The sequence below is a fragment of the Paracoccus zhouxuedongae genome, assembly GCF_041927815.1.
Classification (GTDB): domain Bacteria; phylum Pseudomonadota; class Alphaproteobacteria; order Rhodobacterales; family Rhodobacteraceae; genus Paracoccus.
Genome location: NZ_JBHFHM010000005.1, coordinates 57,672 through 252,853 on the forward strand (window position 1 = coordinate 57,672; position 195,182 = coordinate 252,853).

Annotated in this window: 182 protein-coding genes, 1 tRNA gene, 1 CRISPR repeat array and 5 riboswitches (1 of these 189 only partly in view); of the genes, 79 read left to right on the top strand and 104 right to left on the bottom strand. The window is 67.6% G+C overall.

Annotated elements, in window-relative coordinates; all coding sequences use genetic code 11:
• Positions 1-732, bottom strand: partial view of a flagellar hook-length control protein FliK gene (locus ACEYYA_RS07545; RefSeq protein WP_374799220.1) — the start only. 972 nt of this gene lie to the left of the window's left edge; the window shows 732 of its 1,704 coding nt (coding positions 1-732); it begins with the start codon at positions 730-732; the stop codon falls past the left edge of the window.
• 107 nt (positions 733-839) lie between these two features.
• On the opposite strand from ACEYYA_RS07545, the gene ACEYYA_RS07550 reads away from it, so the two are divergent.
• From ACEYYA_RS07550 to ACEYYA_RS07575, 6 genes are all read left to right on the top strand, one after another.
• Positions 840-1,127 (top strand): rod-binding protein, encoded by a 288-nt coding sequence (locus ACEYYA_RS07550; RefSeq protein WP_374799222.1) that lies wholly within the window; start codon positions 840-842, stop codon positions 1,125-1,127.
• A complete protein-coding gene (locus ACEYYA_RS07555; protein WP_374799224.1) occupies positions 1,124-1,462 on the top strand; it encodes a hypothetical protein in 339 nt (112 codons plus the stop codon). Before ACEYYA_RS07550 ends, ACEYYA_RS07555 begins: the two co-directional genes overlap by 4 nt.
• Positions 1,463-1,678: 216 nt before the next feature.
• A complete protein-coding gene (locus ACEYYA_RS07560; RefSeq protein WP_374799226.1) occupies positions 1,679-2,890 on the top strand; it encodes a flagellin N-terminal helical domain-containing protein in 1,212 nt (403 codons plus the stop codon).
• Positions 2,891-2,991: 101 nt separating this feature from the next.
• Positions 2,992-3,369, top strand: coding sequence for a flagellar biosynthesis regulator FlaF (gene flaF / locus ACEYYA_RS07565; RefSeq protein WP_374799228.1), 378 nt, complete (start codon positions 2,992-2,994; stop codon positions 3,367-3,369).
• A complete protein-coding gene (flbT, locus tag ACEYYA_RS07570) occupies positions 3,366-3,767 on the top strand; it encodes a flagellar biosynthesis repressor FlbT (RefSeq protein ID WP_374799230.1) in 402 nt (133 codons plus the stop codon). Before flaF ends, flbT begins: the two co-directional genes overlap by 4 nt.
• A complete protein-coding gene (locus ACEYYA_RS07575) occupies positions 3,764-4,549 on the top strand; it encodes a DUF1217 domain-containing protein (protein ID WP_374799232.1) in 786 nt (261 codons plus the stop codon). The genes flbT and ACEYYA_RS07575 overlap by 4 nt, the downstream gene beginning before the upstream one ends.
• A gap of 442 nt (positions 4,550-4,991) precedes the next feature.
• Here ACEYYA_RS07575 and ACEYYA_RS07580 read toward each other — a convergent pair whose 3' ends face one another.
• The 6 genes from ACEYYA_RS07580 to ACEYYA_RS07605 form a co-directional block, all read right to left on the bottom strand.
• The gene (locus tag ACEYYA_RS07580) at positions 4,992-5,699 is read right to left on the bottom strand and encodes a glycosyltransferase family 2 protein (RefSeq protein WP_374799234.1); all 708 of its coding nucleotides are present in this window, start codon (positions 5,697-5,699) and stop codon (positions 4,992-4,994) included.
• Positions 5,696-5,974, bottom strand: a complete 279-nt coding sequence (locus tag ACEYYA_RS07585) for a glycosyltransferase (protein ID WP_374799236.1) — start codon at positions 5,972-5,974, stop codon at positions 5,696-5,698. Before ACEYYA_RS07585 ends, ACEYYA_RS07580 begins: the two co-directional genes overlap by 4 nt.
• The gene (locus ACEYYA_RS07590) at positions 5,971-6,540 is read right to left on the bottom strand and encodes a DedA family protein (protein WP_374799238.1); all 570 of its coding nucleotides are present in this window, start codon (positions 6,538-6,540) and stop codon (positions 5,971-5,973) included. Before ACEYYA_RS07590 ends, ACEYYA_RS07585 begins: the two co-directional genes overlap by 4 nt.
• A complete protein-coding gene (locus ACEYYA_RS07595) occupies positions 6,537-7,664 on the bottom strand; it encodes a ceramide glucosyltransferase (protein WP_374799240.1) in 1,128 nt (375 codons plus the stop codon). Before ACEYYA_RS07595 ends, ACEYYA_RS07590 begins: the two co-directional genes overlap by 4 nt.
• The gene (locus tag ACEYYA_RS07600; protein WP_374799242.1) at positions 7,661-8,464 is read right to left on the bottom strand and encodes a UDP-2,3-diacylglucosamine diphosphatase; all 804 of its coding nucleotides are present in this window, start codon (positions 8,462-8,464) and stop codon (positions 7,661-7,663) included. The genes ACEYYA_RS07595 and ACEYYA_RS07600 overlap by 4 nt, the downstream gene beginning before the upstream one ends.
• Before the next feature lie 123 nt (positions 8,465-8,587).
• The gene (locus ACEYYA_RS07605) at positions 8,588-9,457 is read right to left on the bottom strand and encodes a branched-chain amino acid aminotransferase (protein WP_374799244.1); all 870 of its coding nucleotides are present in this window, start codon (positions 9,455-9,457) and stop codon (positions 8,588-8,590) included.
• Between the two features lie 142 nt (positions 9,458-9,599).
• Between ACEYYA_RS07605 and ACEYYA_RS07610 the strand changes: the two genes are divergently transcribed.
• Together ACEYYA_RS07610 and ACEYYA_RS07615 are read left to right on the top strand one after the other, a co-directional pair.
• Positions 9,600-10,130, top strand: coding sequence for a MarR family winged helix-turn-helix transcriptional regulator (locus ACEYYA_RS07610; protein WP_374799246.1), 531 nt, complete (start codon positions 9,600-9,602; stop codon positions 10,128-10,130).
• Complete coding sequence (locus ACEYYA_RS07615; protein WP_374799248.1) at positions 10,127-10,834, top strand: response regulator; 708 nt, start codon at positions 10,127-10,129, stop codon at positions 10,832-10,834. Before ACEYYA_RS07610 ends, ACEYYA_RS07615 begins: the two co-directional genes overlap by 4 nt.
• Here the strand turns inward: ACEYYA_RS07615 and ACEYYA_RS07620 are convergent.
• Genes ACEYYA_RS07620 through ACEYYA_RS07635 form a run of 4 tightly spaced genes read right to left on the bottom strand, consistent with a single transcriptional unit; the run spans position 10,831 to position 13,158 of the window.
• Positions 10,831-11,271, bottom strand: coding sequence for a MarR family winged helix-turn-helix transcriptional regulator (locus tag ACEYYA_RS07620; protein ID WP_374799250.1), 441 nt, complete (start codon positions 11,269-11,271; stop codon positions 10,831-10,833). The genes ACEYYA_RS07615 and ACEYYA_RS07620 overlap by 4 nt on opposite strands.
• Complete coding sequence (locus ACEYYA_RS07625) at positions 11,268-12,101, bottom strand: carbon-nitrogen hydrolase family protein (protein ID WP_374799575.1); 834 nt, start codon at positions 12,099-12,101, stop codon at positions 11,268-11,270. The genes ACEYYA_RS07620 and ACEYYA_RS07625 overlap by 4 nt, the downstream gene beginning before the upstream one ends.
• A 5-nt stretch (positions 12,102-12,106) precedes the next feature.
• Positions 12,107-12,367 carry a glutaredoxin 3 gene (grxC, locus tag ACEYYA_RS07630; protein ID WP_374799252.1) on the bottom strand — a complete coding sequence of 87 codons (261 nt, stop codon included), beginning with the start codon at positions 12,365-12,367 and terminating at the stop codon, positions 12,107-12,109.
• Between the two features lie 38 nt (positions 12,368-12,405).
• Entirely contained in the window at positions 12,406-13,158 is a 753-nt protein-coding gene (locus ACEYYA_RS07635) for a double zinc ribbon domain-containing protein (protein WP_374799254.1), read from the bottom strand.
• Positions 13,159-13,189: 31 nt separating this feature from the next.
• On the opposite strand from ACEYYA_RS07635, the gene ACEYYA_RS07640 reads away from it, so the two are divergent.
• Positions 13,190-14,062, top strand: a complete 873-nt coding sequence (locus ACEYYA_RS07640) for a class I SAM-dependent methyltransferase (RefSeq protein WP_374799256.1) — start codon at positions 13,190-13,192, stop codon at positions 14,060-14,062.
• 28 nt (positions 14,063-14,090) lie between these two features.
• The gene (gene hemH, locus ACEYYA_RS07645) at positions 14,091-15,155 is read left to right on the top strand and encodes a ferrochelatase (RefSeq protein WP_374799258.1); all 1,065 of its coding nucleotides are present in this window, start codon (positions 14,091-14,093) and stop codon (positions 15,153-15,155) included.
• Positions 15,156-15,265: 110 nt separating this feature from the next.
• Here the strand turns inward: hemH and ACEYYA_RS07650 are convergent, their stop codons facing one another.
• On the bottom strand, positions 15,266-15,877 hold the full coding sequence (locus tag ACEYYA_RS07650; RefSeq protein WP_374799260.1) for a L,D-transpeptidase: 612 nt from the start codon (positions 15,875-15,877) through the stop codon (positions 15,266-15,268).
• Between the two features lie 231 nt (positions 15,878-16,108).
• On the opposite strand from ACEYYA_RS07650, the gene dalA reads away from it, so the two are divergent.
• Positions 16,109-16,624 carry a divisome-associated lipoprotein DalA gene (gene dalA / locus ACEYYA_RS07655; RefSeq protein ID WP_374799262.1) on the top strand — a complete coding sequence of 172 codons (516 nt, stop codon included), beginning with the start codon at positions 16,109-16,111 and terminating at the stop codon, positions 16,622-16,624.
• A 72-nt stretch (positions 16,625-16,696) separates the two neighbouring features.
• Here the strand turns inward: dalA and ACEYYA_RS07660 are convergent, their stop codons facing one another.
• From ACEYYA_RS07660 to ACEYYA_RS07695, 8 genes are all read right to left on the bottom strand, one after another.
• The gene (locus tag ACEYYA_RS07660) at positions 16,697-17,212 is read right to left on the bottom strand and encodes a L,D-transpeptidase family protein (RefSeq protein WP_374799263.1); all 516 of its coding nucleotides are present in this window, start codon (positions 17,210-17,212) and stop codon (positions 16,697-16,699) included.
• Between the two features lie 71 nt (positions 17,213-17,283).
• Positions 17,284-18,078 (bottom strand): ion transporter, encoded by a 795-nt coding sequence (locus ACEYYA_RS07665; RefSeq protein ID WP_374799265.1) that lies wholly within the window; start codon positions 18,076-18,078, stop codon positions 17,284-17,286.
• A gap of 29 nt (positions 18,079-18,107) precedes the next feature.
• Entirely contained in the window at positions 18,108-19,331 is a 1,224-nt protein-coding gene (locus tag ACEYYA_RS07670; RefSeq protein WP_374799267.1) for a class I SAM-dependent RNA methyltransferase, read from the bottom strand.
• The gene (locus ACEYYA_RS07675) at positions 19,328-21,178 is read right to left on the bottom strand and encodes an ABC transporter ATP-binding protein (protein ID WP_374799269.1); all 1,851 of its coding nucleotides are present in this window, start codon (positions 21,176-21,178) and stop codon (positions 19,328-19,330) included. Before ACEYYA_RS07675 ends, ACEYYA_RS07670 begins: the two co-directional genes overlap by 4 nt.
• Positions 21,179-21,209: 31 nt before the next feature.
• Positions 21,210-22,364, bottom strand: a complete 1,155-nt coding sequence (locus ACEYYA_RS07680; protein WP_374799271.1) for a CCA tRNA nucleotidyltransferase — start codon at positions 22,362-22,364, stop codon at positions 21,210-21,212.
• On the bottom strand, positions 22,361-22,972 hold the full coding sequence (locus tag ACEYYA_RS07685) for an NUDIX hydrolase (protein WP_374799273.1): 612 nt from the start codon (positions 22,970-22,972) through the stop codon (positions 22,361-22,363). The genes ACEYYA_RS07680 and ACEYYA_RS07685 overlap by 4 nt, the downstream gene beginning before the upstream one ends.
• Positions 22,965-23,933 (bottom strand): Hsp33 family molecular chaperone HslO, encoded by a 969-nt coding sequence (gene hslO / locus ACEYYA_RS07690; RefSeq protein WP_374799275.1) that lies wholly within the window; start codon positions 23,931-23,933, stop codon positions 22,965-22,967. Before hslO ends, ACEYYA_RS07685 begins: the two co-directional genes overlap by 8 nt.
• 1,039 nt (positions 23,934-24,972) lie before the next feature.
• The gene (locus tag ACEYYA_RS07695) at positions 24,973-25,113 is read right to left on the bottom strand and encodes a hypothetical protein (protein ID WP_374799277.1); all 141 of its coding nucleotides are present in this window, start codon (positions 25,111-25,113) and stop codon (positions 24,973-24,975) included.
• An 82-nt stretch (positions 25,114-25,195) separates the two neighbouring features.
• On the opposite strand from ACEYYA_RS07695, the gene ACEYYA_RS07700 reads away from it, so the two are divergent.
• On the top strand, positions 25,196-25,648 hold the full coding sequence (locus ACEYYA_RS07700; protein ID WP_374799279.1) for an NUDIX domain-containing protein: 453 nt from the start codon (positions 25,196-25,198) through the stop codon (positions 25,646-25,648).
• A 146-nt stretch (positions 25,649-25,794) separates the two neighbouring features.
• Here ACEYYA_RS07700 and ACEYYA_RS07705 read toward each other — a convergent pair whose 3' ends face one another.
• The gene (locus ACEYYA_RS07705) at positions 25,795-27,039 is read right to left on the bottom strand and encodes a PP2C family protein-serine/threonine phosphatase (protein ID WP_374799281.1); all 1,245 of its coding nucleotides are present in this window, start codon (positions 27,037-27,039) and stop codon (positions 25,795-25,797) included.
• Between the two features lie 195 nt (positions 27,040-27,234).
• Between ACEYYA_RS07705 and ACEYYA_RS07710 the strand changes: the two genes are divergently transcribed.
• Complete coding sequence (locus ACEYYA_RS07710) at positions 27,235-27,549, top strand: Hpt domain-containing protein (RefSeq protein ID WP_374799283.1); 315 nt, start codon at positions 27,235-27,237, stop codon at positions 27,547-27,549.
• Positions 27,550-28,276: 727 nt separating this feature from the next.
• Here the strand turns inward: ACEYYA_RS07710 and ilvA are convergent.
• From ilvA to ACEYYA_RS07725, 3 genes are all read right to left on the bottom strand, one after another.
• Positions 28,277-29,533, bottom strand: coding sequence for a threonine ammonia-lyase IlvA (gene ilvA / locus ACEYYA_RS07715; protein ID WP_374799285.1), 1,257 nt, complete (start codon positions 29,531-29,533; stop codon positions 28,277-28,279).
• Between the two features lie 73 nt (positions 29,534-29,606).
• On the bottom strand, positions 29,607-29,792 hold the full coding sequence (locus tag ACEYYA_RS07720; RefSeq protein ID WP_374799287.1) for a hypothetical protein: 186 nt from the start codon (positions 29,790-29,792) through the stop codon (positions 29,607-29,609).
• Positions 29,793-30,074: 282 nt separating this feature from the next.
• Positions 30,075-30,308, bottom strand: a complete 234-nt coding sequence (locus ACEYYA_RS07725; RefSeq protein WP_374799289.1) for a hypothetical protein — start codon at positions 30,306-30,308, stop codon at positions 30,075-30,077.
• A 127-nt stretch (positions 30,309-30,435) separates the two neighbouring features.
• Here ACEYYA_RS07725 and ACEYYA_RS07730 point away from each other — a divergent pair, with 127 nt between their 5' ends.
• Together ACEYYA_RS07730 and ACEYYA_RS07735 are read left to right on the top strand one after the other, a co-directional pair.
• Positions 30,436-31,659 (top strand): argininosuccinate synthase, encoded by a 1,224-nt coding sequence (locus tag ACEYYA_RS07730; RefSeq protein ID WP_374799291.1) that lies wholly within the window; start codon positions 30,436-30,438, stop codon positions 31,657-31,659.
• A gap of 70 nt (positions 31,660-31,729) precedes the next feature.
• On the top strand, positions 31,730-32,149 hold the full coding sequence (locus ACEYYA_RS07735; RefSeq protein WP_374799293.1) for a LysE family translocator: 420 nt from the start codon (positions 31,730-31,732) through the stop codon (positions 32,147-32,149).
• 63 nt (positions 32,150-32,212) lie between these two features.
• Here ACEYYA_RS07735 and ACEYYA_RS07740 read toward each other — a convergent pair whose 3' ends face one another.
• From ACEYYA_RS07740 to ACEYYA_RS07755, 4 genes are read right to left on the bottom strand one after another with little or no spacing between them, the layout of a single operon-like run.
• Entirely contained in the window at positions 32,213-33,040 is an 828-nt protein-coding gene (locus ACEYYA_RS07740; protein WP_374799295.1) for a metal ABC transporter permease, read from the bottom strand.
• On the bottom strand, positions 33,037-33,891 hold the full coding sequence (locus tag ACEYYA_RS07745) for a metal ABC transporter permease (RefSeq protein ID WP_374799297.1): 855 nt from the start codon (positions 33,889-33,891) through the stop codon (positions 33,037-33,039). The genes ACEYYA_RS07740 and ACEYYA_RS07745 overlap by 4 nt, the downstream gene beginning before the upstream one ends.
• Positions 33,888-34,757 (bottom strand): manganese/iron ABC transporter ATP-binding protein, encoded by an 870-nt coding sequence (locus tag ACEYYA_RS07750; protein ID WP_374799299.1) that lies wholly within the window; start codon positions 34,755-34,757, stop codon positions 33,888-33,890. The genes ACEYYA_RS07745 and ACEYYA_RS07750 overlap by 4 nt, the downstream gene beginning before the upstream one ends.
• Positions 34,754-35,641: a metal ABC transporter substrate-binding protein gene (locus ACEYYA_RS07755; protein WP_374799301.1), complete on the bottom strand. Its 888-nt coding sequence runs from the start codon at positions 35,639-35,641 to the stop codon at positions 34,754-34,756. Before ACEYYA_RS07755 ends, ACEYYA_RS07750 begins: the two co-directional genes overlap by 4 nt.
• Before the next feature lie 110 nt (positions 35,642-35,751).
• Here ACEYYA_RS07755 and ACEYYA_RS07760 point away from each other — a divergent pair, with 110 nt between their 5' ends.
• The 6 genes from ACEYYA_RS07760 (at position 35,752) to ACEYYA_RS07785 (ending at position 41,696) form a co-directional block, all read left to right on the top strand.
• Positions 35,752-36,186, top strand: a complete 435-nt coding sequence (locus ACEYYA_RS07760; RefSeq protein ID WP_374799303.1) for a Fur family transcriptional regulator — start codon at positions 35,752-35,754, stop codon at positions 36,184-36,186.
• A 69-nt stretch (positions 36,187-36,255) separates the two neighbouring features.
• A riboswitch (cobalamin riboswitch) is annotated at positions 36,256-36,446 on the top strand.
• 178 nt (positions 36,447-36,624) lie between these two features.
• Complete coding sequence (locus ACEYYA_RS07765) at positions 36,625-38,493, top strand: TonB-dependent receptor plug domain-containing protein (RefSeq protein WP_374799305.1); 1,869 nt, start codon at positions 36,625-36,627, stop codon at positions 38,491-38,493.
• Complete coding sequence (locus tag ACEYYA_RS07770; protein ID WP_374799307.1) at positions 38,490-39,059, top strand: DUF7676 family protein; 570 nt, start codon at positions 38,490-38,492, stop codon at positions 39,057-39,059. Before ACEYYA_RS07765 ends, ACEYYA_RS07770 begins: the two co-directional genes overlap by 4 nt.
• A complete protein-coding gene (locus ACEYYA_RS07775; RefSeq protein ID WP_374799309.1) occupies positions 39,056-39,901 on the top strand; it encodes an ABC transporter substrate-binding protein in 846 nt (281 codons plus the stop codon). The genes ACEYYA_RS07770 and ACEYYA_RS07775 overlap by 4 nt, the downstream gene beginning before the upstream one ends.
• Entirely contained in the window at positions 39,898-40,923 is a 1,026-nt protein-coding gene (locus ACEYYA_RS07780; RefSeq protein WP_374799311.1) for a FecCD family ABC transporter permease, read from the top strand. The genes ACEYYA_RS07775 and ACEYYA_RS07780 overlap by 4 nt, the downstream gene beginning before the upstream one ends.
• Entirely contained in the window at positions 40,917-41,696 is a 780-nt protein-coding gene (locus ACEYYA_RS07785) for an ABC transporter ATP-binding protein (protein ID WP_374799313.1), read from the top strand. Before ACEYYA_RS07780 ends, ACEYYA_RS07785 begins: the two co-directional genes overlap by 7 nt.
• Before the next feature lie 96 nt (positions 41,697-41,792).
• Here the strand turns inward: ACEYYA_RS07785 and ACEYYA_RS07790 are convergent, their stop codons facing one another.
• Positions 41,793-43,175 carry a short-chain fatty acyl-CoA regulator family protein gene (locus ACEYYA_RS07790; protein WP_374799315.1) on the bottom strand — a complete coding sequence of 461 codons (1,383 nt, stop codon included), beginning with the start codon at positions 43,173-43,175 and terminating at the stop codon, positions 41,793-41,795.
• Between the two features lie 134 nt (positions 43,176-43,309).
• Between ACEYYA_RS07790 and ACEYYA_RS07795 the strand changes: the two genes are divergently transcribed.
• Genes ACEYYA_RS07795 through prpB form a run of 4 tightly spaced genes read left to right on the top strand, consistent with a single transcriptional unit; the run spans position 43,310 to position 47,321 of the window.
• Positions 43,310-43,735 carry an acyl-CoA thioesterase gene (locus ACEYYA_RS07795; RefSeq protein WP_374799317.1) on the top strand — a complete coding sequence of 142 codons (426 nt, stop codon included), beginning with the start codon at positions 43,310-43,312 and terminating at the stop codon, positions 43,733-43,735.
• A complete protein-coding gene (locus ACEYYA_RS07800) occupies positions 43,722-45,236 on the top strand; it encodes an MmgE/PrpD family protein (RefSeq protein ID WP_374799319.1) in 1,515 nt (504 codons plus the stop codon). Before ACEYYA_RS07795 ends, ACEYYA_RS07800 begins: the two co-directional genes overlap by 14 nt.
• Positions 45,233-46,402, top strand: a complete 1,170-nt coding sequence (gene prpC, locus ACEYYA_RS07805) for a bifunctional 2-methylcitrate synthase/citrate synthase (protein WP_374799321.1) — start codon at positions 45,233-45,235, stop codon at positions 46,400-46,402. The genes ACEYYA_RS07800 and prpC overlap by 4 nt, the downstream gene beginning before the upstream one ends.
• A 4-nt stretch (positions 46,403-46,406) precedes the next feature.
• Positions 46,407-47,321 (top strand): methylisocitrate lyase, encoded by a 915-nt coding sequence (gene prpB, locus ACEYYA_RS07810; protein ID WP_374799323.1) that lies wholly within the window; start codon positions 46,407-46,409, stop codon positions 47,319-47,321.
• A gap of 120 nt (positions 47,322-47,441) precedes the next feature.
• Here the strand turns inward: prpB and metH are convergent, their stop codons facing one another.
• On the bottom strand, positions 47,442-50,165 hold the full coding sequence (gene metH / locus ACEYYA_RS07815) for a methionine synthase (protein ID WP_374799325.1): 2,724 nt from the start codon (positions 50,163-50,165) through the stop codon (positions 47,442-47,444).
• Positions 50,162-51,301: a homocysteine S-methyltransferase family protein gene (locus ACEYYA_RS07820; RefSeq protein ID WP_374799327.1), complete on the bottom strand. Its 1,140-nt coding sequence runs from the start codon at positions 51,299-51,301 to the stop codon at positions 50,162-50,164. Before ACEYYA_RS07820 ends, metH begins: the two co-directional genes overlap by 4 nt.
• Positions 51,302-51,655: 354 nt before the next feature.
• Between ACEYYA_RS07820 and ACEYYA_RS07825 the strand changes: the two genes are divergently transcribed.
• Genes ACEYYA_RS07825 through ACEYYA_RS07840 form a run of 4 tightly spaced genes read left to right on the top strand, consistent with a single transcriptional unit; the run spans position 51,656 to position 55,517 of the window.
• Positions 51,656-52,468 carry an ABC transporter ATP-binding protein gene (locus ACEYYA_RS07825; protein WP_374799329.1) on the top strand — a complete coding sequence of 271 codons (813 nt, stop codon included), beginning with the start codon at positions 51,656-51,658 and terminating at the stop codon, positions 52,466-52,468.
• Positions 52,465-53,487 carry a FecCD family ABC transporter permease gene (locus ACEYYA_RS07830; RefSeq protein WP_374799331.1) on the top strand — a complete coding sequence of 341 codons (1,023 nt, stop codon included), beginning with the start codon at positions 52,465-52,467 and terminating at the stop codon, positions 53,485-53,487. Before ACEYYA_RS07825 ends, ACEYYA_RS07830 begins: the two co-directional genes overlap by 4 nt.
• Positions 53,484-54,539: a FecCD family ABC transporter permease gene (locus ACEYYA_RS07835; RefSeq protein ID WP_374799333.1), complete on the top strand. Its 1,056-nt coding sequence runs from the start codon at positions 53,484-53,486 to the stop codon at positions 54,537-54,539. The genes ACEYYA_RS07830 and ACEYYA_RS07835 overlap by 4 nt, the downstream gene beginning before the upstream one ends.
• A 15-nt stretch (positions 54,540-54,554) precedes the next feature.
• Complete coding sequence (locus ACEYYA_RS07840; protein ID WP_374799335.1) at positions 54,555-55,517, top strand: ABC transporter substrate-binding protein; 963 nt, start codon at positions 54,555-54,557, stop codon at positions 55,515-55,517.
• Positions 55,518-55,561: 44 nt separating this feature from the next.
• On the opposite strand, the gene ACEYYA_RS07845 is transcribed toward ACEYYA_RS07840, so the two are convergent.
• Positions 55,562-56,608 (bottom strand): siderophore-interacting protein, encoded by a 1,047-nt coding sequence (locus tag ACEYYA_RS07845; protein ID WP_374799337.1) that lies wholly within the window; start codon positions 56,606-56,608, stop codon positions 55,562-55,564.
• Between the two features lie 286 nt (positions 56,609-56,894).
• Between ACEYYA_RS07845 and ACEYYA_RS07850 the strand changes: the two genes are divergently transcribed.
• The 3 genes from ACEYYA_RS07850 to ACEYYA_RS07860 are packed head-to-tail and all read left to right on the top strand — an operon-like array spanning position 56,895 to position 59,517.
• The gene (locus ACEYYA_RS07850) at positions 56,895-58,103 is read left to right on the top strand and encodes an isochorismate synthase (protein WP_374799339.1); all 1,209 of its coding nucleotides are present in this window, start codon (positions 56,895-56,897) and stop codon (positions 58,101-58,103) included.
• A gap of 14 nt (positions 58,104-58,117) precedes the next feature.
• Positions 58,118-58,762 carry an isochorismatase family protein gene (locus tag ACEYYA_RS07855; protein WP_374799341.1) on the top strand — a complete coding sequence of 215 codons (645 nt, stop codon included), beginning with the start codon at positions 58,118-58,120 and terminating at the stop codon, positions 58,760-58,762.
• Complete coding sequence (locus ACEYYA_RS07860; protein WP_374799343.1) at positions 58,759-59,517, top strand: SDR family oxidoreductase; 759 nt, start codon at positions 58,759-58,761, stop codon at positions 59,515-59,517. The genes ACEYYA_RS07855 and ACEYYA_RS07860 overlap by 4 nt, the downstream gene beginning before the upstream one ends.
• Here the strand turns inward: ACEYYA_RS07860 and ACEYYA_RS07865 are convergent.
• The 3 genes from ACEYYA_RS07865 to ACEYYA_RS07875 are packed head-to-tail and all read right to left on the bottom strand — an operon-like array spanning position 59,514 to position 62,051.
• Entirely contained in the window at positions 59,514-60,161 is a 648-nt protein-coding gene (locus ACEYYA_RS07865; protein WP_374799345.1) for a 4'-phosphopantetheinyl transferase family protein, read from the bottom strand. The two genes, ACEYYA_RS07860 and ACEYYA_RS07865, sit on opposite strands and share 4 nt — an antisense overlap.
• The gene (locus tag ACEYYA_RS07870; protein ID WP_374799347.1) at positions 60,151-60,402 is read right to left on the bottom strand and encodes a phosphopantetheine-binding protein; all 252 of its coding nucleotides are present in this window, start codon (positions 60,400-60,402) and stop codon (positions 60,151-60,153) included. Before ACEYYA_RS07870 ends, ACEYYA_RS07865 begins: the two co-directional genes overlap by 11 nt.
• Complete coding sequence (locus ACEYYA_RS07875) at positions 60,399-62,051, bottom strand: (2,3-dihydroxybenzoyl)adenylate synthase (protein WP_374799349.1); 1,653 nt, start codon at positions 62,049-62,051, stop codon at positions 60,399-60,401. Before ACEYYA_RS07875 ends, ACEYYA_RS07870 begins: the two co-directional genes overlap by 4 nt.
• 97 nt (positions 62,052-62,148) lie before the next feature.
• Between ACEYYA_RS07875 and ACEYYA_RS07880 the strand changes: the two genes are divergently transcribed.
• The 5 genes from ACEYYA_RS07880 to ACEYYA_RS07900 all read left to right on the top strand — a co-directional run bounded on the left by ACEYYA_RS07880 (position 62,149) and on the right by ACEYYA_RS07900 (position 73,424).
• Positions 62,149-66,468 (top strand): AMP-binding protein, encoded by a 4,320-nt coding sequence (locus tag ACEYYA_RS07880; protein ID WP_374799351.1) that lies wholly within the window; start codon positions 62,149-62,151, stop codon positions 66,466-66,468.
• A complete protein-coding gene (locus tag ACEYYA_RS07885) occupies positions 66,465-67,754 on the top strand; it encodes an NtaA/DmoA family FMN-dependent monooxygenase (RefSeq protein ID WP_374799353.1) in 1,290 nt (429 codons plus the stop codon). Before ACEYYA_RS07880 ends, ACEYYA_RS07885 begins: the two co-directional genes overlap by 4 nt.
• The gene (locus tag ACEYYA_RS07890) at positions 67,751-69,064 is read left to right on the top strand and encodes a condensation domain-containing protein (RefSeq protein WP_374799355.1); all 1,314 of its coding nucleotides are present in this window, start codon (positions 67,751-67,753) and stop codon (positions 69,062-69,064) included. Before ACEYYA_RS07885 ends, ACEYYA_RS07890 begins: the two co-directional genes overlap by 4 nt.
• A 108-nt stretch (positions 69,065-69,172) precedes the next feature.
• The gene (locus ACEYYA_RS07895; RefSeq protein ID WP_374799357.1) at positions 69,173-71,320 is read left to right on the top strand and encodes a condensation domain-containing protein; all 2,148 of its coding nucleotides are present in this window, start codon (positions 69,173-69,175) and stop codon (positions 71,318-71,320) included.
• Positions 71,321-71,336: 16 nt separating this feature from the next.
• Positions 71,337-73,424: a TonB-dependent receptor gene (locus ACEYYA_RS07900; RefSeq protein ID WP_374799359.1), complete on the top strand. Its 2,088-nt coding sequence runs from the start codon at positions 71,337-71,339 to the stop codon at positions 73,422-73,424.
• Between the two features lie 258 nt (positions 73,425-73,682).
• Here ACEYYA_RS07900 and ACEYYA_RS07905 read toward each other — a convergent pair whose 3' ends face one another.
• Genes ACEYYA_RS07905 through ACEYYA_RS07930 form a run of 6 tightly spaced genes read right to left on the bottom strand, consistent with a single transcriptional unit; the run spans position 73,683 to position 80,051 of the window.
• On the bottom strand, positions 73,683-74,567 hold the full coding sequence (locus tag ACEYYA_RS07905) for an energy transducer TonB (protein WP_374799361.1): 885 nt from the start codon (positions 74,565-74,567) through the stop codon (positions 73,683-73,685).
• A gap of 13 nt (positions 74,568-74,580) precedes the next feature.
• The gene (gene exbD / locus ACEYYA_RS07910) at positions 74,581-75,003 is read right to left on the bottom strand and encodes a TonB system transport protein ExbD (RefSeq protein ID WP_374799363.1); all 423 of its coding nucleotides are present in this window, start codon (positions 75,001-75,003) and stop codon (positions 74,581-74,583) included.
• Positions 75,003-75,779, bottom strand: coding sequence for a tonB-system energizer ExbB (gene exbB / locus ACEYYA_RS07915; RefSeq protein ID WP_374799365.1), 777 nt, complete (start codon positions 75,777-75,779; stop codon positions 75,003-75,005). The genes exbD and exbB overlap by 1 nt, the downstream gene beginning before the upstream one ends.
• A gap of 2 nt (positions 75,780-75,781) precedes the next feature.
• Positions 75,782-76,786: a siderophore-interacting protein gene (locus tag ACEYYA_RS07920; protein ID WP_374799367.1), complete on the bottom strand. Its 1,005-nt coding sequence runs from the start codon at positions 76,784-76,786 to the stop codon at positions 75,782-75,784.
• Positions 76,783-78,000, bottom strand: a complete 1,218-nt coding sequence (locus ACEYYA_RS07925; protein ID WP_374799369.1) for an MFS transporter — start codon at positions 77,998-78,000, stop codon at positions 76,783-76,785. Before ACEYYA_RS07925 ends, ACEYYA_RS07920 begins: the two co-directional genes overlap by 4 nt.
• The gene (locus ACEYYA_RS07930) at positions 78,000-80,051 is read right to left on the bottom strand and encodes a TonB-dependent siderophore receptor (protein ID WP_374799371.1); all 2,052 of its coding nucleotides are present in this window, start codon (positions 80,049-80,051) and stop codon (positions 78,000-78,002) included. The genes ACEYYA_RS07925 and ACEYYA_RS07930 overlap by 1 nt, the downstream gene beginning before the upstream one ends.
• A gap of 284 nt (positions 80,052-80,335) precedes the next feature.
• A riboswitch (cobalamin riboswitch) is annotated at positions 80,336-80,522 on the top strand.
• A gap of 101 nt (positions 80,523-80,623) precedes the next feature.
• Here ACEYYA_RS07930 and nrdH point away from each other — a divergent pair.
• From nrdH to ACEYYA_RS07980, 10 genes are all read left to right on the top strand, one after another.
• Entirely contained in the window at positions 80,624-80,845 is a 222-nt protein-coding gene (gene nrdH, locus ACEYYA_RS07935; protein WP_374799373.1) for a glutaredoxin-like protein NrdH, read from the top strand.
• A gap of 4 nt (positions 80,846-80,849) precedes the next feature.
• Complete coding sequence (gene nrdI / locus ACEYYA_RS07940; RefSeq protein ID WP_374799577.1) at positions 80,850-81,266, top strand: class Ib ribonucleoside-diphosphate reductase assembly flavoprotein NrdI; 417 nt, start codon at positions 80,850-80,852, stop codon at positions 81,264-81,266.
• Positions 81,248-83,386, top strand: coding sequence for a class 1b ribonucleoside-diphosphate reductase subunit alpha (gene nrdE / locus ACEYYA_RS07945; RefSeq protein ID WP_374799375.1), 2,139 nt, complete (start codon positions 81,248-81,250; stop codon positions 83,384-83,386). Before nrdI ends, nrdE begins: the two co-directional genes overlap by 19 nt.
• 83 nt (positions 83,387-83,469) lie before the next feature.
• Positions 83,470-84,456, top strand: coding sequence for a class 1b ribonucleoside-diphosphate reductase subunit beta (gene nrdF, locus ACEYYA_RS07950; protein ID WP_374799377.1), 987 nt, complete (start codon positions 83,470-83,472; stop codon positions 84,454-84,456).
• Positions 84,457-84,780: 324 nt separating this feature from the next.
• Positions 84,781-85,317, top strand: a complete 537-nt coding sequence (mog, locus tag ACEYYA_RS07955; protein WP_374799379.1) for a molybdopterin adenylyltransferase — start codon at positions 84,781-84,783, stop codon at positions 85,315-85,317.
• 129 nt (positions 85,318-85,446) lie between these two features.
• Positions 85,447-86,631 carry an MFS transporter gene (locus tag ACEYYA_RS07960; protein WP_374799579.1) on the top strand — a complete coding sequence of 395 codons (1,185 nt, stop codon included), beginning with the start codon at positions 85,447-85,449 and terminating at the stop codon, positions 86,629-86,631.
• The gene (locus ACEYYA_RS07965; RefSeq protein WP_374799381.1) at positions 86,624-87,652 is read left to right on the top strand and encodes a glycosyltransferase family 4 protein; all 1,029 of its coding nucleotides are present in this window, start codon (positions 86,624-86,626) and stop codon (positions 87,650-87,652) included. Before ACEYYA_RS07960 ends, ACEYYA_RS07965 begins: the two co-directional genes overlap by 8 nt.
• Positions 87,649-88,266: a glycosyltransferase family 29 protein gene (locus ACEYYA_RS07970; RefSeq protein WP_374799383.1), complete on the top strand. Its 618-nt coding sequence runs from the start codon at positions 87,649-87,651 to the stop codon at positions 88,264-88,266. The genes ACEYYA_RS07965 and ACEYYA_RS07970 overlap by 4 nt, the downstream gene beginning before the upstream one ends.
• A 62-nt stretch (positions 88,267-88,328) precedes the next feature.
• Entirely contained in the window at positions 88,329-89,351 is a 1,023-nt protein-coding gene (locus ACEYYA_RS07975) for an aspartate-semialdehyde dehydrogenase (protein ID WP_374799385.1), read from the top strand.
• A 169-nt stretch (positions 89,352-89,520) separates the two neighbouring features.
• Entirely contained in the window at positions 89,521-91,140 is a 1,620-nt protein-coding gene (locus ACEYYA_RS07980; protein WP_374799388.1) for a DUF4139 domain-containing protein, read from the top strand.
• A 3-nt stretch (positions 91,141-91,143) separates the two neighbouring features.
• On the opposite strand, the gene ACEYYA_RS07985 is transcribed toward ACEYYA_RS07980, so the two are convergent.
• Positions 91,144-91,800, bottom strand: a complete 657-nt coding sequence (locus ACEYYA_RS07985) for a carbonic anhydrase (RefSeq protein WP_374799390.1) — start codon at positions 91,798-91,800, stop codon at positions 91,144-91,146.
• A 136-nt stretch (positions 91,801-91,936) separates the two neighbouring features.
• On the opposite strand from ACEYYA_RS07985, the gene ACEYYA_RS07990 reads away from it, so the two are divergent.
• The 3 genes from ACEYYA_RS07990 (at position 91,937) to ACEYYA_RS08000 (ending at position 94,596) form a co-directional block, all read left to right on the top strand.
• Entirely contained in the window at positions 91,937-92,332 is a 396-nt protein-coding gene (locus tag ACEYYA_RS07990; protein WP_374799392.1) for a hypothetical protein, read from the top strand.
• A gap of 73 nt (positions 92,333-92,405) precedes the next feature.
• Complete coding sequence (locus ACEYYA_RS07995; RefSeq protein WP_374799394.1) at positions 92,406-93,461, top strand: saccharopine dehydrogenase; 1,056 nt, start codon at positions 92,406-92,408, stop codon at positions 93,459-93,461.
• Position 93,462: 1 nt separating this feature from the next.
• On the top strand, positions 93,463-94,596 hold the full coding sequence (locus ACEYYA_RS08000) for a saccharopine dehydrogenase family protein (protein ID WP_374799396.1): 1,134 nt from the start codon (positions 93,463-93,465) through the stop codon (positions 94,594-94,596).
• A gap of 51 nt (positions 94,597-94,647) precedes the next feature.
• Here ACEYYA_RS08000 and plsY read toward each other — a convergent pair whose 3' ends face one another.
• The 8 genes from plsY to pip form a co-directional block, all read right to left on the bottom strand.
• Positions 94,648-95,262: a glycerol-3-phosphate 1-O-acyltransferase PlsY gene (gene plsY / locus ACEYYA_RS08005; protein ID WP_374799398.1), complete on the bottom strand. Its 615-nt coding sequence runs from the start codon at positions 95,260-95,262 to the stop codon at positions 94,648-94,650.
• 1 nt (position 95,263) lies between these two features.
• Positions 95,264-96,547, bottom strand: coding sequence for a dihydroorotase (gene pyrC / locus ACEYYA_RS08010; RefSeq protein ID WP_374799400.1), 1,284 nt, complete (start codon positions 96,545-96,547; stop codon positions 95,264-95,266).
• Positions 96,544-97,056 (bottom strand): hypothetical protein, encoded by a 513-nt coding sequence (locus ACEYYA_RS08015; protein ID WP_374799402.1) that lies wholly within the window; start codon positions 97,054-97,056, stop codon positions 96,544-96,546. Before ACEYYA_RS08015 ends, pyrC begins: the two co-directional genes overlap by 4 nt.
• Complete coding sequence (locus ACEYYA_RS08020; protein WP_374799404.1) at positions 97,053-97,625, bottom strand: aspartate carbamoyltransferase catalytic subunit; 573 nt, start codon at positions 97,623-97,625, stop codon at positions 97,053-97,055. Before ACEYYA_RS08020 ends, ACEYYA_RS08015 begins: the two co-directional genes overlap by 4 nt.
• Positions 97,622-98,107, bottom strand: a complete 486-nt coding sequence (locus ACEYYA_RS08025) for a hypothetical protein (protein WP_374799406.1) — start codon at positions 98,105-98,107, stop codon at positions 97,622-97,624. Before ACEYYA_RS08025 ends, ACEYYA_RS08020 begins: the two co-directional genes overlap by 4 nt.
• Complete coding sequence (locus tag ACEYYA_RS08030) at positions 98,100-99,062, bottom strand: aspartate carbamoyltransferase catalytic subunit (protein ID WP_374799408.1); 963 nt, start codon at positions 99,060-99,062, stop codon at positions 98,100-98,102. Before ACEYYA_RS08030 ends, ACEYYA_RS08025 begins: the two co-directional genes overlap by 8 nt.
• Positions 99,063-99,158: 96 nt before the next feature.
• Positions 99,159-100,133, bottom strand: a complete 975-nt coding sequence (locus ACEYYA_RS08035; protein WP_374799410.1) for a TerC family protein — start codon at positions 100,131-100,133, stop codon at positions 99,159-99,161.
• A gap of 148 nt (positions 100,134-100,281) precedes the next feature.
• A complete protein-coding gene (pip, locus tag ACEYYA_RS08040; protein WP_374799412.1) occupies positions 100,282-101,274 on the bottom strand; it encodes a prolyl aminopeptidase in 993 nt (330 codons plus the stop codon).
• Positions 101,275-101,327: 53 nt separating this feature from the next.
• Between pip and ubiG the strand changes: the two genes are divergently transcribed.
• The 4 genes from ubiG to ACEYYA_RS08060 all read left to right on the top strand — a co-directional run bounded on the left by ubiG (position 101,328) and on the right by ACEYYA_RS08060 (position 105,071).
• Complete coding sequence (gene ubiG, locus ACEYYA_RS08045; protein WP_374799414.1) at positions 101,328-102,074, top strand: bifunctional 2-polyprenyl-6-hydroxyphenol methylase/3-demethylubiquinol 3-O-methyltransferase UbiG; 747 nt, start codon at positions 101,328-101,330, stop codon at positions 102,072-102,074.
• A 186-nt stretch (positions 102,075-102,260) separates the two neighbouring features.
• Positions 102,261-102,842, top strand: a complete 582-nt coding sequence (petA, locus tag ACEYYA_RS08050) for a ubiquinol-cytochrome c reductase iron-sulfur subunit (protein ID WP_374799416.1) — start codon at positions 102,261-102,263, stop codon at positions 102,840-102,842.
• An 11-nt stretch (positions 102,843-102,853) separates the two neighbouring features.
• Positions 102,854-104,206, top strand: coding sequence for a cytochrome b (gene petB / locus ACEYYA_RS08055; protein WP_374799418.1), 1,353 nt, complete (start codon positions 102,854-102,856; stop codon positions 104,204-104,206).
• Between the two features lie 16 nt (positions 104,207-104,222).
• On the top strand, positions 104,223-105,071 hold the full coding sequence (locus ACEYYA_RS08060) for a cytochrome c1 (protein ID WP_374799420.1): 849 nt from the start codon (positions 104,223-104,225) through the stop codon (positions 105,069-105,071).
• Positions 105,072-105,139: 68 nt separating this feature from the next.
• Here ACEYYA_RS08060 and ACEYYA_RS08065 read toward each other — a convergent pair whose 3' ends face one another.
• The 9 genes from ACEYYA_RS08065 to cysQ form a co-directional block, all read right to left on the bottom strand.
• The gene (locus ACEYYA_RS08065) at positions 105,140-106,537 is read right to left on the bottom strand and encodes a nodulation protein NodH (protein ID WP_374799422.1); all 1,398 of its coding nucleotides are present in this window, start codon (positions 106,535-106,537) and stop codon (positions 105,140-105,142) included.
• 7 nt (positions 106,538-106,544) lie between these two features.
• Positions 106,545-108,245, bottom strand: coding sequence for a DUF5927 domain-containing protein (locus ACEYYA_RS08070; RefSeq protein WP_374799424.1), 1,701 nt, complete (start codon positions 108,243-108,245; stop codon positions 106,545-106,547).
• A complete protein-coding gene (locus tag ACEYYA_RS08075) occupies positions 108,242-109,252 on the bottom strand; it encodes a glycosyltransferase family 2 protein (protein WP_374799426.1) in 1,011 nt (336 codons plus the stop codon). The genes ACEYYA_RS08070 and ACEYYA_RS08075 overlap by 4 nt, the downstream gene beginning before the upstream one ends.
• Positions 109,253-109,287: 35 nt before the next feature.
• Positions 109,288-110,469 (bottom strand): glycosyltransferase, encoded by a 1,182-nt coding sequence (locus tag ACEYYA_RS08080; protein WP_374799428.1) that lies wholly within the window; start codon positions 110,467-110,469, stop codon positions 109,288-109,290.
• The gene (galE, locus tag ACEYYA_RS08085; RefSeq protein WP_374799430.1) at positions 110,459-111,448 is read right to left on the bottom strand and encodes a UDP-glucose 4-epimerase GalE; all 990 of its coding nucleotides are present in this window, start codon (positions 111,446-111,448) and stop codon (positions 110,459-110,461) included. Before galE ends, ACEYYA_RS08080 begins: the two co-directional genes overlap by 11 nt.
• On the bottom strand, positions 111,448-112,353 hold the full coding sequence (locus ACEYYA_RS08090) for a UTP--glucose-1-phosphate uridylyltransferase (RefSeq protein WP_374799432.1): 906 nt from the start codon (positions 112,351-112,353) through the stop codon (positions 111,448-111,450). The genes galE and ACEYYA_RS08090 overlap by 1 nt, the downstream gene beginning before the upstream one ends.
• Positions 112,354-112,469: 116 nt before the next feature.
• Positions 112,470-113,747 (bottom strand): glycosyltransferase family 2 protein, encoded by a 1,278-nt coding sequence (locus tag ACEYYA_RS08095; RefSeq protein WP_374799434.1) that lies wholly within the window; start codon positions 113,745-113,747, stop codon positions 112,470-112,472.
• Positions 113,744-114,544 (bottom strand): 3-deoxy-manno-octulosonate cytidylyltransferase, encoded by an 801-nt coding sequence (locus ACEYYA_RS08100; RefSeq protein ID WP_374799436.1) that lies wholly within the window; start codon positions 114,542-114,544, stop codon positions 113,744-113,746. Before ACEYYA_RS08100 ends, ACEYYA_RS08095 begins: the two co-directional genes overlap by 4 nt.
• Before the next feature lie 3 nt (positions 114,545-114,547).
• The gene (gene cysQ / locus ACEYYA_RS08105) at positions 114,548-115,348 is read right to left on the bottom strand and encodes a 3'(2'),5'-bisphosphate nucleotidase CysQ (protein WP_374799581.1); all 801 of its coding nucleotides are present in this window, start codon (positions 115,346-115,348) and stop codon (positions 114,548-114,550) included.
• A gap of 160 nt (positions 115,349-115,508) precedes the next feature.
• Between cysQ and ACEYYA_RS08110 the strand changes: the two genes are divergently transcribed.
• The 3 genes from ACEYYA_RS08110 to dnaJ all read left to right on the top strand — a co-directional run bounded on the left by ACEYYA_RS08110 (position 115,509) and on the right by dnaJ (position 119,643).
• Positions 115,509-116,330, top strand: coding sequence for an ABC transporter permease (locus ACEYYA_RS08110; protein ID WP_374799438.1), 822 nt, complete (start codon positions 115,509-115,511; stop codon positions 116,328-116,330).
• A 189-nt stretch (positions 116,331-116,519) separates the two neighbouring features.
• Complete coding sequence (gene dnaK / locus ACEYYA_RS08115; RefSeq protein ID WP_374799440.1) at positions 116,520-118,433, top strand: molecular chaperone DnaK; 1,914 nt, start codon at positions 116,520-116,522, stop codon at positions 118,431-118,433.
• Positions 118,434-118,503: 70 nt separating this feature from the next.
• Positions 118,504-119,643: a molecular chaperone DnaJ gene (dnaJ, locus tag ACEYYA_RS08120; RefSeq protein WP_374799442.1), complete on the top strand. Its 1,140-nt coding sequence runs from the start codon at positions 118,504-118,506 to the stop codon at positions 119,641-119,643.
• A gap of 6 nt (positions 119,644-119,649) precedes the next feature.
• On the opposite strand, the gene ACEYYA_RS08125 is transcribed toward dnaJ, so the two are convergent.
• Positions 119,650-119,832 (bottom strand): hypothetical protein, encoded by a 183-nt coding sequence (locus ACEYYA_RS08125; RefSeq protein ID WP_374799444.1) that lies wholly within the window; start codon positions 119,830-119,832, stop codon positions 119,650-119,652.
• A 109-nt stretch (positions 119,833-119,941) separates the two neighbouring features.
• Between ACEYYA_RS08125 and ACEYYA_RS08130 the strand changes: the two genes are divergently transcribed.
• Positions 119,942-121,144: a GTP-binding protein gene (locus ACEYYA_RS08130; protein ID WP_374799583.1), complete on the top strand. Its 1,203-nt coding sequence runs from the start codon at positions 119,942-119,944 to the stop codon at positions 121,142-121,144.
• Here ACEYYA_RS08130 and cobF read toward each other — a convergent pair.
• The 6 genes from cobF to cbiE form a co-directional block, all read right to left on the bottom strand.
• Positions 121,141-121,899 carry a precorrin-6A synthase (deacetylating) gene (gene cobF / locus ACEYYA_RS08135; protein ID WP_374799446.1) on the bottom strand — a complete coding sequence of 253 codons (759 nt, stop codon included), beginning with the start codon at positions 121,897-121,899 and terminating at the stop codon, positions 121,141-121,143. The genes ACEYYA_RS08130 and cobF overlap by 4 nt on opposite strands.
• A gap of 50 nt (positions 121,900-121,949) precedes the next feature.
• On the bottom strand, positions 121,950-122,627 hold the full coding sequence (locus ACEYYA_RS08140; RefSeq protein WP_374799448.1) for an energy-coupling factor ABC transporter permease: 678 nt from the start codon (positions 122,625-122,627) through the stop codon (positions 121,950-121,952).
• 31 nt (positions 122,628-122,658) lie between these two features.
• Positions 122,659-122,875, bottom strand: a riboswitch (cobalamin riboswitch).
• 17 nt (positions 122,876-122,892) lie between these two features.
• Positions 122,893-123,660 carry a uroporphyrinogen-III C-methyltransferase gene (gene cobA / locus ACEYYA_RS08145; RefSeq protein WP_374799450.1) on the bottom strand — a complete coding sequence of 256 codons (768 nt, stop codon included), beginning with the start codon at positions 123,658-123,660 and terminating at the stop codon, positions 122,893-122,895.
• A gap of 18 nt (positions 123,661-123,678) precedes the next feature.
• Positions 123,679-124,461 carry a precorrin-4 C(11)-methyltransferase gene (gene cobM, locus ACEYYA_RS08150; RefSeq protein WP_374799452.1) on the bottom strand — a complete coding sequence of 261 codons (783 nt, stop codon included), beginning with the start codon at positions 124,459-124,461 and terminating at the stop codon, positions 123,679-123,681.
• Positions 124,458-124,850 carry a cobalamin biosynthesis protein gene (locus ACEYYA_RS08155; RefSeq protein WP_374799454.1) on the bottom strand — a complete coding sequence of 131 codons (393 nt, stop codon included), beginning with the start codon at positions 124,848-124,850 and terminating at the stop codon, positions 124,458-124,460. The genes cobM and ACEYYA_RS08155 overlap by 4 nt, the downstream gene beginning before the upstream one ends.
• A complete protein-coding gene (gene cbiE, locus ACEYYA_RS08160) occupies positions 124,832-126,019 on the bottom strand; it encodes a precorrin-6y C5,15-methyltransferase (decarboxylating) subunit CbiE (protein ID WP_374799456.1) in 1,188 nt (395 codons plus the stop codon). The genes ACEYYA_RS08155 and cbiE overlap by 19 nt, the downstream gene beginning before the upstream one ends.
• Between cbiE and ACEYYA_RS08165 the strand changes: the two genes are divergently transcribed.
• Positions 126,018-126,779 carry a cobalt-precorrin-6A reductase gene (locus ACEYYA_RS08165; protein ID WP_374799458.1) on the top strand — a complete coding sequence of 254 codons (762 nt, stop codon included), beginning with the start codon at positions 126,018-126,020 and terminating at the stop codon, positions 126,777-126,779. The two genes, cbiE and ACEYYA_RS08165, sit on opposite strands and share 2 nt — an antisense overlap.
• On the opposite strand, the gene cobJ is transcribed toward ACEYYA_RS08165, so the two are convergent.
• The 11 genes from cobJ to ACEYYA_RS08220 form a co-directional block, all read right to left on the bottom strand.
• Complete coding sequence (gene cobJ, locus ACEYYA_RS08170; RefSeq protein ID WP_374799460.1) at positions 126,746-127,492, bottom strand: precorrin-3B C(17)-methyltransferase; 747 nt, start codon at positions 127,490-127,492, stop codon at positions 126,746-126,748. The genes ACEYYA_RS08165 and cobJ overlap by 34 nt on opposite strands.
• Positions 127,489-128,226 (bottom strand): precorrin-2 C(20)-methyltransferase, encoded by a 738-nt coding sequence (locus ACEYYA_RS08175; protein WP_374799462.1) that lies wholly within the window; start codon positions 128,224-128,226, stop codon positions 127,489-127,491. Before ACEYYA_RS08175 ends, cobJ begins: the two co-directional genes overlap by 4 nt.
• A gap of 2 nt (positions 128,227-128,228) precedes the next feature.
• The gene (locus ACEYYA_RS08180; protein WP_374799464.1) at positions 128,229-128,858 is read right to left on the bottom strand and encodes a precorrin-8X methylmutase; all 630 of its coding nucleotides are present in this window, start codon (positions 128,856-128,858) and stop codon (positions 128,229-128,231) included.
• Positions 128,859-128,862: 4 nt separating this feature from the next.
• A complete protein-coding gene (gene cobG, locus ACEYYA_RS08185) occupies positions 128,863-130,014 on the bottom strand; it encodes a precorrin-3B synthase (RefSeq protein ID WP_374799466.1) in 1,152 nt (383 codons plus the stop codon).
• Entirely contained in the window at positions 130,011-133,244 is a 3,234-nt protein-coding gene (cobN, locus tag ACEYYA_RS08190) for a cobaltochelatase subunit CobN (RefSeq protein WP_374799468.1), read from the bottom strand. Before cobN ends, cobG begins: the two co-directional genes overlap by 4 nt.
• Before the next feature lie 7 nt (positions 133,245-133,251).
• On the bottom strand, positions 133,252-134,286 hold the full coding sequence (cobW, locus tag ACEYYA_RS08195; protein ID WP_374799470.1) for a cobalamin biosynthesis protein CobW: 1,035 nt from the start codon (positions 134,284-134,286) through the stop codon (positions 133,252-133,254).
• A 3-nt stretch (positions 134,287-134,289) separates the two neighbouring features.
• Complete coding sequence (locus ACEYYA_RS08200; RefSeq protein ID WP_374799472.1) at positions 134,290-134,676, bottom strand: DUF1636 family protein; 387 nt, start codon at positions 134,674-134,676, stop codon at positions 134,290-134,292.
• Between the two features lie 97 nt (positions 134,677-134,773).
• A riboswitch (cobalamin riboswitch) is annotated at positions 134,774-134,979 on the bottom strand.
• Positions 134,980-135,049: 70 nt separating this feature from the next.
• Entirely contained in the window at positions 135,050-136,138 is a 1,089-nt protein-coding gene (locus ACEYYA_RS08205) for an ABC transporter ATP-binding protein (protein ID WP_374799474.1), read from the bottom strand.
• Positions 136,139-136,142: 4 nt separating this feature from the next.
• Positions 136,143-137,033 (bottom strand): carbohydrate ABC transporter permease, encoded by an 891-nt coding sequence (locus ACEYYA_RS08210; RefSeq protein WP_374799476.1) that lies wholly within the window; start codon positions 137,031-137,033, stop codon positions 136,143-136,145.
• Positions 137,026-137,940 (bottom strand): carbohydrate ABC transporter permease, encoded by a 915-nt coding sequence (locus tag ACEYYA_RS08215; RefSeq protein ID WP_374799478.1) that lies wholly within the window; start codon positions 137,938-137,940, stop codon positions 137,026-137,028. Before ACEYYA_RS08215 ends, ACEYYA_RS08210 begins: the two co-directional genes overlap by 8 nt.
• A gap of 70 nt (positions 137,941-138,010) precedes the next feature.
• Entirely contained in the window at positions 138,011-139,252 is a 1,242-nt protein-coding gene (locus ACEYYA_RS08220; protein WP_374799480.1) for an ABC transporter substrate-binding protein, read from the bottom strand.
• A 208-nt stretch (positions 139,253-139,460) separates the two neighbouring features.
• Here ACEYYA_RS08220 and ACEYYA_RS08225 point away from each other — a divergent pair, with 208 nt between their 5' ends.
• Positions 139,461-140,189, top strand: a complete 729-nt coding sequence (locus ACEYYA_RS08225) for a response regulator (protein ID WP_374799482.1) — start codon at positions 139,461-139,463, stop codon at positions 140,187-140,189.
• A 10-nt stretch (positions 140,190-140,199) separates the two neighbouring features.
• Positions 140,200-141,690 (top strand): sensor histidine kinase, encoded by a 1,491-nt coding sequence (locus tag ACEYYA_RS08230; RefSeq protein ID WP_374799484.1) that lies wholly within the window; start codon positions 140,200-140,202, stop codon positions 141,688-141,690.
• Here ACEYYA_RS08230 and ACEYYA_RS08235 read toward each other — a convergent pair.
• The 11 genes from ACEYYA_RS08235 to ACEYYA_RS08285 form a co-directional block, all read right to left on the bottom strand.
• A complete protein-coding gene (locus ACEYYA_RS08235; RefSeq protein ID WP_374799585.1) occupies positions 141,675-142,532 on the bottom strand; it encodes an ureidoglycolate lyase in 858 nt (285 codons plus the stop codon). The two genes, ACEYYA_RS08230 and ACEYYA_RS08235, sit on opposite strands and share 16 nt — an antisense overlap.
• Before the next feature lie 59 nt (positions 142,533-142,591).
• On the bottom strand, positions 142,592-143,305 hold the full coding sequence (gene mtgA, locus ACEYYA_RS08240; RefSeq protein ID WP_374799486.1) for a monofunctional biosynthetic peptidoglycan transglycosylase: 714 nt from the start codon (positions 143,303-143,305) through the stop codon (positions 142,592-142,594).
• Positions 143,306-143,353: 48 nt separating this feature from the next.
• Complete coding sequence (locus tag ACEYYA_RS08245; RefSeq protein WP_374799488.1) at positions 143,354-143,926, bottom strand: DUF1269 domain-containing protein; 573 nt, start codon at positions 143,924-143,926, stop codon at positions 143,354-143,356.
• Positions 143,927-144,042: 116 nt separating this feature from the next.
• Complete coding sequence (locus ACEYYA_RS08250; protein WP_374799491.1) at positions 144,043-144,375, bottom strand: MliC family protein; 333 nt, start codon at positions 144,373-144,375, stop codon at positions 144,043-144,045.
• 109 nt (positions 144,376-144,484) lie between these two features.
• On the bottom strand, positions 144,485-149,023 hold the full coding sequence (gene gltB / locus ACEYYA_RS08255) for a glutamate synthase large subunit (protein ID WP_374799493.1): 4,539 nt from the start codon (positions 149,021-149,023) through the stop codon (positions 144,485-144,487).
• A 2-nt stretch (positions 149,024-149,025) separates the two neighbouring features.
• Positions 149,026-149,805, bottom strand: a complete 780-nt coding sequence (locus tag ACEYYA_RS08260) for an alpha/beta hydrolase (protein WP_374799495.1) — start codon at positions 149,803-149,805, stop codon at positions 149,026-149,028.
• Positions 149,802-150,503: a hypothetical protein gene (locus ACEYYA_RS08265; RefSeq protein WP_374799497.1), complete on the bottom strand. Its 702-nt coding sequence runs from the start codon at positions 150,501-150,503 to the stop codon at positions 149,802-149,804. Before ACEYYA_RS08265 ends, ACEYYA_RS08260 begins: the two co-directional genes overlap by 4 nt.
• 153 nt (positions 150,504-150,656) lie before the next feature.
• A complete protein-coding gene (locus ACEYYA_RS08270) occupies positions 150,657-152,099 on the bottom strand; it encodes an NAD(P)-dependent oxidoreductase (RefSeq protein WP_374799499.1) in 1,443 nt (480 codons plus the stop codon).
• 152 nt (positions 152,100-152,251) lie between these two features.
• Positions 152,252-153,049, bottom strand: coding sequence for an undecaprenyl-diphosphate phosphatase (locus tag ACEYYA_RS08275; protein WP_374799501.1), 798 nt, complete (start codon positions 153,047-153,049; stop codon positions 152,252-152,254).
• Between the two features lie 3 nt (positions 153,050-153,052).
• Entirely contained in the window at positions 153,053-154,039 is a 987-nt protein-coding gene (locus tag ACEYYA_RS08280) for a complex I NDUFA9 subunit family protein (protein WP_374799503.1), read from the bottom strand.
• A 4-nt stretch (positions 154,040-154,043) separates the two neighbouring features.
• A complete protein-coding gene (locus ACEYYA_RS08285; RefSeq protein ID WP_374799505.1) occupies positions 154,044-155,090 on the bottom strand; it encodes a helix-turn-helix domain-containing protein in 1,047 nt (348 codons plus the stop codon).
• A 125-nt stretch (positions 155,091-155,215) separates the two neighbouring features.
• Here ACEYYA_RS08285 and ACEYYA_RS08290 point away from each other — a divergent pair, with 125 nt between their 5' ends.
• The 9 genes from ACEYYA_RS08290 to ACEYYA_RS08330 all read left to right on the top strand — a co-directional run bounded on the left by ACEYYA_RS08290 (position 155,216) and on the right by ACEYYA_RS08330 (position 161,254).
• Complete coding sequence (locus ACEYYA_RS08290; RefSeq protein WP_374799507.1) at positions 155,216-156,220, top strand: alpha/beta hydrolase family protein; 1,005 nt, start codon at positions 155,216-155,218, stop codon at positions 156,218-156,220.
• Positions 156,221-156,305: 85 nt separating this feature from the next.
• Positions 156,306-156,390 (top strand) — tRNA-Leu (locus tag ACEYYA_RS08295).
• Positions 156,391-156,502: 112 nt separating this feature from the next.
• The gene (locus ACEYYA_RS08300; RefSeq protein ID WP_374799509.1) at positions 156,503-157,117 is read left to right on the top strand and encodes a ribonuclease D; all 615 of its coding nucleotides are present in this window, start codon (positions 156,503-156,505) and stop codon (positions 157,115-157,117) included.
• Positions 157,098-158,063 carry a KpsF/GutQ family sugar-phosphate isomerase gene (locus tag ACEYYA_RS08305; RefSeq protein ID WP_374799511.1) on the top strand — a complete coding sequence of 322 codons (966 nt, stop codon included), beginning with the start codon at positions 157,098-157,100 and terminating at the stop codon, positions 158,061-158,063. Before ACEYYA_RS08300 ends, ACEYYA_RS08305 begins: the two co-directional genes overlap by 20 nt.
• Entirely contained in the window at positions 158,063-158,713 is a 651-nt protein-coding gene (gene lptC, locus ACEYYA_RS08310; protein ID WP_374799513.1) for an LPS export ABC transporter periplasmic protein LptC, read from the top strand. Before ACEYYA_RS08305 ends, lptC begins: the two co-directional genes overlap by 1 nt.
• Positions 158,714-158,716: 3 nt before the next feature.
• A complete protein-coding gene (gene lptA, locus ACEYYA_RS08315; protein WP_374799515.1) occupies positions 158,717-159,217 on the top strand; it encodes a lipopolysaccharide transport periplasmic protein LptA in 501 nt (166 codons plus the stop codon).
• A complete protein-coding gene (gene lptB / locus ACEYYA_RS08320; protein WP_374799517.1) occupies positions 159,217-159,957 on the top strand; it encodes an LPS export ABC transporter ATP-binding protein in 741 nt (246 codons plus the stop codon). Before lptA ends, lptB begins: the two co-directional genes overlap by 1 nt.
• A gap of 217 nt (positions 159,958-160,174) precedes the next feature.
• Positions 160,175-160,753, top strand: a complete 579-nt coding sequence (gene hpf / locus ACEYYA_RS08325; protein WP_374799519.1) for a ribosome hibernation-promoting factor, HPF/YfiA family — start codon at positions 160,175-160,177, stop codon at positions 160,751-160,753.
• Positions 160,754-160,789: 36 nt separating this feature from the next.
• Positions 160,790-161,254, top strand: coding sequence for a PTS sugar transporter subunit IIA (locus ACEYYA_RS08330; RefSeq protein WP_374799521.1), 465 nt, complete (start codon positions 160,790-160,792; stop codon positions 161,252-161,254).
• 7 nt (positions 161,255-161,261) lie between these two features.
• Here ACEYYA_RS08330 and ACEYYA_RS08335 read toward each other — a convergent pair whose 3' ends face one another.
• The 3 genes from ACEYYA_RS08335 to ACEYYA_RS08345 all read right to left on the bottom strand — a co-directional run bounded on the left by ACEYYA_RS08335 (position 161,262) and on the right by ACEYYA_RS08345 (position 164,787).
• Positions 161,262-162,653 carry an MATE family efflux transporter gene (locus ACEYYA_RS08335; RefSeq protein WP_374799523.1) on the bottom strand — a complete coding sequence of 464 codons (1,392 nt, stop codon included), beginning with the start codon at positions 162,651-162,653 and terminating at the stop codon, positions 161,262-161,264.
• A 72-nt stretch (positions 162,654-162,725) separates the two neighbouring features.
• Positions 162,726-163,151 (bottom strand): hypothetical protein, encoded by a 426-nt coding sequence (locus ACEYYA_RS08340; protein ID WP_374799525.1) that lies wholly within the window; start codon positions 163,149-163,151, stop codon positions 162,726-162,728.
• A 61-nt stretch (positions 163,152-163,212) separates the two neighbouring features.
• Positions 163,213-164,787, bottom strand: a complete 1,575-nt coding sequence (locus tag ACEYYA_RS08345; RefSeq protein WP_374799527.1) for an alkaline phosphatase — start codon at positions 164,785-164,787, stop codon at positions 163,213-163,215.
• A gap of 180 nt (positions 164,788-164,967) precedes the next feature.
• Between ACEYYA_RS08345 and ACEYYA_RS08350 the strand changes: the two genes are divergently transcribed.
• The 8 genes from ACEYYA_RS08350 (at position 164,968) to ACEYYA_RS08385 (ending at position 174,875) form a co-directional block, all read left to right on the top strand.
• Complete coding sequence (locus ACEYYA_RS08350; protein WP_374799529.1) at positions 164,968-165,657, top strand: ABC transporter ATP-binding protein; 690 nt, start codon at positions 164,968-164,970, stop codon at positions 165,655-165,657.
• Positions 165,650-166,960, top strand: a complete 1,311-nt coding sequence (locus tag ACEYYA_RS08355; RefSeq protein ID WP_374799531.1) for an ABC transporter permease — start codon at positions 165,650-165,652, stop codon at positions 166,958-166,960. Before ACEYYA_RS08350 ends, ACEYYA_RS08355 begins: the two co-directional genes overlap by 8 nt.
• A gap of 62 nt (positions 166,961-167,022) precedes the next feature.
• A complete protein-coding gene (gene xylB / locus ACEYYA_RS08360) occupies positions 167,023-168,456 on the top strand; it encodes a xylulokinase (protein ID WP_374799533.1) in 1,434 nt (477 codons plus the stop codon).
• Positions 168,457-168,720: 264 nt separating this feature from the next.
• A complete protein-coding gene (locus ACEYYA_RS08365) occupies positions 168,721-169,071 on the top strand; it encodes a carboxymuconolactone decarboxylase family protein (RefSeq protein ID WP_374799535.1) in 351 nt (116 codons plus the stop codon).
• Positions 169,068-169,544 carry a DUF302 domain-containing protein gene (locus ACEYYA_RS08370; RefSeq protein ID WP_374799537.1) on the top strand — a complete coding sequence of 159 codons (477 nt, stop codon included), beginning with the start codon at positions 169,068-169,070 and terminating at the stop codon, positions 169,542-169,544. The genes ACEYYA_RS08365 and ACEYYA_RS08370 overlap by 4 nt, the downstream gene beginning before the upstream one ends.
• Positions 169,545-169,553: 9 nt before the next feature.
• Positions 169,554-170,489, top strand: coding sequence for an AraC family transcriptional regulator (locus ACEYYA_RS08375; RefSeq protein ID WP_374799539.1), 936 nt, complete (start codon positions 169,554-169,556; stop codon positions 170,487-170,489).
• Positions 170,490-170,581: 92 nt separating this feature from the next.
• Positions 170,582-172,018 carry a dihydrolipoyl dehydrogenase gene (locus ACEYYA_RS08380; RefSeq protein WP_374799541.1) on the top strand — a complete coding sequence of 479 codons (1,437 nt, stop codon included), beginning with the start codon at positions 170,582-170,584 and terminating at the stop codon, positions 172,016-172,018.
• A gap of 184 nt (positions 172,019-172,202) precedes the next feature.
• Positions 172,203-174,875, top strand: a complete 2,673-nt coding sequence (locus tag ACEYYA_RS08385) for a molybdopterin-dependent oxidoreductase (RefSeq protein WP_374799543.1) — start codon at positions 172,203-172,205, stop codon at positions 174,873-174,875.
• A 52-nt stretch (positions 174,876-174,927) separates the two neighbouring features.
• On the opposite strand, the gene ACEYYA_RS08390 is transcribed toward ACEYYA_RS08385, so the two are convergent.
• Genes ACEYYA_RS08390 through ACEYYA_RS08405 form a run of 4 tightly spaced genes read right to left on the bottom strand, consistent with a single transcriptional unit; the run spans position 174,928 to position 178,116 of the window.
• Positions 174,928-175,962 (bottom strand): FecCD family ABC transporter permease, encoded by a 1,035-nt coding sequence (locus ACEYYA_RS08390; RefSeq protein WP_374799545.1) that lies wholly within the window; start codon positions 175,960-175,962, stop codon positions 174,928-174,930.
• A 3-nt stretch (positions 175,963-175,965) separates the two neighbouring features.
• Complete coding sequence (locus tag ACEYYA_RS08395; RefSeq protein ID WP_374799547.1) at positions 175,966-176,898, bottom strand: ABC transporter substrate-binding protein; 933 nt, start codon at positions 176,896-176,898, stop codon at positions 175,966-175,968.
• Between the two features lie 22 nt (positions 176,899-176,920).
• Positions 176,921-177,643 (bottom strand): ABC transporter ATP-binding protein, encoded by a 723-nt coding sequence (locus tag ACEYYA_RS08400; protein ID WP_374799549.1) that lies wholly within the window; start codon positions 177,641-177,643, stop codon positions 176,921-176,923.
• 47 nt (positions 177,644-177,690) lie between these two features.
• The gene (locus ACEYYA_RS08405; RefSeq protein ID WP_374799551.1) at positions 177,691-178,116 is read right to left on the bottom strand and encodes a DUF1636 family protein; all 426 of its coding nucleotides are present in this window, start codon (positions 178,114-178,116) and stop codon (positions 177,691-177,693) included.
• Between the two features lie 32 nt (positions 178,117-178,148).
• Positions 178,149-178,369: riboswitch (cobalamin riboswitch) on the bottom strand.
• 203 nt (positions 178,370-178,572) lie between these two features.
• Between ACEYYA_RS08405 and ACEYYA_RS08410 the strand changes: the two genes are divergently transcribed.
• Positions 178,573-180,582 (top strand): TonB-dependent receptor domain-containing protein, encoded by a 2,010-nt coding sequence (locus tag ACEYYA_RS08410; protein WP_374799553.1) that lies wholly within the window; start codon positions 178,573-178,575, stop codon positions 180,580-180,582.
• Positions 180,583-180,621: 39 nt separating this feature from the next.
• On the opposite strand, the gene ACEYYA_RS08415 is transcribed toward ACEYYA_RS08410, so the two are convergent.
• The 9 genes from ACEYYA_RS08415 to ACEYYA_RS08455 all read right to left on the bottom strand — a co-directional run bounded on the left by ACEYYA_RS08415 (position 180,622) and on the right by ACEYYA_RS08455 (position 192,700).
• Positions 180,622-181,377, bottom strand: a complete 756-nt coding sequence (locus ACEYYA_RS08415; RefSeq protein ID WP_374799555.1) for an ATP-binding cassette domain-containing protein — start codon at positions 181,375-181,377, stop codon at positions 180,622-180,624.
• On the bottom strand, positions 181,374-182,321 hold the full coding sequence (locus tag ACEYYA_RS08420; protein ID WP_374799557.1) for an iron chelate uptake ABC transporter family permease subunit: 948 nt from the start codon (positions 182,319-182,321) through the stop codon (positions 181,374-181,376). The genes ACEYYA_RS08415 and ACEYYA_RS08420 overlap by 4 nt, the downstream gene beginning before the upstream one ends.
• Positions 182,311-183,267, bottom strand: coding sequence for an ABC transporter permease (locus ACEYYA_RS08425; RefSeq protein WP_374799559.1), 957 nt, complete (start codon positions 183,265-183,267; stop codon positions 182,311-182,313). Before ACEYYA_RS08425 ends, ACEYYA_RS08420 begins: the two co-directional genes overlap by 11 nt.
• Positions 183,268-183,270: 3 nt before the next feature.
• The gene (locus ACEYYA_RS08430; protein WP_374799561.1) at positions 183,271-184,155 is read right to left on the bottom strand and encodes a siderophore ABC transporter substrate-binding protein; all 885 of its coding nucleotides are present in this window, start codon (positions 184,153-184,155) and stop codon (positions 183,271-183,273) included.
• A 373-nt stretch (positions 184,156-184,528) separates the two neighbouring features.
• On the bottom strand, positions 184,529-185,032 hold the full coding sequence (locus ACEYYA_RS08435) for an acetone carboxylase subunit gamma (RefSeq protein ID WP_374799563.1): 504 nt from the start codon (positions 185,030-185,032) through the stop codon (positions 184,529-184,531).
• A gap of 55 nt (positions 185,033-185,087) precedes the next feature.
• Entirely contained in the window at positions 185,088-187,397 is a 2,310-nt protein-coding gene (locus ACEYYA_RS08440) for a hydantoinase B/oxoprolinase family protein (RefSeq protein ID WP_374799565.1), read from the bottom strand.
• A gap of 20 nt (positions 187,398-187,417) precedes the next feature.
• Complete coding sequence (locus tag ACEYYA_RS08445; RefSeq protein ID WP_374799567.1) at positions 187,418-189,571, bottom strand: hydantoinase/oxoprolinase family protein; 2,154 nt, start codon at positions 189,569-189,571, stop codon at positions 187,418-187,420.
• 134 nt (positions 189,572-189,705) lie between these two features.
• Positions 189,706-191,493, bottom strand: coding sequence for a sigma-54-dependent Fis family transcriptional regulator (locus ACEYYA_RS08450; RefSeq protein ID WP_374799569.1), 1,788 nt, complete (start codon positions 191,491-191,493; stop codon positions 189,706-189,708).
• Positions 191,494-191,662: 169 nt separating this feature from the next.
• Positions 191,663-192,700: a zinc-dependent alcohol dehydrogenase family protein gene (locus tag ACEYYA_RS08455; RefSeq protein WP_374799571.1), complete on the bottom strand. Its 1,038-nt coding sequence runs from the start codon at positions 192,698-192,700 to the stop codon at positions 191,663-191,665.
• 148 nt (positions 192,701-192,848) lie between these two features.
• Positions 192,849-195,134: direct repeats of the CRISPR family, unit length 29 nt; unit sequence CGGTTCATCCCCGCGTGTGCGGGGAACAG.
• Positions 195,135-195,182 lie beyond the last annotated feature (48 nt).

A 195,182-nucleotide genomic window follows, 5' to 3' on the forward strand; every position in this document is an offset into this window, starting at 1 on the left:
CTGCGCGGAGTATTGGGCACTTGGCCCACCACCGCCAGCAGGACTGTCCGCGCCGGTCCCCTGACCGGCGGGCTTTGCAAGCTCTGGCTGCATGGGCGCCCAGGCTCTGGGCCGCACCGCGACCGCCCCCGCAGGTTCAAGCGGCAGCCCCAAGGTGCGCGCAACATCAACCACCTTGGCACCAACCTGCCCGGCGCCTTGCGCCAGCGTCGGGTGTGCCACTACGGGCGCCGGATCTTGCGGCAAGGCCTCAACCGGGATCATCGCGGCCTTTGGCTGCGCCGCACGGACACCATCAACCGCCGGTGTCTGCGCGGCATCCGGGGCGAAGGTCTCCGCGGGAACCGAAGCCAACGCGGGGCCGGATCCCCGCAGCGGGCCGCCCGATGTCGCGCCTGGCGCAGCACGCGATACCTGCGTCGCAGCCTCGGCGCGCGGCGCAGTGGGGGCCAGCGGGGCCACCTCGGGGGGCGACTGATCCGCAACATCTACCCCCTGTTGCGGGGCTGGCGCGGCAAGCGACAGCAGCCCCCACAGGCCCGGCATTGGAAGCGTCACCGGCACGTCGGCGCCGGACGTTGCATCGGTGCGACCGGTTTGTTCTGCCGCCCCTTCATCGGCCCCCAAAGCCAGGTCGGCAAACACATCACCACCTTCGGGCGTCACCGGCGCCTGACTTTGGGCAATAACTGCGGTGGGCGTCGTCGCCGGGGCGATCGTCATATTCAGCATCGGCATCCTGCACGGTTTTCACTTCGGTGCAGAATGGCTGATTCGGATTACCAAATGTTTACCCCTGTCAGGCATGAATCATCGCATTCGACAAAAAGGGAATCGCCATGACACAGCTAAATGCGGTCCTGCGCCCGCCCACAGCGGCACCGACCGACGCCAACGCCCTTCGCAAGGTTGCGACCCAGCTTGAGGCCGGATTTTTGGCCGAAATGCTGAAGGCGAGCGGGGTTGGCAAGGCATCCGACAGCTTCGGCGGGGGCGCGGGCGAGGATCAATTCGCCTCGTTCCTGCGCGATGCCCAGGCCGACGCGATGGCTGCACGGGGTGGAATCGGCCTTGCGGAATCGATCTTTCGAACGATGGCCCGGCGCGCGGGCGAAGGGCACCCATGACCCCGGCGCAGGCGATGATGGCTGTTCTGCAGGACGAGCGCGCAGCCTTGCTGAGCGGCGACCTTGCCCGACTGACCGAGGTTGCCGCGCGCAGCCAGGCGCTGGTCGGGTCGCTCGTCACGGTTGAGGCCGCCGACTTGGCCGTGCTGGCGCAGGAGGCACGCCATAATCGGCAGTTGATCGAGGCCGCTCAGGCCGGAATCCGTGCGGGCCAACGCCGGTTGCGCGATATATCTGCCTGCCATGGCGGCGGGCGCGCGATCGGTATCGGCTATGATCGCGGTGGCCGCACGATCAGCGCGGCCCACGCCGGTCGATTTGAACGAAAGTCGTGAAAACTTTAGGCAAAGGCCTGACAACTAACCCCTTTGAATCCCGTGATACCCCGCCGCGATTAGCGATTTCTTAGCAGTTGTCATCCCATGATCGCCCTGCATCCGATCGGGTGGCGCAACCGTCAAGCGGCGGGATAGCAGCAGGCAGAATGCCAGACACGACCGCAGTCCGCGGGAACCCTCTTTGGCGCAAAGCGCCCATGTGAAAGGAACACCATGTCCAGCATTCTGACCAACAACAGCGCGATGGTCGCGCTGCAAACCCTGAAGGGCATCAACGCCAGCCTGTCGAAGACGCAGGATGAAATCTCGACCGGCAAGACCGTCGGCTCGGCCAAGGATAACGCCGCCGTCTGGGCCATCTCGAAGGTGATGGAAGCCGACGTCGAAAGCTTCAAGGGGATTTCGTCCAGCCTGTCGCTGGGGTCTTCCACCGTGGCCGTAGCGCGTCAGGCGGCGGAAACCACGACTGATCTGCTGAAACAGATTCAGGGCAAGATCGTGTCGGCGCAGGAATCGAACGTCGACCGCAGCAAGCTGCAAACCGACATCACCGCGCTGACCGACCAGATCAAGACCGTGGTGGGCGCCGCCCAGTTCAACGGCCTGAACCTGGTGAACGGCTCGGCGGGTGCCAGTGTCGACATTCTGGCCTCGCTCGATCGGTCGTCGACGGGGGTGAAAGCCACCAGCATCACCGTCACCACCCAGAATCTTTCGTTGGGCGGCTACACGGCCAAGGCGGCCCTTGCGGGCTCTGACGGCGCGTCGACGGCGAAAGATACGGCCGGCTTCACGCTGAACGCGACCACCGGCACCGGCAAGCTGGTCATCGATGATTCGGGCGCAGCCTTCGTGGCGGGGGACAAGATCTCGATCAACGTTGGCGGAAAGATCGCCAGCTATACCGTCTCGGGCGAGGATGTCGCGGCAACCACGACATCGGATATCGTGGCGGTCGGCCTGAAAAAGGCGGTCGATGCCTTGGGTGTGGCCGGGGTGACGGTTGACTATGACATCGCCAACCCCGGTCGTCTGGCGTTCAAGAACACTGGCACCAAGGACATGATGGTGACGGCCCAGTTCCAGAACGCCGGTTCTGGTGGCCTGTCGGCGCTGTCCGCGATCGACGTGACAAGCGACGCGGGCGCGAAATCGGCCCTTGGCGCGATCCAGGGGCTGATCCAGACCTCCGTCACCGCTGCGGCCCAGTTCGGTTCGGTGGGCAGCCGGATCGAGATCCAGAACAACTTTCTGGGCAAGCTCAGCGACTCGCTGAAGGCCGGGATCGGCAGCCTCGTCGATGCCGACATGGAGGAGGCCTCGGCCCGCCTGCAGGCGCTGCAAACCCAGCAGCAGCTGGGCATCCAGTCGCTATCGATCGCCAACCAGGCGCCGAAAAGCATCATGTCGCTGTTCCGCGGCTAAGTCGCTGAAACTCGGCCGGGGCGCGCAGCGCGCGCCCCGCTCTCCCCGCCGCCCACAGACGGGGCCGATCATCCGGCCACCCGCATCTGGAAGGATACGACATGAATTCCCTCACCCTCGCCCGTTCGGCCTATGGTGCGCCCGGCGATGCCACCCGAACCCCGCGAGAGACCGAATACGAAGTGTTCGCCCGCGTCACGCGCCATCTTCGCAGCGCTGCGGCGCAAGGTGCTGCGGGCTTTGCCGCCCTGGCCCGCGCCATCCACGACAACCGCACGCTGTGGACCACCCTGGCGGTCGATGTCGCCGATCCGGGCAATACCTTGCCTGCCGCACTGCGCGCCCGAATCTTCTATCTTGCGCAGTTCACCGCAGAGCACAGCCAGAAGGTGCTGGCGGGTGCCGCCGAGGTCGAGCCGCTGGTTTTCATCAATACCGCAATCATGCGCGGTCTGCGTCAGGAGGCATCGGCAGCATGAGCGGACTTGTCCTGAAACTTGCCCCGCATGAGCGCGTGCTGATCAATGGCGCTGTGATCGAAAATGGTGATCGCCGTTCGCGGCTGGCCATTGTCACGCCCAATGCCAACATCCTGCGCCTGCGCGACGCGATCCACCCGACCGAGGTCAAGACACCGGTGCGCCGTGTCTGTTACATCGTCCAATTGATGCTGTCGGGAGACGCCGATCCAACCGAGGGTCGCCTGCAACTGCTGCGCGGCATCGAACAGCTAAGCCAGGTGCTGACGGATTACGACAGCCGCACGCAGCTGAATCTGGCAACGGCCGCAGTGCTTGAAGGTCAGCACTATCAGGCGCTGAAGGCATTGCGCACATTGCTGCCGCGGGAAGAACGTCTGCTGGCGGCAGCGGGATGAGCTTTACACCCTTCATCCTGGGCAGCGGCTACACGGCTTGGTCGGCGTTGGGTCGCAACCGCGAACGGCAGATGCAGGTGCTGACCAACTCGGCCGAACAGCAGCGGGATGAGGCCTACTTTCGGCAAAAGATCGGCGGCGTGTCCAGCGCCGCCGATCTGGTGGCCGACCGGCGGCTGCTGAAGGTCGCGCTTGGCGCCTTTGGTCTGGAAGGCGACATCGCCAATCGCGCCTTCATCCGCCGTGTGCTTGAGGACGGCACGCTGAAGCCCGGTGCCCTGTCCAGCAAGCTGGCTGACAAGCGTTATGCCGAGCTAAGCCGCGCCTTCGGCTTTGATCTTGCCGTGCCGCGCACCAAGATTTCAGATTTTGCCGACCGTCTGTTGCCCGACTATCGCGCCCGCCGGTTTGAGCAAGCGGTCGGCGAGGTGAACCCGACCCTGCGCCTTGCCCTCACCGCCGAACGTGACCTGCCCAAGATCGCAAGCGATCGCGGGTCTGCGAACACCAAATGGTTCCGCATTCTGGGGAACGCACCGTTGCGCAGCTTTGTCGAGACCGCATTCGGGCTGCCGAAAGCCTTTGGCGCGATCAACCTTGACCAGCAGGTGACCGCCGTGCGCGCCAAGGCCGAGCGGATGTTGGGCAGTGACGATCCGTCGGCCTTGGCCGACAAGGCAACGCTGGACAAGATGATCCGCATGTATGTCATCCGCGACAATCAGCAGAACAACGCTCCAGCCCGTGGCCAACTGGCACTGCAACTGCTGTCACCGCCCTGATGAATGGCGGCGCTGCCGGGCCGGCTGACCCCTGATGGACAGATGGCTCGTGGATGAGCATTGCCGAATGCGATGGGCCTTGTTGTCGTTGTGCGCGCGGCAATGGCCGCGCAAAGGACGGGCGTAGGCGACAGCTGAGAGCTGAGAGCTGAGAGCTGAGAGCTGAGAGCTGAGAGCTGAGAGCTGAGAGCTGAGAGCTGAGAGCTGAGCGGCCCCATCTTGGTGGTCCGGTCAAGGCTCACTGTCGCCACATCAATCAGGGACGTCATCTCTGCCGGTGCGACATGGCGGGAAGGGCTGCAGTGCTGCGCCACAGCCGCAACGCTCCGCGCGGATTACAGAGCGATTACTGGCCATCAATCAGCGATCAGCGATCAGCGATCAGCGATCAGCGATCAGCGATCAGCGATCAGCGATCAGCGATCACGGATATCGCGACCGGTCAACGCCCTGCACGCTGGGCAACGTCGCGCGGGCGGCCTTGGCGGAGATAGGTGATCTGGCGCGCGATTTGACGCGGGCCGACGGTGCGCAGGATGTCTATGATCATTCGCAGATCGGCAAGTCCGCCACGCCAGCGTCCACGCTTCACCGACTTTGCGGGGCTGGAAACACGGTGCCAGTCGACGATCGCGACGGGGATTCGGGCCTCGGCCAGACGCTCATTCAGGAATACCTCAAAGCCAAAGCGCGGAAGGCCGTGCAGATGGTGCAGATACGGGGCAATCAGGGCGCGCGGGATAACCCGCTCGCCCGAGATGTAGTCGACCCCGATCGCCCGCCAGGTGCGGGGGGCGTTGCCGCGCAGCGACAGCGTCGCTCCGGCGCGGCATTGGGCAACCGGCTCGATCAGCGCTGTGACGTCGGGGGCCGTCAGACCGATCAGATCAGCGTCGATCAGCACCAGATAATCGGCATCGACGCGCGCAATGCCTTCGGCAAGGGCGCGTGTCTTGCCGCGGTTCGGGTCCAGGCGCATGACCTCGGCACCGGCGGCCTGCGCGACGGCAGCGGTGCCATCGCGCGACCCGTCGTCGATGACCAGCACCTGATCGATCAGCGGATGGCCGACCACGGCGGCCAGGACGGCACCGATGCGCGAGGCCTCATCATGGGCGGGGATCAGGCAGGCAAAGCGCGGGTGGGTCATGTGAACCTCGGGCGAGCAAGCCACGGCGCTGCGAACTGCGGTTGGCTGGCGACAACGATTGGCGGCAGGCGCACGGCATCGGCACCGGCGGGCCGTGCGAAGGCGGCCCGTGCGACGGCGCCCTGCGCGACGGCAGCCGTGCCATCGCGCGACCCGTCGTCGATGACCAACACCTGATCGATCAGCGGGTGGCCGACCACGGCGGCCAGGACGGCAGCGATGCGCGCGGCCTCATCATGGGCGGGGATCAGGCAGGCAAAGCGGCGGCGGGTCATGTGAGCCTCGGGCGGCGGTGCCACCAAAGCGCGGCGGCGATCAGGGCCAGGCTGCCGGCGGTCAGCACGGGCAGGCGCCATCCGCCGGTCGCCAGCCAGGCGGTGCCGAACACATGGCCCAGCCCGACCAGCAGCAGCGTCTTGGGGATCGCCGTCGCCCCGCAGATCACCAGAAACCGCGGCAGGGGCATCCGCACCATGCCAGCGGCTAGCAACATGGGCAGGCCCGCCACCTGCGTCAGCTTGCCGATGACCAGCAGCCGCCCGCCCTGCCCTCGAAAGCCGCGCACCATCCGCGCCAGCCTTTGTCGGCTGATGCCCAGCCGCCGCAGCAGGCCAAAGGGGATCGCGCGGCGGCCATAGCGGCCCAGGGCATAGGTCAGCAGATCGCCCAGCAGGTCGGCGACGATCAGGCACAGGATGACCGGGCGCAGCGCCATCAGCCCCAAGCTGACCAGCGACCCGGCGATGACCGACACGACCGGCCCCTCGATCAGGGCAAGCGGGGCCAGGATCGCCAGACCGTGATCCTGGATCAGGACTTGCGCGGAACCGGCCTGGATCATGCCACCCGTTCCGCCGCCAGTTCGGACTGCGCCATCGCCGTGCCGCGCCAGGCGAATCCGCGTTGGCGCAGGCTGGCCAGCCAGACCGCCGGGATCATCAGATCACGCAGCGCCATCGCGGCCAGGGCCCGCGGGCCAGAGGGCCAGCCGGCGCGGCGGGCCAGCAGGCCCTCGGCGCCATACCACATTGCCAGCCAGGCGATCATGGCGGGCAGCCATGCCGCCCCCGCCGCGATCACGCCCGACAGCCACAGCGCCAGCGGCACCAGCCCGCCGTTCAGCGGTTCAAGCGCAAAGACCGCGGGAAAGCCCTCGCGACGGATCAGGCTCCAGCGCAGCTGACGGTCCCAGACGGTGCGCAGGCTGCGCGAACCGATCGGCTGCGCGAAGGGTAGCGGGGTCAGCCGCACCTGAAGGCCCAGGTCGCGGATCAGCCGGGTGGTGCTGACGTCCTCGGCCAGATGGCGGCCCAGCATCCGCAGGCCACCCGCGCGCTCGATCATCGGGCGGTGAAAGAACAGCGTCTTGCCCTGCGCAAAGCCAAAGCCCAGGCTGTCGGCGGCGAATTGCAGCCGCGCCTGGTTGCCGTTCAGAAAGGCGCATTCCAGATGGCCGCCCCAGCCATCGGGGCGGGTGCCGATCGGCGGCCCCGAGACCAGCCCGCTGCCGGGGGACCAGCTATCGACAACCGCCGCCAGATATCCGGGGGTCAGCAGCAGATTGCTGTCGGTCATGCAGATCCAGTCGGTGTCTGCGGCGCACCAACCCTTCCAGACGTTGTTCAGCTTGGGGTTGGCGCTGATGCGGTCGTCGCCGATCAGCAGCCGGGCCGGGCGATGCGGGTGGCGCGCGATCAGATCGCGGATCAGCGCGAGCGCCGGATCATCCGCAGATTGCGCGCAGAAGATCACCTGATAATCGGGGTAATCCTGGGTAAAGCTGCTGGCCAGCGTTTCGGCGTCGAACCGGTCCAGCCCGCAGACCGGGCGCAACAGCGTGACACGCGGACGACCCAGCACGCCGGGGGGCGGCTGGCGGCGCAGACGCATCAGGAACAGCCCGACCGAAGCCAGATGCGCCACCATCAGCGCCGCCGCCGCGCCGATCAGGATCAGCGCGCTCATGCGCGGGCCAGGGCGTCGGGGCGCGCCCCCTGCCCTTGGGCGACCGGCTGCGGATCGGCGGCCAGCAGCGACAGTTGGCCGCGCTCATCCTCGGCGATGGCGGTCAGGCTATCCACCCAATCGCCGCAATTGGCATAGGTCAAGCCGTGATCGTCATGCAGCCCGGCGATGTGGAAATGCCCGCAGATCGCGCCATCAAGGCCCATGTCGCGCGCCAGTCCGATGACCCGGCGTTCATGCGCCCGGCCCCGGTGCATCAGCATGTTGACCGAGGCAAGCGCGGCCTCGATCGTGCTGCGCGCCTCGGGCGAGGAGCGGCGCCGCAGGCGCGTCAGCGCCCGGTCCATCCGGCGCAGCAGGTGGTCGACGCGGCTGCCCAGGCGGGTCAGGACATGGGCGCGAAAGAACCGCGCGTCGCAGATATCGCCATGCACCACCAGAAAGCGGCGGCCATCGCCGGCGCAATGCACGATCTGCCGACACGTGGCCACGGCAAGCCCGCGCGTGGCCAGAGCCGCCGCCGGATCGGGATCGTGATTGCCGGTCAGATAAGTGATCTTCGCCCCCGCCGCGCGCCGCGCCGCCAGGTGGTCGATGACAGCCTGATCGGCGGCTGTCCAGTGGGGCAGCAGCGGGTGCCACAGGTCCAGCACGTCGCCCACCAGCAGGTAGTGATCGGCAGGATTATCGGTCAGAAAGTCCAGCAACCGGTCGGCCTTGCAGCCAAGCGCACCCAGATGCAGATCGGACAGGAACAGCGTCCGGTGGATGGATCGCGGCTGACGGATCTGGTGTCGCAAGGCCCTGCCCTTTCGCATGTCGGCTGCCGGCAGGCTGGCGCGGCTGCGACAAGGATTTGCGAAGGCGGGATGAAGATTTGATGAAAATCGCCGGGGCGGCGGCTGGCCGCCCCGGCCGCGCGCTTAGCTGCGCACCAGCTTTTCGTAATCCTGGGCGATGTCGCGGGTCAGCGCGCCGACCTCGAACCGCCAATCGCCGATCTGCGCAACCGGGGTAACCTCGGCGGCGGTGCCGGTCAGCCAGCACTGCTGGAAGTCGTCCAGTTCGGTGGGCATGATGTGGCGTTCATGCACGGTGATGCCCTTGTCGCGCAGCATGCCGATCACCGTTTGGCGGGTGATGCCGTTCAGGATGGCATCCGGGATCGGGGTGTGAACCTCGCCATCCTTGACGAAGAACACGTTGGCGCCGGTCGCCTCGGCCACCTGCCCGCGATAATCCATGAACAGCGCATCCGAGCAGCCCTTGGCCTCGGCGGCGTGTTTGGACATGGTGCAGATCATGTAAAGACCGGCAGCCTTGGCGGCGGTCGGGATCGTCTCGGGCGAGGGACGCTTCCATTTGGCGACGTCCAGTTTTGCGCCCTTCATCTTGGCATCGCCATAATAGTTGCCCCATTCCCAGGCGGCGACCGCCAGCCGGATCGGGTTGCGCGACGAGGACACGCCCATATCCTCACCGGCGCCGCGCCAGGCGACCGCGCGGACATAGGCATCGGTAAAGCCATTGGCCTTCAGCACCGCCTCTTTCGCGGCCTCGATCTGATCGACGCTATAGGGCAGCGGCATGTCCAGCAGCTCACCCGATTTGCGCAGGCGTTCCGAATGTTCCCGCGATTTGAAGATCTTGCCGTTATAGCAGCGCTCACCCTCGAACACGGAGCTGGCGTAATGCAGGGCATGGGTCAGGATGTGAACCTGCGCGCCGCGCCAGTCTACCAGCTTGCCATCCATCCAGATCTTGCCGTCGCGGTCGTCATAGGCACCAGCCATGTCAGCTTCCCCTTGCTTTTCACATGTTGCGCACGACGTCCGGTTATCTGACAGAATGTTGCGCGCGAATATCGGACGGCTAACAATTGATTCTTGGAAAGTCAACAAGGCTGCCCTAAAATGGCGAAAACCGGGGGACGCGATGTCGGATGATCGGGCGATGGCGGCGCAGATGGGCGCGGCAGGCGGCGGGGAAAGCCTGCTGTTCCTGACCGACGAACAGCTGCGCAAGGGGATCGAGGCGATGTTCTTTGCCTATCGCGGCTTCACCGCCGACCCCGACCGCATCCTGGCGGAACTGGAATATGGCCGCGCCCATCACCGCGCGATCCATTTCATCAACCGCCAGCCGGGGCTGACGGTCAGCACCCTGCTAACCGTTCTGGGCGTGACCAAGCAATCGCTGAACCGCGTGCTGCGCACCCTGATCGAGGACGGGCTGGTCGAAAGCCGCGTAGGCCGTCGCGACAAGCGCGAACGCCATCTGCACCTGACCGAACGGGGCGCCGATCTGGAACGCCGTCTGTCCGAGGCACAGCGCGGAAGGATGCGCGCCGCCTATCGCACGGCCGGCCCGCAGGCCGTCGCCGGGTTCCGCCAGGTGCTTGAGGCGATGATGGACCCCGAATTGATGCGCCAGTTCAACAGCACCCGCGCGGATGGCGCACCATGACCGCCACCGCCGATCCGCATCTGCTGATCGTCGATGACGACGAACGCATCCGCACGCTGTTGCGCAAGTTCCTGACGCGCAACGGTTATCTGGTGACGTCGGCGCGCGATGCGGCGCAGGCGCGGCGGCTGCTGGCGGGGCTGGATTTCGATCTGATCGTGCTGGACGTGATGATGCCGGGCGAGGACGGCATCAGCCTGACCCGCGATCTGCGCCAGTCGCGGATGCTGCCGATCCTGCTGTTGACCGCGCGGGGTGAGACGACCGACCGCATCGCCGGGCTGGAGGCGGGGGCCGACGACTATCTGTCCAAACCGTTCGAGCCGCGCGAATTGCTGCTGCGCATCGCCGCGATCCTGCGCCGCTCGCCGCAGCCGGTGGCCAGTGCGCCCAAGTTCCTGACCATGGGTGCGCTGCGCTATGACCGCGAAAAGGGCGAACTGTCGCGCGGCGATGACCCGGTGCGGCTGACCGCGACCGAGGCGCAGATCATGCGCATCCTCGTCGCCCGCCTGGGCGAAGTCGTCAGCCGGGCCGAGCTGATCGCAGAACTGGGCCGCGACCGGCCCGATGCCGATGGCACCGCCGACCGCGCCATTGACGTGCAGGTCACGCGGCTAAGGCGCAAGATCGAACCCGACCCGCGCGACCCCCGCTTTCTGCAAACGGTGCGCGGCGCGGGCTATCTGATTCAGGGGGACTAGTCGGCCTCAAGCCGGGCGCGCAATTCGCGCAGCACCGGCAGCGCGGCGCGCACCTTGTCGGCGCCGATGGCGCGCACGACATCGGCGATGATCGGCATGAAGGCCGCCAGTGCCGCATCCCGCGCCGCCCGCCCCGCCGGACTGATCGCCACGAACTTGCGCCGCGCATCGTCCCAGTCGGGGCGGATATGCACATGCCCGGCCCAGACCAGCTTGGAAATCGTGTTGGTCATCGCCCCGCGCGTGACGTGAAAGGCGGCGGCCAGTTGGGCGGGGGTGCGCTCCTCATTCACATGGGCCAGGTGGTTCAGGACCGAGAAATGCGACAGCTCCATCCCCTTGGGCAGCACCCGGCCAATGCGGTGGCGCGCAAGCTGCTCGGCGGTCAGGATTTCCGCGAACAGCGCCGCGGCAAGAGCGTCCTTCGGATCGTTCATCGGGGGGCCTGAAAGGGTCGGTCATGCGTCAGTGAGGGCACCCGCCCGCGCGCCCGCGCCACCTCGGCCGGGTCCAGCGTGACCAGGGTGACGCCGGGTTCGCTGCCGCCATCGGCCAGCACCTCACCCCAGGGGCTGACCGCCAGCGAATGACCATGCGTGCGCCGGGTGCGACCGTCGTGATCGCCATGGCTGCCGCATTGCGCGGGGGCCAGCACATAGCAGGTGGTTTCAATCGCACGGGCGCGCAGCAGCGGTTCCCAATGCGCCGCCCCGGTGGTGTCGTTGAAGGCCGCCGGCACCGCGATCGCCTGCGCCCCGGCCTGCGCCAAAGCCCGGAACAGATGCGGAAAGCGCAGGTCGTAACAGATCGTCATGCCCAGCCCGCCCAGCAGCTGCGGCGCCAGCACCGCGCGGTCGCCGGGGCGATAGGCCGCCGATTCGCGGTAACGCTCGGTTTCCGAGACATCGACGTCGAACATGTGGATCTTGTCATAGCGCGCCGCGACCGAGCCATCGGGCGCGATCAGCAGGCTGCGATTGGCGAAACGGCCGTCGCCATCCTCGGCCTTCAGCGCCAGCGATCCGATCAGCAGCCAGATACCCGCCGCCCGCGCCTCGTCCCGCAGAGCGGCCAGGGTGGCGTCCTCCCCCTCGGGGCGCAGGACGGCGGCCTGATGGGCACGGTCGGATGAGATCAGGTTGGTGCATTCCGGGGTCAGCACGAAGCCCGCGCCCTGCGCTGCCGCCTGACGGATCAGATCGCGGGTGACAGGCAGGTTCGCGGCCGGGTCATCGCCCACCGAAAGCTGCACCAAAGCGGCGGTCAGCACGGTCACAGGCCCAGCATCGCATCCAGCTTGCCGGCGCGGTCCAGGGCGTGCAGATCATCGCTGCCGCCGATGCCTTTGCCGTCGATGAAGATCTGCGGCACGGTGCGCCGGCCATCGGCGCGCTGCATCATCGCGGCGCGCTGCGACGGGTCGGCACCGACATCGGTTTCGTGATAGGTCACGCCCTTGCGATCCAGCAGCGCCTTGGCGGCGAGGCAAAACGGGCAGGTGCGGGTGGTGTATATCTCGACTTTGGCGGTCATGGTGTTCCGGTCCTTGGGTTGGACCCGACTATAGCCGATCAGCCGCCCTTCGCAACGCGCGCCAGCACCAGAACCGAGACCGGCCCGGAGCCTGCTTCAAGGCAGGCCTGCGCGCAGCCCGCCAGCGTCGCGCCCGAGGTCATGACGTCATCGATCAGCAGCACCGGCTGGCCCGACAGCGCCGCCCGTCGCGCGGGTCGAACCGCAAAGGCCCCCCGCAGGTTCAGCAGGCGCTGATCGCGGGTCAGCCCGTCCTGACTGCCGGTGTGGCGGGTGCGCAGCAGCGCGTCGGGGATCACCCGCAGCCCGACCGCCTGCGCCTCCGGCTGCCGCGCCAAGGCAAGCGCCAGCACTGCCGCCTGATTGGCGCGCCGCGCCAGCATCCGCCGCGCCGACAGCGGCACCGGCACGGCGATCATGCCCGGCATCAGGATCGGCGCGCCCGCCCGCGCCATCCAACCGGCCAGCGGCCCCGCCAGATCCAGCCGATCGGCGTGTTTCAGCGCCAGCACCAGCCCGCGCGCCTTGCCGCCATAATCCAGCGCCGCGCGACCGCGCAGCCAGGGGCGCGGCGTCAGTTGGCAGTCGTCGCAAATCGCCGCATCCGCACCGCCGCCGGGCAGCGCCACGCCACAGGCATCGCAGACCATGCCGGTGATGAAGGGCGTGTCCGGCCAGCAGGTTGGGCACAGCGCGCCGTCATCCTGAACAACGGTGTCGCAGCCCAGGCATTGCGGCGGGAATATGACCCGCAGACCCGCTGTCAGCAGCCGCCGAATGGGTGCTTTCATCCCGGCCCGGTTGGCCGTAAGTTCGCCGCCGATGGACACCTGCCCGCCCCCTTCCCCGCGCCCCGTGGCGCCCGCGCTGACCGACCGCGCCGCACTGGACCGCGCCCGTGCCCGCGCCCGCCGCATCGGCCCGGCGCTGTTCCTGCATGACGCCGCCGCCGATGAGATCGCATTAAGACTGACAGAGGTTAACAGAACCTTTACACGGATCGCGATTGTCTCCGCCTTCCCCGAACCCTGGCAGGCAGCCTTTCCCGGGGCGCGCATCGTGGCCGACACGCAGGTTCTGGATCTGGAACCCGGCGCGCAGGATCTGGTCATTCATGCCATGTCGCTGCACTGGGCCGATGATCCGGTGGGGCAGTTGGTGCAATGCCGCCAGGCGCTGCGCCCCGATGGCCTGCTGATCGCCGTGTTCCCGGCCGGCCGCAGCCTGCATGAATTGCGCGCCAGCCTGGCCGAGGCCGAGGTCGGCACCCGTGGCGGGCTGTCGCCGCGCGTGCTGCCAATGGGCGAGATCCGCGATCTGGGCGGCCTGCTGCAGCGCGCCGGGCTGGCGCTGCCGGTCGCCGATTCCGTGCCGCTGCGCGTCAGCTATCGTGACCTGTTCCACCTGGCGCGCGACCTGCGCGCCATGGGCGAGACGAACGCCCTGTCCGCCCGCCCCCGCCACGCCACGCGCCGGGCGCTGTTCGCCCAGGCCGCCGCGATCTATGCCGCGAACTTCCCCGAGGCCGATGGCCGCATTGCCGCCACCTTCGATCTGGTGTTCCTGACCGGCTGGGCGCCCGATCCCAGCCAGCAGCAGCCGATGCGCCCCGGCAGCGCCAGCCATTCGCTTGCCGCGATCCTTGACGACCTTGCCCGCGACCGCGATGGCGGCGATCCGCCCGCGTGTCCCTGACCCGACAGACAGCCAGAAGGACCAGCACATGAGCCAGACCGTCCGCCCCGGCGAGGGCCGCCTGAGCCACGCCCCCGCCGACCACCCGCCCGTCAAGCGCGCCCGCGTCGGGTTGCTGATCGCCAATCTGGGCACGCCGGACGGCTATGACTACTGGTCGATGCGCCGCTATCTGAACGAGTTCCTGTCGGACAAGCGCGTCATCGACTATCCCGCGTGGAAATGGCAGCCGTTGTTGCAGGGCATCATCCTGACCAAGCGGCCGTTCACCTCGGGCACGAACTACAAGCTGATCTGGAACAACGAGGCCGACGAAAGCCCGCTGATGACGATCACCAAGCAGCAGGTCGCCAAGCTGGCCGATGCGGTGGCGGCGCGCTATGGCGCGGATGTCGTGGTGGATTTCTGCATGCGCTATGGCAACCCCTCGACGCAATCGGTGGTGCGCAAGATGGTGGATCAGGGGGTGGAACGCCTGCTGTTCCTGCCGCTTTATCCGCAATATGCCGGGGCGACCTCGGCCACGGCCAATGACCAGTTGTTCCGCGCGCTGATGGCCGAAAAGCGCCAGCCCGCGGTGCGGATCGCGCCGGAATATTTCGACCGGCCCAGCTATATCGACGCCCTGGCGCAGTCGGTCGAGCGGGTCTATGCGACGCTGGACAGCCGCCCCGAGGTGCTGGTGGCCAGCTATCACGGGATGCCCGAACGCTATCTGATGGAGGGCGACCCCTATCACTGCCAGTGCCAGAAGACGACGCGGCTGTTGCGCGAACGGCTGGGCTGGCCGGAAGGGTCGATCCACACGACCTTCCAGTCGGTCTTCGGGCGCGAGGAATGGCTGCGGCCCTATACGGTCGAGCATGTGGCAGAACTGGCCAGGCAGGGTCGCAAGCACATCGCCGTCATCTCGCCCGCCTTTGCCGCCGATTGCATTGAAACGCTTGAGGAAATCAACGGCGAGATCCGCGAAAGCTATGAACATGCGGGCGGTCAGGCGTTCACCTATGTGCCCTGCCTGAACGATGACGATGCGCATATCGCGGCACTGATGGATGTGGTGCAGGAAAATCTGGCGGGCTGGCTGCGCTAAGGCAGGGTGCTTTGCCGCTCGGCGCAAGCGCCTTAACCCCCAGGATACTTCGGCCAAGAAAAAAGGGCGGCCCCGCGGGGTCGCCCTTTGCTGTCGCGGTGATCGTGGATCTAGACGATCAGAACCTGGGTGCCGATCTTGGTCAGCTGATACATCTGGGCGATATGTTCGTTGTAAAGCCCGATGCAGCCGTTGGACGACCGGCGGCCGATCTTGCGCGTGTCGTGGGTGCCGTGGATGCGGTAATACTGCCAGCTCAGCCACAAGGCATGGGTGCCCAGCGGGTTGTCGGGACCGGCGGGCACGAAATCGGGCCATTCCGGGTTGCGCTGTTTCATCGCCGGGGTCGGCGCCCAGGTCGGGCCTTCGACCTTCTTGATGATCTCGGTGCGGCCACGGCGGGTCAGGTCGGGGCTGACCGGAACCGAGGTCGGGAACAGCTTGTAGACCGATTCATCCTCGGACCAGTAATGCAGCGCGCGCGAGGTGATATCGACCAGAATCGCGCCATTGGTCAGCGTGGTGAAATACGGGCGCCAATCCTGCATGGTAAAGCTGGAAATGTTGTGGCGCGGGTTGGTTTCCGGGTCATACTGAACCTGACCGGCATCGGGGGTGCCGACGGCTTCTTGCGCGCGGGCGGGCAGGGCCGCCAAGGCACCAAGCGCGGTCGCCGTGCCCAGGAAGGCGCGGCGGTTCAGGCTGGAACGTGGATCGCTCATTCTGTGTTGTCCTTCGGTCTGGCCATCGTCATGCCGTCCGGACCCGCGCGCAGTGCGGCGGGCCAGCATAGGCAAGGGTTATTGCGCCGTTGCCATAGTCGCAAATCAAACTGCTGTCATCGGGCAAATCTGCGTGCGCGGGTCTTTGCGATCAGGATGCAACAGGGTAAAGACGCGCCAATCCGCATATCCCAACGTGGCCGCATGGCTGCGATGCAAAAAGGAACGACCATGATTCGCACCTCTGCCATTCTGGTGGCGGCGACGCTGGCGCTGACGGCCTGCGCGCCCCGCGCTACCACCCCGCAGCTTGGCCCCGATGGGCAGCCGCTGCCGGTCGCCTATACGATCAGCGCCCGCGACGCGCAGGAGATTCCGGTGCGCGTGCAGGGCCAGATCAACACGCTGCGCGCCGGTCAGGGGCTTGGCCCGATCGCCATCAGCCCGCTGCTGACCACGGCCGCCCAGGGCCATGCCGCCGACATGTCGCGCCAGAACCGCGCCTGGCATTTCGGGTCGGACGGCTCCAGCCCGCTGGATCGCGTGCGCCGCGCCGGTTACGCCGGGCCGCTGATCGGGCAGAACATTTCCGAGACCTATGAGACCGAGGTCCAGACCCTGCAAGCCTGGATGAACCTGCGCGACACCCGCGACGTGATCATGTCGCCGGCTGCCCGCGAAATGGGCTTTGCCTGGCATCAGGAACAGAACGGCAAGCTGTGGTGGACGCTGGTGGTCGGCGGCTGATCGCCCCACCCTGACGACAGGCAAACGGCGGCCCGGTGGGCCGCCGTTTTTCATGGCGCATGGCGCATCCGATCAGGGGAAGATGATGATCGGCGTGCCGGGGCGGACCATGGCGTAAATGTCTTCGATCTCGGCATCGGTGACGGCGATGCAGCCCGCCGTCCAATCCTTGCCGCGGCCGCGATTCTTGCCGGCCTGGCCGTGGATCATGATGTCGCCCCCGGCCGAGCGGCCCTGAACGGCGGCGCGGGCGGTGTCGTTGATGTTGGGATAGCTGATGCCCAGCGACAGGTGATAGGCGCTGTTGGGGTTCTGGCGGTCGATGTAATAGACGCCCTCGGGGGTCTTGCCGTCGCCCTCGAACTGCTTGTGGCCCTCGGGTGCATAGCCCAGCCCGACCTTGTAGGTTTTCAGCAGCGTCTGGCCCGAGAACAGCATCAACTGCCGCTTGCCCTTATGCACCTGGACCTGGGTGACGGGCGGGCCGTCATAGCGTTTGAACTTGTTCGATGACAGGCTGTCGCCACCACAGGATGCCACCAGAAATGCCAGCCCGAAAAGGGCGGCGAGCCGCAAAATGAACCGCATCAGAACGCCTGCCTTTGGTTTGCCCGATTGATCTTGTTTTTTTGTCGATTAGCGCAAACAGCCTCGCTTGCCTAATGGTTTTCTCCGCCATCGGGGCCGTTTTCGCCATCCAGCCGCGCCTCGATCGCGCGCAGGCGGGTCAGCACCTCGTCACGATAGGCCTCGGTCGCCGCATGTTCCTCGGCCTGGTGGGCATCCTGCATCGAGTTCACGATCAGGCCCACCACCAGGTTCACTACCGCAAAGGTGGTGATCAGGATAAAGGGCACGAAGAACAACCAGGCTTGGGGGAAGACCTCCATCACCGGGCGGACGATGCCCATCGACCAGCTTTCCAGCGTCATGATCTGGAACAACGTATAGGCCGACCGGCCCAGCGTGCCGAACCATTCGGGAAAGGCGGCGGCGAACAGCTTGGTCGCCATCACCGCGCCGATATAGAAGATCATCCCCATCAGCAGGAACACGCTGGCCATGCCGGGGACGGCGGCCAGAAAGCCCTCGACCACCCGGCGCAGGCGCGGCGCGACCGAGATGACGCGCAGCACCCGCAGGATGCGAAGCGCCCGCAGCACCGCCAGCCCCTGCCCCGCCGGAACAAGCGCAACGCCCACGATCACCGCATCGAAGATGTTCCAGCCGGACCGAAAGAAGGCCGGTCCGCGCCCGATCAGCTTGGCGGCGATTTCCACGACAAAGATCGCCAGGCACAGCCGATCCAGCGTCTGAATGATATCGCCATGCCGCGCCATCAGCCGACCCGAGGTTTCCAGCCCCAGGATCACGGCGTTGAACAGGATGACGCCCAGAATGATCTGGCCGGTCAGCGGATGGTCGATCAGGCGGTTCAGGCGGTCGCGCAGCATGGGTCCGTCGGGGTCAGTTTGGCCGCCCCTTACGCGGCCCGAAAGCGCGCGACAAGTTCCACATGCGACGACCAGCGGAACTGATCGACGACCCGCAGCCGGTCCATCTGATAACCCGCTTCGGCCAAAGTCGCGGCGTCGCGGGCGAATGTGACCGGGTTGCACGACACATAGGCCAGCACCGGCACGCGCGCCGCCGCGATCTGGGCGATCTGGGCGGATGCACCGGCGCGCGGCGGGTCGATCACGATTGCGTCAAAGCGCGCCAGTTCGTCGGGCAGAAGCGGGCGGCGGAACAGATCGCGCGCCTCATGCGTCAGCGCGTGCAGGCCGGGCGAATCGCGCCAGCCGCGATCCAGCGCCGCCAGCATCGCGGCGTCACCCTCGACCGCGTGAACGCTGGCCTTGCGCGCGATCGGCAGGGCAAAGGTGCCGCAACCGGCGAACAGATCAGCGACGCGGGCGGCCTGATCCACGGTTTGCAGCACGCTGGCGACAAGCGCGGCCTGGCCCTGCGGCGTGGCCTGAAGAAAGGCGCCCGGCGGCGGGGCGACACGCGCCGGGCCAAGCCGCTGCTGCGGCGGGCGGCGGGTCGCGACGACCTGCCCATCCCAGGTCAGGCGCGCCAGATCCTCGGCATCGGCAAGGGCCGACAGCTCTGCGAACAGGCCCGCATCCATCGGCTTGCCGCCGGTGACGGCCAGATCGGCCCCGCCTTCGGACAGGGTAACGGCCAGATCCATCGCCCCCTTGCGGCTGCCCGTCTGCGCCACCAGCCGCTCCAGCGCCGGGATCAGCGCGACCAGGCCGGGGTCCAGTACGGTGCAGCCCGGCACCGCCACGATCTGATCCGAGGCCCGCGCGTGAAACCCGACCAGCACCCCAGACCGCGTGCGCCGCCCCGCCAGCACCGCCCGCCTGCGCGAGGCCGGGGGCGAGGTCGCCACCCCCTCGACCCGCGCGGCAATGTCATGGGCAGCCAGGGCCTGTTCCACCACCCCGGCCTTCCAGCGGGCGACAAATCCATCGGCGGCATGTTGCAGCACGCAGGCCCCGCAAGCACGATAATGCGGACAGGGCGGGGCGACGCGATCGGGGCTGGCCGTCAGCACCCGCGGATCAGCCATCCGCTCACCCGTGATGGTGCCCGTTACCACCTCACCCGGCAGGGTCATCGGCGCGAACACCGGGCCATCCGGCCCGGCGCCGATACCATCGCCGTGATGGCCAAGCCGTTCGATCACCACCGTCATCCCACGCTGTCCCCTGCCTGATCCGATTCATCATCGGTGCCGATGAAGCCGCCCGATTGCCGGTTCCAGTAACGCGCGTAAAGCCCGCCCTGCGCCAGCAGGTCGGCATGGCTGCCCTGCTCGGCGATCCGGCCCTGATCCAGCACCACGATGCGGTCCATCTCGGCGATGGTGGACAGCCGGTGCGCGATGGCCAGCACGGTCTTGCCCGCCATCACCCGCAGCAGGCCCTGCTGGATCGCGGCCTCGACCTCGCTGTCCAGGGCGCTTGTCGCCTCATCCAGCACCAGGATCGGGGCGTCCTTCAGAAAGGCGCGGGCAAGCGCGATGCGCTGCCGCTGACCGCCCGACAGCTTGACCCCGCGTTCGCCCAGATGCGCGTCATAACCGCGCCGCCCGGCGAAATCCTGAAGCGCCAGGATGAAATCATGCGCCTCGGCGGCCTGGGCCGCAGCCTCGATCTGGGGCTGGCTGGCACCGGGGCGACCATAGGCAATGTTGTCGCGGGCGGACCGGTTGAACATCGCGGTTTCCTGCGTCACCACCGCGATCTGGCGGCGCAGGCTTTGCTGGGTGACGTCACGGATGTCGGTGCCGTCGATCAGGATGCGCCCGGATTCGGTGTCGTAAAGCCGCAACAGCAGCGCCACCAGCGTCGATTTCCCCGCCCCCGAGGCGCCGACGATGCCGATGCGTTCACCCGGCGCGATGGTCAGATCGATGCCCGCGATCCCGCCCTCATCCCGGCCATAGGCAAAGCTGACATCCTGAAAGGTGATGCCGCCCTGGGCGCGCGGCAGGTCCACGGCGCCGGGGCGGTCGGTCAGCGCGTGCGGCGGCGACAGGGTTTCCATCCCGTCCTCGACCTCACCGATATTGCCCCACAGGCCCATCAGCGACATGCTGACCCAGCCCGTCATCTGCGCGATCCGCATCGAGATCGCCCCGGCGGCCGCGATCTGCCCGGCACTGGCCGCGCCCGCCTGCCACATCAGCAGCGTGCCGCCGATCAGGATCACCGGAAGCGCCCCCGCCAGCACCATCAGCGTGCTGCGAAACCGGGTCGAGACGCTGCCGAAATCCATCGCCCGGTCGCGAAAGATCGACATCGCGCCCAAGGCCGACCGGTCCTCATGTTCGGCATGGGCGAACAGCTTGACGGTCTTGATGTTGGTGATCGTGTCGACGACCTGCCCGGTGATCATTGCCCGCGCCCCGGCCCGCGCCGCCGACCGGCTGCGGACCTGCGGCAGGAAGAACCGCACCAGCCCCAGATAGGCGATCAGCCAGATCAGCAGCGCCACCGCCGCCCAGGTATCGATCGCCAGCAGAAAGATCGCCGAGCCGATGATCGAGGCCAAGGCAAAGGCCACGGTGTTGATCACCTCGGATGCGGTATCGGTGACGGCCCGCGCAGTCTGCATCTGCTTCTGCGCAATCCGCCCCGCGAAATCGTTGTCGAAAAACGTCACCGCCTGACCCATCGTCCAGCGGTGCAGCCGCGACAACACCAGCGGCAGCACATTGGGCGCGATCAGCATGTTGGAACTGGCCGAGGACAGGCCAAAGACCAGGGGCCGCGCCAGCAGGTAGAACCCCGCAAAGGCGGCCAGCAGCGGCCAGTTGTCGGCGAACACGCGGGACGGCTCGCCCGCCAGTGCCGCGTCGATCACCCAACCCAGCATCAGGGCCGAGACGACCTCCATCGTGCCGGCCGCCGCCGACAGCAGCCCGGCCAGGATCAGCGCGGGCCAGGCGCCCGACAGGCACCACAGGAAAAACGCGCCAAGGCGCTGCGGGGGCGGGCCTTCGGCGGGGCGAAAGGCGTCGATCAATCGGTTGAACATGCACCCGATATAGGCGCGTCGCGCGGTAATGTCAGCCGTCGCGCAGATCATCGCGGCTGGCGGCAAAGCCCGAGGCGATCCAGCGCGCTTCGGCCTGTTTCAGCCGCGCTCCAAGCGCGGGGCCGGACAGATGCGGCAGATCGGCGGCGCGCAGCGGGAACACCGCCGCCGTGCCGATGGCGATGCGGTCGCGCCAGTCCGGTGGCGGCGGCGCGCCCGCACGGGCAGCGGCGATCAGCACCGCATCGGTGGCGGTGGCGGCGCCGTGCCGATAGGCCAAGGCGCCGATCCCCTGCGGGCCGGGCAGGTCCAGCGGCGCGGCCAGGGCCGACAGATGCGCGCCCTCGGCCCGCGACAGGCGCAGCGCGGCTGTGGGATCATCGCCGCCCAGGGCGGCCAGGCGGCGCAGCGCCGTGGGCGGGGTATTCGTCGCGCGCTCCTGCGCGATCAGCGCCGCCAGATCGGTGATCTGCGCGCCGGGCAGCGCAATCGCCAGCACCCCGGCTGCCGCCATATCCTCCAGCATCGGCAGCGGATCGGGCGCGGCCAGCAGCTTGCGCATCTCTGCCCCGATCCGCTCGCGCGAGATGCGGGCCAGCCCCTCGGCCTGCGCGCGAACCGCTGCAAGGGCGGTCGCATGGGTCGCGGGGTCGGGGTCGCCATATTGCGCCCAGAACCGGTAAAGCCGCAGGATGCGCAGGTAATCCTCGGCGATCCGGGTCGCGGCATCGCCGACAAAGCGCAGCCGCCGCGCCGCCAGATCGGCCAGCCCGCCGGTCGGGTCGATCACGCGCCCGTCGGGCGTCGCGTAAAGCGCGTTCATGGTGAAATCGCGGCGCTGCGCATCCTCGGCCGGATCATCGGCAAAGGCGACCGTCGCACGGCGGCCATCGGTGGCCACATCGCGGCGAAAAGTGGTGATTTCGAACGGCTGGCCCGCGGCGATCACGGTCAGCGTGCCATGGTCGATGCCGGTGGGAATGACGCGCAGACCGGCGGCCTTCATCAGCGCGGCCACCCGATCGGGGCGCGCATCGGTCGCCAGGTCGATGTCGCTGATCGGCGCGCCCAGCAGATCGTTGCGCACCGCGCCACCAACGATCAGCGCGCGATGACCGGCATCGGTCAGCACCGCCAGAACGCGGCGCAGCGCGGGTGCAGAAAGCCAATCGCCGCGCACCATCATACCGCCACCCGGTCTGACAAAGCCCGCAAGATCCGCGCTGTCGCGCCCCAGATGTAGTATGGCCCCCAGGGCACGACATCATAATGTCGCCATTCCCCACGCCAGCGGCGGCGTTCGACATGGAACCGCGCGGGGTTCAGCACATGCGCCAGCGGCACCGAGAACACCTCATCGACCTCGCCCGCCTCGGGGATCGCGGCAAAGGGGATGCGTTGCAGGGCCAGCACCGGGGTGACCTGAAAACCTGTCACCGTCTCATGCGGGGCAAGGCAGCCCAGCACCCGCGCGGCGCCGATAGGCAGGCCGATCTCCTCATGCGCCTCACGCAGGGCAGCCCCGACCGGGCCGTCATCGCCCGGATCCACCTTGCCCCCCGGCAAGGCGATTTGGCCCGGATGGTGGCGCAGGCCCGAGGCGCGCTTGGTCAGCCACAGCCGCGCACCCGCCGGGTCGGGATCGACCAGCACCAGCACGCCAGCCGGACGCAGCACCCGATCGGCGGCCAGAACCGCCGCCGGATTGCGGTCGAAATCCGAGGTTGCGGCGCCCGGCCGGTCCAGCGCGGCGATGAGCCGCGTCAACGCATCGGGCGCCGCACCATCAGCCATCGGCATCCTCGGGCAGAGCGGCGTCCATGCCCAGCGTCGCCGGGTCAAAGACGTAATGCGCGCCGCAGAACTGGCAATCGGCGGTCACCGTGCCCTCGGCCGTGGTCATCGTGGCGATGTCCTTGGCCGAATAGATCGACAGCGACTGGCGCACCTTGGCAGGCGAGCAGGTGCAGCCAAAGGTCACCGCCTGCGCCGGAAAGACGCGCGGCGCCTCCTCATGGAACAGGCGCAAAAGCAGGGTCTGCGGCGTCACCTGCGGGCCGATCAGCTCGATTTCCTCGACCGTATCCAGCAAGATCTGGGCGCGCGCCCAGTTTTCGCCCGGCGCATCCTCGGCCTGCGCCACGGGCGCGGTGGCGGCCAGAGGCGAGGCCTTGGGCATATGCTGGATCATGATCCCGCCGGCCCGCCAGCGTTCGTCCGCCCCCGGCAGCCGCGACCGCCCAAAGGCCAGGCTGAAGCGCGTCGGGAGCTGTTCGGATTGCGCGAAGTAGTTTTCGGCGCAGGCGGCAAGGCTCGCGCCCTCCAGCGGGACGATGCCCTGATAGGGAACGCTGCCCGGCCCCTGGTCGATCAGGATCGCCAGATAGCCCTGGCCGATCTGGTCAAAGGCGCTGCGGGTGGGGTCCAGCCGGTCGGCATCGAAATTGGCCCAGCCGCGGATGCGGGCGGGGGCGCCTTCCTCGGCCGGGGCGAAGTAGTCGGTGGCGATGGTGCGCACCGCGCCGTTGCCCTGCACCTGGATCGACAGCTTCCATCGCAGTTTGACGGTCTGGCCGATCAGCGCGGTCAGCAGGGCAACCTCGGCCACCAGTGCCTCGACGGCGGGGGGATAGCTGTGTTGCGTCAGGATGCGCCCCAGCACCCCATCCAGCCGCGCGACGCGGCCGCGGATGTCGCTGCGATCCAGTTGAAACGGCAGGACGGTATCGTCCCAGGTCAGGGTGGTGTCGGTCATCGATCTTTCCAAAGGCAGGCCGCAGGGGCGGCAAAGGCGCGGCACGCGGGCTGGCCCGTCACCGCGCAGGATTACCGCTATCATGTAGGCACGACAATCGCCGCGCCAAGGGCTTTGTCGATGGCAGCGCGTCGGACGCGGGTCGCAGGTCGCATCCGGTCGCCAGATGTCCAACCCGGCGCGCGACTGTCGAGATGAAGGCGCTGCGGGTTGCGCGGGAGGTCTATCGGTAGGCCCGGCGAGGGCCGCCAGGGCGTCTCTGAACGCATCCCGAACCCGCCGCCGGGCCGTTCCAGCGGGAGGCATCCTGAAGCGGTCAGTGCGGTTGCGGTTCGATGCGCCGGACCGAGCGAGCAGACAGATACCATGATCGCTGGTGGGCCGAGGCGTAGCGACAAATGCGGCGTGATGCCCTCAGAGCGGCCCATGATAGACTTGCACCGATACCTCGCGCAGAACCGTTCCAGCGGCCACGCATCCGGCATCGACCATCGCTGTCGCGGTGCGATGCGCCAGGCCAATCAATCAGACCCATGCCATGATCTCTGGTCGGCCCGGGCAGCCCAACAAGGCCGCCATGTTACCCGCGCGAGCGGTCGATCATAGCCTCGCACCGATGCCTCGCGCAGAACCGTTCCAGCGGCCACGCATCCGGCATCGACCATCGCTGTCGCGGAGCGATGCGCCAGACCAATCAAGCAGCCACATGCCATGATCTCTGGTCGGCCCGGGCAGCCCGACAAGGCCGCCATAATGCCCTCGCGAGAGGTCGATCATAGCCTCGCTCCGATGTCCTGCACATGGACGAAGGCGAACGCGGCTGCCCGGCAACCTTGACGACCCTCCACCTGCGCCGCGTCGGCGCCAGCGCGCAACCGGAAGTGGCGCGGGCCCAAGCCCTTCGACGACCCGCGTCCTGCCTCGTGTGTGTGACCCCGGCAGGGCCCTATGCACCCCACCCCTGTCTGCTTCCGTGCCAGTGAGGTCCGCGGCTGTCGCGACGACGGCCCCCGCAGATCAAGATGCACCGCATGCGCCATCACATCGCGCAGGTACGCAGAATGAACCCCCTCATCACCGGAGCCAAAGCCACGCCGCCCTGCGCCCAATAAAGTATGCGCGTTTGCGACGCCATCGTGCTGCCGACGGTGGCATAGCCCAGGTCCACCAAGCGTGCCATGATGGGAGGGTGGCGCGATTTGCGGCTTTCACCCACCGTGCGCGAACCCTATGATTCTGGTGACACCAAACCCCAGGCCCCGATGATCCGCCGCTTCGACACGCCTCCCCTTCCCTATCAGCGCTATCGTCTGCGCCAAGGCGCCTATGCCGTGTTGTGCCGCAACGGTCGGATTCTTCTGACGCACCAGGATGGTCCTACCCCGGAATGGCAGCTGCCCGGTGGTGGCCTCGATCCGGGAGAAAGCCCCGTCGCCGCCCTTCACCGTGAGGTTCGGGAAGAGACCGGTTTTCACGTCGCGCCCCCGCGGCTGATCGGTTCCTTTCGCCGGTTCGTCTATATGCCGGAGTATCAGATTTTCGCCGAAAAGCTGTGTCGCGTCTATCTGGCGCGCCCGACGCTGCGCCTTGGTCCACCGACCGAGCCTGGCCACACTACCGCCTGGATGTCGCCGCAACACGCGCTTGAGGCCCTGGCAAACCCCGGTGATCGCGCCATGCTGGCCTTGGCGCACCGACGCAACTGGCTGACATAAACATTTGCGCCGACACGCTCGGCACCAGCGTGCCGCCGCGCAACGGCGCGCCGCTTACAGCGAACCACCGATACGCCAGTCAGGATGTCGTGCCCGCCGATGATGATATCGACAGCGACGACTCACACGTTGTTCGGGTCGCAGTTTCATCGCTTGGATATCACATCGCCCCCGCCCCCTTTGGCTGAGCCGCGGCCCCGCTGAAACTCGACACAGACCGCCGAGATGTCATCGCTCCAGCCGCCTCCACCATAGCCCGCCACCGACCATGTGAGGGATTCCAGCAAAGCCGCGCCATGCAGCCGGGCATTGGTCTGCAAGATCGCGCTTAGCCCCTGATCGCCCAGCATTCTGCCCAAGCCGTCGGTCGCTTCGGTGATACCATCCGAGCCGATGAACAGCCTGTCTCCGGGCCGCAGCCGGAACGTGACTTCTTCATAGCGTGACCCGGCGAACAGCCCGATCGGGAGGCCGCCCGTGCCGATGAACTCGACCGTGCCGTCAGCCCTTTGCAATGCCGGATAGGGATGTCCGGCCTGCACCAGACGACCCTGGCCCGTCGTCATGTCGATGTCGGCATAGACCAGCGTGAAATAGCAGTCTGTCTCAACCTCTTCGATGATCAGATCATTCAAATGCGCGGCAAGATCGGCGGGACTGCGGGCCAGGTGGCCGCCCTGTGGTCCGGGCATCAGCGCAACGTTCTGATCGGGGGAATTGCCCGAAAGATAGCCGGCAATCCGCGCCGTCATCAGCGCCGCTGTGACGCCATGGCCGGAGACGTCGATCCCATAGACTCCGAAACGGCGCGCGTTGATCCGAAATGCGCCGACCAGATCACCGCCGACATGGCCCGCCGGGCGCAGCAACAGGGACACGTCCATGCCGCCAAAATGCCTGAACCGGTCACGGACCAGCCCCTGCTGCAGGCGCCGCGCCTCGATCAGATCGCGCTCGATTGCCTCATGTGCGGCGCGCAGGTCGGTCAATGCGCGGTCCAGGGCGCGGTTGCGCTCCTGCAACCGCTCTTCGACCGATATCAACCTTTCGCCCGCGCGCAGTCGCGCCAACAGTTCCTCGCCAGACACGGGCTTTGACAGATAATCATCGGCGCCGCTTTCCAGACCGAATGCAGCATCGCGCTTGTCGGTCAGCGATGTCAGCAGGATGAAGTAACCGTGGCGATCACGGGGCAACTGTCGGAAGGAATGGCACAATTCGACGCCGGTCATGCCGGGCATCATCCAGTCGGACAGGATGATATCCGGCATGGTTTGTGCGCATATGGACAGGGCTTCGGCCCCCGAGGCCGCGGGGATAACGCGATAGCCGGCCTGTTCCAGTTGCAACGTCAGGATGTGGCGCTGCATCCGGCTGTCATCGACGACCATGACCAATCGACCCCTGGCATCTGCGGGGGCGGACGGCTGTGGCCGAATCGGAGGGGTGGGCATCGCCATACTCATACGCCGGTCATAGCGTGCGGCGGGTTAAGATCGGGTGAACGAAAATCTGGTTCGTCGTTAACCACCCGGAAACTTCTAGCCGTTAGCCTGTGATTCGCTGGCAAGATTGCGGGGCTTAACATGATCGATTGGAACAAGGTGTCTGAACTGCGGGAAGAGGTCGGTCCGCAGGGTTTCAAAGAGGTGATCGACCTGTTTCTGGATGAGGTCGAAGGGGTGCTGCTGACCCTTGGCCTGCCCGGTCGACGGGCCGAACCTGACCTGCACTTCATCAGGGGCTGCGCATCGAATCTGGGTTTTTCGGACCTGGCGCAGCTGTGCAGCGATGAGGAACTGCGCACCCAGGCAGGGGAAACCTGCGATGCGACGGCGGTGGAACGGTGCTATCGCCGGTCGAAATCGCTGTTCCTGGCAGGAAAGGGTCTGGTCGCATGACGGCATGACACAGAAATAGCTGTTCACGGCCTAGCCGGCGCACCGGGTCACGGTCCCGCGCGCGCGGAACCGCGAAAGCCACGTGCGCACGGTGCGGAGGAACATGCCCAATGCGGCAGCCAATGCAGAGACCCGACCTCCCGCACCAAAGCGGGGTGACGGTGGTTCTGGTCGGTCTGCTGGACGACGGGCATCTTGCTGGGGGCTGGTCACCTGGCGCGACCCAAGGCTGAGCTGCGGCGAACGCTGCCGACCACGCCTGGACGGATGAGGTTTCCGAACGCGGCGGCCCGCGCCTCGGTGGCTGAGGGGTTGACGAGCCAAGCCCACCGCACCTCGATTGCTGAAGTCTGGGGCAACCGGCCGCCCGCGCTTGGACGGCTGATGTTTGGGGACACCAGCGGACCGAGCATGGACGGCTGAGGCTTGGTGAGACCAGCCGATCGCGCCTGGACGGCTGAGGTTTGGAGACACCGGTCGACCACGGCTGGACGGCTGAGGCTTGGCGACACCAGGCGACCGAGCGTGGACGGCTGAGGTCTGGCGAAACCGGGCGACCGTGCCTTGGTGGCTGAGGCTTGACGACACCAGCCGACCGCGCCTGGACAGCTGAAGTCTGACAAAACGAGGTGCCCGCGCCTTAGGCGGAACCCGTCGATCAAGCGTTCCCGCGGCGGCCTCGACCGGCCAGCCGATTGCGCTTGGCCGCAACCACGCCCTGCGGATCCTAGATCAGCAGCTCGGCCAGGGCGGCGTCCTCGGTGATGTCGCGGTAGTCAAAGCCCGCGTCATCAAGCTGCGCGGTCAGGTGGGAAAAATTGTCGGGTGCCAGGGTCTCGATCCCGATCAGCACCGAACCAAAGTTGCGCGCCGATTTCTTGAGATATTCAAACCTGGCAATGTCATCGTCGGGGCCGAGCATCTGAAGAAACTCGCGCAGCGCACCGGGACGCTGGGGCATGCGCAGGATGAAATACTTCTTCAGCCCGGCGAAACGCTGCGCACGCTCCTTGACCTCGGGCAGCCGTTCAAAGTCGAAATTGCCGCCCGAGGTGACGCAGACCACCGTCTTGCCCGCGATCTGATCGGCCAGGTCGCGCAGCACGTCGATCGACAGCGCGCCGGCGGGTTCCAGCACGATGCCTTCGACGTTCAGCATGTCCAGCATCGTGATGCAGATCCGGTCCTCGGGGGCGGCCAGCACGTCGGCAGGATCGACGTGCGACAGCACGTCAAAGGGCAGCGCGCCGATCCGCGCGACGGCGGCACCATCGACAAAGCTGTTGATCCTTTTCAGCGTCACCGGGCCGCCCTCGCGCAGCGCGGCGGCCAGGCTGGCACCGCCCGCCGGCTCGACATAGCGCAACGCGGTACCGGGCGCGGCGTCGCGCAGATAGCGGGTCACACCAGCGGACAAGCCGCCCCCGCCGACCGGCAGGATCACCAGATCCGGCGCCGCCCCGATCTGATCCAGCATCTCGACAGCGACCGAGGCCTGACCCTCGATCACATCGGCATCGTCAAAGGGCGCCAGAAAATGCGCGCCTTGCTCGGCGCACCAGGCCTGCGCGGCGGCCAGGGTCTGATCGAAATAATCGCCGGTCAGGCGGATCGTCACGTCATCGCCGCCAAAGGCGCGGGTCTTGTCGATCTTCTGGCGCGGCGTCGTCACCGGCATGAAGATCACGCCCTTGACCCCGAAATGCCGACAGGCAAAGGCCACGCCCTGCGCGTGGTTGCCAGCACTGGCGCAGACAAAAGTGCCCTGCGCGGGGTCGGCATCCAGCACCCGGCGCATCGCGGTGACGGCACCACGCAGCTTGTAGCTGCGCACCGGTGTCAGATCCTCGCGCTTCAGCCAGATGTCGGCGCCATAGCGATCCGACAGATGATCGTTGCGCTGCAGGGGCGTCGGCGGGAACAGTTCGCGCAGACGGGCGGCGGTGGCGCGGGCGGCCTGAACAAAGGGCGTGGGCTGGGTCATGCCCCAGCTATGCCTGCGCGGCAGGTCTGGCTTCAAGCTGATTTTGCGTGACAGCGACCTTTGCCGGAACGGGCTATGCGCCCTCGGGCTGCCGCGGCAGGATCATGACCTTGTAAACCGAGGTCAGCACCGCCAGCCAGAACAGCACCTGGACGACCATTTTGACCATGCCAAGCATCACCATGACGGCGACCGATTGCGCCCCACCCGTCGCGAACAAGGCGCGCAGGCCCTGCGCTGACAGCCAGTCCGCCGCCATGATGGCCACCGTCAGCAAGGACCGCCAGCCCCAGCAGGGCCAGCCGGTGCCCGCGCGTTGCCGCCCATGATTTGCCGATCCCCCAGTCCAGCCGGCCCGTTGCGACAGCCGGCAGCACGGTCATCAGGGTAACCATCACATAGGTGACGCCTAGATTGGCCAGCAGGTTGATGCCCGCGAAACCGTATCTGGGCATATTCAGCCCGGCAATCAGTCGCGCCAGTGGCGCTAGCAGCAGCAGACCGAACAGAAACATCGCAATGAAAAGCAGCACCAGCCACATCACATAGGCAGGCTTTCACGCGGCCAGATGCGCGGGCCGAACCATCGGGGCCGTTCCCCCGACGCCATCAGCCGGTGCCAGCCCACACCGACCCAGACCCACACGATGATGTTCAGCACGCTGGCGATCAGCCCGACGGCTCGCCCCCATTCCGGCGCGAAGCCAATCACACCGGACACAACCAGCATGATGGCCAGCGACATCAGCACCGGCACCGCCACCAGCCGCAGCAAAGCCAGCGGATCGCTCCAGCAAATCCTGCAGCATCACGCGAAACACAGCCAGAATCATCAACCACCCCCCCCTTGTCGCCCCAGGTAAAAACCCTTATCCCAACCCCATCATTGCCGGAGGTGCGCCATGTTCAAGCCCAAGAAAGTCGTTCTTGCCTATTCGGGGGGGCTGGACACCTCGATCATCCTGAAATGGCTGCAAACCGAATACGGATGCGAGGTCATCACCTTCACCGCCGACCTGGGCCAGGGCGAGGAACTGGAACCCGCCCGCGCGAAGGCCGAGCTGCTGGGCATCAAGCCGGAAAACATCCATATCGAGGATGTGCGCGAAGAATTCGTCCGCGATTTCGTCTTTCCGATGTTCCGCGCCAATGCGGTCTATGAGGGGCTGTATCTGCTGGGCACCTCGATCGCCCGCCCGCTGATTTCCAAGCGGCTGGTGGAACTGGCGCATGAACATGGCGCCGATGCGGTCGCCCATGGCGCGACCGGCAAGGGCAACGATCAGGTGCGGTTCGAGCTGTCGGCCTATGCACTGGACCCGCATATCCGGGTGATCGCGCCGTGGCGGGAATGGGATCTGACCTCGCGCACCAAGCTGATCGAGTTCGCCGAACAGAACCAGATCCCGATTGCCAAGGACAAGCGCGGCGAGGCGCCGTTCAGCGTCGATGCGAACCTTCTGCACACCAGTTCCGAGGGCAAGGCGCTGGAAAACCCCGCCGAGGCCGCGCCCGATTACGTCTATCAGCGCACCGTCAACCCCGAGGACGCGCCCGATCAGCCCGAGTTCATCGAGATCACCTTTGAACGCGGTGACGCGGTGGCGATCAATGGCCAGGCGCTGTCGCCGGCCACCATCCTGACGCAATTGAACGAATATGGCGGGCGGCATGGCATCGGCCGGCTGGATTTCGTTGAAAACCGCTTTGTCGGGATGAAGTCGCGCGGCATCTATGAAACCCCCGGCGGCACCATCCTGCTTGAGGCGCATCGCGGCATCGAACAGATCACGCTGGACGCCGGGTCAGGCCACCTGAAGGACAGCCTGATGCCGCGCTATGCGGAACTGATCTACAACGGCTTCTGGTTCAGCCCCGAGCGCGAGATGTTGCAGGCGCTGATCGACAAGTCGCAAGAGCATGTGTCCGGTACGGTGCGGCTGAAACTGTATAAAGGCAGCGTGACCTGTGTGGGCCGCTGGTCGGAACACTCGCTGTATTCCGAAAAGCATGTGACGTTCGAGGATGACGCAGGCGCCTATGACCAGAAGGACGCCGCGGGCTTCATCCGCCTGAACGCGCTGCGGCTGAAGCTGATCGCCACGCGGAATGCGCGGGTGAAATGATGGTCGCGCCGGGCGATCTTGCGGCTTTTGCCGCGATTTCGCTGGGCATGGTGCTGACCCCCGGCCCAACATGATCTATCTGGTGTCGCGGTCCATCTGTCAGGGGCCGCGCGCCGGGCTGATCTCGCTGGGTGGGGTCGCGCTTGGCTTTGTGTTTTACATGCTCTGCGCTGCCCTTGGGATCACTGCGATTGCGATGGCGGCGGGCAGCGTTGCGCTGTTCCTGACGCGCCGCCCGCTGTGGGCCGTGGTGCAACGCTGGCTGATGGCCGCGGTTCTGGCCGGGCTGGCGGTGAAAATGCTGACCGAGGCCCGGCGCCAAGCCCCCGAGGAGGCCCGCGAACCCACGCGCCACCACCCGCATCGGTATCGTCACCGTGTCCGACCGCGCCGCCCTTGCATAGGTCAGCCAGAACGGACGGCTGAACGGTCAGTCAGGTCACGCCGCGCTCATCGCGCCCGAAAGGTTCGGGCGCCGTCCGATCCCTAGCACTTATCCCCATGCGAAAGCCCGATTGGCGCAGAACGTCAACCGGACAAGCCGGAACAAGGATCACGCAGTGCTGGGCGCGCCGCGCAGGTGTCGCCACAGGAAGGCCGCGATGAAGCCCGCGGTCAGCAGCAGGATGATGGTCGGCGCCGGGGCGCTGTCGATCCAGAACGACAGCCAGACCCCGCCCAGCATCGCCGCCAGCGTCACCGCCACCGCGACCGCCATCATCGCGGGAAAGCGCCGCGTCAGCAGAAAGGCGATGGCCCCCGGCGCGATCAACAGCCCGATCGCCAGGATCAGCCCCACCGCCTTGAGCGTGGCGACGATCGCCAGCGACAGCGCCACCAGCAGGCCGTAATGCAGCGCCCGCACCGGCAGGCCCATCGCCTGCGCCTGACCTGGGTCAAAGGCGTGCAGCAGCAGGTCGCGCCAGCGCAGCAGCAGCGCCCCGGTCACCCCCGCCCCGATCAGCCCCGCCGTCAACAGGTCCGCCCGGCCAACCCCCAGCATGTTACCGAACAGGATATGATCCAGATGCACGTTGGTCTCGATCTTGGTGTAAAGCACCATGCCCAGCCCGAACATGCCCGAAAACACGATGCCCATCACCGTGTCCTGCTTGACGCGGCTGTTTTCCTTGAGAAAGCCGATGGCCAGCGCGCCAGCCATGGCGGCGGCGAAGGCGCCGACGATCAGCGGCATTTTCAGGATATAGGCAAGCACGACACCGGGCAGCGTCGCGTGGCTTAGCGCGTCGCCCATCAGCGCCCAGCCGCGCAGCACCAGAAAGCACGACAGGATTGCCGTCGGCGGGGCCAGCAGCGCCGCCACCCAAAAGGCGTTCTGCATGAAGGGAAACTGGAACGGCGCCAGAAGCATATCCATCATGCAGCCCCCAGCGTATCGGCGGCGCGACGGCGCGCGGCCAGCAGCCCGTGCTTGGGCGCCCAGACAAAGGCCGCCAGAAACAGCAGCGTTTGCAGGCAGATGATGATCCCGCCCGTCGCGCCGTCAAGGAAATAGCTGATATAGGCCCCGGCGAAGCTGGTGACGCTGCCGATGGCCACCGACAGGGCCAACAGGCGCGGAAAGCGGTCGGTCAGCAGATAGGCCGTCGCCCCCGGCGTGACCACCAGCGCGATCACCAGAAACGCCCCGACCGTTTGCAGCGCCGCCACGCAGGCCGCCGACAACAGCGTGAAGAACAGAAATTTCAGCCGCGCCGGGTTCAGCCCGATCGATCGGGCGTGGGTCTCATCAAAGAACACCGCCATCAGGTCTTTCCATTTCGCCAGCAGCACCGCCAGCGTCACAAAGCCGATGATCGCCAGTTGCACCGTATCGGCGGGCGAGATCGCCAGGATATTGCCCATGATGATCGTCTTGACATCGACCGGCACCGGCGAGACCGAGATCATGAACAGCCCTAGCCCGAAAAACCCGGTAAAGACGATGCCGATGATGCTGTCCTCCTTCAGCCCGGTGCGCTGGTTCAGAAACAGCATCGCCCCCGCCGCCAGCCCGCCCGAGGCAAAGGCCCCCAGCGCGAAGGGCAGCCCCAGCATATAGGCGCCCGCGACGCCCGGCACGATGGCATGGCTCAGCGCGTCGCCGATCAGCGACCAGCCCTTCAGCATCAGATAGGCCGACAGAAAGGCGCAGACCCCGCCGACCAGCGCCGAGACCCACATCGCATTGACCATATAGCCATAGCCGAAGGGTTCCATCAGCGCCGTCATGACCTGTCCCCCGCGCGTCGGGTGCGGTCGTCATAGATGACCACCGGGCGTTCGTCGTCGGTCAGGATGGTGACGCTGCGCGCATCGGCATCGTCATGCAGATCGGCCCCGCCCAGCACGAAATGCCGCAACACGCCGCCAAAGGCCTGTTCCAGGTTCTCGCGCGTGAAGGTCGTGTCGGTCGGGCCGTGGGCCAGCACCGTGCCCTTGACCAGCACCACCCGGTCGCAGAACTCGGGCACCGAACCAAGGTTGTGGGTCGAGACCAGCATCACCCGCCCTTCGTCGCGCAACTCTTGCAGCAGCGCGACGATCGCGGCCTCGGTCTGCACATCGACCCCGGTGAAGGGCTCGTCCAGCAAGATCACCTGACCCTCTTGCGCCAGGGCGCGGGCCAGGAACACGCGCTTGCGCTGCCCGCCGGACAACTCGCCGATCTGGCGATGGCGAAAGGCGGTCATGTTCACCCGCTCCAGCGCGGCGGCGACGGCGGCGCGGTCGGCGGGGCGCGGGATGCGCAGCCAGCCCATGCGGCCATATCGGCCCATCATCACCACATCCTCGACCAGCACGGGAAAGGTCCAGTCGACCTCCTCGGCCTGCGGGACATAGGCCACCAGCCCGTCGCGCAGGGCACTGCGGACATCACGGCCAAGGATGCGGATGTCGCCGGCTGCCAGCGGCAGAAAGCCCATGATCGCCTTGAACAAGGTCGATTTGCCCGACCCGTTGACGCCCACCAGCGCGGTGATCGTGCCGCGCGGGATCGCAAAGGTCGCATCGCGCAGGGCCGTCACGCCATTGCGATAAGCGACGGTGACGCCCTGCGCCGACAGTCCTTCGGCCTTGCGTTGGCTTTGGTTCATTTGGTCGCCCCGGTCAGCCCCTGCGCGACGGTCTCGGTCGTCACCCGCAGCAGGTCCAGATAGGTCGGCACAGGGCCATCCGCCTCGGACAGGCTGTCGACATACAGCATCCCGCCATAGGCCGCCCCGGTCTCGCGCGCGACCTGTCTGGCCGGGTCGTTGTTGACGGTGCTTTCGCAGAACACCACCGGAATGTCGTTGGTGCGAACCGTGTCGATCACCGCACGCACCTGTTGCGGCGTGCCCGTCGCATCGGCGTTGATCGGCCACAGATACGCCTCGCGCAGACCAAGGTCGCGGGCCAGATAGCTGAAGGCGCCCTCGCAACTGACCAGCCAGCGCTTGTCCTCGGGGACGGTGGCGATCATCGCCTGAAGGGGGGCCAGCGTCTCGGTCAGCCGCGCCTTGTAGGCTTGCGCATTGGCAGCGTAATCGGCGGCGTGGCCGGGATCGGCCTGCGACAGCGCGGTGGCGATGTTGTCGACATAGATCTGCGCGCTGACCGGCGACATCCAGGCATGGGGGTTCGGCTTGCCCTCATAGGCGCCTTCGCGGATCGGCATCGGATCGACGCCATCCGACAGCGTGGCTGACGGCACATCGCCCAGATTGGACAGGAACTGCTGGAACCACAGCTCCAGATTCATGCCGTTCCACAGGATCAGGTCGGCGTCCTGCGCGCCGACCAGATCGCCCGGCGTGGGTTCATAGCCGTGGATCTCGGCCCCCGGCTTGGTGATCGACACCACCGTTGCATGGTCACCGGCCACCTGCCGCGCCATGTCGGCCAGCACGGTAAAGGTGGTGACGACCTTCAGCTTGTCCTCGGCCAGGGCGGGGCTGGCGGTCAGGGCGGCGGCAAGGGCTGCAATCAACGGGCGCATCGGGGTCTCCTTCTGGGTTCGGCCCATAATGCGAACGATTCGCAGAAAGTCAAGTTATTGCGAATCGTTCTCATATTGATGGCGATTGCGGCGGGGGCTATGATCCAGCCATGGCCAAGAACCTTGACGATCTGGAAACCGATCTGCGCGCTGACGGGCTGCGCATCACCCGGCAGCGGCTGGCGATCCTGCATGTTCTGCGCGAGGCCCGCGACCACCCCCGCGTCGAGGACATCCTGACCCGCGCCCGCCAGCAGGATGCCAGCGTGTCGCAGGCCACGGTCTATCGCACGCTGGCGGCGCTTGAAAAATCCGGCGCGGTGCTGCGCAACGATTTCGACGGCGCGGGGGCACGCTATGAACTGGCCGACCGTGCCCATCACGACCACCTGATCGACCTCGACACCGGCCGGGTGATCGAGTTCCGGTCCGACAAGATCGAACGCCTTCAGGACGAGATCGCAGCCGAACTGGGCTATGAAATCGAATGGCACCGGTTAGAGCTTTACGCACGAAAGCGCCGCCAGGGATCGCAGGGCGGATAGCTCGCCAGCCACGACGCCGCGCTGTTGCCGCCAACGCGCCATCCCCGCTTGCCTATCAACGCCCGTCTCTGCTAGGCAATCTTCGATGGTGCCCTTCGGGGTGAAAAGGGAATGCGGTGGGGCTTCATGCCGAATCCGCAGCTGTGCCCGCAACTGTAACCGGTAAGCGGACCGCAATTGCCACTTCGGTTGATCCGAGGGAAGGCGCGGCCCCGCGAAGACCCGGAAGCCAGGAGACCTGCCATCTGCGTTGCCCAACCCGCGGCCGGGTTCAGCCAAGGGAGCGGTCTTCCGCCAGCGGTGACACCATGAGTGGATCGAAGGCGGCGTTGTAATGCTCTCAGGACTGACAGTATCAAGCGGTAATCCGGCAGGCTTGTCCTGCCCCACGGCCTTCGCATCCGGCTTTCAACCCCGAGACGCCAAGGACCGCCGCAGATGCAGCTACGCCGCCTTTCCCTTGCTACCTTCCTGCTGGGCGCAACCGCGCTGAGCCAGCCTGCGCTTTCGCAGGACAACCGGACCACACTCGACACGATCGTGATCACGGCTTCGCGCACCGACCTGCCGACGCGCGCGGTCGGCAGCGCCGCAACCGTGGTTGATCGCGATCGTGTCGTGCGCGAGCAGAACCGCCGCGTCACCGATGCGCTGCGCGACGTTCCCGGCGTGCAGGTATCGCAGGATCGTCCGGGTGTCTGGACCTCGATCAGCATTCGCGGGTCGGACAATGATCAGGTTCTGGTCCTTGTCGATGGCGTGCGCGTGGCCGATCCCTCCGCCGCGTCAACTGCGTTCCAGTTCGATCACCTCAGCGCCGCCGATATCGAGCGGATCGAGGTGCTGCGCGGCAACCAGTCGTCGCTTTACGGATCGGACGCCATTGGCGGGGTCATCAATATCATCACCCGCCGCGCCGATACGGATGGCTGGCGGCTCAGCGCGGATGCCGAGGTCGGCCCGCACAGATCGAAGCGCGGCAACGCCACCCTGATGTGGAAACACGGCGCGATGGACGCCCGGCTGACGGCCTACAGCACGCATTACGACGGGCCGCCGATCAAGATCGCCTCGAACGTGGACAGTCCCTATCGAGGCAACGGCATCAGCGCGGTCCTGGGTTGGCAGATCGCGCCCGCAACCCGGCTGGAGTTTTCGGGCATGACCAGTGATACTTGGTCGGCCTATGACAGCCGCCCCGGTGGCAAGCTTGACACGGTGGACAAGGATGAATGGCGCGCGGGCCTGCGCCTGACGCATGAAACCGCCGATGGCCGATGGCGGCATGCGCTGCACGCGGGCCGCTATTCGGCGGTGCGCAGCTATCACACCGGCCATTCGCGGGCGTCGGTCGGCGACGTCTATGACGGCCTGATGACCAGCCTTGGCTATGACGTGACATGGAAGCCGAACGATACCTGGTCAGTGGTCGGCGGTCTGGCGCGCGAGACGGAAAAGACCCGGCAGGCGACCAATTTCAGCGGCGACTTCATCGCGTCCAACCGCACGACCGCCGCTTTTGCCGAAATCGCCTATACGCCGGACGACCGCAACACCGTGACGCTGGCCTTGCGCCGGGATGACAACGACCGGTTCGGTTCGTTCGAGACCTGGCGCGTCACCGGCGCGCATCTGCTGAGCTATGGCCAGACCGACATCAAGCTGCGCGCCAGTGCCGGGACAGGTGCCAAGTCGCCCAGCCTTTATCAGCTTTTCGATCCCACCTATGGCAACCCCAACCTGACGGCACAGGAAAGCCGCGGCTTTGACCTTGGCGCGGATGTCTATCTGCCCTGGGGCGAGCTCAACGCGACGCTGTTTCGCAACCAGGTCAGCAACAAGATCGCGTGGGGGGATCGGCCCGGCGGGACCAAGGGCTATTACAACCTTGGGGCAACGCTGGAACGCGGGCTGGAACTTGGCCTGTCGGCGGAGCTGGCGCCGAACTGGACACTTGCGGCCAGCCATACCTATCTGCTGTCGCAAAACGATCTGACCGGCGCCTGGCGCGGGATGCCCAAGCACACCGGCACCTTCAGCGTCACCTATGCCGCCGATCCCTGGTCGGTCACCGGGCGCTTGCGCTATGCCAGCGGCAACGATGCGGCCACGGTCAGCGGCTGGGGCAAGCATGTCTCCGGCTACGGCGTGGTGGACCTGTTCGCCAGCCACAAGCTGAGCGAGCGCACCGAACTTTATGGCCGTATCGAGAACGTCTTCGACCGCAGATATGAGACCTATTCCGGTTATCGCACGCCCGAGCGCAGCCCTTATGCCGGCATCCGCATCGGGCTGGAGGGGAAATGATGCTGAAACATGAGCAGACCTTGAACGACGATGGCCGCGCCACCGAAGATCGCTGGCCGGCGCCCCTGGATCAGCAGTGGCTGAACGACTTTCTGACCGACATGTTCGACAATCACTGGCAGGGTCTGTGCTTCGGCCCGATCATCGAGGGTGCGGCCTATGAACTGCGTCCACCGGGAAAACCCGAGCGGATCAGCCTCAACGACGGGTATCTGACGGTGTTCTACGGGCTGAACGGGCATTTCCACCTGTGTATCGGCCGCAATGAAGGCGCGCTGCGCCAGGGCGGCGAGGCGTTGGTCGCCCAACGTCGCCCCGGCAAGGCCGAGTTCTTCCGCAGCCTTGATCCCGAAGGCCACCCGCGCAGCTGGGGCTTTCGGATGGAGAACGGCAAGGGCGAACCGGCGCTGAGCCTGTTTTTCCCCAACCCCTTCATCACCCCCGACGACCGGCTGGCCGAGACGCCCGACTGGGACCGGCTGGCGACATGGGATCATGTGCGCAGCACCTATATCGGTCTGGATGACGGCGGGCCCGACCGGCTAAGCAAGGGCTATCGCACATGACACCGGCAGCGCGCCTTGTGGCGTCGATCTGGCTGGCGTGGTCTGGTCCGGCACTCGCCGGGCCAGAGGACTTCCCGCGTATCGCCTCGACGTCTCTTTGCGGCGATCTCTGGGCCTTGTCGCTGGCCGACCGCAACCAGATCGTCAGCCTGTCCAAGGACGCGACCGGGCCTTGGTCGGCGCTGGCCGATCAGGCGCGCGGCCTGCCGCAAAACCGCGGCAGCGTCGAGGAATTGCTGGTGGCCCAGCCGGATCTGGTGGTGACAAGCCACGGAACGCCGACCCAGATGCGCCGTGTGCTGGACCAGTTTGGCATCACCGAGATGGCGCTTGAAATGGTCAGCGACCTTCCCTCGCTGGCGGCCAAGGCACCCACGATCGGCGCGGGCTTTGGCCAGGCCGCGCGCGGCGAGGCCATGGCGGCGGCATTCACCGCGCGACTGGCCGAACTCGCCCCGCCCGCCGGCAGCCACCGGCCGCTGGTGATCTATTACCGCCCCGACGGTGGCGGCGCCGGGGCCGGAACCATCGTGGACGCGGTGATGACGGCGGCAGGATATGATAATCTGCAAGCAAGGACCGGCCCGCCCGGCTGGGGCGGCGTGCCGCTGGAACAGGTCGTCATGTCCCCACCCGAGGGGTATGTGCTGTCCTATTTCGACAATCAGCAGCTATCCGTGCGCCGGACGCTGGGTCGCAACCCGGTGCTGGCCCGTGCCAGTGCCGCTGGCGAGGCTCTGACCGTGCCGGGCGAATACTGGCCTTGCGATCACCCGGTCGTGGCCGAGGCGGCTTCGATCCTGGCCGCCGGGCGGCCGATGTTCGCGGAGGGCACGCGATGATGGCCGCCGACATGCGCGCCGGGCTGCGCCGCGATCTGACAATCCCGCTGTCGGCGGCTCTGGCCGTGCTATGCAGCGCGCTTCTTCTTTGGTCGCTGACGGTGGGTTATGTCGACATTTCCGCCGGTCAGGCGCTTGCCGGGCTGCTGGGGCGCGCCGATCCGCAGGTCGTGACCATCGTGCAGGAATTGCGCCTGCCGCGCGCCGCGCTGGCGCTGATCATCGGCGGGTCGCTGGGGCTGTCGGGTGCCGCCTTGCAGGGTCTTTTCCTGAACCCGCTGGCCGAGCCGGGGGTGATCGGGGTCAGTTCCGCCGCCGCGCTTGGGGCGGTCATCACGATCTATACCGGCTGGGCGGCGGTGCTGCCGTGGGCGCTGCCCGCAGGCGGGTTAGGCGGCGCGATGGCCGCGACGCTGATCTTGTGGCTGCTGGCCGCGCGCGGCGCCGAGCGTCTGACACTGCTGCTGGTCGGTGTGGCGATCGGCGGACTGTCGGTTTCGCTGATCTCGCTGACGATGAACCTGTCGCCAAACCCTTGGGCCATCAGCGAAATTGCCTTTTGGCTGATGGGTTCGCTGAAAGACAGAACGCTGGACGACCTGGGTCTGGCGGCGCCTTTCATCGCCACCGGCTCGCTGCTGCTGGCCCTGTCGGGGCGCGGGCTTGAGGCGCTGACGCTGGGCGAGGACGCGGCCCGGTCGCTGGGTGTATCCCTGAACCGGGTTCGCGCGCAGATCGTCATCGGGGTCAGCCTCTGTGTCGGCGCGGGCGTGGCCGTTGCAGGGTCGGTCGGTTTCGTCGGGCTGGTGGTGCCGCATCTTTTGCGCCCACTGGTCGGCCACGCGCCTGCCCGGCTACTGATGCCCGCGGCGCTTGGGGGCGCGGCGCTGCTGTTGGCGGCCGACATCCTGGTGCGGTTGATCGCCATCGGACCAGAGTTGCAGCTTGGCATCGTCACCTCGCTGATCGGCACGCCGTTCTTTTTCTTGCTGATTTTCCGGCTGAGGGACCAGACATGGTGAACGGGCTGACGCTGGAAGACGTCTGTGTCGACCTGCATCGCAAGCGGGTGATCGACAAGGTCAGCCTGACGATCCAACCGGGGCAGATGATGGCGCTGGTCGGGCCGAACGGGGCTGGCAAGTCCACGCTGTTGCGCGCGGCCCTGGGGTTGATCGGGCTGGCGGGCGGGGCGGTTCGGCTGGACGGTCGCCCGCTAGCCCAGTTCGACACGCAGGAACGCGCCCGCCGCGTCGCCTATCTGCCCCAGGGTCATCAGACGGTGTGGCCGGTGCCGGTGGCCCGTGTCGTCGGCCTGGGGCGCCTGCCGCATCGTGGCCCCTTTGCCGCCGCAAGCCCTGCTGACGCGGCAGCGGTGGCGCAGGCCATGGCGCAGACCGACATCACCCACCTGGCCGACCGCCCGGTCAGCGCCCTTTCGGGCGGCGAACGGGCGCGCGTGCTGCTGGCCCGTGCGCTGGCCGTCGGCGCCGGGGTTCTGCTGGCGGACGAGCCGATTTCAGCATTGGACCCGCGTCATCAGCTTGAGGTCATGGCCCTGCTGCGTGCGGCGGCGGATTCCGGCACCGCGGTGGTCTGCGTGCTGCATGACCTTGGCCTGGCGGCGCGGTTTTGTCACAGCGTCGCCGTTCTGGATCACGGTCGCCTGGTTGCCGAGGGGCCGCCCGACACCGCCCTGTCGCCAGCGATCCTGCGCGGCGTCTACGGCGTCGAACCCTACAGCGCCCGACATGAACAGCAGCCGGTGCTGATCCCCTGGCGGGTGCTGTCGTGAGGCTTGGCAGCCGTTCCGGGCGCGGCAAGGGGATCGGCTGCCCAAAGACCGCAGGGCAAGACATCACGCCTCCCTTCGGCGGGGGGCGCTGTTCGGTCAGTCGCTGGAATAGGGCGTAAAGCGCGATCGGTTCGGATCGGGGCGCAGCGCGCGGCCGGCCATGGGGAAGGCCCGTTGCGGGCAGGCGGGGCGGTCGCAGATCTTGCAGCCCGCGCCGATCGGCGTTGCCCGCGACGGGTTGCGCAGGTCGATCCCGCGCGCATAGACCAGCCGGTCGGCATGGGCGAGGTCGCAGCCAAGCGCGACGGCGAACCGCTTGACCGGCGCGCCATAGCCGCCCGCGCCATGGCTGACGGTGCGCGCCACCCACAGATAGGACCGTCCGTCAGGCATCTGCGCCACTTGGGTCAGCAGCTCGCCCGGGCGCGAAAACGCCTCATAGACATTCCACAGCGGACAAGAGCCGCCGATCCGGCTGAAATGGAAATCCGTCGCTGACTGCCGCTTCGAGATATTGCCGGCCCGGTCGACCCGGATGAAGAAGAACGGCACCCCGCGCGCCTGCGGCTTTTGCAGTGTGGACAGCCGGTGGCAGGTCGTTTCAAAACCGACGCCAAAGCGCCGCGCCAACAGTTCGATGTCATAATGCTCGGCCTCGGCGGCGGCGATGAAGGCGCCATAGGGCAGGATCAGCGCCCCGGCAAAGTAATTCGCAAGGCCGATCCGCAGCAGGTCGCGCCCTTCGTCGCTTTCCATCCCGGCATCGGCGGTCAGCCGGTCGATCTCGGCGCCGTGTTCCAGAAACGCGATCTGGGTGGCGATCTGAAAGGCGCGCTGGCCCGCAGACAGCCGCGCCGACAGGTGCAGCACGCGCGCCCCCGCATCGAACTGCCGCAGCGCGCTGGTGTTGTCGTCGACCGCAACGCGGATGCCATGGCGCCCGGCCAGCCGGTCGATCAGACCCTCGGCCATGCGTCCGGGGCGCAGGCCACAGCCGACGGCCTCGGCCGCCTCATCCAGACTGGGGATGTAATTGCGCTGCTCATAGAACCAGTCGCGCACCGCCTCGAACGGGGCCGGGGCGCCGAAGCCGCCAAGGATCCGCCCGTTCATCAGGTCGATCCGTTCGGCATCCTCGCGCAGGCGCGCGTGCATCGAGATGATGGTGCGGGCCACGCCGGGCATGTTCGCCGCAAGCTCGCGCAGCTCGGCCATCGACGCGCCTGCGCCCTGATCAGCCAGCGCGGCGCGCAGCTCGGGGATCAGCCGGGCCTCCTCGGATTCCGAGAAAAGCTGCACATCCAGCCCGAAGATCGCGTTCAGTCGCAGCAGCACCTTGACCGTCAGCGGGCGCTGGTTCTTCTCCATCTGGTTCAGATAGCTGGGGCTGATCTCAAGCGCGCGCGCCAGTGCAACCTGGGTCATGGCGTGTTCCTCGCGCAGTCGGCGCAGGCGCACGCCCATGAAGGGCTTCTTCATCTTCTTGCCTTTCGCAAACTTCGCAAACCGTCTCCGGTCAATTCACAAATATATTCTATTTCAGTAGTTTAGCAGATCATGTGAATTGTGAAAAGGTCTGCCTGCCCATCTTGCGAAGATTGGCGGAGGTGCCGATGACACAGACCGAACCCGACAGCACAGCCCCCACCACGGTGATGATCGAGATGATCTTCCCCGAGCGCGCGAACCATTACGCGACGCTGTTTGGCGGGAATGCCCTGGCGCTGATGGCCAAGGCCGCCTTCGTTGCAGCAACGCGGCGGGCAGGTGGGGCGGTGGTCATGGCGCGGTCGGACCGGGTTGATTTCGCGACCCCGATCCGGGTGGGCGAGATGCTGGAATTGCGTGCGACGGTCATCCGGATCGGGCGCAGCTCGATGAGCGTGACCGTCACCGGCGAGACCGAGGACATGGCCACCGGCCAGCGCCGCGCGGTGCTGAGTGGGCGGTTCGAGATGGTGGCGGTGGACGCATCCGGCCGCCCCCGCGCCATCGCAACGAACATTCAAGGACAGGAGACATCGCATGAAGATGCATGACGTTCGCACCTACAGATCAGCCGAGCACCTGGCGCGCGCCGATCAACTGGCGTGGAAGATCGCCGAGGTGGCCGCCGATCCGGTCGCCGTCGATGCCGATGTGGCCGACATGATCATCAACCGGGTGATCGACAATGCCGCCGTCGCCGCGGCCTCGGTCGCGCGCCGCCCGGTCGCCACGGCGCGGACGCAGGCGCTGTGCCACCCGATGACGCCCGGTGCGACGGTCTTTGGTATGGGCGATGCGCGGATCAGCCCGGAATGGGCGGCCTGGGCCAATGGCACGGCGGTGCGGGAACTGGATTTCCACGACACCTTCCTGGCCGCCGATTATTCCCACCCCGGCGACAACATTCCGCCGATCCTGGCCGTCGCGCAGCATTGCCGGCTGTCGGGAGCGGATCTGCTGCGCGGCCTAGCCACCGGCTATGAGATCCAGGTTGATCTGGTCAAGGGCATCTGCCTGCACGCGCACAAGATCGACCATATCGCTCACCTTGGCCCGTCAGCCGCCGCCGGGATCGGCACGGCGCTGAAACTGCCGGTCGAGGTGATCTATCAGGCCACCCAGCAGGCGCTGCATGTCACCACCACCACCCGCCAAAGCCGCAAGGGCGAGATTTCGTCGTGGAAGGCCTACGCCCCCGCCTTTGCCGGCAAGATGGCGATCGAGGCCGTCGACCGCGTGATGCGCGGCGAGGGCGCGCCCAGCCCCGCATGGGAGGGCGAGGACGGCTTCATCGCCTGGCTGCTGGGCGGACCCGAGGCGGTCTATCATGTGCCGCTGCCCGAACCGGGCGAGGCCAAGCGCGCCATTCTGGACACCTATACCAAGGAACATTCCGCCGAATACCAAAGCCAGGCGCTGATCGACCTGGCGCGCCGGATGGGTCCGAAGATCGGGGATCTGTCACGCGTCCGCTCGATCCTGATCGAGACATCGCACCACACCCATCATGTGATCGGCACCGGCGCGAACGATCCGCAAAAGATGGATCCCCGTGCCAGCCGTGAGACGCTAGACCATTCGATCATGTATATCTTCGCGGTCGCGCTTGAGGATGGCGGCTGGCACCACGAGAAAAGCTATGCGCCAGAGCGCGCACAGCGGCCCTCGACCGTGGCGCTGTGGCACAAGATCGCAACCGCCGAGGATGCCGAATGGACGCGCCGCTATCACGCCCCTGATCCCAAGGAGAGGGCCTTTGGCGGGCGGGTGACGGTCACGCTGGATGACGGGTCGCGGATCGTTGACGAACTGGCGCTGGCCGATGCCCACCCGGACGGCGCGCGCCCGTTCGGGCGCGCCAGTTATGTGCGCAAGTTCCTGACCCTTTCGGACGGCGTGCTTGGCGCTTCCGAACAGCAGCGCTTCCTCGACGCAGCCGAGGGGCTGGCCGATCTGGGACCGGGCGATCTGGGACGGCTGAACTTTGCGGTGGATGCCGACAAACTTGGCACCCCGCGTCCTCGGGGCATCTTTGACGGGGGGAAGGCATGAGCGGCGAGATTCGGAAACCGAAGAAATCGGTGGCGCTTTCGGGCGTCTCGGCGGGCAATACCGCGCTGTGTTCCGTCGGCCAAAGCGGCAATGACTTGCATTATCGCGGCTATGACATCCTCGATCTGGCCGCGGCCTGCGACTATGAGGAAGTGGCGCATCTGCTGATCCACGGGCATCTGCCCAATGCCGCCGAACTGGCGGCCTATCGCGCCAAGCTGCGCGGCCTGCGCGGACTGCCCAAAGCGGTGCGCGAGACGCTGGAGGCGATCCCGGCCGCCGCGCATCCGATGGATGTGCTGCGATCGGGCGTGTCGGCGATGGGCTGCGCCCTGCCCGAGGCGGCCGATCACAACGCGCCCGGCGCCCGCGACATCACCGACCGGCTGATCGCCGCGCAGGGCTCGATGTTGCTTTACTGGTATCACTATGCCCAGAATGGCCGCCGGATCGAGGTCGAGACCGAGGACAGCTCTGTCGCCGGGCATTTCCTGCATCTGCTGCACGGGCAGGCGCCCTCTGCCGATCATGTGCGGGCGATGCAGACCACGCTGAACCTTTATGCCGAGCATGAATTCAACGCCTCGACCTTTACCGCGCGGTCCATCGCCGGGACCGGATCTGATGTCTATTCGGCGGTGACCGGGGCGATCGGCGCGTTACGCGGGCCAAAGCACGGCGGGGCGAACGAAGTCGCCTTCGAGACCCAGAAACGCTACGCCACACCCGACGATGCCGAAACCGACATTCGCGACAGGCTGGCGCGCAAAGAGGTGGTGATCGGCTTCGGCCACCCGGTCTATACCGTCTCGGACCCGCGAAACGTGGTCATCAAGCGCGTCGCCCAGGCGCTGTCGGATCAGGCGCGCGCGACCAAGATGTTCGCCATCGCCGAACGCATCGAGGCGGTGATGATGGATGCCCGGCAGATGTTTCCCAACCTCGACTGGTATTCCGCCGTTTCCTATCATCTGCTAGGGGTGCCGACGGCCATGTTCACGCCGATCTTCGTGATCGCGCGCACGGCGGGATGGGGCGCGCATGTGATCGAACAGCGCCACGACAACAAGATCATCCGGCCCTCGGCCCATTACATCGGCCCGGACAACCGCGCCTTCGTGCCGCTGGACAAACGCGGCCTGTTCCTGTCTGCCGCAGCGGAGTGACGCCATGACCTATCTGATTGCCGATGACCTGCCCCTGGAAAGCGCCGGCCTGCGGTTTCGCCGGGCGCTGGACGAACCCGGCATCCTGCGCGTGCCGGGCGCCCATAACGGTCAGGCGGCGTTGCAGGCCAAGGCAGCGGGCTTTGATGCGCTTTACCTGTCGGGGGCGGCGATGACCGCCTCGATGGGGCTGCCCGATCTGGGCATCATCACCATCGACGAGGTGTGCTTCTTCATCCGCCAGATCGCCCGCGCCTCGGGCCTGCCGGTGCTGGTCGATGGCGACACCGGCTATGGCGAGGCGCTGAACGTCATGCACATGGTGCGCGCCTTTGAAGACGCGGGGGCTGGCGCGGTGCATCTGGAAGACCAGCTTCTGCCGAAGAAGTGCGGGCATCTGAACGACAAGAAGCTGGCACCGGCGGCGGACATGGCCGCCAAGGTCGCGGCGGCGGCCCGCGCGGCGCGTGATCTGGTGGTCATCGCCCGCACCGATGCGGCGGCCTCTGAGGGGGTCGAGGGCGCGATCGCCCGCGCAAGGCTCTATGTCGAGGCCGGGGCCGATGCGATCTTCCCCGAGGCGCTGACCTCGGTCGAGATGTTCCGACAGGTGCGGGCGGCGCTGCCGGGGATCAAGCTGCTGGCGAACATGACCGAGTTCGGCCGCACCCCGGCGCTGACCGCCGCCGAGTTCGAGGCCCTGGGCTATGACATGGTGATCTGGCCGGTGTCATCGCTGCGCGTCGCCAACAAGGCGCAGGAACGTCTTTACGCGGCCCTTGCCCGCGACGGGGCGACCACCGCGATGATCCCCGAGATGCAGACCCGCCAGGAATTGTATGACACCATCGGCCTTGCCGCCTTCGAGGCGCTGGATCAAAGCATCGCGGCCTCGGTTGCGCCGGATTGGCAGGCCTGAGGGGAACGGTGCGCCCCGCTTCCGACCGGGTGGCCCGCGATGATGCCGCTGCGGCGCGGGCCACGACCGCCTTCGCCCGGCAGCCTCAACCTGCCGTGCGTCCTGCGATACGCGCTATCGCTAGGCCGCCTCGTCACGACGGGTTGCGGGCACGACATAATTCAGGATCGGCGCCAGCCAGCGTTCAGCCTCGGCCAGGTCCATGCCCTTGCGCGTGGCATAATCGGCAACCTGATCGCGTTCGACCTTGGCGACGCCGAAATAATAGCTGTCGGGATGACCGATATACAGGCCAGAGACCGACGACCCGGGCCACATCGCCATGCTTTCGGTCAGTCGCACCCCGGTCGCGGCCTCGGCATCCAGCAGGCGGAACAGGGTCAGCTTCTCGGTATGGTCGGGCTGGGCCGGATAGCCCGGCGCGGGGCGGATGCCGCGATAAGGCTCACCCACCAGCTCATCGGGGGCGAAACCCTCGTCGGGGGCATAGCCCCAAAGCTCACGCCGCACCCGCTGGTGCAGCATTTCGGCCATCGCCTCGGCCACGCGGTCGGCCAGCGCCTTGATCAGGATCGCGGAATAATTGTCGTTGGCACGGTCATAGGCCTCGGCCAGGGCCGCCTCCTCGGGGCCGGCGGTCACCACGAATCCGCCGACGTAATCCGCCACCCCTTCGGGCGCGACGAAATCCGACAGCGCGACATTCGGGCGCCCCTCACGCTTGGAATGCTGCTGGCGCAGGCTGTGCAGCGTGGCAAGCGTCTGGCCGCGATCCTCGCCGGTGAACAGGCGGATGTCGTCGCCCGTGGCATTGGCGGGCCAGAAGCCGACCACCGCGCGCGGCCCGAACAGCCGTTCGTCGATCACCCGTTGCAGCATGGCCTGCGCATCGGCGAACAACGCGCGTGCGGCCTCGCCCTGTTTGGGATCATCAAGGATCTTGGGATAGACGCCCTTCAGTTCCCATGTGCGGAAGAAGGGGGTCCAGTCGATATAGCGGGCGATGTCCGCCAGATCCCAGTCATCAATCACCCGCGCACCCAGAAACGACGGTGCGGGCACCTGATAACCCGTCCAGTCGATCTTCAGCGCATTGGCCCGCGCGGCGGCCAGCGGCAGCCGTTCCTTGGCGCGTTCACCCCGTTCGTGGCGTTCGGCCACCTCGGCATAGTCGGCGCGGATGCCCGCGACATAATCCGCCCTTTGGGTGTCCGACAGCAATGCACCGACAACGCCCACGGCACGGCTGGCATCCAGCACATAGACCGCAGGCCCGGAATAGCGCGGGGCGATCTTCACGGCCGTATGCACCTTCGAGGTCGTCGCCCCGCCGATCAGCAGCGGCATGGCAAAGCCTTCGCGCTCCATCTCGGAGGCCAGGTGCACCATCTCGTCCAGCGAGGGGGTGATCAGGCCCGACAGCCCGATCGCATCGACCTTTTCGGCCTTGGCGACCTCAAGGATCTTTTGCGGCGGCACCATCACGCCCAGATCGATGATTTCGTAATTGTTGCAGGCCAGAACGACGCCGACGATGTTCTTGCCGATATCATGCACATCACCCTTGACGGTCGCCATCAGGATGCGGCCCGCCGATTGCCGACCGCCGTCGCCCGACAGGCGCTTTTCCTCCTCCATGTAGGGCAGTAGAACGGCGACGGCCTGTTTCATCACGCGGGCCGACTTCACCACCTGCGGCAGGAACATCTTTCCCGCGCCGAACAGATCGCCCACCACGTTCATCCCCGCCATCAGCGGGCCTTCGATCACATCCAGCGGGCGCGCGGCGGCCTGTCGGGCCTCCTCGGTGTCAGCCTCGATGAACTCGGTGATGCCACCGACCAGGGCATGTTCCAGCCGCTTTTCCACCGGCCAGTCGCGCCAGGCCAGATCGCGGACCTTTTCCTCGCGAACGCCGCCCTTGAAGCGCTCGGCGATCTCCAGCAGCCGTTCCGTGGCGCTGCCGCCGGCCTTCGGAATGCGGTTCAGGACCACATCCTCGCAAGCCTCGCGCAGGTCGGGGTCGGTCTGGTCGTAAACCGCAAGCTGGCCCGCGTTGACGATCCCCATGTCCATCCCGGCCTTGATGGCGTGGAACAGAAACACCCCGTGCATCGCCTCGCGCACCGGCTCGTTGCCGCGAAAGCTGAACGACATGTTCGACACCCCGCCCGACACATGGGCATGTGGCAGATTGGTGCGAATCCAGCGCGTCGCCTCGATGAAATCGACGCCGTAATTGTCGTGTTCCTCGATCCCGGTGGCGACGGCAAAGACGTTGGGGTCAAAGATGATGTCTTCGGGCGGAAAGCCCATCTCGTCGACAAGGATGCGATAGGCCCGCGCGCAGATCTCGGTCTTGCGCTGGAATGTGTCGGCCTGCCCCGTCTCGTCGAAGGCCATGACCACCACCGCCGCGCCATAGGCCAGACACAGGCCCGCGTGGTGGCGGAACGCCTCCTCGCCCTCTTTCAGGCTGATCGAGTTGACGACCGATTTGCCCTGCACGCATTTCAGCCCAGCCTCGATCACGTCCCATTTGGAGCTGTCGATCATCACCGGCACGCGGGCGATGTCGGGTTCGGATGCGATCAGGTTCAGAAACTCGACCATCGCCTGCCGACTGTCGATCAGGCCCTCATCCATGTTGATGTCGATGATCTGGGCGCCGTTCTCGACCTGATCGCGCGCAACCTCCAGCGCGGCGGCATAGTCGCGGTTCACGATCAGCTTGCGGAACTTCGCGCTGCCCGTCACGTTCGTGCGCTCGCCGATGTTCACAAAGGGGATATCGGGGGTCAGGACGAACGGCTCCAGCCCCGACAGACGCAGATAACGGCTCATGCGGGCACCTTGCGCGGCTTGAACGGGGCAACGGCATCGGCAATGGCGCGGATGTGGTCGGGCGTCGTGCCGCAGCAGCCGCCGACGATATTGACCAGTTCTTCGCGGGCAAAATCGGCGACCTGCGCTGCGGTCTGGTCAGGGGTTTCGTCATATTGGCCAAAGGCATTGGGCAGCCCGGCATTCGGATAGGCGCAGATCCGTGTCGGCGCGATGCCCGCCAGTTCGGCCAGATGCGGGCGCATCGCACTGGCGCCCAGCGCGCAGTTCAGCCCCACCGTAAAGGGCCGCGCATGGGCAACCGAATGCCAGAAGGCGGTCGGCGTCTGCCCCGACAGCGTGCGCCCCGACGCATCGGTGATCGTCCCCGAGATCATCAGCGGCAACGCGACGCGCATCGCTGCAAACGTCCTCAGGCAGGCAAAGATCGCCGCCTTCGCGTTCAGCGTGTCAAAGATCGTCTCGATCAGGATCAGATCGGCGCCGCCCGCGATCAGGCCGGTGATCTGCTGACCATAGGCATCGGCCAGATCATCAAAGGTCACGGCACGATAGCCGGGGTTGTTCACATCGGGCGACAGGCTGGCGGTGCGGTTGGTCGGGCCGATCGCACCGGCCACCCAACGCCGCCGCCCGTCGATCTCGGTTGCCCGATCCATCGCCCGCCGCGCAATCCGCGCCCCTTCCGAGTTCAGGTCGAAAATCGCCTTTTCCAGCCCGTAATCCGCCTGCGCGATGGTGGTGGCGGAAAAGGTGTTGGTCTCGACGATATCCGCCCCGGCCATGGCATAGCGGAAGTGGATCTCCTCAATGGCGTCCGGCTGGGTCAGGATCAGCAGGTCATTGTTGCCCTTTTGCGGATGGTCCGAGTGATGCGCGCAGGCACAGCCGCCCGCGCCGCGATAGTCGTCCTCGGACAGGCCAAGGTCTTGAATTTGCGTGCCCATCGCCCCGTCAAGGATCAGGATGCGCTGCCGCGCCAGCGCCTCAAGCGCCGCCGCTTCGGCGGGGATCGGTCTGATGGGGTGGTTCACGGCAAGGCTCCAAATCCGGCAACGACGGTCGGGGCGACATAGCACGGCAAGCAAAGGCAAAGAATATTCATAGTTCTGGATGAAAATATGAATGTGACTCATGTAGGGCCGCGCCCGACGGCCTGTAAGATGGTCATACGCGATGCGTAGGGGCACAGGCAGGCCAGCAGGGCGCCCTTTAGACCCTGCGGCATGACCCCCGTTGTGTGCCGTTGGTCAGGGTGGTTCGCCGTTCGGCACAAGCAGGCCCTTAGCGGGCGTGTCATCGGCGATGAAGCGGTCATCGCGCACGAGATCCCGTCCAAGGCTTTGCGCCGCCGGATCGGCGGGGCAAGGCTTCAATGGCCGCCGATCAGTGATGCGCTGGTTTATTTCTCGACGGCACCGCCGCGCTCTGGACCTTGGGGCGGCAATACCTTAGCGTTTTTGTATGATTCATGCTCGGGATGCAGGCGGATGCTGAAAATCGACGGGGCGACCGCTGTTCTTGGCGCGCACCGGGTGCTGGACGGCTTTTCGGCACGGGTGCGACAGGGGCGGTTGACGGCGCTGGTGGGGCCGAACGGCTGCGGCAAGTCCACCCTGCTGCGGGCGGTGATGGGGTTCGTGCCACTGTCGGCGGGGGCGATCCGGCTGGATGATCAGCCGATCCGGGGCTTGCCGCGCCCGGCGCTGGCGCGGCGCGTGGCCTATCTGCCGCAAGACAGCCATTGCCCCGACCACCTGAGCGTCGGAGAGCTGGTCGAGCTGGGCGGTTATGCCCGCTGCGGCCTGTTCGGCGGGCCGGATGCCGCCGACCGCGCCCGCTTTCGTGCCGCGCTGACGACGGTGGGCCTGTCCGATCTGGCGCATCGTCCGGTCAATGCCCTGTCCGGCGGACAGCGCCAGCGCGCCTGGATCGCGCTGGTCCTGGCGCAGGACGCACCGCTGATGCTGCTGGACGAGCCTGTCAACCACCTGGACATGCGTTATCAATATGACGTCCTGGCGCTGGTGCGCGACCTGACCCTGCACCACGGGCGCACGGTGGTCTGCGTGCTGCACGACATGAACCTTGCCAGTGGGTTCGCGGATGATCTGGTGATGATGAAGGACGGCCGGGCCGAGGTGGCCGGCCCGGTCGAGGCCACCCTGACCGCCACCAATGTCGCGCGCGTCTTTGGTTTCGACGCCGAGATCCTGCGCCACAACGGGCGTACCCTGTGCCTGCCGCAGCTTGCCGACCGAGGCCCGGCCAATCACCGCCCCCAGGGCGCGGCGCGGGCATGATCCGGCGCGGCCTGATCCCGCTTCTGGTGGTGCTGGCCGTGCTGGCGCTGTTGGCGGGGCTGTCGCTGTCGCTGGGGGCCTTGACGGTCGGCCCGTCGCAGGTGCTGTCCGCGCTCCGGCAGCCCGACCCGCAGGACTATGCCCAGATCGTCGTGGCGACGCAGCGCCTGCCACGGGTGCTGATGGCGATCCATGCCGGGGCCTGCCTGGCCGCCGCCGGACTGGTGATGCAGGGGCTGACGCGCAACCCGCTGGCCGCGCCGACCACGCTGGGTGTCAATGCCGGGGCGATGCTGGCAGTGCTGGTGTCGGTGTTCGGCTTTGGCCTGGGGATGATGGCGCAGGGGCTGGCGGCACTGGCAGGGGGCGCGGTCGGATTTGCCGCGAGCCTGGGGGTGGCGCGGCTGGCCGGGATCGGGCGCGGCGCCCAGCGCGGGCTGGCGCTGATCCTGGCAGGGGCGCTGGTGTCGATGCTGCTGATGGGCCTGGCGCAGGCGCTGCTGCTGTCGGACCCGACACGGCGGACGGATTTCCTGGCCTGGGCTGCGGGCAACATCAACCATGTCTATGCGGCGCGGCTGGCGGCCTTCTGGTGGATCGGGGCGGCGGCGCTGCTTGTCCTGGCGGCGCTGTCACGGCCGCTGACGCTGATGCTGCTGGGTGCGGACAAGGCCGCCTCGGCGGGCGTCAATGTCCAGCGGACCGAGGCGCTGGCGCTGGCGGCGGCGGTGATGGCGGCGGCCTCGGCGGTGGCGGTTTGCGGGCCGATCGGCTTCGTCGGGCTGGTGGTGCCGCATCTGGTGCGGCCCTTCACCGGGGCGGCCTATGGCCGCGCGCTGCCGGTCGCGGCAGTGACCGGGGCCTGCGCCTGCCTGGCCGCCGACATCTCCGCACGCAGCCTGTTTGCGCCCAGTGTCATCGCCACCGGGCTGATGCTGGATCTGATCGGCGGCATTGCCTTTGCCGTCATCGTGCGGCGGCACTATCTGCGCCCCGCAGGCCGGGCGGTGGCGGCATGACCGTCGTGCGCACCACCGATCGGCGCGCCGCGCTGCGGCTGCCCGGCGGGATGGCGCTGCCGCTGGCCAATCTGGCGGCGGCGGCGGCGCTGATCGCGGCGGGCCTGGGGCTGACGCTGCTGGCGCTGACAACCGGCGCCACGCCGGTCACGCTGGCTGATCTGGCCCGCCCCTCATCCGCCGATGCCGCCTTTGCCCTGGCCGAGGTGCGCCTGCCCCGTATCGTGCTGGGCTTCATGGCCGGCTGGTGCGTGGCACTGACCGGGGCGATGCTGCAATCGCTGGCGCAGAACCCGCTGGCCGATCCGGGCCTGCTGGGGCTTAGCCAGGGCTCGATGCTGACCATCCTGCTGCTGCTGTTCGTGGCCCCCGCCGCACCGCTGGCGCTGATCCCGCTTGCGGCGATGGCGGGCGGGCTGGCGGTGGCGGCGGTGCTGATCGCGCTGACCCGAGGCGGCGGCACCGGCACCGATGGCCTGGCGCTGCTGCTGATGGGCATCGCGGTGGAAACCACTTTGTCGCCGCTGACCGCCATGCTGGTGCTGTATCTGCCGCCCGAGACTTCATACGCGGTGTCATCCTGGATGGCGGGGTCGCTGTTTCAGGCCACGCCCGCGACCATCGCCGCACTGGCGCCGTGGTGCCTGGTCAGCCTGCCGGTGGTGGCGGTGCTGGGGCGGGTGACGCGGGTGCAGGATCTGGGCGATGCCATGGCGCTGTCGCTGGGCGCCCCGCTGGGCTGGGCAAAACCGGCGATCCTGGTGGCGGCGGTGCTGCTCAGCTCGGCCGCGGTGACGGCAGTGGGGCCGCTGGCGTTCCTTGGGGTGATGGCCCCGCATCTGGGCGGCGCGATCAGCCGCGCCAGCGGCCGGATGCGGCTGGTGCTGTCGGGGTTGACCGGCGGCGTGCTGGTGATCGCCGCCGACACGCTGACCCGCGCCAGCCCGACCCATTTCGCGCTGCCCATCGGCCTGTCGCTGACCCTGATCGGGGTGCCGCTGTTCATCCTTGCGCTGCGCCTGCGGGCGTTGTCGCGCCTGTCCCCACGCTGACCCGAAAGGAACCTCATGCGCCCGCTTGCCCTGTGTCTTGCCGCCGCGCTTGGCTGCGCCACCCCGGCGCTGGCCGACGCCACCCGAACCGTCACCGACGACACCGGCCGCCAGGTCACCATCCCCGACACACCCGCCCGCATCGTCGTGCTGCACGAACCGCTTCTGGGCGTACCGGTGGCCGATCTGGGCGTGGCGCCGGTCGGCACCTATGTGCGCCAGGATGACGGCAGCCCCGGCATGTCGGTCGATTTCTACGCCGAGGTGCTGGGGACGCGCGCGCCCCAAAGTCCGGGCTTCGGCGCTGCCGGCAGTCCCGATCTGGAAAAGCTGCGCGCCCTCGCCCCCGACCTGATCGTCGGGATCGAACATCAGGCCGACCTTGTGGCGCCTTTGGAAAAGATCGCGCCGGTCTATCTGCAAAACGTCTCGACCGGCAAGGTTCACGGCTTTGGCGTCGAACTGGCGCTGGCGGCGGTGCTGAACCAGGGCGCGGCGCTGGATGCCCGCCTGGCCGCCTATCGCGCCCGGCTTGATGCCACGCGCGCGGTGCTGCCCGACACGGCGGGCAAGACCTATCTTGCGGTGGTGCTGACCGATCAGGTCAACGCCGTGGGCGACATGTCCGGCGCCGTGCAGGCGCTTGAGGATCTGGGCTACAGCCGCCTGACGCCGGGCGGCGAGACGCCGATCAAGGGGATGGGCTCGACTCTGCTGGTGCCGCTCTCGCCCGAGGTTTTCGGCCAGATGAACCCCGATCTGCTGGTGGTGCTGAACACCTATAACGCCGAGGGGCGCGATGCCGCCGGTGCGCGCGCCGCGCTGGATCAGCTTCTGCCGGGATGGGAGGTGTTCCTGACCCCCGCGCGCGAAGGGCGACTGATCTTCATGGATTCGGGCAAGGTCACCACGCCATCGATTGCCAGTGCCGAACATGCGCTGGACGCAATCGCCGCCTGGGCCAAGGGCGGCAAGTAAGCACGCCGGGCGGCGGGATCACACATCCCTGCCGCCCGCAAGGGCTAATGGTCATCGACGCCGTAGTGGCGCCCGATCTGCCAATAGGCGGCCAGCGTCATCGCCCCGCGCGGCCAGCCCGCCGCCTTGGACATCTGTCGCAAGCGGTCGATCATGCCGCGTTCGCCCGCCGCCCACAGCCCGCCGTTGTCACCCGGTCGCGCGATGAAATCGGTCAGGGCGGCGACAGCGTCATCGGCATCGGCCAGCCGGGTCACGGTCGCGTCGGTTGGCGGGAACGGGTAGTCCTCATCGCCGATCAGCAGGATGCGGGGCGCGGCGTGGCCGTCCTCGATCAGCCGCGCGATCACCGGAAAGGCGGTGGCATCGCCCGCCATCACCGCCGGGCGCTGCGGCAGATGGCCGCCGCCGCCCGGCCCGGCAAGGCCGATCTGGACCCCCGGTCCGGCGCAGTCCAGCCAATCCAGCGCGTGACCGCCGGGATGCACCAGCATGTCGATCTCGGCCCGCACGCGGTCGCCGTCCTGCTGCCATCCGCGCAGCGTGTAAACCACGTCATGCAGCTTGTCCTCGCCCTTGGGCCAGTCGGAACGCCCACGCGCGTTGACGCGCGGCCAGACCGGCGCGCGCCCCATCGGCGGCAGCAGCAGCCGAAGGTGCATGTTGCGCGGATCGGTAAAGCGATCCATCGCCCCCACCAGCACCAGACGCCGGAAATCGGCGCTGACCGGGTGCAGCGATTCCACCGTCACCAGGGTGACGTTCGGCGCCAGATCGCCCGGCCGGGGCGTGCGGCTCCACCTGTCGTCCCTGCTCAGCAGCCCGGCCAGAAGATGATCGCTGACCGCCTCTTGCATGACGAAAAGCCAGGCCTCGGTTTCAGCCTTGGCGGTCAGTTCTGCCGCGCCGCCGCTGCCGGGGTTCAGGCTGAAATGGCCAGTGCCGAAGGCCAGCGACAGCACGCCATTGGCCCCCTCGGTCAGGTCGATGTCGTGTTCCTCGGCCTCGTCGCGCAGCCGCGCGGTCAGCGTAGGGACCAGATCGGCGGGCAGCCGCAGGCGGCTTTCCAGAAGGGTGGCGGTGTCGGGCATCGGGCCTCCGGCAGTCGGGCCGACAGGCCGCGGGGCGGCGGCGGTCGGCGGGGAACAGGGCGGCGGGCAAGCGCGGCTGGCGGCGGGCACAGCTAAGGGACGGGGTGGTCCGATGTAAAGACGATAATTTTACTTGGGTATCAAAATCCGCCGTTGATCGACGCCAGTCAACCTGTCACTAGATGGCCCTGCCGCGCGCCCCACCACGGCGCGCCGCCCCCGCCAGCTTCGGCCAGCCTTTCCCGTCATGATGCGGCCCCAGGCCGCAAGCCCCGGAAAGGCCACAATGAATCCCGCTGCATTTCAGACCGCCGAACGGTCTGCCGAGCCGACGCCCGAACCTTGCGTCTTTGCCTTTCATGGCCCACAGGGCGCCGTTCGGGGCTGGGGTGCCGGTCGCCAGGTCACGCCGGGCTCGGCAGCCACGCTGGCCGAACGGCTGGACCGCCACTTTGCCAGCGCGCGGCCCGGCGCGACCATCGGCGGCGCCCTGCCGTTTGATCGCAGCGCCGACGACCACCTGTGGCAGCCCCAGCGGGTGCTGCGCAGCGCCACGCCGGTCGCGCCGACGCCGGGCGGCGCGTTGGCGACGGGACGCTGGCAGACGCGCGCCGAACCCTCGGCCCAGGATTATGCGCGCAGCGTGGCGGCTGCGCTGGATCGGCTTGGCATCGCGGATGGCGCGCAGGTGCTGCGCAAGGTGGTGCTGGCGCGCACGCTGGCCGCCGAGGCCGAGGCCCCGATCCCGGTCGAGGCGGTTCTGGCGCGGCTCAGCGAAGACCCGACCGTTACCGCCTATCGCGTGCTGCTGCCCGACAGCCCCGAACACAGCCCCTGGACCGGTCGGGCGCTGGTCGGTGCAACGCCCGAATTGCTGGTCTCCAAGGCCGGGCGGCAGATCGCCTCACACCCGCTGGCCGGGTCGATCCCGCGCCAGCCCGCCGACCCGGCAGCCGATGGCGCGGCGGCGGCGCGGCTGGCGGCCTCGGACAAGGATCACCGCGAACATGCAATCGTGGTCGAATACATCATGGACCTGCTGGCGCCCTTGTGCCGCCGCCTGGCCTGCCCGGCGGGCACCACGCTGACCCAGACCCGCAGCATGTGGCATCTGGGCACCCGGATCGAGGGCGAGCTGGCCGACCCCGACATGTCCTCGGCGGTGCTGGCGGCGCGGCTGCATCCGACGCCGGCGGTCTGCGGTCTGCCGGTCGATCCCGCCGCCTGCCTGATCCGCCAGCTGGAACCGGTGGCGCGCGGGTTTTACGCGGGCGCGGTCGGCTGGTGCGACAGCGCGGGCGACGGCGCCTGGTTCGTCGCCATCCGCTGCGCCGACATCTGCGGCCCGCGCGCCCGGCTGTTTGCGGGCGCGGGCATCGTGCCCGGGTCCGACCCGCAGGCCGAGGCCGCCGAGACCGGGGCCAAGTTCCGCGCGCTGTTGCGCGCCCTTGGCCTGCCCGAGGACGCCGCCGCCCCCGAACCCGCATCCCATTGACCACGAGGTATCCCATGGCCCTGCCCCGCATCGCCCCCTATGACCCGCCCGGCCCCGCCGAACTGCCCACCGCCCGCGCGCCCTGGCAGGCCAGCCCCGACCGGCTGGCGCTGCTGGTCCATGACATGCAGTGCTATTTCTGCGCCCCCTTCCCGCCCGAGGCGCCGCCCCTGCCCGGCGTCATCGCCCGCATCGCGCGGCTGGTCAGCGTGGCGCGGCTGGTCGGCGTTCCGGTGTTCTATACTGCGCAAAAGGGCGACCAGTTGCGCGCCGACCGTGGCTTGCAGGCTGACCTGTGGGGGCCGGGGATGCAGGCCCGGCCCGATCATCAGGCGATCCTGGCCACGCTGGCCCCGCAGCCGGGCGACATCGTTCTGACCAAGCACCGCTACAGCGCCTTTCAGCGATCGAACCTTGAGGTGCTGATGCGGGCGCGCGGGCGCGATCAGCTGATGATCTGCGGCGTCTATGCCCATATCGGTTGCCTGGCCACCGCCGCCGAGGCGTTTCAGCGCGACATCCAGCCCTTTGCCGTCGCCGATGCCCAGGCCGATTTCGACCGCGACCGGCACGACCGGGCGATGGACTGGATCGCCGCCTGCTGCGGCGTGCCGATCAGCACCGAGGCCGCCCTGGCCGCGATGGAACCGCAGCCATGAAGCTGACGGGCTTCGATGGGCAGACCGCGCTTGTCACCGGCGCGGCGGGCGGGATCGGCGGCGCGGTGGTGCAGGCTTTGGTCGATGCCGGGGCGCGGGTGATCGCCACCGACACCGCCGCCGCACTGGCACGGGCGGACGGCAACAGCCGCGCCGACTGGCAACCGCTTGACCTGTGCGATGCCACGGGCGTGGCGCGGCTGGTCGATGCGGCGGGGCCGCTGCGGCTGGTCGTCCATGCGGCGGCGGTGCTGGAGGTCGGCGCCCTGTGCAGCCTTGATCCCGCCGCCTGGCAGCGGATGGTCGACGTCAACCTGACCGGCAGCTTCACGCTGCTGACCGCCGCCGGGCGGGCGCTGGCGGCGCAGGGTGGCGGGGCGATGGTCGTGGTCAGCTCGAACGCCGCGGGGGTGCCCCGGCTGGGGATCGGCGGCTATGGCGCGACCAAGGCCGGGGTGACGATGCTGGCGCGCTGCCTAGGGCTGGAACTCGCCGGGGCCGGCGTGCGGGTGAACATCGTGGCGCCCGGCTCCACCCTGACGCCGATGCAGACCGCGCTGTGGGGCGATGCGCAGGCGGGTGCGGCAGCGGTCATTGCGGGTGATCTGGCCCGGTTTCGCACCGGCATCCCGCTGGGCAAGCTGGCCACCCCACAAGACATCGCCGCCGCCTGTCTGTTCCTGCTGTCGGATCAGTCGACGCATGTGACGATGGCCGATCTTTATGTCGATGGCGGCGGCACGCTGCGCGGCTAGTCGGCGCGGTCCAGCATCACGGCGGTCAACACCCGGTCCCGCCGCCAGGCAACCGCGACCGGGATGCAGCGCCCGGCGGGCCAGGCCGGGGCCAGGTGCTGCGTCAGCCGCAGCACGGCTGCATCCGGTCCGGCCGTGACGACCTCGGCAGCGTCAAAGCCGAAAAACCGCCCGATCTGCGGCGCCAGTGCCTTGTAAAGCGATTCCTTGGCCGAAAAGGCCAGCGTCAGCGACAGCGGGTCGACCCCGGCTGCGCGCTCGGCACCCGTCAGGATCAGCGGGGCAAGATTGGCAATGTCGTCTATCCGCGTCTCATGATCGATGCCCAGACCGGTAAAGCGGTCTTGCTGCCCGACCAGGGCCAGGGCCAGACCACGGTGGTGGGTGATCGCGCCGACCAGACCGGCGGGCCAGTGCGGCCCGCGATCGGGGCGGGTGCCGGGCCAGGCGCCGGTGCCGGTCAGGGCAAAAATCGCGCCCGCCGCCGCCTGCCGCCCGGCCTGCCATTCCGCGCCGCGCGGGCCAGACAACGCAGGCGGCTGGGCCAGCCCCGCGCGGGGCGCAGGGCCATAGCGACAGCAGCACAGCACCAGCCCCGCAGGGCGCGGCTGCGCGAACGGCCAGACCAGCCCGCTAGGCCCCACGTCGCGCCGCCAGCAGCGCGCCCCATGCGGTCAAGGTCGGCTCTTGCGCCAGTTCTTCAAAGCTGACGGCCACGCCTGCGGCCTTCAGTGCCGCGACGGTTTTCATCACCGCCAGCGAATCCAGACCGTAAAGGATCAGGCTTTCGTTGGGGTCGATCTCGGCCGGATCCTCCAGCAGCGTGGCGACAAAGGCCGCCAGCCCGCCGGGTTGTTCAAGGCTGAGGGTCGGAGTGTGGCTCATGCGGGGATCTCCTTTTCAAGGGGCCTTGCCCCTGCCTCGATCGCAGCGCGCAAGGTGCGCTTGTCGACCTTGCCAACGGCGGTCAGGGGCAGGTGAGCGACCATGTGAAACCGGTCGGGCAGCTTGTAATCGGCGACGCCCTGCGCCATCAGCCAGCGGCGCAAGGCGACCGGACGCAGGTCGGTATCGCTGCCGTCATCGACCACCAGCACGGCACAGCTTTTCTCGCCCATGCGGGTATCGCCAACCGGGATCAGCGCGGCCTGACGGATGGCGGGATGGGCCAACAGCAGCCGCTCGATTTCCTCGGCCGCGATCTTTTCGCCGCCACGGTTGATCTGATCCTTCAGGCGACCAACCACCCGCAGGTTGCCATCGGGGCGCTGAACAACCAGATCGCCGGTCAGATAGAAGCCATCGGCATCAAAGGCCTGCGCATTGTGATCGGGGCTGCGGTAATAGCCGCGGATGGTATAGGGGCCGCGCGTGGCCAGTTGTCCCGGCTGCCCCGGCGGGACAGCGCGCCCGTCCGGGCCGATCACGCGCACCTCATCATCGGGGCTGATCGGGCGGCCCTGACAGGCCATCACCACGTCGGGCGGGTCATCCAGCCGGGTATAGTTGACCAGCCCTTCGGCCATACCGAACACCTGCTGCACGGCGCAGCCCAGGACGGCAGGCACCTGCCGGGCCATCGCTTCGGGAAAGCTGGCACCGCCCACCTGCACCAGCCGCAGGCTGGGCAGGCGCTGCCCGGTCTGGCGCGCGTGATCCAGCCACATCCCCACGGCCGAGGGCACAAGTGCCGCCATCGTCACAGCCTGCGCCGCAATGCGGTCAAAGCAGGCCACAGGGTCGGGGTTGGGGGCCAGAACCACGGTGCCGCCGACCTGAAACACGCCAAGTGCGCCGGGTGAGCTGAGGATGAAGTTATGCCCCGCAGGCAGCGCCACCAGAAACCGCGTGTCCGCGTCCAACCCGCACAGCCGCGCGCTTTCGCGCACCGAATAGCCGTAGTCGTCATGGGTGCGCGGGATCAGCTTGGGCGTGCCGGTGCTGCCGCCCGAAAGCTGGAAAAACGCCACCTGATCGGGCGGTGTCGGGGCGAAGGCGGCGCGCGGCGGGTCGGCGGCCAGCCAGGCGGACAGGTCGCCATCCGCGCCCGGATCGTTCAGCCGCAGCACCAGATCGACAGGCGCGATGGCGCGCAGCGCATCGGTCATGGCGCCGTCGCTAAACAGCGGATGCACGGCATCGACCACCAGCAAGCGCGGGCCGATCTGCCGGGCATAGTCGGTCAGCTCGCGCGCGCGATGCGCATAAAGCGCGTTGACGGGGACCACGCCCAGTTTCAGCAGGGCGAGGAAGGTGATGTAGAACTCGGCCACGTTCGGCAGTTGCACCAGCGCGGTGTCGCCGTGGCCCAGCCCGCGCGCCGCCAGCCGCGCCGCCAGGGCATCCGACATCGCCGCAAGCGCGCCATAGCTAATGCTGCGCGCGCCGCAGATGATGGCCGGGGCGTCGGGCCGCACCCTCGCCTGCGCGGCAACGCCAGCGGTCAGCGGCTGGCCTATCCAATAGCCCCTGTCGCGGTAGCGCCGGGCCAGATCATCCGGCCAGGGAGTGAAGTCAACATATTGTTTTGTCATCTTTTTTCAGCGCCTGCCCGACAGTTTCATGATGCGCCGTTGACGCGCGCCATTAACTGAGTATTTTTATCATGAATTGTCAACCACGGCGAAGGCGATGGCTGAACTGACCCCGATGCAGGCCGCCTGCTGGCTGTCGCGCCAAGATCCGGGCGGCGTCGCTGCACATCTTCATGTCGAGCTGGACGGCCCCGCCACCGACCCCGACCGACTGGCCCAGGCGCTGCGCAAGCTGCTGCGCCGCCACCCGCGATTGCGGCTGCGCGTCAGCCCTGATGGCCAGTGCGACATCGCCCCGCCGGGTCCGGCGCATGACCTGCACGTCACCGACCTGCGCCATGCCAACGCGGCGACGGTCGAGGCCGCGCTGATCGCGGCGCGGCAGGCGGCCAGCCACGCCCGCCCCGCCATCGACCAGGGCGCCCCGGCGCGGTTTCACCTGACGCGGCTGCCGGGCGGGCGGCAACGCTTCGGCGTCGACCTTGACATGATCGCGGCGGATCCCGCCCGCCTGCCGCTGATCCTTGATGACCTGGCCGCCGACCTGGACGAGCCTGACCGCGACGACAGCCCGCGCCTGCCCGCCTATGCCAGCCACGCCCCCGACCCCGCCGCGCGGGACTGGTGGCGCGCGCGGCTGGCAGATCTGCCCGACGTGCCCCGCCTGCCCGCGCCGAACCCTGCGCCGCCGGTGTCCAGCGACCGGCTGCATGTGATCCTGCCGCCGCCGGTGGATACCGCGCTGACCCTGCTGGCGCGCCAGCAGCGCGTCACGCTATCGGTGCTGATGCTGGCGCTGTTTCAGGCGGTGCTGGCCGCCGAGACAGGCCAGCCGCGCAGCCGTCTTGGCCTGGCGATGTTTCACCGCGATCTGACGACCCCCGACAGCGACCGCGTGGTGGATGAGGGTGCCAATTTCACCCTGATCGACGCCCGCGCCGATGCCGTGGACACGCTTGCCCAGATCGCCCGCCGCGCCGGGGCCGAGGTCGCCGCCGCCATCACCCATGCCGGGGTGCCGGGGGTCGAGCTGCTGCGCGATCTGTCGCGGCTTACGGGGCGGCGGGCCAGCGGGCCGGTCGTGTTCACCCCCGGGCTGGACCTGCCGACCGGCAGGCTGCTGACCCCGCGCGCGGCGGCGCGGTTCGGACGGCTGGTCTGGGCGATTTCGCAGGGACCGGGCGTGGCGCTGGACGCGCAGGTGACGCGGCTGCCCGAAGGGATGCTGCTGAACTGGGATATCCGGCTGGATCTGGTGCAGCGCGCATGGGCGCAGGCGGCGCTGGATCGCTATGCCGATGCCGCGCGTCGCCTGGGCGCCGAACCGGGGCTGTGCGATCTGCCGCTGTCCGACTGGCTACCGCCCGCGCGCCCGCTGACCCCGCTGCAACGTGCCTATCTGCTGGGGCGGGGCGCGGCGGCGCTGCCGCTGGGTGGCGTGGCCATGCACGAGGCGCGGCTTTATCGCGGCGATCTGACCGCGACGGTGCTGCGCGACCGCGCGGCGGCAATGGCTGCGGCGCATCCGGCGTTGCGCTGCCGGGTCGACGCCGCCGCCGGGCTGATGCGCATCGCCCCGGCAATCACGCCGCCCGTCACCATGACCGACCTGTCGGCGCTGGACCGCGATCAAGCCGAGGCGCGGCTGGACGATCTGTGGTCACAGCTCTCGCAACGTCCCTGCGATCTGGCTGGGCCGCTGTGGCATCTTCATCTGGTCGCACTGCCGCAGGACGGCGGCGACCGGCTGGCGGTGATCGCTCGCTTTGACGGGCTGGTGCTGGACGGCGACGGCATCGCCCGGCTGCTGGCCGGGCTGATGCAAGGCGCGGCGCCCGTCACCTCGACCCTGCCCGGTGGCGGGGTGCCCACGCCGGACAAGGTTCAGGCCGATACCGACTGGTGGCGCACGCGGCTGGCGGCGGTCGACGGCCCGCCGCGCCTGCCCTGGGCGCAGCCGCTGGACCAGATCCGCGCCCCGAGCTGGCGGCGGACCGGGACCACGCTGCCGACAGGCGATCTGCGGGCGCTGCGCGGGCTGGCGGCCCGCCACGGGCTGTTTGCCAACAGCCTGATGACCGCCGCCGTGCTTGAGGCGCTGGCGCGCTTCACCGACGATCTGCGCCTGACCGTCGCGCTGCCGGTGGCGCCGCCGCCATCGCCCGAACGGCTGGGCAGCGCAGCCAGCTTCATCGCGCTGAGCCTTGATGCCACGCAGGCCGATTTTGCGACCCGCGCGCGCGATGTGCAGCGCCAGGTGGCCGAAGGACTGGATCATCTGGACGGCGCCGGGGTGGCGATCGGCCGGGTGCTGGCCAGCCGCTGCGCGCCAGTGCCGCTGCCGGTTGTGGTGACCAACGGGCTGGGATGGCCAGCTACGGCGGGCGGCGGGATGCGCTGCGTCGACGGGCTGACCCAGACGCCGCAGGTGGCGCTGGATGTGCGGCTGTCGCTGACGCCAGGCGGCGATCTGCGCATCGATCTGGACCACGCCGAAGCGGCGGTTTCGGTCGCCCTGGCGCAAGACATCGCCCAGACGATCCGGCGCGCGCTGGCGACGCTGGTGGGGCGCGACGCGCTGATTCTGACCGGGCCCGATCTGGCGCCGCCGCCACCCGCAATCGCCCCCGCCCCGCCGACGCCCGACTGGCTGGGCGACATCGCCCACAACCTGTGGGGCGCGCCGCCCGACCGTCCGGCGCTGTGGCATCAGGGGCAGGCCACCACCTTTGCCGCGCTTGGCTGGCGGGTGCGGCAGGCGATGGCGGGGCTGGCGAGGCACGGGCTGCGCGAAGGATCGGTGCTGGCAATCTGCCTGCCACGCGGGCCGGATCACGTCGCGATCACCCTGGCGGCGGCGCTGTCAGGCATCGTCTGGGTGCCTATTGACGCCGGCGCCCCGGCGGATCGTCGCGCCGCGCTGCTGGCAAGCTGCGCCGCCGATCTGGTGATCGCGCTGGATCAGCCCGATGCGACCGACCCGGCGGCGCTGATGGCGCTGTGCCCCTTGGTCGCCGCGCTGCCCGATGCCGCCACATTGGCGCGCCGCAGCCGGTCGGGGGCGGCGTGCTATCGGCTGTTCACCTCGGGCACCACGGGGGCGCCCAAGGCGGTGGTGCTGTCGGCGGCGGCCACCGGGCAGGTGATCGCGCAGACGCTGGCCGACTGGGGCGTCGGAGTGGCGGATGTGATGATCTCGGTCACGCCGCTGCATCATGACATGTCGATGTTCGATCTGCTGGGCGCGGCGGTGGCCGGGGTGCCGCTGGTGCTGCCCGCACCGACCGAGGCACGCGACGCGCGGGCCTGGAACCGGCTGGTGGCGGCGCATGGAGTGACGCTGTGGGTCAGCGTTCCCGCCATTCTTCAGATGCTGCTGGATGCTCGCGGCACGCATGATCTGGCCAGCCTGCGGCTGATCGCGCAGGGCGGCGACTACATCAAGCCCGACACCGTCGCCACGCTGCGGCGGCTTTGCCCCGGGGCGCGGCTGATCTCGCTTGGCGGGCCGACAGAGACGACGATCTGGTCGATCTGGCACAGCCTGACCCCCGACGACACCCAGGTGATCCCCTATGGCCGCCCGCTGGCGGGGGTCGGTCAGCGCATCATCAACGATCTGGGCGAAGATTGCCCGGCCGGCGTCATCGGGCGCATTCACACCACCGGCAGCGGGCTGGCCCTGGGCTATTGGCGCGATGGCGCGCTGGATCAGACGGATTTCGTCACCCTGCCCGACGGCGCGGGCGGGGTCGATCGGGCGTTTCGCACCGGCGATCTGGGGCGGCGGCGGCGTGACGGCGTAATCCTTTTTGCCGGGCGAACGGCGGGATACGTCAAGATCCGGGGCGTGCGGGTGTCTCTGGGCGATGTCGAGGCTGCCCTGACCCGCGTGCCGGGTGTCACGGCGGCGCTGGCTGTCGATCTGCCGGGCGCGCAGGGCGATCTGGATCTGGGGGCGCTGATCGTCGCGGACAAGGACAGCCGCACCGCCGATCTGCGCCGCGCCGCCGCGCAACTGTTGCCCGACAGCCATGTTCCCAGCCGCTTTGTCATCGTGGACGCGCTGCCGCTGTCGGCCAACGGCAAGCCCGACCGCGCGGTGGCGCGGCAGCTGATCCGTGTGCCTGTGGCCGATGCCGCGCCGCCCGATGCCGCGCCGCTGCCCGACATCGTGGCCGACTGCCTGTCCGTGCTGGGCCACCCCGGCCCCGCCGATGCCGACACGCCGCTGTTGTCGCTGGGGCTGACGCCCGCCCATCTGAAACCGCTGTCGGACCGGCTGTTTCACCGCCACGCGCGGCGGCTGTCGCCCATGCAGCTTGCCCGCTGCGCCACACCCGCCGCCCTGGCCGCAGCCCTGGCTGACGCAACTGGGGCCTCCCCCCTGCCACCGCAACCGGAACATCACCCATGACCCGCACCCTGACCATCGGCCTGTCGCTGTCCCCCACCTGGCTGTCCGGCAACGGCTGGCGCCGCGCCGATAGCGGGGTGCAGGATCTGTTCACCCCCGCCGCCGCGATCGAGATCGCCCGACAGGCCGAGGCGGCGCATCTGGATTTCGTGTTTCGCGCCGACAGCCTGCATCTGGATCCGGCGGCGGTGGCGACCGGTCCGGGCTTCGCGGCGCTGGACCCGACGCTGATGATGACGGCGGTGGCGGGCGCGACCAGCCGGATCGGGCTGGTGACGACGGCCTCGGCGCTGTTCTATCCGGCCTATATCCTGGCCCGTCAGGTGGCCAGCCTGCACTGGATCAGCGACGGGCGGGCGGGGTGGAACCTGGTCACCGCGCTGGACGGGGCGCGCAACTTCGGCCAGGCGGACCTGCCCCCACCCGACGCGCGCTATGCCCAGGCCGAGGTCGTTCTGGCCCAGGTCCGCCGCCTGTGGGACAGCTTTCCGCAGGCCGCGATGATCCTTGACCGGGCGGCGGGGCGGTTTGCCGATCCGGCGCAGCTGGTTCTGGCGTCCGGTGATCCGGTCGAGGGGCCGCTGACCCTGCCCGCCCATCCCTCGGGGCCGCCGCCGATCTTTCAGGCAGGCGCCTCGGCCGCCGGGCGCGATTTCGCCGCGCGCCAGGCCGATGCGATCTTTGCCGCCACGCCCGACCGCGACGCCGCCGTCAGCCTGCGCGCCGACCTGCGCGACCGTTCCCGCCGCGCCGGGCGCGACCCCGATGCCGTGCGGGTGCTGCCGGGTCTCAGCCTTTATCTGGGTGCGACACGGGATGCGGCAGAGTCGCTTTACCATGACACCCATGCCGGGGCGGATCGCAGGCGGCGGCTGGCCATGGTGCGCGCCCAGATCGGGCTGGATCTGACCGATCTGCCCGGCGATCAGCCCGTCACGCCCGACATGTTGCCACAGCCCCCGGCGCATCCGCGATCACGCACCCATGCGGCGCTGCTGGCCCGCATGATCGCGCGCGACCGCCCGACGGTCGACGACCTGCTGGCCCGGCCCGAGGTCGCGGCCTCGGGGCATTGGCAGGTGATCGGCACCCCGGATGATGCCGTGGCCAGGATAGCCGACTGGCAGGCCGCAGGCGCGATCGACGGCTTCGTCGCCTTGCCCGGCGGATCGCGCGACTGCCTGTCACTGCTGCTGACCCAGGTGGTGCCGCGCCTGGCTGAGGCAGGGCTGTTCCGCCGCGCCTATGCCGGGCGCACGCTGCGCGATCATCTGGGGTTGGCATGACACAGGTCGATCCGCCGCTTGTCTGGCACCCGCTGACCGCCCAACAGGCGGATTTCTGGCATGAATATCGCGCCACAGCCGGCGACGATCAGGGCACCGTGATCCATGCGCTGCATCTGCACGGGCCGGGCGATGATGCCGCACTGGCAGCCGCGATCGCCGGGGCGGTGGCGGAATGCGATGTGCTGGCGCTGCGGCTGGCGGCCTCGGCCGGGGATGGGCTGCCGATGCAGGCCGTCGATCCTGCCCGCCGCCCCCGGCCGCGCCGCATCGACCTGCGCGACCAGCCCGACCCCGAGGCGGCCGCCCGCAACTGGATCACCGCCACATTGGCCACGTCGCGCGATCTGTTGCGTGATCCGCTTGCCGATCACGCGCTGATCCGGCTGGGCGACAGCGACTGGATCTGGGCGGCGCGCGGCCATCACATGATGCTGGACGCCTATGCGATGTCGCTGATCGAATCACGCGCCGCGCGGCTTTACGCCGCAGCGGTCGCCGCGACGCCGCCCGGCCCCGCCTTGCGCCCGCTGGCCGACTACCTGACGGACGAGGCCGCCTATCTTGCCAGCCCGCGCGCATCGGCGGATCGCGCCGCCTGGCGGGCGATCATGGATCAGGCGCCGCCTTTGGCCCTGGCACGACGAGGCGCCGCCCCCGCCCCCGTGCATGAGCTGGACCAGCCGCTGCCCGACCACCTTGGCCAGGGCCTGATGGCCTGTGGCCGCGCGCTCTCGCTCTCCTGGCCGGATGCGCTGACGCTGATCGCGGCGGCGGTGCTGATCGATCACCCGGCGCTGCCGGCGGTCAACCGCCAGACGCCCGGCCACCTGACCCTGTGGCGGGCCGAGATGGGCCGGCTGGGCTGCGTTGCGGCGGCGGTTCCGGCGCTGGTCGTGAACCTGCTGCCGCTGCCGTTGACGCGCGCGCCGGGCCAACACCTGCCCGATCTGCTGCGCGCCGGTGCTGCCGCACTGCGCCTTCAGCGCCGCCATGCCCGCTGGCGGTTCGAGAGGCTGGCCGATGACCTTGGGATCGCACCGCCGCACCGGCCGCTGATCTCGCCGTTGATCAATGTCGTGCCGTTCGCTGCCTCGGACTTTCCTGGCCTTGCCACCCGGCAAGAGGTGCTGGCCGCCGGTTCCGCCGATGGCCTGACCCTGACCTTTCGCGCCACGCCCATGGCCGCCGACCTGCATCTGATGATCGAGGCCGACGCCAGCCTGATCCCCCTTGATGCGGCGCAGCGACTGCCCGCCGACCTGCTGGCGGGGATCGAACGGGCGATTGTCGCGTTAATTCCTGGCTAAATTACTTGACATTGCGCATAGCATTGTGATCCCGTCTGCTGGACCGCGCCCAGCCCGCTGCAAGGCGCCATGACCTCCGTTATGCGACCCTTGCCGCAGGACCACCCCATGCCCAATGATGCCTGGGCCGCGCCCCAGCCGGTGTCCCCGGACCGCGCCCTGATTTGGTTGCGCCAGCAACACCAGCCCGATGTGGCCCTGGCCGACATCGGCCTGTGGCGGCTGGACGGCGCGATGCCGCCGGGGCGGATCGCGGCGGCCTGGGGCCGGGTCTGGGCGGATCATCCCGACCTGCGGCTGAGCTTCGATCTGGACGACAGCGGCGCGGTCGTGGCGCAAGCCTGCGGTCACGGGCTGGCACCGCTGCACCTGCTGCACACCGACAGCGCCGAGGCCACCGAACAGGCGTTGCGCGCCGCTTGGGCGGGCACGGGTGGCGGGCTGGTCGCCATGGCCCTTGGCCTGCACCCCACGGGCACCACGCTGGCGCTGCTGCGTCATCACCTGCTGGCCGATGCCGTGTCGCTGGATGGGCTGATCGCGCGGCTGTGCGCGGCGCTGGACGGGCGCGCCCACTGTGGCATGTCCCACGATCCCCTGCCCCACTGGCTGCGGCCCCTGGACCCCGGCACCGCTGGTTCCGAGCAGCTGACCGATGTGATCCTTGCCGCCCTGCGCGAGGCTTTGGGCCTGCCCGATCTGGGGCCACAGGATGACTTCTTCGACCACGGCGGACATTCGCTGCTGGCCACCCGCGTGATCGGCAGGCTGTTGGATCAGCACGGGATCGAGATCGCCTTTGACGACATTTTCGCCCATGCCACTGCCGCCCGGCTGGCCCTGCGCGCCCGCACCACCGCGCCGCCCCCCCTCGCCCAGCCCGACTTGGCCCAGCCCGCCGCGCCGCAGGACTTTGCCAAGGCGCCGCTATCGCTGGCACAGCAATCGCTGTGGAAGGCCTCGGCGGCGCATGGCCATGGCGCGGTGTTCAACCTGCCCTTCGTGCTGCGCTTTCTGGCGCCGGTGGACGAAGCTGTCTTTGCCGCAGCCTTCCGCGATCTGATGATCCGCCATCCGGTGCTGCGCAGCCTGTTCATCCCGACCGGGGATGAGGTGACACAGCATGTGGTGCCACAGCCCGCGCTGGACAGCTATCGCTGGTGGTGGCATTCGGATGACGCTGGGCAGGCCAGCCTTGCGACCGAGGCCGCGCACGCTTTTGATCTGGCGCGGGAGCTGCCGGTTCGCCTGCGGTTCTTCCGCGACAAGGACGGGCAGGCGCTGTCCTTCCTTTTTCATCACATCGTCCTTGATGAATGGTCGCTGTCGCAACTGATGGCCGAACTGGGCCAGGCCTATGCGGCCCGTGCCAGTGGCCGCGCGCCCGACTGGCCAAACAGCCCGCCGCCGTTTCACCTGTTCGCGCAGGATCAGCGACAGGCCGCCGATACGGCGGCGCATCTGGCCTGGTGGATGGATCACCTGCGCGACCTGCCGGCGCTGCCGCTGCCGCTGCCGGGCCGCGCGTCCGCACCGGCCGGGGCAGAGGCGCGCGGGCTGCTGCGGCTGGACCTTGACCCGACGCTGGCCGAGGGGTTGCGTCGGGCGGCGCGGCGGCTGGATGCCTCGCTGTTCAACCTGTTTCACGCCGCGATCGCTGCGGCGCTGCACGCCATCGCGGGGATGGACCGGCTGGCGGTGGGCACGTCGGCCTCGGGTCGGCAGGCGGCGCGGTGGTTCGATACGGTCGGATATTTCACCACGGTCGTCTGCCACAACATGCGGCTGGACCCCCAGATGACGCTGACCGATCTGGTGGCGCAAAGCCGCGATCTGGTCGCCCGGTCCCTGCCCCACAGCGACGTGCCGATCGACCTGGTCGAGGAGGCCCTGCCCGGCGGCCCGCCGCCCCCCGGCACCCATGTCTTCGAGGTCTTCATCCAGATCCACGCGGGCAACGCGCTGAACGGCGCGCTGCATGGTCCCGCCGGGCCGATCCCCTATCGCCAGATCGAAATCGGCACCCCGCCCTCGATCCTGCCGCTGCATGTCGAGGTGATGGAGGACGTGACCACGCCGGGCCGCGACCTGCACCTGACGCTGAACCATTGCGCCCGCCGCTTTGACGCGGCGCAGGGCCGGGCGATCCTGGCGCGGATGCATCGCGTTCTGGCCCGGATCGCCACGCCCGAAGGCGCAGCCCTGCGGCTGGCCGATCTGAATGTCGCCACCGCCGACACCCATTCACCGACATAACAAAGGACAGCCACAGATGAGACACCCCCGTTCCCTGGCGCCGTTGGCGTCAAGCACCGCACTGACGCTGGTGCTGATGGCCACACCCGGCGTGACCCTGGCGCAGGACCAGACCATCACGCTGGCGCCGATCATCATCACCGGCGAAAAGGTGGTGCGCAGCCTGAAGCGCACGGCGGCCTCGGTCGCGGCCCTCGCGGGCGAGCAGGTCGCGCGCGATCCCGCCGCCCATTCGGTCACAAACGCCCTGGCCGAGGTGCCCAACGTCAATGTCACCGGCACGGTCGCGGCCCCGATCATCCGCGGCCAGGACAGCCAGGGCCCGAACTCGGGCGCGGGCGCGTTCTTCGGCGGCACCGTGCCGCGCGCCACGATCAACGTCGATGGCCGCTATCTCAGCTATAACGAATATGCGCTTGGCGCGGCATCTGCCTGGGATGTGCAGTCGGTCGAGGTTTTCCGCGGCCCGCAGACCACCACCCAGGGGGCCAACAGCATCGCCGGGGCGATCCTGGTCAAGACCAACGACCCGACCTTTGAACGCGAAGGCGTGGCGCAACTGCAATATGGCAGCCGCAACAGCCGCCGTGCCTCGTTCGCGGTGTCCGGGCCGTTGTCGTCGGAACTGGCGGCGCGACTCGCCGTCGATGGGTTCGCCCGCGACACGTTCATCACCTATACCAACCCGAACTTCCGCAAGGGCAACACCGATCAGGACTTTGAAAACCGCGATGTGCGCTTCAAGCTGCTGTGGCGTCCCGCCGACCTGCCGGGGCTGGAGGCGAAGCTGACCTTCAGTCACACGTCCAGCAATCGCCCCTCGTTGGAAAGCGCCAGCACGCCGTTCGAGGATCTGAACAACGATGCCATCGCCATGCCGACCTGGCGCAACCGCACCAACAGCATGGTCGCCGATGTCAGCTATGACTTCGGCAACGGGATGGCGTTGCACAACCAGTTGCAGATCAGCGACCGAACCAACAACCGCTATACCGCGCCGGTCACCGACGGCACCGCCCGACTGGATCAGCGCACCGTGTCCAACGAAACCCGGCTGACCTTTGGCGGGGACGAGGACACGATCTCGGGCGTGGCGGGGCTGTTCGTGGCGCGCACCACCTCTGACGAGATGCTGGACCTGCGCGACAAGCCGGCGGATTTCATCACCCGCTATGACGACACCAAGACCAATCTGGGCGTCTATGGCGAAGCCACCTGGCGGCTGGCGGACCGCTGGCGGCTGACCGGCGGGCTGCGCTATCAGCGCGACGAGATCAGCCGCAGTGGCGTGGCGACCTATGCAAAGGGGCCGCTGGATTACAACGGCACCTTCGACGCCTGGCTGCCCAAGCTTGCGCTGTCCTATGACGCAAGCGAGACGACGACCGTCGGGGCGATGATTTCGCAGGGCTACAACCCCGGCGGCGTGTCGCTGGATTTGCGCCGCGGCAGCTATGTCGCCTTCGCGGCCGAGCGCGTCACAAGCTATGAACTGTTCGCCCGCAGTCAGATGCTGGAGGACCGGCTGATGCTGTCGGGGAACCTGTTCTACAGCGACTACAAGGATGCACAGCGCTTCGTGCGGGTGGTGCTGCCCAACAACTATGGCAGCTCTGTCACTGTCAACGCCGAACAGGCCAAGGCCTATGGGCTGGAACTGGCCGCCGACTATCAGGCCAGCGATACCCTGCGCCTGCGCGGCGGGCTGGGGCTGCTGCACACCGAAGTGTCGCAGTTCAGTGCCGCGACCAGCGATATCCTGGGCAAGGAATTCGCCCGCGCCCCGCGCCACAGCCTGACCTTTGGCGTCGACTGGACGCCGATCGACAAGCTGACGGTGAATGCCTCGGTGCGCCATACCGGCGGCTATTTCTCGGATGACACCAACAGCGAGGCGACGCGGATCGACAGCTTCACCCTGGCCAATCTGCGCGTCAGCTACGTCCCGCGCGAGGGGATCGAGGTCTATGGCTATGCCAACAACCTGTTCGACGAACGCGCGCCGCTGGCCAAGCAGCTCAGCCGGTCAGCCACAGGCCCGGTCATGAACGCCATCATGACCGAACCGCGCGAGGTCGGGATCGGCCTGCGCATGACGTTCTGACCAGACCATCCCCGCCCCTGCGCCAGGTTTCGGCGTGGTGGCGGGGACATCGACCGGCCGGGCGAATGGCCCGGCGCGCCGGATCACGCTTTCAGCGCCACGACCATCGGACCAAGGCGCGGCCATCGTCATGGCCAACCGACGTCAGGCCTTTCGACAAGGCCCGGGACTTGCCACCATCAGCACAGGGATCATGCGGCCAGGGTCGGGCGTGGCGGTTCGTTGCCGCCACGCCCGACCTTGCCGGCGCTCCCCCGTTCAGAACTGAATGAGGATCGGCAGCACGAATGAGTGCCCCTGTCCGCCGGGTGGTGCGGGCAGACGCGGAAGGCGGCCTGCCTGTCGTGCCAGTGCGGCGTCGATTCGCGGATCGCCCGTGCTGCTGGCCAGCCGCGCGGATGCGGCGCCGTTGGCGCCGACCTGGATGGCAAGCTGCACCTGCACCGACGCGCCGCGACCACTGATCCGGGTGCGCTTCATGTGACGGGCGATGCGTGCCCCGGCCTCGGATTGCCAGTTGCGCACCGCGCCGGCACTGGCGGCGGCCGCTTGTGCGCGCGCGCCGTCATCGCGGCGTGGCGCGGCGGGCGCGGCCGCCCTTGGCGCAGCCGGCTTGGCCGTGGCAGGCTTGGCGGGGGCAGGCTCGGGACGGGTGGGGCGCGGCTTTTCGGCCTGCCGCCGGGGCGCGGGTTCGACCGGCTTGGGCCGTGGCGGACGCGACTGCGGGCGCGGCGAGGGTGGCACCAGCTGCTCGGCAAGGTCGGTCGGTGGCGGCAGCGGGGTCAGGGGCGGCAGCTCAAGCTCCGGCTCCGGTTCCGGTTCGGGCTGAGGCTCTGGCTCCGGTTCAGGCTCCGGCTCTGGCTCTGGCTCTGGCTCTGGCGGGGCGGGCTGAACATCCGGCACCTCAAGGATCTGCGGCGGAATGCCGGGATCGACGGGAAGCGCCTCAGGCTCCGGCGCCGGTTCGGCCTCGGGTTCCGGCTGCGGCTCCGGCTCGGGCGCCACCAGTTCGACAAAGACGGGCGCAGCGACGGACGCGGGCGGCCCCGATATGGCCGTGGCCATCAACCAGTGGGCGACACCCAGATGCGCGGCCAGCACCAGTGCCAAGCCGGTCAGCCACCGCGCGGCAGCGCCGATCATGACGCGCCCCCCTTCATGGCAGCGCCGCCGGGCTGTCCAGCCCGACCATCGCGATCTTGGTATAGCCCGCGTCGCGCAACCGGTTCATCACCGCCATCACCTCGCCATAGGGGACGGACTGATCGGCGCGAAGAAAGATGCGGGTGTCGCGGTCGGCACCCGTTTCAGCATCCAGCGCCGCCGCCAGCCCCGCCGGGTCAACCGCCGCGTTGCCCAGCGACAGGCCAAGATCCGGCGCAAGCGTCAGCCACACCGGCTGATCGGGCCGCGGCGAGGCCGCCCCCTGCGCCGCGGGCAGATCGACATTCACATCGACCGTCGCCAAGGGCGCCGCGACCATGAAGATGATCAGCAACACCAGCATGACGTCGATAAAGGGCGTCACGTTGATCTCATGCGCCTCGGTCAGGTCGTCGTCCTGCAGTCCGCCCGCCATCATCGCGCCCCCCGGTCAAGATCGCGGCTGATCAGCCGCTGGATCGCCGCCCCGACGGCGCCAAGCTCCAGCCGATAGCCGGCGATGGCGCGGGCCAGTGCGTTGTAGATCACCACCGCCGGGATCGCCGCGACAAGGCCAAGCGCGGTCGCCAGCAGCGCCTCGGCGATGCCGGGTGCGACCACGGCCAGGTTCGTGGTCTGCGCCTTCGATATGCCGATGAAGGCGTTCATGATGCCCCAGACCGTCCCGAACAGCCCGACAAAGGGCGCCACCGCGCCGATCGTCGCCAGCATCCCGGTGCCGATCGCCATGTGCCGCGCCGCAAGCGCCTGATGCTGCGCCAGATGCGAGGCGACACGCTCGGCCAGCCCCGCCCGCGCGCCATCGGCCGACCGCGCGACCTCGGCCCCGGCGGCACGCAGCATGACGCCGGCAGGGCCTTTGCCGCCCTGCATCGCTTCGGTCAGGTCGGGCGCGGCCTCGATCCGGGCGGCGGCGCGGCGCAGGGCGCGGCGGGCGAAGGCCAGCTCGAACAGCTTGACCACCAGCACCGTCCAGGTGACGACAGATGCCGCCGCCAGCCCGATCATGACCGCCTTGACCACCACGTCGGCCTGCCGGAACATGCCCATCGGCGACAGGTCATGGGGCAGCGTCGCGGGCGCGACCTGGACAAGATCGGGGGCGATCTGGCCGGATGCGGGTCCGGCGACCAGCGCCAGTGCCAGCGCGCAGGGTAGCAGGAACAGGGGTGTGGAAGGGCTGGCGGTCATCATCATTCCTCGCAGCAGGGGGCCGACCAATAGGCGGCAAGATGGGCGCGGGTCCGGGGGATTGCCAGATCCTGCGTGATCGCCCGCCGCAGCGCCTGCAATCGCGCCTTTTCGGTCGCGATCCAGTAGAAATCGGCAGGCGGCGCGGCGGTCAGGTCGCGGGCCAGCGCGGCTTCTGACCGGGGCCGGTGGGTGATCGTCAGGCCGGGGCGCGGCGCAAAGGGGTAATCGGCGCTGTCCCCCAGAAGGGTCAGGTCGATCCGCGCACCCGCCGCCTGCGCGGCGGCGATCCGGGCCAGCGCGGGATAGGCAGTTTCATCCCCGGCCAGCACCAGATGCGCGGCTTGCGGGATCCCCCCGCCGCCCGGCCCGTTCAACCCCACCGTCGCCCCGGCGGCGGCCTGCGCGGCAAAGTTGCAGATCCGTCCACCGTCATGGATGAAGATGTCGGTGTCGAGCCAGCCCGCCTGCGGGTCGATGGCGGCGACGGTATAGGCGGGGCGGTGCAGCCCTTCGGGCCACACGGTCTGCCCGCCCGCGTCCAGATGCGGCCAGCGCGGCGCGCCGTCATCCTGGGGCAGCACAAGGCGGAAATGGATCATGTCGCGGTCCAGCCGGTCAAGCCGCTCGCCCGTCAGCCGCAGGCGCAGGAAATGCGGCGTCAGGCGGGTGACGCCGACGACGTGGGCCAGGCTGAAATTGGGCGGCATCTCGCCTGTGCGGGCTGGGCTGGTCCAGTCAAGGGTCAGGCCGGGAATGACCTCGGCCAGATGCTCGACCGCGGCCTCTTGCAGGGTGAACAGCCAGTCGGGCGTATCGGCGCGGGCAGTGATCCGGCAGCCTTGCGGCGTGGGGGCCAGCGCGACCTCTCCCTCGCCGATCTCGACGCGGGTAGGGTCGGGGGGCGTGCCGTGACAGGTCAGACCGTGTTCGCGCGCAAGGTCGCGAAACAGCGGGTCGACCTGATCGAAAGGCAGCGCCAGCGGTGCATGGGCGTGATGGGTCATGCGATGCGCCTTTCGCGGCCGGGCCGGGCCAGCGCAAGGCCGATCAGCATGGCCGCCCCGGCGCAGACGGCAAACAGCGCGCCAAAGCCCAGATGCTGCGCGACCAGTCCGGCGGCAACGCCCAGACCCATGCTGACGGCGCCATCAAGGCATTGAAACAGCGTGAAATCCACACCGCCCTGCGCGGGATCGGCCAGTTCCATGAAGCGGGCGTAAAGGGCGGTAAAGCCGATCGCCATGACCGCCGAGCCTGACATGAGCGCCGCGCCGACCTGAACCAGCACCGGGATCGCCAGCCCGCCCGCGCCCGCCGCCAACACCGCCAGCACCAGCGCCTGCAAGCCAAGCGAGGTCATCAGCGTGGCGCGGATGCCCATGGCGCGCACCATCCCCCCGCCGATCAGCGCGCCCGCCAGCCCAAGGCCCAGGCTGGCAAGGCCCGACAGGATGCCGACCTGTTCCAGGCCAAGGCCAAGGTCGATCAGATAGGGGCCGGTCATCCCCATCGCGGCCTTGTGGGCGACCACGAAGCCCGCGGCCAGCAGCAGGCCGCGCCGAATCTCGGGGCGGGCAAGGGCGTGGCGCAGGCTGGGCGCGGGCGTCGTTGAGGCAACCGTGACGCGGCTGCGGCGCGCGGCCAGCGCAAAGCCCGCCAGCAGCAGCGCCACCAGCCCGGCCATGGCCAGCGTGCCCGAGGCCCAGCCGTGGCGTGCCACCAGCACGACAAAGGCCCCGCCGCCGATCGCCGCGCCGGCATAGGCCCCGCCGACCTGCGCGGCATTGCCCCAGCCAAGCGATTCCTCGGCCTGGGGGCCAGTCGACAGCGCGCCAACCGCATGGCCATCGACCGCGATGTCCAGCGTTGCCGTGGCAAAGGCGACGACCAGAAGCACCGCCAGCACCGGCAGCAGCGGGTCCAGCGGCAACGCCGCCACCGCCACCAACCCGGCCACCGCCAGCGCGCCGAAGCCTGCCACCAGCGTCGCGGTGCGCGGCAGACCGCCGCGCGGCAGCCGCATCCGCTCGACCCAGGGCGACCACAGCACTTTCAGCGCCCAAGGCAGGATCAGCAGAGACAACAGCCCGATCCGGTCCAGCGGCAGGCCCCGGTCGCGCAGCACTGCGGGCAGTCCGCCCCAGGTCAGGCCGCCGATCACGCTTTGCGCGACATAGGCGGCCCAAAGCCCGCCCAAAAGGGGGATCGGGGCGCGCATCAGAACCGCTTCGACAGGCTGGCGGTCCAGGTCCGGCCCTCGTCGCGGTAGCAGTAACCGGAGGTGCAGGTCTGGTCGCGCCGGTCGGCGAGGTTGCGGATGTTCAGCTGCGCGCGAACGCCCGGCATCTGCGGCAGGTCATAGCTGACCTCAAGATCGACAAAGCTGCGGGCGGGGTTGCGCAGGGCGTTCTGATCGTCGCCATAGCTTTTGCCGACGTAACGGACCCCGGCGCCGACGGCCAGGCCCTCCAGCGCGCCCTGCTGCACCTGATACCGGCCCCAGAGTGACAGCATGTCGCGCGGTGTGCCCGACAGATCGCGCCCGACGGTGCCCGCCGCGCCCTTTTCGATCCGCACCCGCTGATGGGTATAGCTGGCGATGGTCGACCAGCCGTTGTCCCAGTTCGCCGCGGCCTCAAGCTCGATCCCGCGGCTGTTCAGGTCAAGCTGGCGCTGCTTGTTGCGCCCGGTGCTGGCGTCCAGCACCACCCCGTCGCGCTGGTCGATGTCGAACAGCGCCGCCGACAGCAGCATGTTGCTGCCCTCGGGCGCGTATTTCAGGCCGATCTCGCGCTGCGTGGCCTCGGTCGGGCGCGCCGGTCGGGTCACATCGGTGGTCACGTCATCATGAACGACCCCGATATTCGGCGCGAACGAGGTCGAGACATTGGCATAGGCCATCAGCCCCGATTCCCAGCGATAGCTGAGGCCAAGCCGCCCCGACCGACCGGTGTCGCGCTGCGTGCTGCGGGTCATATCGGCGGCGGTCGAGGTCGTGTCGACCTGATCAAAGCGCAGGCTGGCAAAGGCGCGCCAGTTGCCCATGGTCATCTGATCATGCAGGTAAAGCCCGCTTTGTGTGGTCTTTTGCGCGTTGGCAAACGGCACTTCCGCCGCCGCCGTATCGGCCGCCGAGACATAGCCCAGCAGGCTGCGGGCGGAATAATCGGCGCGGGTCACGTCGATCCCAGCCAGCACCTCATGGCTGACCGCCCCGGTCGTCCCCCGCCACGCCAGCGAGCTGTCGATGGTGGCGCTGTCAAGATCCTCGACGTAATGGCCCCAGTATCGCGCCAGCGCCGAACCCGCCGCATAATGGCCGCTGTATTCCAGGTCGATGTCGACATGGGCCAGCCGCCCGGCATGGCGCAGGGTCAGGCTGTCGGACAGGTCATGTTCGACCTCATAGCCCAGGCGCCACTGGTTCTGGGTAAAGTCGTTATAGGCCGGGTCGCCCTCATACAGGTCCGAGACCTGCCCGTAGGCGGGGTTGAAGAATGCCGCCGTGCCGCCGGTCACGCTGCGCGACACCTCGGCCAGAAGGGTCGCGCGGGTGGCGCCATTGTCAAAGGACAGGGCCGGGGCGAAATAGGTCTTGTCATCGGCGTAGCCAGCCAGATCGGTATTGGCCTGCCGGTAAAGCCCGGTCAGGCGATAGCTGAAGCGGTCATCCTTCAGCGGGCCGGACCAGTCGGCGGCGATCTGGGCGCGGTCATTGGCGCCGGTGGTGAAGGCCAGTTCGTGATAGGGTTCGTCCTTGGGCCGTTTCGTCACCAGATTGACGATCCCGCCCGGCCCGCTGACGCCATACAGCGACGAGGCAGGCCCCTTGAGCATCGCCAGCCCCTCGATCCCGTAAGGCTCGGTCTTGTAAAGCGCGGTCGGCGCGTTGAACTGGCGCAGGCCGTCGCGGAAGATGCCGTTGTAATAGGCCGGAAAGCCGCGCAGCGTGAAGGCGTCAAAACGGCTGTCGGCGCCGTAATTGTTGGGGTTGGCACTGGCCGCATAGGTCAGGGTTTCGTTCAGCGTGCGCGGTGCTTGGTCCTCGATCTGGGCCTGCGTCACGATGGTAACGGCCTGCGGGATCTCGGCCACGGGGGTGTCCAGCCGGGTCGCCTGCCGCGAGGTCGTGGCGACATAACCCGACTGCGCCAGTGTCTCGCCGCTTTCGGCGTTCAGGGTGATTTCATCCAGAACGATGGTGTCCTGCGCCCAGGCACCTTGCACCCCGACCGGCAGCGCCGCCCCCGATGCCAGAAGCGTGACCATAAGGGTGCAGGGTCGGGAAAAGGGGGGGAAAGGCATACTGACGCTCCGTCGCGGCGGTGACTGTGGCACTGGGCGCTGGCGGCGGGCTGGCGTTCGGCTGCGATAAGTTATCCGACTTTAAAAGTCAACTAAACGGCTGGGCCGCGTGCAAGCCGCCCCTGCCCTGGGCCGAAGTTCAGGCGCAGGGGCGGATCGGCGCGGCGCACCCGGCTGGCGATCATGTCGCAGGCGGGCGCCATGGTCGCGGTCTGAACACAACATGTTGACATCCACACCCAAGGTGCGCCTAATGCTTGGGTCATGGTTCTTCGGGGCGACTCGAAGAGGAAAGAGGGAAGCCGGTTCAAATCCGGCACTGCCCCCGCAACTGTAAGCGGCGAGCGACGCTGAAACGCCACTGGGCCTTGCCCGGGAAGGCCAGCCTAGCCCCGACCCGCAAGTCAGGAGACCTGCCGTGACAGACGACAACGACCAAAGGCGGTGGGCCTTGGGCAGCGTGTGCGATCCGTGGTGGGCCAGCCCGCCGCTGTCGCGAGCCTGTCCCGGCCCGAACAATGCAGAACGAGGGACAGATGACCATCACCGTATATTCCAAACCGGCTTGCGTGCAGTGCACGGCCACCACCCGTGCGCTTGCCGCGCGCGGGCTTGACTACCGTGTCATCGACCTGACCGAGGATGCGGCCGCCTTTGCCCATGTCAGCGAACTTGGCTATCGGCAGGTGCCGGTGGTGATCGCGGGCGATAACCACTGGGCCGGCTTTCGCCCTGATCTGATTGGGCGGCTGGCCTGATCCGATGGGCGGGCTGGTCTATTATTCATCGACGTCGGGCAATACGCACAGCCTGATCAAACGGCTGGGGATCGTCGCGGACCGCATCCCCGTTGCGATCGCGGACCCGATGCCCGAGCCCGCCCAGCCCTATGTGCTGATCACCCCGACCTATGCCGACGGGATGGGCCGCGGGGCGGTCGCGCCGCAGGTGATCCGCTTTCTGAACGATCCGCGACGCCGCGCCCTGCTGCGCGGCGTCATCGCCAGCGGCAACCGCAACTTCGGGCGACTGTTCGCCTGTGCCGGCGATCTGCTGGCGGAAAAATGCGGCGTGCCCGTGCTGTATCGGTTCGAGCTGGCCGGAACCGAGACCGACATCACCCGCATCCGCGCCGGGCTGGACACATTCTGGAGAACCACATGCTCGATGACCGCCTGACGCAGGCCGAGGCGCTGGATTACCACGCGCTGAACGCCATGCTGAATCTGTACGACGAAGACGGCGCGATCCGGTTCGACGCGGATCGCCGCGCCGTCCGGCAGTATTTCCTTCAGCATGTGAACCAGAACACGGTGTTCTTTCACAGCCTGGATGAGAAGCTGGGCTATCTGGTGGCCGAGGGCTACTATGACCCTGCGGTGCTGGATCAGTATTCGCGGAACTTCCAGCGCGCGATCTGGGATGCGGCCTATGCCCGCAAGTTCCGGTTCCCGACCTTTCTGGGCGCGTTCAAATACTACACCGCCTATACGCTGAAGACCCGCGACGGGCAGCGCTATCTTGAGCGCTACGAGGACCGCGTGGTGATGGTCGCCCTGACGCTGGCGCGGGGCGACGAGGCGCAGGCGATGACGCTGATGGACGAGATCATCTCGGGCCGGTTCCAGCCCGCCACTCCGACCTTCCTGAATGCCGGCAAGGCATCGCGGGGGGAACTGATTTCCTGTTTCCTGCTGCGGGTCGAGGACAACATGGAATCCATCGGGCGGGCCATCAACTCGTCGTTGCAACTGTCGAAACGCGGCGGCGGCGTCGCGTTGATGCTGACCAATATTCGCGAAAACGGCGCGCCCATCAAAGGCATCGAAAACCAGTCCTCGGGCGTTATCCCGGTGATGAAGCTGCTTGAGGACAGCTTTTCCTATGCCAACCAGTTGGGCGCGCGGCAGGGCGCGGGGGCGGTCTATCTGAACGCCCACCATCCCGACATCCTGCGGTTCCTGGATACCAAGCGCGAGAATGCAGACGAGAAGATCCGCATCAAGACGCTCAGCCTGGGCGTGGTCATCCCCGATGTGACCTTCGATCTGGCCCGGCGCAACGAGGACATGTATCTGTTCAGCCCGCACGACATCCAGCGCGTCTATGGCGTGCCCTTCTCGGAGATTTCGGTCACCGAGAAATATGACGAGATGGTCGACGACAAGCGTATCCGCAAGCGCAAGATCAACGCCCGCGCCTTCTTTCAGACGCTGGCCGAAATCCAGTTTGAATCGGGCTATCCCTATATCATGTTCGAGGACACGGTGAACCGCGCCAACCCGATCCACGGGCGGATCACCATGTCGAACCTGTGCAGCGAGATCCTTCAGGTCAATGAGGCCAGCACCTATCACGACGATCTTGGCTATGCGCATCTGGGCACCGATATTTCCTGCAACCTGGGGTCGCTGAATATCGCGGCGGTGATGGACGGCCCCGATTTCGGCGCGACGGTCGGCCACGCGATCCGGGCGCTGACGGCGGTGTCGGAAATGTCGGCCATCGATAGCGTGCCCTCGATCCGGCGCGGCAATGACGAGGCCCATGCCGTCGGCCTTGGCCAGATGAACCTGCACGGCTTCCTTGCGCGCGAACGCATCCATTACGGCAGTGCCGAGGGGGTGGATTTCACCCGCTGCTATTTTGCCGCCGTCGCCTATCACGCGCTGCGGACGTCGAACGCATTGGCGCGTGAGCGGGGGCACAGCTTCACGGGCTTTGAAAAATCGAAATATGCCGACGGGGCGTTCTTTGACAAATACGTCACCCGCGACTGGCTGCCGGAAACGCCCGAGGTGGCCGCACTGTTCGACCGCTTCGGCGTCACGCTGCCGGATCGGGACGATTGGGCCGCCTTGAAGGACGCGGTGATGGCGGACGGGCTGTACAACCGCAATCTTCAGGCCGTGCCGCCCACCGGGTCGATCAGTTACATCAACAACTCGACCAGCTCGATCCACCCGATCGTGTCAAAGATCGAGGTCCGCAAAGAGGGCAAGATCGGCCGCGTCTATTATCCGGCGCCGTTCATGACCAATGACAATCTGGACTATTACCGCGACGCCTATGAGATCGGCCCCGAGGCGCTGATCGAAACCTATGCGGCGGCGACCGAACATGTCGATCAGGGCCTGTCGCTGACGCTGTTCTTCCCGGCCGAGGCGACCACGCGCGACATCAACCGCGCCCAGATCCTTGCCTGGCGCAAGGGGATCAAGACCATCTATTACGTCCGGCTGCGCCAGACCGCGCTGGAGGGGACCGAGGTCCAGGGCTGCGTGTCCTGCACCCTGTGACACAGGACCGATCGGGGCGAACCGGGGGCCTTCTTCCCCCCGGACCCCCGAAGATATTTAGGCCAAGAAGAAAGAGCCCCGCCATGAAAGACCATAAGACCAAAGATCAGGCCACCCGCGTCGTGCCTGCGGCGATCAACTGGAACCGGCTTGAGGATGACAAGGATCTGGAGGTCTGGAACCGGCTGACGGTGAACTTCTGGCTGCCCGAGAAGGTGCCATTGTCCAACGACCTGCCCAGTTGGGCGACGCTACGCCCCGAGGAGCAGACCCTGACCATCCGGGTGTTCACCGGGCTGACGCTGCTGGACACGATCCAGAACACGGTCGGGGCCATCTCGCTGTTGCCGGATGCGCAGACAGCACATGAGGAGGCGGTGCTGACCAACATCGCCTTCATGGAGGCGGTGCATGCGCGGTCCTATTCCTCGGTCTTTTCGACCTTGTGCCAGACCCCCGAGGTGGATGAGGCGTTCCGCTGGTCGGCCGAGAACCCCCATCTTCAGCAAAAGGCCCGGCTGATCATCAACGAATATGATGCCCCGTCACATCCGCTGAAGCGCAAGATTGCCAGCGTGTTTCTGGAAAGCTTCCTGTTCTATTCCGGCTTCTATCTGCCGATGTATTGGTCGAGCCGCGCCAAGCTGACCAATACCGCCGATCTGATCCGCCTGATCATCCGCGATGAGGCGATCCACGGCTATTACATCGGCTACAAATATCAGCGCGCGGTGGAACGCTTGCCCGAAGCTGCCCGCGAAGATCTGAAGGCTTTCGCATTTTCGCTGCTCTATGATCTTTACGAGATCGAGGCGCGTTATACCGAGGAGCTGTATGACGGGATCGGCCTGACCGAGGACGTGAAGGCCTTTTTGCACTATAACGCCAACAAGGGGCTGCAAAACCTGGGATATGAGGCGCTGTTTCCCGATTCCGCCTGCGCGGTGAACCCCGCGATCCTTGCCGCGCTGTCGCCGGACAGCGAAAACCATGATTTCTTCTCTGGTTCGGGGTCGTCCTATGTCATCGGCAAGGCGGTCGCCACCGAGGATGAGGATTGGGATTTCTGAGAGCGACCGAGCGCCCGCTCCCACGGCAGTTTCGGGTGTGATTGAGGCTGCCCCCGCGCCGTCCCGCGCGGGGCTGACGGGCGGCGCCCTGCAAGCGCCCCGATGGCGGATCATGGGCGGAGACGCGTCCACGAAGGGTTGCGACCAATTCGTCCATGTCGATATGGCGGGATGGTCGCCAGGGTTGCCGACCGGCCCGACATGGCGCTGCCCTTCGCCTTGGTATAGGGTCCATCGACGACGCGCGGCGCAATCCACAGCAGATCCAGGAACCACCCCAGGGTCATGACCTGATCAGACCCTGCAACATGAGCGATGACCATCATGACCCAACCCACCACTGCCCGCATCAGCATCGTCACCGTGTCGGACCGCGCCAGCCGCGGCGAATATGAAGACAAGGGCGGGCCGGGTGCCGAGGCCTATCTGCGCGGGGTCGTGACCAGCCCGATGGAGATCACCCGCGTCATCATCCCGGACGGGCGGCACTCGGTGGCCGAAACCCTGCGCGGGCTGGTCGCCAACCGGGCCGACCTGATCCTTGTCACCGGCGGCACCGGCCCCGCGCCGCGCGACGAAACCCCCGAGGGCGTGGCCGATGTGCTGGACAAGGTTCTGGACGGCTTTGGCGAGGAAATGCGCCGCGCCAGCTTGCGCGAGGTGCCAACCGCGATCCTGTCGCGGCAATCGGCGGGGATCGCCGGGCAAAGCCTGATCATCACCATCCCCGGCAAGCCCTCGGCCATTGCCACCTGCCTGGATGCGGTCTTCGCCGCCGTGCCCTATTGCCTTGACCTGATCGGCGCCGCGCGGATCGAGACCGACCCCGCGCGGATCGCCGCGTTCCGCCCCAAGGCGTAACGCTGGCCTGAGTATTTGGGAACAGAAGAAGCTGATACTTCTGCTCCCAAATACTCATCCGCAGCCGCCACCCCTTGCACCCGCCGGGCCGCTGCGCCAGCCTGCCCGTGAAAGGGGTCCGCCATGCCGATCAATGCCGGAATTGCGATGCTGGTGCTGGGCTATGTCCTAAGCCAGTTCTACCGCGCGTTTCTTGCCGTCCTGACGCCGACGCTGGAACGCGAGCTGGGCGTGGGGGCCGAGGATCTGGCGGTCTCATCCGGGCTGTGGTTCGTGGCCTTCGCGCTGATGCAGATCCCGGTCGGCTGGGCGCTGGACCGGTTCGGCCCGGCGCGGACGGTGGCGGTGCTGCTGGCCATCGGCGGGGCGGGCGGGGCGGCGGTCTTTGCTCTGGCCAGCGGGCCGTGGTCGATCCACATCGCCATGGTGCTGATCGGCATCGGCTGTTCGCCGGTGCTGATGGGGTCGTATTATATCTTCGCCCGCGCCTATCCGCCCGCCTTGTTCGGCACGCTGGCGGGGGTCGTGGTGGGCATCGGCAGCCTGGGCAATATCCTGGGCGCCGCGCCGCTGGTCTGGGTCATCAAGGCCGCCGGCTGGCGCGAAACCCTGTGGGGGCTGGCGGTGGTGACGCTGGCGGTTGCGGCGCTGACCCGGCTGTGGGTGCGCGACCCCGCGCCCCTGCCCCGCGATGGCAGCGTGCCACAGGGCCGCTTGCGCGACGTGCTGGCGCTGCCCGCGCTGTGGGCGATCCTGCCGCTGTTGTCGGTCAACTATGCCGCCGTGGCCGCGATCCGGGGACTGTGGGCCGCGCCCTATCTGGACCGGGTGCATGGCGCCGACAGCGCGATGATCGGCTGGGCGACGCTGGCGATGGGGCTGGCGATGGTTGCGGGCAGTTTTCTGATGGGGCCACTGGCCAAGCGACTGGGCGGGTTGAAGCGCGCGGTGCTGATCGTCAACGCCGGGCTGCTGTTGGTGCTGGCCGCGCTGTGGCTGCTGCCGGGGGCCGGTCTGGGCACGGTGATCGTGGCCCTGGCGCTGATGGGGTTCTTCGGCTCGTCCTATCCGATCCTGATGGCGCATGGCCGCGCCTTTCTGCCGCCGCATCTGGTCGGGCGCGGCGTGACCTTCCTGAACATGGTGTCGATCGGCGGGGTCGGCCTCTATCAGTTCGGATCACGAGCGGTTTATCAGGCCGGTGCGGACTTGCCGCCACAGGCCGCCTTCGGCCATCTGTTCCTGTTCTTCCTGATCCCGCTGGCCCTTGGCCTTGCGATCTATCTGACCACGCGCGAGGCCCGTGATGCCTGAGATCGACGTCATCGCCCCCAACCTCAAGCGGCGGCTGTCGGGGGTGACGGCGACCGTGGTGCGGCTGGTGCCGGTGCAGGCGCGGATGATCGGCATCGTCGCCACCGGGCCGGGCCTGCCGCCGCAGGTGCCGCATCTGCCGCTGGCGCGAGTGGCGATGCTGCCGCGCAACCGCACCCGCGTCTGGCACGCGCGGCGCAATACGGAAATGGCCCTGGGGCTGGCGTTCAGGCACATCCTGCGGCTGCCGCTGAAACTGCTGTTCACCTCGGCCAGCCAGCGGGCGCATTCGGGCTATACGAAATGGTTGATCGGGCAGATGGACGGGATCGTGGCGACCTCGGCGCGGACGGCGGCCTATCTGGACCGGCCCGCCGACGTCATCCTGCACGGGATCGACGCCGATGCCTTTCGCCCCGCCGATGACCGCGCCGCGCTGCGCGCCCGGCTGGGGCTGCCGGATGGGCTGCTGGTCGGCTGCTATGGCCGCATCCGCGCGCAAAAGGGCACCGATGCCTTTGTGCGCGCGATGATTGACCTGCTGCCCACCCGCCCCGGCGTCACCGCCCTTGTGATGGGCCGCGCGACCGAGGGCCACGGTGGCTTTCTGGATGACCTGCGTGACCAGGCCGCCACCGCCGGGCTGTCCGACCGTATCCTGTTCCTGCCCGAAGTGCCCGTCGACCGCATGGCCGATTGGTATGCCGCGCTTGATCTGTATGTCGCCCCGCAGCGGTGGGAAGGCTTCGGCCTGACCCCGCTGGAGGCGATGGCCTGCGGCGTGCCCGTGGTCGCCACCCGCGTCGGCGCCTTCGAGGAGCTGATCGCCCCCGGCGTCACCGGCGATCTGGTCGCGCCCGACGACATCCCGGCCCTAGCCGCCGCCATCGCGCCCTGGCTGGACGATGCCGCGAAGCGCACGGCGGGCGGGATCGCTGCGCGCGCCCGCGTCGAAAACGGCTTCCGGCTTGAGGATGAGGCGGCCGCCTTGGTCCGCGTCTATCGGCGGTTGCTGGCATGACCCCACTTCGGTTCTATATCGCGCGCGTCATGCGGAATGAGGCCCTGCTGGCCAGCCTGTCGGTGCCGCAGGCCGATCTTCTGGCCGATCTGGCGGGGCGCTCGGTCGCGCTTGTCGGCAATGCCCGCGCCCTGGCTGATGGCGACCACGGCGCGGCTATCGACCGGCATGATCTGGTGATCCGCATCAACCGCGCGCCGATGCCTTTGGCCCACAGCCATGGCAGCCGCACCGACTGGCTGGCCCTTGCCACCAGCCTGCGCCCCGAGGACCGCGACCGGCTGGGCAAGCCGCGCATTCTGTGGATGTCGCCCAAGCGCAAGCGGCTGGCGCGGCGCGATGCGCACAGCCCCGGTTTCTACCTGCACCCGCTAGCCGACTATAACCGCCTGCACGATCTGCTGCGCGCCCCGCCCACGACCGGGGCGATGATGATCGACCTGCTGGCGCGGTCGGATCTGGACCATCTGACGCTGTTCGGCTTTGACTTTTTCACCTCGCTGTCGCTGTCGGGGCGGCGCCGGGCCGATCAGGTGCCGCATGATTTCCGCGCCGAGGCGGGCTTTGTGCAAGGCCTGATGCGCCACGACCCGCGCATCGACCTGATCCGCTGACCGCTTTCCCTTGGCGTCGCCCTGCGCTAAACCGGGGCCTTCGCCAGATCAGGAGGTTTTCGATGGGCTACAGGATCGTTGTCGCCGGTGCGACGGGCAATGTCGGCCGCGAGATGCTGGCCATTCTTGAGGAACGCCAGTTCCCGGTGGATGAGATCGTGGCGCTTGCCTCGCGCCGCAGCCTGGGCACCGAGGTCAGCTTTGGCGACCGCACGCTGAAAACCCGCGACATCGAGGGGTTCGACTTCACCGGCTATGACATGGCCCTGTTCGCCATCGGCTCGCAGGCGACCAAGACCTATGCGCCGATCGCCGCCAGCCAGGGCTGCGTGGTGATCGACAATTCCAGCCTGTATCGGCTGGACCCGGCGGTTCCGCTGATCGTCCCCGAGGTCAACCCCGAAGCCATTGAACATTATCGCGAAAAGATGATCGTGGCCAATCCCAACTGCTCGACCGCGCAGATGGTGGTGGCGCTGAAGCCGCTGCACGACCGCGCCCGCATCCGGCGCGTTGTCGTCAGCACCTACCAGTCGGTTTCGGGTGCCGGTAAAGAGGCGATGGACGAATTGTGGGACCAGACCAAGGCGGTCTACAACCCCACCGTCGACGTCCCCGCCAAGGCCTTTCCGAAGGACATCGCCTTCAACGTGATCCCGCAGATCGACGCGTTCCTTGACAGCGGCGACACCCGCGAGGAATGGAAGATGGTGGCCGAGACCAAGAAGATCCTGGACACCCGCATCAAAGTCACCGCAACCTGCGTGCGCGTGCCGGTGTTTGTCGGCCATTCCGAGGCGATCAACATCGAGTTCGAGGATTTCCTGGACGAGGACGAGGCCCGCGACATCCTGCGCGAGGCGCCGGGGATCATGGTGATCGACAAGCGCGAGCCGGGTGGCTACATCACCCCCAAGGACAGCGTGGGCGAGTTCGCGACCTTCGTCAGCCGCATCCGCCAAGACAGCACGATCGAGAACGGGCTGAACCTGTGGGTGGTCGCCGACAACCTGCGCAAGGGGGCGGCGCTGAATGCGGTGCAGATCGCCGAGCTGCTGGGCAGCCGCTGCCTGCAAAAGGGGTGACAACTCAATAACTTGGCCTGCACAGCGCGTGCACAGGATCGGCACGGGCTGTGCACAGTCTGTACACCGGCGGCGCGCGTTGCGCCCGGCGTTCACGCAACAATGAAGCCGGGCGCGCGGGCCGTGCTTGCTTTTCGGCCGCGGCGCGACAAGCTGCGGGCATCATTTGATGAGGTTCCCGATGCGCGCCCTGCTGCTGATCACTGCCGCCCTGATCCTGCCGCTGCCGATGCTGGCCGACAGCTTTGACGCCCAAAGCCGGGTCAGCGCGGTGACGCTGTATCCCTGGGGGGCGAGTGTCACGCGGCAGGCAGAGGTCACGCTGCCGAAGGGCAGCCATGAGATCGTGCTGACCGACCTGCCGCAGGGCACCGATGCCGCCAGCCTGCGGGTGCAGATGCCTGGGGGCGTCACCCTGGGCGCGGTCAATCTGCAAAGCGGTCGCCTGCCGCCCGAAACCGGCCCGGTGCCCCCGGCGCTGCAAGCCGCGCGCGATGCCGTCAGCGCCGCCGAGGCCGGGCTGGCCGAGGCGCAGGCCCGCATCGACCGGGTGCTGCTGAAGGCGCGGGCGGCGCAGGAACAGATCGCCTTTCTGCGCGGCCTGTCACAGGCCGGGGCCGATGACCCCATCGCCCTGTCGCGTCAGGTCGGGGCCGAGGCGCTTGTCGCGCTGGAGGCCGCCCAGACGGCCGAGGCCGAGGCCCGCGCCCTGGAACCCGCGCGCAAGGACGCGGAGGACGCGCTTGCCGACGCGCAGCAGGCACTAGCCGCGCTGACCGACGGGATGGGTGCCAAGGCCGCGCTGACGTTGGTCGTGCAGGCCGATCAGGATGGCCCGGTGCCGGTGCAGGTCACCAGCTTTACCGCCGATGCAAGCTGGCAGCCGGTCTATGACCTGCGGCTGACCCGGCTGACCGGCACCCCCGGCCTGACCCTGGATCGCGGCGTTCTGATTGCCCAATCGACGGGCGAGGATTGGCTGGGCGTCGATCTGGTGCTGTCGACGGCGCGCCCATCCGACCGGGCCACGCCCAGCGTGCTGGACCCGCAGCTGGTGCGCGCTGATGATCCGGCGGTCTATGACGCCGCGGCCGAAGTGGCGATGGCCGCCCCCGCCCCGATGGAAATGGCGCGGATGGGCCATGTCGCCGAGGCCGCGCAGATCGACATGCAGGGCGCGACCGTGACCTGGCGCTATGGCAATGCCGTCGACATCCGCACCGGTGTCGAGAACCTTCGCCTGCGGCTGGACAGCGCGCCCATCACCCACAGCCTGATCGCCGAGGCGGTGCCGCTGGCCGACCCAAGCGCCTATCTGGTGGCCGATGCGGTGAATGACAGCGGCCAGATGCTGCTGCCCGGCCCGGCCAGCCTGTTCGTCGACGGCGCGATGGTGGGCCAGCAGGCGATCCCCCTGACCCCGCCCGGCGAGGATCTGAAGCTGGGCTTCGGCCCGATCGACGGGCTGGTGCTGGAACGCATCGTTGCAGAGAAGTCGGGCGGTGAACGCGGGCTTTTGTCCAGCGCTAACCGGCAGGTGGAACAGGTGACGATCCGCATTCGCAACCAGACCAATGAGGATTGGCCGCTGCGCGTGATCGACCGCGTGCCCTATTCCGAACAGGACGATCTGAAGGTCAGCTTCAGCGCCGACCCGGCCCCCTCCACGGTCGATTACGACGACCGCCGTGGCCTGCTGGCCTGGGATCTGACCCTGCCCAAGGGCGCCGCGCAGGACATCAGCCTGACCACGACGCTGGACTGGCCGCAGGGCAAGGTGCTGAACTGACGCTTAGCGGGTCACCGTCACAAAGCCCTGCGCCGCGTCATATTCGTAAAGATCGCCCGCGGAAATGTCGTGCAGCAGGCCGTGGACCGAGATGTCCTCGGCCTCGACCGCATCCTTGACGAAGGGGAAGGTCATCAGGTTTTCCAGCGACACGATGACCGCCTGTTCCTCAAGCGCGCGCAGGCGGCGGTCGGCGTCCAGATCCTTCACACGGTCATAGCCGGGGCGCAGAATGTCCATCCAGCGGCCGACGAAGCTGGTCTTTTCCTCCAGCTCGGGGGCGGCGCCACAGCACATGTCGTGGCAGCCCTTGACGCCACCGCAATGGGTATGGCCGATGACGATCACATGGGCGACCTTCAGCGCGCGCACCGCGTATTCCACCGCCGCCGATGTGCCGTGCTGCAAGCCGTCGGGCTTGTAGGGCGGCACCAGGTTGGCGATGTTGCGGTGAATGAAGAACTCACCCGTATCGGCGCCGAAGATCGAGGTGACATGCACCCGCGAATCGCAGCAGGAAATCACCATGGCGCGCGGCCGCTGGCCATCTTCGGCCAAGCGGCGATACCAGACGCGATTGTCGTTATAGGTGGTGGCACGCCAGCCTGTGTAACGCTGGACAAGGTAATTGGGCAGCGGTTTGGCAACGGTCAGCGGCATGTTTTCTCCTCCACGCTGATTGATAGGCCGCCGATGCGCGCAATTCGACATATTTCTGCGACTGCGAGAAAGATTTTCTAAAGGCTTCGGTGGCAGGTTGCGCCTTGCGTGGGGACGCAAGTGTTGGAGGTTGGACGTGACCGAACTGTCGGTGCTGCGCCATGACGAAGGCATCCGGGTGGATGGCCGCCGCGTGGTGGAACTGTATGATGAACTGGGCGCAACGGCGGCCGAACTGGTGATCGGCCGCGCCGCCGAGGAACTGGCCGCCGCGTTGGAGGGGCTGGTCGCCGCCGCGCGATCCGAGGCCGAAGCGGAGGGCCATGCCGCCCGGCTGGGCCTGCGGGCGCAATCGCTGGGGGCCTTGGCCTGGCAGGTCGGGCTGGCCTCGCTGGCGCAGGTGGCGGCGGATGTCGCCGTTTGCGCGGAACGCGGCGATCACCCGGCGCTTGCGGCCACACTGGCGCGGCTGGAACGGGTCGGCAACCGGTCGCTGACCGCCGTCTGGGATGCGCAGGACATCCGGCGTTAGGGCGGGGTGACGTTTGGCTCTGGCCTGCGGGGCGCCGATCTGCTTGTCTGGCCCCCGACGAAAGGGGTCAAGCATGGTGCATCTGTGGGTCCGGGCCGAGCAGCGCCCGTTCGAGGAACGTGTCGGCATCACGCCCGAGGGCGTGGCCGATCTGATCGCGCGCGGCATCCGCGTGACGGTGGAGGACAGCCCGGTGCGCGCCATCGGCATCGACGGCTATCGCGCCGCCGGGGCCGAGATTGCGCCAGCCTTTTCCTGGCCCGACGCACCGCGCGACGCGATCATCTTTGGCCTGAAGGAACTGCCCGAAGATGGCAGCCCACTGGTGCATCGCCACATCATGTTCGGCCATGCCTTCAAGGGCCAGCCCGCCGGTCAGCGCCTGCTGCGCAGGTTCCGCGACGGCGGCGGGGCGCTGTATGATCTGGAATATCTGGTCGATGACAGCGGCCGGCGGGTCGCGGCCTTCGGCTATTGGGCGGGCTATGCGGGTGCGGCAGTCACGCTGATGGCCTGGGCCGCGCAGCAATCCGGGGGCATCTGCGGACCGGTCCACACTTATGGCGGCAAGCAGGCGCTGCTGGCCGATCTGGAGGCGCGCCTTGGCACCGCCCCGCGCCCGCGCGCCATCGTGATCGGGGCGCTTGGCCGGGTCGGCACCGGCGCGACCGATCTGTGCCGGGCGATGGACATGGCGGTCACGGAATGGGACATTGCCGAAACCGCGCATGGCGGCCCCTTCCCCGAGGTGCTGGCCCATGACATCTTCCTGAACTGCATCCTGGCGCAGCCCGGCTGCCCGGTGTTCGTGCCGAAGGATGCGCTGACCGCGCCGCGCAAGCTGACCGCGATTGGCGACATCGCCTGTGATCCGACCTCGGATTTCTCGCCGATCAAGGTTTATGACCGCGCGACAGACTGGGATCGGCCGGTGATCCGCGTGGCCGATGATCCGGTGCTGGATGTGATGGCCATCGACAACCTGCCCTCGCTTCTGCCGGTGGAAAGCGCAGCGGATTATGCCGCGCAACTGCTGCCCAGCCTGCGCGGGCTGGATCGGCTGGACCAGGGTGTCTGGGGGCGCGCGCGCGATGTTTTCGACCTGAACCTGACCCGGCTGGAGGGCTGACATGATCCATTGGTGTGGCACCGGCCTGTCGGCCATCCCCGGCCTGCGGCGGCTGATCGCGGGCGGCCATCCGGTCACCGTCTGGAACCGGACCGTCGAAAAGGCCCGCGCCGAGGTGGGCGACGTGGCCCGCGACATCCGCGCATTCTCGCTGCCCGCGCTGACCGAGGCCCTGGCGCCGGGCGATGTCGTCGTGTCGATGCTGCCCGCCGACCAGCACCCGGCGATCGCCGCGATCTGCGTGGACAAGGGCGCGCATTTCGTCAGCAGTTCCTATATCTCGCCCGAGATGCGGGCGCTGGATGGCCCGGCGGCGGCGGCCGGGGTCGCCCTGGTAAACGAGGTCGGTCTGGACCCCGGCATCGATCACCTGATGGCGCATGATCTGGTCGCCGATTACCGCCGCGCGGCGCAGCCGGGTGACGTTCTCAGCTTCACCTCATACTGCGGGGGGATTCCGAAAATCCCCAACGATTTCAAATACAAGTTCAGTTGGTCGCCGCTGGGCGTACTGCGTGCGCTGCGGTCGCCGTCCCGCTCGATCTGGGAGGGGGAGGACCGCGACGTCACCCGCCCCTGGCTGGCCGTCAGCGATTACACCGCGCCCCTGCCGGTGCCCGAGACATTCGAGGTTTACCCCAACCGCGACTCGATCCCGTTCATCGAAGATTACCAGTTCGACGACGACTGGCTGATCCGCAGCTTTGTGCGCGGCACCATCCGGCTGAAGGGCTGGAAGGACGCCTGGGCGCCGGTCTTTGCCGAGATCGAGACCCTGACCGGCCCCGAGGGTGAGGCGCGGATGGCGCAGATGGCCGCCGAGTTCTGGCGCGACAATGCCTATGGGCCGGATGATCCAGACCGGGTGGTGCTGGTCGTCGCGCTGAAGGCCGAGGGCGAAAAGGGTGTCCGCTGGCACAAGGAATGGGTGCTGGACGCCCATGGCGACGCGCGCGGCACGGCGATGGCGCGGCTGGTGTCGATCCCGGTGGCCCTGGCAGTCGAAGCGGTGCTGGGCGACCGGTTTGAACCCGGCGTTCACGCCGCCCCCGCCGATCCGGCCCTGCTGCGCGACTGGATGGCCGAGATCGCCACCCAGGCCCAGCATCTGCAAAAGGTCGATCACTGCGCGTGAGCCGATCCGCGTGGCCCCGATCCGAGTGGGGGGCAGGCCGGGCGCGGCGGATCAGCCTTTCTTGCCGCCGATCTTCGGCTCGGTCCCGGCACGCAGGCGGGCGATATTCGGCGCGTGGCGGATGAAGATCAGCACCGCCATGAAGGCCGTCGTCGCCGCCAGCGGCAGCAGGTGAAGCCCCGCAGCCAGCAGCGGGATCAGCGCCGCCGCGACCAAGGCGGAAAGTGAGCTGATCCGCGTCACCGCTGCCGTCACCAGCCAGATGCAGCAGGCCAAGAGGCCCAGCGGCCAATACAGCGCGATGATCGTGCCCAGAAAGGTCGCGACGCCCTTGCCGCCACGAAAGCCGAGCCAGATCGGGAAGCAATGGCCCAGAAAGGCCGCCGCGCCGGCGACCAGGGCGGCGGTCTCTCCACCCAGCCAGCGGGCGATCAGCACCGCCGCCGCGCCCTTGCCGGAATCGAGGATCAGCGTCGCCAGTGCCGCGCCCTTGTTGCCGGTGCGCAGCACGTTGGTCGCGCCGATATTGCCCGAACCGATCTGGCGCAGATCGCCCAGGCCAAGCGCGCGGGTGATGACCAGGCCAAAGGGGATCGACCCCAGCAGATAGCCGATCAGCCCCCAGCCGATCAGCCCGACCATCGCCCAGATTGCCAGATCGTCCATGTTACGTCTCCTGCCCGAAAACGCGGTTGCCGCCGACCCAGGTGCCGATCACCCGACCCTCCATCCGCTGCCCGTCAAAGGGCGTGTTCTTCGATTTCGACAACAGCGCGAAACGATCCAGCACGAACGGCGCATCGGGATCGAACAGCACCAGATCGGCGGGCGCACCAGGGGCCAGGCGGCCCTGCGGCAGGCCCAGCCGATCCGCCGGGTTCAGCGCCATCGCGCGCCAAAGCTGCGGCAGCGACAGGCCACCCTGATGATAAAGCCGCATCGCGGCGGGCAGCAGGGTCTCCAGACCGACCGCGCCGGGGGCTGCCTCCTCGAACGGCAGGCGCTTCGATTCCTCGTCTTGCGGGGTGTGGAAGCTGGCGATCACGTCGATCGTGCCATCGGCCACCGCCTCGACCATGGACAGCCGGTCATCCTCGGATCGCAGCGGCGGGGTCAGCTTGAAGAAGCTGCGGTAATCGCCCAGGTCGAACTCATTCAATGTCAGGTGGTGGATGCTGATCCCGGCGGTGACATCCAGCCCGGAGGCACGAGCGCGGGTCAGCAGCGGCAGGGCGGCGGCGGTGGTGATCTGATCGGCGTGCCAGCGCGCGCCGGCCATCTGCACCAGCCCCAGATCGCGGGCCAGGCCCATCACCTCGGCCATCGGGCTGACGCCCGGCAGGCCGCGCAGCGATGCGAACTTGCCCGAGGTGGCGACCGCGCCTTTCGACAGGCCCGCATCCTGCGGATGGCCGACGATCAGCGCGCCCAGGCCGCGCGCATAGGTCATGCAGCGCGCGAGCAGCTTGGTATCGGTGATGACGCGCACGCCATCGGTGAAGGCCACGGCGCCCGCGTCTTGCAGAAAGCCGATTTCCACCATCTCGCGGCCTTCGCGGCGCTTGGTCAGGGCGGCCATGTGCAGCACGCGCACCGGCACGGTGGCGGCACGATTGGCGGCGAAGGCCAGCGATTCGGGGCTGTCGATGGGCGGCTGCGTATCGGGGCGCACGATGATGGTGGTAACGCCGCCCGCCGCCGCCGCGGCCCCCGCGCTGCCGAAGGATTCCTTGTGACGCTCGCCGGGTTCGCCGACCTTGACGCCCCAGTCGACGATGCCCGGCGCCAGGCATTTGCCGCCGCCGTCGATGATCCGCGCGCCGTCGGGGGCGGGGCCGTTGAGCGCCTGGATCACGCCATCGGCGACGGTCAGCGTGCCGGGCGCGTCGGTCAGCGCCTGCGGGTCGATCAGGCGGATATTGGTGAAATGCAGGGGGGTGGGGGTCGTCATCGCAGGGCCTCGATCACGCGGCGAACGCCGTCGGCGTCCTTGACATGGGAAAGTTCGACCGCCGCCCCGGCGCGCACCGGCACGATCAGCGTGCCAAGGCCGGGGGTCGGCTCGGCGCGCACGGTGGGCAGGCTGCCGGGCACGCGGGTGGCGCGGCTGATCTGCGCGGGCTTGCCCTGTGCGACCAGCACCCGGCGGTCGGTGATCGCATATTGGCGGCGGCGCAGGGTTTGCGCGCGTTGGTGCATCTGCCGGAACGGGATGCCGGTGACGAACAGCGCCACCAGCACCACCACCAGCCAGACCAGCACGGCGGTATCCGACAGGCTGTCCGGCCCCCAGGCGTTGCGCGCGATGATCACACCGCTCAGCGCCACGGCCCCAAGCGCGCCGATGATCCATTCGGCAGCCGAGGGCAGGATCAGCCGCATCGCCGGGGTGGCGCGGCCCTGCCAAAGCAGGATCTCATCCGGTTCCAGGTGCTTTTGCCAGGGGATCGGGGCGATCATGGGCGGTCCTTCTTGCGGGCGCGGGCCTGAATGTCGCGCATCATCGTGGCGACGGATGCGGCATCGGGGATGTCGACAAAGCCCGCGCGGGGGGCGCGGACTTCGGTCCAGCCCGACCAGTCGCGGGGCTGGCCGGTGGTGAACCACAGGCTGCCGCGGCCATCCGGGCCGCCGGTCTGGTCAAGCTCGATCAGCGTGTCGGCGGTGATCGGGTATGAGGCCAGCCGCCGCCCCTGCCCCGGCGCGTCGGTGGCGACAAAGGCGCGCCGGTCGGTCAGCGTATAGAAGCGGCGGCGGCGATCCAGCGCGGCCAGCAGCGTGGGTTGCGCCACTTGCCACAGGCCAATGCCCAGAAACGGCAGTCCAAAGGCCCAGCCAAAGCCCCCCGATTGCGCGACGCCGCGCATCCAGAACAGCGAAAAGCCGATGAACACCAGGCCGATCAACAGTTCGGGCAGGCGGGCCGTGTCCAGCCGGGCGCGACCCTCGGGGCGGCCCTGCCACAGGATCGCCTCGTCCTGGTCGAGGATGCCCTGCCAGCCATCGCCCGTGATCTGGGGGGCGGTCATCGCGGCGACCGGTTGGCAGCGCGGGCGGCGCGGGCGGCTTCGATCGTGTCGATCACCGCCTGCGGGTCGGCCAGGTGCTTCATCAGATGCTTGGCACCATCCGCGGTGACGACCTGCACATCCCCCCACAGGCGGCGCAAGGCCTTGATCTCCAACAGGTTCACGACGCGACCCTGGGGGCCGATCAGGCGCCGGTCGGTCAGTTGCCAACGGCGGGCGAAGACCTCGGACCGCAGGAAGATGCCGCGAAAGGCGACGGCTGCGATGACGCCCAGCACCGCGGCCCAGATCGTGTGCAGCCGCCCCAGGGCGAACAGCACCACCGTTGCCGCGATCACCCCAAGCCCCGCCATGTTGACGTGATCGCGCAGATAGCGGGCGCGGTCGGGGGTGAAGATCGCCTGCACCCGTTCGCCATCCAGCAGCGGCGCTTCCGAGGCCGGGCCGGGGCGATAGTTCTGGACCGGATCGCGTTCAAACATGATCGCCCGCCGCCTGACGCCCACGTTCGGCCCGCAGGTTGCGCGCCAGCAGATCCATGCAGGCCATGCGCACGGCCACGCCCATCTCGACCTGATCCTGAATGACGCTGCGGTTGATGTCATCGGCGATGGTGCCGTCGATTTCCACGCCCCGGTTCATCGGGCCGGGATGCATGACGATGGCATCGGGCTTGGCCCCTGCCAGCTTGGCCGCGTCCAGCCCCCAGCGGTGGTAATATTCGCGCTCGGACGGGATGAAGCCGCCGTCCATCCGCTCCTTTTGCAGGCGCAGCATCATCACCACATCGGCATCGGCCAGACCGGCCTGCATGTCCTCATGCACCTCGACCCCCAGATCGCCCACGCCCGAGGGCATCAGCGTCGCCGGCCCGACCAGACGGATACGGTTTTCCATCTTGCCCAGCAGGATCAGGTTCGACCGCGCGACCCGCGAATGGGCGATGTCGCCGCAGATCGCCACGGTCAGGCGCTGGATGCGACCCTTGGCGCGACGGATGGTCAGCGCGTCCAACAGCGCCTGGGTCGGGTGTTCGTGCTTGCCGTCGCCGGCATTCAGCACCGCGCAATTCACCTTTTCCGCCAACAGGTTGACGGCCCCCGAATGGGGATGGCGCACGACCAGCAGATCGGGGTGCATGGCGTTCAGCGTCAGCGCGGTGTCGATCAGCGTTTCGCCCTTTTTGACGCTGGATTGCGCCACGGCCATGTTCATCACGTCAGCACCCAGACGCTTGCCCGCCAGTTCAAAGCTGGCTTGGGTGCGGGTCGAGTTTTCGAAGAACATGTTGATCTGCGTCATCCCGGCCAGGGCATCGGTGCGCTTGACGGTGCGGCGGTTCAGATCGACGTAGCGATCGGCCAGATCCAGGACGGTGACGATCTCATCGGGGGCCAGATGCTCGATCCCCAACAGGTGACGCGCGCGGAATGACATGGAACCCCCCATCGGCCAGATCGCGCCCTCTATCGCAAATGCGGGGCCAAGCGGCAAGGGAAAGGCCGCACCACCGGGGTGCGGCCTGATCCTGTGTCAGCCCTGGCGGCCCCGCGCGGTGCGCAGCAGCGACACCACGATACCCGACGCCAGCAGCGCCAGGGTGATGCCCAGCGACAGCCCCGGCGGGAACTTGGCCCAGCCCATCAGATCGGCGATGAACACCTTGGACCCGATGAAGATCAGCAGCACCGCCAGCGCATATTTCAGATAGGCAAAGCGGTGCATCACCGCCGCCAGCGCGAAATACAGCGCCCGCAGCCCCAGGATCGCAAAGATGTTCGAGGTATAGACGATGAACGGGTCGGCGGTGATGGTGAACACCGCAGGCACGGAATCGACGGCAAAGATCAGGTCCGCGATCTCGATCATCACCAGGGCCAGCAGCAGTGGCGTGACGTAACGGACCATGCGCCCGCTGCGCGGATCGGGCTTGCGCACCACAAAGGCATTGCCATGCAGCCCGTCGGTTACCCGCAGATGCCGGCGCAGGAACAGCAGCAGCCGGTTGTTGGACAGATCGTGGTCGCCCTCATCGGTGAACAGCATCTTGATGCCGGTCAGGATCAGGAACACCGCAAAGACATACAGCACCCAATCATAATGCGTCACGATCGCCGCCCCCAGGCCGATCATGATGCCGCGCAGCACGATCACCCCCAGGATACCCCAGAACAGCACCCGGTGCTGATAGGCGCGGGGGATAGCGAAGAACGAAAAGATCAGCGCGATGACAAAGATGTTGTCCATCGCCAAGGTCTTTTCGACGACAAAGGCGGTCAGGTAATGGGCTGTCGGCTCCCACCCCTTTTGCCAATAGACAAAGCCGGAAAAGGCCAGGCCCAGGGTGATATACATGGCCGACAGGGTCAGGCTGCGGCTGACGCCGATTTCCTTATCGCCGCGGTTCAGCACGCCCAGATCCAGTGCCAGCAGCACGATCACCAGCGTCAGAAAGGTCAGCCACATCCACAGCGGCGTGCCCATGAACAAGGTGGTTAGCAGGTCCATCATTCCCTCGTTGGTTATCCCGCCCAAGGGAAGCCGCCGGGCCACCATCGAGCGCACTCGATGCGGTCCGACATCACAGCTTTCGCCGTCAGAGGGGCCCGGTCCCGCAACGCCGAGATAGGCGATGGCGGCGCGCCGTCAAGGGGGTTCAGATGTTGGGCGCGCGCAGCCGGTCCATGACCTGAACCAGCGCCTGTGCGATGCCGGGTTCCGACAAGGCATGGCCCGCGCCCGCGATCAGGTGCAGCCGCGCGGCGGGCCAGTCGCGCGCCAGTCGGGCGGCGGCGGCGGGCGGGCAGATCATGTCCAGCCGTCCCTGCACAATGTCGGCGGGGATGTGGGCGATGCGCGGCAGATCGCGCAGCAACTGGCCATCCACATCGAAAAAGCAGCCATTATGGAAATAGTGGTTTTCCAGCCGGGCAAAGGCGCGGACGTAATCGGCGGGCGGGTCGCCCAGCGGCACCTCGGGCCCGGCCGAGGCAAGGGCGTTTTCCCAGGCAGCCCAGGCGCGGGCGGCGCGCAGCTCGGTCGCGTGATCGCCACAGAACAGGCGGCGGTGATAGGCGGCGATCAGGTCGTTGCGTTCGTCGGGCGGGATCGGCGCCAGAAACCGCGCCCACAGGTCGGGGTAAAAGGTCGCCGCGCCGCCGCCATAGAACCAGTCGAGTTCCGCCCTGGTCCCCAGAAACACGCCGCGCAGCACCAGGTGGCGCACCACGGCGGGATGGGCCTGCGCATAGGCCAGCGCCAGCGTCGCCCCCCAGCTGCCGCCGAACACCGTCCAGTCGGCAATGCCCAGATCGCTGCGGATCCGCTCGATATCGGCGATCAGGTGCCAGGTGGTGTTCGCCTGAACGCTGGCATGAGGTTGCGACCTGCCGCAGCCGCGCTGATCGAACAGCACCACCCGCCAATGGCCGGGGTCGAAATAGCGCCGCATCATCGGGCTGCACCCGCCCCCCGGTCCGCCATGCAGCACCACCACCGCCGGGCCATCCGGATTGCCGCATTGTTCGACATGGATCACATGGCCGTCGCCCATATCCAGGAAACGGCTGTCGAATGGCGCGATGGCCGGGTAAAGTGCCCCGTAAAGGGCACCGGGGCCTGCGCGTTTATGCCCTGCGGACCTGTCCATCGGGGCAGTATATGCGGGAACGCACCGGGCCGCCATGCCGGAAGGAGACAGCGATGCGCCAGACCACCACGATCGACCCCGCCGAAGTCGCCAAGTTCGAGGCGATGGCCGCCGAATGGTGGGATCCGAACGGCAAGTTCCGCCCGCTGCATCTGATGAACCCGGCGCGGCTGGATTACATCACCCGCCAGTTGGCCGCGCAATTCGGCCGCGATCTGGCCCAGCCGCTGCCGCTGGCGGGGCTGCGGGTGCTGGATATCGGCTGCGGCGGCGGGCTGTTGTCGGAACCGCTGGCCCGGCTGGGGGCCGATGTCGTGGGTGCCGATGCGGCGGCGGGCAACCTGCCGGTGGCGCGGCTGCACGCCGAACAGCAGGGGCTGACCATCGACTATCGCCACACCACGGCCGAGGATCTGGCGGCGGCGGGCGAATCCTTCGATCTGGTGCTGGCGATGGAGATCGTCGAACATGTCGCCGATCCGGCGGGCTTTCTGGCGACCTGCGCGGCGATGGTGCAGCCGGGCGGGATGCTGATCACCTCGACCCTGAACAAGACGCCGCAAAGCTGGCTGGCGGCGATCCTGGCGGCCGAATGGCTGCTGCGGTGGTTGCCGCGCGGCACCCATGACTGGGCGCGGTTCATCGCCCCCGACGATCTGGCGGCGATGATCGCCCAGGCCGGGCTGGCCGTCGTCGACCGCAAGGGCATGGTCTATCACCCGGTCAGCCGCCGCTGGTCCTTGTCGGCCAGCGACCTGTCAGTGAACTATGTGATCGCCGCCACCCGCGACCCCGCCTGACGGGAGGCTGTGGCTGCGGCTGTGGCTGCGGCGCAATGCCCCGCCGTGCCGGGCCATGATCGGGCGCATCGCGCTGGACTGACAGATATTTGAACGCTAGAAACCGGTCCAACGGCTGCGTTTCGACGCGGCCCGGCAAGTCGTATCGCGGCCCCGTCCCGGCAGGGCCATGACAAGGAGAGGCGCATGTCCCACGTAGACGATCACGCAGGTCAAACGCCCGAGGGGACTCGGCGCGATTTTCTGTATTATGCCACGGCGGGGGCCGGGGCCGTTGCGGCCGGTGCCGCCGGCTGGACCCTGGTCAACCAGATGAACCCCTCGGCCGATGTTCAGGCGCTGTCCTCGATCCATGTCGACGTGTCGGGCGTGGGTGTGGGCACCCAGCTGACCGTGAAATGGCGCGGCAAGCCGGTGTTCATCCGCCGCCGCACCCCCGAGGAAATCGAGGCTGCCCGCGCCGTGTCGCTGGATGACCCGACGATGATCGACAAGGCGTCCGAAAACGCCAACAAGCCGGGCACCGACGCCGCCGACCAGAACCGCACCCTGGACGAAGCCGGCGAATGGCTGGTGATGATCGGCGTCTGCACCCATCTGGGCTGCGTGCCGATGGGCAATGCCTCGGGTGATTTCGGCGGCTGGTTCTGCCCCTGCCACGGCTCGCACTACGATACATCGGGCCGCATCCGCAAAGGCCCGGCGCCGCGTAACCTGGACGTGCCGATCGCCGAGTTCACCGACGAAACCACGATCAAGCTGGGCTAAGGGGGTTAAGCATGTCTGGTATTCCGCACGACCATTATGAGCCCAAGACCGGCGTCGAACGCTGGCTGCATCGGCGCCTGCCGATCGTCGGGCTTCTGTATGACACCCTGATGATCCCGACCCCCAAGAACCTGAACTGGTGGTGGATCTGGGGCATCGTCCTGGCCTTCTGTCTGGTGCTGCAAATCGCCACCGGCATCGTGCTGGCGATGCACTACACGCCGCATGTCGACCTGGCGTTCAAAAGTGTCGAACACATCATGCGCGACGTGAACGGCGGCTACATGCTGCGTTACCTGCACGCGAACGGCGCCTCGCTGTTCTTTCTGGCGGTCTATATCCACATCTTCCGGGGGCTGTTCTACGGCAGCTACAAATCCCCGCGCGAAGTGACCTGGATCGTCGGGATGCTGATCTACCTGTGCATGATGGGCACCGCCTTCATGGGCTACGTGCTGCCCTGGGGCCAGATGTCGTTCTGGGGTGCCACGGTCATCACCGGCCTGTTCGGCGCGATCCCCGGCATTGGCGACGCGATCCAGACCTGGCTGCTGGGCGGCCCGGCGGTCGACAATGCCACGCTGAACCGCTTCTTCAGCCTGCACTATCTGCTGCCCTTCGTGATTGCTGCCCTGGTCGTCGTCCATATCTGGGCCTTCCACCACACCGGCAACAACAACCCGACCGGCATCGAAGTCCGCCGCACCTCGAAAGCCGAGGCCGAGGCCGACACCCTGCCCTTCTGGCCGTATTTCGTCATCAAGGATCTGTTTGCTTTGGCGCTGATCCTGGTCGGCTTCTTCGCGGTCGTGGGCTTCATGCCGAACTATCTGGGCCACCCGGACAACTATATCCAGGCGAACCCGCTGGCGACCCCCGCACATATCGTGCCGGAATGGTATTTCCTGCCCTTCTACGCGATCCTGCGCGCCTTTACCGCCGATGTCTGGGTGGTGATCCTGGCCAACAAGCTGTCCTTCGGCATCATCGACGCCAAGTTCTTCGGCGTGCTGGCGATGTTCGGCGCGATCCTAGTGATGGCGCTTGCGCCGTGGCTGGATACCTCGCGCGTGCGGTCGGGTCGGTACCGGCCGATGTTCAAATGGTGGTTCTACCTGCTGGTCATCGACTTCGTGGTGCTGATGTGGGCGGGTGCCATGCCGGCCGAGCCGCCCTATTCGACCATCTCGCTGATCGGGTCGGCTTACTGGTTCGCCTACTTCCTGGTGATCCTGCCGCTCTTGGGCATCATCGAAAAGCCCGAGCCGATGCCCTCGACCATCGCCGAGGACTTTGAAGACCACTATGTCCATGACTCGCATGACGGCAGCGACCCGCTGGCCGCCCGCGTGCCGGCCGAATAAGAAAGGATCAGGCATCATGAGAAAGACCCTTCTTGCGGCCGCTGCGGTTCTGCTGACCGGCACCGGCGTGGCGCTCGCCGCCGGTGCGCATACCGAGATCCATGACGTGAACTTCAGCTTTGAGGGTCCGTTCGGGAAGTTCGACCAGCATCAGCTGCAGCGCGGCTTGCAGGTCTATACCGAGGTCTGCTCGGCCTGCCACGGGATGCAATTCGTCCCGCTGCGCAGCCTGTCGGACCCGAATGGCCCCGGCCTGCCCGAAGATCAGGTGCGCGCCTATGCCGCCAACCTGACCATCATGGACGCCGAAACCGGTGAGGAGCGCCCGCGCGCCCCCACCGACATGTTCCCCTATGTCGCTGATGTCGACGGCACCGGGCCGGACCTGTCGGTCATCGCCAAGGCACGGGCCGGGTTCCACGGGCCTTATGGCACCGGGATCGCCCAGTTCTTCAAGGGCATCGGCGGGCCGGAATATCTGTATTCGCTGCTGACCGGCTATCATGAAAACCCGGCCTGCGCGCCGGACGGGGTGGATGGCTTCTATTACAACGTCGCCTTCGCCGCGGGTTCCGTGCCTGATAGCTGCAAGGACGAACACGGCGTGTCGACCGTGCCCGGAAGCTGGATCGCAATGCCGCCGCCGGTCAGCGACGACATCGTGACCTATGCCGATGGCACCCCGGCGACCGCCCATCAGATCGCCGAGGACATTTCGGCCTTCCTGATGTGGACCGCCGAACCCAAGATGATGGACCGCAAGCAGGTCGGCTTCGTCTCGGTCGTGTTCCTGGCGCTGCTGACGACGCTTCTGTATCTGACCAACAAGCGGCTGTGGGCGCCGCACAAGCGCCGTAGCGCCTGATCAGGCAGAGCAATGAAAAGGGGCCGCGCGGGATCACCGCGCGGCCCTTTGCTTTGACGGCTGGGGGCTTACAGCCCGCCGTCCGCGAAGCCGAACAGCAGGTAATCGCGCGGCCAAGCGGCGCGGGCGGCCTGATCCAGCTCGGCGTCGCGGATCGCGGCCAGCGGCACCACGTCGTCATCGGCGGCCGCGGCATAGGCTGGCGCGTCGGGAAACAGCGCCGCCAGCAGGCGCGGCAGATCGGCCTCAGGCAGGACCAGATCCGGCGGCGCGAACTGGCCAAAGCCCTGGATCACCTCGGCCTGGCTGGCCCAGGCGGGATCGACGCGCACCGGCGTCTGCCCCGCCAGATTGGCACGTAGAAAGGTCAGGAACGCCAGGAAAGCGGTGCGGAACGCCTCGGGCTTCATCTTCTCGACGCGATCCAGCGGCGGCAGCTTGGCCTTGTAGCGGTCCGAGACATGATCGCGGATCGCCGGAAAGGCGCCGCGCACGATCAGGTCGGTGAAGACCCGATGCGCCCGCACCAGCGGATGCCGCACCACCGTCAGGCGGCGGTGGCCGGGCCGGGCCTGCATCCACTGCCGCAGATCCTTTCGCGCGAAATTGCCCCGCAGGGCCGCGCCGCCGTTACAGGCGGTCAGCCAGGCCGCCATCCCGGCCTCGGGCCCGCCGCGCACCGGCATGAACAGCAGGCCCGCATCGTCGGCGGCGACAAAGCTGGGGACGTTCGGCCCGCGACGGGGTTCAAAACTGGGCGTGCGCGACAGGTTGAACCGGTCCAGCCGGGCCAGCGACTGTTCCATCTGGTCGAAGTTGGCAACCTTCAGCGCCAGTTCCTCGGGGTTTTGCGGCACGATCTGCACGCCGCCAGTCGGCATTCCATCGGCAAAGCCCAGCCAGCGCGCCAGGCCGTCCAGCACCTCACGGTCGTGCAGGTCGTCATAGTTCAGATAGAACGCCGTCTGCCCCGTGGTTTGCAGCCGGTGCAACACCCGCAGCTGGAAATCCTGCTGGGCGGCCAGATGCGCCTCGAAATCGGCGGCGTCAAACACCGCTTGCGCGGCGCGGCGGCGGCGGCCATCGGAAAGCCGCCATTGGCCGGTGGTGCGGGCGATTTGCAGGCTGACCCAGCTTTCCACCGGGTTGCGGGTCAGCACGATCTTGGCGATGCGCGGATCGTCCATCATCGGCTCAAAGATGCGCGGGTCATGATCGTGGAAATAGCGAAAGCCCGTCATCCCCGGCGCGGCCCGCATCCGGCGCAGCAATTCCAGCGGGTCGGCATCGCGTTCGTCCCGTGTCATGCCCAGCAGGATTTCGGTCTTGGGATGGCCGAACATCGTCGGATTGAACGCCTCACCATGCGAGGTCAGGCCGGGAAGCCGCCGCAGCTGTTCCTCAAGCAGGTTCGATCCGGTGCGCATACCGGCCAGCATGATGAAGCCGTCAAAGGGGGATGTCATGGAAACCTCATGCGGATGGCGGCGCGGGGTCGGGCAGGATCTCGGCATCGTCGAAATCGCCCATCAGTTCCGGGCGCAGGCCCTGATTGCGCAACTGCTGAAGGAAGCGGCCAAAGCCGGTCAGATCATGCGCGCCCAGCGGCGGCCCCATCGACAGCGCGTCACCGGGTTGCAGGTCGCGCACCAGCCCTTGAAGCCGCTGCGAGGGGTTCTGCATGAAATCCGACAGCGTCCAGACCTGAACCCGCGCCCGCCGCCAGATCGTGTCGATGATCTTCATCTGCTGGGTCTGGATGCGTTGCAGCCGCGCCGCCTCGCGCCAGATGCTTGCGACGGGCTTGCCCGACAGATACAGCGGCACCGCCCAGGCGCCGGTAATCAAATGGATCGTGGCATTCGGATCGGCGACCATGAACCAATACAGGTCGGATGGCATCCGGTCGCGGGCCGAGGCCAGGATCACCTGCCGTTCACCCCGGCCATTCCAGATCAGACTGGTCAGAAAGGCGCGCGGGTTGTAATCGCGCAATTCGGGATGGGCCGGGATCGCGCCGTCAAAGATCGGCACTTCACCCGCGAAATCAACCTGTTCGCGGTCGAACAGATGGCCGTGGACCCGCCCGATATGCCGCCGCGCCAGCCAGCCTTTCAGATCGGGGAAAACATCCGAAAAGCCCTGGAACACCACATAGGGATAGGCGGACGACCGCGCCTCGAAGCCTTTGCGGGGAAAGCGGCTTTGCATGTAAAGCCCGGCGCGCCCGAACTTTCGCCGTTCGACCGACTGGTTGAAGATGCGGTCGATGCGGCCGCTGTCGGGGGCGACGCGGCGCACCGGCTGGTCGGTGTGTGTCGGCGTGGTCAGGAAGGTCTGATAAAGCCGTTCGGCATGGGGCCAGACCTTGCGCACCACGAACAGTTCTGACCGGCGCAGCAGCTCCAGATGGTCGTCGTAGAAGATATGCGGCAGGCCCGACATGTCGAACTTGTTCAGCGTCAGCGACCGGCTTTCGATGCGGCGGGCATGGCGGCGGGCAAGGGTCTGGAAATAGCTTTCGTCGGGAATCCAGACGCCTTTGAAATACCGCTCGAACTCGGCCCGGCGGGGGTCGTCCAGCACCCGTCGCAGGGTCTCGCGCGTCAGGCACGACCATTGCGAACCCAGATGCGGGTTCAGCCCGTCGGGGATGCGGCGGCGCAGCCCAATGCGGCGTTGCAGCGCCACATAGTGATCGAACAGCCGCCGGTTGTGCCGCCACGAGAAGGGGAAGAACAGGGTGAAGCGTTCGTCCTCCAGCCCGCCCTTGGCCCAGGCGGCCTCGGATGTCACGACGCTTTCGATGAAATCGGTGTCGGGATGGGCGTCCAGATAGGCGGCCAGTTCCGCCAGCGGCCGCAGCGGCAGGCAGGCACCCGAGGCCAGGAACACATGCGTCACCTCGGGGTGGCGGGCCAGCATCTGCGCCGCGCCTTCCTGTGCGGCGGCGACCAGGCCCCAGCTTCCCCAGGTCGACCGATGGCGCGCAATGAAGCTGACGCGATCGCCCAGATCGGCCAGCCCCGCGCGCAGGGTCTGATCCACCTTGTCGGCGGCGGCATCGACATGGATAACCACCGGCGCCCCCTGCCCGACCCAATGGCGCACCACCTGGATCGCGCGTTGCGGCGCGGTGTGGCACATCATCACGAAGCCGATGCAGGCCGTCATGCCCAATCCCCCTTGGACATCAGCCCCAGAATCTCAAGCTGGCGCCAGTTCACATATTGCTGCGAGGCCGGGCACCACAGATCAGGCTGGCGGCCAATCTGCTGGGAATAGGCGTAATACTCGCGGCTGTCGGCATAATGCTGTTGGCGGGCCATTTCCTCGGTCACCTTGTCGCCCAGCACCGACAGGAACTTGGTGTGCAGCAAAAGACCCGAGGCGCGCTCGCCCCCTTCGGTATCATAGACGGCGTTCAGCCCGCGCGGCAGCAGCATATGGGTCGAGCTGACATAGGCATAGCGGCGGTTCCAGCGCACCAGCGGGATCTTGTTCAGCGCGGGCGCGGCGCGGGGGTTGTCGGCAAAGAACATCCGCGCGCGCGGGCCACCCTGAATCCACAGGTTGCCATAGCGCTTGTTGCGGCTGATCGTATAATTCCCGGCGTCGAACCAGCGGGCGATCTGCATCGGGTCGCTGCCCTGGGTATAGGGATGGGCGTCGATCGGCCCCTTGGGATACATGTCCAGCAGCATCGCCGGAAAGGCCGGCACGTCGCGGCTGTCCAGCCAGTCGGTCAGCGCCCGCAGCGGGCGGGTGTCGCAGAACGGGTAGATCAGGAACTCATCCGGGTCGACGGTCAGGCACCAATGGCCGTGGCCGTGGCGGATCAGCAGCCAGGTCAGCCAGTCCATCCCGAACCGGGCATCCTTGTAGCTGGCCTTGGTCGTCCACAGCGACACGTCGGGCTGTTCGGCCAGCCACTCGCGCCCGCCATCATCCGAGTCGTTGTCGACGATCAGGAACCAGTTGACCCCGCGCGCGCGGTAGTAATCCAGGAAATAGGGCAGGCGCGGGGCTTCGTTGCGGATGGTGGACAGCACCAGCAAGTCACGTGGCCGGATCTGGGGGGTGCGGTCGGTGACGGCGCGCAGCGCGTGACGGCTGCGAAAGCCCCGCCACAGCAATTGCCGGCGTTCCACCCGTCGCATGTAGGATTGCACCAGCCCCACTGAACCTGACCCTGAAAACCTTTTGTTGCCGTTGGTTAGCCCGCTGGACCGCCGTCCGACAAGACCAGATTGAAGTGATCGGACCACCGAGGCAAGGCCGGATAGGCCGGGCGCGCGCGGGGCCGCGCGGCGGCTGCTGCGATGGCATCGGCCCAGGCTGCCGCATCGCCCCAGGGCAGGGTGGTGACGGCATCGCCCAGAAACTCGGTCGCCGTGGGCAGCGGTGCGGCCAGCACCGGCACCCCCAGATCGGCGGCCTCAAGCATGGGCAGTCCCACCCCCTCGGCCAGCGAGGGCATCAGCAACCCGTGCGAGGCCGCGATCAGCCGCGCCAGTTGCGCATCCGACAGTCCTGCCGCCTGAACCACCGGGCCGTCCGGGGGCAGCGCGTCCAGCCGTGCCAGCAGCGACGGCGTGGCCCAGCCGCGCCGACCCAGGATCAAGAGGCCCGGCACCCGATCCATGCGGCGGGCCAGCAGATCCCAGGCGTCCAGCAGCAGGGCATGATTCTTGCGCGGCTCGATGGTGCCGACAGTGACAAAGAACGGCGCCTTGGGCGGCAGGCCGGGGGGCAGCGGGGTCTGGTCGTGGCCCGGTGCGGGCGGCACCACGCCCAGGGGCGCGGTGAGGATGGGCGGGCAAGGCACGCCCAGCCGCGCCGACCAGCGGCGCAGATCGTCGGCCGTCAGCGCCGAATTGGCGATCAGCCGGTCGGCGCCGGTCAGCGCGGCGATCAGCTTGGCACGAAAGCGGGCGGGCTGATCCTCGGCCTGGTGCTGGGGCAGGTCCAGCGGGATCGTGTCGTGGATCATCACCTGGACCCGCAGCCCCGCCCGGCGCAGCGCCGCCAGACCGCGCGGGCGCAGGTTCACATGACCGGTGTTCAGGTAATCGCCGCCGCCGGGCAGCCAGCGACGGATCAGCCGCGGCACCCACAGGTCGGGCGCGCCCCCCAGCCGCTGCGCCGCCAGCCGCGCGCGCAAGCCGCCCGGATCCGCCTGACCGTCGATCACCGCCATCAGCAGCGCCCCCGCCTGCCCCGGCAGCAGAACCGAGACCGGCGCGCGCCGCCACCACAGGAACAGCGCCCGGTCGTCGCGGGCGATCAGTTCGCGAAGATAGGCGGCCTCGACCCGGTCGACGCCGGTCAGCGGGCGCCCGTCCAGCCGGTCGACCAGACGGGTGATGTCCAGCAGCCAGGCGGGCCTAGCCGCCATTATGGCCGGTCTGGTGCCAGCGCCAGGCATCGGCGATCATCACCGGCAGGGTTGACCGACTTGGCGACCAGCCCAGTTCCGACAGCGCCCGTTCGCTGCCCGAGACCAGCTTGACCGCATCGCCCGCGCGGCGTTCACCGATGGTGATCGGCACTTCGCGCCCGGTCACGGCCTCGGCGGCGTCGATCACTTCGCGCACCGAAAAACCGCTGCCGGTGCCCAGGCAGAACACCCGGCTGCCGCGCCCGGCCTCAAGCCATTTCAGGCCCAGCACATGCGCTTCGGCCAGGTCCATGACATGCACATAATCGCGGATGCAGGTGCCGTCCGGTGTCGGATAATCGGTGCCGAACACCGTCAGCGCGCCGCGTTGGCCGTCGATGGCCTGAAGGATCAGCGGGATCAGATGGGTTTCGGGGTCGTGGCTTTCACCGATCTGCGCATCGGGATCGGCACCGGCTACGTTGAAATAGCGAAAGATCACGCTGTTCAGCCCGTCCGACGCGCCGAAATCGGTCAGCATGTCCTCGATCGCGCGCTTGCTGGCGCCATAGGCATTCAGCGGCGTCTGCGGGGTGTTTTCATCCAAAAGCACCCCGTCATGATCGCCATAGGTCGCGCAGGTCGATGAAAAGACAAAGTTTTTCACCCCTGCCGCGACCGTCGCCTCGATCAGGTTCAAAGAGGCGGCCACATTGCCCCGCCAATACAGGCCGGGCTTGGCCATCGCCTCACCGACCAGCGAGCGGGCGGCAAAATGCATCACCGCGACCGGGCGGTATTCGGCGAACACCTGATCCAGCCGGGCGCGATCCATCAGGTCGCCCTCGGCAAAGGGGCCGAACTGGACGGCGCGGCGAAAGCCGGTTTGCAGGTTGTCAAAGGTGACCGGGGTGTAACCGCTGGCCGCCAGAACCTTGCAGGCATGGGCGCCGATGTAACCGGCGCCCCCGGTGACCAGAACCGCCGGACCCGCCATCAGGCGCGATCCTTGCCGGTCAGCCCCATCGCCACGATGTCGTTCAGATAGGCCGCGAACTCTGGCCCCAGTTCGGCGCGCGCCAGGCCAAAGGCGACGGTCGCTTGCAGATAGCCCGCCTTGGACCCGCAATCGAACCGCTGGCCCTTGAAGCGCAGGCCGAACACGTCGCCGCCCGCCGCGATTTCATCGGCGATGGCGTCGGTCAACTGGATCTCGCCGCCCGCGCCCTCTTTCATGCGGTTCAGGTGGTTCAGGATGTTCGGCGCCAGGATGTAGCGCCCGATCACCGCCATGTTCGACGGCTGGGTGCCCGGCGCGGGCTTTTCGACCATGCCGCGGGCGCGGACGATGTTGCCGTGATCCTCGGCCACGTCCAGCACGCCGTAGGCCTGGGCTTTGTCGGGGGCGACCTCCATCGTGGCGACCATGCTGCCGCCGGTGTCCTGATAGGCCTCGACCATCTGCTGAAGGCAGGGCGGTTCGCCGGTGATGATGTCATCGGTCAGCACCACGGCGAAGGGTTCGTCCGGCGAGATCAGGCGGCGCGCGCACCAGACGGCGTGGCCCAGCCCCATCGCCTTGTGTTGGCGGACATAGGCGATTTCGCCCGAATCCATGTTGGTCGACCGCAGGATGTTCAGCAGGTCGGTCTTTTTGGTGCGGATCAGGGTGTTTTCCAGCTCATGCGCGTGGTCGAAGTAATCCTCCAGCGCCCCCTTCCCGCGCGAGGTGACAAAGATGAACTCCTTGATGCCGGCGGCGCGGGCCTCATCAATGGCGTATTGGATCAGCGGACGATCCACCAGAGTCATGATTTCCTTCGGAATCGACTTGGTGGCAGGCAGGAAGCGGGTTCCCAGACCGGCCACGGGAAAGATGGCTTTCGTCACTTTGCGGTTCATCGCAGCAATACCTTTGTCACCCTTTGTGATCGGGTTGCTATGCACCCGACGCCCGCATTTCGCAAGTATTTGCGGCAGGGGCATGACATTCTGACACGGTGAAAATGCGGGGTTTTCTACCCTTTGGCGGCTTCTGGCCGACGGGCGGCGGCCATTGTGGCCGTTTCCCGCGCCAGCCGGGTGGCAAAGCCCGCGCGCCATGGGCGGGCGAGGCCAGGATGCGACAGGCCCCACAGGCCGCCCGCCTGTTCCCAGAACCCCTCCGGGTCAAAGCGCAGCCGGTGCGGCAGGCTGGTGCGGCTGAACAGGAACAGCGTGACAAGCGCGCCATCCGCCGCCGCCTGCCGCGCCTGATCGCGCAGCCGCGCCTGGTTCCAGCGCCGCCCGGCGATGATCCGGCGCGGGCGGTCGGTGCGGGTGGGAAAGCGCAGAAAGCCGGGCGGGGCCGGGATCGGCTGGCCGGGGTCCAGCGGGCGGCTGCGGCCCTGATCCAGCCCGGCGCGCAGCGTGGCCAGCACCATGGCCACCTGCCCCGGCTGCAACGTCCCGGCCAGCATCTGCGCGATCAGGCGGCGGCGTTCCGCCGCGATCAGCGCATCGGCCAGCGGCGCGTGATCCTGCCCCGGCGCGTGCCGCCGCCAGAAACAGGCGGCCGAGGCGCCGATCTCGGTCAGGTCCACGGTCACCCGCTCGGCGGTGCGGCGGATGCTTTCAGCCGCGCCATGCAGCACCTGCGCATCCGGCACGACCGCCGCCCAGCCCCCCGCCGCCGCCAGCCGAAGGTTCACGTCCGTCTCATCCAGGTGATAGCGGTGGTGGCTGGCAAAACCGCCGATCGCCGCAAGGGCATCGCGGCGAAAGGCGCAATTCGTGCCGATGGTCGAGATCGCGCGGCCATCCCCCGGCGGTGGATAAAGGTGCGTTTCCATCGGCGCCTCAAAGCGGCTGGTCAGGCCGCTGGCATCGACCGTCCCGGCGCGGAACTGCCAGCGCATGCCATCACGCCCGCGCACCACGCCACCCGCCGCCGTGACGCGCGGATCGGCAAAGGGCGCGGCGATCTTGCGCAGCCAGTCGGGTTCGGGGATCGCATCGTCATCGACAAAGGCCACCACCTGCCCCGCCGCCTGCGCCAACCCCAGATTGCGCGCGGTCGAGATGTTGGCCTGATCGAACACCACCGCCTTGACCGCCATCCCTGCGGTCAGCGCCACGCTTGCGGGATCGGCGACCACGATCACCTCGGCCAGGGGATGATCCATCAACGTCACCGCCCGCAGGCAGCGCGCCAGCTCGGCGGGCCGGTGGCGGCTGACGATGACCAGGCTGGTGGGCAGCGGTTCGGCAAGGATCGACAGCGGCCAGCCCTGCGGCGCGGCTGGCCGGGGCGTCATGGCATGCCCATCTGCGCCATCATCGCCTCGATCCGGGCGACGTCCTGGGGGTTGTTCAGTTCCCAGAACTGGCGGCCACGGGCGTCGACCTGCACGCATTTCACCATGCGGCCGTTCTCCAGAAAGCGCAGTTGTTCCAGCCCCTCAAGCGTTTCCAGCGGACCCATCGGCCAGCCCGGATAAGCGGCCAGCGCGGCGGGGCGATAGGCATAGACGCCGACATGGTGAAACACCGGGGTCGCGGCCTCGGGCGGGTAATCCTGACCGGTGAAGGGGATGACTTCCTTGCTGAAGTAAAGCGCCCGCCCGCCCGTGCCAAAGACCGCGGTGGTGCCGCCCACGCGGCCCTCGCGGCGGTCGGCCAGCAAGCTGGCCAGCATCGCGCCTTCGCAGCGCAGCACCGGGGTGGCGATCTCGGCATCGGGATCGGCGCGCAGGGCGGCAATCAGATCCGACAGGAACCACGCCGGGGTCAGCGGCGCATCGCCTTGCAGGTTGACCACGATGTCATGGCTGCCGCCCAGCACCTCATGCGCCTCGGCGCAGCGTTCGGTGCCGTTGCGGCAGGTGGTCGCGGTCATCACCACCTGCGCGCCGAAGCCTTCGGCGTGGTCGCGGATGCGGTCGTCATCGGTGGCCACCACCACACGGTCGATCCCCGGCACCGCCATCGCGGCATCCCAACTGCGCCGGATCAGACTGCGCGCGATACCCTGCGCGCCGCGCAACTCCACCAGCGGCTTGCCCGGATAGCGGGTCGAGGCATAGCGCGCCGGGATGACGATCAGAACGGACATGGCTCAGCCCTGCTGCAAAAGAACGCCCGGCGCATAGGCGATGAAGAACGGGTTTTCAAAGCCGGGCTTGCCATAGGCCAGCGGGCTGTGATCGTCGAACCGCACCACCTGGCCGCCCGCCGCGCGCAGCACCGCATCGCCCGCCGCCGTATCCCATTCCATCGTGCGGCCCAGACGCGGGTAAAGGTCGGCCTCGCCCGTCGCCACCAGACAGAACTTCAGCGAGGAACCGGCGCTGGTCATGTCGCGCACGGCATAGGCAGCGATATAATCGTCGGTGGCCTGGTCGCGATGCGATTTCGACGCGACGACCATCAGCCCGCGATTGTCGGGATGCACGTTCACGCCGATCGGGCGGGTCTCGCCCTGGGTGTCGGGGTCGAAGGGGCCGATCTCCTCGACCGCGCCGCCCTCGGGCAGGGTCAGGAACAGGCGTTCCCTGGCGGGGGCATAGACCACGCCCAGCACCGGCACGCCATCTTCGACATAGGCGATGTTCACGGTGAAATCGCCCCGGCGCTGGACGAACTCTTTCGTGCCGTCCAGCGGATCGACGATCAGGAAGGTGCTGACCGACTGGGCGTGACTTGCGGCCTGTTCCTCGGTCACCAGCGGGATGCCCGGAAAGGCCGCGCGCAGGCCGGCGGCGATCAGCGCATCGGCGGCCTCATCGGCCTCGGTCACCGGCGAGGCGTCGGATTTCGTCCGCACCTCGAAGTCAGGGGCGGCATAGATCTGCATGATCCGCGCGCCCGCCAGCACCGCCAGACGGCGCAATTCGGTCATCATCACGGCATGATCCATCATCGGTCCTTTCACCTGGCCGCCGCGATCACCACGCCGTGAGGGCCGCACGGGCCGTCGGCGTTGCCGCGACTGTTCCTGTTCCTTATGATGCGGCGTCAACGAAGGGGCAAGGTTTGCCTGCCATGCTGGCCCCCGACTCAGCCAAGGTGTGCCCCGCATGTTTTCCCCCCACCGGCCAAGGAACTTCTTCGAGGCGACGACGACCACCCTGGGTCTGATCTATGACACCACGGTCAAGTCGCTGCGCAACGCCCACGGCAACCCGATCATCGGGCTGCTGCTGACTTTCGTGCAGGCCCTGGTGATGGCGGGCGGGTTCTTTCTGATGTTCTGGGTGATGGGCATCAAAAGCTCGCCCATTCGCGGGCCTTATGTGATCTATCTGCTGACCGGCGTGTTCATGTTCATGAACCACACCGCCGCCATCGGCGCGGTGGCGGGCGCACCGCGCGCCAGCTCCTCGATGATGCTGCACGGGCCGATGAACCCCGCCATCGCCATCGCCGCATCGGCGCTCACCGTGCTTTACAAGCAGACGCTGATCTTTTCGGTGATGATCTACGGCTATCATGTGCTGGTCGAGCCGGTGCATTTTGAAAACCTGCCCGCCGCCATGGGCATGTTCATGCTGGCTTGGTTTTCCGGCATTTCCGTCGGGCTGATCTTTTATGCTGCGACGCCCTGGGCGCCGACGCCGATGGGGCTGCTGACCACCGTCTATCAGCGTGCCAACATGATCTTTTCGGGCAAGCTGTTCGTGGCCAACGTTCTGTCGGCCAAGATGCTGGCGATGTTTTCCTGGAACCCGCTGTTTCACATCACCGACCAGACGCGCGGCTTTGTGTTCATCAACTACGAACCCTATTTCACCTCGGTCAGCTATCCGCTGAAAGTGTCGATGGTGCTGTTCATGATCGGCCTGATGGGTGAGTTCGTGACCCGGCAATCCATCTCGGCCAGCTGGGGCGCGGGCAAGTGACGCTTCCGCACGGTTCTGCACCGATGCCGTGCGTTTCGCCGGGGCCGAACGCTTGCAGGGTCAAAACCCCTTGCCTATATACCCTGCGAAGCCGGTCCGGGACGTTCCGGGCCATCTGAATGGGATCTGGGCGTGGGGGCCGTCCCCGGACCTGCGTCCGTCATATCGCCGGAAGAAGAGGTATTACACATGGCCAAAGTCATCGGGATTGACCTTGGAACCACCAACAGCTGCGTGGCCATCATGGATGGGTCGCAGCCCAAGGTCATCGAAAACGCCGAAGGCGCCCGCACCACCCCCTCGGTCGTGGGCTTTACGGAAAGCGAACGTCTGGTCGGCCAGTCGGCCAAGCGCCAGGCGGTCACCAACCCGTCGAACACCGTGTTCGCGGTCAAGCGCCTGATCGGCCGCCGCACCACCGACCCCGAGGTGGAAAAGGACAAGAAACTGGTGCCCTATGCCATCGTTGACGGCGGCAATGGCGACGCCTGGGTCGAGGTCCGTGGCGAGAAATATTCCCCCGCGCAGATCAGCGCGATGATCCTTCAGAAGATGAAGGAAACCGCCGAATCCTATCTGGGCGAAAGCGTGACGCAGGCGGTCATCACCGTTCCCGCCTATTTCAACGACGCCCAGCGTCAGGCCACCAAGGACGCCGGCAAGATCGCCGGTCTGGACGTGCTGCGGATCATCAACGAACCGACCGCCGCCGCCCTGGCCTATGGCCTGGACAAGAAAGACACCAAGACCATCGCCGTCTATGACCTTGGCGGCGGCACCTTCGACATCACCATTCTGGAAATCGACGACGGCCTGTTCGAGGTCAAATCGACCAATGGCGACACCTTCCTGGGTGGCGAAGATTTCGACATGCGCATCGTGAACTACCTCGCCGAGGAGTTCAAAAAGGAACATGGCGTCGATCTGACCGGCGACAAGATGGCGCTTCAGCGTCTCAAGGAAGCCGCCGAAAAGGCCAAGATCGAGCTGTCGTCCAGCACGCAGACCGAGATCAACCAGCCGTTCATCAGCATGGACAAGAACAGCGGCACGCCGCTGCACATGGTGATGAAGCTGACCCGCGCCAAGCTGGAAAGCCTGGTCGGCGACCTGATCAAGCGCACGATGAAGCCGGTGCAGGACGCGCTGAAAGACGCCGGCCTGTCGAAAGGCGACATCGACGAGGTGGTGCTGGTCGGCGGCATGACCCGGATGCCCAAGGTGATCGAGGAAGTGACCAACTTCTTCGGCAAGGATCCCCACAAGGGCGTCAACCCCGATGAGGTCGTGGCGCTCGGCGCGGCCATCCAGGCTGGCGTTCTGCAGGGCGACGTCAAGGATGTCGTGCTGCTGGACGTGACCCCGCTGAGCCTGGGCATCGAAACCCTGGGCGGCGTGTTCACCCGCCTGATCGACCGCAACACCACGATCCCGACGAAGAAGTCGCAGATCTTCTCGACCGCCGAGGATAACCAGAATGCGGTGACGATCCGGGTGTTCCAGGGCGAACGCGAAATGGCGGCCGACAACAAGCTGCTGGGTCAGTTCAACCTGGAAGACATCCCGCCCGCGCCGCGCGGCATGCCGCAGATCGAGGTCACCTTTGACATCGACGCGAACGGCATCGTCTCGGTTTCGGCCAAGGACAAGGGCACCGGCAAGTCGCAGAACATCACCATCCAGGCCTCGGGCGGTCTGTCCGATGCCGATATCGACCGGATGGTGAAGGACGCCGAAGCCAATGCCGAAGCCGACAAGAAGCGCCGCGAACTGGTCGAGGTGAAGAACCAGGCCGAAAGCCTGATCCACTCCACCCGCAAGTCGCTGGACGAACACGGCGACAAGGTTGATGGCTCGACCGTCGAGGCGATCGAACTGGCCATTGGCGCGCTGGAGGAAGCGCTGAAATCCGAGGACGCCGGCAAGATCAAGGGTGGCATCACCAACCTGACCGATGCCGCGATGAAGCTGGGCGAGGCGATCTACAAGGCGCAGCAGTCCGAGGGCGAAGCCCCCGAGGCTGACGAGGATGCCCCGCGGTCGGTTGACGACGATATCGTCGATGCCGATTTCGAGGATCTGGGCGACAACAAGCGCAAGTAAGCGCATCTGACCAAACGCCGGTCCGCGCATCCCCGCGGGCCGGCGCTGCCATTGCCGGGGGGCCTGAAGGTTGGCAAAACGCGACTATTACGACGTTCTGGGGGTCGCCCGCGGGGCCTCGCCCGAGGAAATCAAGAAAGCCTATCGCAACAAGGCGAAAGAGCTTCACCCCGACCGCAACGGCGGCAATCCCCGCGCCGAGGCCGACTTCAAAGAGGTGAACGAGGCCTATGACTGCCTGAAGGACGACCAGAAAAAGGCGGCCTATGACCGTTTCGGCCACGCGGCCTTTGATGGCGGCATGGGCGGTTTCGGGCGCGGCGGGCGCGGCGATTTCCAATCCGCCTTTTCCGACGTGTTCGAGGATCTGTTCGGCGATTTCATGGGCGGTCGCGGCGGCCAGGGCGGGCGCCCGCGCGCGCAACGCGGCGCCGATTTGCGCTACAACCTGCGTATCGACCTGGAAGAAGCCTATCTGGGCGTGCAGAAAACCATCGACGTCCCCGGCTCGACGCCCTGCGACGCCTGCCATGGCACGGGCGCCGAAGGCGGGTCGGAGCCGGTCACCTGCCCGACCTGCGCGGGCATGGGCAAGGTCCGCGCGCAGCAGGGCTTTTTCACCGTCGAACGCACCTGTCCCACCTGTAACGGTGCCGGTCAGGTGGTCAAGAACCCCTGCAAATCCTGCCACGGCGCGGGCCGCATCGAACGCGACCGCAGCTTGGCGGTGAACATCCCCGCCGGTGTCGAAACCGGCACCCGCATCCGCCTTGCCGGTGAGGGCGAGGCCGGCCTGCGCGGCGGCCCTCAGGGCGATCTTTACATCTTTATCGAGGTCAAACCCCACGCCATCTTCCAGCGCGACGGCCAGGTGCTGTTCTGCCGCGTGCCGGTCAGCATGGCCACCGCCGCCCTGGGTGGCGAGGTCGAGGTGCCGACCATCGACGGCGGCAAAAGCCGGGTCAAGGTGCCTGCGGGCAGCCAGACCGGCCGCCAGATGCGCCTGCGCGGCAAGGGAATGCCGCCCCTGCGCGGCCGCGACGACAATGGCGACATGTTGATTGAACTGTCGGTCGAAACCCCGGTCAACTTGACTGCCCGCCAGCGCGAATTGCTGCGCGAGTTTGAACAGATCGAGGCCGACAACAACCCGCAGGGCAACAGTTTCTTTCAGAAAGTCAAAGGCTTCTGGGAGGGAATGGGAAGCTGACCGGGCCTATGCCCGCTCGCCCCGCTCGATCCGCAGAAACTGCGTCAGGCGCGTGTTCCGGTCATCCCGGCCGCGCCTTTTGCCCATCTCGGGCGCGGCCTTGTCCTGCGCCTCACGCTCGATCCGGGTGAAATGCTTCAGCCGTGCGGTGGATGGTCCGTGATCGTGATCCAGCGGTCTTTGGGTCATGGCATCCCCCTTTCCCCCGGCCATCCTATCACATCGGCGCGGCAAAATCAGCCGGGTTGCCCGCACCGCCGTGTCGCGCTAGATAAACGTAATATTATAACATTACGTGATGGCCGCCATGCAGACCGATCCCCGCCTTCCTGTCACCGTCCTGTCGGGCTTTCTGGGTGCAGGCAAGACGACATTGTTGAACCATGTCCTGAACAATCGCGCGGGGCGGCGGGTCGCCGTCATCGTCAATGACATGTCCGAGGTGAACATCGACGCCGACCTGATCCGCGAGGGCAGCGAACTGTCGCGGTCGCAGGAAAAGCTGGTCGAGATGACGAACGGCTGCATCTGCTGCACGCTGCGCGACGATCTTCTGGTGCAGGTCCGGCACCTGGCCGAGGAAGGCCGCTTTGATTACCTGCTGATCGAATCGACCGGGGTGGCCGAACCGCTACCGGTCGCCGCGACCTTCGATTTCCGCGACGATCAGGGCCGCAGCCTGTCGGATGTGGCGCGGCTGGACACGATGGTCACCGTCGTCGATGCCGTCAACCTGCCCACCGATTTCGCCAGCCACGACCTGCTGGGGGATCGTGGCGAAAGTCTGGGCGATCAGGACGACCGCCATCTGGTGCATCTGCTGACCGACCAGATCGAGTTCGCCGATGTTATCGTTCTGAACAAGATCAGCGACGCCAGCCCCGCGGCGCGCGATGGCGCGCGCAAGATCATCCGGTCGCTGAACCCCGATGCGCGGCTGATCGAAACCGACCGCGCAATGGTCGATGCCGATGCCATCCTGAACACCGGGCTGTTCGATTTCGACACCGCCCACGAACACCCGATGTGGGCGAAAGAACTTTATGGCTTTGCCAACCACACGCCCGAGACCGAGGAATATGGCATTTCATCCTTTGTCTATCACGCCCGCGCGCCGTTTCATCCGGCCCGCGTGCATCAGGTGCTGAACAGCGATCTGCCCGGCGTGATCCGCGCCAAGGGCCATTTCTGGATCGCCACCCGCCCCGATTGGGTGGCCGAGTTCAGCCTGGCCGGGGCGCTGTCCCAGATCGCGCCCCTAGGCCGCTGGTGGGCCAGCGTCCCGCCCGAGCGGCTGCCGCCCCACCCCGACGCGCAGGCCGAGATCGCGCGCAACTGGGCCGAGCCATGGGGCGACCGCCGTCAGGAAATCGTGTTCATCGGTGCGGGCATGGACCGCGCGGCGATCTGCGCGGCGCTGAATGGGGCGCTGATGGATGCGGATGATTTCACGCCGGACGACTGGCGCGGCCTGCCGGACCCCTTCCCCGCCTGGGGCTAGGGGGCGCGGCGTTCCAGCAGATAGATGTCCATGACCCAGCCCAGCCGATCCCGCAACGCGGCGCGGGCCGCGCGGATGTCGTCGATCACCTGCGGCAGCGGCCCGGCGATCAGCACCTGTTCGGCCATGCCGACGCAGCCGCCCCACCAGACATGCAGCCGGTCGGCCTCGGGCAGCCCCGCCATCGCCAGATCGCCGTCCAGCATCACCACCACGCGGTCGGCCCCCTCGGGCCAGCCGTGGTCGCGCAGCCGCCGCCCCGTGGTGATAACCACCGGCGCGCCCAGCCCGTTCAGCGGGATCGCATGGCCCGCCGTCAGCGCCTGCATCGAGGTGATGCCCGGCACCACCGTCAGCCGCGGCGCCGGGTCCAGCCGCGCCGCGATGCGCAAGGTACTGTCGTAAAGCGAGGGATCACCCCAGACCAGCAGCGCGACATCGGCCACGCCGGGATGGCGCGCAATCGCCTGTTGCCAGCAGACAGCGATGGCATCGTGCCAGTCATCGACCGCGCGCAGATAATCGCCGGTCGCCGCGCGACGCGGCATGTCGAAGGTCTGGATGATCGTGTCAGGCCGCGTCAGGTGCTGATCCAGCATCCCCTGCCGCAAAGCCGCCAGCGCCGACTTTTCATCACCTTTCAGCGGGATCAGGATCAGGTCAGCGCGGTTGATCGCCTTGATCGCCTGAAGCGTCAGATGGTCGGGATCACCGCTGCCGATGCCGATCAGCGCAAGGTCCAGCGGCTTGGTCATGGCGATCCCCGATGGGCCGGGGGCGGCGCGCGCCCCCGGAGCTGTAGCGTTCAACCCGCGTCATACAGGCGCGGCGTCACCAGACCCGAGCCACGCAGGCCGTTCAGCGCCTTGGCACCAGCCAGCACGGCCAGATCGGCGATCGGCTCGATCAGGACGACCAGCATGTAGGCCGCGCCAAAGCTGGCGATGCCCGCCAGGTTCTCGGCGCCAAAGCCATGGCCGTAGATCGCCCAGAAGGCCACCCACAGCACGACCCCGCCCTGATAGGCGGTCGACAGTTTCAGCGCCTGCACATAGGTCAGGTCGACATAGGCGGTGCCCGGCGCGATGATGCGGCGCACCAGCGCGTGAATGGCAAACAGCGGGACCAGCAGCGTGGTCACGTTCATACCGAATTGCGGCAGGTCGCTGGGTGCAAAGAACACGCCCTGGATCAGCAGCCCAAGCACCAGCCCGATGGCCGCCGGGGCGGTTCCAAGGATCAGCAGCAGCGTCGATCCAAGGATGAAATGCACCTCGGACACGCCGACCGAAAAGTGCGGCAGCACCTCGAAGAAGATAAAGACGGCGATGGTGGCGATCAGGCTGCGCACCGCAAGCGAGGCGAACCCGCTGGCGCGAATGGTGTTCAGCGACTCGCGGATCGCATAGATGACAGCGGCGCTGCCCGTGGCGGCCCCAAGGGCCATCTTGACGCCAGTGACGACGCCGGGTTCGATATGCATGTTTCCCTCCATCCGTCACACCCGACGGCATCAGCTACGTTGACGCAGGGCCGGTCTCCTGGCTTGCGGCTCTGCGCACCCTCGCCTTCCCATCCCGAAGGGACAGTGGCATCCGAGGGCCGCTAACCGCTGACAGTCGCGGGGGCGGCTCGGTCCGGGGGCGCCGCGATTTGGTCCGCCCCTTGCCGATTCCCGTTTCAGTCCCGACGCTTTGCGCCTGATGGGACACCTTGCCCGGCCATTTGGACTGCCGCTGGCCAACCGGTCAAGGGGTGTCGTCGGGGCCGCCACCGTGCGGGCGATGCTGCCCGCCCTCATCGGCCAGCGAACCATACAGGATCAGGCCGGGATGCTGCCCCGCCGGGCCGTCTGCCAGATGCACCACCAGACCGGCCAGCGTGCTGCGGGTCAGCCTTTGCTCGGGGTGGCCCACGGCCTCGGCCAACAGGGCGGGGGTGGTCGCGGGCAGGCCATGCGCCACCAGCCCGTCGACCAAGGCCGCGAAACTGCGCTGCCCCATATAGACGGCGGTTGTGGCGCGCGGATCGGCCAAGGCGGCCCAGTTCAGATCCTCGGGCAGCGTGCCGCGCACATCGGCGCCGGTCACGAACTGCACCCGCCGCGCCGTCAGCCGCCGGGTCAGCGGAATCCCCGCCGCCGCCGCCGCCGCCGTGGCCGAGGTGACGCCGGGCACGATCTCATAGCCGATGCCCGCAGCCTCCAGCGCGACGAGTTCCTCCTCCAATCGGCCAAACAGGCTGCAATCCCCGGATTTCAGCCGCACCACCCGCGCCCCGGCAGCGGCGTGATCGACCAGCAGCCGGTTCACATGATCCTGCTTGGCCGAGGGGCGACCGGCGCGTTTGCCGACCCCGATCAGATCGGCGCCGGGCCGGGCATGGGCCAGGATCGGGCCGGATGACAGATCGTCAAACAGCACCACATCTGCCGCCGCCAGCCGCGCCACCGCCTTCAGGGTCAGCAGTTCAGGGTCGCCCGGACCCGAGGAGACAAAGGAAACAAAGCCGCTCATGCCGCCACCGTTACCGCCTTAGGCGCTGCCGGGAAAGCGCGGATCGGTGCCGCGCGGCCGGAAACGCCGATCATAGTCATCCGCATAAAGCCGACTGTCGTCAAAGCCCTCGGCCGCCAGGGCCGGGCCGACCAGAATCAGTGCGGTGCGGTCGGGATCGGGGCCGACCGTCGCCACGATGTCGTCCAGCCGCCCCCGGATGATCCGCTGATCGGGCCAGGTTGCGCGCCAGACCACGGCGATCGGGCAATCGGGGCCGTAATGCGGGGTCAGATCGGCCACCACCCGGTCCAGCAGGTGAATCGACAGATGGATCGCCAGCGTCGCCCCGGTGGCGGCAAAGGCCGCCAGCCGCTCGCCTTCTGGCATGGCCGAGGCGCGGCCCGGCGTGCGCGTCAGCACCACCGATTGCGCCAGGCCGGGCAGCGTCAGTTCGGCCCCAAGCGCGGCGGCGGCGGCGGCGAATGACGGCACGCCGGGCGTTACGTCATAGGGGATGCCCAGATCGCGCAGGCGGCGCAACTGTTCGCCCATCGCCGACCAGACCGACAGATCGCCCGAATGCAGCCGCGCCACATCCTGCCCCTGCGCATGGGCGGCGGCGATTTCGGCGATGATGTCGTCAAGGCTCATCGGGGCGGTGTTCACGATCCGCGCGCCGGGCGGGCAGTGATCCAGCAGCGCGGCGGGCACCAGGCTGCCGGCATACAGGCAGACCGGGCAGGCGGCGATCAGATCGCGCCCGCGCAGGGTAATCAGATCGGCCGCGCCCGGCCCTGCCCCGATAAAGTGAACCGTCATTCTGTCGTTCCTTCCGATGTCGCGGCCAAGGCGGCAACCGCCATGCCATTGTCGCTGATCTGGCGGCCCGCGATCAGCCGCGCGCCGGGGCCTGCGGCGGACAGCGCGGCGGCCTCGGCCAGTGATCCGGTGCCAAAGCGGGCGCGCACCCGGTCGCTGTCTGTGGGCGTGGCGATGCCATCCACCGGCACGGCGCGCAAGGGCAGACCCAGCCGCGCGGCCAGACCCGTCAGCGCCGTCGCCCCCGCCTTGTCCGGCGCAGTCGCCAGCAGGTCGGGCGACGCGCCCCCTGCCGCCGCCACCGCCGCCGCAAGGGCCTGCGCCAGATCATCGACGCTGGCCGCGCCGCGAAAGCCAAAGCCGGCCGCGATCACAGCACCACCGCCCATTGCACGACGCCGCGCGCATGGGTCCAGCCGCGCATCCGGCCCAGCGGCCCGGCCTCGGCCAGATCAACGCGCATCAGCCGCCCGCCCCGCCGCGCGTGCAGGTCAGTCACCAGCACCTGCGTTTCCAGCGTCACCGCATTGGCCACCAGCCTTGTGCCGGGCGGCAGCGCCAGCAGCCGGTCAAACAGCGCCGCGTCACCGCCACCGCCGACGAACACCGCCTGCGGCGCGGGCAGGCTGTCCAGCAGCGCGGCATGATCGCCCGGATGCAGCGTCAGCCGGTCATCGACGCCAAAGGCCTGCGCATTGGCGCGGATATGGGCCTGCCGGGCGGGGTCACGCTCCACCGCCTCGGCCCGGCCACCCGCCAGGCACCACTCGACCGAGACCGAGCCGGAGCCCGCCCCCAGATCCCACAGCCGTTCCCCCGCGCGCGGCGCCAGCGCCGCCAGCGTCAGCGCGCGCATCGGGGCCTTGGTGATCTGGCCGTCGGTGGCAAACAGATCATCGGCCAGGCCGGGGCTGCGCGGCAGGCCCGCGCCGGGGTGATCGGCCCGCGCCTCGATCGCCAGGGCAAGCGGCGCGATCAGGCCGGTGGGCAGCGGGTCGGTTGCGGTCAGCGTCACGATGCGTTCATCCGCACCGCCCATGGCCTGACACAGATGCAGGATCGACCGGCCAAAGCCCGCGCCTTGCAGCCAGCCCGCCAGCGGCGCCACGGCATCCGGCCCGGCGATCAGCACAAGGATCCGCGCGCCCTCGGCCAGATGCGGGCGCAGCCGGGGCAAAGGCGCGGCGTGCAGGCCCAGACAGGTCACCGCCTCAAGCCGCCAACCCAGCCGCGCCGCCATCCAGCCAAAGGTCGAGGGCGCGGGATGGGCGACCCACTCCCCCGCCGCCAGATGCCGCGCCAGACTGCCGCCCGCGCCGAACCAGAACGGATCGCCCGAGGCCAGCACGACCACCCTTTGCCCGCGCGCCGCCAGAACCGGGGCCACGTCAAAAGGCACCGGCCAGGGCCGCCCGCGATCCCCCGCGCCGACCAGCGCCAGATGCCGCGGCCCGCCAAAGATCACCTGCGCGTCGGCCAAGGCGGCGCGGCTTGCATCGGGCAGCCCCGCCAGTCCATCTTCGCCCAGACCGATCAGCACCAACCAGGGGTCAGCCATGACACGCATCCTTCTGCTGGGCGGCACGACCGAGGCCAGCCGTCTGGCCGCCCGTCTGGCGGATGCCGGGATCGCGGCGGTGTTTTCCTATGCCGGTCGCACCGCCGCGCCGCTGGCCCAGCCCCTGCCGCTGCGGATCGGAGGCTTTGGCGGTGTGGCGGGGCTGGCGGCTTACCTGCGGGACAACGCGATCACCCATGTGATCGACGCGACCCATCCCTTTGCCGCGCAGATCAGCGCGAATGCCGTCGAGGCCTGCGCCGCCACCGGCACGGCCCTGATCGCATATGAGCGTCCGCCCTGGCAGCCCGGTCCCGGCGACAATTGGCACTGCGTTGCCAATATCCCGGCGGCCCTCGCGGCGCTGCCCGAAAGCGGCGCGCGGGTGTTTCTGGCGATCGGTCGGCAAAACCTGGATGCCTTTGCCGGGCGGCCCGGCAATCACTATGTGCTGCGGCTGGTGGATCCGCCCGATGGCCCCCTGCCCCTGCCCGACGCGCAAGCGCTGATCGCGCGCGGCCCGTTCGACATCGCAGGCGACCGGGCGCTGATGAAGGTGCACCGCATCACCCATGTCGTCGCCAAGAACGCAGGCGGCAGCAGCGCGCGGGCCAAGCTGATTGCCGCGCGCGATCTTCACCTGCCGGTGATCCTGATCGACCGGCCCGTGATCCCGCCGCGCCCGGTCGCGGAAACGGCGGATCAGGTGATGGACTGGATCGCCGATCATGCGCCGCCATCCGCCCGGCGCGGCGAATAAAGCCAGCGCCCGACCTGCCGCGCGCCCGCATTCGGCAGGATGACGACGGTGCGCATATCGGCCATTTCGGGCCGGGCCTGCCCAAGGGGAACCGTCAGGATCGCCTCATCGGGGGTGGTGACGGCGCGGGCAAAGCTGATCGGGCGGTCGGGGCCGCAGAGTTCTGTCAGCAGCGCCAGCGCCCGTTCAAAGCCCTGCGGGCGGCTGGCCGACCGGGGGTTGTAAAACGCCATGGCGAAGTCGGCCTGAACCGCCAACCGCAGTCGCTGTTCGATCAGCGCCCAGGGCTTGAGGTTGTCCGACAGGTTGATGGCGCAGAAATCATGCCCCAAAGGCGCGCCGATCCGCGCGGCGGCGGCCAGCATGGCGGTGATGCCCGGAAGGATGCGGATGTCGGGCACGGGGTCAGGATCAGCCTCCAGCGCCTCGAACAGGGCGGCGGCCATGGCAAAGACCCCCGGATCCCCGGATGAGACGATAACCACCCGATGCCCGGCCCGCGCCAGCCGCAGCGCATGGGCGGCGCGGTCGATCTCCACCCGGTTGTCGCTGGCGTGCAGGGTCAGGCCGGGGCGCGGCGCAACGCGGGCGACATAGGGGATATAGCCGATCACATCGGTGGCCTGATCCAGCGCCGCCGTCACCTCCGGCGTGATCAGCGCGGCGTCACCCGGCCCCAGACCGGCAACGGCAATCCAGCCGGCGGCGGTCATTCGGCGGCCTCGCGTTCGGGGCGGCGGCCCTGGCCGTGGACCAGCACGATGGCGAAATAGGGGCAGATATCGTCATCGGCATCGGCCAGCCGGGTGATCCGCTGGTTCGGCATGGTGCCGGATTCGACCAGCCAGGCCTGATCCAGCCGCCCCGCCGCCGCCAAGGCGCGGCGCACGCGCGGCAGGTTGCGGCCGGTTTTCATGACGACCAGCGCATCGGCAGCCTGCATGTGGCGGGTCAGGTCGGCCTCGGGCAGGGTGCCCATCAACACGGTCAGCACGTCATCGCCCCAGGTGATCGGCTGGCCGGTGGCCGTCCAGCAGCCGGTCATGCCGGTGATGCCGGGGATCACCTCGACCTGCGCGCGGCCCAGAAGGCGCGTGTACAGGTGCATGAACGAGCCATAGAAAAAGGGATCGCCCTCGCATAGAACCACAACATCTTGCGTGCGGGCCAGATCGGCCAGCCGCGCCGCCCAGTCGTCATAGAAATCCGCCAGCAGGCGACGGTATTCGGGGCTGTCAAAGGGGATCTCGGTCGTGACCGGATATTCCATCGCATATTCAACGACATCGGCCCCCAGCATGTCGGCCACGATGCGCCGGGCCTGACCCTGACGGCCCTTCTTGCGGAAATAGGCGATGTGGCGGGCCGCGCGGATCGCGCGGTCGGATTTCACCGACATCAGGTCGGGATCGCCGGGGCCAAGGCCCGCGCAGATGATGCGTCCCATGGTCATTCCTTCCGGCTGGCGAGCGCGTTGATCGCCGCCACGGTGACCGCCGATCCGCCCAGCCTGCCCAGCACCGCCATCGCGGGCACTGGCGGCGCAGCCATCAGCGCATCCTTCGACTCGGCGGCGCCGACAAAGCCGACCGGGCAGCCGATGATCGCGGCGGGGCGCGGGCAGGCGGGGTCTTCCAGCATGTTCAGCAGGTGGAACAGCGCGGTCGGCGCATTGCCGATGGCCACCACGGCCCCGGCCAGATGCGGGCGCCACAGTTCCAGCGCGGCGGCGCTGCGGGTGTTGGCCATCTGCGCGGCCAGATCCGGCACGGCGGGGTCGTGCAGCGTGCAGATCACCGGGTTGTCGGCGGGCAGGCGGGCGCGGGTAACGCCCTCGCTGACCATGCGGGCGTCGCACAGGATCGGCGCGCCACCCTTCAGCGCGGCGCGGGCGATGGTGGCCATGCCGGGGCTGAAGCGGACATCGCGTTCCAGCCCGACCAGACCGGCGGCATGGATCATGCGCACCACGACCGGTTCTTCATCGGGGTCGAAACGGGCCAGGTCGGCCTCGGCCCGGATGATGGAAAACGACTGGCGGTAGATTGTGGCACCGTCGGTGACATAACTGTGGGGCATCGGTCTACTTCGACAAAAGCGCGGGTTGCGCGATCAGTTGGGCGGCACTCAGCCGGGTGTGGGGCGCATCGGCGGCGGTGCCGTCGCGGATCAGGTCATGGCCGGTGGCGGTGGCGGTCAGGGTCAGATCGGCCGCGCCGGGATGGGCACAGCCCTTGGCACAGCCCGAGACATGCAGCAAGCGCCCCGGCGGAACATGGCCCGCCAGATCGCGCGCCAGATCGCGGGTCGGGCCAAGCGCCTGAACGCAGCCGGGCGCGCCGGTGCAGGCCACGACGCGCAGGATCGGGTCGTCCGCATCGGTCACCAGCCCCGGCAGGTCGGGCAGGCGCGCGGCCCCCTCGACCAGCAGCATCCGCCAGGGGGTAAGGCGCAGCGGCCCCAGATCGGCCAGCGCCGCCAGCGTCGCCGCCTGCATCTGGCCAAAGGCCAGCGCCACCAGCGCGCCGGCATCGGTCAGGCCGGGGCGCGCGGCAAAGTCATCGGCCTGCACCGGCAGGGCAGCGCGATAGGCATCGGGCAGCACCGCGCCGCGCCGGATCAGCGCCGCCATTCGCCCGCGCCCGCCGCTGATCCCGCCCGAGGCCGCGAACCAGCGCGCCAATTCGATCACCGCATCTACCGCCTGATCGAGCGCGACGGCGGCCCCCGTCGCCGCGCCATCGGCGCGCACGATCAGCCCCGCGCCCGCGCGTTCCACGCGAATATCGGCTGCGGCGGCCCGCAGCACCGGGGTCGGGCCGATGTCGATGGCATGGCCGAACTTGCCCGGCAGATCCGGCACGCCCGGCCCGGTCAACGCCAGCGCCAGCGCCTCTGCCAGATCGGTGGTGCCATCACCCGGCTGCCAGAACGGCGTGACCAGAATGTTGCGCATCGCCTCGGCCTGCGGGGTGGCGTCCAGCAGGTTCAGCGCCGCCAGCCCCTCGATCACCGCCGGATGGCTGGCTGGGGTCACGCCGCGCATTTGCAGATTGGCGCGCGCCGACAGGTCGATCAGCCCGTTGCCGAACCGCGCCGCCAGATCGGCAATGCCACGCGCCTGATCGGGCGTCAGCCGCCCGGCGCGCGCGCGCACCCGCACCACCAGCCCATCGCCCGAGGCCATGGGCCGCAGCGCACCGGGGCACCAGCCCTGAATAATGGGTCCGCTCATCGCCCCCCCTCCAAGGTCGCGGCGATCGAGTTGCGCCGCGTCACCCACAGGCCCGCGTCATGCAAGGCCTGAAACCGCGCCTGCATCGCCGCCAGCGCCTGCGGATTTTCCCGTTCCAGAAAGGCCACGACCTCATCCCGGCCCAGCGTCGCCTGATGATACAGGTCGAAAAGATGCGCGGGCACTGCGCGGGTCAGATGCGCAAAGGCGGCCAGATTGTCCAGTGTCGCCGCGATTTCCGCGCCGCCGCGAAAGCCGTGGCGCATCATTCCGGCGGCCCAGCCGGGATCGGCGGCGCGGGCGCGCACGACGCGGCCCAGCTCCTCGGACAGCAGGCGCGCGCGGGGCGCATCGGGGCGGGTGGCGTCCAGATGATACAGCGCCGGCGCCCCCTGCCCCAGCGCCGCGCGGGCCGCCGCCACGCCGCCCTCATGCGCGGCATAATCGGGGGCCAGCAGCAGATCGGTTTCCAGCAGATCCTGCACATGGGCAAAGGCATCGGCCTGCCGCAGCCGATCCTCCAGCGCGGCGCGGGCGGGGGCGATGTCGCCCTGCGCGTCGATCGCCCAGCTTGAGGCCGCAAGCCAGGCCTCACCCGCCGCCTGCCGGGCGGCGTCGGAATAATCGCCCAGCGCATCGCCCATGCCCATGCCGTAAAGGCCGGGGCGCGGGCCGAACACGCGCGGCGATCGCGTCAGATAGGGGTTGTCCTCGGGCGCCTCATCCCGTTCGGCCAGCGCGGCGGCCCCGGACTGGAACAGTTGCGCCAGCCCAGGAAAGATGTCGCGGAACAGGCCGGACACGCGCAGGGTCACGTCGATCCGGGGACGACCCAGCACCGCCAGCGGCAGGATCTCGAACCCCGAGACGCGCTCGGCCCCCTCATCCCAGCGCGGCTGAAGGCCCGCCAGATGCAGCGCCATCGCCACTTCCTCGCCCGCGGTGCGCATGGTGGCCGATCCCCACAGGTCGATCACCAGCCCACGCGGCCAGTCGCCCTGATCCTGAAGATGGCGGCGCAGCAGTTCCTCGGCCAGCTTGACGCCCTGGGCATGGGCGGCCCGGCTGGGAACGGCGCGCGGGTCGACGGCGTAAAGGTTGCGCCCGGTCGGCAGCACATCCGCCCGCCCCCGCCAGGGCGAGCCCGCAGGCCCCGCCGCCACCCGGCGACCGGCCAGCGCATCGGCCAGCCCGCTGGCCTCACCCGCGGCGGCGCCATAGATGTGCAGCCCGTCGCCATACTGGCTTTCCTTGATGTCGCAGACGAAGCGGTCGATGCGGGTGATCGCCTCGGCGGCCGAGGCACCGGGCGGCAGGCCAAGGTCATCCTCGACCCCAGCCGCCTGCGCCTCATCCCGGATCGCGGCGATCAGCCGGTCACGGCGGGCGGGGTCCAGCCCGTCGGCGGTGGAATATTCGTCCAGCAGCCGTTCCAGCCGCGACAGCGCGGGCGGCAGGCTGGTCTGCGCCAAGGGCGGCGGCAGATGGCCCAGCGTCACCGCGCCGATGCGCCGCTTGGCCTGCGCGGCCTCGCCCGGATCGTTGACGATGAAGGGATAGATCACCGGCAGCGCGCCGATCAGCGCCTCGGGCCAGCAGGTATCGGACAAAGCGACCGACTTGCCCGGCAGCCATTCCAGCGTGCCATGCGCGCCCATGTGGATCAGCGCGTGCAGGCCCTGCGCGCGCAGCCACAGGTAGAAGGCGACATAGCCATGGCGCGGGGTGCGCGACAGGTCATGGTAATCGTCATCGCGACTGTCCACCTCGCCGCGTTCGGGTTGCAGCGCGATCAACACGCCGCCCGCCCGCAGCGCGGCAAAGTGGAACGCCCCGTCACGGCAAGCCGGATCATCGTCGGGCGCGCCCCAGGCGGCGGTCAGGTCGTCGCGCAAGGCCTGCGGCAGCGTGGCCAGCGCGGCCAGGTAATCGGCAAGCGGCCAGGCCAGGCTTTCGCGCGTCAGCCGCTGGCCAAGGGTGGCGGCCAGATCGGGCGGTTCGCTGCCATCGCCCGCCTGCGCCACCACCTGCGCGGCAGAGGCCAGCGCATCCAGCCCGACCGCATGGGCCAGTTGGTCGGGACGGCCCGGATAGGTCGACAGCACCAGCGCCAGATCGGGGCGTTCGGCCTGCGCCAGCCGGTGCCAGGCCGCCACCCGGTCCGCCACCGCCGCGATGCGCCCCGCATCGGGGCGATGCGCAAAGCGGGAAAATTGCAGGTCCGGGTCACGCTGGCCCGGCGATTTGAAGGAAATCACCCCGGCCATGATGCGGCCGTCCACCTCGGGCAGGACGACATGCATGGCCAGATCGGCGGGCGACAGGCCGCGCGCCGAGCCCGCCCAGTCGCGCCGCCGCGCGGTGGACAGCGCAACCTGAAACACCGGGCAGCCCGGCCCATCCAGGGGTGAGGTTCCCGCCGCATCCTTGCCGGAAAAGGCGGTGGCGTTGACGATGGCCGCCGGGGCCAGATCCGCCAGCGCGCACGCAATGAAATCGGCCGCGCCGGGCGCCTTCAGCGAGGGCGCGAAGATCGCCACCGGGGCAAAGCCGCGATCCGCCAGCGCCGCGATCAGCGCGTCGATAGGCGCGGTATCGCCCGCCGTCAGATAGCTGCGGTAAAAGGTGACGGCCACCACCGGGCGGCCCGGCGCAGCCGGGGGCTGGCCCACCACCCCCGCGCCGGGGGCGTAAAAGCCGCAATCGGGCATCGCCTTGTCGCCCGGCACCGGCCCCGCATAAAGCCCCGCGGCCAGCGCCAGTTGCGCCAGCGCCGCCTGCGCCGCCACCGCGCCGCCCGCGTCACACAAGGCCGCCAGCCGGTCCATCACCGATCCGGGCAGGGTCGAGGCCGCCCGCAGCGCCGGATCGGGCCGCCCATCGGCCGGCAGCACCGCCAGCGCGATCCCCTGCCTGCGGCACAGGTCACGGACCGAGGCGAGGCCATAAGCCCAATAGCTTTCCCCGCCGATCAGACGGATCAGGATGCCCTTGGCCCCCGACAGGGTGCGTTCGACATAGGTATCGACCGACAAGGGATGGCGCAAAGCCACCAGGTTGCACAGCCGCAGGCTGGGCAGGCTGCCCTGCCCGCGCCGCCATCCTGCCGCGAAAGCGCCCAGATCGCTGTCGGAAAACGACAGCACCACCAGATCGGCGGGGTCTTGGCCCGGATCATAGGGGGTGTCGCTTTCCTCAAGCCCATGGCTTTCGCGGAAGATGACGTGCATGGCGGGCTCAGGCCCCCAGCGTGGCGCGGATCGCGCCCTCGTCGATGTCGTGGTGTTCGGCGATCACCACCAGCTTGCCCTGCCGCGGGCTGCTGCCCCAAGGCCGGTCGAACTGATGGCGCACCCGCGCGCCGACCGCCTGCACCAGCAGCCGCATCGGCTTGCCCGCCACCGCGACATGGCCCTTGACCCGCAGGATATTTTGATCGCGCGCCAGCGTCTGAATGGCCGCGACCAGCGCCTCGGGGTCGGAGATTTCGGGCATGTCGATGACAACGCTGTCGAAATCGTCATGTTCGTGATCGTCGGCGCCGTCATGGTGGCTGGGCCGCGCGGCCAAGTCATCCTCGGCCGCCGCGTTCAGCCCCAGGATCACGCGCGGATCGACCGCGCCATCGGTCACCGGCAGGATCGGCAGCTTGCGCGGGGCCTCGGCCTCGATGGCGGCGCGGGCGGCGGCAAGGCCGGCCTCACCGGCCAGATCGGCCTTGGTCAGCAAGACCAGATCGGCGCAGGCGATCTGATCCTCGAACACCTCGCCGAGGGGGGTGTCGTGATCCAGCCCCTCATCGGCCAGCCTTTGCGCCTGCACGGCATCGACATCGGGGGCAAAGCGCCCCGCCGCCACCGCCTCGGCATCGGCCAAAGCGATCACGCCATCGACGGTGATGCGCGACCGGATCGCGGGCCAGTCGAAGGCCTTCAGCAGGGGTTTCGGCAGCGCCAGGCCCGAGGTCTCGATCAGGATGTGGTCGGGGCGCGGGCTGCGCGCCATCAGCGCCTCGATCGTCGGGATGAAGTCATCGGCAACGGTGCAGCAGATGCAGCCGTTGGCCAGTTCGACGATATTGTCGATGGGGCAATTCTCATCCGCGCAGGATTTCAGAATGTCGCCATCGACGCCGACGGTCCCGAACTCATTCACCAGCACCGCCAGGCGGCGGCCACCGGGGTTCTGCATCAGATGCCGGATCAGCGTGGTCTTGCCCGAGCCAAGAAAGCCGGTGATGACGGTGACGGGGATTTTGGAAAGATCGGTCATAGTTCAGCCTTCGATGGGGGGAATGCGGGCAAGGCTTTGCTTGCGGAAGATGGTGGGGCGGGTGCGCCAGGGGACGATGCCGTCGGGGCTGGCGGCATAGGCGGTGGCGCCCTCGGCGATGGCGGGGGCGTCGGCCTCGGTCAGGCGGCCATAGACATAGGACCACTTGCCGGGTGCCGACAGCGCGACGGCACAGCCCTGGTCGCAGGCCGACAGGCATTCGACCGGGCGGATGGTGACGCCGGGCATAGCCGGGCCATCGGCCAGCGCCGCCAGCAGCCGCGCGCCGGGCACCGGCTCGCCCTCGACGACGGGCTGGGCGGCGCGGCAGGTCACGCAGACCATCAGCACCGCGCTGTCACTGTCTTGGGTGGCGGGGTTGCCGTCCATCGTCCGTCCTTGCCTTGGGGGCCTGGGGGCGCGCCGCGCGACAGGGCCGGGGCGCGGGTCGCACCGGCATCCGTCGGCTGCGGCACACCCCGTCCGCCCGTTTCGTCCGGCGCTGGCAGGTCTCCCGGCTTGCGGATTCGGGGCTGGCCCCATGGCCGCCCGCCTTCCCATCCCGCGGGGGACAGTGGCCTTGGGCGACCTTTCCGGTCACGGTCGCGGGGGCGGCTGCGTCAGGCCGGACCCGGCCCACGGCATTCCCTTTTGGCCCACCCGAAAGCAGGCACCAGCGCAAGGCTCAGGTCGCGCGAACGGGCAGGCGAAGTCAAGGTGAAAAGGGCGGCAGCTTGCCCCGCCGCCCCTTGCGTCCCCGCCGTCAGGGGTTCAGCCGCTGACCCGAAGCCGGATCGAAGAAGCTGGCCTTGGACAGGTCCAGCGCGACCGGCAGCACCTGCCCCGGACGCGCACTGGTTTCGGCATGCAGCCGCGCCGTCACCTCTTTGCCGCCCAGACGGGTCATGACGAAGGTGTCGGCCCCGGCCGGTTCGACGATATCGACCAGGCATTCGGCATGATGCACGCCCGCGCCGCTGCGATAGCCCTGTTCGGCGATATCCTCGGGGCGCAGGCCCAGGATCACGTCGCCGGGCAGGCTTGCCCCCACGGGCGCAGGCAGCACGATGGGCGCGGCGCCGTCGCGGTCGATCTCGATCTGGGTGCCACGGGCGCGCGCCGGGATCAGGTTCATCGCCGGGCTGCCCATGAAGTCGGCCACGAACAGGTTCGCCGGGCGGGTATAGATTTCCGCCGGGGTGCCCATCTGCTGAATGATACCACCCTTCATCACCACGATCTTGGTGGCCAGCGTCATCGCCTCGATCTGGTCATGGGTGACATAGACCATGCTGGCGCCAAGGTTCTGGTGCAGCTTCTTGATCTCGGTCCGCATCTCGACCCGCAGCTTGGCGTCCAGGTTCGACAGCGGTTCGTCGAACAGGAACAGCTTGGGGTCGCGCACCAGCGCGCGGCCCATGGCGACGCGCTGCCGCTGGCCGCCCGAGAGCTGGCCGGGGCGGCGGTTCAACAGGTGGTCGATCTGCAACTGCGCCGCCACGCGGGCCAGCTTGGCATCCTGTTCAGCCTGCGGCACGCCGCGCACCTTCATGCCGAAGGTGATGTTCTTGGCCACGCTCATGGTCGGGTAAAGCGCATAGGACTGGAACACCATGGCGATGTCGCGATCCTTGGGGCTGACATGGGTCATGTCCTGCCCGCCGATCTGGATCGTGCCGCCGCTGATCGGCTCCAGCCCGGCGATGCAGTTCAGCAGCGTGGACTTGCCGCAGCCGGACGGGCCGACCAGCACCAGAAAGTCGCCGGGCTGGATCGAGATGTTGATGTCCTTCAGGATCTCAACGCTGCCGTAGTTCTTGTAGAGGTTCCGAATATCCAGAATGGGGGCCATGGCTTCAGCCTTTCACCGATCCGGCGGTCAGACCGCGGATGAAATATTTACCAGCAAGGACATAGACTAGCAGCGTCGGCAGCGCGGCGATGATCGCGGCGGCCATGTCGACGTTGTATTCCTTGACCCCGGTGGTCGAGTTGACGATGTTGTTCAGCGCAACCGTGACCGGCTGCGATCCGGCGGACGAGAACGAGACCCCGAACAGGAAATCGTTCCAGACCTGGGTGAACTGCCAGATCACCGTGACGGTGATGATCGGCAGCGACAAGGGCAGGAAGATCGACCAGAAGATGCGGAAGAACCCGGCGCCATCGACCTTGGCCGCCTTCACCAGTTCCGCCGGAATGGTGACGTAGTAGTTGCGGAAGAATAGCGTGGTAAAGCCGATCCCGTAGATCGTATGCACGAAGATCAGCCCCGGGATCGTCCCCGCCAGACCCAGCAGGCCCAGCATCCGCGCCATCGGCAGCAGCACCACCTGAAACGGGATGAAGCAGCCGAACAGCATCAGCGCGAAGATCAGGTTGGCGCCGCGGAACCGCCACTGGGCGATGACATAGCCGTTCATCGCGCCGATCAGCGTCGACAGCAGCACCGCCGGAATCGCCATCACGACCGAGTTCCAGAAATAGGGGCGCAGGCCTTCGCATTGCAGGCCGGTGCAGGCCCCCGACCAGGCCTTGCCCCAGGCGTCGAACGTCACCTCACGCGGGAGGGCGACAAGGCTGCCGGTGCGGATTTCCTCAAGGGATTTCAGCGATGTCGTGACCATCACGAACAAGGGCAGCAGGTAATACAGCACGAACAGAAACAGCACCGCATACAGGCCCCAGCGCAGCAGCAGCCGGCCGATCGGGCGCGATTCGCGGGCAATGGCGACGGTATCAGTCATGTTTGCCCCGCAGTTCGGAATACAGATAGGGAACGACGATGGTGAACACGATTATCAGCATGATCATCGCCGAGGCCGCCGCCTGCCCCACATCGCCGCGCGAAAACGCCATCGCATACATGTAGGTCGCGGGCAGGTCGGTCGCATAGCCGGGACCACCCGCCGTCAGCGCCATCACCAGGTCGAAACTTTTGATCGCCAGGTGCGACAGCACGATGAAGGCCGACATGAAGATCGGCGCCATCGACGGAATGATGATCGCCGAATAGATGCGCCAGTTCGGGATGCCATCGACCTGCGCGGCCTTGATGATCTCTCCGTCCACCGACCGCAGCCCGGCCAGGAACAGCGCCATCACAAAGCCCGACGCCTGCCAGACCCCGGCGATGACGATGGTGTAGATCGCCATGTCGGGGTTCACCAGCCAGTCGAAAGTGAAGTTCGGAAAGCCCCAGCCCTTGATCGTCGCCTCAAGCCCCAGACCGGGGTTCAGGATCCATTTCCAGGCCGTCCCGGTGACGATCATCGACAGCGCCATCGGGTAAAGATAGATCGTGCGGATCACGCCCTCGGTGCGGATGCGCTGATCCAGAAAGATCGCCAGCATCAACCCCAGCACCATCGAGATGATGATGAAGAGCAGGCCAAAGATCGCCAGGTTGGTCAGCGCCGTATCCCAACGCGGGGTGGAAAACAGCCGCTCATACTGGATGGTGCCTGCGAAATCATAGTTCGGCATCAGCCGAGACCGGGTGAAGGACACCCAGGCCGTCCAGGCGATGAAGCCATAGACGAACAGCAGCACCGCCGCAAAGGATGGGGCGATGACGATCTTGGGGATGTGGGTCTCGAACCAGCCGGTGCGCTTGCCGGATGGATCGACCACGCCCGCGGGCCGGTCGGTCATGACACTGATCCTGTTACAAGGTCGGGGAAAAGGGGCCTGCCCCGGCGCCGGGCCGGGGCAGGCGCGCGCCTTAGCGCGAGTTGGCAACCGCCGCGACCAGTTGGTCGACGGCCTCTTGCGAGGTCATCTCGCTGTTGAAATGCGCGGTCACGACATCGGTGATCGCGCCCGCCTGCGCACCGCGCAGCGCCATGCCATGCGCATAGCTGGGCAGCAGCGAACCGCCGTCGGCACTGGCCTTCATCTCGGTCGAGGACAGCTTGGCACAATCGTCGAACTCATCCAGGGCCACATCGCTGCGGGCCGGGATCGAACCCTTGTTCAGGTTGAAGGTCTTCTGGAAGGACGGGCCCATGATCAGCTCGGCCAGCAGATCCTGACCGGCTTTCTTGTCCTCGCCTTCGACGTTGAACATGGCAAAGCTGTCGACGTTGTACAGATAGCCGTCGCCGGGGGTCGAGGCGCACAGGAAGTCCTTGCCCGGCACCTTGCCCGCCGCCAGGAACTCGCCCTTGGCCCAGTCGCCCATGATCTGAAAACCGGCTTCGCCGTTCATTACCATGGCGGTCGCCAGGTTCCAGTCGCGGCCCGAGAAGTTCGGGTCGACATAGCCGCGCAGCTTGCGCATCTGGTCGAACACCTTGATCATGGTGTCGGATTTCAGCGCCTCTTCGTCCAGATCGACCAGCGCCTTCTGGAAGAACTCGGGGCCGCCCAGGCCCAGAACGACGGTTTCAAAGACGGTGGCGTCCTGCCAGTTCTGGCCGCCATGGGCCAGCGGCGTGATGCCCGCGGCCTTCAGCTTGTCGGCGGCGGCGTTGAACTCATCCCAGGTGGTCGGCATTTCGATGCCGTTCTTGGCCAGCACATCGGCATTGGCCCAGATCCAGTCAACGCGGTGGACGTTCACCGGCACGGCGCACCATTTGTCTTCACATTTCATGTGGTTGGCAATGGCGGCGGGCAGCAGGTCAGCCCATTTTTCCTTGTCGGCAACCGGGCTGATGTCAGCCAGAACGCCCTCCTCATACCATTCCTGAATGGCCGGGCCTTTCAGTTGCACGGCGGTCGGCGCGTTGCCGGCCAGCACGCGGGCGCGCAGCGCGGTCATCGCCGCATCGCCACCGCCGCCAGCCACCGGCATGTCGGTCCAGGTACCGCCCTTGGCCGCGAACTCTTCCTTCAGCACGGCGGCCGATTTCGCCTCACCGCCCGAGGTCCACCAATGCAGAACTTCGGCCTGCGGCTCGGCCAGCGCCGGAACGGCCAGCAGGGCCAGCGCGGTCGAGGCCGCGAACATCATACGCTTCATCGTCATCCTCCCAGATGGGCCGCGCCGGTCGCTTTGGCGCAGCGGTGCATAAGCTAACATCGGTCGGCCACCCGCTTTCAACAGCCTTGTGCGCGGCACATGGCGGCCATGCCCAGAATATGCGCCTTTCTGTTACGCTTTGTTACGATGCCCGGCCTTGACCCCGCGTCCCCCGCCGCTTCACAAGGAACCAAAGGGGCACCGGGGCATGAGCATCACCCATATTCTTGTCGTCGATGACGACGCCGACATGCGCGACATGCTGGTGCAATACCTGCGCCAGAACGGCTTTTTCGCCCAAGGCTCCGCCACCGGCGCGCAGATCGACGCGGCACTGGCGCAGGGGCGGGTCGATCTGATCCTGCTGGATGTGATGCTGGCGGATGAAAACGGGCTGGCGATCTGCCGCCGCCTGCGCGACGACCACGACCTGCCGATCATCATGATCTCGGCGCTGTCGGCCGATCCGCAGCGGATGGCGGGCTATGCGGTCGGGGCCGATGACTACATCACCAAGCCTTTCAACCCCGATCTGCTGCTGGCGCGGGTGCGGGCGGTGCTGCGGCGGGCGCGGCGCACGCCCTCGCTGGCCTATCGCCGTCAGACCGCCAGCTTTGGCTTTGCCGGCTGGCGGCTGGATGGCAAGACCGCCGAGGTGACCGCCCCCGGCGGCTATCAGGTCACCCTGTCGCGGCGCGAACTGGGGCTTTTGAAGGTGCTGCTGGCCAATCCGCATGTGCCGCTGACCCGCGATGAAATCGCACATGCGCTGGACATGACGGGGGATGAGGCCGACGCATCGGGGCGGGCCATCGACGTGCTGGTGGGGCGGCTCAGGTCCAAGATCGAACGCAACCCGAAAGACCCGCATCTTTTGCGCACCGAACGCGGGGTTGGCTATGTGCTGGCCACCGATGTTCAGCGGCTGGACGAATGAGGCCGCAAAGGTGAGGTTGCGCAGCCTGGCAACGCTGTGGGTGCTGGCGGCCTTTGGTCTGGGGCTGGCCCTGGGCGTGATCTGGCTGGGCACGCGGTTGGCCTGGGACCGGCACATGACCGCCGCCCGGCTGGCGGGGGCGGCGCTTTATGGCGGGCTGGCGCATGGCACGCCTGCGCCGCAGGGGCTGGCCGTGCAGGCGCTGTCGGGTGCCGATGCAGGCCTGGCCGATGCGGGGGATTTCGCGCGGCTGTCCTTTGCGCCGAACCCGGTGTTCGTCACCTTTCTGACGGTGCGCGGCGCGCCGCAAAGCGGGCTGGATCAGGCGCCGAACCTGCGCCCCGATGGCCCCGGCCTGCCGCCGCCCTTCCCTTTGGCGATCCTGTCGCCGCGGCTGGCCTATCCGGTCGCGCGGCTGCCCAGCCCGCCCGGCCAGACCGGCCCGGACAAGCTGGGCGAGGTGCTGGCGATGGTCGCGGGCCTGTGCAGCGATGCCACGCTGGTCGGGCGCGATGCGGGCGGCCAGTGGCACCGGATCGACGGGCCGCAGGTCTGGTCCTGCGCCGCCCAGCCACGCGACCCCCGGCTGATCGCGGCCATCGCCGCCGCCTTGGTGCTGGCGGCGCTGTTGGGGCGGATCGCGACGATCAGCGGGCGCTTTGCCAGCCTGGCCGCCAGCCTGCGCGACCGCGCCTGGCTGGGCGGGCCGGACCGGGTGGCCGTCGATGGCCCGGCCGAACTGCGTGAGCTGGCGCAGATCGTCAACGCCCATCTGGCGGATGAACGCGCGCAACTGGCGCGGCGCGCGGAAATCCTGTCGGGCATCAGCCACGACCTTGGCACCCCCGCCACCCGGCTGCGGCTGCGCGCGGCGCTGATCGGTGATCCGGCGCTGCGCGACCGGTTCGACCGCGATCTGGACGAAATCTCGGGGATGATCGCCGCGATGCTGGCCTATTCCCGCGCCGAGATCGAGACCGAGCCGCCCCGCGCCCTGTCGCTGACCGCCCTGATCGAGGCCGTCGCCGCCGATTATCAGGACACCGGCCAGCCCGTCGCCCTGGGGGCGGCGCCCGCGCTGCGGCTGGATGACAGCGGTTCGGTCTTTGCCCCGGCGCGCGGCGGAACCCGGATGCGCGGTGATACGCTGCCGGTGCTGGTGACGGGCCGCCCCCTGGCGCTGCGCCGCGCCGCGACCAACCTGATCGACAATGCGCTGAAATACGGGCGGCGGGCGACGGTCTGGATCGAGGCGGACTCGACCCAGGCCAGCATCTGCGTGCAGGACGAAGGCGGCGACCTGACGCCCGAGGCTTTGGCCGATCTGTCGGCGCGCTATGCGCGCGGCGGCAATGCGGGCAGCCAGCCGGGCAGCGGTCTGGGCCTGGCCATCGTCGCCACCATCGCCGCCCAGCACGGCGGCGCGCTGTCCTTTGACAGCAACAGCACCGGGATGCTGGCGCGGATGACGATCCGGCGCGGGCGTCAACCGCTGGGCTGATCCACCACGCGCTGCACCTGCTCGCCCAGGCCCTGCACGCCCAGCCGCATCACCTGACCGGCGCGCAGGAACACCGGCGGACGCTGGCCCAGCCCGACGCCGGGCGGGGTGCCGGTGGTGATCACGTCGCCCGGTTGCAGCGACATGCAGCGCGACAGATAGGCGATGATCTGCGCCACGCCAAAGATCATCGTGGCGGTGCTGCCCTGTTGGCGGATCTGGCCGTCGACCGACAGCCACAGCCCCAATTGGCCCACATCGCCCGCCTGATCGGGCGTCACCAGCCAGGGACCGATGGGGCCGAAGGTGTCGAAGCCCTTGCCCTTGTCCCAGCTTCCGCCGCGCTCCATCTGCCATTCGCGTTCGCTGATGTCATTGACCACGCAATAGCCCGCGACGTGATCCAGCGCCGCCTGCTCGGGGATCGCGCGGCCCATCGTCGGGGCGCCGATGACCACGCCCAGCTCCACCTCCCAGTCGGTTTTCACCGATCCGGGCGGAAGGCGGATGTCGTCATTCGGCCCGCAGATCGAACTGGTCCATTTCGCGAAAACCACGGGTTCCGACGGGATTGCCGCGCCGGTCTCGGCGGCGTGGTCGGCATAGTTCAGGCCGATGCCGATGAACTTGCCGACGCGGCCCACGCATGGCCCGATGCGCGGATCGCCCGGCACCAGCGGTAGGCTGTCCGGGTCCAGCGCTGCCAGCCGCGCCAGACTGTCGGGCCGCAGCGCATCGCCCGCCAGATCGTCGATCTGCCCGGACAGATCGCGGATGCGGCCATCCGCATCCAGCATCCCCGGTCGTTCCTGCCCCACCGGGCCAAAGCGCAACAGCCGCATCCCATCCCCCTGATCGCGCGCCAGCATCGCCAGCCGCGCGCGTCCCCGTCAATCCCCCGTCAGTTCCCGAGCGGCCGGAAACAGCGGTCGCGGCCATCGGCGGCAATCGTCGCCGCGCCATCCAGGATCTGCGCGGCGCGGCGGCGCAGGCTGGTATCGGGGCGGGCGGCGTTGCGATCCTTGGGGTTGGGCAGCACCGCCGCCAGCCGCGCCGCCTGCACCGCGCTCAGCCGGTCGGGCGTCGTCCCGAACAATTCGCGCGCGGCCACGTCGATGCCATAGATGCCGGGGCCGAACTCGGCCACGTTCAGATAGACCTCAAGGATGCGGCGCTTGGACCAGGTGGCTTCGATCAGCGGCGTCAGCCCTGCCTCCAGCGCCTTGCGGGGCCAGCTTCGGTCCTGCCACAGGAACACGTTCTTGGCCACCTGCTGCGTCAGCGTGGACGCCCCCCGGCTGGAACCCGAGGCGATGACCTTGCGGATCTCGGCCATGTCAAAGCCCCAATGGGCGCAGAAATTGGCGTCCTCGGCGGCCACGACCGACCGCGCCATCACCGGCGCGATGTCGGCCAAGGCCACCCAGTCGCGGTCATGGGTGGCGGCCGGATCGGTCAGGATCGTGTGTGTGGTCGGCGGGTTGATGATGGAAAACAAAAGCACCAGCCCGACGATCAGCGCCAAGGCCCACAGCACCATTCGCCGCAGCATCCGCAACGCGCGCAGGGTCAGCGGGGTCTTGGGTTCGGGTTCGTGAACACGCGCGCGGGCCATGGCCCCGATAAGCCACGACCGCCCGCGCGGGTCAAGGAAGCGCGCGCCTCAGCCTTCGCTTTGCGGGCCGCGATGCGCGTTCAGCACGCTGGCCCCGACCAGCGGGTGATCGCCAGTCGCCAGTTGCTCGCCCGCGACATGGTCGAAGGCGGCGCGCAGCTTGGCCTCATCATCGCCCGACAGCGAGGTTTTCAGCACCCGCCCGCGCTTGTGCAGCGATTCAAAGCGGTCCAGCACGCGGTCGGCGGTCATCTTGCGCAGCAGCACGAACACCGCGCCGCCACCGGGTTGCAGGCTTTGGCCGGCCTCACGCATGAAGTCGTCATTGATGCCGATGTCAGTGGCATAGCCCGACAGCGCCCCCGCACCGGCGCCGACCGCAGCGCCCAGGATCGGGTTCAGGAAGATCAGCCCGATCAGCGCGCCCCAGACGGTGCCGCCGACCGCACCCATGGCGGTGGTGTTGACGGCCTGATGCAGCTTCACCTCACCCTCGGGGCGGGTGACGACCACGACATCCTCCATCTCCAGCAGGTATTCCTTTTGCAGCGCGATCAGTTCGTCGCGCATCTGGAAGGCGGTGGCTTCGTCGTCAAAGGCGATGGCGATCAGATCAGACATGGCGGCTCTCCGGCAGGATGCAGGGTTTGAACCACAACGCCCGTGGCGCGGCCACGGTTCCGACAGCAAAACGGGCGCAGCCTGCGCCGCGCCCGTTCGCCAAGTCAAAGGCCGGATCAGCCTTTGCAATTGGCGTAAAGAACGTCTTCCTTGCCCTCGGTGATGGCCGTCAGCGTGGCCTCGGACCCGTCGGTGTCCAGGCGATACTTGTAATCGGGGCTGACCGGCTCATAGCTGGCGCCGGATGCGGTCACCACCTGCTTCATCGCGATCAGCTCATCCATGTCGTGAATGACGGCATAGGAATTGCCGGCCTCGGTGTTCAGGAACACAACATCCAGCACCTTGTTGCCGTCGCAGGCATATTTGGTGTTGTCTACGCTGTCGGCGGCCATGGCGGTCATCGGCGCGGCGATGGCCAGCGCGGCGATCAGGGTCAGTCGGGTCATGACGGTATCCTTTCCGGTCAGATGCGCGCAGCCTGACGCAAGACCGAGATCAGGGAAAGTCACGTCGCGGTGACTTTCCCCGATCGGCGGCGACCTGCCGGTTGGGCCCTTACTCCGCCGGCATGGCCTGCGGCTCGACCGTCAGCGGATGCGGGATATGGGCCAGCATTTCGCGCGGGCAGATCTGCACGAAATGGCCCCGCTCGACCTCCCAGTTTTGCAGGATGTCGTTGGCGCGGCGGCTGCCGGTCTCGGCCGCATGGCGTTCGATCAGGCCTTTCAACTGCGCCTCCCAATGGGGATGGGTGACGGGGTTGGTGACCAGCGATTCCATGTTCAGGTAACCGGGTGCCAGCCCGTCGGGATCATACAGATAGGCCATCCCGCCGGTCATCCCCGCGCCAAAGTTCGCGCCGATCCGGCCTAGGATCACCGCCACCCCGCCGGTCATGTATTCGCAGCCGTTCGACCCGCAGCCCTCGACCACCACCGATGCGCCGCTGTTGCGCACCGCAAAGCGCTCGCCCGCCCGGCCTGCCGCGAACAGCGTGCCGCCGGTCGCGCCATAAAGCACGGTATTGCCGATGATCGTGTTGTCGGCGGCGACCAGCGGGCTGCCCATCGGCGGCTTCACGACGATCAGACCGCCCGACAGGCCCTTGCCCACATAATCGTTGGCATCGCCCATCACCTCGATCTTCAGCCCCGGCGCGGCGAATGCGCCCAGCGACTGCCCGGCGCTGCCGGTCAGCTTGATCGTCAGGTGGTCGGGTTGCAGGCTGTTGCGCATCCCGAACTTCTGCACGATGTGGCTGGCCGCCCGCGTGCCGATGGTGCGATGCGTGTTGCGCACCGCATAGGACAGCTGCATCTTTTCGCCATCGGCAAAGAACCGCGCGCCATCGCGGATGATTTCGGCATCCAGCGTGTCGGGCACCGCATTGCGCGGCTTCTTGCGGTCATAGACGATCTTGTCCGCGCCATCGACGGTGATCAGCAGCGGGTTCAGGTCCAGATCGTCCAGATGCGCGGCACCCCGGCTGACCTGCGCCAGCAGATCGGCGCGGCCGATCACCTCATCCATCGAGCGCGCGCCCAGGCTGGCCAGGATTTCCCGCACCTCCTGCGCGTAGAAGGTGATCAGGTTCACCACCTTGTCGGCGCTGCCGGTGAACTTGTCGCGCAGCGCCGGATCCTGCGTGCAGACGCCCACCGGGCAGGTGTTCGACTGGCACTGGCGGACCATGATGCAGCCCATGGCGATCAGCGCGGCGGTGCCGATGCCGTATTCCTCGGCCCCCAGCATGGCGGCAATCACGATGTCGCGCCCGGTGCGCAACCCGCCGTCGGTGCGCAAGGTCACGCGATCCCGCAGCTTGTTCATCGCCAGCACCTGATGGGCCTCGGACAGGCCCATTTCCCACGGCAGGCCGGCGTGTTTGATGCTGGTCGCCGGGCTGGCCCCGGTGCCGCCGTTGTGGCCCGAGATCAGGATGATGTCGGCCTTGGCCTTGGCCACCCCCGCCGCGATGGTGCCAACGCCGCTGCTGGCCACCAGCTTCACGGTGATCTTGGCGCGCGGGTTGATCTGCTTCAGGTCATAGATCAGCTGCGCCAGATCCTCGATGCTGTAGATATCGTGGTGCGGCGGCGGCGAAATCAGCGTCACGCCCTTGGTCGAATGGCGCAGGCGCGCGATCAGTTCGGTGACTTTCATCCCCGGCAACTGGCCGCCCTCGCCGGGCTTGGCGCCCTGGGCCACCTTGATTTCCAGCTCCTCACAGGCGTTCAGATATTCGGCGGTCACGCCGAACCGACCGCTGGCCACCTGCTTGATCTTGGCACAGGGATTGTCGCCATTCGGCATCGCGTGCTGATGCGCCGGATCCTCGCCACCCTCGCCGCTGTCGGATTTCGCGCCGATGCGGTTCATGGCGATGTTCAGCGTCATATGCGCCTCGGGCGACAGCGCGCCAAGGCTCATGCCCGGCGTCACGAAGCGCTTGCGGATGCTGGTGATGCTTTCCACCTCATCCACCGGCACCGGCTTGCCAAGCGGCTTGAAGTCCAGCAGGTCGCGCAGATGGATCGGAGGCTGCGCGCGCATTGCGGCGCTATAGCGTTTCCACAGATCAAACGACGCCCGGTCGCAGGCCGATTGCAGCAGGTGCATGTTGGTCGCACCCCAGGCGTGGGTCTCGCCGGATTTGCGGGCCTTGTAGAAGCCGCCGATGGGCAGCACGTCCTGACCGCCCAGCCAGCCACGGGCATGGACATCCTCGATCTTGTGCTGGATGCCGTGCAGGCCGATGCCGGAAATGCGCGACTGCATACCGGGGAAGTATTCCGCCACCATGGCGCGCGACAGCCCCACCGCCTCGAAGTTCAGCCCACCCCGATAGGACGAGATGACCGAGATCCCCATCTTGGACATGATCTTCAACAGGCCCGCGTCGATGGCGTCGCGGTAACGGCGCATCGCGTCGATCAGGCTGCCCTCCAGCAGGCCGCGGGCGATGCGGTCGGCGATGGTGTCCTGCGCCAGATAGGGGTTCACCGTGGTCGCGCCGCAGCCGATCAGCACCGCGAAATAATGCGGGTCGATACATTCGGCGGACCGCACGTTCAGGCTGGTAAAGGTCCGCAGCCCCTTGCGCGTCAGCCAGCTATGCACCGCACTGGTGGCCAGGATCATCGGCATCGGCACCCGGCCCTCGGACTGCGCCACATCCGACAGCACCACATGCGCGGCGCCCGAGCGAACCGCGTCCTCGGCCTCGGCCCGGATGCGCGCCAGGCCTTCGCGCAGGGCCTCGGGTCCGGCTCCGGCGGGGAAGGTGCAGTCGATGATCGCCGCGTTCTGGCCGAACTGGCCGATCATCTCCTCATATTCGCCATTGGCGATGAAGGGGCTTTCCAGGATCAGGATTTCCGCCTGCGAACTGCTTTCATCCAGCACGTTTTTCAGGTTGCCGAACCGCGTTTTCAGCGACATCACCCGGCTTTCGCGCAGACTGTCGATGGGCGGGTTGGTGACCTGGCTGAAGTTCTGCCGGAAGAAATGGCTCAGCGGGCGGTATTGGTTCGACAGCACGGCGGGCGGCGTGTCGTCGCCCATGCTGGCCAAGGTTTCCTTGCCGTCCTCGGCCATCGGCATCAGGATCTGCTCGACCTCCTCGATGCTGTAGCCCGCCGCGATCTGGCGACGGCGCAGGTCGGCCCCTTCGTGCAGGGTCTTTTCCGGCAGGTGCTTCATCAGCGCATTCAGATCGACGACCTTTTCGATCCATTCGCCAAAGGGCTGGCTGGCCGACAGCCGGTCCTTGATGTCGCGGTCGTGATACAGACGCCCGTCCTTCATGTCGACGCAGATCATCTGGCCCGGCCCAAGCGCACCCTTTTCGCGGACGGACTGTTCGTCGACCGGCACCATGCCGACCTCGGAGCCGGCGATCAGCAGGCCGTCATGGGTCACGACATAGCGCATCGGGCGCAGGCCGTTGCGATCAAGCCCGCCGCAGACCCAGCGGCCATCGGTCATCGCCAGCGCGGCGGGGCCGTCCCACGGTTCCATGATGGCGTTGCAATAGGCATACATGTCGGCCCAGGCCTGCGGCATGTCGGTGGTGTTCTTCGACCAGGCCTCGGGCACCAGGATGGTCTTGGTCATCGGCGCGCTGCGGCCCGACCGCACCATCACCTCGAACACCGCATCCAGCGCGGCGCTGTCGGACGATCCTGCGGCGACGATCGGCTTGATATCCTCGGCCATCTCGCCAAATGCCGACGAGGCCATGCGGATTTCGTGCGATTTCAACCAGTTGAGGTTGCCCTTCAGGGTGTTGATCTCACCGTTATGGGCCAGCATGCGGAACGGCTGGGCCAGCCACCATTGCGGAAAGGTGTTGGTCGAATACCGCTGGTGATAGATCGCAAAGGCCGATTCAAACCGTTCGTCCTTCAGATCGGGGTAGAACTCGGCCACCTGTTCGGCCAGCATCATGCCCTTGTAGATGATCGACCGGCACGACAGGCTGCACAGATACAGCATCCCCACCTGCGCGGCGACGGCGGCGCGCTCGATGCGGCGGCGGATGATGTACAGCTCGCGTTCAAACTGTTCGTGGTCAATATCCTTTTCGCAGCGGATCAGGATCTGTTCGATCTCGGGGCGGGTGGCATTGGCCTTGTCGCCCAGAACGGCGGTGTTCACCGGCACATGGCGCCAGCCATAGATGTAATGGCCCATCCGCAGCACCTCGGATTCCACGATGGTGCGGCAGCGTTCCTGGGCGGCAAAGTCTGTGCGCGGCAGGAACACCTGACCGACGGCGATCAGCTTGTCCTGGACCGGCTCATGCCCGGTGCGGCGGACCTGATCGTAGAAGAACGGCACCGGGATCTGCACATGGATGCCCGCGCCATCGCCGGTCTTGCCATCGGCATCGACCGCGCCACGGTGCCAGACGGCCTTCAGCGCCTCGATGCCGTTTTCGACGACCCGGCGGCTGGGCTTGCCGTCGATGCTGACCACCAGCCCCACCCCGCACGAGGAATGTTCATCCTCGGGCTTCCACAGACCGCGTTCGGCCATGTCGGCGCGCAGCGCCTGCTGTTGTTGAACCCAAGCCTGGTCAAACTGCGTCATCTTCAAGCCTCCTGCACCGGCGCGGCCGCGCCGGGGTTACTGTGGGGCACCGGGTGGTGCGTCTCATACCAGCCGCGCGGCACGCCACCGGCGGCGCGGGCAATGTCGCGCACGCGGGCCAGGCGGCCTGCGGCGGCGGCGCGGACCATCGGGCGCAATTGCCCGCGCGATTTCAGGATTCCGGCAAGCCCGTGGCCCGCGCGCGGATAGATGAACTGAAAGACCGTCCCGCCCGCGGCAGGGAAGCGCCGCCAGTGCCAGGCCTCCTCGGGCTGATTGCCGTGCAGGATCACCACCTTGATGCCGCGCTCACGCAGGTCGGGCACTTCGGGGCAGGCCGACCAGTCGCTGATCTGGCTGCGATAGCGCATCCAGCGGCGCTCCTCGGGCACGCGCGCCGGATCGGCCGAGACCTGCGGCACAAAGCCCAGGATGAAGTCCGGGCGCATCAGCGCCCCCAGGTTCAGCGCCATGAAGGCACCCATCGAATTGCCCAAAAGCAGGATCGATTCGGCGCTGATGCGTGCCGCCATGTCGCGGATCAGATCGACGATCCGCTCGGCCAGGCCCGGCGCGGTCAGCCAGCTACGGCTGGCATCGGCCACGAACAGCACATGGTTCTGCCCGCCGTCGCTGGCGCTGTAAAAGAACTCGGGCGCGGGGACCGGATCCTGCGGCGTGCCGACGCCGGAAAACGCCACCACCAGCCGCCGGGTCAGCCCCGGCAGATAGCGCGCGAACAGCGGCGCTTCGGTGGGCAGGTCGGTCAGCGCCTCGGTCATCCGGCACCGCCGATGGGCGCGCCCGTCATCAGCAGATCGCAGTCATATTGCGGCTTGGCATCGCCGAAGCCGGGCTGGCCGGGGCGGGCAAAGCTGACCGGATCTTCGACCGATTGCACATCGGGCTGGCCCGGCGTGGTGGTGGTGTCGCGGCCGCCAAAGAACAGCCGTTCGGCGCGGTGGATGAATTGCTGGCCCCTGCGGCTGGACAGGATGTTGCCGTCGCCGTCCATCACGTCGATGGCAAAGCTGGTCACTTCCAGCGGTTCGCCGTCGATGACGCGGGTTTCGCCGGTCAGTTGGTCATGGCCGCGATAGCGCCGCAACTCGCCGTTGCTGCCGACCACGGCGAAGTCAAAATCGTCGCGGCCGGTGGCCAGCAGGCGGCTGAAGCTGGCATGGGAATGGGCGTCCGGCACCAGCCGCTCGGTCACGCCGGTGACGGGGCTGTAGCTTTCCATCCAGCGGGTTTCGGTGTCGATGCGGCTGACGTAGAACACGCCCTCGCGGTCGGCAAATGCGCTGTGGCGATCACCCGGCGCGTCGCCGTCGCAGCGATAGTAATTGGCGACGACGCAGCCCCGTCCCTGCATGGTCAGGTCCAGCGTGCAGCCTTCGGGCGGGGTAAAGCCGGCCGCGCCCGCCGCCACCGGCAGGGTCAGGACGGTCAAAAGGGGAAGGGTCAGTGCGATCCGCATCTTCATCCTTTCGTCACGCTTCGGGTCAGCAAGGCTGACCGATTAACCTACGGGTGTTGCGCCCGGATCGCTGCCTGCGTTCGCTGGCGTGATACGCAAAAGATACGCCAGAGATACGCAGACATGACGGCGATCATACGGCCGCAGCACAGCTTATTCGGCCGCCACCGCCTGCGCGCCGCCCAGATAGGTCAGCATCGCCGCCGCAGCCTCGCGCCCGTCGCGGATCGCCCAGACCACCAGGCTGGCGCCGCGCACGATGTCGCCCACGGCATAGACGCCCTCAAGGCTGGTCGCGTGGTGGCGGTCGGCCTTGATCGTGCCCCAGCGGGTGACGGCCAGTTCCGGCACGCCCCACAGGGTCGGCACGTCCTCGGGCTCGAACCCCAGGGCCTTGATGACCAGATCGGCACCTTCGTCGTAATCCGCACCCTCGATCAGTTCGGGGGCCTGACGACCGCTGACATCGGGCGCACCCAGGCGCATCTTCTGCACGCGCACGCTGGCCACGGGCGCATCGGCATCGGCGCCGTCGAACCCGGCGGGCAGGGTCAGCCAGACGAAATCGACGCCCTCCTCCTCGGCGTTCTGCACCTCGCGCTGCGAGCCGGGCATGTTGGCGCGGTCACGCCGATACAGGCATTTGACCGATTCCGCGCCCTGCCGAACGGCGGTGCGCACGCAGTCCATCGCGGTGTCGCCGCCGCCGATGACCACCACCCGCTTGCCCGCCGCGTTCAATTCGCCGCTGTCGAAATCCGGCACGTCATCGCCAAAGCTCTTGCGGTTGCTGGCGGTCAGATAGTCGATGGCGCGCACGATGCCGTTGCGGCCCGCGCCCGGCCCGTCCAGATCGCGGGTCTTGTAGACGCCGGTGGCGATCAGCACCGCATCGTGTTTGCCACGGATCGCGTCAAAGCTGATATCGGTGCCGACATTGCAGTTCAGCACGAATTGCACGCCCGATTGTTCAAGCTGCGACACGCGGTCCATCACCACGTCCTTTTCCAGCTTGAAGCCGGGGATGCCATAGGTCAGCAGCCCGCCCGCGCGGTCGTAGCGGTCATAGATCGTGACCTGCACACCGGCGCGGCGCAGCGCCTCGGCGGCGGCCAGACCGCCCGGACCGGCACCGATGATGCCGACGCTTTCGGCGCGTTCGATGGCGGGGGTGACCGGCTTGACCCAGCCGTTTTCCCAGGCGGTGTCGGTGATGTATTTCTCGATCGCGCCGATGGTGACGGTGCCATGGCCCGATTGTTCGATGACGCAATTGCCCTCGCACAGGCGGTCCTGCGGGCAGATGCGGCCGCAGATCTCGGGGAAGGTGTTGGTGGCCTGGCTGATCTCATAGGCCTCGCGCAGGCGGCCCTCGGCGGTCAGGCGCAGCCAGTCGGGGATGTTGTTGTGCAGCGGGCAGTGGTTCTGGCAATAGGGCACGCCGCATTGGCTGCACCGGCTGGCCTGTTCCTCGGCCTTCTGGGCTGCGAACTGTCGGTAAATCTCATGGAAATCATCTGCGCGTTCACTGGCCGCACGCTTTTCCGGCATCTGCCGGGGGGTGGCGACGAATTTCAGCATCTTTTGCGTGGCCATGGCTGCGCCTTCCGAAATCGGGACTGTTCGGACAGGTGCTATCGAATGCCGTTCAGAAATAAAAGTCAGCAATGCTGACGTTTATGCCAGATATTTTCGCCGCGCCGCCGGTTTTTCGGGCAAGGCGGCAAAAACAAGGTATCAAACCGGACCTACCCGACCAAAAGCGCGACCAGAACCACCGTTCCGACGATGATTCGCCACCAGCCGAACACCCCATAGCCATGCCGCGAGACATAGCCGAGCAGCCCCCGCACCACGATCGTCGCGGTGATGAAGGCGCAGACAAAGCCGATGGCAATGGTGCCCATGGCGGCGCTGTCCAGCACATCGCGGTTCTTCCAGAAGTCATAGACAAAGGCGCCCAGCATCGTGGGCATCGCCAGAAAGAACGAAAACTCGGCCGCCGCGCGCTTGCTGGCGCCCATGGCCAGCGCGCCCACGATGGTCGCGCCCGACCGCGACACGCCGGGGATCATCGCAAGGCACTGGATGAAGCCGATCGCCAGTGCCATCGGCAGCGGGAACCTTTCGGCATTGTCGTGGCGGGGCTGCAGCGGCATCCGGTCGACCACGACCAGCACGATACCCCCCAGGATCAGCATGATCGCGATCAGCATCGGCGTTTCAAACAGCACCGTCTTGATGAAATCATGCGCCAGAACGCCGATCACCACTGCCGGGGCAAAACCGATGATGATGCTGGCCAGGAAGTGCCGCGCCTGCGGGTCATGGCCCAGGCTGGCAAAGGTCTGCACGACCTTGCGGGCATAGACGCCGAACACCGCCAGGATCGCGCCAAGCTGGATCAGCACCTCGAATGCGCGGCCGGGGTTGTCGAAGCCCAGGAAGTGCCCGGCCAGCAGCACATGGCCGGTGGATGACACCGGGATGAACTCGGTCAGGCCCTCAAGCAGGCCCAGCAGCGCGGCGACGATGGTATCGGGCATGGCTTAATGCGACCGCAACTGACGCGCGGATTCCTTGATGTCGGCATATTGACCCGAGGGGCGGAAGCGCCACAGGTAATCCGGCGCCACGGCCTCGACCGCGGTGGGGGTGATGCCCAGATCGGCAAAGCCCCGCGCGTCGGGCGACACCACGTTGTCGGATTTCAGCAGATAGGCCTGTTCGCGGGTCAGGATGCGGTTGGTCAGCAGCCCGCCGGTCAGGAATTGCACCGCGTCCAGCACATTACCCATCAGCCCGCCAGCCCAGAACGGCAGGTTCACCACCAGCCGCTGCCTCTGGATCGTGTTCAGCATCTGCCTGATGGCCTGGCGCAGGGTCATCACCTCGGGGCCGCCCAGCTCATAGATGCCGGGCGCGGCCTCGCCCACGGCGGCCTTGACGGCAGCTTGTGCGACGTCATCCACCCAGACCGGCTGGAACCGGGTGTTGCCGCCGACCAGCGGCAGCACCGGGCCAAAGCGGGTCATGGTGGCGAACTTGTTCAGGAACTGATCCTCGACCCCGAAGATGACCGAGGGCCGCAGGATCACCGCATCCGGGCGGTGTTTCAGCACGGCTTGCTCGCCGTCCCATTTGCTGCGCGCATAGGCGGCCAGGCTATCGCCATTCGCGCCGATGGCCGAGATGTGGACGATCCGCGCCACGCCCGCCGCCGCCGACAACCGGGCAACGCGCTCGGCGCCCTCGATCTGGACGGCGGGAAAGCTGTTGCGCCCCTCGCGCACCAGGATGCCGACGCAGTTGATCACGGCATCCGCGCCGGTCATCGCGGCGGCGACGCTGGCATCATCGCGGATGTTGCACAGGATCGGTTCGACCTGCCCCACGGCGCCATAGGGGCGCACGAAGCCGGCCTCGTCCGGGCGGCGAACGGCCACGCGCACGCGCCAGCCCAACCGCGCCATGCGCCGCGCGACATAGCGCCCCACAAAGCCCGAGCCACCATAGATCGTCACCAGCTTGGACATGGCCTTACCCCTCATCTGCTGCGCCCCCGTGATAGTCGCTGCCGGGTGTCGGGGCAAGCGCGTCCGGCAGCCCCGCCCGCCATTGCGACGGAGTTTTGCCCGTCACCCGCAGAAATTCGCGGTTGAAGTTCGACTTGGTGGCAAAGCCGCTGTCCAGCATCGTCCGCGTCACATCGGCCCCCTGCGCCAGCAGACCGCAGGCATGGCGGATGCGAAAGCCGTTCACATGGCGGCTGACATTGCCGCCGGTCTGACGGTTGATCGCCGCTGACAGCGCCTTGACCGGAACATGCAGCCGCCGCGCCAGCCGGGTCAGCGTCAGATCGGAGTCGGCCCACAGCGCCTCATCGGTCAGCAACGCATTCAGGCGATCCACCAGGGCGCGGTCCTGATCCGTAGGGGCGACGGCATCGCCCGCCGCATCGGTCGGCGCATCACCGGGCGGATCGACGTCAGGCGACAGCGCCAGAACGCCCAAAGTCAGCAGGCTGGCCGAGGTGGTGATCGCGATGATCCACGGCACCGCAGCCCTGACCCCTGCAAGGATCGCCCCGGCAATCACCAGATCGGACAGCGCCGACAGCACCAGGATCGCCGCGATGGTGCGCCAGATCCGCACGGCGCCTGCCTCGGCCCCCAGCGACAGGCGCGGCAGATCGCGCCCGGTCTGGCGCCAGATCGCCACGGCGCAACCCAGGTAAAGCGCGGGGATCAGCGGCTCGGCCAGGGCCACGGGCGCGCCGGGCAGCATCAGCACCGCCACCGCAAGCGGCACAGCCAGATGCGGGGTCATGTCGCGTGCGGGCCTGCCCAGGGCCGTGACGGACAGGCTGGCCCAGGCCAGCGCTGGAACCATGGCCGCCGTCACAGGTTGCAGCGCGCGCATCCAGCCGATGCCCCAATGCTGTGCGCCCGCGACCAGTCCCGACTGAAGCGCAACCAGCGCCACCAGCGGCACGAGGCCCCGTCCCGGCCCCTCGCGTTGCCAAAGCCGCAGCAGCAGGAACATCAGCACAAGCGCGGCAAAGGCGGGAATCGGCAGGCTGGGCATGGCGTCTCCTTCTTTGGGGTCGGTTTAGACCTGAAACCGGTTCCGCGCGTCCTGAAACCGATTTCAGGACGCCAAAGTCGTGCAACGGGTGGCAGGGGGATGACCGGCAACAGAAAGGATCTGCCATGAAACGCATGATGATGACCGCCCTTTGCGCCACCCTGATCGCCGGGGGTGCAAACGCCGCCGACCTGCCCGGCTATGACCGGCTGGACATACCCGCCGCCCATCGTGGCGCACTTATTGCCGGGTCGATCTGGTATCCGGCCGGTAGCCGCACCTACCCTGGGCTGATCGGTGACAACCCGGTCTTTCACGGCACGCAAGCGATGGTCGGGGCCGGGCTTACCGAAGGGCAACGCCCGCTGGTGGTGATCTCGCACGGCTCGGGCGGCAATATGGATGGGCTGGGCTGGCTGGCCGAAGGGCTGGTGGCGCGTGGCGCGATGGTGCTGGGGCTGAACCACCCCGGCAGCACCTCGGGCGACAGCTCGCCGCGGCGGTCGGTGCTGCTGCATGACCGCGCCGCCGACATTCGGGCGGCGCTGGACGCGGCACTGGCCGATCCGACCTTCGGCCCGCATGTCGACCCGGCGCGAATCAGCATCCTGGGCTTTTCGCTGGGCGGGGCCACGGCGCTGAACATCGCGGGGGCGCGGATGGACCGGACCGCGTACACCGCCTATTGCGACAGTCACCCCGAGGCCCAAGATTGCGCGTTTCTGGCCAAGGGCGGCGTCGATCTGACCACCCTGCCCCCGGAATGGGAAAGCGACATGCGCGATCCGCGCATCGGTGCCGTCATCGGTGTCGATCCGGCCTTCGGCTTTGGCATGACTGACGAAAGCCTGCGCGCCATCGACATGCCGACGCTGCTGCTGTCGCTGGGTCAGCCGTTGCTGGCGGTGGACCCGCAGGCCAGCGGCCTGTTGGCGAACCTGCCCAGGGCGCAGCAGATCACCCTGCCCGATACCGATCATTTCGGCTTTCTGGGCCTGTGTAAGCCCGACGGCCCCGCCCTGCTGCGGGATGAGGGCGAAGACCCGATCTGCGATCAGGCCCCCGGCTTCGACCGCGCCGCGACCCATGCCCAGGCGGTCGACGCCATCGCCGATTTCCTGGCGCTTTGACCCGATCGCGGTGCGCGCGAAAAAATCGTCGCGCGCCCCGTTGACACCCCCGGTGCCCCGCGATACATCGCCCTCTACCAAACCGGCCCAGATGGCGGAATTGGTAGACGCGCACGGTTCAGGTCCGTGTGCCGCAAGGCGTGGAGGTTCGAGTCCTCTTCTGGGCACCAAAAACCCCGGCTTCAGGCAACTGAAGCCGGGGTTTTTGTTTGGCACGGGGCGATGCGACACACTGGCAAAATCCGGTGCAACACGCCACATAGGGGTCCGAAAGGATGCCACATGACCCATCACCTTTACCAGAATGACCTGCCCGACGGGCTGGACCTTGGTCCGGTCGTCGCCATCGACACCGAAACGATGGGTCTTGACCCGCGCCGGGATCGGCTGTGCCTGGTGCAACTGTCCTCGGGCGATGGCAACGCGCATCTGGTGCAGATCGCCCTGGGTCAGACCCGTGCGCCCAATCTGGAACGGCTGCTGGCCGATCCCACGGTGCTGAAGCTGTTCCACTTTGGCCGCTTCGACATCGCCGCGCTGCACCGCGCCTTCGGCGTGGTCACGGCACCGGTCTGGTGCACCAAGATCGCCTCGAAAATGGTGCGCACCTATACCGACCGGCACGGGCTGAAGTATCTGTTGCAGGAACTGGTCGGGGTCGACATTTCAAAGATGCAGCAGACTTCGGACTGGGGCGCGGCGGATCTGACGGCGGCACAACTGGATTACGCGGCATCCGATGTGCTGTATCTGCACCGGCTGCGCGACGTGCTGTCCGAACGCCTTGCGCGTGAGGGGCGGACAGCCCTGGCGCAGGCGACATTCGACTTCCTGCCGACCCGCGCGGTGCTGGATCTGATGGGCTGGGACGATACCAATGACATCTTCCACCACTGATTTCCTGGTCACCGCCCGCCGCGTCATCGGGATCGAGGCCGACGCCCTGACCCGCCTGTCGGCCAGCCTGGGCGACAGTTTCGCCCGCGCGGTCGATACGATCCTGGCCGCCAAGGGCCGGGTGATCGTGTCCGGCATGGGAAAGTCGGGCCATATCGGGCGCAAGATCGCGGCGACGCTGGCCAGCACCGGCACGCCCGCGCAATATGTCCATCCGGGCGAGGCCAGCCACGGCGATCTGGGCATGGTCACGCCTGCCGATGTGGTGCTGGTGCTGTCGAACTCGGGCGAGACGCCGGAACTGTCGGACATCGTGGCCCATACCCGGCGGTTCCAGATCCCGCTGATCGGGGTGGCGTCGCGCGAAGGTTCGACCCTGCTGCGGCAATCGGATGTGGCGATCCTGCTGCCCGCCGCGCCCGAGGCCTGCGGCACCGGCGTGGTGCCGACCACCTCGACCACGATGACGCTGGCCTTGGGTGATGCCCTGGCGGTGGCGCTGATGGAACATCGCGCCTTCTCGCCCGAGGATTTCCGCACCTTCCATCCCGGCGGCAAGCTGGGCGCGCGGCTGTCGAAAGTGGCTGATCTGATGCACCGCGACATGCCCTTGGTGTCTGAGGATACGCCGATGCCCGATGCCCTGCTGGCGATCAGTCAAAAGGGTTTCGGCGTGGTCGGTGTCACCGATGCGGCGGGGCGGCTGACCGGGATCATCACCGATGGCGATTTGCGGCGGCATATGGACGGGCTTTTGTCGCATACCGCCGCGCAGGTGATGACCCGCGCGCCGCGCAGCATCGCCCCGCAGGCCCTGGCCGAGGCCGCCGTGGGGCTGATGAACGACCGCAAGATCACCTGCCTGTTCGCCATCGACCCTGACGGCGATGGCCGCCCCGAGGGCATCTTGCACATCCATGATTGCCTGCGCGCCGGGGTGGTGTGATGGGCGGGCGCGCCCCCGATCTGCAAAAGCCGGATCCGCGCGCCCGCGCGCAGGGGGCGTTCTGCGCCAGCCGCACCCGGATGGTGAATGCGCTGAAAGTGGCGCTGCCGCTGGCCGCTTTGGCGGTGCTGTCGACGATGTTCCTGATCTCGGACAAGGCCGATCCCGATGCCGCCCTGCCCTATGCCCAGGTCGATGTCGACAAGATGACCCGCGAACCGCGCCTGGGGCGGCCCACCTATTCCGGCACCACGGCGGACGGCAGTGCGGTTGTGCTGTCGGCCAGCAATGCGTTGCCGGGGGCGGATGGTGCGGTCAGCGCGCAGGCGCTGAACCTGCGGCTGACCACGCCGCAGGGGCTGATCGCGCATGTGCTGGCCGATCAGGGCGGCGTCGATGCCGGCGGTCGGCAGATCGAACTGGCGGGCGGGGTGCGGCTGTCGACCTCGACCGGGTATAGCCTTGCGACCCAATCGATGACCGCCAGCACCACCGATTCGCGGCTGACCGCGCCCGGCACCGTCACCGCGACCGCGCCCTTTGGCCGCCTGACCGCCGGGGCGATGACGCTGCACGGCGGGGAAACTGGCGCGCATGTTCTTGATTTCACCGGCGGCGTGCGCCTGATATATCAGCCCCAGCAGGAGTGACCGATGCCCATGATCCCGAACGCCGCCGCGACCGCCCTGATCCTGGCGCTGATGGCGCTGCCGCAGGCGCTTGCCGCGCAGCAGGCCGTGGCCTTTGGCGGGGTGCGCGCCAACACCTCGGCCCCGGTCGAGGTTTCGGCCGACAGCCTGTCGGTCGATCAGGCCAGCGGCGCCGCGACCTTCAGTGGCAATGTGGTGATCGGCCAGGGCCAGATGCGGCTGTCGGCCACCAGCGTTCGGGTGGAATATGGCGACAAGGGCCAGTCGCAGATCCGCCGCCTGCATGCCACCGGCAAGGTTACGCTGGTCAGCGGGCCGGATGCCGCCGAAGCCGATGAGGCCGTGTATGAGGTCGACAGCGGTCAGGTCACGCTGACCGGCAATGTCATGCTGGCGCAGGGCCAGAACGTGCTGTCGGGCAACCGCATGGTGGTTGATCTGAAAACCGGATCGGCCAGCGTCGATGGCCGCGTGCGGTCGATCCTGCAACCCGGCGGCAACTGATGACGCCCGCCGCCGCATCCGGCCTGTCGATCCGCGGCCTGCGCAAAAGCTATCGCAACCGCCCGGTGATCCGCGACGTCTCGCTGGATCTGGCGCGGGGCGAGGTGGTGGCGCTGTTGGGTCCGAACGGCTCGGGCAAGACCACCTGCTTTTACAACATCGCCGGTCTGATCACCCCCGACGCGGGCCAGGTCATCATCGACGGCACCGACGCCACCGCCCTGCCGATGTTCCGCCGCGCGCGTCTGGGCATCGGCTATCTGCCGCAAGAGGTGTCGATTTTTCGCGGCCTCTCGGTCGAGGACAACATCATGGCGGTGCTGGAAATCTGGATTCCCGACCGCCACAAGCGCCGCGAACGGCTTGAGGAATTGCTGGGCGATTTTTCCATCGAACACCTGCGTGGCGCGCCCGCACTGGCGCTGTCCGGCGGCGAACGTCGCCGCGCCGAGATCGCCCGCTGCCTGGCCGCCGACCCGCGCTATCTCTTGCTGGACGAACCCTTCGCCGGGGTCGACCCGATCGCCGTGGGCGAGATCCGCGCCCTGGTCCATGACCTGAAATCGCGCGGCATCGGGGTGCTGATCACCGATCACAACGTGCGCGAAACGCTGGGCATCGTCGACCGCGCCTATATCCTTCACGATGGCCGCGTCTTGATGAGCGGGACCACCGATCAGGTCATCGCCAATGACGATGTGCGCCGCGTCTATCTGGGCGATACCTTCCAGGTCGGCTGACGCGCGCCTCCGCCGATCCGCACAACTCGCCGTTGACAAGCCGGGCCGATACAGCGCCAAATGAAGGCAATGACCGAGCACGGAAAACAACCGCAGGCGTTCCGATTCACAACCGATCCGGTGTTGCCCCGCCTGTCCCGTTCCATCTTTTCACCCCGGCCGACGGGCGCCCGATACCGGGCGCGCGTGGGCCAGTTTCACCCGAAAGGAGCCGTCCATGCGCTATCAGATCAGCGGAAAACAGATTGACATCGGTGATGCCCTGCAAACCCATGTCCGCACCGAACTGGACGAGACTGTCGGCAAATATTCCCAGCGTCCCACCGATGCGATCGTCACGTTTTCCAAGAACGCGCATGAGTTCGTCTGCGAGGCGAGCGTGCATCTGTCCACTGGTCTGAACGTCACCGCGCGCGGCCATGCCTCGGAAGTTTACGCCGCCTTTGAATCCTGCCGCGAAAAGATGGACAAGCAGATGCGCCGCCACAAGCGGCGGCTGAAGGATCATTCCCGCGATCGCGCCACCCCGGTTGAATATGCCAGCGCACCGCACTATGTGCTGGCCGCACAGGATGACGATGATGACCACGCCGGTTCCGACAGCACCGCGCCCGTCATCGTTGCCGAGATGGAAGCAAAGGTGCAAACCCTGTCAGTGGGGGAAGCGGTGATGCAGATGGAGCTGGCAAACCTGCCGCTGCTGGTGTTCCGCAATGAAAAACATGGCGGCGTGAACGTCGTGCATCGCCGTGAAGACGGCAATGTCGGCTGGATCGACCCGCGCAACCTGGCCTGACCCGCGCCGCGGCGGGCGGCCCCTGGAAGGATCGTCATGCAACTGTCCCATCTGTTGAAACCGGCCGCCGTCAAGGTGCTGGGGCAATGCACCAGCAAGAAGCGGATGTTTCAGGATCTGGGTGAGATTGCCCATGCCGTCTACGGGCTGCCCGCCGCCGAGATCATCGACGCGCTTCAGGAACGCGAAAGCCTGGGGCCGACCGGCGTGGGGCACGGCGTCGCCCTGCCCCATGCGCGGCTGCACGGGCTGTCGGCGGTGTCGGGGGTGTTCATCCGGCTGGACAAGCCGATGGATTTCGATGCCGTCGACCGCCAGCCGGTCGATCTGATCTTTGCGCTGCTGGCGCCCTCCAGCACCGGGGTCGACCACCTGAAGGCGCTTGCCTTGGTCTCGCGCACCCTGCGCAGCCCCGAGATCCGCACCAAGCTGCGCGCCAATGCCGATCCGGCGGCGCTGCATGCCGTGCTGACCGGCGCGGCAGGGATTCAGGCGGCGTAAGGCCGCGCTACCACCCGCGACGTCCGAACAGCGCGTGCAGCCGGGCCTGTGCCCAGCCGGGCGTGGCTTTGGAGGCCGCGTCGGGCGTGGCCATCACCTGCCGCGCCACGAGCCAGGCGATCACGGCAAAAACGATCCCGCCCAGAGCCTGCCCGATCAACACCCCCGCCGCACCCATCGTCCAAGCGCCGATCACCGCCAGCGGCCAGGTGCCGATGGTGTGACGGCCCCAGTTGATCGCGGTGGAATACAGCGGCCGCCCCAGATTGTTGAAACTGGCATTGGCGACGAAGATGACGCCGTTGAAGAACATCAGCCCCGCCAGCGGCCCGCAGAACAGATAGATCAGGGCGCGGGTCAGGCCCTCGGCCTCGAACAGGTCGGACAGGGGCGCGCGCAGCACGAACAGGATCAGGCTGACCGCCGCGACATAAGCGGCGGTGAACACCAGCCCGGCGGCAAAGGCGGCGCGCACCCGGTCGGCGCGGCCCGCGCCCGCGTTCTGGCCGATGATCGGGCCAATCGCGCCCGACAGCGCAAAGATCACCGCAAAAGCCACCGGCGTCAGCCGCCCGATCACCGCCATCGCGGCGACGGCATCGGTGCCGAACCGCGCCAACTCGCGGGTGACGATGGCATTGCCCACGGGCGTCGCGATATTGGTCAGCACCGCTGGCAAAGCGATGGCGTTGATCGCGCGCAGGTCGGGCCTCAGCCCCGCCAGCGAGGGGCGCGCGAAGGCGTCATGCACCTGCACCGCCGGGCGCAGCGACAACGCCAGCATGGTCAGCCGCGCCAGCACCGTCGCCACCGCCGCGCCATCCAGCCCCAGCCCCAGGGCAAAGATGAAGATCGGGTCCAGCACCGCATTGACGATGCCGCCATACAGCGTCGCCATCATCGACCGGCGCGCGTCGCCATGGGCACGCAGCACCGCCATCGCCGTCATCGCCACGGCAACAGCCGCCATCGTCGGCAGGATGATGATGACATAGCGCGCCGCCAGCCGTGCCACCTCGCCCTCGGCCCCCAGCGCGCGCAGGATCGCCGTCAGGTTCGGCAGGATCAGCACCGGCAGCACCAGCCCGGTCAGCGCCGCCAGCATCGCCACATTGGTCGCCTGCCGCCGCGCATCACCGGGCCGCCCCGCGCCAAGCGCGCGCGCGACCAGCGATCCGGCGGCGATCGACAGGCCGATGTTCACCGCATTGGTAAAGAACAGCAGCGTCCCGGCATAGCCGACCGCCGCCGCCAGGGCGTGATTGCCCAGCATGGCGATGAACACCATGTCGACGAAATCGACCGCGAACATCGCCATCAGCCCGATGCTGGCGGTCAGCGACATGCGCACGACATGGCCCATCAGCGGGCCGTTCAGGAAAACAGGTGAATCGCTCATCACAGGCCCCTTTGGCCGCCGCGCGGCCCTGCCGCCTGTCATAGGCCCAGACCGGGGCGCGGTCAAAGGCGCCTAAGCCCGGCGATAGGTGGCGTTGGTCAGCCGCACCTTGGAATAAAAGCCCAGCTCGGGGTCGGTCTGGTCGCCCAGCTCCAGCACGCCGGTCACATGGATCGGGATGTTGAAGGCGATCACGGTAACGGTGCGGCGGGCATAGACCGCCAGGATGTCATCGGGCCAGGGCATCCCCGGTTCGCAGAACGGGCAGACGGCCATCGGGCGGTTGGTCAGCACGAAAAACACCGAATCCGCCTTCAGCGGCGGTGCCATGAACCCGGCCACGGTCAGGGTCTTGCCTTGCGCGGCAAGGGCGCGGTCGGAAAAGGTCAGATCCTTGTTATACAAATCGCGCAGCCGGATCGGCGTGTCGGCCTCGGCGCGCAGAAGGCCGGGCGCCATCATCAGCGGGGCCATGGCCAGCAGGCGGCGGCGGTTCATGGGCAGTCCTTTCACGACGAACGGGCCGGGGATACCCCGGCCCGCTGCGATGATGGTCAGGTCACTCGGCGGTGACGGCGTGGTTCATCACATGGAAGATGACGTTCTGTTCGATCACACCGCCGAACAGATGCGCCCAGGGGCCGCGTGCAAAGACTGCGACATCCTCGCCCGAATGGGTTTCCGAGCTCATCGGGATCAGCGCCTGTTGCAGGTAATCGACATCGGTCGCCTGTTCCTCGGTCACCACCGGGCGGCCTTCGGGCGCGGCGAACAGCGGCGTGGCCTCGGCGGTCATGCCCGACATGCCGCCCATGCCATCCATGCCCGACATGCCAGCCATGCCTTCGGCGGCGGGCTGCTCGACCAGAACCGAACCGGCGCCGTTCAGGAAACCGGCGACGGTATAGGGCTTGCCATCAGCACCCAGGTTCGGCTTGCCGTTATGTTCGACGCCCTGCTCGTTCTCCTCCATGCACAGGCCCAGGATGTTGGACCCACGGCCGCAATAGCCGTTGAAGGTGATCGCATGTTCATGGTCGGCGGTGACGATGATCAGCGTGTCCTCGGGTTTGGTCATCTCCATCGCCTTGGCGATCGCATCGGCAAAGGCCTTGCCGTCCGACAGGGTGCGCGCCAGGTTGCCATCGTGGTTGGCATGATCGACCCGGCCCGCCTCGATGTTCAGATAAAAGCCGTTGTCATTCGACGACAGCGTCTTGATCGCGGCCTCGGTCATTTCGGCCAGCGACGGCTCACCGGTCCGGTCGACCTCATATTTCATGTGGCTGGCCCCGAACAGGCCCAGGATCGGGGCGTTGTTGCCCGCCGTGCTCAGCGCGGCGAAATCCTGATCGCCGAACACCACCTGCGCGCCCGCCGCCTGCGCCTCTTCGATAAGGTTGCGGCCGTCGGTGCGCTTGCCTTCCTTGTCCTCGACATCCTTGGTGCCCTTGGGCAGGAAATGCGCGCGCCCGCCGCCCAGGGCCAGGTCGATCACGCCGGCCTTCATCTGGTCGATCAGCTGATCGGCAATGTCTTTCTGATCGCAGCCCTCGGGCAGGGCCGAGTTGTCCTCATAATCGCGGTTCACGGTGCGGGCATAGACCGCCGCCGGGGTCGCATGGGTGATCCGCGCGGTCGAGATGACGCCGACCGATTTGCCCATGCCGTTGACGATCTCGGCAAAGGTCTTGGTCCCGGCATTCGCACCGGCGGCGCAATCGCCGACATTGACCGTATCCAGAATGTTGATCATGTCGTTCTTGGTCTTGATGCCGCTGTTCATCGCGGCGGCGGTCGGCGCGCTGTCCGGCGTCTGCCCGTTCGAGGAATAGGTCTTGACCAGCGCGAGATGCGGGAAGGTTTCCTGCGGCTGCACATAGTCATCGCCCAGACCGCCCGCCTGCTGGCCGCTGAACAGCCGGATCGCATAGTTGGTGCCGACGCCGTTGCCATCGGCGGTGAACAGGATGACGTTCTTGGCGCGGCTGGTGATCGGGGCCACGGCCAGACGCTCGGTGATGGTGGCCTGACCGGCCTTGAACCAGTCGCTGCCGGCCTGCGGCAGGTCTTCGGCATGGGCGGCGGTGGCCAGGCACAGCGCCGCGGCGGTGCCAAACAGGATGCGAATCATGGCGGTTCCTCTGCGAAGGGGTGGTTTCGGCCCAAGCCCTAGCGGCAGCGCGCGACGAAATTGTAACGCGGTGCTAAAGTTTCGTGACAATCGTAGCGCCAAGATCTTGAATATGTTAGATTATTACACGCTGCGCCTGCCATGAAACGGTTACATCCCGCGCGCTATGACAGGGGCAGGATGACAGCGACCCCAACCACCCCCGATCTGCGGATCGACAACCTGACCTGCGATGCCGACAGTGGGCGGCGGCTGCTGGCGGTGCCGCATCTGCATCTGGCGCCGGGGCAGGCGGTGGTGCTGCGCGGGCCTTCGGGTGCAGGCAAATCCACGCTGCTGGCGGCGATGGCAGGGCTGATTCCGGTGGGTGGGCGCGTTGAATGGGGCGGGCATGACATCGCCGCCCTGCCCGACGCCGGTCGCGCCGCCTTTCGCCGCGACCATATCGGCCTGGTGTTCCAGGATCCGCTGCTGTTCGAGGAATTGACCGCGCTGGACAATGCCGCCCTGCCCGCGCTTTACGCGGCGCGCGCGGCGCGGGCGGCGATCCGGGCGCGGGCGGCGGATGGGCTGGCGCGGTTGGGCATCGCCGATCCGCACCGCCCCACCGCCAGCTTTTCCGGGGGTGAGCGTCAGCGCATCGCCATGGCCCGCGCCCTGGCCTGCGATCCGCCAATCCTGCTGGCGGATGAACCGACCGCCAGCCTGGACCGTGACCACGCCGACCGACTGACCGCCGATCTGCTGGTGCTCGCGCGCGACCGGGGACGGATGCTGGTCGTCGTCAGCCATGACCCCGCGCTGCACCGGGCTGCGGACCGGCTGATCGACCTGGCCGATGGCCGTATCGTGGGGGACAGCCATGGCTGATCTATGGGCCGCCCTTCCCAATCTGGCGCAGGATCTGCTGCTGCTGGCGGCGCTGCTGGCCCCGGCCATGGTGATCGGCGCCCTGGTGCTGCGCGGCTATCGCATCGCCCCGCTGCTGGCCGGGCTGATCCGGCGGCAGGGCTGGATCAGCGCGACCTTTGTGGCGCTGATCGCCGTGTCGGTGGGCATCGGCACCGGGTTGATCGCCCAAGAACGCGGGCTGCGCGCCGGCACCGCACGCGCCGCCGACCGCTTCGATCTGGTCATCGCGCGGCCCGGCAGCGACATCACCGCGATGCTGGCCGCCGTCTATCTGCAAGCCAGCGACATGGCGCTGATCGACGGGCCGACCTGGGATGCGATCGCCCGCCATCCCAACACCCTGCTGGCCGCGCCCATCGGCTTTGGCGACAGCTATCACGGCGCGCCGGTGGTCGGCACCACCGCGGAACTGGCCGCGCATCTGTCCGGCCCGCTGGCCGAGGGTCGTGCCTTCGCCACCGAATCCGAGGCCATCGCCGGTGCCGACGTCCCCCTGGCCATCGGTACCAGCTTCACCCCCGCCCATGGCATCGGCCACGACGCCGAGGATCACGCGCATGAGGGCAGCGATCTGACCGTCACCGGCCGCATGGCGCGCACCGGCACGCCCTGGGATCGCGCCCTGTTGGTCCCCATCGAAACGCTGTGGGAAATGCACGCCTTGCCCAATGGCCATGGCCCCGGTTGGGATGGGCGGCTTGGCCCGCCTTTTGATCCGGCGGCGTTTCCCGGCACCCCGGCGGTTGTCGTGCAGGCCGACAGCCTGGCCGCGACCTATGGCCTTCAGGCGCAGTTCAGCACCGATCAGACGATGGCGTTTTTCCCTGGCACGGTGCTGGCGCGGCTGCACGGGCTGATGGGCGATGTGCGTCAGGCAATGTCGGTGCTGGCCCTGGTGACGCAGGTGCTGGTGACCGTCGCGGTGCTGGCAGGGCTGATGCTGCTGACCCGGCTGATCGCGCGACGGCTGGCGCTGCTGCGGGGCCTGGGCGCGCCGGCGCGGTTCGTCTTTGCGCTGACCTGGGGCTATGCCGTGGCGCTGATCGCGGCGGGGGCGGTGCTCGGGCTTGGCCTGGGGCTGCTGGCGGCGCGGGTCATCGCCGCCGTCATCAGCGCCCGCACCGACATCCACCTGGACGCCGGCCTGGGCTGGCCCGAGGCGCATCTGGTCGCCGGCTTCGTCAGCCTGGCGGCCCTGCTGGCGCTGCTGCCTGCGCTGCTGACGATGCGGCGCCCGGTGCTGGCCGACCTGCGCGCCTGAGGCGCGGGCGTTGCCTCAGCCGCGATAATGCCCGACAGTCGGCCCGCAAGAAGGGGGGCGCGATGTACCTTGGGATCGACCTTGGCACCTCGGGGGTGAAGGTGGTGGTGATCGACGGCGATCAGCGGCTGCTGGCGCAGGCGCAGGCGGGTCTGTCGGTGGCGCGCCCGCGGGATGGCTGGGCCGAGCAAGACCCCGCCCAATGGATCGCCGCGACGCAGGCCGCGCTGAGCGAACTGGCGGCGGGGCACGATCTGTCGGGCGTGGCAGGCATCGGCCTGTCGGGGCAGATGCATGGCGCGGTGGTGCTGGACGAGGCCGACCGGGTGATCCGCCCGGCGATCCTGTGGAACGACAGCCGCAGCCATGAACAGGCCGCCCGACTGGACGCCGACCCGCGATTCCGCGCGATGTCCGGCAATATCGTCTTTCCCGGCTTTACCGCGCCCAAGCTGGCCTGGATGGCCGAACACGAACCGGCGGCCTTCGCGCGTGTCGCCTGCGTTCTGCTGCCCAAGGACTACCTGCGCCTGTGGCTGACCGGCGAGCGCGTGGCCGAGATGTCGGACGCCTCTGGCACAGGCTGGCTGGAGACCGGCGCACGCGACTGGTCGGATGCGCTGCTGGCGGCCTCGGGGATGCGGCGCGACCAGATGCCCCCGCTGATCGAGGGCAGCGCGGTCTCGGGCCGCCTGCGCCCCCGGATTGCCGCCGGCTTTGGCCTGCCCGCTGGCGTGCCCGTGGCCGGTGGGGCGGGCGACAATGCCGCAACCGCCATCGGCGCGGGCACCATTGCCGAGGGGCAGGGCTTTGTCAGCCTGGGCACCTCGGGCGTGCTGTTTGCCGCGACCGCGACCTATCGCCCGCGCCCGGACAGCGCCGTCCACGCCTTTTGCCACGCGCTTCCCGGCATGTGGCATCAGATGGGGGTGATCCTGTCGGCCTCTGCCGCGCTGGAATGGTTCGCGGGGGTCACCGGGTCAACGCCCGCCGATCTGACCCGGGCGCTTGGCCCCGATCTGCGCGCGCCGGGCGAGGTGACCTTTCTGCCCTATCTGGCGGGCGAGCGCACGCCGCATAACGACGCGGCCGCGCGGGCGTCGTTCACCGGAATCAGCGCCCGCAGCGACCGCGCGGCGCTGACCCAGGCGCTGCTGGAGGGGGTGGCCTTTGCCCTGGCCGACAACCTGGACGCGCTGCGAGCCGCCGGTTCCGACCCGCGCGCGCTGCTGGCGCTTGGCGGCGGGGCGCGGTCGGATTACTGGCTGAAGGCGATTGCAACGGCACTGGACCTGCCGGTGCTGCTGCCGCGTTCGGGCGATTTCGGCGCGGCCTTTGGCGCGGCCCGGCTGGGGCTGATGGCAGCGACCGGCGCGGATGCCACAGAGGTGTGCACAGCCCCGCCGATCGCCCGCGAAATCGCGCCGGAGGCTGGCCTGCGCAAAGCCTTTGAGGACGCCTTGGCGCGGTTCCGGGGGCTGTATCGCCGCGCCTGACCCCCTGCCCGGCGGCGCCCGGCTGGCGGGTGCGGATGCGTATTTGGGCAAGAAAGAAGAGCGTGGCGCAGGGATTGGCCACGCAGCCGTTGCACCGGCCCGGACAGCATCGGGGTCGGCAAGACCCCGGCCACGGCCGCCGCGATCATGCCGCCCCCGCCCCCGGATCACCCGCAATCAAGACGATCTGACAGCAGAATGAGCCGTTCTGACATGAACCCGCCCGCCCGCATCGCCTATCCTTGCCCAAAGAAGGAGCAACCGATGCTGAACTGGAAGGATTATCGCGCGCGGCTGATGGCGCGCATCGCCGAGATCGGCAAGGCCAGCCCCGACACGTTGCGCGGCTATCAGATGCTGTCGGGTGCCGGTGACAAGACCGGCCATCTGGACCCCCGCACGCGCGAGCTGATCGCATTGGCCGTCGCGGTCACCACGCGCTGTGATGGCTGCATCGCGGTTCATGCCGCCGCCGCCGTCAAGGCCGGCGCGACCCGCGATCAGATCACCGAGGCCCTGGGCGTCGCCGTCTCGCTGAACGCTGGCGCGGCCCTGGTCTATTCGGCGCGCGTCATGGATGCCGTCGATGGCGAACTGGCGGAGGGCGCGGCATGATCCGGGGTTTTGGACGCATTCTGGCGGTCGGTGCGGTGCTGGCGGCGGCGACGGTGCTGCCTGCCTTGGCGGGCGATGACGGCCCGACCCGGCTGCGCAGCGCCTATCCCTTTGCCGAAACGCTTGATCGGCTGCGCGCGGGCTTTGGCGACAACGGCCTACGCATCTTTGCCGAGATCGACCATGCCGAGGCCGCGCGCGGCGCCGGGCTGGACATGCCGCCCACGGTCGTGCTGATCTATGGCAACCCGGCGGCGGGAACCCCGCTGATGCAAGACAGCCCCGATCTGGCGCTGGATCTGCCGCTGCGGGTGCTGGTGCGTCAGGATATCGGTGACGATGATGCCGTGACGGTGGTGTTCCACCCCAATGGCGGGGTCAGGGGGCGGCACGGGCTGACGGGTGACAAGGCCGCGGCCCTTGCCAAGCCCGAGGCGCTGATCGCCCGCGCCATCGGGGCGCAACTGCCGTAGGAGGCCGCGATGCAAGGTGTTGGCGATCTGATCGGCCTTTGTCGGCTGCAAGGCTCGCTTGATGTGCGCTGCCACATGTCGGGGCCTTGCTTTGTCGATCACGACCCGTCCCCGCCCGGCGAGGCCGCCTTTCACGTCGTGCTGTCGGGCAGTGTGCGGATCGACCTGCCCGGCGCGCCGCCGCTGGTGGCGGGGCCTGGCTCGCTGCTGCTGTTGCCGCGCGGGGTGGGCCACCGGCTGCGCAATGCCGATTGCGGCACCGGCCCGGCAAGGCTGCAGCGCAACCCCGGCCTGTTCGCGCCTGAGGGGGCCGGCCGCCCCGAACTGGATCTACTGTGCGGGCGCTTTGCCTATGACCGGCTGGTCGGGCCGATGCTGTTCGAGGGGCTGCCCGACATCCTGCACCTGCATCCCGATGTCGACAGCGGAGAGCTGGACGCGATCATCACCCTGATCCGCCGCGAGGCCGAGGCGCGCAGCACCGGCGCGGTCGAGATCGTCACCTCGTTGACGACGGTTCTGTTCGTGCTGGCGTTGCGCCAAAGCCTTGATCTGCCCGGTCTGGGCGGCGGGGTGATCGCGCTGCTGGCCGACCGCGCCCTGGCACCGGCGGTGCTGGCGATGTATCAGGCCCCCGACCGCAACTGGACGGTGGCCAGCCTGGCTGAACAGGTGGCCATGTCGCGCGCCACCTTTGCGCGGCGGTTTTCCGAACGCGCCGGGCGCGGGCCAGCCGAAACGCTGCTGATGATCCGCTGCCAACTGGCCGTGCAGATGCTGCAACGCACCGACCGGTCGGTCGCCGACATCGCGCATGATCTGGGCTATAGTTGCGACATTTCCTTTGGCAAGGCCTTTGCCCGCCAGATGGGCATGACCCCCAGCACGGCGCGGCGGCGCTATGCCATGGCCGCCGCCGAGGCCCGCACGACAGGGCGAGTTTGAGACGATTGGCTGTAAATCCTCGACGATCTACCCTTCATCGTCGCGCCGATCATCGCCATCTTGCGCCATGACCCAAGCAGGAGAGACGGAAAATGGCTGACAGACATGTGCAGATCGCGATCATCGGGGCCGGCACCGCAGGGATGCGCGCCTACCGCGAGGCCAGCCGGATCACCGATGATCTGCTGCTGATCGAGGGCGCGCGCTATGGCACGACCTGTGCACGGGTGGGCTGCATGCCCTCGAAATTGCTGATCGCCGCCGCCGAGGCCGCGCATCATGGCAGCCAGACCGCCACCTTCGGCGTGCATTACCCCGCGCCCCGCATCGACGGGCGCGCGGTGATGGCGCGGCTGCGGGCCGAGCGCGACCGCTTTGCCGGGCTGGTGGTCGATACCGTCAAGGGCTGGCCCGCGCGCCACCGTGTCATGGGCCGGGCGCGGTTCATCGACGATCACCGGCTGGAACTGGACGACGGCAGCCGCATCCGTGCCGACCGGATCGTGATCGCCACCGGATCACGCCCCGCGATCCCGCCGATGTTCCGCGATCTGGGCGACCGGCTGGTCGTCAATGATGACGTGTTCGACTGGGATGACCTGCCGGGCGCGGTGGCGGTGATCGGTGCCGGGGTGATCGGGCTGGAACTGGGCCAGGCACTGCATCGGCTGGGGGTGAAGGTGACGCTGTTCGGGCGGGACGGGCTGGTGGGGCCGCTGGCCGACCCCAAGGTGCTGGCGGCCGCGCGCGACATCCTGACCGCCGAGTTCGCCTTTCTGCCTGATGAGCCGATCACCGCCGTCGCGCGGGATGGGGACGGGGTGACCCTGACCCATGGCCGCGACGGCGACAGCCGCCAGACCCGCGTGGACCGGGTTCTGGTGGCGACCGGGCGGCGGCCCAATGTCGATGACCTGGGACTGGAGACGACCGGCCTGACGCTGGACGATCGCGGCATCCCGCTGTTCGATCCCCTGTCGGGGCAATGCGGCGACAGCCACATCTTTATCGCGGGCGATGCCACCGCCGAACATCCGCTGCTGCACGAGGCTGTGGCCGATGGCTTTGCCGCCGGCACCAATGCCGCGAACTTCCCCGATGTGCGCCGCTTTCTGCGCACCCCCGCCCTGGGGATCGTGTTCAGCGACCCGCAGATCATGATCGTCGGTGAGGGCCACAAGGCGCTGTCCGCGCGCGGTGCCGATTTCGCCACCGGGGCGCTGGATTGGGCCGATCAGGGCCGGTCGCGGGTGATGGGGATCAACCGCGGGCTGCTGCATCTTTACGCCGAACACGGCAGCGGGCGCTTTCTGGGGGCCGAGATGATCGGCCCGCGCGCCGAGCATCTGGCGCATCTGCTGGCGTGGTCGCTGCAATCGCGGCTGACGGTCGAACAGATGCTGGAACGCCCCTTCTATCACCCGGTGATCGAGGAGGGGCTGCGCACCGGCCTGCAAAATCTGGCCGCGGCCCTGGGTATCGCCCCGGTGCGCCCGCGTCACTGCATGGATTGCGGCCCCGGCGTGTGACGCCCCCCCCTGCCCGGCCGCCCGCGCCCGCGCTGCCCCGGCGCGGGCGCATCTGCGACGATCGCACCCCATCCGTCAGACGGTTGATGCTGAAATATCATTCCAGATCAATGGGATGATATAGATCAAGGCTGGCCCCGCCGGGTCTGGCCAGATCATCGCGTATCAGCAAAAGGAGACAGAGATGAGCGATCTTTCACCGACCCGCCGCGGTTTTCTGCTGGGGGGTCTGGCGCTGACCGGAACCACCGTGCTGATGGGCACATCAGCCTTGGCCGCCATCGACCCCAATTCCTTTCGCAAGGGCCGCATCTTCAGCGCCACCCATTATGGCCCGTTCGAGGCCGTGGTGCGCGACGGCCGCATGATCGCCGTCAATCCGCTGCCCGAACTGGACGGCCGCCCCACCGAAATGCTGACCCACGGGATCCTTGACCGCACCTATGACAAGACCCGCATCGCCGGGCCGATGGTGCGCAAATCCTATCTTGAGGGCTGGCAGACCGGCGACACCAAGCCCGAACTGCGCGGCAAGGAACCCTTCGTTCAGGTCGACTGGGACACCGCCTACAAGCTGGCGGCGAAAGCCATCGTCGACACCATTGCCAAACACGGCAACGAGGCCGTGTTCAGCTCATCCTATGGCGGCTGGAGCCACGGCGGCACCATGCGCCCGAACGTCTTGCAGGGCCGGCTGTTCAACCTGATCGGCGGCTGCACGATTACCGTGGGCGACTGGTCGGCGGGCGCCAGCGAAATCGCCCTGCCCCATATCATCGGCGACATGGAGGCGTTCTCGCCGCAGACTGCCTGGCCGGTGATCCGCGACAATACCCAGGTGTTCGTGCTGGTCGGCTGCGACCCGATCAAGAACAACCGCATCCAGCACCGCATCGCCGATCACGCCATCTTCGGCCCGTGGGAGGAAATCCGCGACGCCGGGGTGCGCTTTATCAGCATCAACCCGCAACGCACCGCCTCGGACGATTACCTGGGCGCGGAATGGCTGCGGATCGTGCCCAATACGGATGTCGCGCTGTTCCTGGCCATGGCCCATCACGTGCTGGACAAGGGCCTGCAGGACGATGGCTATCTGGCCAAATACACCGTCGGGTCCGACAAGTGGATCGCCTATGTCAAGGGCGACGACGGCACCCCCAAGACGCCCGAATGGGCGGCGCCGATCACCGGCATTCCCGCCGACAAGATCCGCGAACTGGCCGAGCTGTTCGCCACCTCGCGCACCCAGTTCGCGGGCGCCTGGTCGCTGCAACGCGCCCACCATGGCGAGATGACCCATTGGGTGATGATCAACTTTGCCGCGCTGATCGGCAAGATCGGCAAACCGGGCGAGGGCGTGGGCTTTTCCTGGCATTTCGGTGACGGCGGGATGCCGCAGGCGCGCTACAAGGTGCCGACCGGCCTGAGCCAGGGCAAAAACCTGACGCCGACCGTCTGCCCCGCCTCGCGCATCACCGAGATGCTGGAAAACCCCGGCAAGACCTTCAGCTATAACGGCAACGAAAAGACCTATCCGCAGGTCAAGGTCATCTACAATGCCGGCAACAACTTCATGTCGCATCAGCAGGATACCAACCGGCTGATCAAGGCGCTTGAAGGCGTTGAAACGATCATCTGCCAGGATGTCTGGTGGTGCGCGGCGACGCTGTGGTCGGACATCATCATGGCCGCCAGCAGCACCGTGGAACGCGACGACCTGTCTTCGGGCGGGCATTATTCCAACGATCGCGTCTATGCGATGAAGAAGATCATCGAGCCGGTCGGCGACGCCAAATCGGATTACGACATCTTCGCGGAACTGGGTGCCTATCTGGGCGTGGAACAGCAGTTCACCGAAGGGCTGGACTATATTGACCACCTGCGCGCCGCCTATGACCGCACATCGGCCGCCGAAACGGTACCCTTTGACGACTTCTGGGAACGGGGCCATGTGCGCCTGCCGATGCCCGAAACCGCCTATGACTGGGTGCGTCACGGCGATTTCCTGACCGATCCGGCGGCAAATCCTCTGCATACCGAATCCGGCAGGATCGAGATGTTCTGCGATTCCATCGCCCGCATGAACCATGACGATTGCCCCGGTATGCCGGTTTGGTTTGAACCCCATGAATACCTGGGCAATGCCGCCGAGGGGCAGCTTCATGTGGTCAGCCCGCATCCCTGGTATCGGCTGCACAGCCAGATGGCCAACAGCGAAAGCCTGCGCAACCTGTATATGGTGCAGGGGCGCGAGCCGGTGCGGATCAACCGTCAGGATGCCGAGGCGCGCGGCATTGCCGATGGCGATCTGGTCGAACTGTATAACGACCGTGGCACGGTGATCGCCGGTGCGATCCTGTCGGACGAGATCATGCCCGGCGTGGTGTCGATCTATGAAGGCGGCTGGCCCGATGTCGACAGCAAGGGGCGCTGCAACGGCGGACAGGTGAACTTCATCACCTCGACGCAGCGCAGCTCTGGCCTCAGCGAGGCGACCTCGGCCAATACCTGCCTTGCGTTCCTGCGCAAATGCACCGATCCCGAACGCCCCAACCGCGCCTTTGACGGGCCCGCGATCATCACCGATGCCGCGCTGCCGGTGATCGAGGATGCGGCCTTGGGACTTGATCGCATGGACGACCTTGTGCAGGCGCTTTACGCCAATATGGGTCCGGGTGAACGGATCTTTTACGAAAGCTGCACCGTCTGCCATGGCCCGCGCGATCCCGGCGGCTTTACCCAGTTGCAGTGGAAGGGCATCCTGCCGTCGATGATCCCCAACGCCGGGCTGGATGAGGCCGACGCCGCCCTGGTGACCGAGTTCCTGATGCAGCACGCATCCGACGCAGCGAAATAGCGCGAGAACCGATCTGCCAGCCGTCACCGATGGCTGGCAGACCCCGCGCCGTTCAGCGACGGCGCGCCATCATCCAGATGAAGAACAGCCCGCCGATCAGCCCGGTGACGACGCCGATCGGCACGTCCTCGGGGGCCATGACCAGCCGCGCCAGGGCGTCGGCCCAGATCAGGAACACCGCCCCCGCCAAGGCCGAGGCCGGCAGCACCCGGCGGTTGTCGCCGCCCATAAGCAGCCGCACCAGATGCGGCATCATCAGCCCGACGAAGCCGATCAGCCCCGAGAACGCCACCATTACCCCGGTGATCAGCGCGCAGACGGCAAAGACCGTCAGGCGAAAACGGCCGACCTCGACCCCCAGGCTGGCGGCGGTCTCGTCGCCCAGGCTCATGGCGTTCAGGCGCGCGGCCTGCATCCACAGCCACAGCGCGCAGGGGATCAGCACGGCCAGCGGCCAGATGAGATGCGCCCACTGCGCCATGGCGAGGCCGCCCAGCATCCAGAACACAACGGTATGGGTCGCGCGCGGATCGCCCAGAAAGATCAGGATGTTGGCGCAGGCCATGATGACGAAGCTGACGGCGACACCGGCCAGAACCAGCCGGTCGGCGCTGCTGGCACCGGCCAGCCGCGCCACCGACAGCACCAGCCCGGTCGCCAGAAGCGCGCCGACAAAGGCCATCAGCGGCACCGTCAGCAGGCCCAGGAACAGGCCGGTATGCAACAGCGCCGTGATCGCCCCAAGCGCCCCGCCAGAGGAGATGCCCAGCAGATGCGGATCGGCCAGCGGGTTGCGTGTCACCGCTTGCAGCGCGGCCCCCACCAGCCCCAGGCCGGCCCCGACAAGCGCCGCAAGGATGGCGCGGGGAAAGCGGATTTCCCAGACGATATTGGCGCGCCCCGGCCCCCAGTCGGCGGTGACAAGGCCGGGGCTGATGCGGTCCAGCACGATCCCCCAGACGGTGCCGGGCGGGATCGCCACCGACCCGACCGAGACCGCCAGCACGATGGATGCGGCCACCGCCGCCACCGCCAGCAGCAGCAGGGCGGTGGTGCCATGCCGACCTGTGGCAGGGGTGCGGCTCATGCCTCAGCGCCCCTGAAAGGCGGCGACCAGCTTTTCGACGGCGGCGATGTTGCGCGGCCCCGGCGTCGCCTCGACATATTCCAGCACCACGAAGCGGTCGTTCCTGACCGCGTCGATGCCCGCAAGGGCCGGGGTCTGCTTCATGAAGGCGATCTTCTGTTCCGCGGTCACATCGCCATAGTTCACGATCACCACCACCTCGGGGTTGCGCTCGATCACCGGCTCCCACCCGATTGCGGCCCAGCTCTTGGGCAGGTCGTCCATGATGTTGCGCCCGCCCGCGGCCTCGATCAGCGCGGTCGGCATCGCATAGGCCCCGGCGGTGAACGGCCCCTTTTCGCCGCTGTCATACACAAAGACGCGCGGCGCGACGCTGGGATCAAGCCCGGCGGTCAGATCGGCCAGATGCGCCTGCCACCCGGCGACAAGGGTGTTGGCGCGGTCCTCGACCCCGAAGATCCGGCCAAGGTTCAGGATGTCGTCATAAAGATCGGCCATGCTGGATCGCGCCTTGGGGCCGATATGGATGCAGCTTTCGGTCAGCTCATAGGTCTGGATGCCCAAGGGGGCCAGCGTCTCGGGCGTGACCTCTCCGCCGACGCGCATCCCGTAATTCCATCCGGCAAAGAAGAAGTCCGGCTCGGCACCGGCCAGCACCTCTTTCGTGGGGTATTTGGCCGACAGTTCGGGCAGTTCGTCGATGCCCGCGCGCATGTCATCATCCAGCGTCTTCCAGCCCGAAATGCCGGTATAGCCGACCATCCGGTCACGCAGGCCCAGCACCAGCATCATCTCGGTCAGGTTGACATCGTTCGACACCGCGCGGGTCGGGGGCGCGGCAAAAATCACGTCGCGGTTGCAGCTTTTGACCGTGACGGGATGGGCCAAGGCGGGCAAGGTCGACAGGCACAGCGCGGCAAGCGACAGGCGGATCATGGGGATGTCCTTTCGGGATCGTTCACAGATGAAAGCTGAAACGCGGCACCGGGGTGCTGCGGTCGATCAGGGCGCGCACGTCAAAGGCCTGTGCCAGGGTCGCCTCAGTCAGGGCGGTGGCGGGCGGGCCGTCGGCCAGCACCCGGCCCTGATGCAACAGCAGCACCCGGTCGGCGAAATCGGCGGCCAGCGACAGGTCATGCAGGCTGGCGATCACGGTCAGCCCCAATCCCTTCAGCAGCGCGAGCAATTCAAGCTGGTGGCGGATGTCCAGGTGGTTGGTCGGCTCGTCCAGCACGATCACCTGCGGCTGTTGCGCCAGGGCGCGGGCGACCATCACCCGCTGCCGCTCCCCTCCCGACAGGGTGGTCAGTGGGCGGTCGGCGATCGCGGTCAGCGCCAGACGGTGCAGCGCAGCCTCGATGATCGCGCCATCCCCAGCCCCGGTCGCCGACAGGGCCGCCGCCCAGCCGCGACGATGCGGCAATCGGCCAAGCGCGACGATCTGCCGGGCGGTCAGCGCCTGGTCCGAGGGCTGTTCCTGCAACACCGCGGCGATCTGGCGGGCCGCCTCGGTGGCGGGGATGCGCCAGATGTCGCGGCCCATCAGCCGCACCGTGCCCCGCCGCGGCGGCTGGTGGCGATACAGCAACCGCAACAGCGAGGTCTTGCCCGCGCCATTCGCGCCGCAGATCGCCATGATCTGCCCCGCCGGAACCGTGAAATTGATGTCGGTCAGCAGCATAGGCCCGCCACGCGGCCCCCATGCGACATCCTGAAGCTGAACCACATTCATTGCAGCGGAGCCCGCCCGGTCACGATGATGGCCGAGGGGATGCGCGACAGCCGCTGTGTCGCCGCGCACGTATCCGGCCCGCCCGCATCGGCCCCGCACAGGGCGATCAGATCGTCGATGCTGTCGGCGGGGTCGACATTGCCGAACAGCCAGTTTGCCTTGGCCGTGGCCCGCCAGGCGACAAGGCAGGGGCCGCAGCGGCAGCCTGCGCAGCCGGTCAGGCTGGCGGTGCCCGACACCTCGAAATCGTCGCCCATGCCGCTGGCCGCGACCGCATCGCGCAGCCGCTCCAGCAGCAGAAGGCCCGGCGCGCAGGTCGCGCCCTGCACGGTGCAGGCAGTGCAAAGGATCGTCCGATGCGGTGCCGATCGGGCCACGTCAGGGGCGGGGCGCGCCGACGGCGGCCGTTGGGTGTGGTTCATCACAGGCTCCTTCCGGGGCACCCCGCCCGGCACGGTTGATTGCGATGATGGCAGGTCTCCTGACTCGCGGGTCTGGGCTTGCCCCGCCTTCCCATGCCCGCGGTGGCGGGGCACAGTGGCTGTCGGGGGTCGCTCGCCGCTTACAGTTGCGGGGGCAGTCACGGGATTGGCCTGATCGCGCAGCGCCGCACCGTATTCCCTTTTCACCCGGTCGCGCATCGCCCGACCGGGAACCATCGCCGCCAGACTTGCCCGCCGCTCTGGCCCCGTCAAGCGCAAATGGCGCCGCCGGCCAGACCGTCGCGTGGCTGCCACACCCGGTGCCGCCTGGGCCGCGGGCAGTCATTTCGGCGTTGCAGCGCCGGTCTGTGGCCGTTACCCGATCAAATCACTAAGGATTCGCAGCTCACTGTCCGCCACGCCATCCTTCAACCCATACGAACATGAGGGATTGCAATGAGGATCAGACTTCTACCCCTGGCCGGGGTGTCGGTGCTTGCGCTGTGCAGCGCAGCAATGGCACAGGGCCTTGCGCCGCGCAGCATCACGCTGGACCCGATCACGCTGATCGCCGAGGGCACCGAAAACATCAAGGCGACGGGCGGCGCGATTGTCGACCGCGAGGATCTTGAGGCGCAGCAACCCGCCGACACGTCCGAGCTGTTCGCGCGTGAATCCTCGGTCACCGTGTCGGGTGGCGCGGGGCCATCGAAGCGCATCCATGTGTTCGGGATCGAACAGTCCAAGCTGGCGGTCAGCGTCGATGGCGTGCCGCAGGGGCCGACCAGTTGGCACCACACCGGATCGAACATCATCGACCCCGCCTTCCTGCGCGCGGTCGAGGTCGAGGCCGGGGCCGCCGCCGCCGATGCGGGCTTTGCGGCGGGCGCGGGTGCCGTGCGCTATGAAACCCTGGGCGCGCGCGATCTGCTGACCGATGGCCGCACCAGCGGCGGGCGGGTGGCGCTGTCCTATGGCAGCAACGGGCGCGGACTGTCGGGGTCGCTGGCCAGCTATGGCGTGCGCGGCGCGCTGGATTGGTTCGTGATGCTGCACGGTCAGGACGGGCGGAACTACAAGGCTGGCGACGGACGCGAGATGTTCGGCTCGGCCCCGGCGGCACGTGGCGGGCTGGTCAAGCTGGGCTTTGAATCCGAACCCGGCCGGCTGGAATTGTCCTATGAAAAGGCCCGCGATCAGGCCGATCGCCTGATCAAGATGAACATGGACCTGGACCGCGACCCGGAGGTGTTTCCGCTGCGGTCCGACCGCGAGACACTCAGCCTGACCTATCGCGCCACGGCGCCGGGGGCGGTCTGGGATCCGATGGTGCGGCTTTACCACAGCCGCAACGATTACTGGCGGCCGAACTATTCGCTGGGCGATCTGGCGGGTGGCAAGGGGCGGATCAATGGCGACATGATCCTGCAACGCGACACGTTCGGCGGCGTCGTGCAGAACACGTTCACGCTGGACCAAGGCAGCGTGACGGCGGGCGTGGACTTTGCCCATAATGACTATCACCTTGACAATTATGGCGATCATTCCGCCGCCCAGCCGCGCATCCGCAACTTTTCGACGCTTCAGGCCGGGGCCTTCGTGCAGGGGCGCTTCGCCTTTGACAACGGTTTCGACCTGTCCACCGGGCTGCGCTATGACCACCACCGCTTCACCGACTGGAACAACGCCCGCTTCACCGACAGCGGCGCATCGGGCAATGCCACGCTGTCCTATCGCTTCAGCGACGCGGTCGAGGTGTTCGCCGGCGCCTCGCGCAGCTGGATGGGCTTTGACAGCGGCGAATACGGGATGCTTCACGCCCGCAACGCCGCGTTCCGCACCGATCCCGGCTATCGCCCGGCGACCGGCACGACCTACAAACTGGGGGTGAACGCCAGTGGCGAGGGCTGGACGGCGGGGGCCACCCTGTTCGACATCCGGCTGAGCGGGCTGGCGCTTTACAACTCTGAAAGCGGCTTGCTGGAAAATGACAAGCAGGGCCGCAGCCAGGGGGTGACGCTGACCGGCGCGTGGCAGCGCGACAACACCCGGATCGGCGCGACGCTGACCCATGCCAAGGTGACCTATGACGGCGCCTTCAGCCTGCCGCAGGGCGGGTCGTTCATGCCGACCGGCGATCTGGCGACGCTGTATGTCGACCATCAGATGCCCGACCGCAACCTGACGCTGGGGGCCAGCCTGGAATGGGCGGGCAAGCTGTCGGAACCCGCGATGACCGCTGCGGGCTTCCGCGATCATGGCAGCTATACGGTGGTGAATGCCTATGCTGCCTGGACGCCGCCGCAACTGAAGGGCGCGACGCTGCGGCTGGGGGTCGATAACCTGCTGGACGCGACCTATTACGAACGCGGCAGCTATGTCGAACGGTCGCGTGGCACGCGCGACATCCAGCCGCAACTGGCGCCCGGTCGCACGGTGACGCTGGGGCTGAGCATGAACTTCTGACGCATCGGTCGGGGCGGGTGGACGCCCGCCCCGATCAGCCTAAAGATGATGGAGGATCAAGGGCCGCCCGCCATGTTCCGCCACGGTGATCGGCGTGTCATACAGCGCCGACAGCGCCGGGCCGGTCAGCACCGCCTGCGGGCTGCCTTGGGCGGTGACGGCACCGGCCTTCATGGTGACGATGTGATCGGCCCAACCGGCGGCAAAGTTCAGGTCGTGGAGCACGATCAGCACCGACCGCCCGTCATCGCGCAGCCGCCCCAGATGCGCCATCAGCGCGCGGGAATGTGCCAGGTCCAGATTGTTCAGCGGCTCGTCCAGGATCAGCCAGGGGGTATCCTGCGCCGCCGCCATCGCCAGCCAGGCCCGCTGCGCCTGCCCGCCCGACAGCGTGTCGACGAACCGCCCCGCCAGCGGCGTCAGATCGAAATCCGACAGTGCCCGCGCCACCGCCGCGTGATCCGCCGCGCCGGGGCGGCCCGCACAATGCGGCCAGCGGCCAAAGGCCACCAGTTCCCGCACCCGCAAGCGCGAGGCCAGCATGGGGTGTTGCCCCAGAAACGTCATCTGCCGCGCCAGCACAGGGCCGGGGGTGGCGGCCACGTCCAGCCCGTCAACGCTGACGCGACCGGGGGGCGGCGCCTCGATCCGGGCGATCAGCCGCGCCAGCGTCGATTTGCCCGCGCCATTCGGGCCGATCAGCGCCGTGATCCGGCCCGCGGGCAGGGTCAGGTCGGTCGGCGCCAGGATCGGCGTTCCGTGGACGGCGTAAGACAGGCCGGAAATCTGGATCATCGGATCTTGCCCCGCATCAGAAGGATCAGGAACAGCAGGCCGCCCGCGAACTCGATCACCACGCTCAGCGTGGCGCGCAGGCCAAGGGCGCGTTCAAACAGCAATTGGCCGCCGATCAGCACCAGCCCGGCGATCAGCGCGGTGGCGATCAGCAGGCGCCGATGCGGCGCACCGGGCAACAGCGCATGGGCCAGGGCGGCGACGATCAGCCCGAAAAAGGCGACCGGCCCGACCAGGGCGGTGGCCACCGCCGTCATCGCCGCGACCAGAGCCAGCGTCACCAGCACCATCGCGCGATGCCCCAGCCCCAGGGCGATCGCGCGTTCGCGCCCAAGCGCCAGCACGTCCAGACGCGGCCCCAGCCAGATGGCCACCGCCATCGCGGGCAGGGCCACCATCGCCGCCCAGATCATCATCTCACCCGAGGGGCGGCTGAAATTGGCGAAAGTGACCGATTGCACGACGGCCTGCGCGTTCGGGTCCATCACCCGCATGATCAGGCTTGCCCCGGCGCGGAACAGGATGCCCAGGATCACCCCCGACAGGATCGTGCGGCCCATGTCGCGCGCGCCGCCGCGCCCCAGAAGGGTGCCAAACAGCGCCACGGCAAGGCCCGACATCAGCGCCACCTCGGTCAGGAACTTGGCGCCGGTGGGCCAGGTGACAAAGCCGGTGACCCCCAGGCTGGCCAGTCCCACCGCCTGCACCAGCAGATAAAGCGCGTCAAAACCCATGATCGAGGGCGTCAGGATGCGGTTCTGCGCGACGGTCTGAAACAGCACCGTCGCCATCCCGACCGACGCGGCGACCAGCGCGAGCGCCGCCAGCTTGTCCAGGCGCAGCGACAGGATGAAGGCGACATTGCCGGAAAGGCCCTGAAACAGCCACAGGCCGCTGATCACGGCCAGCGCCGCCGCCATCAGCCACAGCGGATCACCGCGCATCCCGATCCCCCCGCCACAAAAGCCATAGAAAGGCCAGCGCGCCGATGACGCCCAGAATGGTGCCCGCCGGGATCTCATAGGGGTGGATCACCAGCCGCCCGATCAGATCGCAGGCCAGCACCAGGATCGCGCCCCCCATCGCCACCACCGGCAGCGAGCCGCGCAGATTGTCGCCCATCACCCGCGCCACCAGATTGGGCACGATCAGCCCGACAAAGGGCACCATGCCGACCGTTACCACCACCATCGCGGTGACAAGCGCCACCACCGTCAGCCCCAGCCGCAGCACCGCCTGGGGGTTCAGGCCCAGACTGGCGGCGGCCTCGGGGCCAAGGCCAAGGATGGCAAAGCGGTCGGCGGCCAGCCACGCCAGCGCCACCGCCGCGCCCGCGATCCACAGCAGTTCATAGCGCCCCGCGATAACGCCCGAGAACTCGCCCGACATCAGCCACAGGGCGATGTACTGGATCAGGTCGGCTTCCCACGCGACAAAGGTGACGCCGGCACCGATGACGCCCGACAGGATCAGCCCGGCCAGCGGCACCAGGAACACCTCACGCGCGGGAAGGCGGCGGATCAGCGCGGCAAACAACGCCGCCCCCGCAAGCGCGGCCAAGGCGGCGACGGCCATCTTGACCCAGATCGGCGCGGCCGGGGCGATCAGGGTGACGGCCAACAGCCCCGCCGATGCGGCCTCGGGCGTGCCGGTGGTGGCGGGTTCGACGAAACGGTTGCGCACGATCTGCTGCATCACCACCCCGGCCACGGCCAGCGCCGCCCCGGTCAGGATCGCCGCCGCCGTGCGCGGGATGCGCGACACCATCATCAACAGGCCAGCGCCCGGCCCGTCCTCGGCCAGCCGCGCCGCGCCGGTCAGCAGGCTGGCCAGCGCCAGCGCCGCCAGAACGGCCAGCGCCGCCAGCCAAAGCCGATGGTGCCGCGCCAAGGCTTAGCCCTTCAGACCGGCGATCATTTCGGCCAGGTTGCCCATCAGCGACTGATAGCCGCCACCCGCGATATACAGGTTCGCCGGGTTCAGATAGATCACCTGACCGGCCTTGGCGGCCTTGGTCCCGGCAACCAGCGGGTTATCCAGCGTCTGCTTGGCAGAGGCCCCCTCGGCGCCGACGGCGGCACCGCGATCCACGACGATCAGCCAGTCGGGGTTGGCCTCGGCGATGAACTCGAACGAGATCGCATCGCCATGGGTTTCGGGCTTCAGGTTCGGATAGGCCTCGGGCAGGCCGATGGTGTCATGCAGCCAGCCAAAGCGCGACCCGCGACCATAGGCCGACAGCTTCGGGCCGTTGGTCAGCACGATCAGCGCGGTGCCCTTGTCCTTGGCGGCGGCCTGCGCCTCGGCGATCCGCGCGTCCAGCGCGGTGGCCAGTTCGGCGGCGGCATCGGCCTTGTCGAACAGCGCGCCATAGGCCGCCAGCCGGGCCTTGGCATCGCCCACGACATCGGCGGACACCGTCATGTCGATGGTCGGCGCAACCTTGGACACCGCATCGAACTGTGCCGCCGACCGGCCACCCAGCACGATCAGATCGGGGTTCAGGCCCGACAGCGCCTCAAGATCCGGCTCGAACAGCGTGCCGATGGTGGTGGGCGCGGGGGTCAGGTAATCCACATACAGCTTGTCGGGCAGACCGGCGGCAGGCACGCCAAGCGCGGCCAGCGTATCGGCGGCTGCGACGTCAAAGACGGCGACGGTTTTCGGCGTCGCCTCGACGGTCACCGGGCCGCGCGCGGTGTCGATGGTGACCGGATCGGCCAGGGCGGCGCCGGCGGTCAGGCAGAATGCGGCAAGCAGGGGGGTGATGCGGGTCATGTCAGCTCCTGTTCAGCGGGGAATGCGTGGCTGGGAAACTGGCTGCGCGCGGCGTTTCTAGGCCGTTGCGCCGTGAATGGCCAGACCAAGGCTGACAAAAATACATTGGATTGGGCCGCGAGATCTGACCGTGGCCGCTGTGACGCACGGGCGTCCTGCGGCGGATCGTCGGGGCGTGAATTTCGCCCGTTGCGCGCGGCGGCGGTTCGGGGGCGTCGTCGAGGGCTTTCGCCTGATGTATCGGGCCACCACGCCTGCCCATCTCGGCCACATGGGCGGATCGTGCAACCGGCATGGCGAGGTGTCGCCACCACGCCCCTGGCGGCGGGCGTCATGGCCGGGATCGCCGGCCATGATCTGCGCAGGTTGGTGATCAGGCCGCCCGTTCGGGCACATCCAGGCCCAGCCATTCCCTGTAGAAAGCGTCGATATCCGGTTCGAAATCGTGGATCACCGGATACCACGGGGTCGGCGCCTCAACATCCAGCAGGTCGCCGGATTTCGGGCAGTAATACTCGCGCAGCACCTGCCAGTCGGTCGAGGGCGCCATCAGCCGGGGATAAAGTTCCTCCATCGCTTCGGCGGTTTCGCGCACCCGCATGACGGCATGCAGCTTCCAGTTCTCGCGCCAGCCGCAGAACTCGTGACCGGCCTGCGATTTGATGACCCATTTCTTGTCGGCCCTGCGCTGCACGATGTATAGCTTTGGCCCCAGCGGCAGGATGATCCGGTCATCCCACGGCACCTGTTCTTGCAGGATTTCCAGGTATTTGACGAACCGGTCGCCATCCTTGGGGGTCGACAGCATCGTGTGCAGCGTGTCGCGGTCGATCTTGCCCTCGACCAGATCCTTGATCTTTGCTTTGGTGTAAGCCATTGATTTTCTCCTGATATCTGGTGGGCGCCGCCGGTGGCGACGGCGCCCCGGGGGATCATTCCTCGACGAATTGGACGGTCTTCACATCGGGCAGTTCGGACAGGTCCATCGAGTATTCGCGCCCATAGGACGGGATCGGCAGGTCCTCCTCCAGCAGTTGCCAGTCCTCGGGCAGATCCCAGAAGCTGCGGAAGTCCTCGGCCCATTTCGGACCCAGCTTGAAGCTGGCGGCGAACATCTGCTGGACATGCACACCGGCGTCCTTGTTCAGGATGCGGTCGCGTTCCTTGGCCATCCAGTCGCGGGTCGGCACGGCCTTGGCCAGGCGATCCTTGCGGATCTGGGCGCGGCGGGCTGCGGTCGCCTTGTCGTCGGCCTTGAACAGCCCGTCATCGCCTTTTGTCAGCTTGACGCCATAAACGCTGTCGGCGAACCGTTCGACCAGATAGCCGCCATTCACATCCTCGGCCACCGCCGATGGTTCACGGTCCAGCGGGTCGCCGAAACCGGGGCCGCCGCGCATGTAGTTCAGATACAGATCGTGATCCTTGAACATCGCCTCGGTGGTGATCGCCTGCTTGTCGCGCTTGATCCCCGCCGCGTTGATCATGCTGTCCCAGACCGGGTTCTGCGGGTCGGTGTCGCCGCCGCAGGGGATTTCGCCGCCATTGGCGATGATCTCTTTCAGGCCGGTGTCATGGGCCTCGAACCGATAGCCCGAGGCCGCCGGATAGCCGCCCATCAGCCCCCAGTCGGAACTGATATGGCCGTTACCCATGAAGAACATCGTCCAGTCCTTCGCGTTCCAGACCATGCGCAGGCTTTCAAACCCGCAGCCGCCGCGATACTTGCCCGCCCCGCCCGAGGACGCCTTGATCTGGCGGCCCAGATAGACCAGCGGTTCGGCCAGTTCCCAGATCTCCATGTCGCCCATGTCGCCTTCGGGGTTCCAGATCGCCGCGGCGTTGGAAATCCCGTCGGCAAAGGCCGAGGCCCCGACACCGTTGGCCGCACATTCGAATGAGTTCACGGCATGGATTTCGTCATACTGGTTGAACCCGCCGCCTTGCAGCCAGTTCGAGGTGTTGGCATTGCCTGCGTTGACCTCTTCCAGATAGCCGCGGCCGAAATAGGACCGCGACAGGCCCCGCCACAGCGCCGTCCAGGACGACACCAGAAAGTGCCAGCTATAGGCATAGGCGACCCGCCGGTCATCGGGGTTCATCCAGGTTCCCTTGGGCAGCCGGAACTCGGTCCCATAGGCCGCACCGTCGTTGATCATTTCCGACGGGATCAGCGTCTGGGTCATCATCACCCAGATGCCCGAGGTAAAGGACACGGCATGGGCGTTGTAGGTGTGCCAACCCCAGCGGCTTGAGCCCTCGAAATCCAGCCGCCAGGTGCCATCCGGGCGAATGGTCATCTCGGACGGGGTGTGCATGATCGTGTCGACCTTGGCAAAGGTCGAAGGCACATGCACATCCTCATGCGCATAGGGCACATCGACAAAGCCGACCTGGCGGTAGGTGCCGGGAATGGTCATCGCCTTGATGCGGTTTTGCAGGCCGACGCGGCCATGTTCCACCGCCTCATAGGCGAACTTCCAATAGGCTTCGATGCCTTCCTCGGCGATCACTTCCTCGACCAGCTTGCGGATCATGTGGCAGCCGGCGACACGGGTGCGTTCGTCCAGCATCCAATAGCGCGTGGTGCGCACCGAACGCTGCGATTCATGCAGCCAGTCGCGGAACAGCTCATCATTGGCGCCGACCTTGCGGCAGGTGATGGAATAGCCGTCGCCAAAGCGCTGCACCTGGCCGGTGGTCATGCTGCCCGGACCGACGGCACCGGTGTCGATCACATGGGTCACACCGCCGACCCAGCCGATCAGTTCGCCGTCATGAAAGATCGGCACGATGGTGTGGATGTCGCAGGGGTGGACATTGCCGATCAGCGGGTCGTTGTTGCAGAAGATATCCCTGTCGCGGATGCCGGGGTTCCCCTCCCAGTCATTCTCGATCATGTATTTGATCGCCGCGCCCATCGTGCCGACATGGATGATGATGCCGGTCGAGGTCAGGATCGAATCCCCCGCCGCGTTGTAAAGGGTGAAGCACAGTTCGCCCTCTTGTTCGACGATCGGGCTGGCAGCGATCTTCTTGGCCGTCTCGCGCGCGTCGACCACCCCGGCCCGCAGGCGCGAGAACAGCTTGTTGTAAAGGATCGGCTCTTCCTTGGCGAGCTTGCGTTCCTTCAGCCCGGCATAGTGGCCGGTCTTTTTGGTGGCGGCCATGATCTCGTCGCGGTGCTGCTTCAGCGTCTGACCGCCGCGCACAAGACCCTTGGTTTTGCTTTGGATGTTCATGGTTTCTCTCCCCTCACGCCTTACACTTCTTTCAGGTGGAACAGGCGATGGCCGTCCAGCCAGGTCTCGAACCCGCCGGGCACGACAAAGGTCGTGGCATCGGATTCGATGATGGCGGGGCCGGTGATGCGGTTGCCGGGCGACAGCTTTTCCATCTGGTAAAGCTGTGCGTCGGCCCATTTGCCCTTGCGATAGAACTGTCGCGTGCCCAGCTTGGCGTTGTCGGGCGGGGTGGCGCTGCCTTCGGCTTCCTTCGGGATCCTGGGCTTGGGGATCGGCACGGTGCCGCGCATGATCGCGCCCGTCACCGAATAGCCCAGTTCCGGCGACCGGGCCGAGGCGGCATAGACATGGCCGTATTTTTCGTTGAACGCATCGACCAGCTTGTCCCAGTCGGCGGCGGTTTTCGCGCTTTCGATGGGGCTTTCGATTTCCAGATCGTTCAACTGGCCGCGATATTGCATCCGGTAGCCGGGCTGCAATTCGACCTGATCGCGGGTGTAGCCATTCAGCTCGAACTCCTCCAGCACCTTTTCGGCCAGTTCGTTCCAGGCCTCGTTGATGATCCTGGCTTCGCTGGCCTTGGCGTCATCGCCCGCCTTTTCGGCGATGTTGATGTCCAGCGACTTGTCATAGCGATATTCGAAATCCGCCGCCGCGCAGCCGAACGCGCTGAACCCCGCGGCCCAGGCCGGGATGATGACATCTTCAAAGTTCATGCCCTCGGTATAGCCATAGGTATGAACCGGCCCCGCGCCCCCGTAAGAGAAGCAGACAAAGGACGACGGCGAATAGCCCTTGCCCGATATCAGCGCCTTCAGATAATCGCGCAGGTCGCTGTCCAGCAGTTCGATGACACCGGCCGCGGCCTCTTCGACGCTGATGCCCAGCGGGTCGGCGATCTGTTCCTTCATCGCGTCCCAGGCGCGCTGACGGTCCAGCTTGACCTGACCGCCCAGAAAGTTGTCGGGGTTCAGATAGCCCAGAATGACGTGGCAATCCGAGATCGTCACCGTGTCAATCCCGCTGTCGGCCCAGCAGACGCCGACGCGATAACCCGCGCTGTCCGGGCCCAGCTTGATCGCCTTGGTATAGGGGTCCAGCCGGATGAACGACCCGGCCCCCGCGCCGACCGAATCCAGCCCCACCAGCGGCAGCGACAGCACCAGACGCGCCATGTCGGGGTCGTTCTGGATGGTCAGTTCGCCCTGCGTGATCAGCGCCACGTCAAAGGATGTGCCGCCGATATCGGAACAGGCGATGTTCTTGTAGCCCAGCACTTCGCCCAGATATTTCGCGCCGATCACGCCGCCGATCGGGCCTGACACGATGGTGCGCGCCAGTTCCTTGGCCTTCCACGAGATCGTGCCGCCATGCGTGGCCATCACCCGGAAATCGAACTTCGACCCGTTTTCCTTGAAGGCGCCGCTGATCTTTTTCAGCGTCTGCCGCGAGGGTTCGGCGGCGAAGGCCTCAAGCACGGTTGTGTTGGTGCGATGGGTTTCCTTGCGCACCGGATAGTAGTCGCAAGACGCAAAGACCGGGATCTGCTTTCCCGCCTTTTCGATTTCCTCAAGCACGATATCGCGCACGCGACGCTCATGGCCCGGGTTCTTGTAGCTGTGCAACAGCGAGATCGCGATGCCTTCGACATTCTGCGCGATCAGATCCTGCGCGGCCTGACGGGCGGTCTCCTCGCGCAGCGGGATCACGACGGTCCCGAACATGTCGATGCGTTCCATCACGCCGCGCGTCAGGTGACGCGGCACCAGCGGATCGTCGTAGTAATGGGTATTCAGATGGATGCGATCTTCATAGGCAAAGCCCAGATAGGCCTGACAGGCGCGGCCCATGCGGTGAAAATCCTCCATCCCCGCATTGACGATCAGCCCGGTTTTCAGCCCCTTGCGCTGCACGACGCGGTTCAGCATCGCGGTGCCGGAATAGACCCCCGTCTGGATCGAGGACAGCGCGTCCTCAAGGCTCAGACCCCAATGTTCCAGCCCCTCGCGGCTGGATTCAAGCAGGCCGCGCGCCTCGTTGTCGGGGGTCGATTGCGCCTTGCCGACGACGAATTCGCCCTCGGAATCCACGAAGAAGGTGTCGGTCATCGTTCCGCCCGCGTCGATGCCCAGCACCTGCACGGATCGCTTGTTGTCCTTGTCCAATGGCATGAAAGCCCCTCCCATCCTGTCGGGCCGGCCCGGATGCGGGCGCGGCTGACGGACAGGATGTCGGGGATGGGCGGGGGCCGGATGTCCGATGATCGGGCGGTCCGACGGACATGCTGCGGACGCGAAGGCGCGGCTCAGCGCCCGCGCGCGATGCCATAGCTATCCAGCTTCAGATACAGCGTCGATCGCGCGATCCCCAGGCGGCGCGCGGCACGGGTCAGGTTGCCGGTCTCGGCTTGCAGTGCGGCGATGATCTGTGCGCGCTCGGCATCGCGCAGCGTGTCGTCGCCAAGCGGACGCGCGGCTTCGCGGAACTCGGGTGGCAGGCTTGATTCGTCGATCAGCCCGGTCGGCGACAGGGCGTCCAGCGCCGCGATCAGGTTGTGCATCTCGCGCAGGTTGCCCGGCCAGCCATAGCTTTTCAGCCGCGCCATCGCCCCCGAGGTAAAGCGCAATTCGCGCGCCCCCTGCCGGTCGGCGTGGCGGCGGATCGTCTCGCGCAGCATCGGCTCGATCTCGTCGCGGCGCGCGCGCAGTGGCGGGATTTCCAGCCGCGCACCGGCGATGCGGTAGTAAAGATCGCTGCGAAAGCGGCCTTCGGTCATCTCATGATAAAGATGCCGCGTCGACAGCGCGATGATCCGCGCGCCATGTTCGGTCGCGCGCTCGACCAGCCCGAACAGCAGCTTCTGCGTCGACATCGGCGCCGCGCCGGGCGAGTTCAGGCACAAGATCCCCCGCGTATCGAACCGACCGGCGGCGATGTCCCGGCGCAACCCGTCGTCGGTCAGGTCCGTGCAGTCAAGCAGATCAAAGGCTTCGTCAGCCTGCGGACTGGCACGGTGAATGGCGCGGGCCAGAAAGCTTTTGCCGGTCCCCGTTTCACCCTCGATCAGGATCGGGATGTCGGTCGGGGCCAGACGCTGCGCCTGCGTGCACAGTCGCGCAATCGCCTGCCCGGCCCGCCCGATCCGCGCCAGTTCGGCACCGGGATCGGGCGCGGGCCGCGTGGGCCGCCGCAGCGATATCATGACGCCGATCGCCTGATCCTCGGGGCCGATGATTTCAAGGTCGGTGCCGGGCATGCAGCCCGACAGCGCCTCGGCAATCGTCTTGGGCGTCTGATCGATCAAGTCGGGGATGCGTTGGCGCAATTCGCGCAGCGCATCATCGTTTTCGCAGAAGCGGGTGAAATCCTCGGTTGCGAACACATCCGATCCGGCGCGATCCATCACCAGCATGGGCTGGCTGCCGCGGCGCAGCCGCATCCGCTGCAACTGGTCCATCAGCGCCTCGCGCTCATGCGCGATCAACCGGCGCAACTCGGATTCGATCTGCATGGCCAGAGTGGCCGACAGCGCCACCGCGGCCGTATCGGGGTTGATCCCGCTGCGCCAGGAAATGTCGACGACACCCAGCACCGCCCCGGTCGCCGGATCGGCAACCGGCGTCGCGGCACAGTTCCAGCGCTGGATTTCCTCGCAGAAATGTTCGGCCTCGCGGATCATGACGGGGCTGCCCATATGCAGGGCGGTGCCGATCGCATTGGTCCCGATGGCAGCCTCGGACCAGTTGCCGCCAATGTGCAGATGGTTTTCGCGCCCCCGGTCCAGCGTGCGCCGGTCGCCTGCGGCATCCACCACAACCCCCTGCCGGTCGCACAGCAGCAGGATGTTGCCGGTGCCGTCCAGCAACTGCCCGGCCCGCGCCAGGGCGGTCTGGGCGCTGACCCGCAGCCGGCGCGACAAGGCCCGCTGGGTCAGCAGCTCTTCCTCGGACAGGATCGGCGCCCGCTTCAACCGCGCGATGTGGCGCGGCGAGGATCGCTGCCAGCTCAGCAGAACGTCGCCACGGATCTGCGGCGGAATCCGGCCCGTGGCCAGGTAATCCTCCCAATCGGATTTGCTCAGCCGGTGTGGCATCTCTCCCTCCCCAGAGCGCATGACCACGCTTTCAGCACCGCACACGGCCCCCAAAGGTCGCGTGCGAAATGGCATCATACAGGGGTCCGGGCGGGAAAACTGTCCGATTTTCAGACGGCAGGCCGCAAAGGTGGCGCGCAGCCCGCACCGGGCCGGCTGCGCGCAGGATTCAGGCGTTCAGGATCACCTTCATCGCCTTTTCGCGGGCGGCGTTGGCGAAAACCTCATAGGCCTCCATGATGTCGCCCAGCTTGAACCGATGCGTGACCAGTCGGGCGGGATCGACCTTGCCCGCCTGCAGCGTCTTCAGCAGCATCGGCGTGGTGTTGGTGCAGACCAGCCCCGTGGTGATGGTGATGTTCTTGATCCACAATTCTTCGATATGCAGATCGACCTTGGTGCCATGCACGCCGACATTGGCGACATGCCCGCCGGGGGCCACGATCTTCTGACAGACATCAAAGGTCGCGGGCACGCCCACCGCCTCGATCGCCACATCGACGCCCTTGCCGCCGGTCATGTCCATGATCGTCGCAACGGCATCGTCCTGGCCCACCTGAATGGTGTCGGTGGCGCCGAAGGTGCGCGCCATCTCAAGCCGGGCGGAGTCCATGTCGATCATCACGATGCGACCGGGTGAATAGAACTGCGCCGTCAGCAGCACCGCCATGCCGACCGGACCGGCACCCACGATGGCCACCGTATCGCCGGGCTTGACCCCGCCATATTGCACACCGATCTCGAACCCGGTCGGCAGAATGTCCGACAGCATCACCAGGGCCTCTTCGTCGGCGCCCGCCGGGATCGGATACAGCGAGTTGTCGCCATGCGGGATGCGCACGTATTCCGCCTGCGTGCCGTCGATCTTGTGGCCCAGGATCCAGCCGCCATCCTCGCAATGGGCATAAAGCTGACGCTTGCAGTTCGGGCAGGCCCCGCATGAGGTGATGCAGGAAATCAGCACCGCATCGCCCTTTTTGAAGTTGCGAACGGCGGGGCCGACCTCCTCGACGATGCCGACGCCTTCGTGACCAAGGGTGCGGCCCTTGGTGACGGCGGGCACGTCGCCCTTGAGGATGTGCAGATCGGTGCCGCAGATCGTGGTCTTGGTGATCCGCACGATCACATCGGTCGGCTTTTCGATGCCGGGTTTGTCCTTTTCGATCCAGCCCTTATCGCCGGGGCCGTTATAGACAAGCGCTTTCATGGAGCCCTCCTGTACAGATGCCCCGACTATAACCCGCCCCCCGCCGCGCGCCCGTCCGATTTTCGGACGGCGCCGGCGAACGGGCCGAGTGCTGCGGTGCGCGAATGGGCAGGACAGTATGCGCGAGAGAGGGGCGGCATATGGAGAACGGCTCAGCCCCGCGTGTGTGGGGAGCAGTTTTCGCGCCCTAAATAAACGCGATCATCCGCCGGTTCATCCCCGCGTATGTGGGGAACAGTGGTGGCTCAAAGAGGACTGGATCATGGACGACGGTTCATCCCCGCGTGTGCGGGGAACAGGAACGCGGGTTTGTGGTTCATGCTGTCGCCCCCGGTTCATCCCCGCGTGCGTGGGGAACAGACCCAATTCCGCCAAGTGGCCTGCCAATCGAGCGGTTCATCCCCGCGTGCGTGGGGAACAGGAAGCCATTTACACCCTGACCCGCGACGCATTCGGTTCATCCCCGCGTGCGTGGGGAACAGGACAGCGCACCCTGTTGAGCGAGAGCATGATACGGTTCATCCCCGCGTGCGTGGGGAACAGGATGGCGTTGGCCCAGCCACCCATGCTTGCCACGGTTCATCCCCGCGTGCGTGGGGAACAGTCCTTGGTCCATGCGCCGTCGATCTGGTCGTCCGGTTCATCCCCGCGTGCGTGGGGAACAGGCCAGCCTGGAGGCGGGGCAAGTCTGGATCAACGGTTCATCCCCGCGTGCGTGGGGAACAGGTGGTTAGCCCCGGATTCGCGCCGGTCGGTGGAGGTTCATCCCCGCGTGCGTGGGGAACAGCCCACGAACATTGTTTGTCATTTCATGTCAGCCGGTTCATCCCCGCGTGCGTGGGGAACAGGCCCCCATGCCGATCAGGATCGGGATGCGGGTCGGTTCATCCCCGCGTGCGTGGGGAACAGGCCCGACAGACGCGCTCGGGCGCTGGTTAGCACGGTTCATCCCCGCGTGCGTGGGGAACAGCGGTCGGGCGCGCCGTTGGGCAGCAGGCGCAGCGGTTCATCCCCGCGTGCGTGGGGAACAGGGTGATCAGTTCTACGCCTCATTCCAGGCCAGCGGTTCATCCCCGCGTGCGTGGGGAACAGGACGCGACCTTCAACGCGACCGACGACGCGACCGGTTCATCCCCGCGTGCGTGGGGAACAGGTTGCCCCGCCACCGAACCGGCCCAATCCCGGCGGTTCATCCCCGCGTGCGTGGGGAACAGGCCGATCTGCACCGGGCCTGATTTCGCGGCAGCGGTTCATCCCCGCGTGCGTGGGGAACAGTACAACGAGAAAATCAAAGCGCAAACATTGCGCGGTTCATCCCCGCGTGTGCGGGGAACAGCCTCGCGATGGAAAGAAACCCCCGTATAAATCCGGTTCATCCCCGCGTGTGCGGGGAACAGCGCGGCACATAGCTGTCCGGCTGCGGGGGCTTCGGTTCATCCCCGCGTGTGCGGGGAACAGTGCTAGGATCAGCAACCGGACGGCTATTCAGCCGGTTCATCCCCGCGTGTGCGGGGAACAGGACACGAACACCTTGTCCTGGCTGAAGCGGTTCGGTTCATCCCCGCGTGTGCGGGGAACAGGCCCAGATCGATGCCAGGAACGGACTGCGCCTCGGTTCATCCCCGCGTGTGCGGGGAACAGTGAACGCGGTGATCGGTCACAACAACCCGCCGCGGTTCATCCCCGCGTGTGCGGGGAACAGCGGGTGCTGCCGACTCGCGATGAAATCCACGCCGGTTCATCCCCGCGTGTGCGGGGAACAGCTACCCGTTTCGTGCGTTATGCCCACACAAAACGGTTCATCCCCGCGTGTGCGGGGAACAGTAAGTTGACCGTAGGCCTGTTATCCTATACCCCGGTTCATCCCCGCGTGTGCGGGGAACAGAGACGGCGGCCGTGCGGGCGCGTGTGCTGGCGCGGTTCATCCCCGCGTGTGCGGGGAACAGTTCACGGACCTGTCCCAGCAGTGGGACAAGGACGGTTCATCCCCGCGTGTGCGGGGAACAGGTTGCTATCGACCAGATCAGGCAAGGCCGACCCGGTTCATCCCCGCGTGTGCGGGGAACAGGGCGGGCGAGCTGACCGGCATTTCCCTGGCCGGGGTTCATCCCCGCGTGTGCGGGGAACAGTGCCAGCGCCATGATCCTGGCCCACAACCATCCGGTTCATCCCCGCGTGTGCGGGGAACAGGGCGATCTCGATATTACCGTCGTAATTGGTCACGGTTCATCCCCGCGTGTGCGGGGAACAGCCGGTTGCTTTCATCTTAGCCATGGGTCGTTCCGGTTCATCCCCGCGTGTGCGGGGAACAGGATTGATTACAGCCCGCCGCCCGGCGCGGCGACGGTTCATCCCCGCGTGTGCGGGGAACAGCCGTCAGCCTCGGGGGCGAGTTCGGGGCGCAGCGGTTCATCCCCGCGTGTGCGGGGAACAGCCGTCAGCCTCGGGGGCGAGTTCGGGGCGCAGCGGTTCATCCCCGCGT

What these genes read in the sequence shown, in the direction of transcription:
- nrdF (WP_374799377.1), top strand. Translation starts at nt 83,470, where the DNA reads ATGAAAGACCATAAGACCAAAGATCAGGCCACCCGCGTCGTGCCTGCG.
- ACEYYA_RS08110 (WP_374799438.1), top strand. Translation starts at nt 115,509, where the DNA reads ATGTTTTCCCCCCACCGGCCAAGGAACTTCTTCGAGGCGACGACGACC.
- exbB (WP_374799365.1), bottom strand. Translation starts at nt 75,779, where the DNA reads ATGACCGCCAGCCCTTCCACACCCCTGTTCCTGCTACCCTGCGCGCTG.
- cobM (WP_374799452.1), bottom strand. Translation starts at nt 124,461, where the DNA reads ATGACGGTTCACTTTATCGGGGCAGGGCCGGGCGCGGCCGATCTGATT.
- ACEYYA_RS08180 (WP_374799464.1), bottom strand. Translation starts at nt 128,858, where the DNA reads ATGCCCCACAGTTATGTCACCGACGGTGCCACAATCTACCGCCAGTCG.
- ACEYYA_RS07685 (WP_374799273.1), bottom strand. Translation starts at nt 22,972, where the DNA reads ATGGCTGATGGTGCGGCGCCCGATGCGTTGACGCGGCTCATCGCCGCG.
- ACEYYA_RS07855 (WP_374799341.1), top strand. Translation starts at nt 58,118, where the DNA reads ATGGCCCTGCCCCGCATCGCCCCCTATGACCCGCCCGGCCCCGCCGAA.
- ACEYYA_RS08100 (WP_374799436.1), bottom strand. Translation starts at nt 114,544, where the DNA reads ATGTCCGTTCTGATCGTCATCCCGGCGCGCTATGCCTCGACCCGCTAT.
- ACEYYA_RS07920 (WP_374799367.1), bottom strand. Translation starts at nt 76,786, where the DNA reads ATGACCCATCACGCCCATGCACCGCTGGCGCTGCCTTTCGATCAGGTC.
- ACEYYA_RS08200 (WP_374799472.1), bottom strand. Translation starts at nt 134,676, where the DNA reads ATGGACGGCAACCCCGCCACCCAAGACAGTGACAGCGCGGTGCTGATG.
- ACEYYA_RS08090 (WP_374799432.1), bottom strand. Translation starts at nt 112,353, where the DNA reads ATGAACCGCAAAGTGACGAAAGCCATCTTTCCCGTGGCCGGTCTGGGA.
- ilvA (WP_374799285.1), bottom strand. Translation starts at nt 29,533, where the DNA reads ATGACCCAGCCCACGCCCTTTGTTCAGGCCGCCCGCGCCACCGCCGCC.
- ACEYYA_RS07660 (WP_374799263.1), bottom strand. Translation starts at nt 17,212, where the DNA reads ATGCGGTTCATTTTGCGGCTCGCCGCCCTTTTCGGGCTGGCATTTCTG.
- ACEYYA_RS08000 (WP_374799396.1), top strand. Translation starts at nt 93,463, where the DNA reads ATGATCCATTGGTGTGGCACCGGCCTGTCGGCCATCCCCGGCCTGCGG.
- cobW (WP_374799470.1), bottom strand. Translation starts at nt 134,286, where the DNA reads ATGACCGATCTTTCCAAAATCCCCGTCACCGTCATCACCGGCTTTCTT.
- ACEYYA_RS07695 (WP_374799277.1), bottom strand. Translation starts at nt 25,113, where the DNA reads ATGGCACGCTTGGTGGACCTGGGCTATGCCACCGTCGGCAGCACGATG.
- ACEYYA_RS07705 (WP_374799281.1), bottom strand. Translation starts at nt 27,039, where the DNA reads ATGGTCGTCGATGACAGCCGGATGCAGCGCCACATCCTGACGTTGCAA.
- ACEYYA_RS07825 (WP_374799329.1), top strand. Translation starts at nt 51,656, where the DNA reads ATGCTGAAAATCGACGGGGCGACCGCTGTTCTTGGCGCGCACCGGGTG.
- ACEYYA_RS07965 (WP_374799381.1), top strand. Translation starts at nt 86,624, where the DNA reads ATGCCTGAGATCGACGTCATCGCCCCCAACCTCAAGCGGCGGCTGTCG.
- ACEYYA_RS08215 (WP_374799478.1), bottom strand. Translation starts at nt 137,940, where the DNA reads ATGACCGACCGGCCCGCGGGCGTGGTCGATCCATCCGGCAAGCGCACC.
- ACEYYA_RS07860 (WP_374799343.1), top strand. Translation starts at nt 58,759, where the DNA reads ATGAAGCTGACGGGCTTCGATGGGCAGACCGCGCTTGTCACCGGCGCG.
- flaF (WP_374799228.1), top strand. Translation starts at nt 2,992, where the DNA reads ATGAATTCCCTCACCCTCGCCCGTTCGGCCTATGGTGCGCCCGGCGAT.
- nrdI (WP_374799577.1), top strand. Translation starts at nt 80,850, where the DNA reads ATGGGCGGGCTGGTCTATTATTCATCGACGTCGGGCAATACGCACAGC.
- ACEYYA_RS07930 (WP_374799371.1), bottom strand. Translation starts at nt 80,051, where the DNA reads ATGGTCACGCTTCTGGCATCGGGGGCGGCGCTGCCGGTCGGGGTGCAA.
- ACEYYA_RS07745 (WP_374799297.1), bottom strand. Translation starts at nt 33,891, where the DNA reads ATGACGGCGCTGATGGAACCCTTCGGCTATGGCTATATGGTCAATGCG.
- lptA (WP_374799515.1), top strand. Translation starts at nt 158,717, where the DNA reads ATGCCCATGATCCCGAACGCCGCCGCGACCGCCCTGATCCTGGCGCTG.
- cobG (WP_374799466.1), bottom strand. Translation starts at nt 130,014, where the DNA reads ATGAGCGGACCCATTATTCAGGGCTGGTGCCCCGGTGCGCTGCGGCCC.
- dnaK (WP_374799440.1), top strand. Translation starts at nt 116,520, where the DNA reads ATGGCCAAAGTCATCGGGATTGACCTTGGAACCACCAACAGCTGCGTG.
- ACEYYA_RS08440 (WP_374799565.1), bottom strand. Translation starts at nt 187,397, where the DNA reads ATGAACATCCAAAGCAAAACCAAGGGTCTTGTGCGCGGCGGTCAGACG.
- ACEYYA_RS08130 (WP_374799583.1), top strand. Translation starts at nt 119,942, where the DNA reads ATGGCCGCCATGCAGACCGATCCCCGCCTTCCTGTCACCGTCCTGTCG.
- ACEYYA_RS07720 (WP_374799287.1), bottom strand. Translation starts at nt 29,792, where the DNA reads ATGGCGGCGGACTGGCTGTCAGCGCAGGGCCTGCGCGCCTTGTTCGCG.
- ACEYYA_RS07580 (WP_374799234.1), bottom strand. Translation starts at nt 5,699, where the DNA reads ATGACCCACCCGCGCTTTGCCTGCCTGATCCCCGCCCATGATGAGGCC.
- ACEYYA_RS08380 (WP_374799541.1), top strand. Translation starts at nt 170,582, where the DNA reads ATGGCTGACAGACATGTGCAGATCGCGATCATCGGGGCCGGCACCGCA.
- ACEYYA_RS08020 (WP_374799404.1), bottom strand. Translation starts at nt 97,625, where the DNA reads ATGACCGCCCCCCAGATCACGGGCGATGGCTGGCAGGGCATCCTCGAC.
- hslO (WP_374799275.1), bottom strand. Translation starts at nt 23,933, where the DNA reads ATGACCGACACCACCCTGACCTGGGACGATACCGTCCTGCCGTTTCAA.
- ACEYYA_RS07780 (WP_374799311.1), top strand. Translation starts at nt 39,898, where the DNA reads ATGATGGCCGCCGACATGCGCGCCGGGCTGCGCCGCGATCTGACAATC.
- gltB (WP_374799493.1), bottom strand. Translation starts at nt 149,023, where the DNA reads ATGACGCAGTTTGACCAGGCTTGGGTTCAACAACAGCAGGCGCTGCGC.
- ACEYYA_RS07730 (WP_374799291.1), top strand. Translation starts at nt 30,436, where the DNA reads ATGTTCAAGCCCAAGAAAGTCGTTCTTGCCTATTCGGGGGGGCTGGAC.
- ACEYYA_RS07850 (WP_374799339.1), top strand. Translation starts at nt 56,895, where the DNA reads ATGAATCCCGCTGCATTTCAGACCGCCGAACGGTCTGCCGAGCCGACG.
- ACEYYA_RS07605 (WP_374799244.1), bottom strand. Translation starts at nt 9,457, where the DNA reads ATGGCTGGTGCCTATGACGACCGCGACGGCAAGATCTGGATGGATGGC.
- ACEYYA_RS08395 (WP_374799547.1), bottom strand. Translation starts at nt 176,898, where the DNA reads ATGATCCGCCTGTCGCTTGCCGCGCTGTGCCTGTCGACCTTGCCCGCC.
- ACEYYA_RS07595 (WP_374799240.1), bottom strand. Translation starts at nt 7,664, where the DNA reads ATGAGCGCGCTGATCCTGATCGGCGCGGCGGCGGCGCTGATGGTGGCG.
- ACEYYA_RS08385 (WP_374799543.1), top strand. Translation starts at nt 172,203, where the DNA reads ATGAGCGATCTTTCACCGACCCGCCGCGGTTTTCTGCTGGGGGGTCTG.
- ACEYYA_RS08370 (WP_374799537.1), top strand. Translation starts at nt 169,068, where the DNA reads ATGATCCGGGGTTTTGGACGCATTCTGGCGGTCGGTGCGGTGCTGGCG.
- ACEYYA_RS08065 (WP_374799422.1), bottom strand. Translation starts at nt 106,537, where the DNA reads ATGACATCCCCCTTTGACGGCTTCATCATGCTGGCCGGTATGCGCACC.
- ACEYYA_RS08455 (WP_374799571.1), bottom strand. Translation starts at nt 192,700, where the DNA reads ATGAAAGCGCTTGTCTATAACGGCCCCGGCGATAAGGGCTGGATCGAA.
- ACEYYA_RS08015 (WP_374799402.1), bottom strand. Translation starts at nt 97,056, where the DNA reads ATGATCGCCCCGATCCCCTGGCAAAAGCACCTGGAACCGGATGAGATC.
- ACEYYA_RS08220 (WP_374799480.1), bottom strand. Translation starts at nt 139,252, where the DNA reads ATGAAGCGTATGATGTTCGCGGCCTCGACCGCGCTGGCCCTGCTGGCC.
- ACEYYA_RS07840 (WP_374799335.1), top strand. Translation starts at nt 54,555, where the DNA reads ATGCGCCCGCTTGCCCTGTGTCTTGCCGCCGCGCTTGGCTGCGCCACC.
- ACEYYA_RS08450 (WP_374799569.1), bottom strand. Translation starts at nt 191,493, where the DNA reads ATGCCACACCGGCTGAGCAAATCCGATTGGGAGGATTACCTGGCCACG.
- ACEYYA_RS07585 (WP_374799236.1), bottom strand. Translation starts at nt 5,974, where the DNA reads ATGACCCGCCGCCGCTTTGCCTGCCTGATCCCCGCCCATGATGAGGCC.
- pyrC (WP_374799400.1), bottom strand. Translation starts at nt 96,547, where the DNA reads ATGACGACCCCCACCCCCCTGCATTTCACCAATATCCGCCTGATCGAC.
- ACEYYA_RS08345 (WP_374799527.1), bottom strand. Translation starts at nt 164,787, where the DNA reads ATGATTCGCATCCTGTTTGGCACCGCCGCGGCGCTGTGCCTGGCCACC.
- ACEYYA_RS07795 (WP_374799317.1), top strand. Translation starts at nt 43,310, where the DNA reads ATGACACAGACCGAACCCGACAGCACAGCCCCCACCACGGTGATGATC.
- ACEYYA_RS07800 (WP_374799319.1), top strand. Translation starts at nt 43,722, where the DNA reads ATGAAGATGCATGACGTTCGCACCTACAGATCAGCCGAGCACCTGGCG.
- ACEYYA_RS08245 (WP_374799488.1), bottom strand. Translation starts at nt 143,926, where the DNA reads ATGTCTGATCTGATCGCCATCGCCTTTGACGACGAAGCCACCGCCTTC.
- ACEYYA_RS07740 (WP_374799295.1), bottom strand. Translation starts at nt 33,040, where the DNA reads ATGATGGATATGCTTCTGGCGCCGTTCCAGTTTCCCTTCATGCAGAAC.
- xylB (WP_374799533.1), top strand. Translation starts at nt 167,023, where the DNA reads ATGTACCTTGGGATCGACCTTGGCACCTCGGGGGTGAAGGTGGTGGTG.
- ACEYYA_RS07770 (WP_374799307.1), top strand. Translation starts at nt 38,490, where the DNA reads ATGATGCTGAAACATGAGCAGACCTTGAACGACGATGGCCGCGCCACC.
- ACEYYA_RS07710 (WP_374799283.1), top strand. Translation starts at nt 27,235, where the DNA reads ATGATCGATTGGAACAAGGTGTCTGAACTGCGGGAAGAGGTCGGTCCG.
- ACEYYA_RS08335 (WP_374799523.1), bottom strand. Translation starts at nt 162,653, where the DNA reads ATGAGCGATTCACCTGTTTTCCTGAACGGCCCGCTGATGGGCCATGTC.
- ACEYYA_RS07620 (WP_374799250.1), bottom strand. Translation starts at nt 11,271, where the DNA reads ATGAACGATCCGAAGGACGCTCTTGCCGCGGCGCTGTTCGCGGAAATC.
- ACEYYA_RS08415 (WP_374799555.1), bottom strand. Translation starts at nt 181,377, where the DNA reads ATGATCCAGATTTCCGGCCTGTCTTACGCCGTCCACGGAACGCCGATC.
- ACEYYA_RS08035 (WP_374799410.1), bottom strand. Translation starts at nt 100,133, where the DNA reads ATGGACCTGCTAACCACCTTGTTCATGGGCACGCCGCTGTGGATGTGG.
- dalA (WP_374799262.1), top strand. Translation starts at nt 16,109, where the DNA reads ATGATTCGCACCTCTGCCATTCTGGTGGCGGCGACGCTGGCGCTGACG.
- ACEYYA_RS07975 (WP_374799385.1), top strand. Translation starts at nt 88,329, where the DNA reads ATGGGCTACAGGATCGTTGTCGCCGGTGCGACGGGCAATGTCGGCCGC.
- ACEYYA_RS08300 (WP_374799509.1), top strand. Translation starts at nt 156,503, where the DNA reads ATGACCCATCACCTTTACCAGAATGACCTGCCCGACGGGCTGGACCTT.
- mog (WP_374799379.1), top strand. Translation starts at nt 84,781, where the DNA reads ATGACCCAACCCACCACTGCCCGCATCAGCATCGTCACCGTGTCGGAC.
- ACEYYA_RS08125 (WP_374799444.1), bottom strand. Translation starts at nt 119,832, where the DNA reads ATGACCCAAAGACCGCTGGATCACGATCACGGACCATCCACCGCACGG.
- ACEYYA_RS08305 (WP_374799511.1), top strand. Translation starts at nt 157,098, where the DNA reads ATGACATCTTCCACCACTGATTTCCTGGTCACCGCCCGCCGCGTCATC.
- ACEYYA_RS08365 (WP_374799535.1), top strand. Translation starts at nt 168,721, where the DNA reads ATGCTGAACTGGAAGGATTATCGCGCGCGGCTGATGGCGCGCATCGCC.
- ACEYYA_RS08410 (WP_374799553.1), top strand. Translation starts at nt 178,573, where the DNA reads ATGAGGATCAGACTTCTACCCCTGGCCGGGGTGTCGGTGCTTGCGCTG.
- ACEYYA_RS08210 (WP_374799476.1), bottom strand. Translation starts at nt 137,033, where the DNA reads ATGACTGATACCGTCGCCATTGCCCGCGAATCGCGCCCGATCGGCCGG.
- pip (WP_374799412.1), bottom strand. Translation starts at nt 101,274, where the DNA reads ATGGACAGGTCCGCAGGGCATAAACGCGCAGGCCCCGGTGCCCTTTAC.
- ACEYYA_RS07925 (WP_374799369.1), bottom strand. Translation starts at nt 78,000, where the DNA reads ATGCGCGCCCCGATCCCCCTTTTGGGCGGGCTTTGGGCCGCCTATGTC.
- ACEYYA_RS08435 (WP_374799563.1), bottom strand. Translation starts at nt 185,032, where the DNA reads ATGGCTTACACCAAAGCAAAGATCAAGGATCTGGTCGAGGGCAAGATC.
- nrdH (WP_374799373.1), top strand. Translation starts at nt 80,624, where the DNA reads ATGACCATCACCGTATATTCCAAACCGGCTTGCGTGCAGTGCACGGCC.
- ACEYYA_RS08290 (WP_374799507.1), top strand. Translation starts at nt 155,216, where the DNA reads ATGAAACGCATGATGATGACCGCCCTTTGCGCCACCCTGATCGCCGGG.
- ACEYYA_RS08275 (WP_374799501.1), bottom strand. Translation starts at nt 153,049, where the DNA reads ATGCCCGATACCATCGTCGCCGCGCTGCTGGGCCTGCTTGAGGGCCTG.
- ACEYYA_RS08235 (WP_374799585.1), bottom strand. Translation starts at nt 142,532, where the DNA reads ATGCGGCTGTTGCGCTTTGGCCCGGTGGGGCAGGAACGACCGGGGATG.
- ACEYYA_RS08025 (WP_374799406.1), bottom strand. Translation starts at nt 98,107, where the DNA reads ATGTTTGAACGCGATCCGGTCCAGAACTATCGCCCCGGCCCGGCCTCG.
- ACEYYA_RS07750 (WP_374799299.1), bottom strand. Translation starts at nt 34,757, where the DNA reads ATGAACCAAAGCCAACGCAAGGCCGAAGGACTGTCGGCGCAGGGCGTC.
- ACEYYA_RS07640 (WP_374799256.1), top strand. Translation starts at nt 13,190, where the DNA reads ATGGACACCTGCCCGCCCCCTTCCCCGCGCCCCGTGGCGCCCGCGCTG.
- ACEYYA_RS08430 (WP_374799561.1), bottom strand. Translation starts at nt 184,155, where the DNA reads ATGACCCGCATCACCCCCCTGCTTGCCGCATTCTGCCTGACCGCCGGC.
- ACEYYA_RS08175 (WP_374799462.1), bottom strand. Translation starts at nt 128,226, where the DNA reads ATGGGACGCATCATCTGCGCGGGCCTTGGCCCCGGCGATCCCGACCTG.
- cysQ (WP_374799581.1), bottom strand. Translation starts at nt 115,348, where the DNA reads ATGGATCATGCCGTGATGATGACCGAATTGCGCCGTCTGGCGGTGCTG.
- ACEYYA_RS07755 (WP_374799301.1), bottom strand. Translation starts at nt 35,641, where the DNA reads ATGCGCCCGTTGATTGCAGCCCTTGCCGCCGCCCTGACCGCCAGCCCC.
- ACEYYA_RS08375 (WP_374799539.1), top strand. Translation starts at nt 169,554, where the DNA reads ATGCAAGGTGTTGGCGATCTGATCGGCCTTTGTCGGCTGCAAGGCTCG.
- ACEYYA_RS08225 (WP_374799482.1), top strand. Translation starts at nt 139,461, where the DNA reads ATGAGCATCACCCATATTCTTGTCGTCGATGACGACGCCGACATGCGC.
- ACEYYA_RS07985 (WP_374799390.1), bottom strand. Translation starts at nt 91,800, where the DNA reads ATGCCGCTGACCGTTGCCAAACCGCTGCCCAATTACCTTGTCCAGCGT.
- cbiE (WP_374799456.1), bottom strand. Translation starts at nt 126,019, where the DNA reads ATGGCTGACCCCTGGTTGGTGCTGATCGGTCTGGGCGAAGATGGACTG.
- nrdE (WP_374799375.1), top strand. Translation starts at nt 81,248, where the DNA reads ATGCTCGATGACCGCCTGACGCAGGCCGAGGCGCTGGATTACCACGCG.
- ACEYYA_RS08330 (WP_374799521.1), top strand. Translation starts at nt 160,790, where the DNA reads ATGCAACTGTCCCATCTGTTGAAACCGGCCGCCGTCAAGGTGCTGGGG.
- ACEYYA_RS08355 (WP_374799531.1), top strand. Translation starts at nt 165,650, where the DNA reads ATGGCTGATCTATGGGCCGCCCTTCCCAATCTGGCGCAGGATCTGCTG.
- ACEYYA_RS07905 (WP_374799361.1), bottom strand. Translation starts at nt 74,567, where the DNA reads ATGATCGGCGCTGCCGCGCGGTGGCTGACCGGCTTGGCACTGGTGCTG.
- lptB (WP_374799517.1), top strand. Translation starts at nt 159,217, where the DNA reads ATGACGCCCGCCGCCGCATCCGGCCTGTCGATCCGCGGCCTGCGCAAA.
- mtgA (WP_374799486.1), bottom strand. Translation starts at nt 143,305, where the DNA reads ATGGCCCGCGCGCGTGTTCACGAACCCGAACCCAAGACCCCGCTGACC.
- ACEYYA_RS08060 (WP_374799420.1), top strand. Translation starts at nt 104,223, where the DNA reads ATGAGAAAGACCCTTCTTGCGGCCGCTGCGGTTCTGCTGACCGGCACC.
- prpB (WP_374799323.1), top strand. Translation starts at nt 46,407, where the DNA reads ATGACCTATCTGATTGCCGATGACCTGCCCCTGGAAAGCGCCGGCCTG.
- ACEYYA_RS07890 (WP_374799355.1), top strand. Translation starts at nt 67,751, where the DNA reads ATGACACAGGTCGATCCGCCGCTTGTCTGGCACCCGCTGACCGCCCAA.
- ACEYYA_RS07970 (WP_374799383.1), top strand. Translation starts at nt 87,649, where the DNA reads ATGACCCCACTTCGGTTCTATATCGCGCGCGTCATGCGGAATGAGGCC.
- grxC (WP_374799252.1), bottom strand. Translation starts at nt 12,367, where the DNA reads ATGACCGCCAAAGTCGAGATATACACCACCCGCACCTGCCCGTTTTGC.
- ACEYYA_RS07895 (WP_374799357.1), top strand. Translation starts at nt 69,173, where the DNA reads ATGCCCAATGATGCCTGGGCCGCGCCCCAGCCGGTGTCCCCGGACCGC.
- ACEYYA_RS08165 (WP_374799458.1), top strand. Translation starts at nt 126,018, where the DNA reads ATGACACGCATCCTTCTGCTGGGCGGCACGACCGAGGCCAGCCGTCTG.
- ACEYYA_RS08080 (WP_374799428.1), bottom strand. Translation starts at nt 110,469, where the DNA reads ATGGCGGCTAGGCCCGCCTGGCTGCTGGACATCACCCGTCTGGTCGAC.
- ACEYYA_RS07870 (WP_374799347.1), bottom strand. Translation starts at nt 60,402, where the DNA reads ATGAGCCACACTCCGACCCTCAGCCTTGAACAACCCGGCGGGCTGGCG.
- hemH (WP_374799258.1), top strand. Translation starts at nt 14,091, where the DNA reads ATGAGCCAGACCGTCCGCCCCGGCGAGGGCCGCCTGAGCCACGCCCCC.
- ACEYYA_RS07880 (WP_374799351.1), top strand. Translation starts at nt 62,149, where the DNA reads ATGGCTGAACTGACCCCGATGCAGGCCGCCTGCTGGCTGTCGCGCCAA.
- galE (WP_374799430.1), bottom strand. Translation starts at nt 111,448, where the DNA reads ATGGCGGGTCCGGCGGTTCTGGTCACCGGGGGCGCCGGTTACATCGGC.
- ACEYYA_RS08155 (WP_374799454.1), bottom strand. Translation starts at nt 124,850, where the DNA reads ATGGGCGGTGGTGCTGTGATCGCGGCCGGCTTTGGCTTTCGCGGCGCG.
- ACEYYA_RS07995 (WP_374799394.1), top strand. Translation starts at nt 92,406, where the DNA reads ATGGTGCATCTGTGGGTCCGGGCCGAGCAGCGCCCGTTCGAGGAACGT.
- ACEYYA_RS08205 (WP_374799474.1), bottom strand. Translation starts at nt 136,138, where the DNA reads ATGGCCCCCATTCTGGATATTCGGAACCTCTACAAGAACTACGGCAGC.
- exbD (WP_374799363.1), bottom strand. Translation starts at nt 75,003, where the DNA reads ATGGCGGGCGGACTGCAGGACGACGACCTGACCGAGGCGCATGAGATC.
- prpC (WP_374799321.1), top strand. Translation starts at nt 45,233, where the DNA reads ATGAGCGGCGAGATTCGGAAACCGAAGAAATCGGTGGCGCTTTCGGGC.
- ACEYYA_RS08405 (WP_374799551.1), bottom strand. Translation starts at nt 178,116, where the DNA reads ATGAACCACACCCAACGGCCGCCGTCGGCGCGCCCCGCCCCTGACGTG.
- ACEYYA_RS08250 (WP_374799491.1), bottom strand. Translation starts at nt 144,375, where the DNA reads ATGACCCGACTGACCCTGATCGCCGCGCTGGCCATCGCCGCGCCGATG.
- ACEYYA_RS07635 (WP_374799254.1), bottom strand. Translation starts at nt 13,158, where the DNA reads ATGAAAGCACCCATTCGGCGGCTGCTGACAGCGGGTCTGCGGGTCATA.
- ACEYYA_RS07765 (WP_374799305.1), top strand. Translation starts at nt 36,625, where the DNA reads ATGCAGCTACGCCGCCTTTCCCTTGCTACCTTCCTGCTGGGCGCAACC.
- ACEYYA_RS07650 (WP_374799260.1), bottom strand. Translation starts at nt 15,877, where the DNA reads ATGAGCGATCCACGTTCCAGCCTGAACCGCCGCGCCTTCCTGGGCACG.
- ACEYYA_RS07760 (WP_374799303.1), top strand. Translation starts at nt 35,752, where the DNA reads ATGGCCAAGAACCTTGACGATCTGGAAACCGATCTGCGCGCTGACGGG.
- cobN (WP_374799468.1), bottom strand. Translation starts at nt 133,244, where the DNA reads ATGCACGTCATCTTCCGCGAAAGCCATGGGCTTGAGGAAAGCGACACC.
- ACEYYA_RS08070 (WP_374799424.1), bottom strand. Translation starts at nt 108,245, where the DNA reads ATGACGGCCTGCATCGGCTTCGTGATGATGTGCCACACCGCGCCGCAA.
- ACEYYA_RS08260 (WP_374799495.1), bottom strand. Translation starts at nt 149,805, where the DNA reads ATGACCGAGGCGCTGACCGACCTGCCCACCGAAGCGCCGCTGTTCGCG.
- petA (WP_374799416.1), top strand. Translation starts at nt 102,261, where the DNA reads ATGTCCCACGTAGACGATCACGCAGGTCAAACGCCCGAGGGGACTCGG.
- plsY (WP_374799398.1), bottom strand. Translation starts at nt 95,262, where the DNA reads ATGGACGATCTGGCAATCTGGGCGATGGTCGGGCTGATCGGCTGGGGG.
- ACEYYA_RS08265 (WP_374799497.1), bottom strand. Translation starts at nt 150,503, where the DNA reads ATGCGGATCGCACTGACCCTTCCCCTTTTGACCGTCCTGACCCTGCCG.
- ACEYYA_RS08390 (WP_374799545.1), bottom strand. Translation starts at nt 175,962, where the DNA reads ATGAGCCGCACCCCTGCCACAGGTCGGCATGGCACCACCGCCCTGCTG.
- ACEYYA_RS07615 (WP_374799248.1), top strand. Translation starts at nt 10,127, where the DNA reads ATGACCGCCACCGCCGATCCGCATCTGCTGATCGTCGATGACGACGAA.
- ACEYYA_RS07885 (WP_374799353.1), top strand. Translation starts at nt 66,465, where the DNA reads ATGACCCGCACCCTGACCATCGGCCTGTCGCTGTCCCCCACCTGGCTG.
- ACEYYA_RS07575 (WP_374799232.1), top strand. Translation starts at nt 3,764, where the DNA reads ATGAGCTTTACACCCTTCATCCTGGGCAGCGGCTACACGGCTTGGTCG.
- cobA (WP_374799450.1), bottom strand. Translation starts at nt 123,660, where the DNA reads ATGAGCGGCTTTGTTTCCTTTGTCTCCTCGGGTCCGGGCGACCCTGAA.
- ACEYYA_RS08270 (WP_374799499.1), bottom strand. Translation starts at nt 152,099, where the DNA reads ATGGCCACGCAAAAGATGCTGAAATTCGTCGCCACCCCCCGGCAGATG.
- flbT (WP_374799230.1), top strand. Translation starts at nt 3,366, where the DNA reads ATGAGCGGACTTGTCCTGAAACTTGCCCCGCATGAGCGCGTGCTGATC.
- ACEYYA_RS07900 (WP_374799359.1), top strand. Translation starts at nt 71,337, where the DNA reads ATGAGACACCCCCGTTCCCTGGCGCCGTTGGCGTCAAGCACCGCACTG.
- ACEYYA_RS07875 (WP_374799349.1), bottom strand. Translation starts at nt 62,051, where the DNA reads ATGACAAAACAATATGTTGACTTCACTCCCTGGCCGGATGATCTGGCC.
- ubiG (WP_374799414.1), top strand. Translation starts at nt 101,328, where the DNA reads ATGCGCCAGACCACCACGATCGACCCCGCCGAAGTCGCCAAGTTCGAG.
- ACEYYA_RS08340 (WP_374799525.1), bottom strand. Translation starts at nt 163,151, where the DNA reads ATGAACCGCCGCCGCCTGCTGGCCATGGCCCCGCTGATGATGGCGCCC.
- ACEYYA_RS07820 (WP_374799327.1), bottom strand. Translation starts at nt 51,301, where the DNA reads ATGAGTCACATTCATATTTTCATCCAGAACTATGAATATTCTTTGCCT.
- ACEYYA_RS08030 (WP_374799408.1), bottom strand. Translation starts at nt 99,062, where the DNA reads ATGTCATTCCGCGCGCGTCACCTGTTGGGGATCGAGCATCTGGCCCCC.
- ACEYYA_RS07845 (WP_374799337.1), bottom strand. Translation starts at nt 56,608, where the DNA reads ATGCCCGACACCGCCACCCTTCTGGAAAGCCGCCTGCGGCTGCCCGCC.
- ACEYYA_RS07665 (WP_374799265.1), bottom strand. Translation starts at nt 18,078, where the DNA reads ATGCTGCGCGACCGCCTGAACCGCCTGATCGACCATCCGCTGACCGGC.
- ACEYYA_RS07550 (WP_374799222.1), top strand. Translation starts at nt 840, where the DNA reads ATGACACAGCTAAATGCGGTCCTGCGCCCGCCCACAGCGGCACCGACC.
- ACEYYA_RS08095 (WP_374799434.1), bottom strand. Translation starts at nt 113,747, where the DNA reads ATGACGCCCCGGCCAGCCGCGCCGCAGGGCTGGCCGCTGTCGATCCTT.
- metH (WP_374799325.1), bottom strand. Translation starts at nt 50,165, where the DNA reads ATGAGCCGTTATCTGCGTCTGTCGGGGCTGGAGCCGTTCGTCCTGACC.
- ACEYYA_RS07675 (WP_374799269.1), bottom strand. Translation starts at nt 21,178, where the DNA reads ATGTTCAACCGATTGATCGACGCCTTTCGCCCCGCCGAAGGCCCGCCC.
- ACEYYA_RS07680 (WP_374799271.1), bottom strand. Translation starts at nt 22,364, where the DNA reads ATGATGGTGCGCGGCGATTGGCTTTCTGCACCCGCGCTGCGCCGCGTT.
- ACEYYA_RS07590 (WP_374799238.1), bottom strand. Translation starts at nt 6,540, where the DNA reads ATGATCCAGGCCGGTTCCGCGCAAGTCCTGATCCAGGATCACGGTCTG.
- ACEYYA_RS07700 (WP_374799279.1), top strand. Translation starts at nt 25,196, where the DNA reads ATGATCCGCCGCTTCGACACGCCTCCCCTTCCCTATCAGCGCTATCGT.
- lptC (WP_374799513.1), top strand. Translation starts at nt 158,063, where the DNA reads ATGGGCGGGCGCGCCCCCGATCTGCAAAAGCCGGATCCGCGCGCCCGC.
- ACEYYA_RS07830 (WP_374799331.1), top strand. Translation starts at nt 52,465, where the DNA reads ATGATCCGGCGCGGCCTGATCCCGCTTCTGGTGGTGCTGGCCGTGCTG.
- hpf (WP_374799519.1), top strand. Translation starts at nt 160,175, where the DNA reads ATGCGCTATCAGATCAGCGGAAAACAGATTGACATCGGTGATGCCCTG.
- ACEYYA_RS07980 (WP_374799388.1), top strand. Translation starts at nt 89,521, where the DNA reads ATGAGGTTCCCGATGCGCGCCCTGCTGCTGATCACTGCCGCCCTGATC.
- ACEYYA_RS08285 (WP_374799505.1), bottom strand. Translation starts at nt 155,090, where the DNA reads ATGCCCAGCCTGCCGATTCCCGCCTTTGCCGCGCTTGTGCTGATGTTC.
- ACEYYA_RS07560 (WP_374799226.1), top strand. Translation starts at nt 1,679, where the DNA reads ATGTCCAGCATTCTGACCAACAACAGCGCGATGGTCGCGCTGCAAACC.
- ACEYYA_RS08280 (WP_374799503.1), bottom strand. Translation starts at nt 154,039, where the DNA reads ATGTCCAAGCTGGTGACGATCTATGGTGGCTCGGGCTTTGTGGGGCGC.
- ACEYYA_RS07775 (WP_374799309.1), top strand. Translation starts at nt 39,056, where the DNA reads ATGACACCGGCAGCGCGCCTTGTGGCGTCGATCTGGCTGGCGTGGTCT.
- ACEYYA_RS07555 (WP_374799224.1), top strand. Translation starts at nt 1,124, where the DNA reads ATGACCCCGGCGCAGGCGATGATGGCTGTTCTGCAGGACGAGCGCGCA.
- petB (WP_374799418.1), top strand. Translation starts at nt 102,854, where the DNA reads ATGTCTGGTATTCCGCACGACCATTATGAGCCCAAGACCGGCGTCGAA.
- ACEYYA_RS08350 (WP_374799529.1), top strand. Translation starts at nt 164,968, where the DNA reads ATGACAGCGACCCCAACCACCCCCGATCTGCGGATCGACAACCTGACC.
- ACEYYA_RS08400 (WP_374799549.1), bottom strand. Translation starts at nt 177,643, where the DNA reads ATGCTGCTGACCGACATCAATTTCACGGTTCCGGCGGGGCAGATCATG.
- ACEYYA_RS07835 (WP_374799333.1), top strand. Translation starts at nt 53,484, where the DNA reads ATGACCGTCGTGCGCACCACCGATCGGCGCGCCGCGCTGCGGCTGCCC.
- ACEYYA_RS07785 (WP_374799313.1), top strand. Translation starts at nt 40,917, where the DNA reads ATGGTGAACGGGCTGACGCTGGAAGACGTCTGTGTCGACCTGCATCGC.
- ACEYYA_RS07790 (WP_374799315.1), bottom strand. Translation starts at nt 43,175, where the DNA reads ATGAAGAAGCCCTTCATGGGCGTGCGCCTGCGCCGACTGCGCGAGGAA.
- ACEYYA_RS08140 (WP_374799448.1), bottom strand. Translation starts at nt 122,627, where the DNA reads ATGCATATCGAACCCGGCGTCGTCACTGGCGTCAAGATGGCCCTTGGG.
- ACEYYA_RS08445 (WP_374799567.1), bottom strand. Translation starts at nt 189,571, where the DNA reads ATGCCATTGGACAAGGACAACAAGCGATCCGTGCAGGTGCTGGGCATC.
- ACEYYA_RS07670 (WP_374799267.1), bottom strand. Translation starts at nt 19,331, where the DNA reads ATGACGGTGGTGATCGAACGGCTTGGCCATCACGGCGATGGTATCGGC.
- ACEYYA_RS07610 (WP_374799246.1), top strand. Translation starts at nt 9,600, where the DNA reads ATGTCGGATGATCGGGCGATGGCGGCGCAGATGGGCGCGGCAGGCGGC.
- cobF (WP_374799446.1), bottom strand. Translation starts at nt 121,899, where the DNA reads ATGACCAAGCCGCTGGACCTTGCGCTGATCGGCATCGGCAGCGGTGAT.
- cobJ (WP_374799460.1), bottom strand. Translation starts at nt 127,492, where the DNA reads ATGACCGCCGCCGGCTGGATTGCCGTTGCCGGTCTGGGGCCGGGTGAC.
- ACEYYA_RS08420 (WP_374799557.1), bottom strand. Translation starts at nt 182,321, where the DNA reads ATGCGCGGTGATCCGCTGTGGCTGATGGCGGCGGCGCTGGCCGTGATC.
- ACEYYA_RS07735 (WP_374799293.1), top strand. Translation starts at nt 31,730, where the DNA reads ATGATCTATCTGGTGTCGCGGTCCATCTGTCAGGGGCCGCGCGCCGGG.